General features: G+C 65.2%; 203 protein-coding genes, 5 tRNA genes, 1 other RNA gene, 1 pseudogene and 1 riboswitch (2 of these 211 only partly in view). Of the genes and pseudogenes, 140 read left to right on the forward strand and 70 right to left on the reverse strand.

All coding sequences use genetic code 11. The features are described 5' to 3' along the window. The 11 genes from QMG72_RS00430 to ssrA form a co-directional block, all read left to right on the forward strand. Positions 1-176: the end of a type II secretion system F family protein gene (locus tag QMG72_RS00430; protein WP_283479300.1), read on the forward strand. 766 nt of this gene lie to the left of the window's left edge; 176 of the gene's 942 nt are visible here — the last part of the coding sequence; the start codon falls outside the window, past its left edge; its stop codon occupies positions 174-176. A 54-nt stretch (positions 177-230) separates the two neighbouring features. Then, positions 231-485, forward strand: coding sequence for a hypothetical protein (locus tag QMG72_RS00435; protein ID WP_226774394.1), 255 nt, complete (start codon positions 231-233; stop codon positions 483-485). A 26-nt stretch (positions 486-511) separates the two neighbouring features. Further along, entirely contained in the window at positions 512-889 is a 378-nt protein-coding gene (locus tag QMG72_RS00440; protein WP_283479302.1) for a TadE/TadG family type IV pilus assembly protein, read from the forward strand. Next, positions 870-1424, forward strand: coding sequence for a hypothetical protein (locus tag QMG72_RS00445; RefSeq protein WP_283479303.1), 555 nt, complete (start codon positions 870-872; stop codon positions 1422-1424). The genes QMG72_RS00440 and QMG72_RS00445 overlap by 20 nt, the downstream gene beginning before the upstream one ends. Then, complete coding sequence (locus tag QMG72_RS00450; RefSeq protein ID WP_283479304.1) at positions 1421-1891, forward strand: pilus assembly protein TadG-related protein; 471 nt, start codon at positions 1421-1423, stop codon at positions 1889-1891. The genes QMG72_RS00445 and QMG72_RS00450 overlap by 4 nt, the downstream gene beginning before the upstream one ends. A gap of 65 nt (positions 1892-1956) precedes the next feature. Then, complete coding sequence (gene prfB / locus QMG72_RS00455; RefSeq protein WP_226774398.1) at positions 1957-3072, forward strand: peptide chain release factor 2; 1116 nt, start codon at positions 1957-1959, stop codon at positions 3070-3072. Positions 3073-3269: 197 nt separating this feature from the next. Beyond that, positions 3270-4028, forward strand: a complete 759-nt coding sequence (gene ftsE, locus QMG72_RS00460) for a cell division ATP-binding protein FtsE (protein WP_226774399.1) — start codon at positions 3270-3272, stop codon at positions 4026-4028. After that, complete coding sequence (gene ftsX / locus QMG72_RS00465; RefSeq protein ID WP_226774400.1) at positions 4025-4939, forward strand: permease-like cell division protein FtsX; 915 nt, start codon at positions 4025-4027, stop codon at positions 4937-4939. Before ftsE ends, ftsX begins: the two co-directional genes overlap by 4 nt. 25 nt (positions 4940-4964) lie before the next feature. Then, positions 4965-6389, forward strand: coding sequence for a M23 family metallopeptidase (locus tag QMG72_RS00470; protein ID WP_283479306.1), 1425 nt, complete (start codon positions 4965-4967; stop codon positions 6387-6389). A 108-nt stretch (positions 6390-6497) separates the two neighbouring features. Next, positions 6498-6968, forward strand: a complete 471-nt coding sequence (smpB, locus tag QMG72_RS00475; protein WP_226774402.1) for an SsrA-binding protein SmpB — start codon at positions 6498-6500, stop codon at positions 6966-6968. 141 nt (positions 6969-7109) lie between these two features. Continuing rightward, positions 7110-7478, forward strand: a transfer-messenger RNA (tmRNA) gene (gene ssrA, locus QMG72_RS00480). A gap of 109 nt (positions 7479-7587) precedes the next feature. On the opposite strand, the gene QMG72_RS00485 is transcribed toward ssrA, so the two are convergent. From QMG72_RS00485 to QMG72_RS00540, 12 genes are all read right to left on the reverse strand, one after another. Further along, positions 7588-7722, reverse strand: a complete 135-nt coding sequence (locus QMG72_RS00485) for a hypothetical protein (protein ID WP_256446742.1) — start codon at positions 7720-7722, stop codon at positions 7588-7590. Between the two features lie 47 nt (positions 7723-7769). Further along, positions 7770-8141: a hypothetical protein gene (locus QMG72_RS00490; protein WP_226774403.1), complete on the reverse strand. Its 372-nt coding sequence runs from the start codon at positions 8139-8141 to the stop codon at positions 7770-7772. Positions 8142-8202: 61 nt separating this feature from the next. Then, positions 8203-8580: a fluoride efflux transporter FluC gene (locus tag QMG72_RS00495; RefSeq protein ID WP_226774404.1), complete on the reverse strand. Its 378-nt coding sequence runs from the start codon at positions 8578-8580 to the stop codon at positions 8203-8205. After that, the gene (locus QMG72_RS00500; protein WP_282360457.1) at positions 8577-9035 is read right to left on the reverse strand and encodes a fluoride efflux transporter FluC; all 459 of its coding nucleotides are present in this window, start codon (positions 9033-9035) and stop codon (positions 8577-8579) included. Before QMG72_RS00500 ends, QMG72_RS00495 begins: the two co-directional genes overlap by 4 nt. Before the next feature lie 29 nt (positions 9036-9064). Next, complete coding sequence (locus tag QMG72_RS00505) at positions 9065-9778, reverse strand: metal-dependent transcriptional regulator (protein ID WP_283479307.1); 714 nt, start codon at positions 9776-9778, stop codon at positions 9065-9067. Between the two features lie 16 nt (positions 9779-9794). After that, entirely contained in the window at positions 9795-11081 is a 1287-nt protein-coding gene (locus tag QMG72_RS00510) for an Nramp family divalent metal transporter (RefSeq protein WP_283479308.1), read from the reverse strand. A 171-nt stretch (positions 11082-11252) separates the two neighbouring features. After that, positions 11253-12011, reverse strand: a complete 759-nt coding sequence (locus QMG72_RS00515) for a class I SAM-dependent methyltransferase (protein ID WP_283479311.1) — start codon at positions 12009-12011, stop codon at positions 11253-11255. A gap of 124 nt (positions 12012-12135) precedes the next feature. Beyond that, positions 12136-13614 (reverse strand): aminotransferase class V-fold PLP-dependent enzyme, encoded by a 1479-nt coding sequence (locus QMG72_RS00520; protein WP_283479312.1) that lies wholly within the window; start codon positions 13612-13614, stop codon positions 12136-12138. A gap of 34 nt (positions 13615-13648) precedes the next feature. Continuing rightward, positions 13649-13762, reverse strand: a riboswitch (SAM riboswitch). 106 nt (positions 13763-13868) lie between these two features. Next, a complete protein-coding gene (gene hisN, locus QMG72_RS00525) occupies positions 13869-14681 on the reverse strand; it encodes a histidinol-phosphatase (protein WP_226774409.1) in 813 nt (270 codons plus the stop codon). A 52-nt stretch (positions 14682-14733) separates the two neighbouring features. Further along, positions 14734-15849 (reverse strand): ribosome small subunit-dependent GTPase A, encoded by a 1116-nt coding sequence (gene rsgA / locus QMG72_RS00530; RefSeq protein ID WP_283479313.1) that lies wholly within the window; start codon positions 15847-15849, stop codon positions 14734-14736. Further along, positions 15833-17263: a 3-phosphoshikimate 1-carboxyvinyltransferase gene (aroA, locus tag QMG72_RS00535; protein WP_282360452.1), complete on the reverse strand. Its 1431-nt coding sequence runs from the start codon at positions 17261-17263 to the stop codon at positions 15833-15835. Before aroA ends, rsgA begins: the two co-directional genes overlap by 17 nt. A gap of 7 nt (positions 17264-17270) precedes the next feature. Beyond that, entirely contained in the window at positions 17271-17786 is a 516-nt protein-coding gene (locus tag QMG72_RS00540; protein WP_226774413.1) for a DoxX family protein, read from the reverse strand. A 386-nt stretch (positions 17787-18172) separates the two neighbouring features. On the opposite strand from QMG72_RS00540, the gene QMG72_RS00545 reads away from it, so the two are divergent. Next, complete coding sequence (locus QMG72_RS00545; RefSeq protein WP_226774414.1) at positions 18173-18970, forward strand: sigma-70 family RNA polymerase sigma factor; 798 nt, start codon at positions 18173-18175, stop codon at positions 18968-18970. Next, the gene (rsrA, locus tag QMG72_RS00550; protein ID WP_226774415.1) at positions 18967-19227 is read left to right on the forward strand and encodes a mycothiol system anti-sigma-R factor; all 261 of its coding nucleotides are present in this window, start codon (positions 18967-18969) and stop codon (positions 19225-19227) included. Before QMG72_RS00545 ends, rsrA begins: the two co-directional genes overlap by 4 nt. 97 nt (positions 19228-19324) lie before the next feature. Here the strand turns inward: rsrA and QMG72_RS17805 are convergent, their stop codons facing one another. From QMG72_RS17805 to QMG72_RS00570, 5 genes are all read right to left on the reverse strand, one after another. Beyond that, a complete protein-coding gene (locus tag QMG72_RS17805; protein ID WP_104061284.1) occupies positions 19325-19399 on the reverse strand; it encodes a 50S ribosomal protein bL37 in 75 nt (24 codons plus the stop codon). Between the two features lie 90 nt (positions 19400-19489). Beyond that, positions 19490-20110: a PadR family transcriptional regulator gene (locus tag QMG72_RS00555; protein WP_253032402.1), complete on the reverse strand. Its 621-nt coding sequence runs from the start codon at positions 20108-20110 to the stop codon at positions 19490-19492. Next, the gene (locus QMG72_RS00560; RefSeq protein ID WP_283479315.1) at positions 20110-20937 is read right to left on the reverse strand and encodes a DUF4097 family beta strand repeat-containing protein; all 828 of its coding nucleotides are present in this window, start codon (positions 20935-20937) and stop codon (positions 20110-20112) included. The genes QMG72_RS00555 and QMG72_RS00560 overlap by 1 nt, the downstream gene beginning before the upstream one ends. A gap of 129 nt (positions 20938-21066) precedes the next feature. Continuing rightward, the gene (locus QMG72_RS00565; protein WP_226774418.1) at positions 21067-21666 is read right to left on the reverse strand and encodes a GDSL-type esterase/lipase family protein; all 600 of its coding nucleotides are present in this window, start codon (positions 21664-21666) and stop codon (positions 21067-21069) included. Between the two features lie 134 nt (positions 21667-21800). Next, positions 21801-25652 carry a multifunctional oxoglutarate decarboxylase/oxoglutarate dehydrogenase thiamine pyrophosphate-binding subunit/dihydrolipoyllysine-residue succinyltransferase subunit gene (locus QMG72_RS00570; protein WP_282360448.1) on the reverse strand — a complete coding sequence of 1284 codons (3852 nt, stop codon included), beginning with the start codon at positions 25650-25652 and terminating at the stop codon, positions 21801-21803. A 326-nt stretch (positions 25653-25978) separates the two neighbouring features. Here QMG72_RS00570 and QMG72_RS00575 point away from each other — a divergent pair, with 326 nt between their 5' ends. The 6 genes from QMG72_RS00575 to QMG72_RS00600 all read left to right on the forward strand — a co-directional run bounded on the left by QMG72_RS00575 (position 25979) and on the right by QMG72_RS00600 (position 33121). Beyond that, positions 25979-27448 carry a GuaB1 family IMP dehydrogenase-related protein gene (locus QMG72_RS00575; RefSeq protein WP_282360447.1) on the forward strand — a complete coding sequence of 490 codons (1470 nt, stop codon included), beginning with the start codon at positions 25979-25981 and terminating at the stop codon, positions 27446-27448. Positions 27449-27772: 324 nt separating this feature from the next. Then, positions 27773-29110 (forward strand): hemolysin family protein, encoded by a 1338-nt coding sequence (locus QMG72_RS00580; protein ID WP_282360446.1) that lies wholly within the window; start codon positions 27773-27775, stop codon positions 29108-29110. Further along, the gene (locus QMG72_RS00585; RefSeq protein WP_282360445.1) at positions 29107-30174 is read left to right on the forward strand and encodes a hemolysin family protein; all 1068 of its coding nucleotides are present in this window, start codon (positions 29107-29109) and stop codon (positions 30172-30174) included. The genes QMG72_RS00580 and QMG72_RS00585 overlap by 4 nt, the downstream gene beginning before the upstream one ends. 151 nt (positions 30175-30325) lie before the next feature. Next, positions 30326-31237, forward strand: coding sequence for a metal ABC transporter solute-binding protein, Zn/Mn family (locus QMG72_RS00590; protein ID WP_502913776.1), 912 nt, complete (start codon positions 30326-30328; stop codon positions 31235-31237). A gap of 177 nt (positions 31238-31414) precedes the next feature. Next, a complete protein-coding gene (locus QMG72_RS00595) occupies positions 31415-32230 on the forward strand; it encodes a metal ABC transporter ATP-binding protein (protein ID WP_226774423.1) in 816 nt (271 codons plus the stop codon). Continuing rightward, positions 32231-33121 (forward strand): metal ABC transporter permease, encoded by an 891-nt coding sequence (locus QMG72_RS00600; protein WP_283479318.1) that lies wholly within the window; start codon positions 32231-32233, stop codon positions 33119-33121. A 13-nt stretch (positions 33122-33134) separates the two neighbouring features. On the opposite strand, the gene QMG72_RS00605 is transcribed toward QMG72_RS00600, so the two are convergent. Then, positions 33135-33602, reverse strand: coding sequence for a Fur family transcriptional regulator (locus QMG72_RS00605; protein WP_282360498.1), 468 nt, complete (start codon positions 33600-33602; stop codon positions 33135-33137). Positions 33603-33707: 105 nt separating this feature from the next. On the opposite strand from QMG72_RS00605, the gene QMG72_RS00610 reads away from it, so the two are divergent. Continuing rightward, positions 33708-34364 (forward strand): MBL fold metallo-hydrolase, encoded by a 657-nt coding sequence (locus tag QMG72_RS00610; protein ID WP_283479319.1) that lies wholly within the window; start codon positions 33708-33710, stop codon positions 34362-34364. A 13-nt stretch (positions 34365-34377) separates the two neighbouring features. Here QMG72_RS00610 and QMG72_RS00615 read toward each other — a convergent pair whose 3' ends face one another. Next, on the reverse strand, positions 34378-35505 hold the full coding sequence (locus QMG72_RS00615; RefSeq protein WP_283479320.1) for a PLP-dependent cysteine synthase family protein: 1128 nt from the start codon (positions 35503-35505) through the stop codon (positions 34378-34380). A 48-nt stretch (positions 35506-35553) separates the two neighbouring features. Here QMG72_RS00615 and QMG72_RS00620 point away from each other — a divergent pair, with 48 nt between their 5' ends. From QMG72_RS00620 to QMG72_RS00640, 5 genes are all read left to right on the forward strand, one after another. Further along, entirely contained in the window at positions 35554-36432 is an 879-nt protein-coding gene (locus QMG72_RS00620; protein ID WP_283479322.1) for a sulfurtransferase, read from the forward strand. A gap of 103 nt (positions 36433-36535) precedes the next feature. Beyond that, positions 36536-37048: a MarR family winged helix-turn-helix transcriptional regulator gene (locus QMG72_RS00625; protein WP_283479323.1), complete on the forward strand. Its 513-nt coding sequence runs from the start codon at positions 36536-36538 to the stop codon at positions 37046-37048. Continuing rightward, a complete protein-coding gene (locus tag QMG72_RS00630) occupies positions 37039-37425 on the forward strand; it encodes a hypothetical protein (RefSeq protein WP_283479325.1) in 387 nt (128 codons plus the stop codon). Before QMG72_RS00625 ends, QMG72_RS00630 begins: the two co-directional genes overlap by 10 nt. A gap of 97 nt (positions 37426-37522) precedes the next feature. After that, positions 37523-38695, forward strand: coding sequence for an NAD(P)-dependent alcohol dehydrogenase (locus QMG72_RS00635; protein ID WP_283479326.1), 1173 nt, complete (start codon positions 37523-37525; stop codon positions 38693-38695). Then, positions 38692-39120: an HIT family protein gene (locus QMG72_RS00640; protein ID WP_226774431.1), complete on the forward strand. Its 429-nt coding sequence runs from the start codon at positions 38692-38694 to the stop codon at positions 39118-39120. Before QMG72_RS00635 ends, QMG72_RS00640 begins: the two co-directional genes overlap by 4 nt. A 51-nt stretch (positions 39121-39171) precedes the next feature. On the opposite strand, the gene hrpA is transcribed toward QMG72_RS00640, so the two are convergent. After that, positions 39172-43200, reverse strand: a complete 4029-nt coding sequence (gene hrpA, locus QMG72_RS00645) for an ATP-dependent RNA helicase HrpA (RefSeq protein WP_283479327.1) — start codon at positions 43198-43200, stop codon at positions 39172-39174. A gap of 111 nt (positions 43201-43311) precedes the next feature. Here hrpA and QMG72_RS17735 point away from each other — a divergent pair, with 111 nt between their 5' ends. Continuing rightward, positions 43312-43494: an SDR family NAD(P)-dependent oxidoreductase gene (locus QMG72_RS17735; RefSeq protein ID WP_349358604.1), complete on the forward strand. Its 183-nt coding sequence runs from the start codon at positions 43312-43314 to the stop codon at positions 43492-43494. A gap of 218 nt (positions 43495-43712) precedes the next feature. Continuing rightward, complete coding sequence (locus tag QMG72_RS00655) at positions 43713-44303, forward strand: SDR family NAD(P)-dependent oxidoreductase (RefSeq protein WP_226774434.1); 591 nt, start codon at positions 43713-43715, stop codon at positions 44301-44303. A 58-nt stretch (positions 44304-44361) separates the two neighbouring features. Here the strand turns inward: QMG72_RS00655 and QMG72_RS00660 are convergent, their stop codons facing one another. Further along, positions 44362-44529, reverse strand: coding sequence for a hypothetical protein (locus QMG72_RS00660; RefSeq protein WP_283479328.1), 168 nt, complete (start codon positions 44527-44529; stop codon positions 44362-44364). Between the two features lie 81 nt (positions 44530-44610). Here QMG72_RS00660 and QMG72_RS00665 point away from each other — a divergent pair, with 81 nt between their 5' ends. After that, the gene (locus QMG72_RS00665) at positions 44611-45579 is read left to right on the forward strand and encodes a GlxA family transcriptional regulator (RefSeq protein WP_283479329.1); all 969 of its coding nucleotides are present in this window, start codon (positions 44611-44613) and stop codon (positions 45577-45579) included. A 13-nt stretch (positions 45580-45592) separates the two neighbouring features. Here the strand turns inward: QMG72_RS00665 and QMG72_RS00670 are convergent, their stop codons facing one another. From QMG72_RS00670 to QMG72_RS00695, 6 genes are all read right to left on the reverse strand, one after another. Continuing rightward, complete coding sequence (locus QMG72_RS00670) at positions 45593-45904, reverse strand: protealysin inhibitor emfourin (RefSeq protein WP_283479331.1); 312 nt, start codon at positions 45902-45904, stop codon at positions 45593-45595. Between the two features lie 108 nt (positions 45905-46012). Continuing rightward, entirely contained in the window at positions 46013-47071 is a 1059-nt protein-coding gene (locus tag QMG72_RS00675) for a M4 family metallopeptidase (RefSeq protein ID WP_283479332.1), read from the reverse strand. Between the two features lie 229 nt (positions 47072-47300). Beyond that, positions 47301-47373, reverse strand: a tRNA-Arg gene (locus QMG72_RS00680). 78 nt (positions 47374-47451) lie between these two features. Beyond that, a complete protein-coding gene (locus QMG72_RS00685; RefSeq protein ID WP_282360431.1) occupies positions 47452-48987 on the reverse strand; it encodes a ferredoxin--NADP reductase in 1536 nt (511 codons plus the stop codon). Beyond that, positions 48984-49856, reverse strand: a complete 873-nt coding sequence (locus QMG72_RS00690) for an FAD:protein FMN transferase (RefSeq protein WP_226774440.1) — start codon at positions 49854-49856, stop codon at positions 48984-48986. The genes QMG72_RS00685 and QMG72_RS00690 overlap by 4 nt, the downstream gene beginning before the upstream one ends. A gap of 36 nt (positions 49857-49892) precedes the next feature. Next, positions 49893-50330 carry an FMN-binding protein gene (locus QMG72_RS00695; RefSeq protein ID WP_226774441.1) on the reverse strand — a complete coding sequence of 146 codons (438 nt, stop codon included), beginning with the start codon at positions 50328-50330 and terminating at the stop codon, positions 49893-49895. A gap of 185 nt (positions 50331-50515) precedes the next feature. Here QMG72_RS00695 and argS point away from each other — a divergent pair, with 185 nt between their 5' ends. From argS to QMG72_RS00830, 27 genes are all read left to right on the forward strand, one after another. Continuing rightward, positions 50516-52165 carry an arginine--tRNA ligase gene (gene argS / locus QMG72_RS00700; RefSeq protein ID WP_226774442.1) on the forward strand — a complete coding sequence of 550 codons (1650 nt, stop codon included), beginning with the start codon at positions 50516-50518 and terminating at the stop codon, positions 52163-52165. Between the two features lie 5 nt (positions 52166-52170). Then, positions 52171-53673, forward strand: a complete 1503-nt coding sequence (gene lysA / locus QMG72_RS00705) for a diaminopimelate decarboxylase (protein WP_283479333.1) — start codon at positions 52171-52173, stop codon at positions 53671-53673. Further along, a complete protein-coding gene (locus QMG72_RS00710) occupies positions 53674-55020 on the forward strand; it encodes a homoserine dehydrogenase (RefSeq protein ID WP_226774444.1) in 1347 nt (448 codons plus the stop codon). Next, complete coding sequence (gene thrC, locus QMG72_RS00715) at positions 55021-56127, forward strand: threonine synthase (protein ID WP_283479335.1); 1107 nt, start codon at positions 55021-55023, stop codon at positions 56125-56127. Between the two features lie 2 nt (positions 56128-56129). Continuing rightward, positions 56130-57116: a homoserine kinase gene (gene thrB, locus QMG72_RS00720; RefSeq protein ID WP_226774446.1), complete on the forward strand. Its 987-nt coding sequence runs from the start codon at positions 56130-56132 to the stop codon at positions 57114-57116. Positions 57117-57156: 40 nt separating this feature from the next. Next, positions 57157-57372 (forward strand): hypothetical protein, encoded by a 216-nt coding sequence (locus QMG72_RS00725; protein WP_226774447.1) that lies wholly within the window; start codon positions 57157-57159, stop codon positions 57370-57372. 69 nt (positions 57373-57441) lie between these two features. Next, a complete protein-coding gene (gene rho, locus QMG72_RS00730; RefSeq protein ID WP_283479337.1) occupies positions 57442-59607 on the forward strand; it encodes a transcription termination factor Rho in 2166 nt (721 codons plus the stop codon). A 105-nt stretch (positions 59608-59712) separates the two neighbouring features. Then, positions 59713-60786, forward strand: coding sequence for a peptide chain release factor 1 (gene prfA, locus QMG72_RS00735; protein WP_226774449.1), 1074 nt, complete (start codon positions 59713-59715; stop codon positions 60784-60786). A 17-nt stretch (positions 60787-60803) separates the two neighbouring features. Continuing rightward, the gene (prmC, locus tag QMG72_RS00740) at positions 60804-61715 is read left to right on the forward strand and encodes a peptide chain release factor N(5)-glutamine methyltransferase (protein WP_283479717.1); all 912 of its coding nucleotides are present in this window, start codon (positions 60804-60806) and stop codon (positions 61713-61715) included. Next, positions 61712-62479 (forward strand): L-threonylcarbamoyladenylate synthase, encoded by a 768-nt coding sequence (locus tag QMG72_RS00745; RefSeq protein ID WP_253032431.1) that lies wholly within the window; start codon positions 61712-61714, stop codon positions 62477-62479. The genes prmC and QMG72_RS00745 overlap by 4 nt, the downstream gene beginning before the upstream one ends. 1 nt (position 62480) lies before the next feature. Then, a complete protein-coding gene (locus tag QMG72_RS00750; protein ID WP_283479339.1) occupies positions 62481-63389 on the forward strand; it encodes a glycosyltransferase in 909 nt (302 codons plus the stop codon). Between the two features lie 6 nt (positions 63390-63395). Further along, positions 63396-64352 (forward strand): glycosyltransferase, encoded by a 957-nt coding sequence (locus QMG72_RS00755; protein WP_283479340.1) that lies wholly within the window; start codon positions 63396-63398, stop codon positions 64350-64352. Positions 64353-64526: 174 nt separating this feature from the next. Continuing rightward, positions 64527-66401: a polysaccharide biosynthesis protein gene (locus tag QMG72_RS00760; protein ID WP_226774453.1), complete on the forward strand. Its 1875-nt coding sequence runs from the start codon at positions 64527-64529 to the stop codon at positions 66399-66401. Beyond that, positions 66401-67423 (forward strand): MraY family glycosyltransferase, encoded by a 1023-nt coding sequence (locus tag QMG72_RS00765; RefSeq protein ID WP_226774454.1) that lies wholly within the window; start codon positions 66401-66403, stop codon positions 67421-67423. Before QMG72_RS00760 ends, QMG72_RS00765 begins: the two co-directional genes overlap by 1 nt. Positions 67424-67541: 118 nt before the next feature. Continuing rightward, positions 67542-68027, forward strand: a complete 486-nt coding sequence (locus QMG72_RS00770; protein ID WP_283479341.1) for a hypothetical protein — start codon at positions 67542-67544, stop codon at positions 68025-68027. Next, the gene (locus QMG72_RS00775) at positions 68020-68349 is read left to right on the forward strand and encodes a hypothetical protein (protein ID WP_226774456.1); all 330 of its coding nucleotides are present in this window, start codon (positions 68020-68022) and stop codon (positions 68347-68349) included. Before QMG72_RS00770 ends, QMG72_RS00775 begins: the two co-directional genes overlap by 8 nt. Before the next feature lie 91 nt (positions 68350-68440). Next, positions 68441-69241: a F0F1 ATP synthase subunit A gene (atpB, locus tag QMG72_RS00780; RefSeq protein ID WP_226774457.1), complete on the forward strand. Its 801-nt coding sequence runs from the start codon at positions 68441-68443 to the stop codon at positions 69239-69241. Positions 69242-69318: 77 nt separating this feature from the next. After that, positions 69319-69522, forward strand: coding sequence for an ATP synthase F0 subunit C (gene atpE, locus QMG72_RS00785; protein ID WP_226774458.1), 204 nt, complete (start codon positions 69319-69321; stop codon positions 69520-69522). Positions 69523-69579: 57 nt separating this feature from the next. Then, a complete protein-coding gene (locus tag QMG72_RS00790) occupies positions 69580-70128 on the forward strand; it encodes a F0F1 ATP synthase subunit B (RefSeq protein WP_226774459.1) in 549 nt (182 codons plus the stop codon). Next, positions 70128-70952 carry a F0F1 ATP synthase subunit delta gene (locus tag QMG72_RS00795; protein ID WP_226774460.1) on the forward strand — a complete coding sequence of 275 codons (825 nt, stop codon included), beginning with the start codon at positions 70128-70130 and terminating at the stop codon, positions 70950-70952. Before QMG72_RS00790 ends, QMG72_RS00795 begins: the two co-directional genes overlap by 1 nt. Before the next feature lie 82 nt (positions 70953-71034). Beyond that, positions 71035-72672 (forward strand): F0F1 ATP synthase subunit alpha, encoded by a 1638-nt coding sequence (gene atpA, locus QMG72_RS00800; RefSeq protein WP_283479718.1) that lies wholly within the window; start codon positions 71035-71037, stop codon positions 72670-72672. Positions 72673-72748: 76 nt separating this feature from the next. Then, positions 72749-73642, forward strand: a complete 894-nt coding sequence (locus QMG72_RS00805; protein ID WP_226774461.1) for a F0F1 ATP synthase subunit gamma — start codon at positions 72749-72751, stop codon at positions 73640-73642. 78 nt (positions 73643-73720) lie between these two features. Further along, a complete protein-coding gene (gene atpD / locus QMG72_RS00810; protein ID WP_226774462.1) occupies positions 73721-75175 on the forward strand; it encodes a F0F1 ATP synthase subunit beta in 1455 nt (484 codons plus the stop codon). Position 75176: 1 nt separating this feature from the next. Then, entirely contained in the window at positions 75177-75461 is a 285-nt protein-coding gene (locus QMG72_RS00815) for a F0F1 ATP synthase subunit epsilon (RefSeq protein ID WP_226774463.1), read from the forward strand. A gap of 10 nt (positions 75462-75471) precedes the next feature. Next, entirely contained in the window at positions 75472-75903 is a 432-nt protein-coding gene (locus QMG72_RS00820; protein WP_226774464.1) for a DUF2550 domain-containing protein, read from the forward strand. A 5-nt stretch (positions 75904-75908) separates the two neighbouring features. Next, positions 75909-77291 carry an alpha/beta hydrolase gene (locus QMG72_RS00825; protein WP_283479342.1) on the forward strand — a complete coding sequence of 461 codons (1383 nt, stop codon included), beginning with the start codon at positions 75909-75911 and terminating at the stop codon, positions 77289-77291. Next, positions 77288-79840, forward strand: a complete 2553-nt coding sequence (locus QMG72_RS00830) for a bifunctional lysylphosphatidylglycerol flippase/synthetase MprF (protein WP_502913769.1) — start codon at positions 77288-77290, stop codon at positions 79838-79840. Before QMG72_RS00825 ends, QMG72_RS00830 begins: the two co-directional genes overlap by 4 nt. A gap of 122 nt (positions 79841-79962) precedes the next feature. Here QMG72_RS00830 and QMG72_RS00835 read toward each other — a convergent pair whose 3' ends face one another. Beyond that, positions 79963-80166, reverse strand: coding sequence for a cold-shock protein (locus QMG72_RS00835; RefSeq protein ID WP_069952225.1), 204 nt, complete (start codon positions 80164-80166; stop codon positions 79963-79965). A 279-nt stretch (positions 80167-80445) separates the two neighbouring features. Beyond that, positions 80446-81141: an endonuclease NucS gene (gene nucS / locus QMG72_RS00840; RefSeq protein WP_226774466.1), complete on the reverse strand. Its 696-nt coding sequence runs from the start codon at positions 81139-81141 to the stop codon at positions 80446-80448. Positions 81142-81200: 59 nt separating this feature from the next. Here nucS and QMG72_RS00845 point away from each other — a divergent pair, with 59 nt between their 5' ends. Together QMG72_RS00845 and QMG72_RS00850 are read left to right on the forward strand one after the other, a co-directional pair. Then, a complete protein-coding gene (locus tag QMG72_RS00845) occupies positions 81201-81569 on the forward strand; it encodes an Rv1322 family protein (RefSeq protein WP_283479343.1) in 369 nt (122 codons plus the stop codon). A gap of 34 nt (positions 81570-81603) precedes the next feature. After that, a complete protein-coding gene (locus QMG72_RS00850; protein ID WP_226774468.1) occupies positions 81604-82401 on the forward strand; it encodes an alpha/beta hydrolase in 798 nt (265 codons plus the stop codon). A gap of 48 nt (positions 82402-82449) precedes the next feature. Here QMG72_RS00850 and QMG72_RS00855 read toward each other — a convergent pair whose 3' ends face one another. Then, positions 82450-83661: an AI-2E family transporter gene (locus QMG72_RS00855; protein WP_226774492.1), complete on the reverse strand. Its 1212-nt coding sequence runs from the start codon at positions 83659-83661 to the stop codon at positions 82450-82452. Positions 83662-83942: 281 nt separating this feature from the next. Here QMG72_RS00855 and QMG72_RS00860 point away from each other — a divergent pair, with 281 nt between their 5' ends. From QMG72_RS00860 to QMG72_RS00890, 7 genes are all read left to right on the forward strand, one after another. Further along, a complete protein-coding gene (locus QMG72_RS00860) occupies positions 83943-85790 on the forward strand; it encodes a hypothetical protein (RefSeq protein ID WP_226774469.1) in 1848 nt (615 codons plus the stop codon). Between the two features lie 87 nt (positions 85791-85877). After that, positions 85878-86867: a tetratricopeptide repeat protein gene (locus QMG72_RS00865; RefSeq protein WP_226774470.1), complete on the forward strand. Its 990-nt coding sequence runs from the start codon at positions 85878-85880 to the stop codon at positions 86865-86867. After that, positions 86867-87967 carry an NADH:flavin oxidoreductase/NADH oxidase gene (locus tag QMG72_RS00870; RefSeq protein WP_226774471.1) on the forward strand — a complete coding sequence of 367 codons (1101 nt, stop codon included), beginning with the start codon at positions 86867-86869 and terminating at the stop codon, positions 87965-87967. Before QMG72_RS00865 ends, QMG72_RS00870 begins: the two co-directional genes overlap by 1 nt. A 72-nt stretch (positions 87968-88039) precedes the next feature. Next, a complete protein-coding gene (locus tag QMG72_RS00875) occupies positions 88040-88846 on the forward strand; it encodes an ABC transporter ATP-binding protein (protein WP_226774472.1) in 807 nt (268 codons plus the stop codon). Continuing rightward, positions 88828-90399, forward strand: a complete 1572-nt coding sequence (locus QMG72_RS00880; RefSeq protein WP_226774473.1) for a transporter — start codon at positions 88828-88830, stop codon at positions 90397-90399. The genes QMG72_RS00875 and QMG72_RS00880 overlap by 19 nt, the downstream gene beginning before the upstream one ends. Positions 90400-90494: 95 nt before the next feature. Then, entirely contained in the window at positions 90495-90806 is a 312-nt protein-coding gene (locus QMG72_RS00885) for a DUF3039 domain-containing protein (protein ID WP_396021259.1), read from the forward strand. A gap of 202 nt (positions 90807-91008) precedes the next feature. Next, positions 91009-92796, forward strand: a complete 1788-nt coding sequence (locus tag QMG72_RS00890; protein ID WP_226774475.1) for a DEAD/DEAH box helicase — start codon at positions 91009-91011, stop codon at positions 92794-92796. 73 nt (positions 92797-92869) lie between these two features. Here the strand turns inward: QMG72_RS00890 and QMG72_RS00895 are convergent, their stop codons facing one another. From QMG72_RS00895 to QMG72_RS00905, 3 genes are all read right to left on the reverse strand, one after another. Beyond that, positions 92870-93217: a hypothetical protein gene (locus tag QMG72_RS00895; protein ID WP_226774476.1), complete on the reverse strand. Its 348-nt coding sequence runs from the start codon at positions 93215-93217 to the stop codon at positions 92870-92872. 108 nt (positions 93218-93325) lie between these two features. Continuing rightward, on the reverse strand, positions 93326-94000 hold the full coding sequence (locus tag QMG72_RS00900) for an isochorismatase family protein (protein WP_226774477.1): 675 nt from the start codon (positions 93998-94000) through the stop codon (positions 93326-93328). Continuing rightward, a complete protein-coding gene (locus QMG72_RS00905; protein WP_226774478.1) occupies positions 94000-95328 on the reverse strand; it encodes a nicotinate phosphoribosyltransferase in 1329 nt (442 codons plus the stop codon). The genes QMG72_RS00900 and QMG72_RS00905 overlap by 1 nt, the downstream gene beginning before the upstream one ends. 101 nt (positions 95329-95429) lie before the next feature. Here QMG72_RS00905 and clpS point away from each other — a divergent pair, with 101 nt between their 5' ends. The 6 genes from clpS to rdgB all read left to right on the forward strand — a co-directional run bounded on the left by clpS (position 95430) and on the right by rdgB (position 99773). Next, positions 95430-95801, forward strand: coding sequence for an ATP-dependent Clp protease adapter ClpS (gene clpS, locus QMG72_RS00910; protein ID WP_226774479.1), 372 nt, complete (start codon positions 95430-95432; stop codon positions 95799-95801). Beyond that, positions 95794-96360 (forward strand): DUF2017 domain-containing protein, encoded by a 567-nt coding sequence (locus tag QMG72_RS00915; RefSeq protein ID WP_226774480.1) that lies wholly within the window; start codon positions 95794-95796, stop codon positions 96358-96360. Before clpS ends, QMG72_RS00915 begins: the two co-directional genes overlap by 8 nt. A 120-nt stretch (positions 96361-96480) precedes the next feature. Then, the gene (gene murI, locus QMG72_RS00920) at positions 96481-97494 is read left to right on the forward strand and encodes a glutamate racemase (protein WP_396021258.1); all 1014 of its coding nucleotides are present in this window, start codon (positions 96481-96483) and stop codon (positions 97492-97494) included. Further along, positions 97491-98288: an MBL fold metallo-hydrolase gene (locus QMG72_RS00925; RefSeq protein WP_226774482.1), complete on the forward strand. Its 798-nt coding sequence runs from the start codon at positions 97491-97493 to the stop codon at positions 98286-98288. Before murI ends, QMG72_RS00925 begins: the two co-directional genes overlap by 4 nt. A 67-nt stretch (positions 98289-98355) precedes the next feature. Beyond that, positions 98356-99114, forward strand: a complete 759-nt coding sequence (rph, locus tag QMG72_RS00930) for a ribonuclease PH (RefSeq protein ID WP_256446768.1) — start codon at positions 98356-98358, stop codon at positions 99112-99114. Next, complete coding sequence (gene rdgB, locus QMG72_RS00935) at positions 99111-99773, forward strand: RdgB/HAM1 family non-canonical purine NTP pyrophosphatase (RefSeq protein WP_226774483.1); 663 nt, start codon at positions 99111-99113, stop codon at positions 99771-99773. Before rph ends, rdgB begins: the two co-directional genes overlap by 4 nt. A 117-nt stretch (positions 99774-99890) precedes the next feature. Here rdgB and QMG72_RS00940 read toward each other — a convergent pair whose 3' ends face one another. Beyond that, entirely contained in the window at positions 99891-100658 is a 768-nt protein-coding gene (locus QMG72_RS00940) for a VTT domain-containing protein (protein WP_226774494.1), read from the reverse strand. Positions 100659-100805: 147 nt separating this feature from the next. Between QMG72_RS00940 and QMG72_RS00945 the strand changes: the two genes are divergently transcribed. Both QMG72_RS00945 and QMG72_RS00950 read left to right on the forward strand, forming a co-directional pair. After that, a complete protein-coding gene (locus QMG72_RS00945) occupies positions 100806-101825 on the forward strand; it encodes a 3'-5' exonuclease (protein WP_226774484.1) in 1020 nt (339 codons plus the stop codon). 81 nt (positions 101826-101906) lie between these two features. Beyond that, positions 101907-102455 (forward strand): DUF4395 domain-containing protein, encoded by a 549-nt coding sequence (locus QMG72_RS00950; RefSeq protein WP_226774485.1) that lies wholly within the window; start codon positions 101907-101909, stop codon positions 102453-102455. 36 nt (positions 102456-102491) lie between these two features. Here QMG72_RS00950 and QMG72_RS00955 read toward each other — a convergent pair whose 3' ends face one another. Continuing rightward, positions 102492-103607, reverse strand: a complete 1116-nt coding sequence (locus tag QMG72_RS00955; RefSeq protein WP_226774486.1) for an ADP-ribosylglycohydrolase family protein — start codon at positions 103605-103607, stop codon at positions 102492-102494. A gap of 176 nt (positions 103608-103783) precedes the next feature. Between QMG72_RS00955 and ctaD the strand changes: the two genes are divergently transcribed. The 5 genes from ctaD (at position 103784) to QMG72_RS00980 (ending at position 112527) form a co-directional block, all read left to right on the forward strand. Next, the gene (gene ctaD, locus QMG72_RS00960; RefSeq protein ID WP_282468005.1) at positions 103784-105526 is read left to right on the forward strand and encodes an aa3-type cytochrome oxidase subunit I; all 1743 of its coding nucleotides are present in this window, start codon (positions 103784-103786) and stop codon (positions 105524-105526) included. A gap of 126 nt (positions 105527-105652) precedes the next feature. Beyond that, positions 105653-106642, forward strand: coding sequence for an MIP/aquaporin family protein (locus tag QMG72_RS00965; RefSeq protein ID WP_226774598.1), 990 nt, complete (start codon positions 105653-105655; stop codon positions 106640-106642). A gap of 55 nt (positions 106643-106697) precedes the next feature. Continuing rightward, the gene (locus QMG72_RS00970; RefSeq protein ID WP_226774597.1) at positions 106698-107885 is read left to right on the forward strand and encodes an exonuclease SbcCD subunit D; all 1188 of its coding nucleotides are present in this window, start codon (positions 106698-106700) and stop codon (positions 107883-107885) included. Continuing rightward, a complete protein-coding gene (locus QMG72_RS00975; RefSeq protein WP_283479347.1) occupies positions 107882-110965 on the forward strand; it encodes an AAA family ATPase in 3084 nt (1027 codons plus the stop codon). The genes QMG72_RS00970 and QMG72_RS00975 overlap by 4 nt, the downstream gene beginning before the upstream one ends. 137 nt (positions 110966-111102) lie before the next feature. Beyond that, positions 111103-112527, forward strand: a complete 1425-nt coding sequence (locus QMG72_RS00980) for an MFS transporter (RefSeq protein WP_282360401.1) — start codon at positions 111103-111105, stop codon at positions 112525-112527. Between the two features lie 87 nt (positions 112528-112614). On the opposite strand, the gene QMG72_RS00985 is transcribed toward QMG72_RS00980, so the two are convergent. After that, positions 112615-113334, reverse strand: a complete 720-nt coding sequence (locus QMG72_RS00985; RefSeq protein WP_226773335.1) for an IclR family transcriptional regulator — start codon at positions 113332-113334, stop codon at positions 112615-112617. Between the two features lie 343 nt (positions 113335-113677). Here QMG72_RS00985 and QMG72_RS00990 point away from each other — a divergent pair, with 343 nt between their 5' ends. After that, positions 113678-115033 carry an MFS transporter gene (locus QMG72_RS00990; RefSeq protein WP_283479350.1) on the forward strand — a complete coding sequence of 452 codons (1356 nt, stop codon included), beginning with the start codon at positions 113678-113680 and terminating at the stop codon, positions 115031-115033. Positions 115034-115828: 795 nt separating this feature from the next. On the opposite strand, the gene QMG72_RS00995 is transcribed toward QMG72_RS00990, so the two are convergent. The 5 genes from QMG72_RS00995 to QMG72_RS01015 form a co-directional block, all read right to left on the reverse strand. Further along, positions 115829-116656 carry an alpha/beta fold hydrolase gene (locus tag QMG72_RS00995; RefSeq protein WP_283479352.1) on the reverse strand — a complete coding sequence of 276 codons (828 nt, stop codon included), beginning with the start codon at positions 116654-116656 and terminating at the stop codon, positions 115829-115831. A 4-nt stretch (positions 116657-116660) separates the two neighbouring features. Beyond that, the gene (locus tag QMG72_RS01000; RefSeq protein ID WP_226774823.1) at positions 116661-116990 is read right to left on the reverse strand and encodes a biotin/lipoyl-containing protein; all 330 of its coding nucleotides are present in this window, start codon (positions 116988-116990) and stop codon (positions 116661-116663) included. Beyond that, the gene (locus QMG72_RS01005; protein WP_283479355.1) at positions 116983-118026 is read right to left on the reverse strand and encodes an alpha-ketoacid dehydrogenase subunit beta; all 1044 of its coding nucleotides are present in this window, start codon (positions 118024-118026) and stop codon (positions 116983-116985) included. Before QMG72_RS01005 ends, QMG72_RS01000 begins: the two co-directional genes overlap by 8 nt. Beyond that, a complete protein-coding gene (locus QMG72_RS01010) occupies positions 118019-119065 on the reverse strand; it encodes a thiamine pyrophosphate-dependent enzyme (RefSeq protein WP_283479357.1) in 1047 nt (348 codons plus the stop codon). Before QMG72_RS01010 ends, QMG72_RS01005 begins: the two co-directional genes overlap by 8 nt. Positions 119066-119253: 188 nt before the next feature. Beyond that, complete coding sequence (locus QMG72_RS01015; RefSeq protein ID WP_282360398.1) at positions 119254-120636, reverse strand: amino acid permease; 1383 nt, start codon at positions 120634-120636, stop codon at positions 119254-119256. A gap of 177 nt (positions 120637-120813) precedes the next feature. Here QMG72_RS01015 and QMG72_RS01020 point away from each other — a divergent pair, with 177 nt between their 5' ends. The 6 genes from QMG72_RS01020 (at position 120814) to QMG72_RS01045 (ending at position 127363) form a co-directional block, all read left to right on the forward strand. Next, on the forward strand, positions 120814-121287 hold the full coding sequence (locus QMG72_RS01020; protein ID WP_283479359.1) for an Lrp/AsnC family transcriptional regulator: 474 nt from the start codon (positions 120814-120816) through the stop codon (positions 121285-121287). Positions 121288-121466: 179 nt separating this feature from the next. Continuing rightward, positions 121467-122177 (forward strand): NUDIX hydrolase, encoded by a 711-nt coding sequence (locus QMG72_RS01025; protein WP_283479720.1) that lies wholly within the window; start codon positions 121467-121469, stop codon positions 122175-122177. Next, entirely contained in the window at positions 122174-123484 is a 1311-nt protein-coding gene (gene nadA, locus QMG72_RS01030) for a quinolinate synthase NadA (protein ID WP_283479361.1), read from the forward strand. The genes QMG72_RS01025 and nadA overlap by 4 nt, the downstream gene beginning before the upstream one ends. Then, positions 123481-125232 (forward strand): L-aspartate oxidase, encoded by a 1752-nt coding sequence (nadB, locus tag QMG72_RS01035; protein WP_283479362.1) that lies wholly within the window; start codon positions 123481-123483, stop codon positions 125230-125232. The genes nadA and nadB overlap by 4 nt, the downstream gene beginning before the upstream one ends. Then, the gene (gene nadC / locus QMG72_RS01040; protein WP_283479363.1) at positions 125229-126206 is read left to right on the forward strand and encodes a carboxylating nicotinate-nucleotide diphosphorylase; all 978 of its coding nucleotides are present in this window, start codon (positions 125229-125231) and stop codon (positions 126204-126206) included. The genes nadB and nadC overlap by 4 nt, the downstream gene beginning before the upstream one ends. Then, positions 126203-127363, forward strand: a complete 1161-nt coding sequence (locus tag QMG72_RS01045) for a cysteine desulfurase family protein (RefSeq protein WP_226774600.1) — start codon at positions 126203-126205, stop codon at positions 127361-127363. Before nadC ends, QMG72_RS01045 begins: the two co-directional genes overlap by 4 nt. A gap of 134 nt (positions 127364-127497) precedes the next feature. On the opposite strand, the gene QMG72_RS01050 is transcribed toward QMG72_RS01045, so the two are convergent. Together QMG72_RS01050 and QMG72_RS01055 are read right to left on the reverse strand one after the other, a co-directional pair. Then, positions 127498-127989 carry a GtrA family protein gene (locus QMG72_RS01050; RefSeq protein WP_226776237.1) on the reverse strand — a complete coding sequence of 164 codons (492 nt, stop codon included), beginning with the start codon at positions 127987-127989 and terminating at the stop codon, positions 127498-127500. Between the two features lie 4 nt (positions 127990-127993). Then, positions 127994-128668: a DUF1684 domain-containing protein gene (locus tag QMG72_RS01055; RefSeq protein WP_226776236.1), complete on the reverse strand. Its 675-nt coding sequence runs from the start codon at positions 128666-128668 to the stop codon at positions 127994-127996. An 85-nt stretch (positions 128669-128753) separates the two neighbouring features. Between QMG72_RS01055 and QMG72_RS01060 the strand changes: the two genes are divergently transcribed. The 3 genes from QMG72_RS01060 (at position 128754) to QMG72_RS01070 (ending at position 131836) form a co-directional block, all read left to right on the forward strand. Next, entirely contained in the window at positions 128754-130103 is a 1350-nt protein-coding gene (locus QMG72_RS01060; RefSeq protein WP_226776235.1) for a M20/M25/M40 family metallo-hydrolase, read from the forward strand. A gap of 29 nt (positions 130104-130132) precedes the next feature. After that, a complete protein-coding gene (locus QMG72_RS01065) occupies positions 130133-130957 on the forward strand; it encodes a hypothetical protein (RefSeq protein ID WP_282360391.1) in 825 nt (274 codons plus the stop codon). A 72-nt stretch (positions 130958-131029) separates the two neighbouring features. Next, positions 131030-131836, forward strand: a complete 807-nt coding sequence (locus QMG72_RS01070) for a transglutaminase-like domain-containing protein (RefSeq protein WP_282360389.1) — start codon at positions 131030-131032, stop codon at positions 131834-131836. 23 nt (positions 131837-131859) lie between these two features. Here QMG72_RS01070 and QMG72_RS01075 read toward each other — a convergent pair whose 3' ends face one another. Both QMG72_RS01075 and QMG72_RS01080 read right to left on the reverse strand, forming a co-directional pair. Continuing rightward, on the reverse strand, positions 131860-132303 hold the full coding sequence (locus QMG72_RS01075; protein WP_226776246.1) for a MarR family winged helix-turn-helix transcriptional regulator: 444 nt from the start codon (positions 132301-132303) through the stop codon (positions 131860-131862). Positions 132304-132320: 17 nt separating this feature from the next. Then, positions 132321-133463: an LLM class flavin-dependent oxidoreductase gene (locus QMG72_RS01080; RefSeq protein ID WP_282360388.1), complete on the reverse strand. Its 1143-nt coding sequence runs from the start codon at positions 133461-133463 to the stop codon at positions 132321-132323. Positions 133464-133673: 210 nt separating this feature from the next. Here QMG72_RS01080 and QMG72_RS01085 point away from each other — a divergent pair, with 210 nt between their 5' ends. Next, positions 133674-135092, forward strand: a complete 1419-nt coding sequence (locus QMG72_RS01085; RefSeq protein WP_226776231.1) for an MFS transporter — start codon at positions 133674-133676, stop codon at positions 135090-135092. A 21-nt stretch (positions 135093-135113) separates the two neighbouring features. On the opposite strand, the gene QMG72_RS01090 is transcribed toward QMG72_RS01085, so the two are convergent. The 6 genes from QMG72_RS01090 to bcp all read right to left on the reverse strand — a co-directional run bounded on the left by QMG72_RS01090 (position 135114) and on the right by bcp (position 143595). After that, positions 135114-138350 (reverse strand): efflux RND transporter permease subunit, encoded by a 3237-nt coding sequence (locus QMG72_RS01090; RefSeq protein WP_283479368.1) that lies wholly within the window; start codon positions 138348-138350, stop codon positions 135114-135116. Between the two features lie 70 nt (positions 138351-138420). Then, positions 138421-139923, reverse strand: coding sequence for a malate:quinone oxidoreductase (locus tag QMG72_RS01095; protein ID WP_283479369.1), 1503 nt, complete (start codon positions 139921-139923; stop codon positions 138421-138423). Between the two features lie 79 nt (positions 139924-140002). Continuing rightward, a complete protein-coding gene (locus tag QMG72_RS01100; RefSeq protein ID WP_283479721.1) occupies positions 140003-141616 on the reverse strand; it encodes an ABC transporter substrate-binding protein in 1614 nt (537 codons plus the stop codon). A 340-nt stretch (positions 141617-141956) separates the two neighbouring features. Then, positions 141957-142631: a fasciclin domain-containing protein gene (locus tag QMG72_RS01105; protein ID WP_283479371.1), complete on the reverse strand. Its 675-nt coding sequence runs from the start codon at positions 142629-142631 to the stop codon at positions 141957-141959. A 283-nt stretch (positions 142632-142914) separates the two neighbouring features. Continuing rightward, a tRNA-Leu gene (locus QMG72_RS01110) sits at positions 142915-142996 on the reverse strand. A gap of 125 nt (positions 142997-143121) precedes the next feature. Beyond that, the gene (gene bcp, locus QMG72_RS01115; protein ID WP_283479372.1) at positions 143122-143595 is read right to left on the reverse strand and encodes a thioredoxin-dependent thiol peroxidase; all 474 of its coding nucleotides are present in this window, start codon (positions 143593-143595) and stop codon (positions 143122-143124) included. 106 nt (positions 143596-143701) lie between these two features. Here bcp and QMG72_RS01120 point away from each other — a divergent pair, with 106 nt between their 5' ends. The 3 genes from QMG72_RS01120 (at position 143702) to QMG72_RS01130 (ending at position 145230) form a co-directional block, all read left to right on the forward strand. Next, positions 143702-144175, forward strand: a complete 474-nt coding sequence (locus tag QMG72_RS01120) for a MarR family winged helix-turn-helix transcriptional regulator (protein WP_283479722.1) — start codon at positions 143702-143704, stop codon at positions 144173-144175. 409 nt (positions 144176-144584) lie between these two features. After that, positions 144585-144737 carry a hypothetical protein gene (locus tag QMG72_RS01125; RefSeq protein ID WP_283479373.1) on the forward strand — a complete coding sequence of 51 codons (153 nt, stop codon included), beginning with the start codon at positions 144585-144587 and terminating at the stop codon, positions 144735-144737. Positions 144738-144798: 61 nt separating this feature from the next. Further along, positions 144799-145230: an SRPBCC domain-containing protein gene (locus tag QMG72_RS01130; protein ID WP_226776225.1), complete on the forward strand. Its 432-nt coding sequence runs from the start codon at positions 144799-144801 to the stop codon at positions 145228-145230. A 92-nt stretch (positions 145231-145322) separates the two neighbouring features. Here QMG72_RS01130 and QMG72_RS01135 read toward each other — a convergent pair whose 3' ends face one another. The 4 genes from QMG72_RS01135 to QMG72_RS01150 form a co-directional block, all read right to left on the reverse strand. Continuing rightward, a complete protein-coding gene (locus tag QMG72_RS01135; protein ID WP_283479374.1) occupies positions 145323-146027 on the reverse strand; it encodes a hypothetical protein in 705 nt (234 codons plus the stop codon). Between the two features lie 165 nt (positions 146028-146192). After that, positions 146193-146268: transfer RNA gene (locus tag QMG72_RS01140), tRNA-Lys, on the reverse strand. 117 nt (positions 146269-146385) lie between these two features. Beyond that, the gene (locus QMG72_RS01145; RefSeq protein ID WP_502934636.1) at positions 146386-147495 is read right to left on the reverse strand and encodes a PQQ-dependent sugar dehydrogenase; all 1110 of its coding nucleotides are present in this window, start codon (positions 147493-147495) and stop codon (positions 146386-146388) included. Between the two features lie 139 nt (positions 147496-147634). Beyond that, on the reverse strand, positions 147635-148627 hold the full coding sequence (locus QMG72_RS01150) for a sunset domain-containing protein (protein ID WP_283479375.1): 993 nt from the start codon (positions 148625-148627) through the stop codon (positions 147635-147637). Positions 148628-148731: 104 nt separating this feature from the next. Between QMG72_RS01150 and QMG72_RS01155 the strand changes: the two genes are divergently transcribed. From QMG72_RS01155 to QMG72_RS01215, 13 genes are all read left to right on the forward strand, one after another. Beyond that, positions 148732-149670, forward strand: coding sequence for a LysR family transcriptional regulator (locus QMG72_RS01155; RefSeq protein WP_226776223.1), 939 nt, complete (start codon positions 148732-148734; stop codon positions 149668-149670). Positions 149671-149798: 128 nt separating this feature from the next. Continuing rightward, complete coding sequence (gene ilvD / locus QMG72_RS01160) at positions 149799-151520, forward strand: dihydroxy-acid dehydratase (protein ID WP_226776222.1); 1722 nt, start codon at positions 149799-149801, stop codon at positions 151518-151520. 373 nt (positions 151521-151893) lie between these two features. Then, positions 151894-153792 carry an acetolactate synthase large subunit gene (locus QMG72_RS01165; protein ID WP_226776221.1) on the forward strand — a complete coding sequence of 633 codons (1899 nt, stop codon included), beginning with the start codon at positions 151894-151896 and terminating at the stop codon, positions 153790-153792. Between the two features lie 2 nt (positions 153793-153794). Beyond that, the gene (gene ilvN / locus QMG72_RS01170) at positions 153795-154307 is read left to right on the forward strand and encodes an acetolactate synthase small subunit (protein ID WP_226776220.1); all 513 of its coding nucleotides are present in this window, start codon (positions 153795-153797) and stop codon (positions 154305-154307) included. Between the two features lie 128 nt (positions 154308-154435). Continuing rightward, a complete protein-coding gene (ilvC, locus tag QMG72_RS01175; protein WP_283479376.1) occupies positions 154436-155461 on the forward strand; it encodes a ketol-acid reductoisomerase in 1026 nt (341 codons plus the stop codon). A gap of 116 nt (positions 155462-155577) precedes the next feature. After that, positions 155578-157173, forward strand: a complete 1596-nt coding sequence (gene serA, locus QMG72_RS01180; RefSeq protein ID WP_282360381.1) for a phosphoglycerate dehydrogenase — start codon at positions 155578-155580, stop codon at positions 157171-157173. A 205-nt stretch (positions 157174-157378) separates the two neighbouring features. After that, positions 157379-160168: an ABC transporter permease gene (locus QMG72_RS01185; protein WP_282360380.1), complete on the forward strand. Its 2790-nt coding sequence runs from the start codon at positions 157379-157381 to the stop codon at positions 160166-160168. Continuing rightward, complete coding sequence (locus QMG72_RS01190; RefSeq protein WP_396021315.1) at positions 160165-160932, forward strand: ABC transporter ATP-binding protein; 768 nt, start codon at positions 160165-160167, stop codon at positions 160930-160932. Before QMG72_RS01185 ends, QMG72_RS01190 begins: the two co-directional genes overlap by 4 nt. Positions 160933-160942: 10 nt before the next feature. Next, the gene (gene metG, locus QMG72_RS01195; RefSeq protein ID WP_226776216.1) at positions 160943-162508 is read left to right on the forward strand and encodes a methionine--tRNA ligase; all 1566 of its coding nucleotides are present in this window, start codon (positions 160943-160945) and stop codon (positions 162506-162508) included. A gap of 282 nt (positions 162509-162790) precedes the next feature. Continuing rightward, a complete protein-coding gene (locus tag QMG72_RS01200) occupies positions 162791-163843 on the forward strand; it encodes a 3-isopropylmalate dehydrogenase (protein WP_282360378.1) in 1053 nt (350 codons plus the stop codon). A gap of 145 nt (positions 163844-163988) precedes the next feature. After that, positions 163989-165101: a branched-chain amino acid aminotransferase gene (locus QMG72_RS01205; protein ID WP_283479379.1), complete on the forward strand. Its 1113-nt coding sequence runs from the start codon at positions 163989-163991 to the stop codon at positions 165099-165101. A gap of 141 nt (positions 165102-165242) precedes the next feature. Then, positions 165243-166034, forward strand: coding sequence for an MBL fold metallo-hydrolase (locus tag QMG72_RS01210; protein ID WP_282360375.1), 792 nt, complete (start codon positions 165243-165245; stop codon positions 166032-166034). 126 nt (positions 166035-166160) lie between these two features. Then, positions 166161-166937, forward strand: coding sequence for a fumarylacetoacetate hydrolase family protein (locus tag QMG72_RS01215; protein ID WP_226776212.1), 777 nt, complete (start codon positions 166161-166163; stop codon positions 166935-166937). Positions 166938-166959: 22 nt separating this feature from the next. Here QMG72_RS01215 and QMG72_RS01220 read toward each other — a convergent pair whose 3' ends face one another. After that, on the reverse strand, positions 166960-167739 hold the full coding sequence (locus QMG72_RS01220) for an SDR family NAD(P)-dependent oxidoreductase (protein WP_283479724.1): 780 nt from the start codon (positions 167737-167739) through the stop codon (positions 166960-166962). An 84-nt stretch (positions 167740-167823) separates the two neighbouring features. Between QMG72_RS01220 and QMG72_RS01225 the strand changes: the two genes are divergently transcribed. From QMG72_RS01225 to QMG72_RS01270, 10 genes are all read left to right on the forward strand, one after another. Then, complete coding sequence (locus QMG72_RS01225) at positions 167824-168426, forward strand: TetR/AcrR family transcriptional regulator (protein ID WP_283479381.1); 603 nt, start codon at positions 167824-167826, stop codon at positions 168424-168426. A gap of 79 nt (positions 168427-168505) precedes the next feature. Further along, positions 168506-170038, forward strand: coding sequence for a glutamate--tRNA ligase (gltX, locus tag QMG72_RS01230; protein WP_283479382.1), 1533 nt, complete (start codon positions 168506-168508; stop codon positions 170036-170038). A gap of 2 nt (positions 170039-170040) precedes the next feature. Further along, complete coding sequence (locus tag QMG72_RS01235; protein ID WP_283479383.1) at positions 170041-170787, forward strand: HAD family hydrolase; 747 nt, start codon at positions 170041-170043, stop codon at positions 170785-170787. A gap of 690 nt (positions 170788-171477) precedes the next feature. Beyond that, entirely contained in the window at positions 171478-173664 is a 2187-nt protein-coding gene (locus QMG72_RS01240; RefSeq protein WP_283479384.1) for a heparinase II/III domain-containing protein, read from the forward strand. Positions 173665-173884: 220 nt separating this feature from the next. Further along, positions 173885-173956 (forward strand) — tRNA-Gln (locus QMG72_RS01245). 131 nt (positions 173957-174087) lie between these two features. Further along, positions 174088-174160, forward strand: a tRNA-Glu gene (locus tag QMG72_RS01250). Between the two features lie 96 nt (positions 174161-174256). Further along, complete coding sequence (locus QMG72_RS01255; RefSeq protein WP_283479385.1) at positions 174257-176002, forward strand: dynamin family protein; 1746 nt, start codon at positions 174257-174259, stop codon at positions 176000-176002. After that, on the forward strand, positions 175999-177612 hold the full coding sequence (locus tag QMG72_RS01260; protein ID WP_283479386.1) for a GTPase: 1614 nt from the start codon (positions 175999-176001) through the stop codon (positions 177610-177612). The genes QMG72_RS01255 and QMG72_RS01260 overlap by 4 nt, the downstream gene beginning before the upstream one ends. A 234-nt stretch (positions 177613-177846) precedes the next feature. Continuing rightward, entirely contained in the window at positions 177847-178560 is a 714-nt protein-coding gene (locus QMG72_RS01265; RefSeq protein WP_283479387.1) for a hypothetical protein, read from the forward strand. Next, positions 178557-182060, forward strand: coding sequence for a glycosyltransferase (locus tag QMG72_RS01270; protein ID WP_283479388.1), 3504 nt, complete (start codon positions 178557-178559; stop codon positions 182058-182060). Before QMG72_RS01265 ends, QMG72_RS01270 begins: the two co-directional genes overlap by 4 nt. Before the next feature lie 132 nt (positions 182061-182192). On the opposite strand, the pseudogene QMG72_RS01275 reads toward QMG72_RS01270, so the two are convergent. Then, positions 182193-182689: pseudogene (locus QMG72_RS01275) on the reverse strand (integrase core domain-containing protein); the annotation flags it as partial. A gap of 273 nt (positions 182690-182962) precedes the next feature. Between QMG72_RS01275 and QMG72_RS01280 the strand changes: the two are divergent. Then, positions 182963-183499: an IS110 family transposase gene (locus QMG72_RS01280; protein WP_502934637.1), complete on the forward strand. Its 537-nt coding sequence runs from the start codon at positions 182963-182965 to the stop codon at positions 183497-183499. Between the two features lie 34 nt (positions 183500-183533). Beyond that, a complete protein-coding gene (locus tag QMG72_RS01285) occupies positions 183534-183809 on the forward strand; it encodes a transposase (protein ID WP_283479390.1) in 276 nt (91 codons plus the stop codon). Positions 183810-184377: 568 nt separating this feature from the next. Here the strand turns inward: QMG72_RS01285 and QMG72_RS01290 are convergent. The 4 genes from QMG72_RS01290 to QMG72_RS01305 form a co-directional block, all read right to left on the reverse strand. Then, complete coding sequence (locus QMG72_RS01290; protein ID WP_283479391.1) at positions 184378-185316, reverse strand: hypothetical protein; 939 nt, start codon at positions 185314-185316, stop codon at positions 184378-184380. Between the two features lie 201 nt (positions 185317-185517). Next, positions 185518-187122: a DUF6270 domain-containing protein gene (locus tag QMG72_RS01295; protein ID WP_283479392.1), complete on the reverse strand. Its 1605-nt coding sequence runs from the start codon at positions 187120-187122 to the stop codon at positions 185518-185520. 602 nt (positions 187123-187724) lie between these two features. Further along, on the reverse strand, positions 187725-188258 hold the full coding sequence (locus QMG72_RS01300) for a DUF1697 domain-containing protein (protein ID WP_283479393.1): 534 nt from the start codon (positions 188256-188258) through the stop codon (positions 187725-187727). 17 nt (positions 188259-188275) lie between these two features. After that, positions 188276-188995: an IclR family transcriptional regulator gene (locus tag QMG72_RS01305; protein WP_226776205.1), complete on the reverse strand. Its 720-nt coding sequence runs from the start codon at positions 188993-188995 to the stop codon at positions 188276-188278. 126 nt (positions 188996-189121) lie between these two features. On the opposite strand from QMG72_RS01305, the gene leuC reads away from it, so the two are divergent. The 7 genes from leuC (at position 189122) to QMG72_RS01340 (ending at position 196590) form a co-directional block, all read left to right on the forward strand. After that, a complete protein-coding gene (gene leuC, locus QMG72_RS01310) occupies positions 189122-190576 on the forward strand; it encodes a 3-isopropylmalate dehydratase large subunit (RefSeq protein WP_283479394.1) in 1455 nt (484 codons plus the stop codon). 42 nt (positions 190577-190618) lie between these two features. Next, positions 190619-191221 carry a 3-isopropylmalate dehydratase small subunit gene (gene leuD, locus QMG72_RS01315; RefSeq protein WP_283479395.1) on the forward strand — a complete coding sequence of 201 codons (603 nt, stop codon included), beginning with the start codon at positions 190619-190621 and terminating at the stop codon, positions 191219-191221. Positions 191222-191418: 197 nt separating this feature from the next. Further along, a complete protein-coding gene (locus QMG72_RS01320) occupies positions 191419-192129 on the forward strand; it encodes a DUF6270 domain-containing protein (RefSeq protein ID WP_283479396.1) in 711 nt (236 codons plus the stop codon). 124 nt (positions 192130-192253) lie between these two features. Next, entirely contained in the window at positions 192254-193579 is a 1326-nt protein-coding gene (gene murA / locus QMG72_RS01325) for a UDP-N-acetylglucosamine 1-carboxyvinyltransferase (protein WP_253032501.1), read from the forward strand. A 10-nt stretch (positions 193580-193589) separates the two neighbouring features. Beyond that, positions 193590-194399 carry a lysophospholipid acyltransferase family protein gene (locus tag QMG72_RS01330; protein WP_283479398.1) on the forward strand — a complete coding sequence of 270 codons (810 nt, stop codon included), beginning with the start codon at positions 193590-193592 and terminating at the stop codon, positions 194397-194399. After that, positions 194396-195448: an NAD(P)H-dependent glycerol-3-phosphate dehydrogenase gene (locus tag QMG72_RS01335; protein ID WP_283479399.1), complete on the forward strand. Its 1053-nt coding sequence runs from the start codon at positions 194396-194398 to the stop codon at positions 195446-195448. The genes QMG72_RS01330 and QMG72_RS01335 overlap by 4 nt, the downstream gene beginning before the upstream one ends. Before the next feature lie 2 nt (positions 195449-195450). After that, on the forward strand, positions 195451-196590 hold the full coding sequence (locus tag QMG72_RS01340) for a D-alanine--D-alanine ligase family protein (RefSeq protein WP_283479401.1): 1140 nt from the start codon (positions 195451-195453) through the stop codon (positions 196588-196590). Between the two features lies 1 nt (position 196591). On the opposite strand, the gene QMG72_RS01345 is transcribed toward QMG72_RS01340, so the two are convergent. Continuing rightward, positions 196592-197104 (reverse strand): DUF3515 family protein, encoded by a 513-nt coding sequence (locus QMG72_RS01345; RefSeq protein WP_226776198.1) that lies wholly within the window; start codon positions 197102-197104, stop codon positions 196592-196594. An 880-nt stretch (positions 197105-197984) separates the two neighbouring features. On the opposite strand from QMG72_RS01345, the gene QMG72_RS01350 reads away from it, so the two are divergent. From QMG72_RS01350 to QMG72_RS01380, 7 genes are all read left to right on the forward strand, one after another. Continuing rightward, on the forward strand, positions 197985-199790 hold the full coding sequence (locus tag QMG72_RS01350) for a glycosyltransferase family 4 protein (protein WP_283479403.1): 1806 nt from the start codon (positions 197985-197987) through the stop codon (positions 199788-199790). Positions 199791-199834: 44 nt separating this feature from the next. Then, on the forward strand, positions 199835-200683 hold the full coding sequence (locus tag QMG72_RS01355; RefSeq protein WP_283479405.1) for an ABC transporter permease: 849 nt from the start codon (positions 199835-199837) through the stop codon (positions 200681-200683). After that, positions 200667-201557: an ABC transporter ATP-binding protein gene (locus QMG72_RS01360; RefSeq protein WP_283479406.1), complete on the forward strand. Its 891-nt coding sequence runs from the start codon at positions 200667-200669 to the stop codon at positions 201555-201557. The genes QMG72_RS01355 and QMG72_RS01360 overlap by 17 nt, the downstream gene beginning before the upstream one ends. Then, the gene (locus tag QMG72_RS01365) at positions 201554-203470 is read left to right on the forward strand and encodes a glycosyltransferase (protein ID WP_283479407.1); all 1917 of its coding nucleotides are present in this window, start codon (positions 201554-201556) and stop codon (positions 203468-203470) included. Before QMG72_RS01360 ends, QMG72_RS01365 begins: the two co-directional genes overlap by 4 nt. A 13-nt stretch (positions 203471-203483) precedes the next feature. After that, positions 203484-204731, forward strand: a complete 1248-nt coding sequence (gene wecC, locus QMG72_RS01370) for a UDP-N-acetyl-D-mannosamine dehydrogenase (RefSeq protein ID WP_283479408.1) — start codon at positions 203484-203486, stop codon at positions 204729-204731. Positions 204732-205496: 765 nt separating this feature from the next. Continuing rightward, positions 205497-209174 (forward strand): glycosyltransferase, encoded by a 3678-nt coding sequence (locus QMG72_RS01375; protein ID WP_283479725.1) that lies wholly within the window; start codon positions 205497-205499, stop codon positions 209172-209174. Positions 209175-209393: 219 nt separating this feature from the next. Beyond that, positions 209394-211694, forward strand: a complete 2301-nt coding sequence (locus QMG72_RS01380) for a heparinase II/III domain-containing protein (RefSeq protein ID WP_283479409.1) — start codon at positions 209394-209396, stop codon at positions 211692-211694. On the opposite strand, the gene QMG72_RS01385 is transcribed toward QMG72_RS01380, so the two are convergent. The 3 genes from QMG72_RS01385 to QMG72_RS01395 all read right to left on the reverse strand — a co-directional run bounded on the left by QMG72_RS01385 (position 211691) and on the right by QMG72_RS01395 (position 215983). Next, positions 211691-214369 carry a heparinase II/III domain-containing protein gene (locus tag QMG72_RS01385; RefSeq protein WP_283479410.1) on the reverse strand — a complete coding sequence of 893 codons (2679 nt, stop codon included), beginning with the start codon at positions 214367-214369 and terminating at the stop codon, positions 211691-211693. The genes QMG72_RS01380 and QMG72_RS01385 overlap by 4 nt on opposite strands. A 71-nt stretch (positions 214370-214440) precedes the next feature. Then, positions 214441-215583 (reverse strand): non-hydrolyzing UDP-N-acetylglucosamine 2-epimerase, encoded by a 1143-nt coding sequence (gene wecB, locus QMG72_RS01390; protein WP_283479411.1) that lies wholly within the window; start codon positions 215581-215583, stop codon positions 214441-214443. A 124-nt stretch (positions 215584-215707) separates the two neighbouring features. Further along, a complete protein-coding gene (locus QMG72_RS01395) occupies positions 215708-215983 on the reverse strand; it encodes a hypothetical protein (RefSeq protein ID WP_283479412.1) in 276 nt (91 codons plus the stop codon). A 536-nt stretch (positions 215984-216519) separates the two neighbouring features. On the opposite strand from QMG72_RS01395, the gene QMG72_RS01400 reads away from it, so the two are divergent. Further along, entirely contained in the window at positions 216520-217788 is a 1269-nt protein-coding gene (locus tag QMG72_RS01400; protein WP_283479414.1) for a glycosyltransferase family 4 protein, read from the forward strand. Here QMG72_RS01400 and QMG72_RS01405 read toward each other — a convergent pair. Continuing rightward, entirely contained in the window at positions 217779-218357 is a 579-nt protein-coding gene (locus tag QMG72_RS01405; RefSeq protein WP_283479415.1) for a YdcF family protein, read from the reverse strand. The genes QMG72_RS01400 and QMG72_RS01405 overlap by 10 nt on opposite strands. Before the next feature lie 181 nt (positions 218358-218538). On the opposite strand from QMG72_RS01405, the gene QMG72_RS01410 reads away from it, so the two are divergent. From QMG72_RS01410 to rsmD, 4 genes are read left to right on the forward strand one after another with little or no spacing between them, the layout of a single operon-like run. After that, positions 218539-219585, forward strand: a complete 1047-nt coding sequence (locus tag QMG72_RS01410; RefSeq protein WP_283479416.1) for a thiamine-phosphate kinase — start codon at positions 218539-218541, stop codon at positions 219583-219585. A 22-nt stretch (positions 219586-219607) separates the two neighbouring features. Continuing rightward, positions 219608-220681, forward strand: coding sequence for a DAK2 domain-containing protein (locus QMG72_RS01415; protein ID WP_226776240.1), 1074 nt, complete (start codon positions 219608-219610; stop codon positions 220679-220681). Beyond that, positions 220671-222965 carry an ATP-dependent DNA helicase RecG gene (locus tag QMG72_RS01420; RefSeq protein WP_283479418.1) on the forward strand — a complete coding sequence of 765 codons (2295 nt, stop codon included), beginning with the start codon at positions 220671-220673 and terminating at the stop codon, positions 222963-222965. The genes QMG72_RS01415 and QMG72_RS01420 overlap by 11 nt, the downstream gene beginning before the upstream one ends. 30 nt (positions 222966-222995) lie before the next feature. Continuing rightward, positions 222996-223625 (forward strand): 16S rRNA (guanine(966)-N(2))-methyltransferase RsmD, encoded by a 630-nt coding sequence (gene rsmD, locus QMG72_RS01425; RefSeq protein WP_283479419.1) that lies wholly within the window; start codon positions 222996-222998, stop codon positions 223623-223625. On the opposite strand, the gene QMG72_RS01430 is transcribed toward rsmD, so the two are convergent. Genes QMG72_RS01430 through QMG72_RS01440 form a run of 3 tightly spaced genes read right to left on the reverse strand, consistent with a single transcriptional unit; the run spans position 223622 to position 226466 of the window. Continuing rightward, positions 223622-224404, reverse strand: coding sequence for a spermidine synthase (locus QMG72_RS01430; protein WP_283479420.1), 783 nt, complete (start codon positions 224402-224404; stop codon positions 223622-223624). The two genes, rsmD and QMG72_RS01430, sit on opposite strands and share 4 nt — an antisense overlap. Then, entirely contained in the window at positions 224404-225612 is a 1209-nt protein-coding gene (locus QMG72_RS01435) for an aminotransferase class I/II-fold pyridoxal phosphate-dependent enzyme (protein ID WP_283479421.1), read from the reverse strand. Before QMG72_RS01435 ends, QMG72_RS01430 begins: the two co-directional genes overlap by 1 nt. Next, entirely contained in the window at positions 225612-226466 is an 855-nt protein-coding gene (locus QMG72_RS01440; RefSeq protein ID WP_283479422.1) for an SDR family NAD(P)-dependent oxidoreductase, read from the reverse strand. The genes QMG72_RS01435 and QMG72_RS01440 overlap by 1 nt, the downstream gene beginning before the upstream one ends. Before the next feature lie 48 nt (positions 226467-226514). Between QMG72_RS01440 and coaD the strand changes: the two genes are divergently transcribed. The 5 genes from coaD to mutM all read left to right on the forward strand — a co-directional run bounded on the left by coaD (position 226515) and on the right by mutM (position 229711). Continuing rightward, positions 226515-227015, forward strand: coding sequence for a pantetheine-phosphate adenylyltransferase (gene coaD, locus QMG72_RS01445; RefSeq protein WP_226776188.1), 501 nt, complete (start codon positions 226515-226517; stop codon positions 227013-227015). Between the two features lie 173 nt (positions 227016-227188). After that, positions 227189-227713 carry a YceD family protein gene (locus tag QMG72_RS01450; protein ID WP_226776187.1) on the forward strand — a complete coding sequence of 175 codons (525 nt, stop codon included), beginning with the start codon at positions 227189-227191 and terminating at the stop codon, positions 227711-227713. A 36-nt stretch (positions 227714-227749) separates the two neighbouring features. After that, on the forward strand, positions 227750-227953 hold the full coding sequence (rpmF, locus tag QMG72_RS01455) for a 50S ribosomal protein L32 (RefSeq protein WP_009356569.1): 204 nt from the start codon (positions 227750-227752) through the stop codon (positions 227951-227953). Positions 227954-227974: 21 nt separating this feature from the next. Beyond that, positions 227975-228730 (forward strand): ribonuclease III, encoded by a 756-nt coding sequence (gene rnc / locus QMG72_RS01460; protein WP_226776186.1) that lies wholly within the window; start codon positions 227975-227977, stop codon positions 228728-228730. Positions 228731-228739: 9 nt separating this feature from the next. Continuing rightward, entirely contained in the window at positions 228740-229711 is a 972-nt protein-coding gene (mutM, locus tag QMG72_RS01465; RefSeq protein WP_226776185.1) for a bifunctional DNA-formamidopyrimidine glycosylase/DNA-(apurinic or apyrimidinic site) lyase, read from the forward strand. A 56-nt stretch (positions 229712-229767) separates the two neighbouring features. Here the strand turns inward: mutM and QMG72_RS01470 are convergent, their stop codons facing one another. Continuing rightward, positions 229768-230686 carry the 3' portion of an NAD-dependent epimerase/dehydratase family protein gene (locus tag QMG72_RS01470; RefSeq protein WP_283479434.1) on the reverse strand. 53 nt of this gene lie beyond the right edge of the window, so only the last 919 of its 972 coding nucleotides appear in the window; its start codon lies off the right edge, out of view; the stop codon is at positions 229768-229770.

Raw genomic sequence — 230686 nt, forward strand, 5'->3', positions numbered from 1 at the left:
CTGAAGTGCTGCGGGCCCAGGCGCAGGACGTCCGGGATACCGCCAAACGCGAGCTCATGGTGTCGGCCGGAAAGAAGGAAATCGGAATGATGGTGCCGGTCGTGTTTGGCGTCTTGCCGCTGACGGTCGTATTCGCCGTGTTTCCCGGACTCGCCGCCATCAGCATGGGCCTCTAACCGCAGCAAAGGAAAACACCGAAATCAACCGAACATGCGAACCAAGGAGTGAACGTGAAAAAGATCCGCAACCAGATGACACTGTTGCTTTGCACCATCAGCATGCTGCCCGTACCGGCAAGACATTCCACGGCGCAGGATGCCGGAGAGCATCCTGAACGGCGCAGCGATCCGAGCGAACGGGGCGACGTGCCGGGCTGGGTGATGATTACCCTGATGTCCGCCATCCTCGTCGCCGCCCTCCTCGCCCTCGCCGGCCCGGCCTTGGAGGCACTGTTCAACCAGGCCATGGACAAGGTAGGGCAGTAAAACACGTGCCCCTGCCCCGAGGCGGCTTGGGCAGGACTGACGAACGTGGCTCGGCAGTGGTGGACTTTGTGCTTGTGGGTGGACTGCTGACGCTGTTCTTCCTCGCCATCATCCAGCTCACCCTTGTCATCCACGTCCGGAATACCCTGGTCGACGCCGCGGCCTCGGGCGCCAGATACGGCACCCTCGCGGACCGCGGTTCCGCGGATGCCCGGGACAGGACAGTCCAGCTGATCGGAGTCGCCCTCAACCAGGATTTTGCCACCGACGTCACTACCAGCGAGGCCACGTACCAGGGTATCCGGACCCTGGAAGTCACTGTGCGCGCGCCCTTGCCCGTGATCGGGCTGATCGGTCCCCGCGCAGCCCTGGAGGTGAAAGGGCATGCTGCCATTCAGCCCTGAGCGTCCACCGCACTGGCTCTCACCGCACTGGCATTCAGCGCACTGGCAGCCACCGCGCTGCCAGTTTCGGCACAGGCTGTCGGCGGGCGGGTCCCGCGCAGTCAACGCCGGCCTCCCGCAGAACGCAGAACAGGGAAGCGCTGTCGTCGAATTTACGTTCCTGTCGCTGTTGCTGATGGTGCCGCTGGTTTACTTCATCATCACCATGGGAGCGCTCCAAAGCGGCTCATTTGCGGTCGTCGGTGCCGCGGACCAGGCCGCCAAGGTTTTCGTTGCGCAGCCCGACGGCGCTGCCGCCCGGGCAGCCGCAGAGCAGGCCGTGCTGCTGGCGCTCGCAGACCACGGGCACCCCGCGGCGGATGCCCGGGTCGAGACCACATGCGCCCCGGCCGACTGTATGGCCGCGGGCACGGCCGTGACGGTCACCGTCCACCTCACCGTACCGCTGCCTTTTGTCCCCTTCGGCGACGTGCTGAACCTGAACGCCGGTCAGCTCAGCGCCTCCGCCACGCAGCTGGTGGGCCGCTTCCGATGAGCGGCTCCGGGGCACCGCAACTACGCTCCGGCCAGCGCCGCGACGACGGTCAACTGATGGTGCTGATCATCGGGTACGTGCTGCTCGCCGTGCTTCTTTCGACAGTTGTCATTGCCGCCTCCAGTGTCTATATCGAGCACAAAAAGCTCCTGTCGATGGCCGACGGCGCCTCGGTAGCCGCGGCAGACAGCTTCACACTCGGACAGCTCGAAGCGGCCCGCGGCAACCCCACCGCTGTGCTGACCGGCGCCCGCGTGCGGGCAACCGCCATCGAGTTCCTGGACCGCAGCAATGCCTTCACCCGGTTCGCCGGCCTCACCGTTGGCCCGGGGACGGGGAGCCCGGACGGGGCCACCGCCGTCGTGGTGCTCAGCGCCGCCGTCCACCCGCCCATGGTCAACTTCCTGATCCCCGACGGCATCAGGATCGAAGCGAGTTCGACGGCGCGCTCCCGGCTTTCACGTTAGAGCCCCGGCGCTGCCAGGCAGCCCAGTCCGGGCCGCCTGCGGGGATAGCGTAGGGTTAAAAAACCATGGCAAACATTGATTTTCCCGCAGAAATCCGCGCCCTCCGAGCCACCTACGCCTCGATCGAGAACGTTTCGAATGTTGAGGGGCTGAAGGAGGACATCGCCGAACTCAGCGAACGGGCCGGCGAACCCAATCTGTGGGACGACCCCGCGGCCGCGCAGGTGATTACCTCGCGGCTCTCGCACCGGCAGTCCGAACTGGCACGCCTTGACTCGCTGGCCTCCCGGATAGACGATCTTGAGGTCCTGGTGGAGCTGGGCCAGGACGAGGATGACGCCGCCTCCATGGGTGAAGCGGCGACGGAACTCGAGTCCGTGCGCAAGGCACTGACGGAACTCGAAGTGGTTACCCTGCTTTCCGGCGAGTTCGACATCCGCGAAGCCGTCGTCACGATCCGAGCCGGCGCCGGGGGAGTGGACGCGGCAGACTTCGCCGAAATGCTGCTGCGGATGTACCTCCGCTGGGCTGAACGCCACGGCTACCCGACCACCATCATGGACACCTCCTACGCCGAAGAAGCAGGGCTCAAGTCCGCCACCTTCGAGGTCAAGGCCCCTTACGCGTACGGCACGCTCAGCGTCGAAGCCGGCACCCACCGCCTGGTGCGGATCAGTCCCTTCGACAACCAGGGCCGCCGGCAGACCTCCTTCGCCGCCGTCGAAGTCATCCCGCTGATCGAGCAGACGGACTCCATCGACATCCCGGACAATGAGATCCGCGTCGATGTCTTCCGTTCCTCCGGCCCCGGCGGCCAGTCGGTCAACACCACGGACTCCGCAGTGCGCCTCACCCACATCCCCACCGGCACCGTGGTGTCGATGCAGAACGAGAAGTCGCAGCTGCAAAACCGTGCGGCCGCGCTGCGAGTGCTGCAGTCCAGGCTCCTGTTGCTGAAGAAGCAGCAGGAGGACGCGGAGAAGAAGGCATTCGCCGGCGATGTAAAAGCCTCCTGGGGCGACCAGATGCGCTCGTACGTCCTGAACCCGTACCAGATGGTCAAGGATCTCCGCACCGAGCACGAAGTCGGCAACACCTCGGCCGTGTTCGACGGCGAGATCGACGATTTTATTGATGCCGGCATCCGCTGGCGGACCGACAACCGCAACGCCGACAAATAGCCGCACACACGCCCTACTTCCGCGGCACACCCGTCCTGGCCGCCTAATCCTGCGACACGCCCCGGCACTCGGGCCGATCCGCCGGGGCCCGTGCGTATAGTCGAGAAGCCGGAGCTCTACTTCCCCCACTAGAAAGCCCGCGCGCCGGCAGCAGAACCGGGATGTACCTGTCCATGTCCTGCAGGGTATTTAGGGCCATGATCCGTTTCGAAAATGTCACCAAGGTCTACGACCAGAAGGCGCGCCCCGCCCTGGATTCCATCAACCTTGAGATCGACCGTGGCGAATTCGCCTTCCTCGTCGGGGCCTCCGGTTCCGGAAAATCGACGTTCCTGCGCCTTGTCCTTAAAGAGGACCGTGCCTCCTCCGGTGCCGTCTACGTGGCCGGCCAGAACGTTGCCAACATTTCCAGCTGGCGGGTGCCCAGGCTCCGCCGCGGCATCGGCGTCGTCTTCCAGGACTTCCGCCTGTTGCCCCAAAAGACTGTCTTCGCCAACGTCGCCTTCGCGATGCAGGTCATTGGCAAGGGCCGCAGCGTCATCCGGGACACCGTTCCCGAGGTCCTCAAGACCGTCGGGCTCGAAGGCAAGGAAAACCGCCTTCCACACGAACTTTCCGGCGGTGAGCAGCAGCGCGTGGCGATCGCCCGCGCCGTCGTCAACCGCCCCGGCATCCTGCTCGCCGATGAGCCGACCGGCAACCTGGACCCCACCACCTCGATGGGCATCATGGGGGTGCTGGACAAGATCAACCAGAACGGCACCACAGTGGTGATGGCAACGCACGATGACGACATCGTCAACGAGATGCGCAAACGCGTCGTCGAGCTCAAGAACGGCGTTGTGATCCGCGATGAGGCCAAGGCGCTCTACACCTCCATGATCCCGGTCGTGGGACAGTCGCGCCGCCTGCGCGACGCCAGCGGGCGGGACCCGCAAGGGGAGGGCCAGCTGTGAGGCTCCAATTCGTCCTCGCCGAAATCGGCAGCGGCCTGCGCCGCAACCTCTCCATGGTGGTCTCCGTCATCCTGGTGACTTTCGTGTCCCTGACTTTCGTCGGCGCCGCTGGCATGCTGCAGCTGCAGATCAACCAAATGAAGGGCTACTGGTACGACAAGGTCCAGGTCGCCATCTTCCTGTGCAGCGACGGTTCGACGGCGGCCAGTTGCGCCAGCGGGCCCGCCACCCCCGAACAGCAGGCCAACCTGGGCAAGCTGCTGGAATCGCCGGCCGTTGCCCAGTACGTCAACGACTTCCAGTTTGAGTCCAAGGACGATGCGTACAGGCACTTCAAGGAACAGTTTTCCAATTCCCCGATCGTTGACTCGGTGACGCCGGACCAGCTCCCGGCCTCCTTCCGGATCAATATGAAGGACCCGGAAAAGTACCAGATCATCAGCGAGACCTTCTCATCGCAGGCCGGTGTGGAAACCGTGATCGACCAGCGCCAGCTCCTCGAACGGCTCTTCTCGGTCATGAACGCTGCCTCCCTCGTGGCCGTCAGCGTCGCCGGCGTGATGATCATCTGCGCCATCTTGCTGATCGCCACCACGATCCGGCTCTCCGCCTTCAGCAGGCGACGGGAAACCGGGATCATGCGCTTGGTCGGGGCATCGAAAATAGTGATCCAGCTGCCGTTTATCCTGGAGGGCGTGATAGCCGCAGTGATTGGCGCGGCGCTGGCCTCGGGAACACTGTGGGCCGTGGCGCACTTCTTCCTGGGCGGATACCTCTCCAAGCAGTATCCGGACACCGCGTTTATCTCCGCGGGCCAAACCCTGGTGCTCGCACCGGCCCTCATTGGCCTTGGCGTGCTGCTGGCAGGCGTATCATCGCTCCTAACCCTTCGTCGATACCTGAAGGTTTAGCGTGCGCAACGAAAAAGGGATCCCCATGACACCGATGCACCGAACCGGCCCGCAGCCGGTTCCCCTCCGGCGAGCCGTGGCCGGCCGCCGCACCCGCATCGTCAGTGCCGCGCTAGCCCTGGTTCTGGTGGCGGCCTTGGGAGCTTCGGCCCCGGTGGCCGTCGCCGACTCCCTCGAAGACCAGCAGGCAGCCCTCCGGGAGGAAGCGGCGAAGGTTCAGCACTCGCTGGAGTTTGTTGACTCCAAGATCGCCCAGGCGGCCTCGGACCTCGTCCTTTACCAAGGCCAGCTCCCCGGTGCCCAACAGGCCCTGCTCGACGCCCAGGGCCGCGTGGCAGCTGCGGTCAAGGAAGCCGAGGCCCTCGCAGCCCGGGTGGACCTTGCGCAGCAAAACAAAGCCAAGATCACCCAGCAGTTGGAGACGGACAAGCAGAAGATCACCGACACGAAGAAACTGATCGGGCAGATCGCCACCCAGGCGTACAAGTCCGGCGGTGTGCCGTCCAACCTTTCGCTGTTTTTCGGCCCGAACAACGGCGGCAGCCTTACGGACACCATTGACCTGGCCGACCAGGCGATGCGCAGCCAAAACGCCGCCATGGACAAGCTGACCCAACAGAACGCCACGAACATCAACTCCCAGGCCAGGCTCGAAGCGGTGGAAGCCGAAATCAAGGACCTTAAAGCCAAAGCTGATGCCGCGCTGGCCCGCGAACAGGCAGCCCGCGGCGAGGCAGAGGCCAAAAAGGCCCAGGTGGACCAGCTCATCGCCGACACCACCCGGATCGACGCCGAACTTCAGGCCGCCAAACCCGGAATCCAGACCCAACTCGCCCAGGTCAAGTCCCAGCAGGACGCCGTTGCCGCGGACATCGCCGAACGCGACCGCAAACTGCGCGAGGCCTATGAAGCCGAACAGCGCCGGATCGCCGAGGCGGCCGCGGAGGCTGCCGCCGCGGCCGCCCGCGCCCAGGGGCAGGCCCAGGCGAAGCCGGCACCGTACGTTCCTGCCCCCCAGGGATCCCCGTCGGCCTTCGGCCTGCAGCATCCCCTCAATGGCGTCCCGATCACCTCCGGCTTCGGCTGGCGCTCGACACCTCCCGGGACCATCGACTTCTACGGCCAGGGCGGCTATATGCACACCGGAATCGACTTCGGCGCCGCCTGCGGCACACCGGTCTTTGCCGCGGCGGCGGGAACGGTATTTTCCGCCGGCTGGGCCAATGACGGCGGTGGCAACAACGTGAAGATCTCCCATGGTGTGATCCAAGGCAACTCGCTGACCACCATCTATTACCACAACACCTCAGTTGTCGTCTCGCCGGGCCAGCAGGTCAGCCGGGGCCAGCTGATTGCTTATTCGGGAACCACCGGCAACTCCACCGGCTGCCACTCGCACTTCGAGACCTGGCTTAACGGCCGAGCCGTGGATCCGATGAACCTGCTCTGATCCGCCCGGAGCGGAAGCCCTGCCGGTGCGCTGCTGCTCTGCCGTAAACTGGCATAAGCCTGCGCCGTTCCGGCGTACGGCACACCCGTCGATTCAAGGAGTTCTACCGTGCCGAAAGAAAGTGGCCGTAAGGTAGTGGCCACCAACCGCAAGGCCCGGCACGACTACCACATCCTCGATACCTATGAGGCGGGAATCGCACTGATGGGGACGGAAGTGAAGTCCCTTCGGGAGGGCCACGCCTCCATGGTCGACGGCTTTTGCACCTTCTACAACGACGAGCTGTGGATGGAGAGCATCCACATCCCCGAATACCACCAGGGGAGTTGGACCAACCACGCCGCACGCCGCCGTCGGAAGCTGCTGCTGCACCGGGACGAACTCACCAAGATCTCGCACAAGATCCGCGAATCCGGTTTCACGATCGTCCCACTCCAGCTGTACTTCGTGGATGGGCGGGCCAAGGTGGAGATCGGCGTAGCCCGCGGTAAGAAGGAATACGACAAGCGTCATACCCTGCGCGAGCAGCAGGACAAGCGTGAGGCCCTGCGGGTGATGCGCGAACGGAACCGGCGGTAGCCGTGGCCGTCCCCGGCCTGGTGGAATGAATCTGCGATGCCGTGCGTTATGCTTGATAGCCAGGCAGCCAATGGTGCGGTACCGGTTCAGCAGCACGGAAACGGTTCGGCAACATAGCAGCTTGGTTTGATAAAAAAATACGGGGATGATCGGTTTCGACGATGTTAGTCGCGACAGGTGAAGCGGGCCGAGGATGCAGAATTATCTCGTAAACGCTGTCTGCAAACCAATAAGTGCCAATTCAAAACGCACTGACTTCGCTCTCGCTGCCTAAGCAGTAAGACAGTCCGTCAGCCCGAGGTTGCTATTGCCCCGGATCCTGGCGTCATTTAGATAGCCACTGCTGTTTACCCCCGTCATCGGGGTGAACGGGACTCTTTGATGACTGGGCCCGGATCAGCCAGCTGTTTGTAGCGTGGCTGGGGCCGAGAAAATCCAACGCAAACTGCGCCCGGAGAAGCCCTGACAACACGACATCGGACGGGGGTTCAATTCCCCCCATCTCCACCATCGGAGCACCGGAAACGTTGCTCCACCCCGTAAAGTCCCACACAAAAGGCCGGAAGCTGACGCTTCCGGCCTTTTGCTTTGCCTGCACGGCCCGGCTGGCGGGTTGCGCTCAGTGCTTCTTGATGTGCGATACCGGGTCCGCGTGCGTCTCCGCGACGTTTTTGGACTTCTTCTCGGCCCGTTTTTCCTTGATGGTCTTCACCGGCTTTTTGGCCATGCTCCGGTGCGGTGATTTGTCAGGCATGCGGGTGCTCCCTCACAGCGGGGCCGGAATGGCCCCATAAGATAAAGCTACGCCTCCGGCACCGCGACGTCGACGATTCCAACGAACCGGCTGCCCACACCCTCATACTCGCTGCGGACCAAGCCGGCAGCGGCTGCGGGACGCTCAAACGAGGCGTGGTGTTCGCAGCAGACGTAGGTGAAGTCCGGCCACCATTTCTTCGGCCGGGCCGCTTCGGAGAAGCCGCAGACAGCACAGGAAAGCTGGACCCAGACGGGGCGTTTACCGGTCCGGTTGGCCTTGGACTGGACCAGCCACTGCGGCGGGTTGTCAAGGAGTTCGCCGAGTTCGGTTTCGCTCAGCCGGGACGGGATGCCGTGACGGTGAGCCATTTCCAGCGGAATGTCGAGGACTTGGGCTGCTTCACGTCGGGTAACCATGCTTCAACGATACGGGATCGGATGCTCCGTCATCGCAGTCGGGAGGCCGGCGTTAGGCTCGTCACAGGGCAGTGAGGGAGAGCCCGAGCGCTGCTGCGGCGAGGCCGAGGATTAGGTTGGCGGCGACGTTGAGGGTGGCGGCGCGGTAGCGGCTTTCGCTCGCAAGCCGGACAGTGGCGGTGGTCCAGGAGCTGAATGTCGTGAGGCCGCCGGCGAGTCCCGTCGCGAGGCCGGACTGCCACTCAGGCCCCAGTCCCCAGTGTGCCGTGCCGCCGATGGCCGCGCCGATGATAAAGGAACCCGTCACGTTGACGGCGAGGGTGGTCCAGGGCCAGTGGGAATGACGGGCCGGGAAGGAGTTAGCAAACCAGGAGTCGACGGCGAAGCGCAGCAGGGCGCCGGCAACACCGAAGGCTCCGACGAGCAGTGCCGTGATCATGATGCCCGGCCGGTCAGATCAGCCATTGCCTTTCCGGTCTTCCACCCCGCGGCCGCCGCACCGAGCCCCAGGACGAGTGAGAGTCCCAGATAAACCAGCGAGCTGGTTTGGAAACCGGCCCTGAACTGCTGGTCCAGGGCGAACACCACCGCCGAAAACGTAGTGAAGGACCCCAGCAACCCGGGTCCGAGTCCGGCACGCAGCCAGAACGCCGTCTTCGGCCGCGCGATCCAGACGGTGGTGAGGGCCGCGAGCACAAAACTGCCGAGGACGTTGATCGCCAAGGTGGTCCAAGGGATTGTCCCGGCGGATTCCGGGAACACCAGGCCGGCCCCGTAGCGCAGCTCCGTTCCGATCAGGCCGCCGACGGCGACGGCCGTCCATGCATGCCAGCCCGGCGACCGGTCATGCGCCGCACCCGCCGTCCGGGGGAGCGACTTTGCCGTGTGTTTCATACCCCGGCTCCGGTCAACTCGGCCCGCACTCAGGACCGCCCGAGGCTGCAGCCGGGATGGGTAACGTCACTGTGGACCCAGAGGGCGGAGGCGACTTCCTCGGCCAGATCCACTTCCTGCCCGGCCGCGCCCGAGCCGATGCGAACTACCAGGGCGCCGCCGAAAGGCTTGCGCCCCAGCACCTCGACGTCGTCGTCAAGGTCGATTTCTTCCGCGGAAAGGTAGCGCAGGAGCTCGGGGTTTTCGTCACTGATCCGGGTAATCCGGCCGGTGTGCCCATCGTCGAGCTCGCTCATCCGGTGCGCCACCGGGATCAGGACGGAGCCGTCGGCGGCAGGGATCGGATCCCCATGCGGATCACGCCGCGGGTTCCCGAGCTTGGCTGCCATCCGCTCAATGAAGGTGTCCGAGACGGCGTGTTCGAGCAGCTCGGCCTCGTTGTGAACCTCGTCCCAGCGGTAGCCGAGTTCCCGGACCAGGAATGTTTCGATGAGCCGGTGCCGTCTGACCATGGACAACGCCAGCCGGACACCGTCGGCGGTGAGGGTGATCGCGCTGTACGGCTGGTGGTCCACGAGTCCCTGGTCCTTGAGCTTGCGGACCATTTCGGAGACCGAGGAGTTGGCGACGCCGAGGCGTTGTGCCAGCTGGGTGGAGGTGATCGGCTTGTCCTGCCACTCCGTAAAGGAATAGATGACCTTGACATAGTCCTCGATCGAGGAAGAGGGCAGGCTGGTCTTCACAGCATCCAGCCTACCGTTAGCCCGCGCTGGCGAAGGTCAGCCACAGCAGTGCGAGGTTAAGCGCGACCACCAGGATGACGCTGACGACAGCTGCGATCCGAAGCGCCATTCCATCGGCGAACCGGCCCATCAGCGACTTGTTACTGGTCAGGACAACCAGCGGGATCAGCACAAAAGGGATTCCGAAGCTCAGGACAACCTGGCTCAGGACCAGTCCCCAGGTAGGATCGAAACCCACGCTCAGCAGCACCACCGCCGGTACCAGGGTGATGATGCGCCGCAGCATCAGGGGGACCCGGATCTTGAGCAGCCCCTCCATAATTGAGCCGCCGGCGTAGCAGCCAACGGACGTGGAAGCCAGTCCGGAGGCGAGCAGCCCGACGGCGAAGATGACGCCGATGACGGGTCCGAGGCTGCTGGTGATGGCGGCATGGGCTCCTTCGATGGTGTCTGTTCCGTCCGCACCGCCGAGGGTCGATGCGGCCAGCAGCAGCATCCCGATGTTCACAAGACCGGCGAAGGCCAGGGCGACGACCACGTCCCAGCGGGTCGCCTTGACCAGCCGGGCGAGGGCCGGGGCGGGAACATGGACGTGCGGGTCCGGACGATGCCGGTCCCTGGACAGTGCAGAGTGGACGTAGATGGCGTGCGGCATCACCGTGGCGCCGAGCATGCTCGCGGCCAGCAGCACAGTCTCGGGACCCTGGAAGCCCGGGATCAGCCCGGCTGCCACACCGGCAGGATCAGGCGGGCTAACAAAAAGGCCGGCCAGGAACCCGATGGTGATGATGCCGAGCAGGAAGATAATGATGAACTCAAATGGCCGCTGCTTGTTCCGGGCCTGCACGGCGAGGAGTCCCATGGAGACGGCGCCGACGATTACGGCGCCAAGGGGCAAAGGCAGTCCAAAGAGCAGGAAGAGCGCGATTGCCCCGCCCACCACCTCGGCAAGGTCAGTGGCAGCAGCCACGATCTCGGCCTGCACCCAAAACGCCCGGCGCCAGAACGGCTTCAGCCGCTCACCAAGAATCTCCGGCAGGCTTTTGCCGGTGACAAGCCCGAGTTTGGCGGACTGGTATTGCACCAGCACGGCCATAATGTTGGCGGCCACCAGGACCCAAACGAGCAAGTAGCCGTATTGCGCTCCGGCGGTGAGGTTGGCCGCCACGTTGCCGGGGTCCACGTAGGCGATCGCGGCAACAAATGCCGGCCCCAGCAGGCCGATCATGGCCCGGCGGCCGGCCGGTTTCGGCCGGGCGGCCGTCGCCGGTCCCGCGCCGTCGTGTCCTGTTACGTCCAGCACTGGGCTCCCCTGCTAGGTGCGTCGCCGTCGACGCGGGCGGCAACGGCGGGTGGATGCCTGCGCCGAAGTTTGCGAACGCCTACAAATAATTATTAGGCATACCGAAACCATAAGCCACGGTGGCTGTCCGCGGCAACGTCGACGGCTCCAAAAGGACCTTTCCGGCCGGTGTCAGGACCGCACGGCCCGCCAGCTCTGTGTCAGGTAGGGGAGCGGGATCACTTCATCGCCCTGATGGCCCAGGTGCTCGTGCAGATACCAGTCGAGGTTGCCCAGCACCTTGGTGCGGGTGGCCTGGCCGGCCGCCAGGTAGTAGCTGCGGGACTTCGCCAGCGCCAGGATGTCTGCGCCGCGCACCGGATCTTCCCACCGGGTGAGATGGCTCTCCAGTCCCGTAAATTCAGGTCCCAGCGGCGGTGTGAAGTGCGGTTTGTGCACGTCGCCGGCATGCATAATGCGCGAGAGCCGGTGCACCCAGGGAACAGACGTGTCCAGCTGGTTCCAGATCAGCCCCAGGACACCGTGCGGGCGGAGGATCCTGGCGATTTCCGTGCTGGCCAGCAGCGGATCGCACCAATGCCAGGCCTGGGCGACTGTCACCACGTCGAAAGCACCGTCGGGCAGCCCCGTCCGCTCCGCGGTACCCTCGACGGCGGTGACCCCGGGAAGCGCCCGGCGCAGCTGTTCCAGCATGTCCGCGGATGGGTCCACTGCCACCGTGCGCAGGCCGCGCCCGACCAGCAGCGCCGTGAATTTCCCGGTTCCGGCGCCGAGGTCCGCGGCATCCGCTGCGCCGCCGGGGATCAGCCAGCCAGCCGATTCCTCGGGATACCCGGGCCGGACGCGGTCGTAGTGTTCCCCGCCGTCCTGAAAGCTGTGCCCCAGCTCCTGGCGCCGCCCCTGGGGCAGCTTGGGTCCGCCGCGTGCCACGTTTGATCTCCTTCGGCAGGTCCGGGTACGTACCTTGTGAATTTACCGCACCGGGCAGGGGCCGCGTTTGCAGGGGCCGTGTCTGCCGGCGCCGCCGGAGCCAGCGCCGCCGCACCGGCGGCCGTTAGTCCAGCGTGCAGGGCGCCGCCCCGGCCGTGCCGGGGGTATTGGGGGCCCAGTGCGGGTAGCTGCGGGTGTCGTTGGACGGTACCCAGCGGCCTGCGTCCACCACGTAGTCCCAGCCGAGGCCGTTCCCGAGCAGCTCCCGGACTCCGGTGAGCAGCCGCTGGGCGTCATCAAGCCTGGAGCCCAAACCGAAGCTTGCCCGAAGCGACCCCGAGGGCAGGCCAAGCCGCCGGAGCAGCGGATGCGCGCAAAACCTGCCGTCGCGCAGCCCCATACCGTGCTCGGCGGACAGGTAGGCTGCCACCAGGCCCGCGTCGTAGCCTTCCACCGAGAAGTTGACGACGCCGATGGTGCCGGCGCCGGGAAGGGTTTGTGACCCGGTGCCCGCCCCCGGCCCTGCAGCCGCGTCGAAGGTACCGCTGTCGGAGAAGATCTGGTGGACCGTCACACCGTCGATCCGGGCGAGGCCCTCCACCAGGAAGGACCGGATGGCGTTCTCGTGCGCGTGCCACTGGTCCGGGTCCAGCCCGGCGATGATTTGCGCGGCCCGGGCCAGGGTGGCGGCGCCGAGCACGTTCGGGGATCCGCCCTCATGCCGGGCGGGTCCCGTGGTCCAGCTGACGGTGTCGATCCGGGCGTCCTGGACGGCCCCGCCGCCCGCGAGGTGCGGGATGCCGGCGTCGAGCCAGTCGGGACGCCCGATCAGGACGCCGGCACCGAAGGGTGCGTAGAGCTTGTGCCCCGAGAAGGCGATGTAGTCGAGATCGTCCGTGGAGACGTTGATCCGCCGGTGCGGGGCCAACTGGGCGGCGTCGACGACGATCCGGGCGCCGTAGTCGTGCGCCAGCGCTGCCAGGGCGCGGATAGGCAGGATCTCGCCGGTGACGTTGGAGGCACCGGTCACGGCAAGCAGGCTGACGCCGCCGTGTGCGAGTTCCTCGCGGAGCAGCTCCAGGGTGGCCGCGAGGGTGGGGGCGGCAATGACGCTGCGGTGGGGTACCCGCTGCCAGGGCAGGAGGTTGGCGTGGTGTTCAATGTCGAGGTAGAGCACCTCGCCGGTATGCTCGCCGTTGACGACCGGCAGGCAGCCGGCCAGCAGGTTCAGCGAATCAGTGGTGTTCCTGGTGAAGATCACCGCATCGTCCGGCCGGCCGCCAACGAAGTCGCGGACAATCCCGCGGGCGTTCTCGTAGACCGAGGTGCTGATCTGGGAGGCATAGCCGGCGCCGCGGTGGACGCTGGCGTAGAACGGCAGGATCTCGTTGAGGTAGGCCGAGACCACGGACAGCGCCGGAGCCGAGGCACCGTAGTCCAGGTTGGCGTAGCGGACATGTCCGCCCTGGATGAGAGGCGCCTGGATCTCGGCGCCGGTCACCGCGGCCAGCGGCCGGCGGGCAACGGCGAACCGCGGATCGGGATGTGCCGGACCGGTGTCGGCCTGAACCTCGGCGGCGGCAGGAATGGTGGCAGTCGTCATGGGACCTCGCTCGAAAAGGACCCCACGCACCGGGGATCCGCGCTTGCCGGGTCCGTTCCGGACCGGCCAGGTCGTCACCCGGGGCACCCCGCCGCGAATGGAGGGTTGCCGGCCAGCAAACCGGGGTTTAGCGCTGGCACTCGTGACCTGGTTCGAGCCTAGGCCATGCCGGCTTCCGTGGAAAAGGCAGGGCAGGATTGTGAAGTCCTTTGTGACGGGCCGGTACCGAAGCTGCCGAACGGCGCCGGACGCGCTTACAGCAGGTCGTCCAGCCCGGGGTTCAGACGCTTGAGGACTTCGGAGTGCAGAATGGAGTTGGTCGCGAGGGCGTTGCCGCCGAAGGGACCGTCTTCTCCTTCGAGGGAGGTAAAGCGGCCGCCGGCCTCGGTGACGATCGGAACCAGCGCGGCCATGTCGTAGAGGTTGAGTTCGGGTTCGCAGGCGATATCAACGGCACCTTCCGCCACCAGGCAGTAGGACCAGAAGTCGCCGTAGGCGCGGGTCCGCCACACCTCTTCGGTGAGCCCCAGGAACTCGTCAAGGTTGCCGCGCTGCTTCCAACCTCCCAGGCTGGAATATGACAGCGAGGCATCCGGCAGGCTCGCGACGTTGGAGACCTTCAGCCGGGTTGCGGCCGCCAGTGAACGGCCCATGTACGCACCGGCGCCTTTTGCCGCCCACCAGCGCTTTCCCAGCGCCGGGGCACTGACAACGCCGACCACCGGCTCGCCCTCATCGACGAGGGCGATCAGCGTCGCCCAGACCGGGACGCCGCGGACGAAGTTTTTGGTCCCGTCAATCGGGTCGATGATCCAGCGGCGGGAGCCGTGGCCGGAACTGCCGAACTCCTCCCCGAGCACGGCGTCGCGGGGCCGGGACCGCGACAGCTGGCCACGGATGGCCTCCTCGGCGGATTTATCGGCGTCAGTGACCGGCGTCAGGTCCGGCTTCGTCTCGATCCGAAGGTCGAGCGCCTTGAAGCGGCTCATGGTCTGGGCATCTACGGAATCTGCCAGGACATGGGCAAGGCGCAGGTCGTCGTTGTAGCTCGAAGCGGGTTGACTCATGCTTCCAAACTACCGTCAAAGCGGGCAGGGAAGCGGTAGGCGCCGCGGCCTGCTAGGAGACGGTGCCCAGTTCCTTAACGTCCTGGGCTTCCAACCGCGGGTCTGTCCCGAGCAAACGGCGCAGTGAGGCGAGCCTGGCCGGACCGGATTCTCCTGCCTGGCCGGAGGCCACCCAGGCGTCCACGCCGCAGTTGACGGCGCTGGAATCGTGCTTGCAGCCCCGTTCGCAGTCGTCGGTGCCGGGCTCGAGGTCGGGGAAGGACCGCAGGATCCGGTCCGGGTCCACATGCGCGAGCCCGAAGGAGCGGATGCCCGGGGTGTCGATGATCCAGCTCCCCGCCGGCGCATCGTTGACTTTGAGGGCCAGCGCGGAGGATGAGGTGTGGCGGCCGCGCCCGGTCACGGCGTTGACACCGCCGGTGGCGCGTTCGGCGCCGGTGAGGGCGTTAACCATGGTGGACTTGCCGACGCCGGAATGGCCCAGCATCACGGTGACCTTCCCGTCGAGGTAGGCGCGCAGCTGTGCGACGGCGTCCTTGTCCAGCCGGGCGGAGAGCCCGTCATCGGAGCGGGCATCGATGCCCGAGGCGGCGGAGTCCGCCGTCTTGGAAATAATCACCGGGAAAGCAAGGTGCTGGTAGTTGGCGAGGAGCTCGGCAGGATCCTTGACGTCGGCTTTGGTGACAAGCAGCAGCGGATCGATCCCGGCGTCGTACGCGGCCACCAGGGCGCGGTCGATAAATCCGGTCCGCGGCTCGGGATTGGCGGCCGCCACCACGATCACCAACTGGTCGGCGTTGGCGACGACGGCGCGCTCGATCGGGTCCGTGTCGTCGGCGCTGCGCCGCAGCAGGGTCCTGCGGTCCTGGATCCTGACCAGCCGGGCCAGGGTGTCGGGCTCGCCGCTGACGTCGCCGACCAACGAAACGAAGTCGCCGGCCACTACCGGGTTGCGGCGCAGTTCGCGGGCGCGGGCGGCGATGATCTTCCGTTCTGCCCCCGCGCCTTCGGCGACGACGGCGGTGTAGCGTCCGCGGTCAACGGTAATGATCCGCCCGGTCACGGCATCGTCGTGGCTGGGCCGGTCCTTGGTGCGGGGCCGGGTGCCTTTTTTGTTGGGGCGGATCCGGGCGTCGGATTCGTCCCAGGAATCAGTGCTGCGTGCCACCGGAGGCGTCCTTCTCTGCCGGGGAGGCCCCTGCGGGAGGCGTGTTTCCTGCGCTGAGGCCAAGCATGGACTCCCACAGTTGCGGGAAGTCGGGCATGGTCTTCGCCGTGGTCCCAATATCCTCGACAACGACGCCCGCTACGGCCAGGCCGAGGATGGCGCCGGCCGTGGCCATACGGTGGTCGGCGTAGCTGCGGACGACGCCGCCGTGCAGCGGGGCGGGCCGGATGATGAGGCCATCAGAGGTCTCCTCCGCGTCCCCGCCGAGCCGGTTGATCTCCGCCACAAGGGCGGCCAGCCGGTCCGTTTCGTGCCCGCGGAGGTGGGCGATGCCACTGAGCCGGGAGGGACCGCTGGCTAGCGCGCAGAGTGCGGCGACAGTGGGGGCAAGTTCGCTGGTCTCGTGAAAGTTCCCGCCGGTGAGCTCCGGGCCGCCGGTGACGGTCAGGGTACCGTCGGTGAGCGACACGGTGGCCCCCATCTCCGCTAGCACGCTGCGCCACATATCGCCGACCTGCGTCGTCGGGGCCGGCCAGTTCGGGATGCGTACGGTGCCTCGGGTGGCCAGGGCCGCCGCCAGGAACGGACCGGCGTTGGAAAGGTCCTGTTCGATCCTGACGTCAAAGGCCCGGATGGGTCCGGGCGAGACAACCCAGTGGTTTGGGCGGGAATCGTCAACGGCTACCCCGGCTCCGCGCAGCACGGCGACGGTCATGGTGATGTGGTCAAGGCTGGGAACGGGCATCCCTGGGTGTTCGTGGCTCTGGTGTTCGAGGTGCAGTCCGTCCACAAACCGGGACCCGGCCAGGAGCAGTGCGGACACAAACTGCGAGGACGCGCTGGCGTCAATAACGAGGTGGCCGCCGCGCACGGCGGCCGCGCCGTCGACGGTGAACGGCAGCGAGGATGCCGGGCCTCCGTCGGGCGCGCTGACTCTGACGCCCAGCCCGGTGAGGGCTTCGATGATGGGGCCCATTGGGCGCTCGCGCGCGTGCGGATCCCCGTCGAACAGCGTCAGCCCCGGGCGCAGGGCCGCGAGGGGCGGCACGAACCGCATAACCGTCCCCGCCAGCCCGCAGTCCACCACTCCCGTCCCCCCGGCTGCCGCCTGGCTGATGGGCGTGATGGCCAGGTCCGGGCCGAAATCGCCGTCGCCGGGCACTTCCGTGATCCGGGCCCCGAGTTGCCGCAGCGCCGCGATCATCAGGGCGGAGTCCCGGGAGTGCAGCGGAGCCCGGAGCCGTGAGGGCCCGTCCGCGAGGGCGGCCAGCACGAGATAGCGGTTGGTCAGGGACTTGGACCCCGGAACGGTGACTGTTGCGTCCACCGGGTGTCCGGCGAAGGGCGCCGGCCAGAGGGCGGCAGCGTTCGCCGGCAGGGGGTGTGCGGCTGCTGTGGGGGTGGTGCCGGTCATTGCTGCTTTAGGCTCCGACGGTGTGGTCTACGGCTTTGCGTACGGCCTTGTCGGCTTTTTTCATCTGTTTGCCGGTGCTCTTCCGGACATCGGCCGCAAGGTGCTCAGCCCGCCAGGCCAGGCTGGGACGGCCGTCCGTGTCGACTGCGGCGAGCAGGACGCCGCCGGTCAGTGAGACGTTCTTGAGCAGCTGCTTGCGGCGGGCGTTGCGGCCCTCAGTGGAGGTGATGTCCGCGCTGCGCCATTCGACGTAGCTGTTGAGCGCCGAGATGACAGCCAGGATGCTTGCGGCCAGACGTGCCGACTTGCCGAGGGCAAACATAAGGCCGGCCCCGACCTGGGTGCCGCCGATGACCCGGGCGAGGACTTTTTCGCTGGTCTGGAACGGCAGGGACTCCGCCGCGCGGCGCAGCAGGGGTGAGAGCTGCGTGGCGGTGTCATCCGCGTTCTTGAGCTTGTCCAGCCCGGCAAGGACGAAACTGGACGCCAGCATGGGCCGGGCGAGAAAGCGGACAAACGACATGAAATTCCTCCTGGGTGGGCGGACCGCGGGAATGAAGCGGGAGAACCGGTTCTAGTCTTGCACTTTTGTGGAATATTTGCCCGCCGGGCGGGGTTGTCAATAGCAGATTTCAGGCCCTGGTTTAGGGCTGGATGTAGGTTCAGCGAGAGTCAGATCGGCCCGGAACGACTGGCTGGAACACGGTGCCACGGGCAAACGAGTCAGTCGTGGCGCAGGAAGGCGGAACTATGGTTCTGGTGAAGGATACGCCGTTAAGGAACAGTCTCTTGGCGACCAGCGGGAAACCGGCGTTAGGAGGCGGGCAGTTGTGGGCTGATGCCCTGCAGCAGGCAACCATGCCGGCAGGCCGGGACGGCCGCCGCACTCTCACAGTAGACTTGGGGGCAATGAGCACCATGGATCCGGCCGTCACGGCCAAGCACACGGTCGCCGGAAACGGTGCCACACCCGCCAAGCCACCCGCCGCCAGTCCTGCTGGCGCACCGTCAGGGGCTGCCCCGGAGATTGACGCCGGGCTGGACGCGGCGGCGCGGGAGACGATCGTGGACGGTCAGGCGCTGGACACTGCGACTGAAACGACGCAGGAACGCCGGGCGCGGTTCGAACGCGACGCCATGCAGTATGTTGACCAGCTGTACTCCGCGGCCATGAGGATGGCCCGAAACCCCGCCGACGCCGAGGATCTCGTCCAGGAGGCGTACACCAAGGCTTTCTCCGCGTTCCATCAGTACAAGCCCGGCACCAACTTGAAGGCCTGGCTTTACCGCATCCTGACGAATACCTACATCAATCTTTACCGCAAGCGCCAACGCGAGCCCCTGCAGTCCAACTCGGACACCATTGAGGACTGGCAGCTGGCCCGGGCCGAGTCGCATACGTCCTCGGGTCTGCGGTCGGCCGAAGCCGAGGCCCTCGACCACCTGCCGGACTCGGATGTGAAGCGGGCGCTGCAGTCCATTCCGGAGGAGTTCCGGCTGGCGGTCTATTTTGCCGACGTCGAGGGATTCGCGTACAAGGAAATTTCAGAAATTATGAACACGCCGATCGGGACCGTGATGTCCCGCCTGCACCGCGGCCGGAAGCTGCTGCGGGATATGCTCGGCGACTACGCCGCCGAGCGCGGATTCAGGGCTGCAGATGCAATCGCGGCTGCCGGAAGCGACAAACAGGAGAACAGGAAATGAGCGACTGCCAGGGACTGGGCGACTGCGACGACACCCGGATGCAACGTATCTACGAGTACCTCGACGGTGCCCTCACCCACGATGACATCGCCGAAATCAAGGACCACTTGGACGGCTGCCCGGAATGTTTTGAGCAGTACGACCTCGAATGTGTCATCAGGGTCATGGTGAAGCGTTCCTGCAGCGAGGCAGCCCCGGAAAACCTCAAGAACGCGATCCTGGACCGGATCCACTCGAGCAACCCGGTTGAGGCCTGAGCGGGCCCAAGGTTCGGCTCGACCGCCAAAAACGAATGACCCCGGAAACCGTGAGGTTCCGGGGTCATTCGTCCAAAGCTGTCATTCCAAGCTTTGCTTAGGCGTTGGGGCGCTTGCCGTGGTTCGCGCCGCCACGCTTACGGTCACGACGTTTACGTGCACGTTTGCTCATAGCTGGCCTCCTTAATTTTTGGTACTCAAAAGAGCTGCCCTCAAGTCTCCCACATCGGGGCACCCGCCGCGAACCGGCGGGGCGGGCGGATCACTCGAGGGAATTGCGGATGGAGATCCGTGCCTGGTCCAGTACCGTCTTGACAGTCTCCAGCGTCACCGGCGTGATCGGGTGCCGTCCGCCGTGGCGGCGCAGTTCCACCCGGACGTCGTCGCGGAAGGCCTGCACCAGCATCTCGGCCTCCCGCAGCCGGGTGTCGCCTTCCGGTGAGTAGCGCTGCCCGGCCAACGCGGCAACTGTTGAGCCAGCTGCGCGGGCCGAGGAACGCGCGGCCTCGGCCGTTGCAGCCAGCTCGGCCCGGAGGCCGCGCATGTTGACCTTGATGTCCTGCCGCAGGTTGTCGGCCAGCCGCCGGACGGACGCGCTGATATCTTTTTCCACGCCTGCAAGTTCGTCCCGCCGGCGCTCCAGCTCCAGGAGTCCGCCCGGGGTGATGCTGTAGTAGGTACGGCGTCCCTCGCTGTGGGTGTCCACCAGCCCTTCCTCCTCCAGCTTGCCCAGCCGCGGATAAATCGTTCCGGCGCTGGGGGAGTAGGTTCCGCCGAAACGTTCGCTGAGCGCCTTGATCAGCTCGTAGCCGTGCTTCGGACCCGATTCCAGCAGTGCCAGCAGATAGAGCCGCAGGGCCCCGTGGGCGAAGACCGGGGGCATCAGCGTTCCTGTACGGTGTCCGCGCCGGGCAGGCCGTGGAAGATCGACGTCCTGCCGGACACTGAATTGGTCCGGACCAGCATAAGTTGGGTGTCCGGGCCGGCGATGGTCTGGACCGTGCCCCCTGGCTGATTGTACTTCTGGTCGTCAATGACGATGGTGCCGCTGGCGGACTTGGCAATGATGTCCACGCCGACATCGTGCGGGAGCCGGATGGTGACGTCTCCGGAGACTGAATTGGCACCAAAGTCCTGGGCGAAGCCGTGCAGGTCGAAATTGAGGTCGCCACTGACGGTGTTGGCGCGGATATTGCTGAGGTCACCCGAAGCCGTGACCTCGCCCGAGACGCTCTTGGCCGTCAGCACGCCGCGATGGTTGCGGGCGATCACTTCGCCGCTGACGGTGTTGAGTGAGAGGTCCCCGGCGGTGCCGTCGGCCAGCACGGAACCGGAGACCGTGTTCAGCCGGGTGTGCCCGCTGACCCCGGAGACCATACCGTCGCCGCTGACGGTCCCGGCCTCAATGTCGATCCCGGCCGGCGCGGCGATGCTGATGACCAGCGAGTTGCTGCTGCTGTTGTTGACGGTCCCCATAAGGTTCTTGAACCACCCCTGCGGCCCGTGCAGCTGGTGGCGGACCTCGAGGCGGCCGTTCACGAGGCTGATCGCCAGCGGGTCGCCATGGACCTCGGATACTTCGATTCGGGTGACGGGATCATCATGGGTGACGATGTCGAAGCGTCCCCGGACGATGCCGAGCTTAAGCGAGCTGACGCCGTCGACGTCGATGGTCTGCGGACCGGTGACGGTCCAGTTGTTCTCTGTCATGGCTCCTCCAGGAGGGCGATACTTCGTGCGGATAGTTGCGATATATCGTGACTCATAAGTCACGATATATCGCCGTCCTGGCACGGTCAAGATATATCGCGGAGTTTTCCCGGGGACGGATACCGGCGGCTACGCCGGCGCGTCAATCCCCAGCCACTGGAACCAGCCGCGGTGCAGCACGAGCCACGCCATCAGGCCGTAGCCGGCCTGGCCGGGGGTGCCGCCGTTCGCGGCCAGGTCCTGGCGCCACTGCTCGTGATTGAGCAGCGGCGAAAAGGTGTCGACGTAGAGGTGCTTGCGCCGGGTGGTGACGTCCGCAAATGCGGTGTTCAGTTCGCCGAGCCGGCGGTTCTGCGCGGGATCCAATGTTGGCGGCGGGCCCACGATAAAGACCTCGATCTTGTTCTGCGAGGCCGCGTCCAGGATGTTGGCGAGGTTGAGCCGGCTCCGGGCAGTCGAGAGCCCAAATTCGACATCCCGGCCGGAGAGTCCAATTACGAGGCGGTTTTCGCAGTGGTCGTTGAAGCGCCGGCCGGCTTCCGCGAGCCAACGGGCTGCCAGCCCTTCGGTGCCTTCCTGCGGGCAGGGGAGGGAATAGCATTCCAGGGACAACCCGTCCTGCGGCGTGCGCGCCAGCACCCGGCCCAGCCAGCCCAGTGCGCGGGGATCACCCAGCCCGGCCAGCATTTCATCGCCAACGGCTGCGATCCGCAGCTTTCGATCTTCCACGACTACCTCTTCACTCCAGAGCGTCCAATAAACCGTTCCCCGGGACCATCCGTGATGGCGGGGGACACCGCCGGTTAAACACCGGTGCCCGGCCGGAGTTGTGTAGGTGCACCTCCGGCCGGGCAGCGATGACCTTACTTACGTGCGAACGCCTGTTTGAGCAGAGCATCCTGCTCGGCCGCGTGGCGCTTCATCGATCCTGCCGCCGTGGAAGCCGAGGCGGGACGGGAAATGAGGCGCACCCGGCGCTCCAGGGCGTCGGGAAGGTTCAGGCCGATAAAGGGCCACGGCCCCTGGTTCGCGGGCTCGTCCTGCGCCCAGACAACTTCGGCGTTCGGGTACTTGGCAAGTTCGGCGGCAATCTCGGCGGCGGGCAGCGGGTAAAGCTGCTCAACGCGGACGATCGCTGTGGTCTTGTCACCGGTCTTCTGCCGTGTGGACAGGAGATCGTAGTACAGGCGGCCGGAGACGAGCAGGACACGCTCGACGGCGTCGGCCGGGAGCTGCTCATGCTCGGGGATGACGGTCCGGAAGGTGCCCGTGGTGAAATCCTCGACCGAAGACGCTGCGGCCTTGAGCCGGAGCAGCTGCTTCGGTGTGAAGATGATCAGCGGTTTGCGCGGCCGGCTGTACGCCTGCCGGCGCAGCAGATGGAAGTGCGAAGCGGAGGTGGTGGGGTTTGCCACGACCATGTTCTCTTCGGCGCACATCAGCAGGAACCGCTCGATCCGGGCGGAGGAGTGGTCCGGCCCCTGGCCTTCGTAGCCGTGCGGCAGCATCAGCACAAGCGAGGAACGCTGGCCCCACTTCTGTTCGGCCGAGGAGATGAACTCATCGATGATGGTCTGCGCGCCGTTGACGAAGTCACCGAACTGCGCTTCCCACAGCACCAAGGCGTTCGGTCGTTCCACCGAATAGCCGTATTCGAAGCCCATCGCCGCGTATTCCGAGAGCAGGGAGTCGTAGATCCACAGCTTGGCCTGGTCCTCGGAGAGGTGTGCCAGGGGCAGCCACTCGTCGCCGTTGGCGCGGTCGTGGAAGACGGCGTGACGCTGCACGAATGTGCCGCGGCGCGAGTCCTGCCCGGCGAGGCGGACGGGAACACCTTCCATAATGAGAGAGCCGAACGCCGCAAGCTCCCCGAAGCCCCAGTCGATGCCGCCTTCACGGGACATCGCTTCACGTTTCTCCAGCAACTGCTTGAGTTTGGCGTGGACGGTGAAGCCCTCGGGGATATCAACGTGCGCTTTGCCGATGCGTGCCAGTGTCGCAGCGGAGATTGCGGTCGACGCCGGGGCGTTGATACCGGAATCGGACTGCTGGGCCATGGGACGCTCCAGATCGGACACCGCGGCGGAATCGGCAGTGATAATCGGAATCGGGGAAGTCTGCGCTGCATGGGTTTCGGCGAAGACGCGCTCCAGCCGTTCCTGGTAGTCGCGCAGCAGCTGTTCGGCTTCTTCTTCGGTGATGTCGCCGCGGCCGATCAGCGATTCCGTGTACAGCTTGCGGACCGAACGCTTGGCTTCGATCAGGTTGTACATCAGCGGCTGGGTCATCGAGGGGTCGTCGCCCTCGTTGTGGCCACGGCGGCGGTAGCAGACCATGTCGATGACAACGTCCTTGTGGAACCGCTGCCGGAATTCGTAGGCGAGCTGCCCGATCCGGACCACTGCTTCGGGGTCATCGCCGTTGACGTGGAACACCGGCGCCTGGATCATCTTGGCGACGTCCGTGGAGTAGGTGGAGGAACGCGACGATGACGGGGCGGTGGTGAATCCGACCTGGTTGTTGACCACGATGTGGATGGTGCCGCCGGTGCGGTAGCCGCGCAGCTGGGAAAGGTTCAGCGTTTCCGCGACCACGCCCTGGCCGGCGAAGGCAGCATCGCCATGCACCATGATCGGCAGGACGGGGAAAGCCTCGCCCTGATCGAGGCGGTCCTGTTTGGCCCGGACAATGCCTTCAAGGACGGAGTCCACGGCCTCAAGGTGGGACGGATTGGCAGCAAGGTAGACCTTGGTCTGCTTGCCGTTGTCCGAGGTAAAGTTGCCCTCGGTTCCGAGGTGGTACTTGACGTCGCCGGACCCCTGCACGGAGCGCGGGTCCTGGGTTCCTTCAAATTCGCGGAAAACCTGGGCGTAGGTCTTCCCGGCAATGTTGGTAAGCACGTTGAGCCGGCCGCGGTGGGCCATGCCAATTGCCACTTCGTCGAGTTCGTCCTCAGCCGCATCGGAGATGATGGCGTCCAGCAGCGGGATCAGCGACTCGCCGCCTTCCAGCGAGAAGCGCTTCTGGCCAACGAATTTGGTCTGCAGAAACGTCTCGAAAGCCTCGGCGGCGTTGAGCTTGGAGACGATGCGCAGCTGTTCGTCACGGCTCGGCTTGGAGTATGGGTGCTCCAGTTGGTCCTGGAACCACTTGCGCTCTTCGGGGTCCTGGATATGCATGTATTCGATGCCCGTGGTGCGGCAGTAGGCGTCGCGGAGCACACCGAGGATGTCTCGGAAGGCGAGCATCGGCTTGCCGCCGAAACCGCCGGTGGGCCATTCGCGGTCCAGGTCCCACAGCGTGAGGCCGTAGGTGAGGACGTCAAGGTCCGGATGCTTGCGCTGGACATATTCCAGCGGATCGGTGTCGGCCATCAGGTGGCCGCGCACCCGGTAGGCGTGGATCAGCTGCTGGATCCGGGCGACCTTGTTGATTTCGTCGGCCGGGTCCACCTGGAGGTCCGGGCTCCAGCGCACCGGCTCATAGGGGATGCGCAGGGATTCGAAGATGTCATCGTAGAAGTTCTGCGCGCCCAGCAAGAGCTGGTGCACGAGCTTCAGGAACTCGCCGCTGCCGGCGCCCTGGATGACACGGTGGTCGTAGGTGGAGGTCAGCGTCAGGACCTTGCTGATGGCGTTCTGGGCGATAATCTTCGCGCTGGCGCCCTGGAATTCCGCCGGGTAGTCAAGCGCGCCGACACCGATGATGGCAGCCTGGCCCTTGGACAGGCGCGGCACCGAGTGCACCGTTCCGATGCCGCCGGGGTTGGTCAGCGACACCGTGGTGCCGGAGTGATCGTCAGCGGTCAGCTTGCCGGCGCGGGCACGCTTGATCAGGTCCTCGTAGGTGTGCCAGAACTCGGAGAAGTTGAGTGTCTCCGCCTTCTTGATGTTCGGCACCATCAGCAGGCGGCTGCCGTCGGGCTTCGGCATGTCGATGGCGATGCCAAAGTTCACATGCGCCGGCTGCACGGCTACGGGCTTGCCGTTGACCTCGTCGTAGTAGACGTTCATCGAGGGGAACTGGGCCAAGGCGCGGATGACCGCGTAGCCGATCAGGTGCGTGAACGAAACCTTGCCGCCGCGGGCGCGGGCCAGGTTGGAGTTGATGACCACGCGGTTGTCGATCAACAGTTTCGCGGGAATCGCCCGGACGCTGGTGGCGGTCGGAACTTCGAGGCTGGTGATCATGTTGGTGGCGATGGCCTTGGCCGGGCCGCGAAGGACGGATACCACGTCTTCCTCGGGGGCCGTCGGCGCCTTGACGTTCTTCGGCAGCTGAGCCGGGATGGGCGCCGCGCCGGGGCCGGCCTCCGATGTTTTGGAGCCGTCGCGGGCGACGGTTGCCGGGGCTTTCTTCGCGGCTGCAGGCGCCACGGCCGGCGCGGGTTCGGCTGCCGGCGCGGGTTTAGCAGCCGGAGCGGGTGCTGCCGCCGGAGCGGGTGCTGCCGCCGGAGCGGGTGCTGCCGCCTGCGCTGCCGTCGTCGCAACGTGGGCTACAACAGGAAGTTCGCGGGTGGCGGGGTGCGCAACTGTCGCTGCGCCCGAGGCCCCGTTGGTGACGGAACTGTCTCCGGCGTCGAAGGATTCGAACAAGGGCCACCATTTGGCGTCCACGGTGTTCTTGTCCTGCTGAAAACGCTCGTACAGTTCGTCAACGAGCCACTCGTTTCCGCCAAATTCCTCTGGTAGACGGTGGCTAGGCTGCTCTGGCACTTGAATTACGCCTCTTCCATGAGTTTGATTCCCACTGGTGTCACGGTGCGTCAGCACGGCGATTGAACCAGTCTCCGCGTCCAGTGAACCCAGACCCATGCCAGTCTAGTGACGATTCTCGCCAAACCGCCAATAAGGGTGACTCAAATCATCGAGTCGACTCAACGCGTCTCCGCGTCACCCAATCCAGTCCTCCCGGGGCCTCCGGCCGACCGCCGCGTGGCGTCGGAGCGCCGGGAAGGGCGGGGTCCGCGGCCGTTCAAAACCCTCGATACAATCGCAGGGAGAACCCGTTCAGCACCGGAATGCCTACCTAAGGAGCAGCCGTGCGTTTTCTGACCGAGCCCACCACTGACCTGACCTACTCGGACCTCTTTCTTGTGCCGTCCCGTTCGGAGGTCACGTCCCGGCTGGATGTGGACCTCTCGGCGGATGACGGCACGGGCTCCACGATTCCCCTCGTCGCGGCCAACATGACTGCAGTGACGGGCAAGCGCATGGCGGAGACCATGGCGCGGCGCGGCGGGCTGGCGGTCCTGCCCCAGGACGTGCCGCTCGACGTGATCCGTGACGTGGCGGCCTGGATCAAGGAACGCCATCCCGTCCTGGAAACCCCCGTGACACTCTCGCCGTCCAGTACAGTCATCGACGCACTGCATCTGATGGGCAAACGTCCGCACGGGGCCATTATGGTGGTCGACGATGCGGGGGCCGTGACCGGCATCGTCCGGGCCGCGGACTTCGAAGGCCAGGACCGATTCGCCTCGCTCTCCTCGGTCATGCGCGTCCAGCCGCTGGTGCTGGACGCTGCCCTGTTGGAGGACGCGCCCGACGGCGGCGCCGGGGCGGGGTCGGGTCTGCGCCGCGCTTTCGACGCCATGGACGCCGCCGGCAGCGACTTTTCGCCGGTGCAGCGGAACGGTGTCCTCGCCGGGGCGCTCACCCGGAAGGGCGCGCTGCGTTCCACCTTGTACCGGCCGCTGCTGGACGCGCGCGGCCGGCTAAAAGTCGCCGCCGCCGTCGGAATCAACGGTGACGTTGCCGGGCGTGCAGCGGAACTGCTCGCCGCCGGCGTCGATGTGCTGGTCCTTGATACCGCCCACGGGCACCAGCAGAAGATGTTTGACGCCTTGGCCGCGGTGAAGGGACTCAACCCCGGTGTGCCCGTGGTGGCGGGGAACGTGGTCACGGCTGAGGCAACCCGGGAACTCATCCGGGCCGGCGCGGACATCGTGAAGGTCGGGGTGGGCCCGGGTGCCATGTGCACAACGCGCATGATGACGGCCGTGGGCCGACCGCAGTTCTCCGCCGTGCTGGAGTGCTCGGCCGCCGCGCGGGCCGCGGGCGGACGTGTCTGGGCCGACGGCGGTGTCCGTTACCCGCGCGACGTTGCGTTGGCACTGGCTGCCGGGGCGAGCCAGGTGATGATCGGGTCCTGGTTCGCCGGGACGCACGAAAGCCCGGGGGATCTGCAGCAGGACGCCGGCGGCCGGCAGTTCAAGGAAAGCTTCGGCATGGCGTCCGCACGGGCCGTGCAGAACCGCAACCAGCGTGAGGGCGCCTTCGAAAAGGACCGCAAGGCCCTCTTCGAAGAAGGGATCTCCACGTCCCGGATGTTTATCGATCCGGCCCGGCCCGGCGTTGAGGATCTGCTGGACATGATCACGGCCGGGCTGCGCAGCTCGATGAGCTATGCCGGAGCTGCCGATCTTGCCTCGTTCCGGGAGCGCGCCGTAGCTGGCATGCAGTCCGCCGCCGGCTACGAGGAAGGCCGGCCTGTCCCGCAGAGCTGGTAGCCGTGGCGACGGCACAGGCAACCGCCGGGGCCCCATCCGGGGTCGCCGCGTCGGCGGCGGACGCAGGCGTTCCTGTAGACTGAAATCCTTATGGACAGTAAATCTAGGTGCCGGCCTGGGGGCTGTCAGCGGGGAACGGAAACCCTTGCCGCGCAGTTGACCCGAAGAGCCGGCAAACCCCGTTCACGCTCCCACCATTCTCCGGCGGCACGCCGGCCACATGCCTTCAGGGGCACCCGGTCGTTCCAGGAAACAGGGTCGGCCCCGGCCGACCATCCTCCGCCGGGACCCTCCCGCGGTGCAGCCCCGGAAGCAGGCCGCTAAATGGAGTGGCTACTTCTCGCAGCAGGCCTGCTGCTCATCCTCGGTACCGGCTTTTTTGTAGCCGTTGAATTCTCCCTTGTTGCCTTGGACCAGGCCTCGGTCCAGCGGGCCGTGGACAACGGCGATACCGCCGCGGCGCCACTGCTCCGATGCCTCAAGTCGCTGTCCACCCAGCTCTCAAGCTGCCAGCTGGGCATTACCATCACCACCCTGCTCACCGGCTACGTGATGGAGCCATCGGTGGGCAAGCTGCTCGAAGCTCCGCTGGCCGTCCTGGGATTGCCGGCGGCGGCAGCGTCCTCCGTGTCCCTGGTCCTGGCGATGGCCTTCGCGACCCTGCTGTCCATGCTGATCGGCGAGCTGGTCCCGAAGAATATGGCCATTGCACTGTCCTTCCAGGTCGGCAAGGCACTGGCCCGTCCGCAGCTGATGTTCACGGCGATCTTCAGGCCCACCATCGTGGTGCTCAACGGCTTCTCCAACAAGGTCCTGAATATTTTCGGCCTGGAAGCCAAGGAAGAGATTTCGGGTGCGCGGACGCCGGCCGAGCTGGCCTCCCTCGTGCGCCGCTCGGCGGCGATGGGAACCCTCGACGCCGGCACCGCCAACTTCATCGACCGGACGCTCAAGTTCTCGGGCCGGACTGCGGCGGACGTAATGACCCCGCGCATCAGGATCGAGACAATCGACGGCCACCAGCCGGTCTCGGACATCGTGGAAGCCGCACGCCGCACCGGATACTCCCGGTTCCCGATTATCGGTGAGTCATCGGACGACATCCGCGGCGTGGTGCACATCAAAAAAGCCATTGCCGTTCCCGCGGACCGGCGCGCCAAGCTGGAGGCGGGCGCCATCATGACTGATGTGCTCCGGGTTCCGGAAACCATCCACCTTGATGCCCTGTTGGCGGAACTCCGCGAAGGCAACCTGCAGCTGGCCGTTGTCCTGGATGAGTACGGCGGGACCGCCGGTATCGCCACGCTGGAGGACCTTGTCGAGGAAATCGTCGGGGAAGTGGCCGATGAACACGACAAGGTCCGTCCCGGCCTCTTGCAGAGCGCCTCGGGCGACTGGTACTTCCCCGGCCTGCTTCGTCCCGATGAACTCTCCGAACAGATCCCGGGCCTGACCGTGCCCGATGAGTCTGCCTACGAAACGGTGGGAGGCTACGTTATGAGCCAGCTGGGCAGGATTGCCGCTGTGGGGGACACCGTCGACGTCGCGGGAGGCACCTTGGCTGTGACCCGCATGGACGGGCGCAGGATTGATCGGATCTGCTTCAAGCCCGTCCCCGTGCACCGCGAGGAGCACTCCCGCGGCCAGGTAGGTGCCGCATGAGCGACTGGGCAGGAATCCTCTGGCTCATTGTCCTGCTGCTGGGCAACGCTTTTTTCGTGGGCGCTGAGTTTGCAGTTATGTCCGCGCGCCGAAGCCAGATTGAGCCGCTCGCCGAGGCAGGATCCAAACGGGCGCAGACCACCCTGCTGGCCATGGAAAACGTCTCGTTGATGCTTGCCTGCGCGCAACTCGGGATCACGGTTTGTTCGCTGCTGATCCTGCAGGTTGCCGAGCCGGCCATCCACCACCTGATGGCAGTGCCGCTGGAAGCCGTCGGCATTCCGGTGGAGATCGCCGACATCGTCGCGTTCGCCGTCGCGCTGTTGTTGGTTACTTTCCTGCATGTCACCATCGGTGAGATGGTCCCGAAGAACATTTCGGTCTCGGTGGCGGACCGTGCAGCCTTGTTGCTGGCCCCGCCGCTGATTTTCATCGCGCGACTCGTGAAACCTGTGATCGTGGCGCTCAACTGGGCGGCCAACCACATCCTGAAACTTATGCGGATCGAGCCGAAGGATGAGATCACGTCCTCTTTTACACTCGAGGAGGTCCAGTCGATCGTGCAGGAATCCACCCGCCACGGACTGGTGGACGACGACGCCGGGCTGATCACCGGGGCGCTGGAGTTCTCTGAACACACGGCCTCGGATGTGATGGTCCCGCTCGACAAGCTCGTGATGCTGAAGGCGAACACCACGCCGGCGGAGTTCGAGAAGTCAGTCAGCCGCACCGGTTTTTCCCGCTTTCCGATGCTCGACGACGACGGTATGCTCTCCGGCTATTTGCACATCAAGGACGTGCTGTCCATCCCGGACGCCGCGTACCACCAGCCCATCGCTGAGAGCCATATCCGGTCCTTGGCTAACCTGGCGATGAGCGACGAGATCGAGAAGGCCATGTCCGTGATGCAGCGCACCGGGTCGCATCTGGCGCGCGTGATCGGACCGGACGGCCTGACCCAGGGTGTGCTGTTCCTCGAGGACGTTATTGAGCAGTTGGTCGGGGAGATCCGCGACGCCACCCAGGCGACCGGCTACCGACGGCTGGGCCAGGACCAGCAGTAGGCTTCGTGTATCCCTAAATAGGAATCATTCCTATTTAGGGATACACTCGGCTTATTGCTATTGCTCCTGATTCTCAATAACTGATCCGAGGTTACCCGTGCGTCGTCCTGCCGCCCGTGCCGTCGTTGCCGCCGTTGCCGGCATCACCTTGATGCTTACCGCCTGCACCCCAACACCGCGGAACTCCGCTGCGGGTGCGGGCGACGGAATCGTCGACGTCGTCGCCTCCACAAGTGTGTTCGGCAACATCGTGGGCACCATCGGAGGAGACAAGGTGCGGGTGACTTCCATCATTTCGCGCACCAGCCAGGACCCGCACTCTTATGAAGCCACTACGCAGGACAAGCTGGCTGTGTCCAAGGCCGAGCTGGTGGTGGAGAACGGCGGAGGCTACGACGACTTCCTGCAGAAGCTGGCCGAGGACACGGGACTGGACCACAACAACATCCTCAATGCGGTGGAGCTCTCCGGACTGGCCCCGGAGGAGCACGCAGGCGCATCGGCCGCTGCCGATGAGCAGACGCACGGGCATGGCGGCAGCGGCTTCAACGAGCATGTCTGGTACAGCCTGCCTGCCATGGCCAGGCTCGCTGATGCCGTCGCGGCGAAGCTTGGCGAGCTTGAACCGTCCGGGGCCGGAACTTTCCGCAGCAATGCTGCGGCGTTCAAGAATTCACTCGGCGGGCTCGAAACCAGGCTGGCGGAAATCAAGGCCAGCACCGGCGTGGCGCCCGTCGCCGTGACGGAACCTGTGCCGCTCTACCTGTTGGAGGCTGCCGGCTTGGAAAACCAGACCCCGGCCGACTACACCGCCGCAATCGAAGAAGACACGGATGTCCCGCCGGCGGTGCTCAAAGCCACGACCGACCTCATGGGCTCGGGCAAGATCAGGCTGCTTGCCTATAACCAGCAGACCGAAGGGCCGCAAACGGCCGCCGTCAAAGACGCGGCAGCGGCCGCTGGGGTCCCGGTCGTGAACTTCAGTGAGACGCTGACGGAGGGCAACAGCTATCTGCAGTGGATGACGGACAACGTCGACAACATCGCCAAGGCCCTGGCCTAAACGCCGCCCCCGGCGGCAGGACCACCGGCGGCAGGACCACCGGCGCAGGCCCGCGGGTAGCCGCGGGCCTAAGATGGGCGGGACAGTGCTAGCAGGCCCCTGGCCGGACCCGCCGATCCGACAGCCCACCCAGAGAACGCGAGTCCCGGGCTTGCGAAGAATTCGAGGAAACCCAAGTTGACACCCGTAGTGAGCCTCCGTGGGGCCTCCCTGACGTTCGGCAAGCGGACGTTGTGGGAGGGCCTGGACCTGGACATTAATCCGGGTGAATTCTTCGCTGTGCTCGGACCTAACGGCAGTGGAAAAACTACCTTCCTCAAGGTCCTGCTGGGACTGCAGGAGCTTAGCTCCGGCTCGGCCGTGCTCGCCGGCCGGCCCGTAGAGCGGGGCAGCCGGGGGATCGGCTACGTTCCGCAGCAGAAATCCTTTGATCCCGACACACCCCTGCGCGCCCGCGACCTCGTTGGGCTGGGGGTTGACGGCCACCGGTGGGGACTGCGGCTGGGCGCGGCAAAGGTGAACCGCCGGATCGATGAGCTGCTCGAGCTGGTGGGGGCATCCGACTACGCGATGGTCCCGGTGGGCCAGCTGTCCGGCGGCGAGCAGCAGCGGCTGAGGGTGGCGCAGGCACTGGCGACCGACCCGCAGGTGCTGCTGTGCGACGAGCCACTGCTGTCCCTGGACCTCCAGCACCAGCAGGCCGTGAGTGCGCTCATCAACCGGCAGTGCCATGACCGGGACAGTGCTGTGGTTTTTGTCACGCACGAGATCAACCCGATCATGGACTATGTTGACCGGGTCCTCTACCTGGCCGGCGGACGGTTCCGGGTGGGCCCGCCAGCGGAAGTCATGACCACCGAGGTCCTCTCAGATCTCTACGACAGCCACGTCGAAGTGATCCACGCCAACGGACGGCTGATTGTGGTCGGGCTGCCGGACGGCGCCACGCATCACCACGAGGACACCCATGTGGTGGCGGGGGAGGTGGGCTAGATGGACCTGGAAAGCCTGCTGGCATCAATCTTCAACTTCGAGAACTACGGCGAATTGCTCGCGCTGGTCCAGAATTCCCTCTGGGCCGGGGCGGTCCTGGGCCTGCTCGGCGGACTAATGGGAACCTTCGTAATGAAGCGGGATCTGGCCTTCGCCGTCCACGGAATCTCAGAACTCTCCTTTGCCGGTGCCGCCTTTGCCTTGCTGATCGGGGCTGACATCATCCTGGGCTCCCTGGTGGGATCCGTTGTGGCGGCGCTGCTGCTGGGCCTGCTGGGAGTCCGGGCCCGGGACAAAAACTCGATCATCGGCGTTATTATGCCGTTCGGCCTGGGCCTGGGCATCCTTTTCCTCTCCCTGTACGAGGGCCGGGCCGCCAATAAGTTCGGGCTGCTGACCGGACAGATCGTCTCCGTCGGAACCGTCCAGCTCCAGGTGCTGGCTGTGGTTGCCGTCGTCGTTATGCTTGCCCTGGTGGGCATCTGGCGGCCGCTGACCTTCGCAAGTGTGGACCCCGACGTTGCGTCCGCGCGCGGCGTGCCCGTGCGGGCGCTTGCCCTCGGGTTTATGCTGCTGCTCGGTGTCAGCGTTGCGCTTTCCATCCAGATTGTTGGCGCCCTGCTGGTGCTGGCACTGCTGATCACACCCGCTGCTGCGGCCATGCGGTTGACGTCTTCACCCGGGCTGGTGGTAATCCTCAGCGTGGCGTTCGCCATGACCGCCACGGTCGGGGGCATTATGCTGGCCCTCGGCGGGCGGATCCCCATTAGTCCGTATGTGACGACGCTGTCGTTCCTGATCTACGTGATCTGCCGGGTAGTTGGCGGGGTCCGGGCCAAACGCGGACTGAATGGACGCGTACTGCGGGATGCCGCCGTTCCGGCGGCCTGAGCTGCCGCCGGCGCTACTTCCCAGCCTGGCGGGCAGTGCAATCCGGGCAAAGCCCGAAAATCTCGACGGTGTGTTCCACCACTGTGAAACCGTGTTCGGTTGCCGTCCGCGCGGCCCAGGCCTCGACGGCGGGGGCCTCTACTTCGACGGCCTTGCCGCAGCTGCGGCACAGGAGATGGTGGTGGTGCCCGGTGACGGCACAGCGGCGGTACACGGCTTCTCCGTCGGCGTTCCGGAGGACATCCACCAGGCCCTCATCCGAGAGGGACTGCAGGATCCGGTATGAGGTGGCAAGGGACACCGAGGCGCCGCGGTCCTGCAAAATCCTGTGCAGCTCCTGGGTGCTGACGAAGTCGGTCAGTTCGTCCAGGACGGCGCTGACCGCTAGGCGCTGCCGGGTGACACGCTGCTCCTTGGCCGGAGCCGGGGCCTGGGCAGGCACCGTAGCCCGGGCGCCATCGGCGGAGGCGCCGTGGGACATGGTGGAACTCGCTTCGCTGGAGGTCTGGATACGGTGTGATGGCAAGGTCCCAGATTACCAGCCGGGCACATGGACACCGCCGGGCCAGGACCTTAGGCTGGCCTGATGTTGCTCACGAAGTTCACCCATGCCTGCGTCCGGCTCGAGAAGGACGGCAAGGTGCTGGTGTTCGACCCCGGGACCTTCTCGGAAACAGACCGGGCCCTCGCCGGCGCGGATGCGGTGCTGATCACCCACGAACACGCCGACCACATCGATGTCGAGGCCGTCACCGCCGCACTTCTTGCCAGCGCCACCCTGCAGCTTTTCGCGCCGGCCGGGGTCGCAGCGCAACTGCGGGAAAAGGCGCCCGAGGCGGCGTCAAGGGTCCACCCGGTGGAACCCGGCGACGAGTTTGGAACGGCCGGGTTCGCCGTCCGGAGTTTCGGCGGGCAGCACGCACTGATCCATCCGCAGATTCCGGTGGTGGCCAATATCGGCTACCTCGTGGACGGGAACGTCTACCACCCGGGCGATTCCTTCATTGTGCCCGATGGTGTGGACGTCAGGACCCTGCTGGTACCGATCCACGGGCCCTGGAGCAAGGTGGGGGAGGTCATCGATTTCGTGATCGGCGTCCGGGCCCGGAAGGCCTACCCGATCCACGATGCCCTGCTCAATGAGAGCGGGAGCGGACTGGTGGAAGGGCATGTATCCCGCTTCGGAGCCAAGTACGGCACCGAATACCTGCACCTCTCGACCGGTGACGCAGTGGAGGTTTAGGAAGGCGTTCAGCCTAGGACGGCCAGGCTCCGCTGGCGAAGAATTCCCGGATGGTCACTTCATGCGGTTCGGGGTCGAGGCCCTGGGACCGCAGCCACTCCGGGCTGTAGTAGTTTCCGGCGTAGCGGTCTCCGCCGTCGCACATCAGGGACACCACGCTGCCCCGGTGTCCCTGGGCGATCATCTCTGCGATGAGTTGCCACACACCCCACAGGTTGGTTCCAGTGGAAGGGCCGGCGTGCAGGCCGGTATGGACAAGCAGGTGCCGCATCGCGGCCACCGACGCCGCGTCCGGAACCGGGATCATGTGGTCAATGACGGCCGGGACGAAGCTGGGTTCCAGCCGCGCCCTGCCGATGCCCTCGATCCGTGACGGCTGGCATTCGCCGGCCGGCGCGGCGAGCGCGGCCCTGCCGGGCACCGGCGTGCCGGCGGGCGTGCCCCGGCTTTCCAGCCAGCCGGGGTAAAACGCTGAATTCTCCGGATCCACTACGGCCAGTTCGGTGTTGTGGCGGTGATACCGGAGATAGCGGCCGATGGTTGCGCTGGTGCCGCCGGTGCCGGCGCCAACCACGATCCAGCGGGGGACCGGGTGCTCTTCCAAGGCGAGCTGGTCGAAGATTGACTCGGCAATGTTGTTGTTGCCCCGCCAATCCGTGGCACGCTCGGCATAGGTGAACTGGTCCATGTAGTGGCCGTTGGTCCGCTGTGCGAGTTCCGCGGCCGCCTCATAGACCTCCGAGGCGTGGTCCACCAGCAGGCAGGAACCGCCGAACTGTTCGATCAATGCGATCTTCTCGCGGCTCGTGGTCCGGGCCATCACCGCAATGAACGGCAGCCCAAGCAACCGGGCGAAGTAGGCTTCGGAGACTGCCGTGCTGCCGCTGGAGGCTTCAACAATCGTGGTGCCTTCGCAGATCCAGCCGTTCACCAGCCCGAACAGGAACAGCGAGCGGGCCAGCCGATGCTTAAGGCTTCCGGTCCGGTGGGTCGACTCGTCCTTGAGGTAGAGCCGGACGCCCCACTGTTCGGGCAGCGGGACCGAGTACAAGTGTGTGTCGGCGGAGCGGTTGTTCTCTGCGTTGACTCTGCGAATGGCCTCATCGGCCCAGGCCCTGTCCTGCTCTCGCGCTGTGATCACTGCCCAAGCCTACCTGCGGCGCCAGTTTCCCCTGGTTAGAGTTGGGGCATGCAGACCCTTATGGACGTCGCGGCCCTACATAACCGCCTCGGCGCAGACAGCATGGAACGGCGGACCGTGTTGCTGGATGTGCGCTGGGCGCTCGGCGACCCGAACGGCCGGGAGCACTACCTCGCCGAACACCTGCCCGGGGCGGTCTTTGTGGACCTCGCCAATGAACTGGCCGGGCCCGCGGACCCGCGCCGCGGCCGCCACCCGCTTCCGAGCCGGGACCACTTCCAACGATCAGCCCGCTCCTGGGGCATCCGCACCGGAGACGTTGTGGTTGTTTATGACAACAGCGGCAACCTCGCCGCCGCCCGGCTCTGGTGGATGCTCCGCCAGGCCGGGGTCCGCGATGTCTGCCTGCTCGACGGCGGCCTGGCCGCCTGGCTCGACGCGGGCTTCGACGTCGAAAGCGGAGAACCTGCAACGGGGCAAGGCGACGTGGTGCTGACGGGGCCTGCCATGGAGGTGGTTGACGCGGGCCAGGCGGCAACGTGGGGGCAGCACGGACTGCTGCTCGATGCCCGGGCGGGGGAGAGATACCGCGGCGAATTCGAGCCGGTGGATCCGCGAGCCGGCCATATTCCGGGCGCAGTGAGCGCACCCACCACGGCCAACCTTGGAGCGGATGGTAAGTTCCTGCCCCCGGACGTGTTGCGGGAACGCTTCGCCGGTCTCGGGGCGGGCGCCGACGTGCCCATCGCGGTCTACTGCGGATCCGGCGTCACGGCGGCCCACGAAATTGCAGCCCTTGAGATCGCCGGATTTCCTGCTGCGTTGTATCCGGGCTCGTTCTCCGAGTGGTGCAACAGTGTTTCCCACCCTGTGGTGACCGGGGACGAGCCGTACGGCGAGAACAGTTCCGGGGACTCACCGCGCTAGCCATTCGTTCGTATTCCCGCCCCGCCCCGGCCCGGGCTGTGGCTCTTGCCGTGGTGCCCAACCCTTGACAATCCCTGGGTCATTTAGTTAACTACTTAACGAAATGACTAACAGCGAACATCACGACATCGTCGGCAGTGCAGTCTTCAAGCTCCACCGTGCTACGGCCCTGGTGGACCGGATAGCAGACCGCTACCTTCTGGAACATCACGGAATCGGCTACTCGGGTTTCCTGGTCCTCCTCACCCTCGGCACCTCCGGGCCGCAGGCTCAACGGCAGATCGCGGACGCCCTCGACGTCTCCCGGGCTTCCATCACGCAGCGGCTGGGACGGCTGATCGGCGACGATCTGGTCATCGTGCGACCGGACCCACGGGATGCCCGGGCAAACACGATCTCGTTGTCGCCCAAGGGAACCGCGCTGCTGGCGAGTGCGTGGCAGGGTCTCGAAACCCATCAGGACGGAGTCGATGCGGGCGTGGATGAAGAAGCATTGGTTCAACAGCTCGACCGGATTATCGATAATGCCCTGCGCGTCCTCCGGCCCGAAGAAGCCCGGCGGCCGGGCCGGGAGGTCCCGGCACCGGACCCGAGCGGGGGTTCGTTGTGCCGGTAGATCAGCTTGCCGCGTTAGCCGCCTGCGTTATCCTGGCCGGCCTCGGGATTTTTCAGCTTGCACTCATCTGCGGAGCTCCGCTCGGCAGGATGGCGTGGGGCGGTAACCACACCGTCCTGCCCGCCAAGCTCAGGATCGGGAGCGCCGTGTCCGTTGTCCTCTATGGCCTGTTTGCCTACACGGCGTTGGCAAAGGCCGGGCTCGCCCCGCCGGTGATCAACGACGACGTGACCGCGGCCGCCGCCTGGGCACTGACGGCATACTTCGCCCTGGGTGTTGTGATGAACGGGATCTCCCGCAGCAAACCCGAACGACTTACTATGACCCCGACAGTACTGGTCCTCGCACTCCTCTACCTTGTCCTGTCGCTGAACTAGCATTTCCTTGCTGAACAGACGTCCGGGCTGCGGCAAGCAACCGCCGACTTCCCGCGGCGAGTGGCATAGCGGCCGCTCCCGCGGGTAGCGTCAGGCTATGACACCAGGACGCCCCGTACCGCCGCCCCTTGCCAAGCCGCTTCCCGATCTGACCACGGGCACTACCGACAGCACTGACACCCTCGCGCCGGGACCGAGCCTTGCCGCCGCTTACGGCGCTACCGCCAGCGACAGCGGGCTGGTTCCCTTGACGGTTGCGCGCCGCGCGCCGAAGGACGACGACGTCGAAATCGCCATCGAGTTCTGCGGACTCTGCCATTCGGACGTCCATGCCACACGGGGCGAATGGGGAACCCAGAACTATCCGCTGGTTCCCGGCCACGAAATCGTGGGCCGGGTCAGCCGTGTCGGCTCCGCAGTCGACGAGTTCAGCCTCGGCGAGCGGGTGGGCGTCGGGTGCCTGGTCGATTCCTGCCGTGAATGCGAGAGCTGCCGTGACGGCCTGGAGCAGTACTGCGAAAACGGCATGACCGGGACCTACGGCGCGAAGGACCGCCGCAACCGGGACGCCATCACCCAGGGCGGCTACGCCACCTCTGTGGTTGTGGACCGCCGCTACGTCCTGCATATCCCGGACGGCCTTGATCCGGCTGCCGCCGCCCCGCTGCTGTGTGCAGGCATCACCACTTATTCCCCACTGCGCCACTTCGGCCTCGAGGCGGGGGACGTTGTCGGCGTCGTTGGGCTCGGCGGACTGGGTCACATGGCTGTGAAGCTCGCCAAGGCCATGGGTGCCGAAGTGAAGGTCTTCACCACCTCGGAGTCCAAGGTCGCCGCCGCCCGCGAACTCGGCGCCGATGACGTCATCCTGTCCCGCGACGAGGCCGCGATGGACGCCGCGAACCGCAGCATCGACGTCATCATCGACACCGTCGCCGCGCCGCATGACCTCAACCCGTACTTCCGGACCCTGTGCGTGAACGGGGCGCTCTTCCAGCTGGGGCTGCCCTCCGAGGAGATGCCACCGGTGAACCCGGGCGCATTGATCCGCCGTCGGATCGCGTACGCAGGCTCACTGATCGGCGGCATCGCCGAGACCCAGGAAATGCTGGACTTCTGCGCCGAGCACGGTGTCACCTCCGACATTGAGCTGGTCCGCGCCGACCAGCTCAATGCGGCCTACGACCGCATGGTGGCCGGAGACGTGAAGTACCGTTTTGTCCTGGACATTAGTACCCTCGGAACACCCTCGGAAAGGGCAGACGCATGAGCACTCTCTTCACCAGGATCATCAACGGCGAGATCCCCGGCCGCTTCGTCTGGCGCGAGGACGACGTTGTGGCCTTCCTTACGGTAGGCCCGCTCGCCGACGGACACACCCTTGTGGTGCCAACCGCGGAGGTGGACCGCTGGACCGATGCGCCCGCTGAAATGCTGGCCCGCGTGATGCAGGTGGCCCAGACGATCGGGGCAGTCCAGGTCGGGGTGTTCGACGCGGCACGCGCCGGCCTGATTGTGGCCGGCTACGAGGTCAACCACCTCCATGTCCATGTGTGGCCGTCCCGCACCATGGCGGACTTCGACTTTGGCTCGGTGGACCAGAATCCCGATCCGACCCGGCTGGACGCCAACGCCGAAAAGCTCCGCGAAGGGCTCCGGAAAGCCGGACACTCGGCGCACGTTCCGGACGCCTGAGGCGTCGCCGCTCGGAGCCGCTGGCACCGGCCTGACGGCCCTAACGGGGCGTCAGGCAGGTGCCAGCGCCTTGTTGAGCACAGCGCGGATCCGCTTTTCCGAGACGGAATAGGCTGTCCCCAGCTCGACGGCGAAGAGGCTCACCCGGAGCTCCTCGATCATCCAGCGGACCTGGGTTAACTCGGTCCCGGCCCGCCTGCCCGGCAGCAGTGCCGACGCGGCGTCGTCGTAGTCGTCCTCCAGTGCCTGGACGGCGGCCATGTGCTGGGCGTCCCGCGCGACGTTCGTTGGGAGTTTCTCGAGGCGCTTCTCGATCGCCGCGAGGTAGCGCGGCAGCTGGCTGAGCTGGCTGTAGCCGGTGCGTGCCACAAAACCGGGAAACACAAGCTGCTCCAGCTGGCTCTTGATGTCGTTGAGTGCGCTGATCAGGGCCAGGCTCGTTGTGTCTTTGAGCGCCCGCTCGATCCGCCGGGTGCTGGCCAGAATGCGCTCCACGACGGCGGTAACCGTAAAGACCGTATCGATGAGGTCCGCCCGGACTTTCTCGTACAGGGCGTTGAACGATCCTTCGTCCCACGGCAGAGCGGCAGGGGTGAGCTTGTCGATGGCGGCGAGGGCGCAGTCGGCAATCAATGCCGTCACGGAGCCGTGCGGGTTCTGGCTGAACGTCAGCTTTTCCGCGTTGTTCAGGTGTTCCAGGACGTAGCGGTCCGGCGGCGGCACCCTCAGTGCGAGCAGGCGGATGACGCCGCCGCGCATGGCCTGCTCTTGTTCGGAGCTGGTCTGGAAAAGCCGGAGCGCCACCGACGCTCCCTCATCCACGAGCGCAGGGTAGCCGGTGACGGTGTGGCCCTTCACGGTGCCCCGGACCTCGCGCTGCACTGTTCCGAAGGACCAGGAGGTCAGTGCCGCCTTCTCGGCGAAACCGGTCGAGGCTGCGGCCTCCCCGGAGGCCGCAGTTGTAGACGCCGTGCCGGCAGCCTGCGCTGCCCCGGTGCGGGCCACCGAGTTCTTGGACGTGCCGTGGCCCATAATGCCGGACCGCGGCGCCGTTGTTGCGGGCGTGGCGCCCAGCGACTCCGCGATGGCGCGGCGGGTAGCCGGTGCCAGCCGATCCTGCAGCACTGAAAGGTCCTTGCCTTCCTCAAGTATCTTTCCGCCGGAATCCACCACTCGGAAGCTGACACGCAGGTGCGGGGGAACAGCGTCCCAGCTCCAGGAATGCGGCGGGATGACCTGGCCGCGGATCCGGCGCAGGACCAGCTCGAGGGAGGCCTCCAGCTCGTCGGCGGCCGGATCGAAGTCCGCCTCGAGGGCTGCGACGGCCTGCCGGGCGACGTCCGGTGCCGGCACGAAGTTCTTACGCACCTGCTTGGGCAGCGACTTGATCAGGGCGGTGACCAGCTCCACGCGCTGGCCCGGAATGAGCCAGCGGAACGCCGCGTCGTCCAGCTGGTTCAGGAACAGCACGGGCACCTCGGCGGTGACGCCGTCGGACGGGTTGGGCGGCGACCCGGGGGCGACGGGATGGAACTCGTAGCTCAGCGGCAGCTCAAAGCCCTTGTGCAGCAGGGTCTTCGGGTAGGCCGAGTCATCCAGGGCATCTGCGTCCTCACTGATCAGCAACGCCTGGTCGAAATCGAGCAGCGCCGGGTCCTGCTGCCGCGCGTCCTTCCACCACTTGTCGAAGTGCCGCTCGGAGACAACGTCCTTGCCGATCCGGGCGTCGTAGAACTCGAAGAGCGTCTCGTCGTCCACCAGGATGTCCCGGCGCCGCATCCGTGCCTCCAGCTCCTCGACCTCGTGCAGCAGGGCCCGGTTGCGGTGGAAGAACTTGTGGTGGGTCTGCCAGTCACCCTCGACGAGGGCATGGCGGATGAACAGCTCCCGGCAGAGCTCGGGGTCCACCTTGCCGTAGTTGATCCGGCGGCTCGGGATGATGGGCACGCCGTACAGCGTGACCTTTTCATGGGCCATCACCGAACCCATCTTTTTGGACCAGTGCGGCTCGCTGTAGCTGCGCTTGACCAGGTCCGGCGCTACCTGCTCTACCCAGAGGGGATCGAACTTCGCGGCCACCCGCGCCCACAGCCTGCTCGTCTCCACAAGCTCAGCGGCCATCACGAAGGTGGGGGACTTCTTGAACAAGGCCGATCCCGGGAAAATCGCGAAGCGGCTGCCGCGGGCGCCTGCGTATTCGCGCTTGCGCTCGTCAAGGATGCCAACATGGCTCAGCAGGCCCGAGAGCAGGCTGATGTGGATGCCCTCATGGTTGCCCACCGGATCGGCGAGGCGCTTGTTGTCCAGGCTGATGCCGAGCGGCCGGGCCAGCTGGCGGAGTTGGGCGAAGAGGTCCTGCCACTCGCGGACACGCAGGTAGTTGATGAACTCGGCACGGCAGAGCCGGCGGAACGCGGTGGAGGAGAGCTCCTGCTGCTTTTCCTGGAGATAGTTCCAGAGATTCAGGAACCCGGTGAAGTCCGAGTTCTCATCCCGGAACCGCGCGTGTTTCTCCGCAGCGAGCTGCTGCTTGTCGGTCGGGCGCTCGCGCGGATCCTGGATGGTGAGGGCCGCGGCAAGGATCATGACCTCGCGGACGCAGCCGCGCTTGCCGGACTCGACGATCATCCGGCCGAGCCTCGGGTCCACGGGCAGCTGGGCAAGCTGCTGCCCGACGGCGGTCAGGGCCCCGCCGCTACTCCCGTCGGCACGGGCCGGCGGCCGGCGGCCCGCGCGCTCACCCGTCTCCTCCGGCGCACGTGCTGTGCTCAGGGCACCGAGCTCGCGCAGGAGGGCGACGCCGTCGTTGATGGCGCGGGAGTCCGGCGGCTCCACAAACGGGAAGTTTTCGACATCCTTCGGCCCGCGGGCGACTCCCATAGCGGTCATCTGCAGGATGACCGCGGCGAGGTTGGTGCGCAGGATTTCCGGATCGGTGAACGGCGGGCGGGACTGAAAGTCCTCCGCCGAGTACAGCCGGATGGCAATGCCGTCCGAGACACGGCCGCAGCGCCCCGAACGCTGGTTTGCCGAGGCTTGGGATACCCGCTCGATCGGCAGGCGCTGGACCTTGGTGCGGTGCGAATAGCGGGAGATGCGGGCGGTGCCGGTGTCGATGACGTATTTGATGCCGGGGACGGTCAGGGAGGTCTCAGCGACGTTGGTGGCCAGCACAATCCGGCGCTTGGCCCCGGGGTGGAAGACCTTGTGCTGTTCCTGCAGGCTCAGCCGGGCGAAGAGCGGGAGCACCTCGGTTCCGGCGAGCTTCCGGTTGGACTGGATCCTGCCGTTGAGGGCCTCGGCGGCGTCGCGGATTTCACGCTCGCCGGAGAAAAAGATGAGGATGTCGCCGGGGGCTTCCTGCGCGAGTTCGTCGACGGCGTCGCAGACGGCGTCCAACGGGTCACGGTCCTCCTCCAGTTCATCGTCGGAGGCCGTGTCCGCGTCATCGCCGGTGGCTCCGCCGGCCGGCTGGAAGAGCGGCCGGTAGCGGATTTCGACCGGGAACGTCCGACCGGAGACCTCGATGATCGGCGCCGGTACGTCCTCGCTGCCGAAGTGCTTTGCGAAGCGCTGCGGGTCGATGGTGGCCGAGGTGATGATGATCTTCAGATCCGGCCGCTGCGGCAGGATCCGCTTGAGGTAGCCGAGGATGAAGTCGATGTTCAGGCTGCGCTCGTGGGCTTCATCGATAATGATGGCGTTGTATTTCCGCAGCAGCTTGTCGCGCCGGATCTCCGCCAGCAGAATGCCGTCGGTCATAAGCTTGACCTTGGTGTTGCGGCCAACCTCGCCCGTGAACCGGACCTGGAAGCCGACCTCCTGGCCGATCTCCACGCCGAGTTCCTCTGCGATGCGTTCGGCCACGGTGCGGGCCGCGAGCCGCCGCGGCTGGGTGTGACCGATCAGGCCGTTCTCGCCCAGGCCCAGCTCCAGGCACATCTTGGGAATCTGGGTCGTCTTACCTGAGCCGGTCTCGCCGGCAATGATGGTCACCTGGTTGGCCGCAATGGCCGCCATCAGGTCCTCGCGGCGCTCGGAAACGGGCAGCTCGGCGGGGTAGGAAATATGAAAAGTCATGGCTTCAGACAGTCTACTGGGAACTCTCGGGCCAGCGCCGCCAGTGCCGTCCGCACGAAGAAACTAAGCATACTGAGGAATATGTCGGTACCTGATGGTCTTGGCCTCACTATGACTACTATCGCAATCATTGGAGCGGGTTCCGGACTCGGCAAGGCGGTCGCGCGGCGTTTTGGCGCGGAAGGCTTCGCTGTCGCGCTGATTTCCCGTCACCAGGGAAACGTTGATGCCCTGGCCGCGGAGCTGGCCGGCGACGGCATCGAAGCCCAGGGGCTTCGCAGCAGATGTCCGTAATCCCGAATCGATCACCACGGCACTGGAACGCGCCACCGAGGCACTCGGCCCGATTGAGGTCCTGCAGTACAGTCCGCTGCCGCAAAAAGACTTTATGCGACCGGTGCTTGAGACGACCCCGGCGGACCTTGTGGGCCCGGTGGAATTCTCCATCTACGGTCCGGTCGCAGCAGTGCACCAGGTCCAAGGCACAGCAGCACTTCGGCCGGCTCGACGTTGTGGTCAATAACGCCGGCTACGGCCAGTTCGGGACGGTTGAGGAACTTAGCGAGTCAGAGGCCCGGGACCAGATCGAGACGAATCTTTTTGGTGCGCTGTGGGTAACCCAGGCTGCGTTGCCGTTCCTGCGGAGCCAGGGCAGCGGCCACATCCTGCAGGTGTCCTCCGTAGGCGGCGTCTCGGCATTCCCCACGGTGGGCATCTACCACGCCTCCAAGTGGGCGCTGGAGGGTCTGAGCCAGTCGCTCGCGCAGGAAGTGGAAGGCTTCGGCATCAAAGTGACATTGATCGAGCCAGGCGGCTTCGCCACGGATTGGGGCGGCAGCTCGGCGCGCCACTCCAACGCCCTGCCGGCCTACGACGCGGTGCGGGAGCAGGCCGCCAATCGGCCCAGCCGCCGCGGAACGCCGGGAGATCCCGTGGCTACGAGGGATGCCATCCTGACGCTGGTCGACTCTGAGGCGCCCCCGTTGCGCATCTTCTTCGGCGAGGCGCCGCTGGGGATCGTGACGGCCGATTATGAAGCGCGGCTGGCTGCCTGGAACGAATGGCAACCACTCTCCGTAGCCGCCCACGGCGGCCGGAGCTAATAAAAGGAGGCCCCATTGCCGGTCCGTGGACCGGCCGCGGTGCCTCCTTTCGCCCGGCTCAGAAGATCCGGAGGGTATGGCTGACGCTGGGCAGGTCCGGTGCGGACCGGTAGTCGTCCGAACGGACCGGCGGGTTGTGGCCCGGCCCGTCCCTGCGCAGTGCGGAGACCGTGGCGCCGATGCCAACGACGGTTAGGATAACGACGGTGATTCCGACGAGTTCCATAGCTCCATGGTTCGCCGGTCCGGGGGTCAAACAAAGTGGCAGAAATGCCCATAAAGACATAATTTCTGCCATGCTTGCTTGATGATCAACTCAGTGGCGATGATCGTGGTGCCGCGCTTTTCAATCTTCGAATTCGCGACGGCCTTCGAAGTGTTTGGCGTCGATCGCTCGGAGCGCGGAACCGGCGTGCCGGTTTTTGATTTTCGGGTCTGCACTCCGGTACCCGGCGATGTCCCGATGAAGTCAGGACTGTCCATGCGGATAGATTTCGGGCTCGACGCCGCGGCGGACGCGGACCTCGTGATCATGACCCCCTACGACCGGGACGGGGACCTTCCCGAGCCCGTCCTTGAGGCGCTCCGTGCCGCGCACGCCCGCGGTGCCTGGGTGATGTCCATCTGTTCCGGGGCTTTTGCGCTGGCCCGGGCTGGACTGCTGGACGGCCGCCGCTGCACCACCCACTGGCACTTTTCCCGGGAGCTCGCCGGACAGTACCCTGCAGTTTTGGTCGACGAGGACGTCCTTTACGTCGAAGACGGCCGAATCATCACGAGTGCCGGCACGGCCGCAGGTATCGACGCCTGCCTGCATTTGGTCCGGGTGGAATTTGGGGCCGCCGTCGCAGCGGCCATCGCCCGGGACATGGTGGTGCCGCCGCACCGGGACGGGGGCCAGGTCCAATTCATCGACCGGCCAATACCGGCCTGCGGCTCCGCGCCCATGGAGGAATTGCTGCAATGGATGCTCCGCCATCTGGGGGAGGAGCATCCGGTCAATGAACTTGCCGCCCGCGTCCATATGTCACCCCGGACGTTTGCCCGTCGGTTTCGTTCCGAAACGGGCGCCACCCCTGCTGCCTGGCTCAATTCCCAGCGTGTACTCCGCGCCCAGGAGCTGTTGGAGACCACTGACCTCACAATTGACGAGATCGCCCGCGCCTCAGGTTTCGGCCATTCGGTGCTGTTGCGGCACCACTTCGCCAAGGTGCTTGACACCAGCCCGCAGTCCTACCGCCGTACTTTCCGCGGACACCTGTCGGCTGCTGTCTAACGGACCCGCTGAGTCATCGAAGCGGCGCGGTCACCCCGCCCGACGTTGGCTCCGCCGCAGCCTTGGCCGTTTCCACGAGGTCCCGCCACGGTCCGGTGACGGCGTTCTCCGGCAGGGTGGCGCGCCGCTGTCCGGCCCGGATGTTGTACAGGAACCGGTCGGGCTGCCCCCCGGCGGCTCCCCGGGCCGCAGCCGGGACCGTGTCCCAGGGGCAGGCCTCGATCAGCGGTTGCCAGAGATCCGTATCCTCCGGCGGCGCGGGTTGCACGGTCCACGTCCGCTTTATGCCGGCAATGCCACCGCTGCGCTGGACAGTAATCTTCACTAGGCACCGGCTTGAATCGAAAACGGGTTTGGTAGGACGGCCATTTGCATGGACCTCGAATTTTTAGGGCGGTGACGTTCACGGGATCCGGAGCGGGACCGGGAAGTCCTACCGCCGGACGCCAGTGAACTTTACCTTCACAGTTTCCCACGCGGAGAGCACGGCGTCATGCTCTTTGGATTCCGCTCCGAAAAGCTCCCCGGCCGAGGCCGCAGTGGCCTTGGCGAATGCGCCGAAGGTGGCATCCGGAGCCAGGGTGCCGCCCGTCAGCGTTTCGTACCAGATCCGTCCCGGCGCCTCCCAGGCGTTGCCGCCCAGCGCCGCCGCCACGAGGTAGAACGCCCGGTTGGGGATGCCGGAGTTGATGTGCACGCCGCCGTTGTCGGCACTGGTGCGCACATAGCCTTCCATCGAGCCCGGCTGCGGGTCCTTGCCGAGAACGTCGTCGTCATACGCAGTGCCGGGGTCTTTGAGGGAACGCAGGGCGGCCCCCTGGACCTTGTCCGTAAAGAGGCCCTCGCCGATCAGCCAGCTGGCCTCCGCCGTCGTCTGCTTCCCGAGAAACTGCTCAACCAGGGCGCCGAAGACATCTGACATCGATTCGTTCAGTGCGCCTGCCTGGTTGCGGTAAACCAAGCCGGCCGAGTACTGCGTGACGCCATGGGCGAGTTCGTGGCCGATCACACTCAGGGACTTTGTGAACCGCTCGAAAACCTCGCCGTCGCCGTCGCCGAACACCATCTGCCGGCCGTCCCAGAAGGCGTTGTCGTACAGGCGGCCATAGTGCACCGTGGCATCAAGGTGAAGTCCATTGCCGTCGATGGAGTTCCGGCCGAAGGCCTCGGCGTAGAGCCGGTGGGTGTGGCCAAGACCGTCGTAGGCCTCGTTGGCTGCGGGGTCGTTGACGGCTGGCTCACCCTCCTTGCGGACCATGCTGCCGGGGAGTTGCTCGGCTGATTTGGCGTCATAGACTGTCCGTTCCGGTGGGGACGGCCTAAGTTCGCGCAGGGCGGGATGGCTGCCTGGCCCGGGTGTGGCACGGGAAGCCTGAAACCCCGGGACGTGCAGCAGGGCTTCCTTGGCTGCACGCGCTACCGCGGAGTGTTCGGGTCCGTGCTGGGCTGCCAGGCGGCGGAGCAAATACGGAGGAACGATGGTGCAGTACATGTGAGACCCCTTTGCGCTTCGGCGGGATCCGGTAGTGGTGCGGTGGCCGCACCCGGGCAGGCCACCGCCTCCAGCCACCAGGCCGAGACCCCGCTGCCGATGCACCCAGCCTACGAGCGGGCACCGACAAATGGCAGGATGGCGCGCCTTGAATGCCCCGTCCGCCTGCCCGTTGCGTCGAGATGCAAAGAACCCCGCCGTTTCAATGAAACGGCGGGGTTCTTGTTTGTGCCCTCGATTGGAATCGAACCAACGACCTTCTGCTCCGGAGGCAGACGCTCTATCCCCTGAGCTACGAGGGCAGTCAGGGTTCCTGCCGTTACCGGCGGGACGTCCTAGAGCTTAGCAGGAAGGGGGCCTCCAAGGGAAAATCGACGCGCTCAGTAGCCGGAGAAGGAGTCCACGTGGATCCTCCGAGCCCCGGACCGGCGGGCAGCGGCGCTGAGTGAGCGGACACTCGCCGGCGAGCCCGACACGTAGACATCCCGGTCCGCGACGTCGGGAACAAGATCTTTCAGCGAGGCACCATCGATCCGGACGGCGCCCGCGTCCTGCATAAACGCCGGCGGGGCGGACCCGTCGGCCAGGCGGGCGATAACCCGGACGCCGGTGCGTTCGAGCTCATCGGCGTAGGCGAGTTCGGCGGCACTCACGGCGAGGTACAGCAGGACCACGTCCCGCGCACCGGCGGAAGCCCCGGTGAGCTGGGCCAGATACGGGGTGATGCCGATACCGGCCGCGATCAGCAGCACCGGCGCTCCGGCCGCCCGCGGCAGCACAAAGTCGCCGCCGATGCTGGTGGCCGTCAGTTCTTGGCCGGGTTCCAGGGCCAGGAGCGACTGTTTTGCCGTGGAGAGCTGACCGCCCGTCCCGACCCCGATCGTCAGCGCGGTCGAGTCCGGCGGATTGGTCAGGCTGAAGACCCGCCGCCGGCCTTTGTGGTCGGCCTTCGAATGCGGCAGGTTCAGTTCGATGTACTGTCCCGGGGTGAAGCGGAGCGGGCGCTCCGGCTGGAAGCTGAATTCCGTCGTCGTCGGGGTCAACGGACGCGAGCCCCGGAAGCGGAGCAGCACACGGCCGCGCTGGCCGGCGGCAAAAGCGAGGGCGTTCCCTGCCAGCAGCGCCAGTTCGGGGGAATTGGCCACGAAGCCCAGGTTGTACGGGACGGCGAACAGCAGCCCGACGACGGCGGCCAGCGCCAGCTGCTGCCACCGCCGCGGCGGCAGGGTGAGCGGCTCGGTGAGCATAAAACCGACGAAGAACAGCACCGGGCGCTGTGCCAGGGTCTGCCACAGCGCCTCGCCCGGCAGCATCCCGGTGCGCAGCAGTTCCACGGCTGCAACTGACACTGCAACCAGCGTGAACACGGACGCCATCAGCAGCTTCCGGACCCGGTAGAGCACCAGCAGGACCCCGGGCAGCATCAGCCAGAGCATTGCCGGGGTGGCGGCCCACCAGGTGGCGATGTTGAGTCCGGTCAGCCCGGTGAGGAACGCCCCCGCCGCCGCCGGGTTGAAAAGGTGGCGGCCGCGCCAGGCCAGCGCGTATTTAGATACCGAGGCCAGCACGCAGGCGAGGGCGACACCGGCCAGATCCAGGTACTGCAGCCCGGCCGAGAACTGCGTCGGCCAGAACAGGAAGTACAGCAGCAGCCCGGTAATCAGCGCCGACTCGGAGTGCGGCCGCACATGGAACACTGCTGCGAGGCCCCGGTTGGAGGCATAGCTCAAGCCCAGGCAGAGGACCAGGTGGGCGGTCATCTCCGGGAGCCCGAACGTCAGCCAGCCGAGCACATCGAGCAACAGGCTGTAGCCGGCCAGCACGGCCAGGACCCACAGGACCAGCCGGTACATCGTAAATCGGCCCAGGGCTGCGTCCAGCCGTGAGCTGAGAGGTGTCGGGATTGTGGTGGTCATGGGAACAGCACCCCTTCAAAATCGGCTGAGTACTCGGCGTGGCCGTCCGAGTGGACCGTCAGCCAGGCGACGTCGAATGTCTCCTGCAAACGGGATCCCTCGACGAAAAACAGCGCAGTTGCCAGTGCATCGGCGACCATGGCCGTCGCAGCCATGGCCCAGCTGGCAACGACGGTGCGCACCGGCACCCCGGTGGTTCCGTCCAGCACGTGGTGCAGTCCGTCGCCCCAGGCCCGCCGGTTTGCAGCGGACCCGCAAAGTGCGCCGGATCCCAGACGCACGATGCCGATGGCCCGGTCAGGATCATAAGGATGCTCAAGGCCCACATCCACACCCAGGGCGCCGGCATTGAGCAAATCACCGCCGGCATCGATGAAATGTTCCTCGATCCCGGCGTCGCGAAGTACTGCGGACATCAGGTCCGCCAGCTGGCCTTTGCCGGCGGCCCCGACGTCGATCACCACCGGGGCGCTGATGGTCAACACCCTTCCCTGCCAGTTCAGCACCTCGTCCCAAACCGGGGCAGGCAAGGGCACCCCGACCGGGCGCAGGGAGTACCCGGCGTTATAGCCGAGCTGTTCGAGGCTGGCGCCGATGAGCGGTGTCATGGCACCGCCGGTGAGCGTATACAGCGTCTGATAGAGCGGCCCCAGGGTGGCTGCCTCGGCCGGCAGGACGTAGCGGCCCGGCCGCCTCGCCGCGGCAGAGATCAGGGAGTCCGGCCGGAACCGGGACCAGGCGCTGTCGTAGTCCGAGAGGGTGGCGAGCAGCCGGCGGCGGAGCGCGTCCGGAAGCGGTGCGGGTGTTGAGATCTCCCAACGGGTACCGATTCCTTCGAAACGGAAACCGGTCCAGCCCGGATGCGCCACGTTTCCTCCTGCCGGCTGCTGGCTATGACTTGCTGGTCATGACGCGGCCTCGGCCTTGATCTTCTCGACAGCCTGGTTGAAGCCGCCGCTGGTCAGCGAGGAGCCCGCCACTTTGCTGACCTTGATCTCGTCGAGCCTTTTGCCGGAAATCTGGGCCTTGATGCCACTGGCGAATTCGCCCTGGAACTTCTTGGTGTTGGGGTTGGATGGGTGGGGGGTGATCTGGACATCGGATACTGCACCGGCGGCCAGTGTCAGTGTCACGCCGACGGTCTCGGTGCCGTTGGGCGAGACATAGCTGCCGTCGGCGCTGTACGTGCCGTCCCTGTAGGCGGCGGTGCCTGCCGCGGCGGACGGTGCGGTCCCGGTCGCGGCGGTTCCGGCGGCCTGTCCGGGTGCGCAGCCCGCCGCGGAGCCCACCAGGGAGAGTCCGGCGATGCCAACGAAGACGCTTTTCCGGAACGAGGTGGTCATACGGCGGCTCATTTCTGTAGCGACGATTGGAGGCGGTGGTGACGGACGGCTGCGTGCATTGATCGGCGCCCGCCGCCGTTACCCCATGACAACGTATATTTCAGCGTAGTGGTTCATCCCGCGATCCGGGCCGGTCCAACAGTCGCCAAATTCCCGTCACACCACCGCCCCGGTAGGCTGGAACCGTGACCCCTGAAGAACTCTCCCTCGCCATATCCGCCTGCCTGAAAGACGCCGTCGCCGCCGGTGAAATCGGACTTTCCGCATCCGACGTCCCGGATGAGGTGCGCGTTGAGCGTCCGAAGAACCGGGACCACGGCGACTGGGCCACCAACATTGCCCTACAGCTGGCCAAGGCCGCGGGCACCAACCCGAGGGAGTTTGCTTCCCTGCTCAGTGCCCGGCTGACGTCCATTGCCGGGGTGTCCGCCGTCGAGATCGCCGGGCCGGGGTTCCTGAACATCACCGTGGATGCCGGCGCTGCCGGCGCCCTGGCCAAGGCCATCGTCGAAGCTGGAGCCGGTTACGGCACCAATACCGCGCTCGCCGGCCACACGATCAACATGGAATTCGTTTCCGCGAACCCCACCGGCCCGCTTCATATCGGCCATACCCGGTGGGCCGCGCTGGGCGATGCAATCGCCCGCGTCCTCCGGGCCTCCGGCGCCGATGTCACGGCCGAGTACTACGTCAACGATGCCGGCTCGCAGATGAACGTCTTTGCCGATTCAGTGCTTTCCCGGCTTCGCGGCCGCGGAGTGCCCGAAGGCGGCTACCCGGGCGAGTACATCGCGGATCTGGGCCATGAGGTACTGACCCGCCATCCGGACATCCGCGAGCTGACCGACGTCGCCGCCCTGCCGGTGATCCGGGGCGCGGCGTACAAGGCCCAGCTGCAGGACATTCAGCGGACCCTGGCCGATTTTGGGGTCGACTTCGATGTCTACTTTTCCGAACAGGAACTCCACGACGCCGGCGCCATTGGGGACGCCGTAGCGCGGCTCCGGGAACAAGGACACGTCTACGACGACGGCGGCGCGGTCTGGCTGCGCACCACCGACTTCGGTGATGACAAGGACCGCGTGATGATCCGCGCGAACGGCGAACCCACCTACTTCGCCGCCGACGCCGCTTATTACCTGTCCAAAAAGGACCGCGGCTACACCGAGAAGATCTACCTGCTCGGTGCCGACCACCACGGCTACATCAACCGGCTCAAGGCCATTGCTGCCGCTGCCGGGGACGATCCGGAGGTCAACATCGAGGTCCTGATCGGCCAGTTGGTCTCGGTCAACGGCGCCAAGCTCTCCAAACGCGCCGGGAACATCATCGAGCTCAAGGACCTCATCTCCTGGCTGGGCAAGGACGCGGTCCGTTACTCGCTGGCGCGCTTCCCTGCTGACTCACCACTGACCCTGGACCCGGAACTGCTGAAGAAACACAGCAACGAGAACCCGGTGTTCTATGTCCAGTACGCGCACGCCCGGTCCTGCGGTACGGCCCGCAATGCCGTCGCCGCCGGAGTGGACCGCAGCGCTTTCGAGGCGTCCCTGCTGGAACACGCCACCGAAAATGAGCTGCTCTCCTACCTCGGCAGTTACCCTTCGATTGTGGCCAGGGCCGCTGAACTGCGCGAGCCGCACCGCGTGGCGCGCCACCTGGAAGTCATCGCCGGCGCCTACCACCGGTGGTATGACGCCTGCCGTGTGGCGCCCCAGGGCGACGAACCGATCACCGACCTTAACCGCACCCGGCTGTGGCTCAACGACGCCACCAGCCAGGTGCTGGCCAACGGACTGGAACTGCTGGGCGTCTCGGCGCCGGAACGGATGTAACCGTTATGACCACCAACCCTTCCATCACCTCCGGTGCGGCCTCCCCGCTCGCGCCGGACTGGCTGGCCGTCCCCGCGGACCTCAACGCCCTGCACAAGCCGTTGTGGGCCGGCGGGGTGGCCCGCAATAACAGCGGGGAGCTGACCATAGACGGGCTGGCCGTCAGCGAACTGCAGCGCGAGTTCGGTACTCCGCTGTTTGTGTTGAGCGAGAGCGACTTCCGGGCCCGGGCCAGGGCTTTTTCCGATGCTTTTAATAACGCTTTCGCCGACATCTGCGGGGGAGTGGACGTCTACTACGCGGGCAAGTCCTTCCTGTGCACCGCGGTGGTCCGCTGGGTGGAGGAGGAGGGGCTGCGCTTGGACACGGCCTCCGGCGGCGAACTCGCCGTCGCGGCCCGCGCCGGGATCCCCGGCGCGGACGTCGCGCTGCACGGCAACAACAAGTCCGACGCCGAGATCCACCGTGCCCTGGACATGAAACTGGGCCGGATCGTCATCGACAGCCTGGCCGAGCTGGACCGCGTAGCGAAGATCGCAGACGCCCGCGGCGAAACGGCGAAGGTGATGCTGCGGCTGACCCCGGGCGTGCACGCCCACACCCACGAATTCATCGCCACCGCCCACGAGGACCAGAAGTTCGGTCTTTCCATGGCCGGGGATTCCACCGAACAGGCCGGGCTGTCCGCGGCCGAGGAAGCCGTGGCTGCGGCTTCGGGCTACCCGGGCATTGAACTTCTGGGCCTGCACTGCCACATTGGTTCGCAGATCTTCGAGCCGGACGGATTTGCCCTTGCCGCGGAGAAGCTGCTCGACTTCCTTGCCGCGATGCAGGAAAAGTACTCGATAGTGCTGCCCGAGCTCGACCTTGGCGGCGGCTACGGTATCGCGTACACGCCTGTGGATACGCCGCGGCCGGCCGCCGAGATCGCGCAGGCGATGGCCGCCGTCGTCCGTTCCAAATGCGAGCAGCTGGGCATTACGGCCCCGAGGATTTCGATCGAACCGGGCCGTGCGATCGTTGGCAGCACCACCTTCACCTTGTATGAAGTAGGCACCCTAAAGACGGTCCGGGTGGATGCGCCGGCCGCCCGCACCGACGTTTCCGGTGCACCGGGCGAAAACTCAGGGAAAAACGTTACGTACCCGCGACGGTATGTGTCGGTGGACGGCGGGATGAGCGACAACCCCCGCCCGGTGCTTTACGACGCGGATTACTCGGCAATCCTGGCCTCGCGCGCCACCGCCGCGGCTCCGCAACTGTCCCGCGTGGTGGGCAAACATTGCGAGAGTGGCGACATAGTTGTTAGAGATGTATACCTGCCCGAGGACGTGGCAGCCGGTGATCTGCTCGCTGTACCGGGGACCGGCGCCTACTGCTGGGCCCTGTCCAGCAACTACAACTATCTGGCCCGGCCGGGCGTTGTCGCAGTGTGCGACGGATCTGCCCGGCTCATTGTCCGCGGGGAAACCGAAGAAGATCTGCTGAACCGCGACATGGGAGTCTGAATGACTGAATTGCGAACCCTGAAAGTAGCCCTCCTGGGCTGTGGCAATGTTGGGGCCCAGGTTGCGCGGATTCTCCTTGACGACGCCGACATGCTGGCCTCGCGTTCCGGTGCCCGCCTGGAACTCGTTGGTATTGCCGTGCGCAACACCGACGCACCACGGGATGTTGAACTTCCCCGGGAACTCTTTACCACCGACGCCGGCGCTCTGGTTAAGGACGCCGACCTGGTGATCGAGCTGATGGGCGGCATCGAGCCGGCGCGCAGCCTGATCCTGGCTGCCATGCGGAACGGCGCTTGCGTCGTCACCGGCAACAAGGCACTCGTTGCCAAGGACGGCCCGACGCTTCACGAGGAAGCGGATAAGGCCGGCGTCCAGCTGTCCTATGAGGCCGCCGTCGCCGGCGCCATTCCCATCCTGCGTCCGATCCGGGACAGCCTTTCCGGCGACCGGATCACCCGCGTGCTCGGCATCGTTAACGGCACCACCAACTTCATCCTGGACCAGATGGATTCGACCGGGGCGCAATTCGCCGATGCCCTGGCCGAGGCCCAGCGCCTGGGCTATGCGGAGGCCGACCCCACCGCCGACGTTGAAGGCCACGACGCCGCCTCCAAGGCCGCGATCCTGGCTTCGCTGTCCTTCCACACGAGGTTTTCCCTCGATGATGTGTACTGCGAGGGCATCAGCTCCGTCACCGCCGCCGACATCGCCGCGGCGAAGGACGCCGGTTTTGTCATCAAGCTGCTCGCGATCGCCGAAAAGTTGACGGCCGCAGGCGGGGAAACCGGCACGGAAACCGACGCCGCAGGAACCACCGGTGTCTCGGTTCGGGTCCACCCGACGCTGCTGCCGCGCGAACACCCGCTGGCAGCAGTACGCGGTGCATTCAACGCCGTTTTTATCGAGGCCGAAAACGCCGGCGAGCTGATGTTCTACGGGCAAGGTGCCGGCGGCAAGCCCACGGCCTCCGCAGTTATGGGGGACCTTGTCTCGGCAGCCCGCAGCATCGTCCTGGGCGGCCCGGGCAGGGCCGAGACCACCACGGGGAAGGTATCGGCGCTTCCCATCACTGCCGCTGCCACCAGCTACTACATCGGCCTGGACGTCGCGGACCAGCCCGGTGTGCTGGCCAAGATCGCCCGGCTTTTCGCCGACCACGGCGTCTCCATTGAAATCATGCGGCAGACCACTCATCGCGATGCTGATTCCAACATCGAGTCGGCGGAACTCCGGATCGTCACCCACCGCGCAAGCGAGGCCGCATTGGCGGCCACCGTCGAGGCCGCCAAGGGCCTGGACGTTATCAATTCCGTTACATCCGTCCTTCGGGTAGAAGGAGTCTAAGTGGCTCACCAATGGCGCGGCGTTATCCGCGAGTACGCTGAACGTCTTCCGGTCACCGAGGCAACCGAGGTGATTACCCTGGGGGAGGGCGGCACTCCGCTCGTTTACGCCCAGCAGCTTTCTGCGCTCACCGGCTGCGAGGTCTACCTCAAGGTCGAAGGCATGAACCCAACCGGTTCGTTTAAGGACCGCGGCATGACGATGGCCATAACGGCCGCGGTGGCCGCCGGCGCCAAGGCCGTTGTGTGTGCCTCCACAGGCAACACCTCCGCGTCCGCCGCCGCTTATGCGACCGCGGCCGGGCTGAAATGCGTTGTGCTGGTGCCGGAAGGCAAGATCTCCATGGGCAAGCTCAGCCAGGCGATCGCCCACGGCGCAACCCTGTTGCAGGTCGACGGAAACTTCGACAACTGCCTCGACATCGCCCGCAAACTGGGGGAGTCCTACCCGGTTTTCCTGGTCAATTCGGTCAACCCGGCCCGGATCCAGGGCCAGAAAACCGGCGCGTTCGAGGTGGTTGACTGGCTCGGGGACGCTCCCGACTTCCATGTGCTCCCGGTGGGCAACGCCGGCAACATCACCGCGTATTGGAAGGGCTATAAAGAGTACTGCGCGCCGTTTGAATCCACCACCGCCGGCACACTTGCCGCCGTGTCCACCAGGACCCCGGTGATGTGGGGCTTCCAGGCAGCCGGCGCGGCACCCTTTGTCGCGGGCCATCCGATCACCGAGCCCGACACGATTGCGACAGCCATCCGGATCGGCAACCCCGCCTCCTGGGACAGTGCAATTGCGGCGCGCGACGAGTCCGGCGGCGTGATCGAAGCCGTGTCCGATGCGGAAATTCTGGCAGCCCACCGCTGGCTCTCCGCCCGTGAGGGTGTATTTGTGGAACCCGGCTCGGCTGCGGGCGTCGCCGGGCTGATCAAGAAGCACACCGCCGGCGAGGTGCCGGTTGGCAAGACAATTGTCATCACCGTAACCGGCCACGGCCTCAAGGATCCGCAGTGGGCGCTCCGCGCGGAGGACGGCAGCGAAGTGCAGCCCGTCAAGGTCGCCAACGACGTCGTCACCGTAGCCACAGCCCTCGGACTGGAAGAAAAATAGCCGTGGAAACCACCCTCACCGTCCCGGCAGAGTCCGCCGCCGACGCCCCGGAGATACCGGCCGGGCAGCTCGTGACGGTCCGGGTGCCGGCCACCAGTGCGAACCTTGGCCCCGGCTTCGACAGCCTGGGTTTGGCGCTGTCCCTGTTCGACACCCTGTCGGTGGAAACCCTGGACAGCGGCGAGCTGGAATTTGAGCTCAGCGGAGAAGGGGCGGAATCCCTGCCCCGTGATGCCAGCCATCTGGTGGTGAAGGCAATCACGGAGGCCCTGCACCGCCTGGGGTTCCGGCACGGCGGGCTTCGGATCACGGCAGACAATGTCAACCCGCACGGCCGCGGTTTGGGCTCCTCAGCGTCAGCCGTGGTCGCCGCCGTCACCGCCGCCAATGCGCTGGTTCCCGAAGCATCGCGCCGGGGCAAGGACTGGGTCCTGCAGCTCACCAGTGAGATGGAAGGCCACCCGGACAACGTCGCACCCGCAATTTTCGGCGGACTGGCGCTCTCATGGCAGGACAGTGACCAGTACAGCAGCACGTGCGCGGCCGTCGCTGCGGCGGTTGTTCCGGTGGTCGCCGTGCCGGACTTTGAACTATCCACCGAGACGGCGCGTGCCCTGCTGCCGGCCTCGGTGGGCCACCACGCCGCGGCGATGAATTCCGGACGTGCGGCCCTGCTGATCCACGCGCTGACGCAAAAACCGGAGTTCCTCCTTGCCGGCACCGAGGACTACCTGCACCAGAGCTATCGTGCCGAGGCCATGCGGCCCAGCGCCGACTTGATCGCGGCTTTGCGGCGGGCTGGCTTTGCGGCCGCCGTGTCCGGGGCCGGGCCCACGGTGCTGGTCCTGGCCAATGGGGTGCGGCAGGCAGAGGCTGCCGTCGCGTTCATCAACGCTTTTACGGCCGGCAACACGCCGGACGTCGGCTGGCGCGTGATGAAGCTGGCTGTGGACGTCGAAGGTGCTAAAGTGGAAGTGCACCGGCGGTAATCACGCAGGCGGTAATTCAGTTACTGTTCAAAAGACCGCGATGTTGGCCTTGTTGCCTCTCTCATCTTTCACTGCGAAATATTGCCCGGTGCCGCCTGCTTTTGGTCTGACGCAGGAATCCGCAGAAAATATCCCTGCACCCCTGAAGAGTCAGCCCGCCGTTTCTCATTTCTTTGGAACGCGCCAGGCGATGCAGTATCTGGCCGTGCTGGCCAATTTCCATCCGGCAAGGCCGAAATCCCGGCTGCAAATCTGAACTGCAGCCCAGATCAAATCATCGCGTCCAGCTCCTAGCCTGGCCGCCGTCGAGGGGGAAGGATCCTTCGTGACCGAAACCACTGAGCTGTCTTCAGCTGTGGAAACATCATCTTCTGCTGCCGGATCGTCAACGGCCGCACCCGCCAAGAGCAGTGGCCTTGCAGGCCTCAAGCTCGCCCAGTTGCAGGCTCTCGCCAGCCAGCTGGGGATTTCCGGCGGTTCCCGGATGCGGAAGGGCGATCTTGTCTCTGCAATTTCGGCTCACCGCGCCGGTACCCCGGTGTCCAAGGCGCCGGCCCGCGGCGCTGAAACGGTGAACGGCAACGGCAGCGCCCCACAGGCAGCGGCGCCGGTCGCTGCTCCGGCTGCCGCCGTCGAATCCGAGGCTCCGGTCCAGGAAAATCCGCGTGCCCGGGGACGTGGCCGCAGCCGCCGCGCCGGCAGCGACGGCGTCATCACTGCTACTGCCACCGAGGCCCCCGCCCAGACCGCTCCCGCAGCGGAGGCTCCGGCAGCTGCCGAATCCAACGCCGTCGAGTCCGGCTCGGTTGCTGCCTCGGAAGGCGCCGACCGTGCCCGCCAGCCGCGGACCCGCAACCGCCGCCGCGGCGAAGCTGCTGCCCAGGCACCCGAGCAGGCTGCAGCCCAGTCCGCACCCGTCGTCGAGGCCCCCGCCGAGCAGCGCCAGGCAGACCAGGGCAGTGAAGACGGCCAGCGCCGGGAGAACACCCGCAGCCGCGGCGGCCGCGACGAGGTTGCTGCCAGCCGCGATAACGGGGGCAACCGCGATAACAACCGGGACAACGCAGCCAACCGCGATAACGCCGGTAGCCGGGACAACGCAGCCAACCGCGATAACAACCGGGACAACGACGACAGCGATGGCGGCAGCCGGCGGAACCGCCGGAACCGGCGTGACCGCAACGACCGCAATGACCGTTCCGGCGGACAGGACAGCCGCGATAACAACGCGCGCAATGACCGTTTCCGCGACCGCAATGACCGGCGTCGGGGACGCGCCCAGGGCCCGGACGTCGACGACGTCGAGGTCACCGAGGACGACGTCCTGCTGCCGGTCGCCGGCATCCTGGACGTACTGGAGAACTACGCGTTTATCCGCACCTCCGGTTACCTGCCGGGCCCGAACGACGTATATGTCTCCCTAGCCCAGGTCAAGAAGTACAACCTGCGCAAGGGCGACGCAGTCGTCGGGGCCATCCGTGCACCGCGCGAAGGCGAGTCCCAGCAAACGAACCAGCAGCAGACCGCCCGCCAAAAGTTCAACGCGCTGGTCCGCGTCACCTCGGTCAACGGCAAGACGCCTGAGGAACTCAAGGACCGCGTTGAGTTCGCGAAGCTGGTCCCGTTGTACCCCTCCGAGCGCCTGCGCCTGGAGACGGACCCCAAGAAGATCGGCCCCCGCGTCATCGACCTGGTCGCCCCGATCGGCAAGGGCCAGCGCGGCCTGATCGTCTCGCCGCCGAAGGCCGGCAAGACGCTCATCCTGCAGTCAATTGCCAACGCCATCACCACCAACAATCCTGAGGTCCACCTCATGATGGTGCTTGTTGACGAGCGCCCCGAAGAAGTCACGGACATGCAGCGCACCGTGAAGGGCGAGGTCATCGCCTCGACCTTCGACCGCCCCGCCGACGACCACACCACGGTGGCCGAACTCTCCATCGAGCGCGCCAAGCGCCTCGTGGAAATGGGCATGGACGTTGTGGTCCTCCTGGACTCGATGACCCGTTTGGGCCGTGCCTACAACCTGGCGGCACCGGCTTCCGGCCGTATCCTCTCAGGTGGCGTCGACTCCGCCGCGCTGTACCCGCCGAAGCGGTTCTTCGGTGCCGCCCGCAACATCGAAAACGGCGGCTCGCTGACCATCCTGGCAACCGCGCTCGTCGAGACCGGTTCCAAGATGGACGAGGTCATCTTCGAAGAGTTCAAGGGCACCGGCAACATGGAACTGCGGCTGTCCCGCCAGCTCGCGGACAAGCGCATCTTCCCGGCGGTGGATGTCAACGCCTCAGGCACGCGCCGTGAGGAAAACCTGCTCTCGCCCGAGGAAGTCAAGATCATGTGGAAGCTGCGCCGGGTCCTGTCCGGACTTGAAACGCAGCAGAGCCTTGAACTGCTGACCAACAAGATCCGGGAGACCCAGAGCAACGTCGAGTTCCTGATGCAGGTGCAGAAGACGACGCTTGGTGCGAAGTCCGATAACGACAAGTAGCTGAGTCAGGGGCGGGGCCGTCGCATATTTGCGGGCCCCGCCCCTTTGTCGTTCCACCCAACGCACGGCATTACTAGACTTGTAGAAGTCGAAAGAGGTTTTGAAATGTTTGAGTCCGTACAGGGCCTGTTGGATGAGCATGATGCCATCCAGGCGCAGCTTGGGGATCCTGCTGTCTACGCTGACCAGAAGCTTGCCCGAAAGCTGGGGCGGCGCTCGGCCCAGCTGAACGGCATTGTCGAGGCGTACCACGCCTGGCACGGTATCGAGGATGACCTTGCCGCTGCCAAAGAGATGGCGGACGAAGACCCGGAGTTTGCTGCCGAGGTTCCGGTCCTGGAGGCCGGGCTGGAGACGGCGGCGGCCAAGCTTCGCCGGCTCCTGATTCCGCGGGACCCCGACGATTCCCGCAATGTGATCCTTGAGGTCAAGGGTGGTGAAGGCGGCGACGAGGCTGCCCTTTTTGCCGCCGACCTGCTGCGGATGTACACCCGGTACGCGGAAACCCGGGGGTGGAAGACCGAGATGATTTCTGCCAACGAATCCGACCTGGGCGGCTACAAGGACGTCCAGGTGGCGATCAAGGGCAACTCGAGCGACCCGGCAGAAGGTGTCTATGCGCGGCTCAAGTTCGAAGGCGGCGTGCACCGGGTGCAGCGCGTTCCCGTGACGGAATCCCAGGGGCGCATCCACACCTCCGCTGCCGGTGTGCTGGTACTTCCCGAAGTGGACGAACCCGAAGAACTTGAGATCAACCAGAACGACCTCAAGATCGACGTCTACCGTTCGTCCGGCCCCGGCGGCCAGTCCGTGAACACCACCGACTCCGCTGTCCGGATCACCCACCTTCCCACCGGCATTGTGGTGGCCATGCAAAACGAAAAGTCGCAGCTGCAGAACCGTGAAGCCGGCATGCGTGTCCTGCGTGCCCGCATCCTGGCGCACCAGCAGGAGCAGATTGATGCCGAAAACTCTGCCCAGCGCAAATCACAGATCCGCACCATGGACCGCTCGGAGCGAATCCGCACGTACAACTACCCGGAAAACCGGATAGCGGACCACCGCACCGGATACAAGGCGTACAACTTGGACCAGGTTATGAACGGCGACCTGGAACCGGTCATCCAGTCGGCCATCGAGATGGACGAACAGGCCCGCCTCGACGCTATCGGCGACTAGCCGGGCCCGGCGTGGTGATACCAGAAGGAGCCGGCCTGAGCCTTGCGGACGCCGTCCGCGAGGCCACCGCAGCGCTGGCCGCCGCGGGGGTCCCGAGTCCGCGAGCCGACGCGGAACTGCTCGCAGATCATCTGCTGGGCGTTGGCCTCGGCCGGCTCCGTGCGCTGATGCTCGGTGACAGCCCGGCACCGGTTGGCTATCAGGAGCTCATCGCCGAGCGGGCCCGGCGTATTCCGCTGCAGCACATCACGGGCGTTGCGCATTTCCGGTACCTGGAGCTGGCAGTCGGGCCGGGAGTGTTTATTCCCAGGCCGGAAACCGAAACCGTGGTGCAGCTTGTCATCGACAGACTGCAGGGACAGGCCCATCCTAAGGTGGTCGATCTGGGCACCGGGTCGGGAGCCATCGCCGGGTCGATCGCGCACGAGATTCCCGGCGCCGAGGTCCACGCCGTCGAATTCAGCGAGTTCGCGCACGCGTGGGCTGCGAGGAATCTGCTGCCGCTCGGCGTTCACTTGACCCGTGGTGATCTGCGTGATGCGCTGCCCGGGCACAACGGCACCTTCGACGTTGTGGTCTCGAACCCGCCCTACATTCCTGCCGGCGCGATCCCCAACGAACCCGAAGTAGCGATGCACGACCCGCCCGAGGCACTCTACGGCGGGGGAGCGGACGGTATGGAGCTTCCGGCGGCGGCAGCGGCTTCCGCCGCCAGGCTCCTGCTCCCCGGGGGATATTTTGTGATGGAGCACGCCGAAGTCCAGGCCGGCTGGATCGCCGCGATGCTGGAGCGCTCCGGACGTTGGTCCCGCGTTACCACACATCGTGACCTCAACGGCAGGGACCGGGCCACGAGTGCCGTCCTTGCCGACCGGCTTCCGCCTGGTGGCCGGGGCAACTCACCCAGTGATGAAAGAATGGGCCAGTGACGACTAGCTACGATTGCACGGCGGCCGAGCAGCGCGCCGCAGGACTTGAACACGCCCAGCGGGCCATCCGGGAGCACAAGTGTGTGGTCTTCCCGACGGACACCGTGTACGGGATCGCCGCCGACGCGTTCTCACCCCTCGCGGTGACCTTGTTGCTGGCATCGAAAGGTCGCAGCCGCAAAATGCCGCCGCCGGTGCTCATCCCCAGGCTCAATGCCCTCGACGGCCTCGCGACGGACGTTCCGGCCGAGGCCCGGCGCCTGGCAGAGGCATTCTGGCCCGGCGCTCTCACCCTGATCCTGCATGCCCAGCCGTCCCTTGACTGGGACCTCGGCGACACCAGAGGCACCGTCGCACTCCGGATCCCGGCCGATGACCTCGCCCAGGACCTCCTGACGCTGACCGGTCCGCTGGCAGTGTCCTCGGCGAACCGCACGGGACAGCCGGCGGCCCAGACCGCTGTGGAGGCCGAAGCCCAGCTGGCGGAATCCGTGGAGGTCTATCTGGAGGGCGGCGCGCGGCCGGTCGAGGGGACCGATGCGCTGCCGTCCACCATTGTTGATGCCACCTCTGTGCCGCTGCGGGTGGTACGCCAGGGTGCCATCAGCCTGGAGCGGCTCCGGGAGGTTGTGCCGGAATTGCTCGGTGCCGGCGAGGAGCCGGCCGCCGTTGATGCCCCGGACACCACCACTGCCACCCCGTCACACAGCACCGCTGAGGACAGCGCTACACCCGCCGCCGACGACGATTCTCCGAGGAACTGACATGCAACCCAAAGTCGCCGTCGCGGCAGTAACTTTCGACCGCCACGAGGAACTCACTCTCCTGCTCAAGGGCCTGGCCGATCAGACGGCCCCCATCCACTCGATCGCCCTCGTGGACTCCGGCACCGTCCCGGCGACCGCGATCGTCAACGCGGGCGGGGAGAACATCAACTACCTGCGCTCCGAGGCGAACCTCGGCGGTGCCGGAGGATTCGCTTATGCGATTCTTGCTGCGATGGCCAGCGGCGCGGAGTGGATCTGGATGATGGATGATGACGGGCACCCCGAGGATAAGAGCTGCCTCGCCGAACTGCTCAAGTGCGCCGAAGAGCACCAGCTCGATATTGTGAGCCCCCTCGTCGCCGCAACGTCCGATCCCAACCGGCTCTCATTCAATTTCCGGATCAACGGGTTCCTGACCAACGACCGCTCCAGGCTCGCGTCGATGGGCTACCTTCCGGACATGGTGCATTTTTTTAACGGTGCACTGATCCGCACGGAGGTGTTCTACAAGATCGGCATCCCTGACGTGAAGTTCTTTATCCGCGGCGACGAGGTCGACTTCCTGTCGCGGGTCAAGAAGGCCGGCCTCAAATACGGCACCCTGGCCACCGTCGCCGTCCAGCACCCGGCTACCTGGACCGAGATGAAACCCGTCTTCGGCGGGTTCCTTACCCCCGTTATTCCCGAGGGCGAGTTTAAGCGGTACTGCTATTTCCGCAACCGCGGCTACCTCACCCGGAAGTACCGGAACCTGCGCTGGTTCGGCGCCGACATCGTCGGGTTCCCTTACTTTTTCCTGAAAACCGGTGACCTCAAAGGTCTCGCGCGGTGGTTCCGGGCCTACTCCACCGGCTTCCGCGGTCAGGGCTTCGGCTCGCCCGCACAGCTTATGCCGACCAACAGCTAGGCCGGCGTGGAGAAGCTGTTCGCCGTCGTTGTCACCTACAACCGTGCCGACTTACTGCAGAATCTGCTCGAGTCCTTTAGCCGGCTGGGCACCCGGCCGGACCGGATCGTGGTGGTGGACAACGCCAGCAGCGATCACACCCCTGACGTTATCGCCCGAGCAACGGCCTCCGGTGCAGTGCCGATCCAGTATGAACGGCTCTCCGCGAACGCCGGCGGCTCCGGCGGCTTCTCCCGCGGCGTGGAGCTTGCCCTCGCGGCCGGTGCCGAATGGCTCTGGCTGATGGACGACGACGTCGAGGTACTCCCCGGGGCGGTCGAGGCGCTTGACAAGTTCACGCCGGACTACTCGTGCATGATAGGACGCCGCTACGACGCCGCCGGCAAGCCTTTCTTCTGGCAGCACCATTTTGTTGAATCACTCGGCGTTTTCCTGCCCGTCTCCGGCGATGTTTTCGGTACCTCGGAGGTCTTTCGGACCAACGTGGGAAATTTCGAGGGCATGCTGATCAAGGCCTCGCTGGCCCGCACCATCGGCCTGCCGGATCCGCGGTTCTTTATCACCTGGGACGACCTCATCTACGGCTGGCTCGCGGCGCAGCAGACCCCGGTGGTCTATGTAAACGCCTTTGTTATCAAAAAGGTGCGGGCCCAGCGCCAAGTGGATCTGGGCGTCCGCCACCTCAATGATTCGAGTGACCTGAGCCGCCGCTACGTGATGCGCAACCGGGGCCATGTGGCGCAGTACCTTCGTGCCTACGGCAAGTTCAACAGGCTGGGTTTTGGTGCCGGAACGGCACTGACATATTTGAAGGAAGTTGCTCGGCTGGTGCTGGTGGAGCGCAGCATCAGGGGAGCCGGGGCGCTGTGGAACGGCTGGCGCGAATCGCGGGCCATCCTGGCCGACCGCAACTGGCAGCCGATGCCGCCGGTGCCCGGTCCAGCTCCCCATAAGGAGGGCTGAGGCAGGTGCAGGTCCGGACGAACCCGTCCCGCCGGACCCCTAAGGACCCGGGGTTCCCATCCGGGAGCGATTAGTATCGTGGAAGAACCGGGTACTGTCCGGCAATTGCAGGGCGGGTAATTATTGAAACAGGCGGATGGCCGCCGTGGTAGTGGAAGTCGGTTGCAATCTCTGTTGACTACGAAATCTGAAGCGCGCGAACCCGCCGCAGCACTGGAGGAGACAAAGCCTCCGCTCTGGATCTGGATCCAGCTCTTCCTGGACTCAATGTCGTGGGTCGTCGCGATCGTCCTGGCCCTGCTGCTGCGCTATGAAATGGGCATCAGGGAAGAACAGCTTGTCAGTGCCCTGATCATCATGGCCATCGCCATAGTGGTGCAGGCACTTGCCGGCTATGCGCTGGCGCTGTACCGCGGCAGGTATCCGTTCGGAAGTTTCCAGGAAGCCAAGGCGCTGGTCTTTGTCACAGTGATTGTCGCGGCCTCCATCACGCTGAGCCTGCTGGTGCTCTATGAAGCCATCGGAATCGGCCGCAGCGTGGGGCTCATCGCCTTCCCGTTCGCCTGCCTCTTTATGGGGGCCGCCCGCTATGCCAAGAGGCTCTATGTTGAGGGCAAACACCGTCCCGGCGACAGCGCCCAGAATACCCTGATCTATGGCGCGGGTTTCCTCGGCAACTCGCTGCTGACGCGGATGCTGCAGGACGCCGAATCGCCGTATTATCCTGTTGGACTGATTGACGACGATCCCACGAAGAAGCACCTGCGGCTCTCCGGCGTGCAGGTCCTGGGCCGCGGCGACGACCTGCCGGCCATCATCCGGCGCACCCGCGCCACAGTGCTGGTACTGGCGTTTGCCAATGTGGAGGCTTCCGTGGTCCGGCGGATTTCCGACGCAGTAGCCGGAATGAATGTTCGGGTGCTGGTCCTGCCGCCTTTGCGCGACATGCTCGGCGGCGGGGCGCCCCAGGGCTTCTCCGACTTCCGCGAAGTGGCTGTCGAGGACCTGATCGGGCGGCGCCCGGTCGATATCAAAGTCGACGAGATTGCCGGCTACATCAAGAGCAAACGCGTCCTTGTCACCGGGGCCGGCGGATCCATCGGGTCCGAACTGTGCCGGCAGATCGTCCAGTTCTCGCCGGCCGAGCTGATCATGCTTGACCACGACGAAACCGGGCTGCAGCAGACCCAGATCACCATTACCGGACGGGGACTGCTTGCTGGCCGTGACACCGTCCTGGCGAGCATCCGCGACGCGGACGCGCTTCAGGAGATCTTCCAGGACCGCCGCCCGGAGGTGGTGTTCCACGCTGCCGCCCTCAAACACGCGCCGTTGCTGCAGCAGTATCCGATCGAGGCCTGGAAGACGAACGTCCTGGGCACCCTCAACGTCCTGCGTGCCGCAAAGCACGCCGGGGTATCGCACTTCGTGAATATCTCCACGGACAAGGCGGCAAACCCGACGACGGCGCTGGGCCACTCGAAGCGCGTCGCCGAAAAGCTGGCCGCGTGGATGGCGGGCCAGACCGGCCGCAAATTTGTCTCCGTCAGGTTCGGGAACGTTATGGGCAGCCGCGGCTCGATGCTGCCGCTCTTTACGGAGCAGATCCGGGTGGGCGGTCCCGTGACTGTCACCGACCCCGAGGTCACCCGCTTTTTTATGACGATTCCGGAAGCGTGCCAGCTGGTCATCCAGGCCGGCGCGATCGGACGCGGCGGAGAGGTGATGATCCTTGACATGGGGGAACCGGTGAAAATCCTGGACGTTGCCCAACGCATGATCGCGATGTCCGGCAAGAAGGTTGAAATCGTCTACACCGGGCTCCGGCCCGGCGAGAAACTCCACGAGGAACTCGTTGGAATCGGCGAGCTCGACGAACGCCCGCTGCATCCGAAGATCTCCCACACGCAGGCCCACCAGCAGGACCCGTCCGGGCTGGACCTCGACGACTGGCTGGCCCGCTGCGAGGCGGAGCAGGGTCTGGACATCGCTTCCATCCCGGACGATGAAGCGGACGAACCGGGCGAGCACACAAGGGTTGCATCCTGATGCTGATCTTCCTCACTGCCGCCGTCACCCTGCTAGCGAGCGTGCTGCTTCCGTTTGCCGTAAAGCCGTGGCTGGTGAAGATGGGCGTCGTTGACGTTCCCACGGCCCGGTCGTCCCACGGCGCAACCACCATCCGGGGCATGGGAGTGGCCGTTTCGGTGGCCACCGCCATCGGCTACGGGGCCGCCGGCCTGCTGGGAGCGGTGACGGTGGACCGTTCGGTCTTCCTGGTGGTGCTGTGCATCATCGTTGCCAGCGCAGCGGTGGGATGGATTGAAGACCTCCGTGGTCTCTCCATTCGGGGCCGGGCGGCCGCCCAGCTGGGGATTGGTGCCGCGGGTTCCGCAGCTCTGCTCCTGCTCACCGGCCAGTCCTTCTGGTGGTTGCCGCTGGCGGCGCTGGCAATTGCTGCGTACATCAACATCGCGAACTTCATGGACGGCGTCAACGGGATTTCGAGTTTCCACGGCGTCCTGGCGGGCAGCGCCTACGCGGTGGCAGGGGTCTTGGCGGAACAGCCGTGGCTTACCGCTGGTGGGGCGGTGCTGGCCATGTCCTTCCTGGGCTTCCTGCCGTGGAACTTGTCCAGGGGCTCCGTTTTCCTGGGCGACGTCGGCAGCTACCTGCTGGGTGCCTCGGTGGCTGCCTTGGCCGTGGCGGGGTTCTTCAGCGGTGTCTACGTGGAATATGTCCTGTCGCCGATCCTCGTCTATGTTGCCGACACCGGCTACACCCTGCTGCGCCGGATTAATGCCGGTGAACGCTGGTACGCGTCCCACCGGGAGCACGTCTACCAGCGGTTGACCGACGTCGGATTTTCGCACCTTCAGTCGGCAGGCACCGTCGCGGCGTGCACGGCGGCAGTGATCGTTTTCAGCTTCATCGCCGCCACGGCTACCCTGCCTGTGGTGGTGCTCTGCGTCGCCGGAAGCCTGGCCGTCCTTGGGCTTTACCTGGCGTCACCGGACCTGATCCGACACTTCGGGAGGCGCCGGAAGGTTACCAGGTCGCCGGTAACCTAAGCGGGCCGGCGCCCGCGGCGCGGCACGGGACGCCGCCATGTTCTATCTCGTGTAGAATTTAGGGGCGGGTTGACGCCGCGACTTCTACCAGCACCCGCCCCGCGACGATTGGGATCCCATGACCTCCAACGCCGATCCCGGACCCGTCTCCGGCAACGGATCTGTTGGTGCCTCCGGCCCCACACCAGCCCTGTGGCTGCGTTTGCTGGGAATAAGTTCGGCAGTCAGCGGCGGAGCCCTGCTGCTGGTGGCTGTGGCGGCAGTGCTGCTGGCTTCGACGGCAGCTGCCCTTTCCTGGCTTCTCGGCGGAGCCCTGGTCGCCGTCTTTTTCGCCATCAGCCTGCTGATCGGCCACTTCGCCGGACGTAACAACCCCTCCGGTGCGATTGGCCTTTTCGCCGCAACATACTTCATCAAGGTCGTTGGCTTTGCCGTGGTGCTTTTTGCCATCGGCACCCCCGACTGGCTTTCCCGGGGCTGGTTCCTGGCCGGCGCCGTCGTGACAGTTGTGTTGTGGCAGGCCGCCGAGATCTACGGTTTCAGCACGGCCCGGCTGCAGATCTACAACGACCCCAAGACCTCCGAGGGCGGCACCGATGTCTAGCCGCAAAGACGGACGCGCAAGCAAGCCCAAAACCCACAAAACCACTGGCGGAGCCCCCGGTGTATCCGGGAACGGCAGGGACGGCGGATACAACGCCGGAATCGCCGTCTTCAGCTACATTGTTGGCGGAATCATCGTCTGGAGTTTGATAGGGTGGGGTCTGGATAATCTGTGGGGAACCCGCTGGATTGTGCTCGCAGGCGCCCTGCTTGGAGCCGCCGGAGGTTTCTATCTTTCTCACATGCACGGCCTCACCAGCCCGGAGCATTCCGCCGGCGGGGACAATGCCGCACGTGGCCCGTCCGTGGACGAGGATCAGTAATGCCAAATAATTTCACAGGGGGAGAGGCCGGCAGCAACGCCGACTTTCCCCGACCAACGCCCAATGATGGACACTGCAGAGAGGAAACGCGTTGATCGCGCTTGCGCTCCCGGCCCAAGATTCAGGACCTTTTTCGCCTCCTGGAATTGAAGAAATGCACCTGCCGGCAATCCTGCCGTGGGGGGCGGCCGACGGATTCTCCAAGCAGATGCTGCTGGTAATCCTTTCGGTCGTTATTATCGCCACATTCTTTCTGCTAGCTGCCCGCAAGGGCCAGCTTGTCCCCGGCAAACTGCAGTTTGCGGGTGAAGCCGCTTACGGCTTCGTCCGCAATGGCATTGCCAAGGACATCATCGGCGGCAAAGATTTTATGAAGTACGTCCCGCTGTTGTTCAGCCTCTTCTTCTTTATCCTGGTGAACAACATCTACGGTGCCATTCCGGTCATCCAGCTCCCGACGTTCTCGCACGTCGGCGGCGCATATGTGATGGCCGCGATTGTGTACATTACCTGGATCGTCATCGGCGTCAGGAAAAACGGACTGCGCTACTTCAAGCTGGCCACCGTTCCCTCCGGAGTCCCGGGCTATATTCTTCCGATCGTTATCCCGATCGAGATCATCTCCAACTTCCTGGTCCGCCCGGTGACGCACAGCCTGCGTTTGTTTGCGACGATGCTGGCGGGGCACCTGATCGTGATGATTGCCGGTTCCGGCATCGAGTACCTCGTGATGAATGAAAACCTCCTGCTGAAGGGCACCTCGGTGCTCGTTCTCGCCGGCGCCATTGCGATGTACATGCTCGAAGCGCTGATTATGGTTCTGCAGGCTTACGTGTTTACGCTGCTGACCGCCATCTACATTGAAGGCGCGCTGCACGCGGACAGCCACTAGGCACCCCAAACTTCCCCTTGCGGGATGAAGCAACCCAAACAACCTGCCGCACAGACGGCATCTTGAAAGGAAGAAAAATGAACGGCTCTCTCAACCTCGTAGGTTACGGTCTGTCCGCAATCGGCGGTGGTATCGGTGTTGGTCTCGTGTTCGCCGCGTACATCAACGGTGTTGCACGCCAGCCGGAGGCACAGCGTGTGCTCCAGCCGATCGCCTTCCTCGGCCTCGCGCTGACCGAAGCCCTCGCCATCCTCGGCCTGGTCTTCGCGTTCGTTCTCTAGTCTGAACCTTAGAGCTAAGCGAACATCCAGAACCGAGTAGATAAGGACGGGTGAATTATGAATCAGCTGATCATCTCAGCCGCCGTTGAAGGCCAGTCGCCTTTGCTTCCCAATGTTTGGGAAATGGGCGTCGTCTTGGCCGGCTTTGCTGTCCTCATGTTCATTGTGGTCAAGTATGTTGTCCCGATGTTCGAGAAGACCTTCGCGGAGCGTGCCGAGGCCATCGAAGGTGGCATTGCCAAGGCTGAAAAGGCCCAGGCAGAGGCTTCTGCCGCGCTCGAAGAGTACAAGCAGCAGCTTACGGACGCCCGTGCCGAGGCCAACCGCATCCGCGAGGAAGCCCGTGCCGAAGGCGCCCAGATTCTTGCGGACCTGAAGGAGAAGGCGGCTGCCGAGTCTGCTCGTATCACGGCGCAGGCACACGCAGCCATCCAGTCCGAGCGTCAGGCGGCCGTTGTGTCGCTCCGCTCGGAGGTCGGCACGCTTGCCACGACGCTGGCTGGCCGCATCGTCGGCGAGTCCCTCGAGGACGACGCGCGTTCGGCCCGTGTGGTTGACCGTTTCCTGGCAGATCTGGAGAACCAGAACGCAGGTGCAGCTAAGTAATGGCAGGTGTATCGAGCGGATCGCTGACCGCGGCCCTGGCGGATTTGGAAGTCAAACTTCCTTTCGCCTCGCTGCAGCTGGCTAAAGAACTCTTCGGAATTCTGGGCACGGTAGACAGCTCGGCTGGCTTGCGACGCGCCCTGACTGACCCGTCCCGCAGCGGCGCGGACAAGTCGGCGCTGGTCAAGCAGCTCTTTGGCGGGAACGTCTCCGCGGAAGCTGTGGACATCGCGAGCGGACTGGCCGGCTCACGCTGGGCATCAGCCCGGGATATCGGCGATGCTCTCGAGACTCTTGCCGCTTCGGTGGTCATTGCCGTTGCTGAGAACAAGTCGGCTGCCGCTGCCTCAGGCATCAGCGGGCTGGAAGCGCTGGAGAACGACCTGTTCTCTTTCAACCAGGCCGTCGATTCCAATCATGAGGTCCAGCGTGCTGTGTCCGAACCGCAGGCCAGCGCGGCTGCCAAGGTGGCCCTCGCTGAGAAGCTTGTACCCAGTGCAAGCGAGGAAGCGAAAGTCCTGATTGGACAAGCAGTTTCGCAGCCCCGCGGCCTCAAGGCGACCAAGCTTGTTCGTCGTTTCGCGGAGCTTGCAGCAAAGCGCCAGCAGCGCTGGATTGCAACAGTCAGCGTCACCCGTCCGCTGGCGGAGACACAGACCAGCCGTCTGCAGGAGGGCCTGAACGCCCTGTACGGACGCGAGCTCAAGATCAACATGAACGTTGACCCGGCACTGATCGGTGGCATCCGGATCCAGGTAGGGGATGAAGTTGTAGACGCTTCCGTCCTCGCCCGCCTGGGCCAGCTCCACCGCCAGCTTGCTTAGCCAGCCGGACCAGCACAACTAAACGAAACCCCGGTCATCGTGAGCAACGATGATCACGAAAACAGGAGAGCAGGGACTGCAGATGGCCGAATTGACCATCAACGCCGACGACGTCCGTAATGCGTTGAACGAGTTCGCGGCGTCCTACGAACCCGGAAACGCTGAGCGCGTAGAGGTCGGCCGTGTAACAACCGCAGGTGACGGCATCGCCCGTGTTGAGGGCCTTCCCTCGGTCATGGCGAATGAGCTGCTTCGCTTCGAAGACGGCACGCTGGGCCTGGCCCAGAACCTCGACGTTCGCGAGATTGGCGTTATCGTCCTCGGCGACTTCACCGGAATCGAAGAAGGCCAGGAAGTTCACCGCACCGGACAGGTTCTGTCCGTACCGGTGGGCGACGCCTTCCTCGGCCGGGTTGTTGACCCGTTGGGCGAGCCCATCGATGACCTTGGCGAGATCAAGGCCGAAACCACCCGTGCGCTTGAACTTCAGGCGCCCGGCGTGACCCAGCGCAAATCGGTCCACGAGCCGATGCAGACCGGCCTCAAGGCGATCGACGCCATGATCCCGATCGGCCGCGGCCAGCGTCAGCTGATCATCGGTGACCGCCAGACCGGCAAGTCCGCCATTGCCATCGACACGATCATCAACCAGAAGGCCAACTGGGCTTCCGGGGATGTCAACAAGCAGGTGCGCTGCATCTATGTAGCCATCGGCCAGAAGGCATCGACGATCGCGGCCGTCCGCCAGACCCTCGAGGACAACGGTGCGCTGGAGTACACGACGATCGTGGCTTCCCCCGCATCCGACCCCGCAGGCTTCAAGTACCTGGCTCCGTACGCCGGTTCGGCCATCGGCCAGCACTGGATGTACGGCGGCAAGCACGTCCTTATCGTGTTTGATGACCTCTCCAAGCAGGCCGAGGCTTACCGTGCTGTATCCCTGCTGCTCCGCCGCCCGCCGGGACGCGAAGCCTACCCGGGCGACGTCTTCTACTTGCACTCCCGGTTGCTGGAGCGTTGTGCCAAGCTCTCCGACGAGCTCGGTGCAGGGTCGATGACCGGCCTGCCGCTCATCGAAACCAAGGCAAACGACGTCTCCGCCTACATCCCGACCAACGTGATCTCCATTACCGATGGCCAGATCTTCCTGCAGTCGGACCTCTTCAACGCCAACCAGCGTCCGGCCGTCGACGTGGGTGTCTCCGTTTCCCGCGTTGGTGGCGCCGCCCAGGTCAAGTCCATGAAGAAGGTCTCCGGTACCTTGAAGCTGGAACTGGCCCAGTACCGCGATATGCAGGCTTTCGCAATGTTCGCGTCGGACCTCGACGCCGCATCGCGCCAGCAGCTGACCCGCGGTGCGCGCCTGATGGAACTGCTCAAGCAGGGCCAGTACTCACCCTTCCCGGTCGAGAACCAGGTTGTGTCGATTTGGGCCGGTACCAACGGGCACCTCGACGACGTTCCGGTTGAGGACATCAGCCGCTTCGAGACCGAGTTCTTGGACCACCTCAAGCACAAGTCCTCCATCCTGACGACGCTGGCCCAGACCAACGTGATGAGCGATGACACCGCAGAAGCACTGAAGGCCGCGATCGTGGACTTCAAAAAGGGCTTCTTCGGCGAGGGAGACAGCCTCCTTGTTGGTGCAGGGCACGAAGAGCATGCAGCCATCGACGAGGCACAGGTCGACCAGGAAAAAATCGTCAAGCAGAAGCGCTAGTTTCGCTGGCCGGGACTGCCGGAACCCCACCGGGTTCTGGCAGTCCCGGCCACCGGGATCTTAGGAAAGGATAAGTATGGGAGCCCAGATTCGGGTCTACCGCCAGAAGATCAGCTCGACGACGTCGATGCGCAAGATCTTCAAGGCGATGGAACTGATCGCTACCTCGCGCATCGGCAAGGCCCGAGCACGCGTAGCAGCTTCACTGCCTTACGCAAACGCCATCACGCGTGCCGTTTCTGCTGTCGCAAGCCAGAGCGAAATCGACCACCCGCTGACCACCGAGCCGGAGCAGATCCGCCGGGCCGCCGTCCTGGTAATCACCTCGGACCGTGGCCTTGCAGGGTCGTACTCCGCGAGTGTGCTCAAGCAGGCGGAAGGCCTCCACGAGCTGCTCGTCGAGGAGGGCAAGGAAGTCAAGATGTACCTGGTCGGCCGCAAGGCGCAGGCGTACTTCGACTTCCGGAACCGTCCTTACGGGCGTGTCTGGACCGGCGGTACGGACGCACCGGAGTTTGCCACGGCACAGGAAATCGGCGAAGCATTGCTGGCCGACTTTGCGACGGACTACGCAGAGGGAGGCGTCGACGAAATCCACGTCGTCTACACCCGCTTCAAGTCCATGGTGACCCAGGAGCCGACGGTTGTCCGTCTTCTCCCGCTGGAGGTTGTCGAAGAGCAGGCGGCGTCCGAATCGGATCTGCTGCCGCTCTACGAATTCGAACCGGAAACGGAACAGGTTCTCGACGCTCTGCTGCCGCGCTACATCGAATCACGTATCTTCGCCGCGATGCTGCAGGCAGCAGCTTCAGAGCTTGCTGCCCGCCAGCGGGCAATGAAGTCCGCCGGCGACAATGCCACGGATCTCATCAAGAAGTTTACGCGTCTGCGCAACACCGCCCGCCAGGCTGAAATTACGCAGGAGCTTTCCGAAATCGTGGCCGGTGCCGACGCGTTGAACGCGTCCTAGCCGCACGAATCCGGATCCAGCTGTACCTGCACCAAAAGAAACTTAACCCAACGCCATCTACTGAGTGAAGTGAGAGAGATGACTGCCACAGCTACCGAACACGTAGCCGCGACGACCGGTGCTACCGGCCGTATTGCACGTGTTATTGGCCCGGTTGTCGACGTCGAATTCCCGGCTGACGCAATCCCCTCGATTTACAACGCACTCACCACTGAGATTACTCTCAACGGTGAGACCAAGACGATCACGTTTGAGGTTGCTCTGCACCTCGGCGATAACGTCATTCGCGCCATCTCGCTGCAGGCGACCGACGGACTTGTCCGCGGTACCGCTGTAGTGGACTCGGGTGCCCCCATTTCCGTGCCTGTCGGCGACGTCGTCAAGGGACACATCTTCAACGTCCTCGGCCAGCCGCTGGACGTGCCTGAGTCGGAACTCGAAATCACCGAGCGCTGGCCCATCCACCGCAAGGCCCCGGCCTTCGCGACGCTCGAGGGTTCCACCGAGATGATGGAAACCGGCATTAAGGTCATTGACCTTCTCACCCCGTACATCAAGGGTGGCAAAATCGGTCTGTTCGGTGGTGCCGGCGTTGGCAAGACGGTACTGATCCAGGAAATGATCACCCGTGTTGCCCGCAACTTCGGCGGCACCTCGGTCTTCGCCGGTGTCGGCGAGCGTACCCGTGAAGGTAACGACCTCTGGGTTGAAATGGAAGAGGCGGGCGTCCTTAAGGACACCGCCCTTGTCTTCGGCCAAATGGATGAGCCGCCGGGAACGCGCCTGCGCGTTGCACTGTCCGCGCTGACCATGGCGGAGTACTTCCGCGATGTGCAGAACCAGGACGTGCTGCTCTTCATCGATAACATCTTCCGCTTCACCCAGGCAGGTTCCGAGGTTTCCACCCTCCTCGGCCGGATGCCTTCGGCCGTGGGCTACCAGCCCAACCTGGCTGACGAGATGGGTCTCCTGCAGGAGCGCATCACGTCCACCAAGGGCCACTCGATCACCTCGATGCAGGCCATCTACGTACCCGCAGATGACTACACCGACCCGGCTCCGGCCACGACCTTCGCACACCTCGACGCGACCACGGAACTGTCCCGTGAAATCGCTTCCCGTGGTCTGTACCCGGCCGTTGACCCGCTGACGTCGACGTCCCGCATCCTGGATCCGCAGTACATCGGCAACGACCACTACAACACGGCCGTCCGCGTCAAGCAGATCCTGCAGAAGAACAAGGAACTTCAGGACATCATCGCCATCCTCGGTGTTGACGAACTCTCTGAAGAAGACAAGATTGTTGTCTCGCGTGCCCGCCGCATCCAGCAGTTCCTCTCGCAGAACACCTACACCGCCAAGCAGTTCACCGGCGTCGAGGGCTCCACCGTGTCCATCAAGGACACCGTTGAAGGCTTCACCGCAATCTGCGACGGCGAGCTGGACCACATCGCAGAGCAGGCGTTCTTCAACGTCGGCGGCCTGGATGACGTCGAGCGCCAGTGGGCCAAGATCCAGGAACAGACCAAGTAATATGGCTGAGCTTGAGGTTGAGATTGTCGCAGCGGACCACTTCGTGTGGTCCGGAGCGGCCACCATGGTCAAGGCCCGCACCAGCGATGGTGAAATCGGAATCCTGCCCGGCCACTCGCCCCTGCTGGCGATACTGGCCGAAGGTGAGCTGGCCATCCAGCCGGTCTCCGGTGACCGCATTTCTGTAGTGGTCGACGGCGGCTTCTTCTCCGTCGACAACAACCGGGTCGTCATTGTTGCTGACAACGCCCAAATGGGCGACGCGGTTACTGCGGGGATCCGCTAGCACGACCTTGATGAACGATACCGTTTTTCCGTTCATCGTCCTGGCAACGGTCTTTGCGTTGCTGGTATTTGCACTGTGCCTTTCGGGGGTGCGCCGCATCACCCTGCGGCGCACCCTGGGCACAGTGGACGCCTCCATTTGCACGGCCGGAAACGGCTGGCAGATGGGGGTTTGTCGTTATCAGGACAACGACCTGGAGTGGTTCCGCCTTGCCTCGCTGAGCACGCGGCCCAAGTACACTTTCCGCCGGAGTTCGCTCGAGCTGATCGCCAGGCGCCAGCCCAGCGAATCCGAGCTCGTCGAAGTCCAGCCCGGGGCCGTGATTGTAGAGCTCCGGTACGAGGGGCAGGACGTCCTGCTCGCGATGCGGTTCGACGCCTACACCGGGCTGTCATCCTGGCTTGAGGCCGGGCCGGTCATCGGCGTCGGGACCTGGCGCTAGCGCCGATGTCTTTTCTGGAAGAACTCCGGCTAGTGGACGGGCCGGTGCTGTGGTTCGCCTGGCTTGCCGGCACCGCGGGCCTGGCCTACCTGTTCTGGCAGCCCGGGAGCAAACGCGCCCGGAGCACCGCAGCCCGTCCGTGGCTGGCTTTCCTGCTTCCGCGGGCCGCCGTTGTGCTTGTTGCGGCGGCATTGCTTGCCGCTGCGCACTGGCTGATGATTTACGCCGTTCCGGTGTTCCCTGACGAACTCCCCGCCGAGGTCCTTGCCTGGTCGTTGCCTGCGGTCACGGCCCTGCTGCTCTGGATGATGCACCTGTGGATCACCTGGCGGGCCGCGGGCCGCCGGAGCCCCGCGCCGGGCGGCACCCGGCGTCCAGCCCGCGCGACGGCTGCGTCCACGGGCGCCCTGCTCGGTGTTGTGCTGCTCTCGGCCGTGCAGGTCAACGCCTATTTTGGACTTAACCACACGGTGAGCGACCTCGCCGGCACAGCCGTGGCACGGATTCAACCGCTGGACGACGGGCTGAAACGCGTTCCCGGTGCTGCCCCCGGGGTGAGCCTGTCCGCGTGGAAACCGCCGGCGGACCTGCCCGACGCCGGTGTTATGCGGCGCGCCGCCATCCCCGGGACCCGTTCGGGCTTCCAAGGCCGCGAGGCGTACATCTATCTTCCGCCCGCGTACCGGACCTCGCCCCGGCCGGCACTTCCCGTCCTGGTGCTTTTCTCCGGCCAGCCCGGAGGACCGGCAGACTGGCTCACGGGCGGGGCGCTGCGCAGCCGCATGGACCAGTATGCGGCAGCGCACCATGGTGTTGCTCCGGTGGTGGTGGTAGCGGATCCGAACGGTTCCGCCGCAGCGAATACACTCTGCATGGACAGCCGGATCGCCCGGGCGGACACGTATCTGGCCGAGGACGTGCCGGACTGGATCAACCAGACACTGGATGTGGATCCGGACCACAAACAGTGGGCCGCCGGCGGATTCTCCTTTGGTGCGACCTGCGCGATGCAGATGGTGACGCGCCATCCGGACATCTATGGCTCAGCACTGGCGTTCTCAAGCGAAAAGGAGCCCGCGCTTGCGAAGGAGCGGGACAAGACGATTGCTGCCTCCTTTGGCGGCGACGCCGAAGCCTTCGACCGTTTGACGCCGCTGCGGCTGATGACGGACCGCCGCTTTGACGGGCACGCCATCTATTTTGGCGCCGGCGAGCGTGATCCCGAGTTCATCGGCTACATGGAGCTCCTGTCGACGGCTGCACGCGATGCCGGCTTTACCGTGGCGACCCGCCGGATACCCAAGGCCGGGCATTCCTGGGAGACCGGGTCCAGGGGCCTGCCCGCCGGGCTGGACTTTCTGGGAGACCGTTGGGGGATCACCCGGTGAGCCCGGCAGACCCGGCGCGGCGGGGTTCCGACGCCGCTTCCCTGGCTGGTCTTGTCCTGGCGGGCCTGCGGCAGTCGCTCGGCCATCTGCGCGCCATACCCTTCACCCTCGCCGTCCTCGCGGCTTTCCTCCTGGTCGGTGCGGCCACCGGAAGCTTTCTCGCCGGGCCGCCGGAATCGTTGCTGAATCTGGCTTCCGTCAGCGCCCCGGGCCTGAAATCCGGGGCCTGGTGGTCGATGTTTACCTCGATGTTCTTCGCCACGAACCTGCTGGCATATGCCGCAGCCGCTCTAATGATCCTGCTCCTGCTGGGCCTCACCGAGCGGCAGCTTGGCAGTCGACGCACGGCAGTGTTCTATTTTGCCGCACAGTTCGCTTCGGTGACGCTGTTTCTGCTGCTGACTCAACTCGCCCGGTATGCCGACGACGGCTGGCTCGGGCGAATGGTGGATGCGCGTCTTATGGGCCCGTATGCTGCCGTGCTGGCCGTCGCGCTGGCGTCAAGCGGCTTGCTGCCCACACTCTGGCAACGCCGGCTGCGCACGGCGGTGGTCGGTGTTTCACTGATGCTTGTGCTGTATGTCGGGCATGCGGAGACGGTTGTGGGGTTGGCCGGTGCCCTGTCCGGGCTGGCCGCCGGCTGGTGGATCCAGGGCGACAAGGGCACGCTGCAACGCCACCGTTCCACCGGACGTGAAACCCGGAACCTGCTCGCGCTCACCGTGGCGATTTTCGCCGTCGGGCCCATCCTCACGGCCACCGTCAGGGCTCCCACCGGGCCGCTGGCACTGCTGCGGGACGTCGTCCTGAACCCGTTGCCCACCCTGAACCAGCTGGAACAGTATTGCGGCGGCACCATCGACGTGAGCTGCCTTGAGGCCGGGCGGGCCGGTTTCGCCGGACCGCTGGGCCTGGCGCTGGCGGTGGTCCCGGTGGTGCTGCTTCTGATCTGCGCTGACGGCATGCGGCACGGACGAAGGCTGGCCCTCCGGATCGCGATCACCGTCCAGCTCGCGGTGACGGCCTTGGCGGCCGTCTACCTTTCGCTGTTCGCCCGGATCCCGCCGTACGCCGGCCGGCCGCGAACCGGTGTGATGGGCTCAAGTATTGTCCACGTGCTGCCCCTCGTGGTGGTTCCCCTGATGCTGGTTCTCCTGCTCGTGGCCAACCGGCGCCAGTTCCGGGTCGAAACCAGTCCTCGGGCACGTACGGCCCTCGCCGCCGTGGTGGGCGGAACGCTGCTGGTGCTGGCCTCCGGCTACACCGCAGTCTGGCTGTCCGACGGCGGCATGGACCGTGACGGCGGGCTCCTCGGCCTGGCCGCCGAGCTGTCCCGCCAGTATCTGCCGATTCCCATCCCCGGAATATACAGCCGCCTCTTCCAGGGCCGTGATCCCGTTGAGGCCTTCCTTTTCGCCACGTCCGGCATCATCTTCTGGGCCGTTGCGCTCACCGCTGTGTGGCTGGTCCTGCAACGCCGGCAGCACCGCACCGACGCCGGGGCAGATGACCGCGGCGTGGCCCGCAGCCTCATCCGCCAAGGCGGAGACTCCTTGTCCTGGATGGCGTTGTGGGAGCCCAACAAGTATTGGTTCGCCCCGGAGCGCCGCGGGGGAGTGGCCTACCAGCAGCACGGCAATGTCGCACTGACACTGGCAGGTCCCTTCGGCCCCGCGGCTTTCCGTGCGGAGACGGCAGCGGGTTTTATCCGTTACTGCGCCGAACACGCCCTCATTCCCTGCTTCTATTCGTGCACTGACGAGATCTGGCCACTGCTGGCGGGCCGTGGCTTCCGGCGGGTGGCGGTGGCGCAGGAAACCCGGCTGGCCGTCCGCTCGCTGGAGTTTAAGGGTAAGGACTGGCAGAACGTCCGCACTGCCCTAAACCGTGCCGCGAAGACCGGGGTGCACGCGGTATGGGGCCGTTACACGGACTTTGCGCCGGCAGTAAGGGCCCAGCTCAGCGAAGTCTCGGAGGAATGGGCCGCCCAGAAGTTCATCCCCGAGATGGGATTTACCCTCGGCGGCATCGACGAGCTTGAAGACGAGGAAGTGCTGTGCTGCCTGGCAATGGACGCCGGGGGCCAGGTGCAGGGCGTCACCAGCTGGCTTCCGGTCCACAGCGACGGGCGCCTGGTCAGCTGGACCCTGGACTTTATGCGCCGCCGTCGTGATTCCATCCCCGGTGTGATGGAATTTCTGATCGCCTCCGCGGTCCGGGAATTCCGCGACTCGGTGGAGGTGATCTCCCTGTCCGGGTCGCCGTTGGCGAAGGACACGGCTGCCATGGCTGACGTTGCCGGAGATGATTCCGGCTCCGAGTCGCTGGCACGGATTCTGGACGTTGTGGGGAAGGCGCTGGAACCCGTGTACGGCTTCAGGTCGCTGGCAACCTTTAAGTCCCGTTTTCAGCCGGAGTACCGGACGCTGTACCTGTATTACCAGGATCCCCTGCAACTGCCAGCCATGGGCAGGGCGCTCAGCCGGGCGTATCTGCCAGGCCTGTCGATGCGGCAAAGTGCGCGGCTTCTACGGAGCCTGGTGCGCTGAGTCGGCGGACTGTCCAAGTGGGGTTTGCTGCCTGCCGGCCGTGGGGGCAAAAAATGATCCCCGGCTCGGAAGCCGGGGATCATTCTGCGCGGAACCGCCGGAGGCAGTCCCCGCTGTGGGTACTAGACCAGCGTCACGCCGGTTGCCTGCGGGCCCTTGGCGCCCTGGCCGATTTCGAACTGAACGCGGGCGTTCTCGTCGAGGGTTTTGAAGCCGCCGGTCTGGATCTCCGAGTAGTGAACAAAAACATCGCCGTCGGCGTCGTCCGGGGTGATAAAGCCGAAGCCCTTTTCAGCGTTGAACCACTTGACAGTTCCCTGTGCCATGTAAATCTCCTCGTTCTGAATCTTGTTTTAAACCCGGCACACTTCGTGCCGCGCTTGGTCACTCCGCGAGAAGCATTTGAGGCTGTGGGACCGGAATACCCGGGCTTCGGCGGCAGGCGCTTCACGCTCGCAACATGTCTTGCGAGCATAAAAATACCTACACAAAGACTCCCATAAGAATTTCATGTGAGCTGCGTCAGGTCAACGGGCGAGGCCCACAATTGGCATAAATTTTGTACAAAGAATCGATGAACGCAGCCAGCGCCGAATTCCGGCCGCTTAGAAAAGCCGGGATTCGACGTCGTCGACGCCGCGCATGGCATCGTAGTCGAGGGTGACACAGTCGATGCCGCGGTCGGCCGCCAGCACCTTGGCCTGCGGCTTGATCTGCTGGGCCGCAAAGATCCCGCGGACCGGAGCCAGCAGCGGGTCGCGGTTGAGCAGTTCGAGGTAGCGGGTCAGCTGCTCGACGCCGTCGATGTCGCCGCGGCGCTTGAGCTCAATGGCCACTGTGGCGCCACCGGCGTCCCGGGCCAGGATGTCCACCGGTCCGATAGCCGTATAGTACTCGCGGCGGATAAGGGTAAATCCGGTGCCCAGGAGTTCAATCTGGTCAGCCAGAAGCCGCTGCAGGTCAGCCTCGACACCGTCCTTGATCAAGCCGGGATCCTGTCCGAGCTCGTGGGAGGTGTTGTGCAGCTGCTCATGGATGTTGATGATCAGCCGGTCATCCGTTTTGGCTGACTGGACGGTCCATTGTTCGATCACACCAATTTCGACGTCGACTTCGTCCGGGGTGGAGACCCGCAGCGACGCCGGCGGACTCATCCAGTTCAAAGGCTTGTAGGACCCGCCATCGGAATGGACCAGGACGGAACCGTCGGCCTTGACCAGCAGGAGCCGGGTCGCCAGCGGGAGATGGGCTTTGAGCCGGCCGACATAATCTACGGAGCAACGGGCTATGACTAAACGCACCCGGTCAACACTACCGCCTGCGGCGACAGGGGGCACCCGGACTGGGGCAGAATGGAACCATGCCCCGTTCCAACCGTCCCCGCCGGCCCGTCTCCGGGCGATCCGGATCAGGCAAGGCAGGGACCGGCAAAGCAACCAAGCCCGGTGTGAAGGGCGGTCCCGTGCCGGAACTGGACCTGGAGCGTGCGCGCACCGGCGTCGCGCGCCGGGAGAGTGCACCCGACGGAGAGTGGTCGGTCCGGTCCATCACCGCCGGCCGCGCCGAGAAGACCTACAATTGTCCAGGCTGCTCCACGGCGGTGCTGCCCGGTGTGGCACACCTCGTGGTGTGGTCCGAGGACCACCTCTTCGGGGCGGCCGCGGGACTCGCAGAGCGGCGGCACTGGCACACCAACTGCTGGACCTCACGCAGCTACCGCTACCGCTGACGCGGCCCCCGGTTGGTGTCGCTAAGCTGGACGCATGAGTTTTGACCCGGCGTCGTACGTCTTCAGCCAGCCTTCCGAACCGACAGCGATCCGTGCCTCCACAGTGCTTCCCGCCCACCGGGAGAACGTGGAGCTCATCACCGGCGACGGACACCGGCTCGTCGGCGAACTCGCGCTCCCCGAGTCCGGTGCGGTGAAGGCCACCCTGATCACCCTGCATCCGTTGCCGACGCACGGCGGGTTTATGGACTCGCACATCTACCGGAAAGCCTCCTACCGCCTTCCAGCCCTGGCCGGAATTGCAGTGCTCCGGTTCAACACCCGCGGCACCGGCTCGCCGAGGGGAACCAGCGAGGGCCAATTTGAGGAGGGCATCGGCGAACGCCTGGACGTCGAAGCCGCCGTGAAGTTCGCCGTGGACCGTGGCCTGCCGAACCGCTGGCTCGTGGGCTGGTCCTTTGGTACGGAGCTCGCGCTGATGTACGGGGCATCCGAACCGGTGGCCTCCGGGGTGGCCGGCGCCATCCTGCTCTCGCCGCCCCTGCACCGGGCCACGGAGGTTCACCTGAAGGAATGGGCGGCAGCCGGCAAACCGCTTAAGGTGCTGGTCCCCGCACTTGACGACTATCTCCAGCCGGTCGAGGCCGCGGAGCGTTTCGCAGTGGTGCCGCAGGCCCGCGTTATCGGCGTGGACGGTGCCAAGCACCTGTGGGTGGGGGAAAAATACGCCGGCCGGGTGCTTAACGAGATTGTCGACGAGGTGTTGCCGGGGGCAACTGCCACCCGGCTGCCGGAGGAATGGGACGGCCCGTTGGCCACGGCGCACGCCTAAGTGCACACCGGAGCCCGCCGGGCAGGTTGATGGTCGCGCACCCTTGGGTTAGTGCTTGTCCTGACGGACGATAAAAATTTCCTTGACCAGGAGCATGATGGCCGCGGCGGTGGGGATCGCTATCAGTGCACCGAGCACACCGAGGAGGCTGCCGCCGGCGATCACCGAGATGACTGCCACGGCACCGGGCACTGCCACGGCCTTTTGCATAATACGCGGGGAGATAAAGTAGGCCTCGAACTGCAGGTAGGCGAAGTAGCAGATGGCGTAGACCACTGCAGTCTGCCAGCCCGCGGTGAGCGCAATCAGCGTGACGATCACCCCGGCAATCAAGCCTCCGACCAGGGGAATGAACGCCAGCAGCGCCACCACAAAGGCCAGCAGCACGGCGAAAGGGACGCCAACGATGGACATCACGATGAATGAGTAGGCGGCGTTCAGGAGGGCGACGACCGCCTGCCCGATCACATAGTTGCCCACCGATCCGGTGATTTCCTCAGACAGGGCTTCCACCCTGGCCCGGCGGGACCGTGGAGCCAGGCGATAGCCCCATTTTTTCATCGCCGGCAGGGCAGCGAGGAAGTAGAGGCTGAGTACCAGGACGATCAGCGTCCCGAAGAGGCCGTTTGCCACAGTGGTGCCGAATCCGACGACGCCGCCAAAGATTCCACCCATCGCCTCCGGGTTGTTGACGAACTTCTCCAGCTCCTGGGTGATGCGTTCCCGCACCCCGTACTGGTTGTCGATGCTGCGGAAGAAGTCGGAGTTAATGAAGTCCGTGACCCAGCGCGGTGCTTCCTCGACGATTTGGGTGACCTGCTGGACGATGGTCGGGATGAGCGTGGCAAAAAAACCCGCAATGGCAAGGGCCAGGCTGGCCACGGCGATCACGATCCCGGCGGCGCGGGGGACCCTTTTCGTCTCAAGCCAGCGCACCACCGGATCCAGTCCCAAGGCGATAAAAAGCGCCGCCACGATCCACAGGAGCAGCTGTGTTGTGTTGGAACCGATCCAGTACACAAGCAGTGCCATGCCGACGCCGACAGTCCCCAGGAAGCCGACGTACAGGGGGTGCTGGGAGGACATTCGCGGCCCGGGATCGCCGAAGCGTGTGCTCGCCTCTGTCTCGGCCAGGATCTGGTCCTGCTCCGGGGGCATCTCGAAACGAAGCCGCGGTTGTGCTCCCGGAATGGGCTGGCGCAGGCGGTGGGCCAAGGAATTCAGCACCCCAGCGAGGGCGCTGCGGCGGGGGGAAACCAGTTCGTGCGCGGGCCCCGCCGTGCTGCCGGATTCCTGTTTTTCTTCCGGTCCTGAGGGGGACGAGTCCGTGTGTCCAGTCACTGCGTTGAAGCCCTTTATTGTCTGTATTTTCCCGGCGGAGAGGCGGTGCCGGCCCCGTGTGATGATCACCGCAAACACTATCAGCAGGCTTGTTAAGCGTGCGCTGGCGGCCGCTGCCGGCGCCTCCCCGGGGGTTGACAAACAGTCCGATCTGACTCCGTGGTAACAAAACGGTTACTATTGAGGCAAAGCGTCCGCTGATGATGGGTAATATTTTGCGTTTCAAGACTGCAGTTGCACTAGTGCTGCTGGGCCTCCTGACACTACTGGCCGGCATCGGGCAGAAGACCTTCTGGGCTCCGGCCGAGACCGTGACCGCCACAGCACCCGCCGGTGCCACCGCCGCGCCGCTGACGGTCTTTGACGAAAAGCTTCGCACCCTGCACGCGGGCACGGTGACTATTAACGTCAAGGGCGAAGGCAGCTTCATCCTCGCGGCCGGCCGGCCCGACGATGTCGCGGCCTGGGTGGGCAAGACTGCCCACAACACCGTCTCCGGCGTTTCGGAGGACGGCAAGGACCTGCAGTTGACGCATGCCGACGGAGAATCCACCGCGCCGTCGCCGGCTGGCTCGGACCTGTGGGCCAGCACCGAAAACGCCAGCGGCGAGCTGAAGTACAACTGGACCCCGCCGGCGGACGGTGACTGGTCCTTGCTGCTGGCGGCCGATGGCACCAAACCGGCCCCCGGTTCGATCACCATCACCTTCCCGAATGACACGTCCACCCCCTGGGCCGTTCCCTTTATGGTTCTCGGGGGACTGCTTATTCTGGCCGGCGCCGCGCTGCTGGCACTCAGGCCCAGGACCGGCGGGCGCACCGGCAGCGACGGTGCCGGCGACAGCACGGGCCCCCGCGGCGCCATGGCCAAAGCCGCGGCACGCAAAGCCAATGCACGCAAAGATGCAGCGGAATCCGCCGGTGCCACCGGGGGCGTCCCCGTGATCGGTCCGTCCGCGGGTGATCCGGAGCGCACCGATCCGAAGGGCGGCGCCGAGCAGTTCACCGCCCGGCCGGTCCCGGTGGCGCAGCGGCTCAGGCGCAGCGCAGCCGCCGTCGCGCTGCTGACCGCCACCGCTGTCGCAGGCAGCGGCACGGCCGCCCAGGCTAGCCAGACGCCGTCCCCGTCGCCGAGCACTTCGGCCGCCGGCGGGCAGGCTTCGGGTCTGCCGGTCCTGCTCGATGTGCAGTTCCGCCGCATCCTTGAACAGGTCTCCAGTGCCGTCGACGCAGGAGACGCAGCCCGGGACGCCAGCCAGCTGGCGGCGCGGGTGGCCGGACCCGAGCTCGAGGTGCGCACCCAGAACTACAAGATCCGGTCCCAGGTTGGTTCGTACGAGGCCCGGATGCCGGTCCGTGCGACCAAGCTCCTGACCACTGTCGTCACCGAGCAGCGCGCCTGGCCGCGCTCTGTGATGGCCGTTACCCAGGGCGAGGGCAATGTTGTGCCGCAGTTGCTCACCCTGACCCAGGCCTCTCCGCGGGAGAACTACAAGCTGGTCCTAAGCACGCCGCTGCAACCGGGAACGACATTCCCGGGAATTGCCCGCGGGGGCACCGAGACGCTTGCGCCCACGGATAAATCTGGTCTGCTGTACAGCGGTGAGGAAGCCCTGGCAGGGCTGGGCGACCGGCTGAACTCCGCCGATTCTTCGTTCAAGGACAAACTCACCGAGGGTGCTTCCTCGCCCTACATTGCTGACACGCTGGCATATCAGGGCGACGTAGTGAACTCCGGCGTTAACGGCACTTTCGCTTTCACCCACAAAGTGGTGCCCGAAAGCGTTGTGGTGTTCCGGACTGCCGACGGCGGTGCCTTGGCGCTGGGACGGCTGAACTTCGCTTTTGATGGCACACCCAAGGCCGCCGGGGACAAACTGACAATCGGAGATGACGCAGCGGCGTTGGCGGGCGGCAAAGAGACCAGCACCGGAATGGTGTTGAACTTTGCCGAGTCTGTGGCTGTTTTCATTCCGCCGGCAGGATCCCAGGACCCGATGAAACTCGTGGCCGCCACCCGTGGACTTGTGGGAGCCTCCTTCAAGTAGTCCGTGCCTGGCCGGGGCCGGGTCCTTTCGCCCGGACGGTGCGACCCGCGTCGCACCGTCCGGGGCCAATGTGGCTAGAGTGGAACCATGACTTCGCCAGTTTCCCGCCCGGTCCCGCCAGCTGCCGCCAACCCGCTCAGCCTGCGGGGCGCCGTCGACCTTTCCGCACTGAAACAGCGTCCCGCGCCGCCTGCCGCCGGATCACCACAGTTGCCCGGGGCCGCCGCCGGCGGCGAGGCGGAGCCCCCGGCCCGTCCGCTCCGGGTGGACATCACCGAAGCAAACTTCCAGGAACTCGTTGAGCTTTCGGCCCAGGTCCCGGTCGTCGTTGCACTCTGGGCTTCCTATTCGCCCGGTTCCGCTGACGTTGTGGACACGCTGGAACGGATCGTGGACAGCTACGAGGGCCAGCTGGTGCTCGGCGCCGCGGACGTCGAAGCATTCCCGCAGCTCGCCCAGGCGTTCCAGGTGCAGGCAGTGCCGACCGCCGTGGCGCTGGTCAAGGGCCAGCCGGTGCCCCTTTTCCAAGGCGGTGCAGAGGAACCACAGGTCCGCAGCCTGCTGGATGAGCTGCTTAAGGTCGCCGGTGCCAACGGCGTGGCCGGACGCGTCGGCGCTGGGGGAGCAGGAGCTGCCGAACCCGAAGCTGCGCCGCTGCCTCCGCTGCACCAGAAGGCGTTCGACGCGATCGAAGCCGGGGACTTCGCTGCGGCCGCCGAAGCGTACCGCCAGGCACTGCTGGAGATGCCGGCAGACTCCGAAGCCAAGACCGGACTGGCACAGGTGGGACTGATGGACCGGCTCCAGGTGCTTTCGTCCGCGGACACCGAGGCGCTGCGCCAGAAAGCCGCCGCCGGGCCGGATAACCTCGAGGCCCAACTTGAGGTGGCGGACCTGGACGTCGCAGGCGGTCATATCGAGGACGGCCTCGGTAGGATCGTGGCGTTCATCGGCAGGAATTTCGGCCCGGAGCGGGAAACTGCACGGATCAGGCTGCTGGAACTGTTCGATGTTGTGGGTCCGGCCGACGACCGCGTGGCGAAGGCGCGCCAAAACCTCGCTCGGGTGCTTTTCTGATGGCGTCGGCGCTTTTCACTCCGCTGGAACTCCGCTCCGTGACCCTGCAACACCGCGGCTGGGTATCTCCGATGTGCCAGTACAGCTGCGAGCCGGAAACCGGGGAAGGTGTCCCCAACGACTGGCACCTGATGCATCTGGGCGCGTTCGCCACCGGCGGGGCAGCCCTGATCCTCACCGAAGCGGCGGCCGTGAATGCCGCCGGCCGGATCAGCCCGCGTGACGCCGGCCTCTACAACGACGACCAGGCAGCGGCCTGGGAACGGATCACCTCCTTTGTGCACCGGCACGGCACCGCGGAGGCGAAAATCGGCACCCAGCTTGCGCATGCCGGCCGCAAGGCATCCTCCTACTGGCCGTTCTCCGGCCACACGGGAACGGTCCCGGCGGACGACGGCGGCTGGCCCACCGTGGGACCGGGCACCGGGGCTTTTGATGGCTACGAGTCACCTTCGGCGATGACTGAGACCGAGATCGACGCCGTCATCGCGGACTTCGCCGCGGCCGCCGTCCGGGCCGTCGGAGCCGGCTTCGACACCATCGAAATACACGGCGCCCACGGTTATCTGCTGCACCAGTTCCAGAGTCCGCTCATCAACGACCGCACCGATCGCTGGGGCGGCGACGAGGCTGGGCGAAACCGGCTGACCCTCGCGGTGATAGATGCCGTCCGCGCGGTCATTCCCGACTCCATGCCCCTACTGCTCCGGATCTCTGCCTCCGATTGGGCCGAAGGCGGCATCGACGTTGCGGATTCGGTCCGTCTGGCCAAGGCAGCCGCGGAGCATGGTGTGGATCTCGTGGATGTTTCCAGCGGCGGCGCCGTGGCACACCAGCAGATCAAGGCAGGGCCCGGCTACCAGACCGGTTTCGCCGCGCGCATCCGGCGCGAAACGGGAGTCCGGACCGGCACCGTTGGCCTGCTGACCTCCGCCGGCCAAGCCGAACATGCCGTGGCGACCGGACAGGCTGACGGCGTGTTCATCGCCCGGGCAGCATTGCGTGATCCGCACTGGTGGTTGCGGGCCGCGTTCGAACTTGGCGATAACCTGGCGTGGCCCCCGCAATACGAACGTGCCATTCCCCGTCATTCCTTCTAGGGACCCGCTGGCGGCCAAGATTACGCCTCTCGGAGGATCCCTTCCGGGTACCGGGGCAGCTAGCCTAGCGTTATGAGTCTTCCCGAACCACATCCGCACGGCACTGGACACCAGCCGGGGCAGGAGGTTCCGGCGCTGTCGCTGCGCGGGCTCGCCAAGCGCTTTGGCGATAAAATCGCCGTCGACGGTATCAGCCTGGATATTCCGGCAGGCTCCTTTTACGGTATCGTCGGCCCGAACGGAGCCGGTAAGACCACCACGCTGTCGATGGCTACCGGGCTGCTGCGGCCGGACTTCGGCACGGCGCTGGTGCACGGAGTGGATGTCTGGCAACGGCCGCTGACGGCCAAAAAACTCATGGGAATCCTCCCTGACGGTGTCCGGCTCTTTGACCGGCTGACCGGCGAACAGCTGGTGAGCTATGCCGGGCTGCTGCGCGGCATGGCCAAGGATGTGGTGTCCGCACGGGTCAAGGAACTGTTGGCTGCCCTGGATCTGGGGGCCGACGCGGGAACGCTGGTGGTTGACTACTCCGCCGGGATGACCAAAAAGATCGCCCTCGCCTCCGCGCTGATCCACGCGCCCCGGCTGCTGGTCCTCGACGAGCCGTTTGAGTCGGTGGATCCGGTGTCGGCCGCCAACATCCGCGACATCCTGGACCGGTATGTGGCGTCCGGGGGCACGGTGATTATCTCCAGCCACGTGATGGACCTGGTCCAGCGGATGTGTGACCACGTGGCCGTTGTCGCCGCCGGGCGGGTCCTTGCGGCCGGGACGGTGGACGCGGTCCGCGGCGGCGGATCCCTCGAGGACCGATTCGTCCAACTGGTCGGCGGCCGCAACCACACGGAGGGGCTGGAATGGTTGCGCACCTTCTAAGGCTCAAGCTGACCCTGCTGCGCAACAGCGTCCGGCGCAGTCCCTGGCAGCTGGTGGGCCTTGGCATCGGTGCCCTGTATGCGCTGGGGCTGGTGGCCTTGGGCGTCACTGCCCTGCTGCTGCTCCGCGGCGAGGACGTGCCCCTGGCGCAGACTGTTGTTGTGCTGGGCGGCTCCGCGGCGCTGCTGGGCTGGGCGCTCATCCCGGTTGCCGTCTCAGCCGCCGACATGACCCTGGACCCGGCACGATTCACCACCTTCGCCGTGCCGATGCCGGCGTTGCTGACCGGGCTTGCCCTGGGCGGGCTGATCGGAATCCCGGGAATTGCGACCACACTGTTGGCGCTTGGCACCGTCGGGACCTGGTCCCGGAGCCTCCCCGGCGCGGTGGGCGCCCTCATCGGTGCGGTGCTTGGCGTACTCAGCTGCATTGTGCTCTCCAAGGTGGCCACCACGGCCACGGCCGGGCTGGCAGGTTCCCGCCGGTTCAAGGACGCCAGCGCCGTCGTCTTCCTGATCCCGCTGGTCCTGATGGGCCCGATTGTGGCCAGTGTCGCCGGGGGCATCGCCGGTTCCGGGCAATTCCTGACCGGACTCGCCGGAACGCTCTCATGGACCCCGGCAGGTGCGGCGTGGTCCCTTGGCGGCGAACTCGCCGCGGGGAGCTATGGTGCCGCGGCGCTGAAGTTCCTGATCGCGCTGACCACACTCGCGGGACTGGCGCTGTGCTGGAAACTCCTGCTGCAGCGGGCCCTCGTGACGCCCCCGTATGCCGGCACCGCCAAGCAGCGCGCCGCAGGGCTGGGCTTCTTCGCCCTGTTCCCGGGTACCCCGACGGGAGCAATCGCGGCGCGGTGCCTGAGCTATTGGCTCCGCGACCCAAGGTACGCCGGCACTCTCGTGGTCGTGCCGCTGCTGCCGGTGCTGCTGCTGTTCCAGGCGACCCAGACCGGGGCCTACGGACTGCTGCTCTTTATCGGCCCACTGATTGCGTTCTTGCTCGCCTGGTCCATCTCAACGGATGTCTCCTATGACAGCACCGCCTTTGCCCTGCACCTTTCGACCGGAGTCAGGGGGAGCCACGACCGGCTTGGCCGCGCCCTGGCATGCCTGGTCTTCGCCCTGCCGACGGTGCTGGCGCTCAGCGCCCTGCCCTTCCTCTTCGGCGCCGACTGGACGCTGCTGCCCGGCGTGCTCGGGCTCTCCCTCGGGGTGCTGTTCAGCGGGCTGGGCCTGTCCTCGGTGGTGTCGGCACGCTACACCGTCGCGGTGCCGCTCCCCGGCGACAGCCCGTTCAAGAAGCCGCCGGGCAATATGGCGCAGGCGATGGCCGTGCAGTTCGGCGGCATGGGGGTGCTCCTGGTGCTGATGCTCCCCGAAGTCGCCCTGGTAGCGGCGCAATTAGTCACCGGCAGCACAGTTCCCGGCTGGATCAACCTGGTCCTGGGCCCGGTCCTGGGCGCGGCGTTGTTCGCCGCAGGAGTGCGGCTCGGTGGCAAATGGCTCGACGCGCGGGGGCCTGAACTGCTGGCCCAGCTCGCCGTCAACCGGTGAGGCGGGAGCCGCAGCCGGGACCCGAACAGCGGTGCCGATGCCGTCCCGTCGCACTGCCGTCACATCCAGCGGCTAAGATGGATGTTATGAACAGCATGACCGATCCTCTCGAAAACGACCCGATGCGCGAGCTCTCCGGAACCGGGACGTCGACGGCCACGATCGAGCGCGAGGAACTGCGCCAGGACGTTGAGCCCGGGGACCGGGAACGATTTTCGCACTACGTGCGCAAGGAAAAAATCATGGAGTCCGCGCTGTCCGGCGACCCCGTGATCGCCTTGTGCGGCAAAGTGTGGACACCGGGCCGCGATCCGAAGAAGTTCCCCGTCTGCCCCGAATGCAAAGAGGTCTACGAAGGCCTCCGTCCCGGCGGCGACGGCGGCGGCAAGGGCGACGGCGGCAAGTAGTCCGGCCGGGCAGCGCGGGACCGCGGCAGCATGTACCGCGTCCGGGAGTCCGGCCGCGCGTCGGGGTCCTGTCCGTCCGGCGAATGCTGCCCGGTCCCCGCTGGCCGGTAAGTACTGACGGTTCATCCGAAAAGATTGGTGTTTTTGTGTTTTATTGGGTTTTTCCGGCAGCGGCAGCAGTGCGCGAAATGGCGGGTCCCAGGTGACAGAGACACTCTTTGGCGGACCAGTGCTGCCCCCCGCGTATCCTGAGCGGGCAGCCTGGGGAACCGCGCCGAAGCTCCGCGCCTGGCAGCAGGAAGCCCTCGACAGCTACTTCACCTCTCAACCCAGGGACTTCCTTGCGGTTGCTACGCCCGGCGCCGGCAAAACGACCTTCGCGCTGCGGGTGGCATCCATGCTGATCGAGGCCAATATCGTCAACCGAGTCACGATCGTTGCGCCCACGGACCACTTGAAGCGGCAGTGGGCGGACGCCGCCGCCAAGGTGGGCATCGCCATTGATCCGAACTTTAAGAACGCCGACGGCCAGCACGGCCGGGGCTTCATCGGCGTGGCCGTCACCTACGCCCAGGTGGCGAGCAAGCCGATGCTGCACCGCGCCAAGACCGAGGCCGCACGCACGCTGGTGATCCTGGACGAAATCCACCACGGCGGCGAGGCGTTGTCGTGGGGGGACGGGCTCCGCGAAGCCTTCGAGCCCGCGGCACGCCGGCTCTCCCTGACGGGTACGCCGTTCCGGTCAGACACCTCGCCGATCCCCTTTGTGGAATACGCCGAGGACCGCGACGGGATCCGCCGCTCCAAAGCCGACTACACCTACGGCTACGGCAAGGCGCTCCGGGACCACGTGGTCCGTCCCGTGATGTTTATGGCCTACTCCGGGCAGATGCGCTGGCGCACAAGCGGCGGCGAGGAAATGGCGGCTTCCCTCGGCGAATCGGCAGTCACCAAGGACGTTACCTCCCAGGCCTGGCGGACGGCACTGAACCCAACAGGTGAATGGATTCCGGCGGTGCTGGCCGGGGCGGACAAACGCCTCAGTGAGGTACGCCGCACCGTTCCCGACGCCGGCGGGCTGGTAATCGCGACCGACCACGACGACGCGCGCGCCTACGCCGGGCAGCTGAAGAGGATCACCGGCGAATCGCCCACGGTCATCCTCTCCGACGACACCAAGGCCTCCAGCAAGATCGAGGAGTTCACGGCGAGCGAGAAGCGCTGGATGGTGGCCGTGCGGATGGTCTCCGAAGGTGTGGACGTCCCGCGGCTCTCCGTCGGTGTCTATGCCACATCCACCGCCACCCCGCTCTTCTTCGCCCAGGCCGTTGGACGTTTTGTCCGCGCCCGGAAACGCGGCGAGACGGCGTCGGTCTTCCTGCCTTCCGTGCCGCAACTGATGGCACTGGCGAACTCCATGGAGGCGGAGCGGGACCACGCCCTGGACCGTCCGGAGAAGGAGGACGGCGACGGCCTCTTCAACCCGGAGGACTCGCTGATGGACGAGGCGAACCGCGAGGAGAAAGCCTCCGATTCGTTGACCAAGGGCAAGTTTGAGGCGCTGGATTCGCAGGCCTCGTTTGACCGCGTACTGTTCGACGGCGGCGAGTTCGGCACCGGCGGCGAGGTGGGCTCGGAGGACGAACTGGACTTCCTGGGGATTCCGGGCCTGCTCGACGCCGAGCAGGTCGGCACGCTGCTGCGCCAGCGCCAGCACGATCAGCTCAACCGCAAAAACTCACGGTCTGCGCAGGGTGCGGCGTCCGCAGCACCGGTGCCCGCCATGCCGGACCACCGCATGCTGATGGACCTGCGCACCGAGCTGGCCAAGAACGTCGCGGCCTGGTCCGCGCGCACGGGCACCCCGCACGGCGTCGTCCACACCAAGCTCCGGACGGTGTGCGGGGGCCCGGCCGTGGCGCAGGCAAACGAGGAGCAACTGCAGACCCGGTTGCGGAAACTCCAGGACTGGTTTGTCGGCCGGAAGTAGCCGCTGACGGCATAAAAAAGGACCGGGCGACCCGGTCCTTTTTTGGTGGCCCTGGGCGGCCGCAGTCCTGCCGCTACTGGCCGCCGCCGGCGCAGAGCCCGCCGAGCGTCTGACCCGCAGCCGTGTAGCCGGCCTGCATGTCCTGCAGTTTGGCGGAATCCGGGTTTTCCTTCGCTGTCTCGTCCAGGTATTCGACGATGGATTGCAGCGGAGCCTTGATCTCCCCGCCCGCGGTGGCCTCGATGGGCCGGAGCCGGTTGGCCAGGCGGATCATCCCTGCCTTGTCCTCGGCGGAGGTTGGTCCGGCGCCGACGGACTGGACCCGGGCGCAGGACTCCTGGGTGGTGTCTTGGGGTGCCGAGCAGCCGGCAGCGCCGAGCAGTGCACCGGCAGCGATCAGGACGGTCAGGGTCTTTTTCATGTTCTACTCCGGATTTTTTACGGGTCAGGCGATATTGGCAGGGATTTCGAGTCTACTTCGAGGGCATGGGATTTTCTGTCAGCGCTCCGGCCGGTGGGACGCAAGGGTTCAGGCGATGTCCACGCCGCCGAGTTCCATTTCCGCGAACGAGTCCTCAAGATCCTCGGCAATGCCCACGGTCAGGCCCCGCAGGACCGTCACTGAGTATCCGGCCTGGACGCCGTCAAGTGCAGTCGCCTTAACGCAATGGTCGGTGGCGATTCCGACGACAACAAGATCTTCGACGTCGTGGCTTTGCAGCCAGTCGTCCAGCCCGATCGCGTCCTCGCCGGGGGTGGAATCGCTGCCTGAAAAGGACCCGGCGCCGTCGGCACCACCGGCAGCGTCCCCCGAAAGGGGCATGGCTCCGGGCTTCCGGTCTCCGGTGGGCACGGCATCGTCCGGGGCCAGGAGTCCTTCGAACCCCGAGTAGGCGGCGGTGAACTGGCCCTTGCGGAAATAGGCCTGGATGTATTCCGGATCCAGGTCCGGATGCAGTTCGGCACCGCGGGTTCCGGCCACGCAGTGCCTCGGCCAGCTGTCAACGAAGTCCGGGTCATCGGAGAAGTGCTCACCCGGGTCCACATGCCAGTCCTGGGTTGCCAGGATGTGGTCAAACTGTCCGTGGTGGGCGTCAACGTATTCGCTGATGGCACCGGCGAGCTCCGCCCCGCCGGTAACGGCAAGGGAGCCTCCTTCGCAAAAATCGTTCTGGACGTCGACGATGATCAGGGCGCGGGACATCAGTTCTCCTCGTAAATGGTCGGGATGGCCGCTTCGCCGCGTTGCAGCCGGTTGACGACAGCGGGAAGCTCCTTCATGGTGTCCGCGTGGCGCTGGCGGGCACGGAGCACACCTTCCGGGCCGGTCCAGCCAGGCATAAGTTCGCCGTTTTTGATGAACTGTTGGAGCAGGGGCCGGTCATTGCCGTCGTCGTCCGGGCGGTGGCCGACCCCGATAATTTCCTGCGTGGCGGTGCCGCGCTCGTTGAGCTTGCGCAGGGCGTACTTGCGCCCGCCCTTGCTGGTTTTGTTTTTTGCCGCCTTCGCGACGGCGACGAAGCTGCCGGTGTCGTCCGTGCGGCTCACCAGCTTGTAAACCATGCTGGCTGTCGGGGCACCGGACCCGGTCACGAGTGAGGTACCGACCCCATAGGAGTCCACCGGGGCGGACTGCAGGGCAGCGATGGCGAACTCGTCCAGGTCGGAGGTGACTATGATGCGGGTCCGCTCATTGCCCAGATCGTCCAGGAACTGCCGCACCCATTGGGCCTGCGCCACGAGGTCGCCGGAGTCCAGACGCACCGCCCCGAGTTCGTCGCCGGCCAGTTCGACGGCGGTGCGAACGGCCGCCTCGACATCGTAGGTGTCCACCAGGAGCGCAGTGCCTTTGCCCATGGAGGCGATCTGCGCCTCAAAGGCCTCGCGTTCGGTGTCGTGCAGGAGGGTGAAGGAATGCGCGGCGGTGCCGACGGTCTTGAGCCCGTAGCGCAGGCCCGCGGCCAGGTTGGAGGTGCTGTCGAAGCCGGCGATAATCGCGGCGCGGGCGGCGGCAACCGCGGATTCCTCCTGGGTCCGGCGCGAGCCCATCTCCACGCAGGGCCGGCCGCCGGCCGCGGTGATCATCCGCGAGGCCGCCGAAGCGATCGCGCTGTCGTGGTTGAGGATCGAGAGGATGTAGGTCTCCAGGATGCAGGCTTCGGCGAACGTGGATTCCACAATCAGGATGGGGGAGTTGGGGAAGTAGGCGTCACCCTCCGCGTAGCCCCAGATATCACCCGAGAACGAAAATCCCGCCAGGTAGTCCAGCGTCTCCTCGTTGACCACCTTCGTCCGGCGCAGGAAGTCGATCTCGGCGCCGCCGAAGCGGAAGTCGGCGATGCCCTCCAACAGCCTGCCGGTGCCGCCCACGATGCCGTAGCGGCGTCCGTCCGGCAGCCGCCGGGCAAAGGCCTCGAACACTGACCTGCGGTGGGCGGCGCCGGAATGCAAAGCGGCCTGGAGCATGGTCAGTTCGTAATGGTCGGTGTACAGGGACGTGCGGGGACGGCCCCAGCCAGCTGATGAACTCACGAATTCACTCTAGTCCCCACCGGCTCCCGCGTCTCGCTTCGCTTTGCCGCGGGGCCCTCGCCGGCGTGGGCCCACCCACCGGCTCCCCATAGAATGGACAGATGACCCTTAGCGTTGCGCTTGGACCTGACACCCAGGAGAGCACCCACACCGGAACAGTGACGTCCACGGACGTCCTTACCGCCCCGGATATCCCGTGGAATCTGGTGATCTGGAATGATCCGGTGAACCTGATGAGCTACGTGAGCTATGTCTTCCGCAGCTACTTTGGCTATTCGGAGGCCAAAGCGAACAAACTGATGCTCGAAGTCCACAAAAAAGGACGCTCCATCGTGGCGCACGGCAGCAAGGAGCAGGTGGAGCAGCACGCCGTCGCGATGCACGGCTACGGTCTCTGGGCCACCGTGGAAAAGGCCACCGGCGGCTCCGGATCAGGCGGGGGATCAGGAAAGGGGAAGGGAAAACGTGGCTAAGGCATTTAAATTCGGCGTCAAAGGCGTCACCGGCTATCTGGAACCGGCCGAACGGGAGCTTCTGCGCAGCCTCTTCGACGACGTTGTGTCCATGCTGGAGCCGGGGGAACGTGCCGACCAGGACCCCCTTGCTGCCCTTGTCGGACTGGACACCGAGGCCCGCGAACCGTCCGACCGCGCCCTGCGCCGGCTGCTCCCGAACGTTTCGAAGGACGACGACGCCGCCTCGCTGGAGTTCCGCCGGTATACCGAACGGTCGCTGCGCGAAAGCAAAATCGGCGCGCTGAAGGCCGCGTCCCTGGGACTGGACAAGGAGGAACTGGTCCTGGCCCCCGCCGATGCACGGCACTGGTCCATGGCGCTCAACGATGTCCGTCTGGTGCTCGCCGAACGCCTGGACATCCGCGACGACGAGGACGCCGGGCACGTGCACCTGATGCAGGACTGGTCCCAGGCCGAGGACGTCGAAAGCTACCTGGCCCTGGTCTACAACTTCACCACCTGGCTGCAGGAGTCCCTGGTCCAGGCCATGCTGCAGTCGCTGGAGACGCGCCGCTGACCAGCGGCGCGGGGCATCGGCACGCGGCGCGTGCCGACGCCGCGTGTGACAAATTAGACATGAGTCGGACGACACAATGTGATGGCCGCGACCTTGGCTAAGCCCTATCCTCGAATAATCATGACTTCAGCATCGAGCATGGATCCGGCAGCGCCAGCTGTTGCGGACTCCCCAGCAGGCAACAGCACCGCCAGCCAGACCGCCAGCCGGATCGGTTCGCGCCCCATCGGGGTGTTCGATTCCGGCGTCGGCGGACTCACCGTGGCCCGGTCCATCATCGACCAACTGCCCAACGAATCCATTCTCTATGTCGGCGACACCGCCAACGGCCCCTACGGGCCGCTTCCCATCGCCGAGGTCCGGGCCAACGCCCTGGGGGTAATGGATGAGCTGGTCGATTCCGGTGTGAAGCTGCTGACCATCGCGTGCAACTCGGCGTCGGCTGCGGTGTTGCGCGATGCCCGCGAACGCTACACAGCCCGTTACGGGATCCCCGTCATAGAGGTCATCCAGCCGGCCGTGCGCCGTGCCGTGGCCGCCACCCGCAGCGGCCGCGTCGGAGTCATCGGTACTTCGGCAACCATCGGCTCCCGCGCGTATGAGGACACCTTCGCTGCCGCCCCGGACCTGCACATCACCTCCGTGGCCTGCCCGGCCTTTGTGTCCTACGTCGAAGCCGGAATCACCACCGGCCCGGAGCTGCTCGCCGTAGCCCGCGAGTATCTGGAACCGCTCAGGACCGCGGGCGTGGACACAGTTGTGCTGGGCTGCACGCACTACCCGCTGCTAACCGGCGTCATTTCCTACGTGATGGGGGAGGACGTCACCCTCGTCTCAAGTGCCGAGGAGACCGCCAAGGACGTCTACCGGGCCCTGGCCTCCCGCGGACTGGAACGGACCGACAGCACGGATCCGGTGCACAGCTTTATTGCGACCGGGGACGCCGCACAGTTCGAACACCTCGCCCGCCGCTTCCTCGGACCCGAAGTGCTCAGCGTCCGCCACGTGGACCACGTCGCTGCGCAATACCCCACAGGAAGCCTGGCCAGGATCACACCGGAGATGATTGCCGCGGCGCAGGCCGGCACGAACCGTCGCCGGATCTCCAATTTCGTTGGGGGGCCGGGGCTGTGAAGCTGACCATCGTGGGCTGTACCGGTTCCTTTCCGGGGCCGGGATCGCCGGCATCGTGCTACCTGTTGACCGCCAACGACGGCGAACGGAGCTGGAAGATCGTCTTGGACCTCGGCAGTGGCGCGCTCGGGGCCATCCAGCGGTACACCGACCTGGAGGACATTGACGGGATTTTCCTCACCCACCTGCACCCGGACCACTGTATGGACCTGTGCGGACTGCACGTCGCGGTGCGGTGGAAGCCAGGCGGCTGGGGACGCGGCAGGATTCCGGTGTGGGGGCCCGCCGCCACCGCCGACCGGATGGCCACCGCCTACGGCCTGGATCTTGACCCCGGAATGCATGAGGAATTCGATTTTAGCCACTGGGCCGAGCGCAAGCCGGTGACCATGGGGCCGTTCACCGTTACCCCGTACACCGTCAACCACCCGGTCGATGAAGGCTACGCCCTCCGCGTCGAGGTCACGGAACCGGACAAGGACGGCAACCCGGTTGCCCGTGTGCTCAGCTATTCCGGTGACACCGACGCCTGCAGCGGGCTCGAGGACGCGGCCCGGGATGCCGATCTGTTCCTGTGCGAGGCGGCGTTCGAGGAAGGGCGCGACGACGCCATTAAGGACGTGCACCTGACCGGCCGACGCGCCGGGGAGGCCGCTGTTGCCGCCGGTGCCCGGCGGCTGCTGCTGACCCATATCCCGGTCTGGACGTCCCCGACCACAGTGATGGCGGAAGCCAAGCAGGTCTTCGGACAGCACGTTGCCGTTGCTGTGGCGGGCGTGCACTACACCATCTGAGCGGGACCCGCCGTGGCGGGCGCCGGGTGTGCCCGGCAGGCCCCGTGCAGGTCGATAAGCTGGAACCATGACTTCCGAAGCCTTAACTGCCCCCGTTATCCGAGCCGATGGCCGAACCCCCGACCAGCTGCGACCGATCAGCATCACCCGCGGCTGGTCCAAACAGGCCGAGGGATCGGCCCTGATCGAGTTCGGCAACACCAGGGTGCTGTGCACTGCTTCCCTTACCCAGGGTGTTCCGCGCTGGCTCAAGGGAGAAGGCCGCGGCTGGGTCACCGCGGAGTACGCCATGCTGCCGCGCGCCACCAACACCCGCTCTGACCGCGAGTCCGTCAAGGGCAAGATCGGCGGACGCACCCACGAGATTTCCCGGCTGATCGGCCGCTCGCTGCGCTCCATCATCGACACCAAGGCGCTGGGGGAGATCACGATCGTGCTGGACTGTGACGTCCTGCAGGCCGACGGCGGGACCCGGACCGCGGCCATCACCGGCGCCTACGTGGCCCTGGCGGAGGCCATCCGCTTCGCCCGCGAGAACAAAATGATCCCCCGCACTGCCCAGCCGCTGATCGACACCATCGCAGCGGTATCCGTCGGGATCATTGACGGCGTTCCAATGCTGGATCTGCCTTACGTTGAGGACGTCCGAGCCGAGACCGACATGAACGTTGTGGTGACCGGATCCGGAAAGTTCGTTGAAGTCCAGGGCACCGCCGAAGGTGCCCCGTTCGACCGCGATGAGCTGAACAAACTGCTCGACCTCGCCCTGATGGGTACCGAGCAGCTTGCCGCTATCCAGCGTGACACCCTGGCGGAGGCCCCGTGACAGCGGCTCCGGAAGGACATCACGCCGCACCGTTGCTGGTTCTCGCAACACATAACCAGGGCAAGCTCCGGGAACTGCGTGACCTCCTGCGCGGGCAGGTGCCCGGGCTCGACGTCGACACCCAGGTGGTGGATGCGGGTGCCGTCGGTGCCCCTGACGTCGCCGAGACCGGCGTAACGTTTGCGGAAAATTCGCTGCTCAAGGCACGCGCGGTGGCGCAGGCGACCGGGCTGGTGGCAATCGCCGACGACTCCGGCCTCGCCGTCGACGTCCTCGGCGGTGCTCCCGGGATCTTCTCGGCCCGCTGGGCCGGCCGGCACGGCGACGACGCCGCGAACCTGAGGCTGCTGCTCAGCCAGCTTGCCGACGTTCCCGACGAACACCGCGGTGCCGCTTTTGTCTGTGCGGCGGCACTGGCCGTTCCCGGCCTGGCCCCCGGGGACGGCCGGGAAGTCGTGGAGTTCGGGCAGTTGGAGGGCACGCTGCTGCGTGAACCCCGCGGAACCGGCGGCTTCGGCTACGACCCGGTGCTCCGGCCGCATGGCCTGGACCGCAGCTGTGCGGAACTGAGTTCGCAGGAGAAGAACGCTATCAGCCACCGGGGGCACGCGTTCAGGGCACTGCTCCCGGCCATCGTGGAGGCGCTGGCCGGGCGGTAGTGCGGTCCGCGGAAACCGGCACTTAAATAGAGGACGGCGCCCCGCACCGCCGGGCGCCGTCCTCTGCGGCCGGGGTTTCCAGAACGGCGGCTTTCCGAACTGCCTGCCGAGCGGGAATTATGGGGTCTTGCGTTCCTCTTCGGGCTCGTGTTCTTCGATGAACTCCGCAACGACGCCGGTGCCGTATTTTTCGGCCTGGCGCCTGGCGGTGAGCCCGCGGATAACCTCAATGCCGATCGGGATCACGGAGACAAGGACAATCGCGATGAAGATGATGTCCAGGTTTTCCCGGACCCACGGGACGGTGTCGCCCAGCAGGTAACCCAGGAGCGTCACGCCGCCGCCCCACAGCACGGCGCCGATGACGTTGAAGACAAAGAACTGGCGCTTGTTCATCTGGGCCACCCCAACAATCACGGGGACGAAGGTCCTGATGATCGGCACAAATCGGGCCAGGATCAAGGCCTTGCCGCCGTGCTTCTCGAAAAAGGCATGTGCGCTTTCGACATTCTCGCGCTTAAAGAGCTTCGAGTTTTCCCGGTTGAAAATCGCCGGGCCCGCCTTGGAGCCAATCAGGTAACCGGCCTGGTTGCCGATGATCGCCGCAACGATGATCAGCGCAGCGAAGGCAACGATGTTGAACTTGATGGTCCCGGTGGCCACCAGGAGCCCGGCCGTGAAGAGCATCGAGTCTCCCGGCAGGAAGAAGCCGATCAGCAGGCCGGTTTCGGCGAAGATGATGCCACACACCAGCAGGACCACCCACGGCGCAAGGGCGGGGTCGGCCAGGAAGACCTGGGGGTTCAGCCAGTCGGGCAGGAAGGAGGCAAGCCGCGGCTGCACCGGGCCCGCGCCGCCGAACGTGGACACGGCAAAGTCACTCAAAGCTAAAGGGTTCACCAGTCAAGGATACTTGACCGCCGCCGTCGTGCGCCGACGGACGGTCGGCCAGCTGGCCCGGCCGCGGTCCGGCGGCGGCGCGGCCGTCGCAGCTGGGCCACCGGCTGGTTTTGCGGCGGTAAAGTTGGGAGCGTGGGTTTGGACTTTACGGCGATCGACTTTGAGACCGCGAACGGCTTCCGAGGTTCACCGTGCGCTGTTGGCCTGAGCAAGGTCCGCGGCGGTGTAGTGGTCGAGGAGGCCTCGTGGCTGATGCGGCCGCCGGAAAACCATGACCGCTTCGACCACCACAACGTGCGGATCCACGGCATCCGGCCTGAGCAGGTCGCAGGGTTGCCGCGTTTCGGTGAACTCTTCCCGGAAATCGGCGCGTTCATCGGCGGCGACGTCCTGGCCGCCCACAATGCCGCGTTTGACCTGGGCGTGATCCGCTCCGGCCTGGAGGTCTCCGGCTTGGCGGGGCCCGCCTATGATTACGTCTGCACCGTGATGCTTTCCCGCCGCTGCTATTCCCTGGTGTCCAATTCGCTGCCGTACGCGGCCGAGGAGGCCGGTGTTCCGCTGCTCAACCACCACGACGCCGCTGAGGACGCGCGGGCGTGCGCCGGGATCCTGATTGACATCGCCGCGCGCAACGGGGCCGGCAGTGTCGCGGAGCTGTACCTGTCCCTGGGCCTGGCGGTGTCCCGCCAGGAGGCTTTCGACCCGCTGTGCGATCCGCTCTCCAAGGCCAGCCAGTCAGCCCTCGATGCCCTCGCCGCGGGACCGGCAGCCCTGGCGCCCGCGCGGCCCTACCAGCCTGGCTGGCCGGAGGAAGGCGCCAATCCACCGCCGAACGCATCCGCCGCGGCCGGCCACCCGCTGTTCGGCCAGACCGTGGTCTTCACCGGCGAACTGGCCATTCCCCGGCCCGAGGCGAAGGTCCGTTCCGCCGAGCTGGGCGCCCGGCCCGAAAGCCGGGTCACTGCCCGCACCACCTTGCTGGTGGTCGGAGACGGTTTTGTCGCCGCCGACCTTCGCTCCGGCCGGCTGACCGGAAAGGCCAGGCGGGTGCTGGAGCTGCACGCACGCGGGCAACGGATCGAGGTCCTGTCCGAGGGCGAATTCCTGCAGATGGTGGGCGGGCACGTGGCCTCCGCCGCGAGTGCCTGAGACCCGCCGGGACAGGGCCCTGGCGGTCATACTGCGCAACAAACTTTTCGTCCGGAGCGGGTGCGCTCCTAGCCTTGGACGATGAGCAAACTAACCTCGGCACCGGCCGCGCCGCCGGCACCCGCCCGGGCGTCGCGCGGCTCCGTCGACTGGCGCACGGTTTTTGCGTTTCCGAACCCGGTGAATGAATACGCAGCCCGGGTCACTGCCGCACTGGTGGTGTTGCTTTCGCTGGTTACCCTGCTGACCGGCTTCGGCTGGGGTCTGGCCGTGATTGCCGCCGGGTTCTGGCTGCGTGTCCTTTTCGGTCCGCGGATTTCACCGCTCGCCCAACTTTCCGTCCGGGTCCTGACGCCCCGGCTGGGGAAAAGCCGATTGGTCCCCGGCCCGCCGAAGCGTTTCGCCCAGGGCATCGGTGCGGTCCTGTCCACGGCTGCGGCACTCCTGCTCGCCGCCGGACTTGCACCGGCGGCGTGGATCCTGCTGGCGCTCCTGATTATTGCGGCGTCCCTGGAAGCGTTTGCCGGTTACTGCCTGGGCTGCGCCGTTTTCGGCTTCCTGCAGCGCCGCGGCCTGATTCCCGAGGACGTGTGCGAGGCCTGCAACAACATTTCGCTCCGCCGGGCCTAACGCAGGTGGTCCGTGCGGACCGCAGCCGGGGCCCGGTCAGGGGCCGGTGACAGCGGCCAGCCTGGTCGCCATGCCGCGGATGACCTCCGGAGCCTCCAGTGCCTCAAGCCACTGCGCGGGAAGGCAATCCTCGCCGTAGAACGCCCCCAGGATATTGCCGGCAATCGATGCGGTGGAGTCGCTGTCCCCGCTGTGGTTAACCGCGACGGCGATTGCCGTGCGGAAGTGCTCCGCCGGGCTTCCGGCAGGCGACGTCGGATCCGGTTCGGTGGCGAGCACCGCGTACAGCGCAATGGCAAGTGCTTCCTCTGCCACCCGGCCCGCACCAAGAGTCCGGACCAGCTCCTCCGGCTCCAGCCGTGCACGGGCGGTGCCAAGCCGCAGTGCGGTGCCAAGCCGGGCCATAACGTCGGGATCAACCTGTTCGTCCTTGCGCAGCGGGCTGTTCGCAAAGAGTCCGAGGGCGTCTTCGGCTGCCTCGCGCAGGCTCCGGCCGGAGACCAGCGCATGGATAACAAGGCTGAAGATGCCGGCGCTCTGCCGCGCCGCGGGGTGCCCATGGGTCAGCGAGGCTGCGTCGGCGCTGAGCTTGTAGACGTCGCCGGCGGCAATGTAGGGGATCAAACCGAACGGGGCCGAGCGCATCACCGTGCCGCAACCCTTGGACTCCGGGTTGACGGGACGGAAATACGTTCCCATTTCTCCCGTCGCGAGTCCGCTCAGGCAGGCATCGTTGGGGGAGCGCCGCTGTTTGAGGACGGCGTGGGTATCGATCCATCGCGGCGGCTGGAACGGGGCGGCTTCCGGAACCGGCACTCCCTGGCTGGCGAGCCAGCGCAGGTAGGCGAGCCACAGGCAGGCGTTTGTGTCCGCGCCCACACCGGAGTTGGCCCACTCCAGCGCTTCCAGCAGCCCGTCCACGGTGTACAGCGTGAGTTGCGTGTCGTCGGAAAAGTGGCTGACCCCGTCGAGTGCCGCAAACCCGCGCAGCCCCTCCGCCCCGAATTTTCCGCGGATGGTGGAGATGTCGTCGGATTCGACGGCGTACCCGAGTGAATCACCCAGCGCGCCGCCCAGCAGGCAGCCGTGGATCCGGGATGCGTGCGACGGGGCGGGTTCTGGTGCTGGGGTCGTTGCGGGCTCGGTACTCATGAGCAAGAATTTTACCCGGTTGCGGGGCCGGGCCGCGGCGCTGCCATAGATTCGCCGCCACCAGAGCGGCTGCGCCCTTGCGGGGAGAACCGCGGGTGGCTACGGTCGGGATAAACGCTTTATCGGTGTCCGTGCCGGCGTGCCAGCACGGACGGTTGCAGCTACGGGAGGCCGAAATGGCTCTAGACCAGATGAGCGCCGTTGCGGTTGGCACGCCGCCGGTGCCCAGCGGCAAGGGACGCATTGTCGTCAACTGGATCACCTCGACTGACCATAAGACCATCGGGTACATGTACCTGATTGCCTCTTTTGTGTTCTTTTGCTTCGGCGGTGTGATGGCGCTGTTGATCCGTGCCGAGCTGTTCGAACCGGGTATGCAGATCCTGCAGACCAAGGAGCAGTACAACCAGCTCTTCACGATGCACGGCACGGTGATGCTGCTGATGTTCGCGACGCCGCTGTTCGCGGGCTTCGCGAACGTGATTATGCCGCTGCAGATCGGTGCCCCCGACGTCGCCTTCCCGCGGCTGAACGCGCTGGCCTTCTGGTTTTTCCTCTTCGGCTCCACTATCGCCGTGTCCGGGTTCATCACTCCGCAGGGTGCGGCGTCGTTTGGCTGGTTTGCTTATGCGCCGTTGTCCAACACGACCTTCAGCCCCGGTGTGGGCGGTGACCTCTGGGTCTTTGGCCTGGCGCTGTCCGGTTTCGGTACCATCCTTGGCGCGGTGAACTTCATCACCACGGTTATTTGCATGCGTGCCCCGGGTATGACCATGTGGCGGATGCCGATTTTCACCTGGAACATCCTGGTGACGGCGATCCTGGTGCTGATGGCGTTCCCGCCGCTGGCCGCGGCGTTGTTCGCGCTCGGTGCTGACCGCCGCTTCGGGGCGCATATTTTTGATCCGGAGAACGGCGGCGCGGTCCTCTGGCAGCACCTGTTCTGGTTCTTCGGCCACCCCGAGGTTTACATCATTGCCCTGCCGTTCTTCGGCATCGTCACGGAGATTTTCCCGGTCTTCAGCCGCAAGCCGATCTTCGGCTACAAGGGCCTGGTCTATGCAACGATTTCCATTGCCGCGCTGTCCGTGACCGTGTGGGCGCACCACATGTACGTGACCGGCTCGGTGCTGCTGCCGTTCTTCTCATTTATGACCATGTTGATTGCCGTTCCGACCGGGGTGAAGTTCTTCAACTGGATCGGCACCATGTGGCGGGGATCGATTACCTTTGAGACGCCGATGTTGTGGAGCCTGGGCTTCCTGGCGACCTTCCTGTTCGGCGGCCTGACCGGCATCATCCTGGCTTCGCCGCCGCTGGACTTCCATGTCTCCGATTCCTACTTTGTGGTGGCTCACTTCCACTACGTGGTCTTCGGCACCGTGGTGTTCGCGATGTTCGCCGGGTTCTATTTCTGGTGGCCGAAGTTCACCGGGAAGATGCTCAACGAACGCCTCGGCAAGATCCATTTTTGGATGCTGTTCCTGGGCTTCCACGGCACCTTCCTGATCCAGCACTGGCTCGGCGTGGAGGGTATGCCGCGCCGCTATGCGGACTACATGCCGCAGGATAACTTCACCTGGATGAACCAGTTCTCCACCTACTCCTCGTTCCTGCTTGGCGCGTCGCTGATCCCGTTCTTCTGGAACGTCTACATCACCTGGCGCAGCAACGAACGCGTCGAAGTGGACGATCCGTGGGGCTTTGGCGCCTCTCTGGAGTGGGCCACCTCCTGCCCGCCGCCGCGGCACAACTTCACCTCGTTGCCGCGGATCCGCTCCGAGCGACCGGCCCTGGACCTCCACCACCCGGAGGTGAGCGCCCGCGTGCACGACGCTTCGCGTAGTCCGGCCGCTGCCACGCTGGGGGCAGCAGACCTGGGCGAGAGGGACCCGCGGTCCCCTGATCCCAGCGACTGAAGTCTGAACCCGTTGCACATTCCCGGTTGGGGGCGCGGGCTTTGGCAGCGCCGGGTCCGGGTCCAGCGAACATCCAGACTCCGCTGACAGACTGCTCGCTGGCCCCAAACAAAGGAATTCCCCACCATGATCACGCCTGCCCCAGCCCGCGAGTCGACTGACCGGACAGCCGCCACGACGGACACTTCGCCGCAGCCCCGGTTGCTGGGCCGACTGTCCGGCGAGGCTCTCGGGACGTTTTTTGTGGTGATCGCCGGCCTGGGCGTTCCCTTGTTCACGATCCCGCAGTCGAACCCGCTGTCGGCTCCGCTCGCCGCGGGACTGGCAGTTACAGCAGCGATGCTCGCGTTCGGATACCTCTCCGGCGGTCATTTTAATCCTGCCGTGACGGCGGGGAACGCCTTTGCCGGCCGGCTGCGGCCCGCTGACGCGGCGGCCTACATCGGCGCGCAATTGGTGGGCGCACTGCTGGCCGGGGTGACCCTCTTTGGCCTCCTGCGCACCGTCCCGAACATCGCCGACGCCAGAACGGCTTTCGACACGGTGAACGCCGGCTTCGGTGATCGGTCCGTCATCCAGGTCCCGATGGCGGGAGTGCTGCTCATTGAGGTGATCGGCGCCGCGCTGCTGGTCGCCGTCTACCTGGGCACCACCTCGCGGCGGAACCCCTCCCGGCTGGCGGCGCCCTTCGCCGTCGGCCTGACCACTGCGGTGCTCCTGCAGTTTGGCCAGGCGCCCGGTAACTCCCCCTTTAACCCGGCACGTGCCACCGCTTCCGCGCTCTTCAGCAGCCCGGATGCGCTCGGACAGCTGTGGCTGTTCTGGGTCGCCCCGCTGGTAGGTGCGGCCGTGGCGGGGCTCGCGGTCCGCGGCTTCGCGCAGCTGACGTTGGGCGCGTTGCCGGTTTCGGCTGGCGAGGCCGAGGAAGCCGACGAAGCTGACGAAGCTGAGGACCTGGGCGAGGCCGACGAAGCCGAGGAAGCCGACGACCTGGGCGAATCCGACGACTTGGGCGCACCGGACCCGGCTGAGGCACAGGTCCGGCTGGCTGCCGGTGGCGCGGCCGCCGGCAGCGACGAAGCGCGTGCTTTCTTCGACGGCGAACGCGGCAAGTAATCGGGTGCCGGAGCGGTGGCGCAATCCTGTCGGTGGGAGCCGATACCGTAGGAGTATGCGGTTATTGCACACCTCGGACTGGCATTTGGGCCGGTCATTCCACGGCGTCGGGATGCTGGATGCCCAGCGCGCGTTCATCGATCAGCTGGTCAGCTGCGTCCGTGATGAGGCGGTCGACGTCGTCCTCATCGCCGGCGACGTCTATGACCGTGCCCTGCCGGGGGTCGACGTCGTCCGCCTGCTCGACGACGCCCTGGTGGCCCTGACCGGTGCCGGTGCCCAGGTGGTCCTGACCAGCGGCAACCACGACTCGGCCATCCGGCTCGGCTTCGCGTCCCGGCTGCTGGAACGCGGGGGAGTGCACCTGCGCACCAGGCTCTCCGAGTTGGAGCAGCCAGTGCTGTTCCCGCTCGACGACGAAGCCGATGCCGTTGACGGCACCGGAGCCGTGCTCGCCATCTACGGTATCCCCTGGCTGGAGCCACGGCTGGTGGCCGAACAGCTCGGCGTCGGGACCGCGAGCCACTTCGAGGTAACCCGGGCGGCCACGGACCTGATCCGTGCCGATCTCGCGGCCCGGAGCGCCGGCCGAACGGTCCACTCCGTGGTGCTGGCGCATACCTTCGCCAGCGGCGGGATCAGTTCCGAGAGTGAACGGGACCTGAGCATTGGTGGTGTGGGTGCTGTGCCGCTGGACCTCTTCGACGGTTTTGGCTACACAGCGCTCGGCCACCTGCACGGGCGGCAGGAGCTCTCGCCCACCGTCCGCTACTCCGGCTCCCCGCTCGCCTATTCGTTCTCCGAAGCAAAGCACCGCAAAGGCAGCTGGCTCGTGGACGTCGACGCTGACGGCATCGGCGCGGTCCGGGAGGTGCTCTGGACAGCTCCGCGTACGCTGGCCGTGCTGCGCGGGAAATTGGCGGAGCTGCTCGTGTCGGAGGAACACGCCTGGGCCGAGTCTGCCTATTGCCAGATCACCCTGACCGACGCACAGCGCCCGGCGCAGGCCATGGAAAGGCTGCGCACGCGCTTCCCGGACACACTGGTGCTGGGGTTCGACCCGGAGGGTGCCGGTGCCGCCGCGAAGAGCAGTTACAGCAGCCGGCTCGCCGGCGCTACCGACGACCTTGCCGTCTGCTGCAGTTTCCTGGAGCACGTCCGGGGCCGCGGCGCCGACGACGGCGAGGCAGCTGTCCTGGCCCAAGCCCTGGAAGCCGTGCGCCTGGAAGGAATTTCACGGTGAGAATCCATCGCCTTGAGATCTCCGCCTTCGGACCCTTCGCCGGCACCGAACACATCGATTTTGACCGCCTGAGCGCCCATGGCCTGTTCCTGCTCAACGGTCCCACCGGAGCGGGGAAGACAAGCGTTCTGGACGCCATCTGCTTCGCCCTTTATGGGTCAGTGCCCGGGGCGCGGCAGGACGGCAAGCGGCTGCGGAGCGACCATGCCGAGGCCACCGCGGAGCCCCGGGTCACCTGTGAGTTCTCCGCCAGCGGCAGGCACTTCGAGGTCTCCCGCTCGCCGGCCTGGCAGAAGCCCAGCGCCCGGGGTAGGAGCGGCTTCACGGTGCAGCAGGCCAATACGCTGCTCCGGGAACGCGTTGACGGTGGATGGCTTGAAAAATCCGGCCGGAACGACGAAGCCGGCGCCGAGATCGCAGCGGTCCTCGGCATGAACCGGGAGCAGTTCACCCGTGTTGTAATGCTGCCGCAGGGCGACTTCGCGGCCTTCCTGCGGTCCAAGGCTGCCGACCGCCTGGAGCTGCTGCAGAGCCTCTTTGGTACCCAGCGTTTTGAGGCTGTTGAACAGGAGCTGGGCCGGAACGCGCAGGCAGCCCGCAGCGAGGTCGCCGGTCTCAATGGCCGGCTTGAGCTCCTGCTCGCGCAGGCGGAGGCTGAAACGGCAACGCTGGAACGCGACGGGGAGGCCGCTCCGGACCGCGCTGACACGGACTCGTTCCTGCCCTGGCTCCAGGCTCGTGCAGCCGGTGCCGCGGAACAACACCGTGCGGCAGCCCTGGCGGCCGACCGGCAGCGTGCTGAGCGACTGGCCGCCAGGGACGCCGCGGCAACACGGGATGCCCGCCAGTCCAGGCTGGCCGTTGCCCGCCGCCGGCAATCCGCGGCTGAGGCCGCGGCCCCCGCCATCGCAGCCAAGAGCAGACAGCTGGACCTGCATCGGCTGGCCGAAGTACTCGGCGGGCAACTGCAGGCGGTCGACGGTGCCGCCAGGGCCGAGGAAGATGCAAGGGCAGCGATGGCGGCGGCAGGACACGATCTGCGGACCGCGGCGCTTACCGACGACGAACTTGCCGCGTTAGAGACTGCGGCCGCGGACAGCGCCGCTAATGCTGACAGTTCCGCCTTCGACAGCGCTGCCTTCGATGGCGCTGCGCTGCGGCCTGCCCTGGCCGGATTGCGTACCCTGCGCGCCGTGCTCGAGGAGCGGCTGCCCGAGGAATCGAGCCTCGCCGGGCTCCGGAGCCGCGCCGCGCGGCTTGGCCTGGAGTTGGCCGGGCAGGAAGACAAGCGGGCATCAGGTGATGCTGCCCTGGCCGCCCTGGAGGCGGAGTCCATTGCCCTTCTCGCTTCAATGCATCCGCTCGAAGAACTCGCCGCCGAGGTGCAGTTGCGGTCCAAAGAAGCAGCGGCGGCCGAAGAACTGCTGGTCCTGGTCCGGCGGTACGCCCGGGCGGAGACCAGCTGCGAAGCCGTCGCGCAACGCCACGGCGTGGCCCGGGAAAGCTACCAGGACCTGCGCCAGGGCTGGCTCGATCTGCGTGAGGAACGGCTGGCCAATGCTGCCGCGGAACTGGCCTCCCAGCTGCTGCCCGGTCTCCCGTGCCTGGTGTGCGGCAGCCCCGAGCACCCGGCGCCCGCCCCGGCAGCGGCTTCGGCCCTGACGGTGGCCGAGGCCGAAGAGACCGCCCAGCGCGCCTGCGAGGCCGCGGAAGGCGCACTCGCGAGCCTCGAACGCGAACTCGCGGAGGCCCAGCAGGACGTTGCCGTGCTGGCGGCGCAGGGCGGCAATACCGCCCCTGACGTCGCCGCCCTCGACGCCGCCCTGGCCAGGGAACGTGCCGCGGAAGCGCAGCGCGCTGCGGCGGAGCTTGCCGCCAACCGCACCCGGCACGCCGAACTCGAGGAGGAGAGCGCCGCAGGCCAGCAGGCCCGAACGGCTGTGGACTCCAGCATTGCCCGGATCGGCTCCACCCTGGCCGAAGTCCAGGAACAGTCCGATGCCCTGGAACTGGCGCTCGACAAACTCAGGGCAGGACACCCGGTCCTGGCAGCCCGCATCACAGCCGTGGACGGTGCAACGGCCGTGCTGGAACGCGCCGAGGAAGCGCGGAACCTGCTGGAACAGGCCAGCGGCCGGTCCGCGGAGGCCCGTCGGCAGTTGGAGCTGGCCCTTCCCGGCACCGGTTTCGCATCCGCTGAGGCGGCCCGCGGCGCCCTGCTGCCGGCCGCGGCTGCGGCAGCCCTGGAAGCGGACGTCCGTGCCGGACTAGATGAAGCTGTCCGGATTGAGGAACTTTTTGCCAGCGAGGACCTGGTGCTGGCGGCGCACGAGCTGGCAACGGAGGGCCCGCTTGCCGCGGAGCTGGTGGAACGGCTCAGCGCAGAAGCCACCACGGCTGAGCGCGCCGCCAGGGACGCGGAACTTGAGGCCGGCCTCGCGGAAAAATCCGTACGCACCCTCGACACTATCGCCGACACCTATGTGCAACTCGCGGCGGCAGGTCAGGAACCGCGGGAACGGGCAGCACTGCTGACGGCGGTCGCGGACGCGGCACGCGGCGGGGGAGACAACACCTACCGGATGAGCCTGAACAGCTATGTCCTCGCGGCCCGGCTCGAACAGGTGGCTCTCGCCGCCTCAGAACGACTCGTCGCAATGAGCGATGGCCGCTACACCCTGCAGCACACCGACGCGAAGGCGGCCCGGGGGCAGAAATCCGGGCTCGGCCTGGAAGTGGTGGACCAGTGGACCGGGCAGCGCCGCGACACGGCAACGCTCTCGGGAGGGGAATCCTTTATGGCCTCGCTGGCCCTGGCCCTCGGCCTCGCGGACGTGGTACAGCAGGAATCCGGCGGTGTCGACATCGAGACGCTTTTTGTGGACGAAGGCTTCGGCAGCCTCGACGAACAAGCTCTCGAGCAGGTTATGGACGCGCTGGAGGGGCTCCGGGACGGCGGCCGGGTGGTCGGTCTGGTGAGCCACGTGGCCGAAATGAAGCAGCGCATCAGCACCCAGCTGCAGGTAGTCAAGGGGCGCAGCGGTTCCACCGTGCACATCTCCGATGACGGCCAGCCCTGACACGCATCTGACACCCTGGAGCCGCCGCGGCTGCCGGCCCTGTGCAGGCGTCGAACGATGCGGCTAGAATCGTACTGTTACCGGGTCGCGCGCATCGGGAGGAGGGACGATGCGCACCATTGAACGAACCCGGAATCATGACCCACTTCCCTCCCTCCCAAGCGCCCGCTTCGACGGCGCCGCAGCTCCCTGACACCACGGCGGCCTCCCTCTCGGGCCCGGCCGCACCTTCCCGCCCGCCCGCCCCGCCGGGGCCGGGCTCCTCGGCGCCTGCACCGCGCACCGCCGGACGATACGCCCGGTTGCCGCTGTTGGCAGGGCGGAGCTTCATCCCGGTCGGACTCTTCGCCAGGCTCCCGCTTGCGATGCTCACTGTCGGAACCCTCACCCTGGTCACCGCCGTCACCGGCTCCTACGCCGTCGGCGGCGTGTCGGCCGGCGCTGTAGGCATCGGCTCGGCTCTCGGGGCCCCGGTCCTCGGCGCGCTGGCGGACCGGCGGGGCCAACGGCCGGTGTTGCTCTTCGCCGCGGTCTTCAACACCGTCGCGGTTATCGCCTTGATCATTTCCGCCTACCTGATCCCCGGCGGACAGGACCTGGGTGCCGCCGTCCCCGTCCTGGCGGCCGCATTTGTGGCCGGCATCAGCAGCCCCCAAGTGGGGCCGCTGGCCCGGGTCCGATGGATGGCATTGACCTCCCGCGGCGGACGCGACGCCAATCCGGCGGATCTGGACACCGCGCTGTCCTACGAAGGCACCGCTGACGAACTTACATTTGTCCTGGGCCCGGCGCTTGTGGGTATCCTGGCGAGCCTGATCGCACCCTGGCTGCCGCTGGCCCTGGCCGCTGCCCTGACCATTACCCTCGTCCCGGCCTTTGCGGTCCACGATACGCACCGTGCGGTGGTCCGGACACCGGCGCGCACCACGGCATCGACCGCCCTTGCAAAGCAGTTGCGGGCGTCGCTTAGCGCCGGCGAGCGGGCAGGCGCCGTTGGCGCCGTCGCGCTCCCCGTGCTGGCCATGGTCTGTATGGGCACGTTCTTCGGATCCACCCAGACGGCGCTGAGTTCGTTCTCCGCCAGCTTCGCCACCGCAGAGCTGGCGGGCCTGCTGTATGCGGTGATGGGTCTGAGTTCGGCAGCGGCGGCGTTGTCGGTGGCGTACTGGTCCCAGCGGTTCACAGCCAACGCCCGGTGGCTGGTCTGCGCAGCCCTGATGGCTTCACTGGCGCTGCTTCTGTTGCTGCCTGCGGCCATTTTTCCCATGATCGTGGTGCTGCTGGTCCTGGGGCTGCCGGTGGGCCCGCTGATGGTCACAGTCTTCGCGATCGGCGGAATCGTCGCCCCGGCCGGAAAGCTGGGAACGGTCATGACCGCCCTGGCCAGCGGTATTGTTGCCGGCACCGCGATCGGTTCGTCCATCGCCGGGCAGTTGGCGCAGCACCAGGGCTACGCCACAGCATTTGTGGTGCCCGTCTGCGCGGCCGCGGCGCTGTTCCTGCTGGGAGCGGCAGGCGCCGTTGTGCTGCAACGCCGGAAGCCAAGCACGCCGGCTCCCTGAAGTTACACTGGCGCCGGTCCCCGCTCCGGGCACCCCTAACACTCCCGAAGAACCATTGGTGCTAGCGCAACGGCGGGTGGACGATCCTCACCCGCCAAGCTGGGCCTCGATGCGCCCGGCGCTGGCGGCCAGGGCCGCGGCGACTTCCGCAGGGTCCTGGGCCGCTCGGATGTAGACGACGGCGAGAGCCGCGGGCCGGCCGCCCGGAACCCGAACGGGGACGGCCATGGAGGAGACGCCGGCGAGGACCTCGTCGTGACTGGCAGAATAGCCGCGGCCGCGCGCCTCGGCCGCTTCGGCCCGGTACGGGATGCCGGGCGCGGCGGCGGCCCACTCCTCTTCCGATAAGGCCGACTGGATTGCGATTCCGGGGGCCCCGGCGCTGATCGGATGCCGGGTGCCCGGATGCTGCACGACGGTTGCCCCGGTATGCCGGGGATCGACGGTGACCAGGGTGACGCATTCCTCGCGGTCCCAGACGGCGACGAAAGCGCTCATCGTCAGCGCATTCGCGAGCTGGGTCAGCTCGGGCAAGGCCGCCGTCTGCAGGTTCCGGGACACGCCCCGGGCCAGAACGGCGAGGCCCGGTCCCGGCTGGACCCGTCCGCCGTCGTCGCGCACCAGCAGCGAGTGGTCCTCCAGGGTGCGCAGGATGCGGTACGCGACGGAGCGGTGCACTCCCAACTCGCCGGCGAGTTCGGCGATGGTCAGCGGGTGCTGGGCATCAGCCAGGATTTCCAGGGCGCGGATGCCGCGGGACAGCGTTTGGGACGGGGATGCCTGGGCGCTGCCGGCGGTCGGGGTCATACATCCATCCTAGGCGCGGGCGCGGGTGAAGCAGGGAAGCGACGTGTGGCCCTTGTGCTCTGAATCACGGTAGTCTAGCGTTCGATATGTGAATATCGAGTTCCATTATAGAACAACCTAGGTGGAATCAGGATCACGGCGCACTATGCTGCACCACACCGGCACCAGCCAGACGTCAATGTTGGGGCCGGCAAAGCTTTTTTGCATAAACGTGCGCTCTGTCACATATTTCATAGTAAGATCTAAATACTTACTGACCGTTCGATCAGTAAATCTTGAGGCATTGACTTGTTTTCATCGCACCCACCCGGGCAGCATCCCTGCCCCCAACTACGGAGTTTCAATGACCGCAACTTCAAGTGTCGATTCAGAGGCGGGTCCCAGCAGCAAGCATGAGGAACGCAAAGTCCTCGCGGGCACGCTGGTCGGGACCACCATCGAGTGGTATGACTTTTTCATCTTCGCCCAGCTGACAGCAACGCTGCTGTCGCCGCTGTTCCTGGCACCGTTGAACGCCTCGAACCCGGGACTGGCCCAGATCCTGTCCTTTGCCCTCATTGGCATCAGTTTTCTGTTCCGACCGCTCGGCGCCATTGTCGCCGGTCATCTGGGAGACCGGCTCGGCCGCAAGGCCATGCTGGTCTTCACGCTCGTGATGATGGGTGCGGCGACGGCGCTGATCGGCATGCTTCCCACCTACGCCCAGATCGGCGTCTGGGCTCCGATCCTGCTGATCCTGTTGCGCGTCATCCAGGGCTTCTCCGCCGGCGGCGAATGGGGCGGTGCCGCACTGATGGCCGTCGAGCATGCACCGATGAGCAAGCGCGGCCTCTTTGGCGCCTACCCGCAGATCGGCGTCCCGGTCGGCATGATCCTGGCCACCGGCCTGCTGTACTTCCTCAATACGTCCATGTCCAAGGAGGATTTCGCGTCCTGGGGTTGGCGTGTTCCGTTCCTGCTCTCCATCGTCCTGATCGTGGTCGGCTACCTGATCCGTCGCGCCGTCGCCGAGAGCCCCGTATTCAAGGAAATGTCGGCCCGCAAGGAAGAGAGCAAGGCCCCGCTGGGAGAGCTTATCCGTAAGCATAAAAAGGCCGTCCTCTACTCGACGATGATCTTCATTGGCAACAATGCCGCCGGCTACCTGCTGATCGCATTCTTTATCTCCTACGCCACCAAGTCCCTGAAGATGCCCACCCCGCAGATTCTGCTTGCCACCACGCTGGCTTCCTTTGGCTGGCTGATTTTCACCCTGGTTGGCGGCTGGCTGTCGGACAAGATCGGCAGGGTCAAGACCTTCCTGACCGGCTACGCAATCGTCTTCGCCTGGATGATCCCGATGTTTGCGCTCATCGACACCAGGAACATCGTGCTCTACGGCGTGGCGCTGTTTGTCCTGACCATCGGCCTGGGTCTGTCCTACGGTCCGATGTCGGCCATGTACGCCGAGATGTTCCCGGCGAACGTGCGCTACTCGGGTATCTCGATCGGTTACGCCTTCGGTGCCATCCTGGGCGGTGCATTTGCGGCCACCATCGCGGAGGCGCTGTTGCAGGGCACCAAGTGGACCGGTTCCATCGGTATCTACATCATGGTTCTCTGCGTGATTTCCGCGGTAGGCGTCATTCTTGCCGGGGAGACGAAGGGCCGTCCGCTCGGTGTCGCCCCCCATGTGCCGGCAGAATCGGTCCGGCACTAGCAGGCAACGCAGCACCGGAGGGACACGGGCCGCCTGTGCGCTGCTCCTGAACGTTGGACCGAGGCGTCGGTTCCGACGGCCAGGGGCAGTTCACGGTCCCGTGTCCCTTGACTTTAACCCAGGGCGCGTTCACTCAGTGCCCATCGGGAAAGCCCGGCCACGTCCGGAGAAGACGGATGACCGGCGCCCATCTGCTCCGGCGGCAGTTCCATCCATCCCTTGATGGTCAAACCGCTGCAGCCGGGCCGAGGGGCGGGCAGGCTGCGCGGTGTACGCGGGGGGACGGACGGGGGGATCCTGTGGCCGGAGCTTTTTAGGGTGCGGACGTGACCCGGCGGGAGAGCGTCGATTCGCGCTCCGTGGTCCGTGCGCCGTGCCGGCCGGCTGCTGGAAAGGCTGCAGCGCGAGCTTTTGGCCAACGCTGACGCGCTGCCCGTTCCGGCCCGGATCAAAGCGAACCGCCTGGCCGCCGCAACCCCGGGTTCCAGCATGGACCTTGCGACCGCGAAAAAATCCGCCCAAAGCGGGCAGGCGGAGCCGATGTCGGAGGTCCCCAGCCAGCCATGCCGACGACGAAGCAGACCTAGACGTCCCCAGCCTTCTTTGACTGCGGTACCGGAGGTTAATCCTGGCCCGGCAGGATGGATGTTGTGCCCAGCGCGGATGCCGACGGCGCGGCCCTGCCGCGGCAGATTAAGGCCGGCTGGTCCGCCAAAAAGCGGCCGGAGCCACCGCGGAGTCGGTTCGCGCCCGTCCCGGGCGTTCGGCGGGCCCGGATGTGACCCCGCCGTGCACTCAGACGCCCAGGAAGCTCACGGCGCCTTGCTTGAAGGCGCGGCTGGTGATGGCGTTGGTGTGGTTCCGGCCCGGCAGGACCAGCTGTTCGACCATGGCGCCGGCCGCCGCGCCGAGGGTGGCGAGTTCCGGCATGGAGGCGGCGCGCTCGTCCTTTTCCCCGGCCACCAGCAGCATCGGCATGTGCGGGACCGCCTCGGCGGGATTGAACGGCTCGGCCTTGATGGCTTCCACCAGGGACAGCAACGAAAAGATGTTGTTGCCCGGGAGCATCTGGGCCATCTTCAGCAGCCCGGCGGTGGACGGATCGGCGATCGGAGTGCCGTCGGCCAGGTAGCGCTGGGCGGCTGCCAGGTCAAAGTCGGCCAGCGGATCAGAAACATTGGGTCCGCCCAGGACCAGCCGGTGCACCAGTTCGTGCTGGGTGGCGCCGAATTCCCAGGCGAGCCGGGAGCCGAGGGAGTAGCCAATCACGTCCAGTCCGCTGCTCGGGTCCCCGTCGCGCAGCGGCCGGGCGCCGGCGTCGAACGCGATCTGCAACAGGTCCGCCCGGATCCTGCTGGGCGCATACGAGTCCCTGTCCTCGGGGGCGCCGCTGCGGCCGTGACCGGGCAGGTCCACAACGATCACGCGGCGGCCGGCCGCCAGCAATGCGGTCAGCCAGCCGGTGTCCTCCCAGTTGAGCTTGCCCGAGGAGGAGAAGCCGTGCAGCAGCAGCACCGGCCGCAGCCCGGCGTCGGAGTCCGGCTCGTGCACCCCAACATAGAGCTGGGGGTCGGTGCCCTCCACGGTGTGGGAATGCTGCTCGCCGGTGTGCCTGCCGCTCATGGTCTCAGTCCTCATCAAGTACGGCGCTCAGGCGTACCCGGCGCTTCGGTGCCTCGTCCTTCGGAACCGTGCCCACGATGCCGGCGGTGTTGTCCGGCACCTCGAATACGATCAGCGGCTCGCCGACGTTGATTTTGTCGCCCGGCCCGCCGTGGATACGCACTACCTTACCCGCCTGCGGGCTGGGCAATTCAACGGCCGACTTAGTGGTTTCGACCTCCACGAGGGGCTGGTTCCGCTCCACCTGATCGCCCGGGGAGACGAGCCATTCCAGCACGGTGGCCTCGATCAGGCCTTCGCCGAGATCAGGCAGCGGGAAGGAAATTTCAGCCACGTTTGTACTCCAATACTCGCTGGATCCCAAAGAGGATCCGGTCAATGTTCGGGATGTATTCATCCTCCAGGTCGCCGGAGGGGTAAGGGACATCAAAGCCGGTGACACGCTCCACCGGCGCCTTCAGCGTGTCGAAGCAGCCCTGTGTGATCAGCTGCGCCACCTCGGCACCCAGCCCGGAGGTCAGCGGCGCTTCGTGGACGACGACGGCGCGGCGGGTCTTGCGCACTGAGACGGCCAGCGCGGCGGCGTCGATCGGTTTGAGCCAGCGAAGATCCAGGACTTCGACGTCGATCCCGTCCTCGGCGGCAAGTTCGGCCACCTGCAGGCAGCGGGCCACCATGGCGCCCCAGGCGACGAGGGTGAGGTGGCGGCCCTCACGCATCACCTTGGCCCCGGTGGGGGAGCCCCCGGCCGGATCGTGGCTGGCGGTGTCCACCTCGCCCTTTTGCCAGTAGCGGGACTTCGGTTCCATAAAGATCACCGGGTCCGGCCGCGTGGCGGCGTATTTGAGCAGGTGGTAGGCCTCGTGTGGGTTTGAGGGCGAGACCACTTTCAGGCCCGGCACATGGGCGAAAAGCGCCTCCAGGCTTTCGCCGTGGTGTTCGGGGGCCCGGATGCCGCCGAAGCTGGGAACCCGCAGGGTAATGGGCATCGGCAGGGTGCCGCGGCTGCGGTAGTTCATCCTGGCCATCTGGCAGACGATCTGGTTGATCGCAGGGTAGGCAAAGCCGTCGAACTGGACTTCGGGGATGGGATGGAACCCGGCCATCGCCAAGCCCACGGACATACCAAGAATGCCGGATTCCGCCAGCGGGGTGTCAAAAACGCGCTGCTCGCCGTGTTTGGCCTGCAGTCCGTCCGTGATCCGGAAGACGCCGCCGAGCCGGCCGCAGTCCTCGCCGAAGATCAGGGCCTTCGGGTTTTCCGCGAGAACCTCATCGAGGGCGCGGTTCAGGGCCTGCTGCATGGACATCACCGTGGTGGCAACCGGACCATTCACGGCAGCTTCGGTTGTGAGCATCGAGTTAGACATGTTCGGACTCCTCGCGCCAGTTGGTGGCCTGACCCTGCAGGACAGGGGTGGTTTCCTGGAAAACCAGGTCAAACATTTCGGTGCCGGGGCGGGAGTCGAGTCCCTGGATTCCGGTGCGGATGAGTTCCTCTTCGGCTTTGGCTGCCGCGAGGGCCGCGGCGAAGAAGGCTTCGTCGGCGATGCCCTCGGCGAGCAGCCGCTGCCGGAAACGCTCCAGCGGATCGGCGCCGGCGCCGTCGCGCTCCTCGTCGAGGGAGCGGTAGCGTCCCGGATCGTCGGAGGTCGAGTGCGGTCCGCGCCGGTAGGTCATTGCCTCGATGAGCACCGGACCATTGCCGGCCCGGGCGTGCGCGAACGCGCGCCGGGTTGCCTCGACGACGGCGACCACATCATCGCCGTCGATCTGCAGCGCCGGCATTCCGTAGCCGGCGGCGCGGGCGGCGACGGAGCCGCCGGCCACCTGGCGTTCGGTGGGGACCGAGATCGCCCAGCCATTGTTCTGGACGAAGAACACCACTGGGGCCTTCATCACTGCGGCGAAGTTCAGGGCCTCATGGACGTCGCCCTGGGAGGATGCGCCGTCACCGAAGTACGTCAGGGCGACGCCGAGCTTGCCGTCGGCGGTGCCGGTCAGCGTCTGGCCGTGGGCCCAGCCCACCGCGTGCAGCACCGAGCCGGCCACGACAGCCTGGATCGGTGCGAGCCGGGACTTGACGGGGTCGTAAAGACCACCGTGCCAGCTGGCTTTGTGGGTCGCCATATACGCCACCATGTCCACGCCCAGGGTGCGGGCCACCCCCATCTCGCGGTAGGTGGGGAACACGAAGTCCCGGGTGGTGTCAACGGCGTAGCCGCTGCCAACCTGGGCGGCCTCCTGGCCGAGCTCGGGCGCGTAGCCGGGGATGATGCCCTGGCGCTGCCAGGCGATCGCCGATGCGTCGAGGTGGCGGACGGCCACCATCAGCGAATAGAGCTCGCGGAGCTGGGCGGGAGTGAGCGGGTCGGCGGCATCGCCGGCAGCCACGGGAAGAGTGTCCATGGCTGTGACCCTAGTCACCGCGTCGTCACTAGGCAATCAGCCGCCGAATCAGTAGCCAGACTGCACAGGGATGCCGGCTAAACCGCCGTCGAGCCTGTCAGTTTGTACATATCACGGCGCCGGACTCCCAGCCCAACTGACTCGCAGCTGAGGTCGTTCTGAGCCGCCAAAACGGCCTCAGCTGCGAGCTACTTGGACACGTTCGGACGGTTGCGGGTCAGCCGGGCGCCGATCCAGCAGGCCGCGGCAATGCCGGCGACCAGCGCGATGGTGCTGACGAGTTGCCTGCTGCTCTCCGGGCTGCTGAAGCCGACGGCGAAGATCAGGGCCAGCAGCACCAGGCCGAAGATGGTCAGCCCCGGGAAGCCCCTCATCCGCAGCGGCAGCTCGGTGCCCTCGCGGTCGGCCCGGCGGCGCAGGATCAGCTGGGACACCAGAGCGGAGCCCCAGACCATCAGGCAGGTCGAGCCGACCAGCTGGAAGAGCGCCGGCAGGATCTGCTCCGGAAAGAGCAGCTCCAGCACGGTGGCCAGGAAGCCGAAAGCCACGGAGACGCCGACGGCGAGCACGGGCACCCGCGCCTTATTGACCTTCGACAGGAACCGGGGAGCCTCGCCGCGTTCGGAGAGCGAGAAAACCATCCGGGAGGCGCCATAGAGGTTCGCGTTCAGCGCCGATAGCAGGGCGACGACGGCCACCAGGGTAATCGCGGTGCCGGCGCCGGGAATCCCCGCGGTGTCCAGGACGCCGGCGAACGGCGACGCCAGGGCATCCGAGGTGTAGGGCAGGACCGCCGCGATAACGAACACGGAGCCGATGTAAAAAACCAGGATCCGCCAGACGACGGTGCGGATTGCCTGGGCCACGCTGTGCCGCGGGTTCTCGGTCTCGGCGGCGGCCACGCTGACAATCTCGGTACCGCCGAAAGCGAAGATCACAACAAAGAGCGCGGTGGCAATGCCGCCGAAGCCCGTGGGGGCGAAATTGGCGGTGAAGTTGGTCAGTCCGGGGGAGGGGACGTCGGGCAGCAGGCCCAGCAGCAGGGCGGCGCCAATGCCGAGGAACAGCAGGATGGCGGTCACCTTGAGAATGGCGAACCAGAACTCAAATTCGCCGAAGTTCTTCACCCCGGCCAGATTGATCGCCGTGAACATCACCATAAAGACCAGCGACAGGGCCCAGACCGGGATTACCGGCCATACCGTGAACAGCAGGGCGGCGGCGCCGAGGGCCTCGGCGGCGATGACGACCACCAGTTGCAGCCACCAGAGCCAACCCACGGTGGCTCCGGCGGTCCGGCCCATGGCCTTGGCGGCGTAGACCGAAAAAGCACCGCTGTTGGGGTTGGCGGCGGCCATTTCCCCGAGGGCCCACATCACCAGGATGATCAGGGTTCCAGCGACCAGGTAGGAAATCAGGACGGCGGGTCCGGCGGCCTGGACGCCGGCTCCCGAGCCAAGGAAAAGGCCGGCGCCAATGGCGCTGCCGAGTCCCATCATGGTCAGTTGGCGTGGCTTCATGCTGTGGCCGAGTTTCAGGCCGGGGCGCTCTGCGGTGGACTTCATTGTCATGCTGGCGAACCTTTGTGTGGTGTGGATCTAAACGTCCTTATGGGACCTATTGAATTTACCGCGGCGGGCCAGGGCCGGAGTCCGCCAGCCGTGAGAGCATAGTGACAGTTTGCTCGCCTGAATCGGATTTACTGCAACGATTTGTGCTTCAAAAGACTCATTCTGGAGGAATGTTCGATGGATGTTGATCCCCTGGACGCCAAGATTGTTCGATTCTTCACCGATTCGCCCAGGGCCTCGGTGCTGGAAGCCTCCCGTGTGCTCAAGGTTGCCCGCGCCACCGTGCAGTCCCGGCTGGACCGGATGCAGGACAGTGGTGTCATCGGCTCGTGGGTGCCGCAGCCGGATCCGGCCCGCTTCGGGTTTCCGGTGGTGGCCTTCTGCTCCCTGACCATCAACCAGGACCTGGGGCACGATGCGGTGGTCGAGGCCCTCGCGGCGATTCCGGAGCTGATCGAGATCCACACCGTGTCCGGCAGTTCCGACCTGATGGCCCGGATCGCGGCACGCTCCAACCCGGACCTGCAGCGTGTGCTGGACGCCATGATCGCGACCCGGAGCGTGCTGCGCTCATCCTCGGTCATCGTGCTCAACACTCATTTCCAGGGCCGCACACTTCCGCTGCTGGAGGCGGCCGCCGCGGGGCGCTAAGCCGCGCCCCTCCGTCCCTGCCCGGCAGCCCGCGGGCGGGCCGAAACATTTTGCATCCGGCGGGTGGCGTCGTAGAATTAGTTCTAGTCAATCTGACTATAACTCCTCCGGCGGTCGGACCGGATCCGTCCGGGCGGTCCCGGGACCGGCCGGAAGGCCAGGACGCGGGGTGAACCACCATCTACACAACAGCTGCCAACGTCTCCGAGCGCCAGCTGGCGCCGCCTACGCTGGCCATCTCCACTGTGATCTTCGCCCTTCGCCCCAGCGAGCGCTCCGGCCGGCCAACCCTGTGGATCCCGCTGGTGCGCCGGATCCGCGAACCGTTTAAGGGGATGTGGGCGTTGCCCGGCGGCCCGCTCACCCATTCAGAGTCGCTGCCGGACGCAGCCTCGCGGAACCTGCGGGAAACCACCGGGCTGGCACCCCGCTACCTTGAGCAGCTCTACGCCTTCGGCGGCCTGCACCGCTCACCCACCCAGCGCGTGGTCTCCATCGTCTACTGGGCGCTGGTCCAGCCCACCGAGGCTGCGCTCGCCGACGAGTCCGAGAACGTCAAGTGGTTCCGTGCGGACCGGCTCGGCGAACTGGCCTTCGATCACCACGCGATCATCGACTACGGGCTCTGGCGGCTGCGCAACAAGATGGCTTACGGCTCCATCGCCTACCACCTGCTGGGCGAATACTTCACCCTGGCCCAGGTCCGGGAGGTCTACGAGGCTGTCCTGGACCGCGAACTGGACCCGGCCAATTTCCGCCGGCAGGTCAAGTCCACACCCGAAATCGAAGAAACCGACAAGTACCTGCAGGGCGGCAAACACCGTCCGCCCCGCCTCTACCGCTTTACCGGCAGCCCGGGCCTTGAACCAGACAACAGGAGCACACCATGAGCAGCGTCAATACGGCCATCCAGCTGATCACCCGCGAACAGGCCACCAGCAACGCCCAGGGCATGGCAACGGCCGCCACGTGCAGTCCGGCGCTCGCCCGCGGGCCCTGGGACTTCGACGTCGCCGAGGCCCTCGCCGGTGTGCCCGCCTACGGCCCCGGCGCCTCCGCCGCGGATGTGGCCCCGGCGGCGACCCCCCGGCAAGGGCAGCTGCCGGAGGAGTACAAGCGGGCCAGCGACGCCGAACTCGACGCCCGGATCCGGGCCGCCAAGGCAACGCTCGGGGACCGCGCCGTGGTCCTGGGCCACTTTTACCAGCGCGACGAGGTGGTGGCCTACGCCGACTTCGTGGGCGACTCGTTCCAGCTGGCCAACGCCGCACTGACCCGGCCCGACGCCGAGGCGATCATCTTCTGCGGGGTGCACTTTATGGCCGAAACCGCGGATATCCTCTCCCGCCCGGACCAGGCAGTCATCTTGCCCAACCTGGCCGCCGGCTGCTCCATGGCGGATATGGCGGACATCGATTCGGTGACCGAATGCTGGGAACAGCTCGAGGAACTGTTCGGCACCGAGCCCGACGCCGACGGCCGGGTTCCGGTCATCCCGGTCACGTACATGAACTCCTCCGCGGCGCTGAAGGGATTCTGCGGCGAGCGCGGCGGGATCGTGTGCACCTCCTCGAACGCCGCCACGGTGCTGGAATGGGCGTTTGAGCGCGGCCAGCGGGTGCTGTTCTTCCCGGACCAGCACCTGGGCCGCAACACCGCCAAGGCCATGGGGGTGCCGCTGGGGCAGATGCCGATGTGGAATCCGCGCAAGGAGCTCGGCGGCAACGTCGAACAGGCCCTGCAGGACTCCCGGGTGATCCTCTGGCACGGCTTCTGTTCGGTGCACAAGCGCTTTAATGTCGGCCAGATCGAGAAAGCCCGCGCCGAGTTCCCGGGCGTGCAGGTGATTGTGCACCCGGAGTGCCCGATGGAAGTGGTCGACGCCGCCGATTCGGCCGGTTCCACGGACTTCATCCGCAAGGCCATTGCGGCTGCGACGGAGCCGGCGACCTTCGCCGTCGGCACCGAGATCAACCTTGTCAACCGGCTGGCGGCGGAAAACCCGCAGCACACCATCTTCTGCCTGGATCCGGTGATCTGCCCCTGCTCCACGATGTACCGCATCCACCCCGGCTACCTCGCCTGGGTCCTGGAAGCGCTGGTCCGGGGCGAGGTCGTCAACCGCATCACGGTGGCGGGCGACGTCGCCGCCCCGGCACGGATCGCCCTTGAGCGGATGCTGGCGGCCCGGCCGTGACCAGGCGCCTGGTGGTGGTGGGCAGCGGCATCGCGGGTCTGTACGCAGCACTGCTGGCCTCCGACGCCGTGCCGGCATGTGAGGTGGTGCTCCTGAGCAAGGGAACGCTGGAGCAGAGCAACACCTTCTACGCCCAGGGCGGCATTTCGGCAGTGCTTGTGCCGGGGGAATCAGCGCCCGGAGACTCCGTGGCGGCCCACATTGCCGACACCCTCGCCGCCGGAGCCGGGCTCAATGACCCAGAGGCCGTCCGGGTGTTGTGTACCGAGGCAGCGCGGGACATCGCGGGGTTGCGGCGCTTTGGTGTTCACTTCGACGCCGGACCCGGCGGCGGCCCGGCCCTCGGCCTCGAAGCGGCACATTCCGCGGCCCGCATCCTGCACGCCGGCGGCGACGCGACGGGTTCCCGCATCGCCCGCGCCCTCGTCGCAGCTGTCCTCGAGCGTGCCCTCCGGGGACGGCTGCGGATCGAGACCGGCGCCTTCGTCACCGGGCTGCGCACCGAACACGCCGAAACCGGACCGGCGGCGGGCAGCGCCCGGATTACCGGCGTCGAGTACTTGTCCGGTGGCCAGCCGCGGCAGCTGGACACCGGCGCGGTCCTCCTGGCCACTGGCGGCGCCGGACGGCTTTTCAGCCGGACCAGCAACCCCTCCGTCGCCACGGCCGACGGCCTGGCCCTCGCCTGGCGGGCGGGGGCTGCCGTCCGGGACCTGGAGTTCTTCCAGTTCCACCCCACCACCCTGGCGGCCGAGGAGGTCCCCGGGGGCCCGCCGGCGCTGCTCATTTCCGAGGCGGTCCGCGGGGAAGGCGCCGTGCTGCTCGACGCCGCCGGCTACCGCTTTATGCCGGACTACCACCCCGACGCCGAACTGGCCCCGCGCGACGTTGTCTCCCGCAGCATTGCCCTGCACCTGGCCGCGACAGGCGCGCCCGCGGACAGCCCCGTGTACCTGGACGCCCGGGGGCTGGAGGCGTCCCGCGGTCCCGGGTTCCTGGCCCGGCGGTTCCCCACCATCACCGCCGCCACCCGCGCCGCGGGCTACGACTGGGCCACCGAAGTGCTTCCGGTGTCCCCGGCAGCGCACTACTGGATGGGCGGGGTAGCCACCGACCTGTGGGGCCGCACGTCCGTGCCGGGACTCTACGCGGCCGGGGAAGTCGCCTGCACGGGCGCACACGGAGCCAACCGGCTGGCCAGCAATTCGCTGCTGGAGGGTCTCGTCTTCGGCCGCCGGGCCGTGGAGGCTTTCCTGGGCCGAGCCGGCACGGACCCTGCTCCGGCAGTTTGGCCCGCCCGTGCCGGTGCTGAACGCCCCGCCCCGGAGCCCGCCCCGGAGCCCGGCCCGGGCGGTGAGCCTTTCAGCCGGGACGCCCTGCGTCGCCTGATGACCGGTGCCGCCGGAGTGCTGCGCACCCGAGCCGGACTCGAGGACGCCGCCGCGCGGCTGTCGCAGTGGTCTGCCGTTGCCGGCGCGGCCGACGGGCTCCCGCAACAGGGACCCGGCTCCGGCCCGGCGGCGCACGAGGACCGGAACCTGCTGCTGGCCGCCGGGCTGCTGGTGGCAGCCGCCCGGCAGCGAACGGCCCCGGCGGGCGCCCACTTTATGGCGGACGCCGACGCCGGCGCCGGACCCTCCGGACCCGCCCCGGTGCCCGCTGCCCCCACCTGCTCCATCCCGGTGGCCACCGCACCCGGCCGCCGGCAGCCAGCCGCACCCCGCCCGAAACAAAGGATTTCGTTATGACAGCACCCGCCGCACCCCGCCAGGCCGCCGTCCCGGTGCCAGCGCTCGCCGAAACCCTGCCCGCGGCCGCCGTCGACGCCGTGCTGCGCGCCGCCCTGCTTGAGGATGCGCCCTATGGCGACATCACCTCCCAGACGCTGATCCCCGCGGACACGCGGGCGACGGCGGTCCTGTCCGCCCGCGTGTCCGGTGTGTTCAGCGGCGGTGAGGTCTTTGCCGCCGCGATGAAGCTCACAGATTCCGGGGCCGACGTTGAACTCCTGGTCGCTGACGGAACCGCCTTTGCCGCCGGCACGGCGCTCGCAAGGGTCAGCGGGAACGCCCGCGCCGTGCTGCTCGCCGAACGTGTCGCCCTGAACCTGGTCCAGCGGATGAGCGCCATTGCCAGCAAAACAGCGGAATTTGTCGCCCGTGTCGACGGTACCGGGGCGCGCATCACGGACACCCGCAAAACGACGCCGGGCTTGCGGGTGCTGGAGCGGTACGCCGTCCGTTGCGGCGGCGGAGCCAACCACCGCTTTGGCCTCTCGGACGCGGTGCTGGCCAAGGACAACCACCTGGCCGTCCTGACCGGGGGAGACCCGTGGAGGCTTACGGAAGTGCTGCGGGCGGCCAAAGCGCGCCTGGGGCACACCACACACTTCGAAGTGGAGGTGGACAGGATGGACCAGATCGAACCCGTGCTGGCCGCCGGGGTGGACACCATCATGCTGGACAATTTCACCCTGGCGGATCTTGCCGCGGGAGTGGCCCTGGTGGCCGGCCGGGCCCGGGTCGAGGCCAGTGGCAACGTCAACCTGGCCACCGTGGCAGGGATCGCCGCTGCCGGGGTGGATGTGATCTCGATCGGCGGGCTCACCCACAGCGTCGCCGCCCTGGACCTGGGACTGGATATTGAACTCGGCGTCGACCTGGACCGTGGCCCCGGTATGGAACCTGGCAGCCGGCGGACGGCGGATCAGGGGAGGCCATGATCTTCCTCGACGCCGCGGCCACCACACCGGTCCGCCGCGAGGTACTGGACGCCATGTGGCCGTACCTCACGGGGGAGTTCGGCAACCCCTCGAGCCGGCATTCCTTCGGAGACTCCGCAGCTCAGGCGCTCGCCGATGCGCGCGCAGTGACGGCCAGGGCGCTGGGCTGCCGCCCGGGTGAGATCGTCTTCACCTCCGGTGGCACGGAGGCGGACAACCTGGCCGTCCAAGGCATCGCCCTTGCCCGCCGCACCGCAGACCCCCGGCTGGACCGGGTGGTGATCAGTGCCGTCGAGCATCCTGCGGTGGAAGAATCCGCCCGCTTCCTGGAGCGCGTCCACGGCTTCAGCGTCGACGTTGTTCCGGTGGATTCCCTCGGCCGGGTCACCGAAGCTGCCCTCGCCGCCGTGCTCCGGCCGGAAACGGCCCTGGTCAGCATTATGTACGCCAACAACGAAGTGGGAACGGTGCAGCCGATTGCCCGGCTGGCCGCACTGGCCCGCGCACAGCGAATTCCGTTCCACACCGACGCGGTCCAGGCTGCCGGCTGGTTGCCGCTCGACACGGCAGCACTCGGCGTTGATGCCCTGAGTATCTCCGGCCACAAATTGGGGGCGCCGAAAGGACAGGGCGCTCTGTTCGTCCGCGGCAGGATCCGGCTGGAACCCTTGATCCATGGCGGCGGGCAGGAACGCGGGCGCCGGTCGGGGACCGAAAACGTGGCCGGAGCGGTAGCCCTCGCGACGGCGCTCACCCTCTCACAGGACGGTCAGCAGGCCCGTGCGGCCCTGGTGGCGGAACTCCGTGATGACTTCATCGGCGCGGTAAGGGCGGGGGTTCCGGGCGCGGTCCTGACCGGCGACCCGGCCGAGCGGCTGCCCTCCGTGGCCTCGTTCTGTTTCCCGGGGACCAGCGGTGAATCCGTGCTGCTGGAGCTCGAACGCCATGGAGTCATCTGCTCCAGCGGTTCGGCCTGCGCCGCGGGGTCCGATGAGCCCTCCCCGGTGCTGCTGGCGATGGGCTTCGACGCCACAACCGCCCAGACCGCTGTCCGTTTCAGCTTTGACGCCACCATCACGGCGGCGGAACTGCGGGAGGCGGCGGCCGCGGTCCGCACCGCCGTCGTCAGCGTCCAGTCCCTCGACCCAACTAGCTAGCAGCACGGGTCGTTTTGACCGCCCAAAACGACACCTGCTGCGAGTCAGTTGGGCGGGGCAGGACTGGGCGGGGCAGGACTGGGTGGGACTGGGTGGGACTGAGTTGGGCGGGACTGGGCGGGGCGGTGGGTGGCCTAACGGTGCCGGGCCCGGCGGAAGATCCAGTGCCGCAGCATGGTGAAGCGGACGGCCGTGGCGGCAAAGCCGGAGAGTGTTGTGGTCCACAGCTCGGCAGAAACTGTGGCGTCGGGGTTGATCCAGTGCAGCACGCCGAGGCTGCCGCCGGTAATCAGAAGCGCCACGAGGATGACGATCAGGCCGTTGAGGTGGTCGCGCTTCATCCGGTGGCGTTCGGTGATTTTGAACGTCAGCCGCCGGTTCAGCGCCGTGTTCATCAGCGAGGTGAGGATAAGAGCCGTCGCGTTGGCCGGTTGCGGGCCGAGATACGGGCGGAGGAAGGCATAGAGCGCCAGCGACGTGACGGTACAGACAATTCCGACGGCGGTGAATCGCAGCAACTGCCGGACCAGGGGGTACCGAAGAATCCCGCGGTGCCGCCGGCGGTCCGCCGGACGGACTCCGGCGGGTGCAGGCGCGGCGGAGTGCTGCTCAAGCTGGGAATCCATCGGCTCAGTGCAACTCGCCGGCCGGGATCTCTACCGCCAGTCGGTTCGATGGCCCGGCGAGCGGGCATGCCCAGGCCTCGTTGTAGGCGCAGGAGGGGTTGTAGGCAAAGTTGAAATCAACAACAAATTCCGCTCCCGGACCCGAACCCTGCACACCGTGGAAGGCACCCTTGATGGTGTCCAGCAGGTACCGGCCCGCACCGTAACTTCCGCCGGGCTGGCCGGCCGTGGCGTCGCGGAACGGCACAAAGATGCCGCCGCCGTAGCCGTGGATCTTCCACACGGCGAGCTGGCCCAGTTCCGGCAGATCGAAGGTCCCCAGCCGGACAAAACGGACCTGGCCGTCGGTTCCGGTCTCAACATTCATTTCCCGCCCGGCGCCCTCGCCCGTCAGCGGGATATGGAAGCGGTAGATCGGGTCGTAGTCCGCCGTTTTCAGGCCGCCGAAGGTGGACTTTGCGGCCGCCGTCAGCGGCGAGGCAGGGTGCGTGCCGAACATCCGGTCCCGCTCCTGGCGCCAGTACGAATGCGCCTCGGCCGGATCCTGCGCCGCGATTTTCCGCACGCTGGCGTACAACGCAAAGGTCCGGAGCCTCCAGTCCGCAATGTCGACGGCGGAGATGTCCGCCACTCCGTCCTGGGCTCCGAACTCGCGGGAGCCAAAATCGTGATCCGCCATGTTCCCAGCGTATCCCGCTTTCCCGGCCGCACATCCCAGCCCCGGCAGCGGGCACGGGCGCTTCCGGGGCCGTAGACTTTCGCGAATGCAGACGACCTCCGCTCCTCCCGTCAGCCGTGCCGCCGCAGCCTTGGCCGAACTCGTCCGGTTTCGCACTGTCTCCGCCGTGCCGGGCCAGCAAGTGGACACTGCCGAGTTCGACGGCTTTATCGCCGCACTGGCCCGGTTGTATCCCGGCGTCCACACCGCGCTGGAGCACGAACGTGTTAACGGCCACGCGCTGCTGTACCGCTGGCCCGGCACGGGCGCGGAGGCCGCTGAGCGTCCGGCCGTCCTGATGGCCCACTACGACGTCGTCCCGGCCGGCGACCCGGAGGCCTGGACCCGGCCGCCGTTTTCCGGGCACAACGACGGGACCTACTTGTGGGGCCGCGGAACCCTCGATGACAAGGGTCAGCTGGTCGCTGTGATGGAAGCTGCGGAATCCCTGCTCGAAGCAGGCTTCGGACCTGTCCATGACCTCTACTTCTCCTTCGGCAATAATGAGGAGACCGCCGGGGACAGTGCCGCGGCCGCAGCCAAGCTGCTGGCCGGCCGGGGCGTTAGACCTTGGCTGGTGCTCGATGAGGGCGGCGCTGTCGCCGCCGGGGTGTTCCCCGGCGTGACCCGGCCGGCCGCCGTCGTCGGAGTGGCCGAAAAGGGGATCCTCGACGTTGAGCTGGTGACCCGGGATTCCGGCGGGCACGCCTCCACCCCGCCCCGGATGGGTGCGACGGCGAGGCTGGCCCGGGCCATCACCCGGATCGAAAGAAGCCCGTTCCCGCAGTCGCTGCCGGATGTTACCGCGGAGATGCTCCGGCGCTTCGGACCCTATGCCCCGGCACCCCTGCGGGCCGTGTTCGCCAGGCTGTCCTTGTTCCGGGCGCCGCTGACCCTGATTTTTGGGCGGATGGGAAATGAAACCAATGCGATGACCCGAACCACCGTCGCCATCACCACCCTGCAGGGCAGTCCCGCGGCCAATGTCCTGGCCCCAACGGCCCGGGCAAACGCCAACATCAGGGTGGCCGTGGGGGAAACCGTGGCGGGGACCATGGCGCGGCTGCGGAAGATCATCCGGGACCCGAAAGTTGAGCTGCGTATTGTGGCAGGCAACGACCCGTCCCCGGTCTCGGCCCATACCGGGGAGCAGTGGGAGCTGCTGGCCGGGTGCATTGCGCGGGCATTCCCGGAGGCGCTTGTTACCCCGTACATCCTGATGGGCGGCACGGATTCCCGCCGCTTCACCGGGATCTGCGACGCCGTGTACCGCTTTGCGCCGTTTTCCATGGATGCCGCGGCCCGGGGATCCATCCACGCCGTCGACGAGAAGATCACGCTGGAGACGCTGGAGCGCGGGGTTGGCTTCTACGAAACCCTGATCCGGGAACTCTGAGCGGCGCCATGTCCGGTTAGGCTGGCACCATGACTGGGACGGACACCTTCCGGCGGGCGCCGGCCCGCGGCCTCCGGATCGCCGCTGCCTTGGCGCTCTCCGCCGCTGCGCTCTCCGGGTGCAGCAGCGAAGGCAAGGGCACCCCGGCGTGGACGGCAGGCGGCGACGCCGGCACCGCCGCGGCGGCTTCGCCGTCCGGGCCCCCTGCGGGCAGCCCCCCGCCGGCCACCTCGCCCGGGCCCACCGGCTCCGGTGCGGCGGAACCCGGCGCAACGGCGCCGGCTTGGAAGGTCTTCACCGACCCGGCGAAGACCGTCAGCTTCGAGCTGCCGCAGGACTGGATCGCCCAATCTGTGGCACCGGAGCAGGGCGCAATGCCGGGAGCCCTCAAAATCGAGGTGAAAGACGCAGCCGGCGGCTACCTCGCCACCCTGCAGACCGGACTCCAGCCACTGCCTGCCGCGTCCTGTGCCGCCGACGCCTCGAGGCCGTATGTTGTTGTCAACAGCGTCCCGGTGGAGCTTCCGCACCGCGGCGGGGACGGCACCATCGACCCTCGAGTGGTGTTCCGGGTGATCCAGGGCTACAAGTATTTTGGCTCCTACGGCATCACCAACCTGGTTGGTGGCCTCGACGGAAAGTCCTGTGTGCTGCAGAACGTGGTCCGCGGCCCGGCAGGGAAGGGGGACTACTCGTTCGGTGACCTGACGGAGCTGAAGGCGTTCACCCCGGACCAGAAGGTGGCTCCGGCCAAGGCGTTCGACACGCTCGGCCAGGCCGCCAACTACGTCAACGAAGGCTCCGAATACGCGAACGTCCAGCGGATGCTAATGTCTCTGAAGATCAAAAATTAGTCCCGCAGCCCGCACGCCACCCGGGCCGGGAGCGGCCACTTCCCGCGCCGTAACCTCACACCCCGGAGATCGATGAAACGCTCTGTAGCCACCCGCATGGCCTTCAACACAGTGGCCGGCACCAAGGTCGCCCTAGCGGTCGCCGTGGCACGCAATGCCGGCTTCGAGGGCTTTGAGGAGTCGCTGTCCGTGACCTCCGCCGGCGCTGAAGTTCCGCTCACCGAAGTCCCGGACCACCACGGCGGGCGCTTCCACTACATGGAATTTGCGCAGCCCGCCGAGGTGCTGGTGGAGTATTCGGCTACGGTGACCGGCTTTGCGCTGCCGGAAGAACCCCGGCTGATGGAACTCATCCGCTACGTCAGGCCCAGCCGTTACGCGGAGTCCGATCGGCTACTGCCGACCGCCTACGCCGAATTCGGCGGCCAGCAGGGGGCCGAACTGGTCCATGCGGTGCGCAATTGGGTCTTCAGCGAGCTGCGCTACATCAGCGGATCCTCACGGGGGACCGACGGCGCCGTCGAGACGCTGTTGCACCGCCGCGGGGTCTGCCGGGATTTTGCCCATCTGGCGGTCGCGCTGCTGCGCGCCAAGGATGTCCCGGCCCGGCTCGCCGCTGTGTATGCCCCGGGCCTGAGCCCGATGGACTTCCATGCGGTGGCCGAGGCCCATCTAGACGGCGCCTGGCGCGTCATCGACCCCACGGGGCTGGCTCCCCGGGAGAGCATGCTGCGGATCACGGCCGGCCGGGATTCCTCGGATACGGCATTCCTCTCCACAGTCGGAGGCAGCCTGTCCCTGACGCAGCTCAGCGTCACCGCCGTCGTCGACGGCGACCTCCCGGCCGAGGACCCGGCGAAGCTCGTCACCCTTCACTAGGGACCGCAACCCGGCCGCCACACTCATCGGGCGGTTACCGAGCCCCGCAGCTTTTCGGTCAGACGCAGCAGCTCGTGTTGCTCGGCCGCGGTCAGTGCCGGGACCACCAGCGCGGCGATGTCACGGACGTGTTCCCGGCCGATCTGCTTCTGCAGCTCCCAGCCGGCGGTGCTGAGCTTGACCAGGACACCGCGGCCGTCGTCAGGGGCCGGCATCCGCTCGACGAGGCCGCGCTTTTCGAGGCGCTCCACGAGCCTGCTGAGGCTGGACTGGCTTAGCAGCACGTGGTCGTTGAGCTCGTTCTGGCGGAGCCATCCGGACGGACAGCGGGAGAGCGTAAACAGCACGTCGTACTCGTTCAGGGCCAGGGCCTTGAAAGCGGGTCCGGCCTGCAGCCGGCGCATCACCGCCACCTGGGCGCGGAACAGGGATTCCCAGGTCTCCGCGGCCAGGCGCACCGGCGACATGCCTGTTGTTGCGGACACTATACGGTCCGGCTGCCGGCGGGGCTGGCAGTCTCGCCGGCAGTCTCGCCGGCGGCTTCTCCGGCTGCGGCCACGGAGGCCGCGACGCGACCGGCATGGGTGGGCGGTTCGGGCACGTGGGCCGGGGTCTTCGCGGCGTATTCCTTGCGCAGGACCGGCAGGACCTCTTCGCCGAACAGGTCCAGCTGCTCCAGAACAGTCTTCAGCGGCAGGCCCGCGTGATCGATCAGGAAGAGCTGGCGCTGGTAGTCGCCGAAGTACTCACGGAAGGTCAGGGTCTTCTCGATGACTTCCTGCGGGCTGCCGACCGTGAGGGGCGTTTGCGAGGTGAAGTCCTCCAGCGAAGGCCCGTGTCCGTAGACCGGGGCGTTGTCGAAGTAGGGCCGGAACTCCTTGACGGCGTCCTGCGAGTTCTTGCGCATAAAGAACTGGCCGCCCAGTCCCACGATCGCCTGGTCCGCCGCGCCGTGGCCGTAGTGCTCGTAGCGTTCGCGGTAGAGGCCGATCAGCTGCTGGTAGTGCTCTTTGGGCCAGAAAATGTTGTTAGCAAAGAAGCCGTCGCCGTAGTACGCAGCCACCTCGGCGATCTGCGGTGTGCGGATCGATCCATGCCAGACGAAGGGGGCGACGCCGTCGAGCGGCCGGGGGGTGGAAGTGAAGTTCTGCAGCGGAGTGCGGTGCTTGCCGGACCAGTTGACGGTGTCCTCGTCCCACAGCCGGCGCAGCAGGCTGTAGTTCTCGATGGCGAGTTCGACGCCGTCCTGGATGTTCTTGCCGAACCAGGGATAAACGGGGGCGGTGTTGCCCCGGCCCAGGACCAGGTCCACCCGGCCGTCGGCGAGGTGCTGGAGCATCGCGAAGTCCTCGGCAATCTTCACCGGATCGTTGGTGGTGATCAGCGTGGTGGCCGTCGAGAGGATAATGCGCTCCGTCTGGGCGGCGATGTAGGCCAGGGTCGTGGTGGGGGAGGAGGAGAAGAAGGGCCGGTTGTGGTGCTCGCCCAGGGCGAAGACATCCATGCCGATTTCCTCGACCTTGCGGGCGATCGCTACGGACGCTTTGATGCGTTCGTGCTCCGTGGGGGTGCGCCCCGTGGTGGGGTCGGTGGTGATATCGCTAACGCTGAATACGCCGATCTGCATGATGTGCCTTTCCTTGGCCGGGGTCTTCCGGGAGCTGGTTCCACTATAGCCGATTTACATGCATTTGCATCTATCGCAGGGTACAACACCCGCCGTGTCCGAATATTCCCCGCCGGCGCCCGCCGGGTTTGCCGCCCGCGGCCACACCACGGGCCTAGGATGCAAGCAACCAGCTGGGCAACAGGGGTTCAGCCCGGACGGAAGGCAGCCATGCGCCGTGTCATTGCGTTTCTGTGCCTGGTGGAGCTCACCAGCGGAATCCTGCAGGGCTACTACACCCCCATCCTCACCGACATCGCCCGGCACCTGAACATCCGCGACGGAGACGTCAACTGGTTCGAGGCCGCGCAGCTGATCGTCAGCGCGCTGGCGGTCCCGGTGCTGGCCAAACTTGGTGACCTGGCCGGGCACCGGAAAGTCCTGCTCGTCGCCACAGTGCTGACGGCCGCGGCGTCCTGGGGTGTGGCGTTCGCCCCGGACTTCTGGACCTTCCTGGCGGCCTGGTCCCTGCAGGGCTTCTACGTAGTGTGGCTGCCGCTGGAGATCGCGTTGATCTTCAGCCGGGTGCACCGGCTGCCCGACGGCGCCGCCCGCACCCGGCGCGCGGCCGGGCTCCTGGTCGGCGCGCTGGAATTCGGTGTGATCGCCGGCGCCCTCGCCGCTGGTGCGCTGGTGGAGGCCTTCGCCGGCCAGCTGCAACTTGTGCTGATGTTGCCAGCTGTGGCGGTGTCCGCATGCTGGTTCGCTATCCGCTTCGGTGTACCCGAGTCGGCTGCACGCAGCGGTGGCAGCGTAGACACGCACGGCTTCGCCTTTCTGGCCGTCGGGCTCCTGCTGATCATGTCCGGGCTGACCTTTATGCGCCTGAACGGCCCCGGCGCGTGGTGGCCGTGGGCGCTCGTCGCGGCCGGGATTTTCGTTTTTATCCCGTTCACGCGCTTCGAGCTGGGCCGGGAGGACCCGCTGGTGGACATTCGGATGCTGCGTGCCAAGTCCATGTGGCCGGTCCAGCTGACCGCGGGCCTGTTCGGCGTCTCGGTGCTGGGTGCGCAAGCGCCGTTGTCCACCTTCGCCCGGACCGACCCGGCCGTCCACGGCTACGGGCTGGGGCTGCGGGCGGGCCAGGTCTCCATCATCATCGGCGTCTATGTCCTCGCCCTGCTGGTCGGTGCGCTGCTCTATCCGCTGGTGACCCGCCGCCTGACTCCGCGCTGGACGCTTGTCTGGGCGGCTGCCCTGGTCGGCGGGGGATATCTGCTGTTCCTGCCGTTTCATGCCAGCCTGGCCGAGACCCTGGTCAACATGGCCATTGCCGGCGTCGGGTCCGGAGCGCTTGTGGCGGCGCTGCCTTCGGCCGCGGCCGCCGCCGCTCCGCTCAATCGCACCGCCATGGCGACCGGTTTGACCAACACCACCAAAACAATTGGCGGTGCCTTCGCCTCGGCGGTCTTTGGCATCGCCCTGCTCAGCCACGTCCTGGGCGAGACCGGGGCCGCCGCGGCAGCAACGGCGGCACCCCTGGCCGGCTATCTCACGGTGTGGACGGTCTGCGGCGTAACGGGACTGGCCGCGGCCGCGGCCCTGGTCCTGGTGCCGAGGCTGGCGTTCTCGGACCCGGCACGCAGCTAGCAGCAGGCGGCCGAGGACCAGCTAATGGGCGGTGGAGGGGAGCCGCGGGCCGCCGGCTGTGTCAGCCGGGGACTCGTCGGGGCCGGCCCCGGGAGCGGCCCGGCGGCCATGTGCCGGGCCGGCGTCCGTGCCGGCGTCCGTGCCGGCGTCCGAGCCGGGGGTAGTCCGGGCCAGGGCCTTGCGCTCACGCCGGCCCTCCACGAGGCGGTACAGCACCGGTACCAGGACCAGGGTCAGGGCGGTGGAGGAGACCAGGCCGCCGATCACCACAATGGCGAGCGGCTGCGAGATAAAGCCGCCGCCGCCGGTCAGGCCCAAAGCCATCGGCGTCAACGCGAACACGGTGGCGAGGGCGGTCATCAGGATCGGACGCAGGCGCTGGCGGGCGCCGTGTGTGATGGCTTCCGCCACGCTCATCCCCGGCTCACCGTTTTTTGGCTCGCGGTACTGGTTGATGAGGTCGATCAGCACAATCGCGTTCGTCACGACGATTCCGACCAGCATCAACATACCGATCAGCGCCGGCAGGCCCAGCGGCACGCCGGTGATGAGCAGCAGGCCGATGGCTCCGGTGGCTGCGAAGGGGACGGAGACGAGCAGGATCAGCGGCTGGATCAGCGACTTGAACGCGGCGACCATAATGACGTAGACAATGGCGATGGCCGCCAGCAGGGCGAGGCCAAGCTGACCGAAGGACTCCGCCTGCTGGGTCGTGGCTCCGCCGATCTCCGCTGTGACGCCGGGCGGCAGCTGCACGGTCTTGAGCCGCACCTGCACCTCCGTGCTGACAGCTCCGAGGTTGGCGCCCGACGGCGTGACGGACACGCGCGCGGTCCGCTGGCCGTTGCTGGCGGTAATGGAGACGGGGACGTCCACCTGCTCCACGTTGGCGATGCTGGCCAGCGGTACGGGACCTGCCGCCGTCGGGAGCAGGGTTTGCCGGACGGCCTCGATGCTGGTGAAGCGAGTGCCTTCACCGATGCGGACTGGGAAGTCGTTGGTATCGATGCGGACGGTTCCGGCCGGAATAGGGCTGATCGTGGAGGCCAGGACCCCGGCTACCTGTTCTTCGGTCAACCCTGCGGCGACGGTTTTGGCACGGTCCACCTTCACCTGGACGACCGGCTGGCTGGCGGCCAGGTTGGTGGCCACCTCGGAGGAGCCCGGAACGCCTTCCATCGCCGTGACCATGGCCTGGCTCGCGGTCCGAAGGTCGGCGGTCGTCGCCGCCTTCAGCGTGATGTCGACGGTGGAGGACGTACCAAAACCGCCTTGCTGTGAGCCCACGGTGATCTTGCCGGAATTCGGAATCCCGGCCAGATCGTTGCGGACGGTTTCCTGGAGCTTGCCCTGGTTGGCCTTGTCCTCGGTCACCACGGTGAAGCTGGAGTTCGAGGCGCCGGCGGAGAGCAGCGCGGAGAAACCCGTTTGGGCGTTGCCGGTGGTCACCTGGACATCCTTGACCCCGTCGATTCCGCGCAGCACTTCCTCGACCTTGACGGCCGCGGCGTTGGCCTCGGACAGGCTGGTGCCGGCAGGCAGCGCCTGCCGGACGGTCATGCTGTTTTCGCCCGAGTTTCCCAGCAGGTCGGTTGCCAGCAGCGGGGTCATGGCAGCGGTGCCGCCGAGGACCAGCAGCGCCGCGATCACGGTCACCACCGGGTGCTTTTGAGTTTTGCCCAGGACCGGGAGGTAGCCGCGCTGCAGTACGGACCGCTGTTCCGCTTGTTGGGCTTTCGCCGCGATCTCACGGGCGCTGGCGTCCCGGGCGCCGCCCGGGCTGTTCGCGGGATTACGCAGGAACCAGTAGGCCAGCACCGGAACGATCGTCAACGAGACCAGCAGGGAGGACAGCAGTGCGATGGTCACCGTCAGCGCGAAGGGCCGGAACAGCTCGCCGGCCAGGCCGGCCACAAAGGCAATCGGCAAAAAGACGGCCACTGTGGTGAGCGTTGACGCCGTAATGGCGCCGGCCACTTCACGGATGGAGGTCTGGATTGCCGTGATCTTCGCTTCGCCGTAGCTGAGGTGTCGTTTGATGTTCTCGATCACCACAATGGAGTCGTCCACAACACGGCCGATCGCGATGGTGAGCGCACCAAGGGTCAGGATGTTCAGCGAGTACCCGGTGGCCGACAGCCCGATGAAGGTGATCAGCAGGGACAGCGGGATGGATACGGCCGTGACCAGGGTTGCCCGGACGGACATCAGGAACAGCAGGATCACCGCAACGGCGAAGCCCAAGCCCAGCAGGCCCTCCGTGGTCAGGTCCTTGATCGACTTTTCGATAAACGGCGCCTGGTCGAAGATCGGGGTGAACCGGGCGCTGGAGCCGAGCTCGGCCTCGAGCTGGGGGATCGCGTCCTTCACCGCATGCGAGATTGCGACGGTGTCGCCTTCTGGTGTTTTGGTGACCGACAGCGCAAGAGTCTCCTTGCCGTTGGTCCGCGTGATCGAGGTGCGGGCGTCCTCAGCGATGCTGACGTCCGCGACGCTGCCGATGGTCGCGGCGTTCTTGGTGCCGCCCAGGGGCAGTGCCTTGATTGCCTCAATCGAGTCGACGGGGCTGCCGATCTGCAGGGCCAGGGTTTTCCCTTGTTCCTCGATACTCCCGGCGGGGACAAGGGCCCCGTTGTTCTTCAGTGCCGCACTGATGGATTGGATGCTTGCCCCGGAGGCCGCCATGGCTTCCGGGCGGGGGAGGATCTTAATGTGCTCCGTGGCGCCGCCGGTCACTTCGGCGCCGCGGACGCCGTCGAGCTTCTGCAGCCGCGGGACGGTGAGCCGGGCCAGATCGGAGTTCAGCTCGCTGAGCGGCTTGTCGGAGGAAACCGCCAGGAACACAATCGGGAAATCGCTGATGCTGCCGGCGATTGCCTGCGGCTGAACGTCGGCAGGCAGCGCCCGCTTGGCGTTGGAGATCGCACGGTCGATCTGGTTCCGGGCCCGGTCCAGGTTCGAACCATAAGTGAAAACCATGCTGATCTGGGAGAAGCCGTTGCGCGAGGTGGACGACGTCGACTCCAGCCCTTCGACGCCGTTCAGCGCCGTCTCCAGCGGGCTGCTGACCTGTTTGTCCACGACTTCGGGCGAGGCGCCCGGCATCGAGGTGATCACCGTGATCTGCGGGAACTCGATGGACGGGATGAGTTCCTGCTTGAGCGAGGACATCGTGATCACGCCGAAGACGGACGCGAACACGGTGATCAGCGCGATCAGGGCCCGGTTGGCAAGCGACAGCTTTGCAAGCCGAAACATCTTATGGTCTCCTGGTGGGTCGACGGACGTACTTCACGGTGATCAAAGCTGCCGCAACCCGGAGCGGGTGTCAGTTGCGCGCGTCGACCTGTTCCAGCTGCAGTGTTTTGGCCGTAGCTGCCTCGAGCTGGGCGGCGAGGTCCGGGTTCTCGTTGAGCTTGACGCCATAGCCGGGCATCATCTCCTTGAACCTGGGCTGCCAGCCCTTGAACTGCTTCGGGAAGGACCTCTGCAGCAGCTCGATCATGATCGGGACCGCCGTCGACGCGCCCGGGGAGGCGCCGAGGAGGGCCCCGATGGAACCGTCGCGGCCCGCGATGACTTCGGTGCCGAACTGCAGCACCCCGCCCTTCTTCGGGTCCTTCTTGATGATCTGTACACGCTGGCCGGCGGTAATCAGTTCCCAGTCACCGTCCTGCGCGGCAGGGTAGTACTCACGCAGGGCCTCGACCTTGGCGCCGTGGCGCTTGGCGACTTCCTTGACCAGGTAAGCGGTGAGGTCCATGTTGTCCTTGGCCACGGCCAGCATCGGAATGATGTTCGAAGGCCGGATCGACAGCGGCAAATCCAGGTACGAGCCGTTCTTCAGGAAGTTCGTGGAGAACCCGGCGTAGGGGCCGAAGAGCAGGGAGCGCTTGCCGGCAACGTAGCGGGTATCCAGGTGTGGAACGGACATGGGCGGAGCACCGACCGATGCCTGGCCGTAGACCTTGGCACTGTGCTGGGCTGCCAGCGTCTCGTCGGTGCAGCGGAAGAACTGTCCGGAAACCGGGAAGCCGCCGTACCCCTTGCTCTCCGGGATGCCGGAGGCCTGCAGCAGATGCAGGGCCCCGCCGCCGGCGCCCACGAAGACGAACTTGGCGTGGATGGAACCGTGTTCGCCGGACTTGGGGTGCTTAAGCGCGAGGTCCCAGCCGCCGCCGGAGGCGCGCTGGATGCCGGTGACGTTGTGGCCGTAGTTGACCTCGACGCCGTTGTTCCCGAGGTAGCCCGTCAGCTCCCGGGTCAGGGCACCGAAGTCGACGTCGGTCCCTTCCGCGGCGCGGGTCGCGGCGATCCGCTGCTGCGGGTCGCGGCCCTTGACGATAAGCGGCGCCCATTTGGCGATCTGGGCGTGGTCCTCGGAGTACTCCATGGAGCGGAACAGCGGGTTCGGTTTGAGGGCCTCATAGCGGGTGCGCAGAAACTTCGTGTTCTCCTCACCGATCACAAAGCTCATATGCGGAACGGTGTTGATGAACCCTTTGGGGGAACCGATCAAGCCCTCTGTGACGAGGTGGGACCAGAACTGGCGGGACAGCTGGAACTGCTCGTTGATAAGCAGGGCCTTTGCCGGGTTCACCGAGCCGTCTTTGGCTGCCGGTGAGTAGTTGAGCTCACACAGCGCGGCGTGTCCGGTGCCGGCGTTGTTCCACGGGTCGGAGCTTTCCAGGCCCGGCTCGTCCAGCTTCTCGAACAGGGATATGGTCCAGTTCGGCTCGAGCTGCTTCAGGAAAGCACCGAGCGTGGCGCTCATGATGCCGCCGCCAATCAGGACGACGTCGGCATGTTGGGTCTTGGAAATGAAAGTCACAATCAGTCTCCGATAGCAGCGGGTCTGGCTGTCACAGAATATCCCCGCACCCGGCTCATACTGAAATTGGACCCACCCGTCAAGGCTTTAGCTCCACCTTTGTGAAAACTTCATTGAGGACCGGAGACGCCGGGTACTTCAGCACACGGTCGGAAAGGGCCAGCGCAGAGATCGGGAAGGCAATCGGTACTGCTGGGACCGTAGCGGCGATCTGCGCGTTGATGGTCTGGTATTGCTCGGTCCGTTCCTTGCCGTCGGGCAGGCCGCGCGCCCGGGCAATCTTGGAAAAGACCTGCGGGTCCTGGTAGCCGAACTCGCCGGTGTTTTCGCCAAAGAGCGGCCCCACGAAGTTGTCCGGATCGGAGTAGGAGCCGTTCCAGCCCAGCAGGTGCAGGGCATGATCGCCGGGTGAGGTGACCTTCTGCAGGTATCCCTCCGACCACTCGACCGGCACCGGCTTGATGTTCAGCCCGACGGCGGTCAGCTGCTTGCTGATTTCGGCGTAGACCTTCTCCGGCGTCGGCAGGTAGGGCCGGGTGACGTTCAGCGGATAGTAGAACTTCAGTTCCTCGCCCTGGTAGCCGGCCTCCTTAAGCAGCTCCTTGGCTTTTTCCGGATTGTGGCCCAGCGCCGGAGCATTGTTGTTGAAGCCGCTGAGCTTCGGCGGGACAAACTGCGTCGCCTGCGCGGTGTTGTCAATAAAGAACCGGCGGATCAGGGTGTCCTTGTCCAGCGCCATTTCGATGGCCTGGCGGACCTTCAGGTTCTGCAGGATGGGCACTTCCTGGTTCATGCCCAGGTACATAACGGAGAAAGGATCCCGCTGGATGATCTGTTCGCCGCGTTTCACCAGCTGATCGAAGTTGCCGACGGTGACGGCGTCATAGGCGTCGATCTTGCCATCGAACAGGGCCTGCATCCGGGCCTGGGTGTGGTCGTAGGTGACGAAGTTGATGGTGGCGATCTGGCCCTTGTCCCCCCAGTAGTCCTTATTGCTGGCCAGGGTGATGCTGTTTTCGTCCCAGGACTTAAAAACGTAGGGGCCGGTACCCACCGGATGGAGCCCGTAGGCGGAAACCGGCTGGCCCTCCTGGCTCCGGTTCAGCTCATCGGCCTGTTGGGCCGTCAGCGCCTGCGGCGAGGACATGGCGAAGGCGGGCAGCGTGAGGGCCTGCAGGAACCCGGTGAAGGCTTGGGTCAGATCGATCCGCACGTTGTCCGGGGCCAGCGCGGTGCAGCCCTTATAGATCGAGAGTGATGCCTGGTCGGCGTGGGCTTTAAAGACGCCCTTGAACGTCGTCCCCGGGGCCAGTGCGCGCAGCGGGGCGGAAAAGTTGAACCAGCGGTCGAAGTTCTTGCACACGGCTGCGGCGTCGAAGGCGGTCCCGTCCTGGAAGGACACCTGCTCACGCAGCTTGAACGTATAGGCTCGGCCGTCATCGCTTGTCTTCCATTCCGTGGCGAGCAGCGGCGTTGGCGCTCCAGTGGTCTGGTCCACTCCCACGAGCCCCTCCAGGACCTGGCGCGTAATCCTGTACGACTCAATGTCGGATACAACGGCAGGGTCAAGGCCAAGCGGCTGCGAGGCGGTGCCGAAGGTAAAGACGGCACTGGGGCCGGGCTCGGCCGAACTCGCCGAGGCGGTGCCCGGTCCCGGTCCGGGAACCGCTGTACAGGCGGCCACTGGCAGCATCAGGAGCACGGCGCCGACGCCTGCCGCAAGGCGTCGCACTGCTTTGGTGCGTGCGTCACCGGCCCGCGTTCCGCTGGCATTGCTGGGTCGCGGGGTACGGCGGGGCGCTGTACTTCTGGGCACTCGGAGATCACCTCTGGAGACTGGATGGACCGCCGGCTGCGGAACAGGCCCATTCTAGTTGACCGGCCCGGACGATCCCTCTGAAACGTGCAGGCGGGGCCCGCGGGCTGCACTGGGGCCACAAAAAAGAGACCCGCACCGGTCGGTGCGGGCCTCTATTTCTCCTGGTTGGTCCAGGGAGTCAGGCTGGAGCCGCAGCAGGAGCGTTCAGCGGTGCCTACTTGGGCATCAGGACCGAGTCGATCATGTAGACCGTGGCGTTGGCGGTCATCACGCCACCGCAGACGACGTTGGCCTCGTCAACCTTGAGGGCGTCCTTGGCGCCGGTGACCGTTACGGAACCGCCCTGGACCGTCTTGTGCGTGCCGACGATCTTGTCCGGGCTGATCTTGCCTTGGACGACGTGGTAGGTCAGGATCTTGCTAAGCAAGGCATCGTCCGTCTTGAGGGTTTCGATCGTGGCGGCGTCGATCTTCTTGAAGGCATCATCAGTCGGCGCGAAGACGGTGAATTCGCCGCCATTGAGGGTGTCGACCAGATCGACCTTCGGGTTGAGCTTGCCGGACACCGCAGCGGTCAGGGTGGTCAGGATCGGGTTGTTCGACGCTGCGACCGCTACCGGGTCCAGGGCCATTCCGGACACGGAGCCGGCGCCGTCGGGAACCTGGGCGGCGTAGGCGGCACAGCCGCTTCCGACGAGGTTGGCTGCCGGATCCATGGCTGCTGCCGAGCTGGCGGATGGCGACGGTGCCATGCTCGATTTCGACGGGCTGGACTCCGGGGCCGAGGAGCTGGGTGCGGCGGTGGTGCTGCCACCGCAGGCAGTGAGGCTGAGCAGGGCTGCAGCCGCGATGCCTGCCACGGAAAGTGTTGTGCGCTTGATGGTCTGCATTTCGGATTCTCCTGTGTTGTACCGATCCTTGCCAGCGGCGGACTTTGCCGTGCTGGTCCTGCTCCGAGGTCTTGGGCACCGCCCCTTGGTTGGTGTCTCAATGGGTATTCGCGGGGTCGGTGGAGGTGGATGGGTACGGAATCACAATTCTTTTTGGCTCGCCGGAAGGGCACTGTTTGAGCGGATTCGGGCGGGGCCGGCGGGCGTCCGCGGTACCGGCGGGCCCGGGATGGATGACAGAAAAAGAGCCCCGGTCCGCGGACCGGGGCTCTTCTTCAGTGTGTGCGCAAGGGGGGATTTGAACCCCCACGCCCGAAGGCACAGGAACCTAAATCCTGCGTGTCTGCCAATTTCACCACTCGCGCTCGGCTCCGTCGCCGTCATGCCAGGGGCAAGTCGGGGGCGGATGCCAGGCTCCATTGTACATTTCGCGCCGTGCCGTGCGGCGACCGGGCTTCCGCCGGACACACTTTCTGCCCTATAAGCCTGATTAGTCGTTGACGTTGAGGTCCCGGCGGAGCTTTGCCACATGTCCGGTGGCCCGGACGTTGTACTGGGCGAGAATGACCTTTCCGTCGGGATCGATGACGACCGTGGACCGGATAAGTCCTTGGTACGTCTTCCCGTAGTTCTTTTTCTCGCCCCAGGCCGCGTAGGCCTCGGCAACGCTGTGGCCCGGGTCAGACAGCAAAGGGAAGCTCAGTCCTTCCGCGGCTGCGAACGTGGCGAGCTTGGCCACGGGGTCCGGGGAAATACCCACCACCTCGTAGCCGGCCTGCTGCAGGGAAGCCAGGGAATCCCGGAAATCGCACGCCTGCTTTGTGCATCCGGGGGTGGCGGCGGCCGGGTAGAAGTAGACGACGGTGCTGCGGCCGCGGAAGTCCGCAAGCGAGACGTCCACCCCTGCCGAATTCGTCAAAGTGAAGTTTGGTGCCGGGTCACCGGGGACGAGTCGTTCAGCCATGTTGTGCTCCTTCTCAAGGTGGTCGCCGGGTGGCGAAATTCCAGCCTAGTGAGCGTTGGTGCGGGCACCGAATCCTGCGATCGCTATACTCTTGGGTATGCCTGATATGGATCGCTGGCCCACGGGCCGCCTATTGTCCACGGCAGCACGCCTTGTCGAACACTCCTGGAACGAGAAACTGGGGGCCATTGGCTTGACCCACGCCGGGGTCATCGCCATGGAAGTGCTCGCTGTCAACGGACCCATGACGCAGGCCCAACTTGCCCAATTGGTGCGTGTCCAGGCGCAGACCATGGGAAAGACACTCAGCCGGCTGGAAGCTCACGGCCACATCTCGCGGGAGCGCAGTGCCTCAGACCGCCGCAGCCACGTCGTGTCGTTGACGGACCGCGGGCGCCAGGCCGTTTTCGAGGCCGCGGACATGGAACGTTCAGTACTCGCTTCCGCCTCCATCGACCCCGACGTGTTGCGCCAGGAGCTCCGGGCCGTCGTCACCGAACTGGCGACCAACATTTCCTCGACCGACGCGAAGGCAATCGTCACCGCAGCGGACCCGAGCCTGCCGGTCGAAGCCAACTAGGGAACCGGGGCCCAGGCGGCACTCTTCGCGGCCGCACCGCCGTGCCGCCGACCGGGTAGTCCAGACTGGAAACGAGTACACACTACTGGTTTCCAACGGGCAGCTTTAGGGGAGCATGGGCCCATGAGAAGCTACGTCCTCGAAGCCAGGTCCTTGGAACATCGCTGCCAATGCTGCGGTGACTTTGCCGCAGCGGTGTTTTGCGAGGACTGCGATCCGCACGTGCCCCTTGGGGCTACGTCCGCCCGCCAACCCTCCGGCGCGCCGGTCACAAAGAGCGAACCCGCCCGCTCACCAGGGCCCGTGTTTTACGGGACCGTGTTTTACGGGACCGTGTTTTTGCGGGACCCTGCCTCCATGGCGCCGTGTCCCTCGGCGGCGCTGGTGCCCGCCGCCGTAGGCTCAAGGGATGGATGCACACCCGATGGCGGAGTTGGACGGGCAGACCTCGATCAACGAGCTGCTTGACGAGCCCGTGGGCGCGTCGCCGGTCCAGTTGACGCTGCCAATCCACTTTCAAATGCCCGCAATCCGGCGGGAAAGTTCCGCCGCCTTCAGTTAAGGGAGCCTGCTCGGTCCGCTGGTCCGCTGGGCCGCTGCGGCACGCGCATAGACTGCGTGTTATGGACGAGAGCTACGTCGCCACGTCGACGATCACGATCGGTGCCACGCCGGAGCGGGTCTGGTCCGTGATCACAGATCCCGCGGCGATCAAAGAATTTATGTTCGGCACGGATGTTGTGACCGGCTGGACGGTGGGCGGACCGATCCGCTGGCGCGGAACCTGGCAGGGCAAAGACTACGAAGACAGGGGCGAGATTCTCGAACTGAAGCCCGGCCGCAGTTTGGTCACAACGCATTTCAGCCCGCTGACCGGCCAAGCCGACGTTCCGGCGAACTACCACACACTCACGTGGACGCTGGAGGGAGCCGCTGGCTCAACCCGGCTCACGCTCACCCAGGACAACAACGACAGTCCTGAAGCAGCAGCCCATTCCCAAGGCATGTGGGATAGCCTCGTGCGGGCCGTGAAGGCGATCGCCGAACGCGGCTAAGGCGACACCACACGATCCCGGAACGCCGCCAAGAGCGGTCAAATCCACAAATGCGGGCGGCTGGCTGGTAGCGGTCCGCCGGGCAGCCTGCTTTAGACCCCGTCCGGGAAGGTGAACGCCGCCGGCATAGGTGACGGCGCCACACCGTAGTGGAGGACGATTTCGTCGTGGGCTTTCAGGACGACGGCTTGGACGGGGGCTTCCTGCTTGGTGCCGTTTACGGTGACTGACCAGTCGGCGATAGCCGAATGGGCGGACCCCGGGGTCTGGTCGGTGCCGTCCAAGACGCCCCATTCGGCAAGCAGCTGGCTGAGCCGGTAGGTTTCGCCGGCGACCGGTGCCTCAATGTGGATGATGCCGGACTCGTCATGGGTGTGCAGGGACGAGATGCCGTCCGGTTTGCCGTCAGCGCCGAAGCTGAAACCGATGTCCGCGGGGATCGTAACGGGCTTGCCGTCCACATAAATATCCAGGTGGGCGTGGAAATGCTCGGCCGCACCTTCGGCGTTCAGCACTTCCAAGCCCGATGCGTTGATCCGATCGGCGCTGCCCTTTCTCTCCAGCTCCCAGCCGGTGGCTGCTGCCGCGGCGGCGGGGGACCCCGGTGTGGCTGCCTCGCCGGTAGTGGATACCGCAGTTCCGGGCGGGGGAGCCGCGGTTGAACAGCCGGAGACGGCAAAGGCGATGCCGGCCAGGGTCACTGCGAGCGGGCGGAAGTTCTGCACGGGACTGCTTTCGGTCGGGACCAGGGACGGACGCCCCGTGATCGTCCCGGCCCGGGCGGGTCGGACGAACATCGCGGCGGTCTGTGCGGGCCGGAAACGGCGTCGTTGGGACAACGGTTAGGGCCAGGTTCCCAGTATTGCCGGGTTTTGCCCCTGAGCTGATCCCCGGGGGCCAAGTCGGGCAAAAGAAAACCCCGCCCTAACGGCTTTTGGCCAGTTAGAACGGGGTTTTCTCGGTGGTGCACCCCCCGGGACTCGAACCCGGAACCCATTGATTAAGAGTCAATTGCTCTGCCAGTTGAGCTAGAGGTGCAGCTGTTGTTGGTGTTCATTGCGGGGTTTTTGTTCCCGCGTTGTTCTCCGCAACGACATGAAACTCTACACGACTTTGGGCAGGGTGTGAAATCGGCTGGTGTGGTGCGTCCCGGGGCTAAACTGGCAGCGCCAAAACCAGCACAAAGTCGGGGTTTTTATTGTTGCTGAGCACCCAGAGGCGGCCGTCCGGAGCCAGGGCGACGTCCCTGATCCTCCCGTACATCCCGGTGAAATAGCTCACAGGGTCGCCGGCGAACTCACCGTTCAGCGGCACCGCCCACACCCGTTGCCCCCGCAACGCGCCCAGATAAGCCGTCTCGCCGACGATTTCGAGCCCGCTGGGAGACGAATCCGCCGTCGAGGGCCACACCACTTTCGCGTCCAGGAAGCCGGCACGGTGCGGGGAGCCGGTGACCTCCGGCCAGCCGTAGTTGCCGCCGGGCACAATCAGGTTAAGTTCGTCGTCGACATCCGGGCCGAATTCGCTCGCCCATAGCCGGCCGGAGCTGTCCCAGTCGAGTCCCTGGACGTTGCGGTGGCCGAGGCTGTACACCGGGTTGCCGTCGAAGGGATTGCCCGGGGCCGGTCGTCCGGCGGGTGTGATGCGCAGAATCTTGCCTCCGAGGGCCTTCGGGTCCTGCGGCTGGCCGCGGCGCTGCGAATCGCCGGTGCCGACGTACAGCTGGCCGTCCGGTCCGAACCGGATCCGGCCACCGTTGTGTGTGCTGGCCTTGGGAATTCCGGTGAAAATGACTTCCGGGACACCCAGCCGCAGGGCTCCGGTGTTGCCCTCAATTCGCAGCCTGGCGATCCGGTTGTCACTTTCGGCGGTGAAGTAGGCGTAGAGGTACCGGTCCCTCGCGAAGTCCGGTGACACAGCCAGGCCCAGCAGCCCGCCTTCGCCGCCGGGTACGACGTCGGGCACTTTACCCAGCGTGCCGGCCGGCCCGTTTCCGGCCCCGGGCGCGATGGTCCGCAGCAGGGCAGTGTCCCGTTCGGAAATGACGGCGGTTCCGTCCGGCAGGAAGACCGTGGACCACGGCAGCCGGAGCTCGGCGTTGAGCTGTCCGGCAACCGTCGGCTGGTCCGTTGTGGGCAGGGGCCCTGCCGGGCCGCTGCCGGCCGGCAGGCTGGAGCTGGACAGGGGAACCGTGCCCGCGGGAGCGGTAGGACCACTGTGGCCGGGCGTGCAGCCGCTCAGCAGGACCGCGACGCCCGCAGCCAAGGCCGCCCGATGCCATCCATGCCGTGGGCGGGCGGCCGGCGGAGCGGGGTGAGCGTACAGGAGTGCTTCCCGCCACACGCCGATCGCCGTCATCTGTGCCCCTGGGCCGGTTCCCTGCTTCTCACGTGCCCGGAGCTCGCTAGTGCCGAGTCCGTCGCGGAGCTCGGAAACCGGCCGCTTCGGCGTGCGCCGGGGACAGGAACCAGACCTCGGCGACGGTCTCCTCGAAGGACGGGCTGGTCTCGTCGTGATAGACCATCGACGAGGCGTTGCCCTTAACCGTGAAGCCCTCCGGGCCGCTGCCGTCCGGAGCCGGCGCTGCCGATCCCTCGCCATAGGGCTGATCGACAGCGAGATGGCCGGCTGGTTCGGCGCCATGGCCGGCAGCGGTTTCCGAGGCGGCCGAAGATGCTGCCGACTGGCGGGTGTCGGCCGCAGAAATGCCGGTGCCGGCCGCGGCAGTTAGGGTGCTGGCCTCGGCAGCAGGGGAACCGGCCGTTGACTGCGCAGGCGGCACTGCCGCTGGCGCCGGCACGGTGTGTGCCTCGGCTGCCTCGACGCTTGCCTCAGTTGCCTCAGTTGCCTCAGCTGCCTCGACGCTTGCCTCAGTTGCCTCAGCTGCCTCGACGCTTGCCTCAGTTGCCTCCGCCGATTCAGTTGCTTCCGCCGCGGCCGACTCGGCGCCGGGGAGGGTAGGCGCGTGGGGTTGGGTGTATTCAGGGTGGTGCACGGGCAGGCTCTCGGCGACAGCCGAAGCCTGCGCGGCCAGGTGCTCGGACCTGGCACCTCCGGCTGCGTCCGGGTGCACCATGCTGTGCGGCTCGGCCGGCGGTGTCTCTGACCATTGGGTTTCCCAATCCGCGCCCTGCTCGGCCGGGACTGTTTCGGCGGCAGCTGCGGGCAGGTCCGGCAGCGCCGGCTTGGGGGAAGCCGGAGCGGGCTCCGCTGCTTTCGACCCGGCGGCTGCGTCGCCCTCGTTGGAGGCTGCAGCCGGCGCTGCGGTGGCGGGCGTTGCGGTGGCGGGCGCATTGACGGTGGCGCCGGACTTGCCGCGCGAGCTGTTGCGGCCAAGCAGCCACCAGACGATCGCGACAATAACTACAATGACAACAAGCCAGATAATCCAATCCATAGCAGAGCCTTTCTATCCATAAGGCAAGGTTGCCGTTGCTTGACGGTACGTCGGCCCTGAGGCGGCTGTCCACCCGCCAAGCCGCCGGCCTGTAGCCTCTTTTCATGGATTTCAAGAGACTGCGTATTCTCCGTGAGCTCGCCGACCGCGGCACTGTCGGAGCCACGGCCGAGGCGATGAAGGTGACACCCTCTGCCGTCTCGCAGCAGCTCAAGACCCTGCAGGAGGAGCTGGGCGTGGTCCTGGTCGAGAAGTCGGGCCGGGGAGTGCGCCTCACGGAGGCCGGCCTCGCGATGGCGGGGGCAGCTGCAGAGGTATCAACGGCCCTCGCCCGGGCCGAAGCCACCATCGACACCTACCGGCGCGGCTGGCAAACGCACGTCAAGGCAGCATTCTTTCCAAGCGCCGCCGAGATGTTCCTCCCGGGTCTCCTGCACCGGGTAAAAGCCATCGACGGGCTCCGCTTCCAAGCCCATTTCGAGGATCCCAACGTGGCCGGGTTTGCGGGGCTGACAGCCGACTATGACATTGTGCTGGCGCACAGCGTCGATGGTCCGGATGTTTTTGCCCGGCTGGGCCTGACAGTGGTGCCGCTGCTGGAGGAACCCCTCGACGTTGCCATCCCCGAGGGCCATGCGCTCGCAGGCAAGGCGACGCTGCGGGCGGAAGACGTTATCGGCTTCCCCTGGATGGGAGTGCCGGAGGGGTTCCCTTTTGATACTGTCCTCCGCCAGATCGAAGTGCAGGCCGATTCCCCCGCCGACCGCGCCCAGCTCTTCCCCGACCTGCGGGTCCTTGAGGCCCTGGTCAGCGCCGGGCACGGGCTGAGCCTGCTGCCGCGTTACACGGCGCTGAAGAACCAGGGCAGGGGCTTCGTTCTGCGTCCGCTGGAGGGGGTCAAAGCCAGCCGCAGCATCGTTGCCCTCGCGCGTCCCGACGTTGCTGTCCGGACCACCATCCGGCAGGTGCTCACCATGCTCCAGGCCGAGGCGCAGTCAGTCGCCGCGGCCCCGGAGCTGCGTGACGCCGCTCACCTCAACTGATGCGCCATGTCCCGAGTATCCGCATAATGAGACAGCGGTCCATTATTTGGTCGCAATATTCCTGTTTTTAGGCTTAATGCGCTCTTTCGGGTCGTTGGGCGCGGCGGCTGAGCCCTAGACTTTGACCCATGAGTGAGGACACCCAAACAGCAACAGCCACCAAGCCGGATATCAAACCCCGCAGCCGGGTCGTCACCGACGGGATTCACGCCGCCCCTGCGCGCGGTATGTTCCGCGCGGTCGGGATGGGCGACGACGACTTCGCCAAGCCCCAGATCGGCGTCGCGAGCTCCTGGAACGAAATCACTCCCTGCAACCTGTCGCTGAACAGGCTCGCCTCAGCCGTTAAGGAGGGTGTTCACGCCGGTGGCGGATTCCCGATGCAGTTCGGCACCATCTCCGTCTCGGACGGCATCTCGATGGGGCACGAGGGGATGCACTTCTCGCTGGTGTCCCGCGAAGTCATCGCCGACTCCGTGGAAACCGTGATGCAGGCCGAACGAATCGACGGCTCAGTCCTGCTGGCAGGCTGCGACAAGTCCCTGCCCGGCATGCTGATGGCTGCCGCCCGCCTGGACCTCGCCGCCGTCTTCCTCTACGCAGGCTCCATCATGCCTGGCTGGGTCAAGCTGGAGGACGGCTCCGAAAAGGAAGTCACCCTGATCGACGCGTTCGAAGCCGTCGGCGCCTGCGCCGCCGGCAAGATGAGCATGGAAGACCTGACCCGCATCGAAAAGGCCATCTGCCCGGGCGAAGGTGCCTGCGGCGGAATGTACACCGCCAACACCATGGCCTGCATCGGCGAAGCGCTGGGCATGTCCCTGCCCGGCTCGGCAGCACCGCCCTCGGCCGACCGCCGCCGCGACGCCTTTGCACGCAAGTCCGGCGAGGCCGTCGTCGAGCTCCTCCGGCTGGGCATCACCGCGCGGGACATCTTGACCAAAAAGGCTTTCGAGAACGCCATTGCCGTCACCATGGCCTTCGGCGGATCCACCAACGCCGTGCTGCACCTGCTCGCGATCGCCCGCGAGGCCGAAGTGGAGCTCTCGCTGGAGGACTTCAACCGCATCGGCGACAGGATCCCGCACCTGGGTGACCTGAAGCCGTTCGGCCGCTACGTGATGACCGACGTCGACAAGATCGGTGGTGTGCCGGTCATCATGCGCGCGCTGCTCGATGCCGGCCTGCTCCATGGGGACTGCCTTACCGTCACGGGCAAGACCGTCGCGGAGAACCTTGCCGAGATCAACCCGCCGGACCTGGATGGGAAGATCCTCCGGGCCATGGACAACCCCATCCACAAAACCGGCGGCATTACGATCCTGCACGGCACGATGGCTCCCGAAGGCGCCGTCGTGAAAAGCGCGGGCTTCGATGCCGACGTCTTCGAGGGCACCGCCCGCGTTTTCGAGCGCGAGCAGGGGGCCCTGGACGCGCTCGACAAGGGCCAGATCCAGGCCGGGGACGTTGTTGTTATCCGCTACGAGGGCCCCAAGGGAGGACCGGGAATGCGCGAAATGCTCGCGATCACCGGTGCCATCAAGGGCGCGGGCCTTGGCAAGGACGTCTTGCTGCTGACCGACGGACGCTTCTCCGGCGGAACAACGGGACTCTGCATTGGCCACGTCGCCCCGGAGGCCGCCGACGGCGGCCCCATCGCCTTCGTCAATGACGGCGACCGGATCCGCGTTGACATTGCGGCCCGCAGCTTCGACCTGCTGGTGGACGAAGCCGAGCTCGAAGCCCGCAAGGTGGGTTGGGAGCCCCTCCCGGCCAAGTTCACCAAGGGCGTGCTGGCCAAGTACGCCAAGCTCGTGCACAGCGCCTCCACAGGCGCGTACTGCGGGTAACAAGCACGTTGAACACCTGAACCCAACTAGCTCGCAGCTGAGGTCGTTTTGGACGCTCAAAACGGTACTTAGCTGCGAGTCAGTTGGGAGGGTGTTCAGCAGGTGGACAACGATGTCCACATGGTGAGACAGTGCCCGGACTCGTTGACACGTGTCTCACTCAGAGGGAAAACTGAATGCATGATCGCATTCGTTACCGCTGGCGCCGCTGCAGGTGTCGTCGTCCTTACCAAGCGCGTGGCTCCATAGCCTTCACTGGTAACGAACCGTCACGCGCGAACCCCTCGAAGAGCCATCCGGCTGAGGGGTTTTTTTATTTCCGCACCACCAGATCACCGAAGATCCAACCGAAGATCCACTAAGGAAGAGTCCGATGAGCAAAGGATCGCCGATCAGCCCCTCGCTGATGGCCGCTAAGTCCGCTGGAGCCACCAAGGCTCCGGAACGCGTCGAACGCCCGGCCGACGCCGGCGTCGACACTGCTGCTGTCTCTCCTGTCCTTGGACCGAACAACGTCGTACCCCCGACGGTGATGACCGGTTCACAAGCAATTGTCCGCTCGCTCGAAGAACTCGGCGTGGACGATATTTTTGGTTTGCCCGGTGGCGCGATCCTGCCCACCTATGACCCCTTGATGGCTTCGAGAATGAACCACATTCTGGTCCGTCATGAACAGGGAGCCGGCCACGCCGCGCAAGGCTACGCCATGGTTACCGGACGGGTTGGCGTTTGCATCGCCACCTCGGGTCCGGGTGCCACCAACCTCGTTACCGCCATTATGGATGCCCACATGGACTCCGTGCCGATGGTGGCCATCACCGGCCAGGTTTCCAGCGGGGTGATCGGCACCGATGCCTTCCAGGAAGCTGACATCGTAGGCATCACCATGCCGATCACCAAGCACTCCTTCCTGGTGACCGACCCCAACGACATCCCGCACGTGATGGCCGAAGCCTTCCACCTGGCTTCGACCGGCCGCCCAGGTCCCGTGCTGGTCGACGTTGCCAAGGACGCCCAGCAGGGGCAGATGACCTTCTCCTGGCCGCCCAAGATCGACCTGCCTGGCTACCACCCGGTGCTCCGGGGCCACAGCAAACAGGTCCGCGAAGCCGCCCGGCTGATCGCGGCGGCCAGCAAGCCCGTGCTCTATGTAGGCGGCGGTGTGGTCAAGGCGCACGCCTCGGCGGAACTGCTGGAGCTCGCCGAACTCTCCGGTGCCCCCGTGGTTACCACCCTGATGGCACGCGGCGTTTTCCCGGACTCGCACCCGCAGCATGTCGGTATGCCGGGTATGCACGGAACGGTCTCCGCCGTGACCGCCCTGCAGCAGTCGGACCTGCTGATCACCTTGGGGGCACGCTTCGACGACCGGGTCACCGGTGTGTTGAAGTCCTTCGCGCCAAACGCCAAGGTCATCCACGCGGACATCGATCCGGCCGAAATCTCCAAAAACCGCACGGCGGATGTGCCGATCGTGGGGTCGGTCAAGGAGATCATCCCCGAACTCAGCGATGCCCTGCGCGCCGTGTTCGCCGCCTCCGGAGCCCCGGACTACACCAACTGGTGGGCCTTCCTGAACAACCTCAAGGAAACCTACCCGCTGGGCTGGACCGAACCCGACGACGGCCTCAGCGCACCCCAGCGCGTGATCGAACGGATCGGAGCCCTGACCGGGCCCGAAGGCGTCTACGTGGCCGGCGTCGGCCAGCACCAGATGTGGGCCTCGCAGTTCATCAAATACGAGCGTCCGCACGCCTGGCTGAACTCCGGCGGTGCCGGCACCATGGGCTACGCCGTACCGGCCGCCATGGGTGCAAAAGTGGGCAACCCGGACCGTGTGGTGTGGGCCATCGACGGGGATGGCTGCTTCCAGATGACGAACCAGGAACTGGCCACCTGCGCGATCAACAACATCCCGATCAAGGTGGCCATCATCAACAACTCCTCGCTGGGCATGGTGCGGCAGTGGCAGACCCTGTTTTACGAGGGGCGCTACTCGAACACCGACCTTAATACCGGCCACGGCACCATCCGGATCCCGGACTTTGTCAAGCTGGCGGATGCCTACGGCTGCGCGTCCTTCCGCTGCGACCGCGACGAGGACATCGACGCCACCATTCAGAAGGCCCTTGCGATCAACGACCGCCCGGTGGTCATTGACTTCGTGGTGAGCCCCAACTCCATGGTGTGGCCGATGGTCCCTGCCGGAGTCAGCAATGACCAGATCCAGGTTGCCCGCAACATGACCCCGGAATGGGAAGAGGAGGACTGAACATGACCCGCCACACACTGTCCGTTCTGGTCGAAGACAAGCCGGGTGTGCTAACCCGCGTCGCCAGCCTCTTCGCCCGACGGGCCTTCAACATCAACTCCCTGGCTGTCGGGCCGACGGAAGTTCGGGGGATGTCCCGGATGACCGTCGTCGTCGACGCCGACGGCGAGCTGATCGAACAGATCACCAAACAGCTCAACAAGCTGGTCAACGTGATCAAGATCGTTGAGCTCACCGCCGAATCCTCCGTACAGCGCGACCACATCCTGGTCAAGGTACGGGCGGATGCCGCAAACCGGCTGCAGGTCACCCAGGCTGCCGACCTGTTCCGCGCATCAGTGGTCGACGTCTCTACGGAGTCGGTAGTGATTGAGGCTACGGGCCACCCCGAAAAGCTCGCCGCACTGCTTTCGGTGCTTGAGCCATTTGGCATCCGGGAAATCGTGCAGTCCGGCACCCTCGCCGTGGGGCGGGGATCCCGCTCCATGAGCGACAGGGCACTGCGCAGCGCTTAAGGCCCCGCGCAAAACACACCCCGCGGCCCGCCCCGGGCCGCGGACAGGCTGTGCCGCAGCACCACCAGATTTCAAGATGTTCCACCGACAAGCACCACCCTAGATTCCACTCAAAAGGAGACACCCCAGTGACTGAAATGTTCTACGACGACGACGCCGACCTGTCGATCATCCAGGGCCGCACCGTCGCCGTGATCGGTTACGGCTCCCAGGGCCACGCCCACGCCCTCAGCCTGCGCGATTCCGGTGTTGACGTCCGCGTCGGCCTCAAGGAAGGCTCGGCGTCCCGCGCCAAGGCCGAGGCCGAGGGCCTGCGTGTCCTGAACGTCGCCGAGGCCGTTGCCGAAGCCGACCTCATTATGGTCCTCACCCCGGACCAGGTCCAGCGCCACGTCTACGCCGAGGACATCGCTCCGAACCTGCAGCCCGGAGACGCACTGTTCTTCGGCCACGGCTTCAACATCCGCTACGGCTACATCAAGCCCCCGGCCGACGTCGACGTCGCCCTCGTTGCCCCCAAGGGCCCGGGCCACATCGTCCGCCGCGAGTTCGAAGCCGGCCGCGGCGTGCCGGACCTGATCGCCGTCGAGCAGAACCCGTCCGGCAAAGCCAAGGAACTGGCACTCTCCTACGCGAAGGCCATTGGCGGCACCCGTGCCGGCGTCATCGAGACGACCTTCACCGAAGAGACCGAAACGGACCTCTTCGGCGAGCAGGCCGTTCTTTGCGGCGGGGCCTCGCAGCTGGTCCAGTACGGCTTCGAGGTTCTCACCGAGGCAGGTTACAAGCCGGAGGTCGCCTACTTCGAGGTGCTGCACGAGCTCAAACTGATCGTGGACCTGATGGTTGAAGGCGGCATCGCCAAGCAGCGCTGGAGCGTCTCCGACACCGCTGAGTTCGGTGACTACGTTTCCGGCCCACGGGTGATCACCCCGGATGTGAAGGAAAACATGAAGGCTGTCCTGGCGGACATCCAGGACGGCACCTTCGCCAAGCGTTTCATCGACGACCAGGACGCCGGAGCCCCGGAGTTCAAGGCGTTGCGCAAGAAGGGCGAGGACCACCCGATCGAGGCCACCGGCCGGGAACTGCGCAAACTGTTCTCCTGGATCAAGAACGAGGACGACTACACCGAAGGCTCAGTGGCCCGCTAGGCACTGACCGGCAGGGGAGCCGGACACCATTTCTGGGGTCCGGCTTCCTTGCTGTACAGATTCACCCGATTCACCAAAATCCCCACCTGAATACAAGAGAGCTAAAGAGGTCACCGGTGACAAGCACCAAACCTGTAGTACTCCTCGCTGAGGAACTTTCGCCCGCCACGATCGAGGCCCTGGGCCCGGACTTCGAGATCCGGCAGACCGACGGCGCCGACCGTTCCCAGCTGCTCTCTGCGATCGTCGACGTCGACGCGATCCTGGTCCGCTCGGCCACCCGGCTGGACGCCGAAGCCATCGCCGCCGCGAAGAACCTCAAGGTGATCGCCCGCGCCGGCGTGGGACTCGACAACGTCGACATCAAGGCCGCCACCCGGGCCGGCGTGATGGTAGTGAACGCACCCACCTCAAACATCGTCTCCGCCGCGGAGCTCACCGTCGGGCACATCCTGAGCCTCGCCCGGCACATCCCGCAGGCCAGTGCCGCACTCAAGGCCGGGGAGTGGAAGCGCTCCAAGTACACCGGCATCGAACTCTTTGAGAAGAAGATCGGCATCATCGGCCTGGGCCGGATCGGCGCCTTGGTCGCCGCCCGCCTCAAGGGCTTCGACACCAAGATCCTCGCCTACGATCCCTACGTGACCTCGGCCCGCGCCGCCCAGCTTGGTGTGCAGCTGGTGACCCTGGACGAACTCCTTGCGCAGTCGGACTTCATCACCATCCACATGCCCAAGACCCCGGAAACGGTCGGTATGCTCGGTGCCGAGGCCTTCAAGAAGATGAAGAGCACCGCGTACGTCGTCAACGTCGCCCGCGGCGGTCTTGTTGACGAGGAAGAGCTCTACGCAGCACTGGAGTCCGGCGAAATCGCCGGCGCCGGCGTCGACGTTTTTGTCACCGAACCCAGCACCGGCCTGCCGTTCTTCAAACTCGACAACGTGGTGGTCACCCCGCACCTGGGCGCGTCCACCGACGAGGCGCAGGAAAAGGCCGGCGTGTCGGTCGCCAGGTCGGTCCGCCTGGCCCTGGCCGGGGAACTGGTTCCCGACGCGGTAAACGTCGCCGGCGGCGTGATCGCCCCCGACGTCCGCCCGGGCATCGCCCTGATCGAAAAGCTGGGCCGGATCTTCACCGCGATGACACACGCCTCCCTCACCCAGTTCGACGTCGAGGTCGCCGGGGAAATCTCGTCCCTCGACGTCAAGGTCCTTGAACTCGCGGCCCTCAAGGGTATCTTCGCCGACGTTGTGACCGAACAGGTCTCCTACGTCAACGCCCCCGTTATCGCCGAGCAGCGCGGCATCAACGTCCGGCTGATCACCACGCCGGAAACCGAGTCGTACCGCAACGTCCTGACCCTGCGCGGCGCCCTGAGCGACGGCAGCCAGATTTCCGTCGCCGGAACCCTGACCGGGCCCAAGCAGATCCAAAAGCTGGTGGGGATCAACGGCTTCGAGGTGGAGATCCCGATCAGCGAACACCTCGTGGTTGTTGCCTACTCGGACCGCCCCGGCGTGATCGGAACCATCGGCCACATCCTGGGCATGAACAACATCAACATCGCAGGAATGCAGGTTGCGCGGCAGGACGAGGGCGGCCAGGTGCTGGCCTTGCTGACCATCGACAGCTCCGTTCCGCAGCAGGTGCTGGACGCCATCAAGGCCGGAATCGGCGCTGACGTGGTACGCGAGGTCGACCTCGAGGATTGATGACCTGAGGGTGCTCACGGCGGCGGTTCCGGCCGCCGCCGTGGCCACAAACACATGGCTGGCCTGCGTACAATGGCTAGGTCCGACTTTCGGATCCGGCCGGCAGTCCGGCCCTTACTTTTTTTGCACACCCGGCAGGGGACGCCTTCACTTCCGCAGGGAATGAACTTCGGTGTGCGCACGCAATCCAGCTTTCAGGAGCCCAATGAACGCCGTCCAGAGGTTCATCAGAAGCCGAGTGCTTCTGCTGACCGCGTCCATTTTGATCGTGGCCATGTGCCTTTCGGTCCTCGTGCAGGGACAGTCGCAGGCTGCCTTGAACCGCACCGTTGACCAGAACTCGCGCGGGCTCTATGACGTACTCGTCCAGGCCAAGGCTGACGATAACGGCGGGCTGATGCAGCCGGATATCGCCACCGGCCAGGGCGGCATCAGCTTCGAGCAACTGGACGCGCTCCGCAAGCTCACCGGAACCTCGGTAGCGGCCCCGATCAGCCTCGTCTCACGGGTCACCCAGAACCTTGAGGCCCCGCGCCTGGATGCCACCGACTACCTGGGCTACAACGCCGGGCTCGCCGGCACCGCCGGAGACCCCAGCGCCACCGATCCGAGCAAGTGGCCGGCCGCGGAATCGGTCCTGCCCGGCACGCCGAAAAAATACCGGCTCACCGCCAGCGCCGTCAGCTCCGACGGGCACTCCGAGGAGACCCTGTTCAAGACCACCGCCGAGGGATCCCTCGGCAAGGCGAAGCTCGTCGAAGAGGTAGTCGCCGGCGGCAAGAACGTCCGCATCGCAGGCCCCGCGGGTGAAACCGGCATCAAGTTCCCGGCCCCGGCTGGCGGTTCCGAGCACAGCCTCTTCGATCTTTCCGTCTCGCTGCCCGCCGCGCCCCAGGTGACGGAGTCCGTCGTCGCCGTTGACCCCGTCGCCGAACGTGCCCTGCTGGGCAGCGCCGGCGACTTCCTTGCTCCCCTGGAGAAGGCCCCGCCCGCCGACGCCCGCAATGCCGGCGCCATCGGCCGCCACTTCGAGAGCCTCTTCACCACCGGTATCGGCATGGACGAACTCAAGGAAGGCCCGGACTTCCTCGGCGTCAAGCTCAAGTACTGGGCCCCGCTGATGAGCCAGTACCAGCAGGCCAAGCGCAACGGACTGCTGACCGCGGACTCGCAGGCGATCCCGCTGATTGTCCGCTCCGGTACCTCCCTGGACCTCAAATACTCCGTCAAGATCGAAGAAATCGACGCCGCCGGCAACGTCACCAAGGACGTGGGCACCGCGACCCGTTCCCTGGACAAGGACTATCTCCCGTTCGTCTCCAAGGCGCCGTTCGCGCTCGACTGGCCCGGCTCCAAGGACCTGTCCCAGCTGCTCGGTGACACCGGAAGCTTCAGCCAGGGCCTGTACAACCCCGCCACCTGGAGTACCGACTTCGCCGCGGCCCCCAAGTACAAGGACGGTGCCACCGCCGGCAACGGCGCCGTGGACAAGACCGCGATCCCCGGCGACTGGGTCACCGTGAACCGGCTCCCCGAAAAGGCCGCCGACGGTACAGCGGTGGACCAGACGCAGCGCAAGCCCGTCGATGAGCGCTCCTACCGCGAGAACCTGGAGACCGGCAAGAAGCTCGCCACTCCGCTGGCGATGGTCTACGGCACGTTCGACGCCGAGCAGGTCAAGGCGGCCGCCGGCGACGTCAACCGCCTGCCGCTGGGCGGCTACGATCCCACGCCGTTCACGCTCACCAAGGATGCTGCCGGCAAGGACGCCGGGAACACCGAGCTGAAGCCTTCACTGAGTGCCACGGGCCTGGCGAGCCAGTCCGCCGGCGCCATCACCGACTACTACGGCCTCGCCGCCGCACGCGGCTACGAGGACAACGCCTCCGTCATCGACGCCGTGCGCATCAAGGCCAAGGCCCCCGGCAGCTGGAAAGAGGCGCAGCCGGAGGTGGAGAAGCTGGCCAACGAGATCCGGGACATGGGCCTGCAGGCAACAGTTGTGGCCGGCTCGGCCCGCGAGGACGCCAGCATCTTCGTCCCCGGCTACTCCAAGGACGACGCCGGCAAGGAGTCCCCGCTCGGCACCGTAGAGCAGTCGTGGGTGCGCCAGAACGCCGCGGACGCCGTCTCCGGCTCCCTCACCGCCACCAACCTGACGCTGCTCTTCCTGACCCTCTGCGGTGCCGCACTCCTGACCGGTGCCTCCACGGTCAGCTACGTGCGCAAACGCCGCAGCGAGGCCGGAACCCTGCGTGCCATGGGCTGGACCCAGCGCCGGATCCGGACCTGGGTGCTGGCCGAGTTCGGCGTCGGCGCCGCCCTCCTGGCCGTCGCCGGAATCGTCCTGAGCCTGCTCAGCTGGAATGCGGCCACCGCGATTGTCTCCGGCTCCGTGCTGGTGCTCTACGCAGGTGCGGCTTTCTTCGCCGCCCAGCAGTTGCGGCACCGCGAGGTGGTGGACCAGGAACCGCAGCACGATGAACGGCTGATCGCCGTGGACTCGCCGCTGACCTTCGCCAACCGGCAACTGAGCACCAACAAGTTCAACACGATTTCGCTGGCCGTCGCCGTCGGCGTCTTCGGTGCCGCGGTCGGCGGAATGGCCGCGCTGCTGATCGACATTCCCCGCGCCGCGGGGGCGAGTGCGCTCAGCGGCCTGGCCGCCGCCAGCATCGCTACCCCGAGCATCATCCTCGGGCTCTCCGGGGTGGCCGTGGGCTTGCTGCTGACCATGGTGACCGGCCGCTTCGAACTGCAGGCAAAGCGCCAGTACCTCGGCATCCTGCAGGCCATGGGCTGGAACCCGGACATGCTGGGGCAGGTCCGTTTCTTTGAAAATGCCATGGTGGGAACTGTCGCGCTGCCCCTCGGTGTCCTGGGTGCCCTGGGCGTGGGCCTCCTCCTGGCTCCCTATGCCGCGCTGTGGGCCGCTGTCGCCGGCTTTGTGGCTGTACTTTGCTGGATTCCAATTGCAACGAAAGTGGTCCGATGAACAACGACCTGAACCTTGACCGTGAGGCTCACGAGCGGATGACGGCGAGCACCCGCCGCGGTGCCCACCAGACGCGCGCCAACACGATCGTGAAGGCCGCGGACCACGCCACCCCGCTGGAGCTCAGCAACATCACCATCCACTATGGCGGCGGCAAAAGCGGTGCCGACGCTGTGAACGTGGTGGACGACTTCAACCTGACCCTGCACGCCGGCGAAATGCACTGCGTTGCCGGCCGCAGCGGTTCGGGCAAGACCAGCATCCTGACCGTCGGCGCGGGCCTGACCCTGCCGACGTCGGGCCGGGTGTTCTGGGAAGGCGACTCCCTCGAGACCATGGGCGACGACGAAATCGCCGACCGCCGCCGTGCCCTGATTGGCTACGTCGACCAGGGCGGTGCCTTGATCGACGGCATGAGCGCACTGGAGAACGTGCTGCTGCCCGCCGTGCCCGACGGCGAAGTGGACAAGCGCCGCGACATGGCCAAGGACCTCCTCGACCTCGTTGGCCTGGGCCGGCGGATGCGGCACCGCCCCGCCCAGCTCTCCGGCGGTGAGCGCCAGCGTGTGGCGATCGCCCGGGCCCTGATCCTGGGCACCCGCGTGCTGGTGGTCGACGAACCGACGGCCAGCCTGGACCGGTCCTCGGCCAACCGCATCATCAGCATCCTCAAGGACACCACCTCTGACGGAATCGCCGTCCTGGTTGCTTCGCACGACCACGAGCTTGTCCGCCAGAGCGATTCCCTCACCGAACTGATCTAGGCTGAAAACTGTGACAACTTCCGGGAAGACTCCCTTCTACATCACCACGGCCATCAGCTATCCCAACGGCGTGCCGCACATCGGACACGCCTATGAGGTCATTGCCACGGATGCGATGGCGCGCTTCAAGCGCCTGGACGGCTTTGACGTGTTTTTTATGACCGGCACGGACGAGCACGGCCTCAAGATGCAGCAGACGGCCGAGAAGGAAGGCATCCCGGTCAAGGAGCTGGCCGACCGCAACTCCTCCGCCTTCCGGCAGATGAGCGATGACCTCGGCATTTCGCTGAGCCGCTTTATCCGCACTACGGACTCGGATCACTACGCCGCCGCCACGGCGCTGTGGCAGCGGATGGAAGCCAACGGGGACATTTATCTCTCCAAGTACGCCGGCTGGTACTCCGTCCGGGACGAGCGGTACTTTGTGGCGGATGAGACCGAGGTGAAGGCCGACGGCGTCCGCTACGCCGCCGAGACCGGAACCGAGGTGACCTGGACCGAGGAGGAAAGCTACTTCTTTAAGCTTTCCGCCTACCAGGACCGGCTGCTGGCCCTGTACGCGGACCACCCCTCCTTTGGTGCCCCGCACAACCGCTTCAACGAGGTGGTCAGCTTCGTTAAGGGCGGACTGGAGGACCTGTCGATCAGCCGCACGTCCTTCGACTGGGGTGTCCCCGTGCCGGGCAACCCGGAGCACGTGATGTATGTCTGGGTGGATGCGCTGACCAACTACCTCACCGGCGTGGGCTTCCCCGACACCGAGTCGGAGGCGTTCCGGAAATACTGGCCGGCCGACGTGCACGTCATCGGCAAGGACATTTCCCGTTTCCACGCCGTCTACTGGCCGGCGTTCCTGATGTCCGCCGGGCTGGCACTGCCCAAGCGTGTGATGATCCACGGATTCCTGCACAACCAGGGCGTTAAAATGTCCAAGTCGCTGGGCAACGTTGTGGCGCCCGCGGACTGGGTGGCCCAGTACGGCCTGGACCAGGTGCGCTTTTTCCTGCTCCGCGAGGTGCCCTTCGGCGCGGACGGTTCCTACAGCCACGACGCGATCGTGGGCCGGATGAACGCCGACCTTGCCAACAACTTCGGGAACCTGGCCCAGCGATCGCTGTCGATGGTGGCAAAGAACTGCGACGGCGCCGTTCCCGTTCCCGGGGATCTCAGCGCTGCGGACGCAGCCCTGCTGGAGCAGGCCAACGGCTTGCTGGAGATCTGCCGCGCCGCGTTCGAAAAGCAGGAGTTCAGCCGCGCACTGGAGGCGGTGTGGGCTGTCCTGGGGGACACCAACGCCTACTTCGCCGAGCAGGCGCCGTGGGTGCTGCGCAAGACCGACGTCGAACGGATGAACACCGTCCTGTACGTAACGCTCGAGGTGCTCCGGATCGTCGCCATCCTCGCCCAGCCGGTGATGCCGGCAGCAGCCGGGGCCATCCTGGAGACCCTCGGCCAGCCCGAAGGGGAAGCTCGGGAATTTGCAGCGCTGGGCACCCCGATCGAAGCCGGCACCGCACTGCCCGCCCCGGCTCCGGTCTTCCCGAAGTACGAGGAGCCCGCCGAGGCGAAAGTCTGACCCCCTCCCGACGCTCCCGCAGATCCTGCGGTCATCGGGCCGACGCTCCCGCAGATCCTGCAGCAATTGGGGCAACGCTCCCGCAGGTCCTGCAGCAATTGGGGCAACGCTCCCGCACCTTCTGACCCGGAAGTGCGGGAGCGTTGCGCTTTCTCCTGTCGGAAGTGCGGGAGCGTTGCTGTTTTTCCTGCTGGAAGTGCGGGAGCGTCAGAAGAAGAAGAGGGCCGTTCGGATAATGAGACAACTTGACCAGCATGTGGATGACTTGGCTACGCTGGCACTATGAGTGCATCCACGATTGATCTTGCCGTTATTCCGGGCGATGGCATCGGCCCCGAGGTCACCGCCGAAGCCGTGAAAGTCCTAGAGAAGGCTGCCGCCGCCGAGGGCATTGTCCTGCGGCAGACGCAGTACCGGCTCGGCGCGCAGCACTGGCTGGAAACGGGGGAGACCCTGCCGGCGGAGATCCTTGCCGATCTGCGGACCCGCGATGCCATCCTCTTTGGTGCGGTGGGGGCGGCCCCGGGCGACACCAGGATCCCTTCGGGCCTGATTGAACGTGAACTGCTGCTCAAGCTGCGCTTCAGCCTGGACCACTTTGTGAACCTGCGTCCGTCCCGGCTGTACCCGGGGGTCGGCAGCCCGCTCGCTAGCCCCGGCGATATCGACTTTATTGTGGTCCGTGAGGGCACCGAAGGCCCGTACGTGGGCAACGGCGGGACCCTGCGCGCCGGCTCCCCGCACGAAGTCGCCACCGAGGTCTCGCTCAACACTGCCCACGGCGTGGAGCGAGTGGTACGGGATGCCTTCCGCCGGGCCAACGACCGCCCCCGCAAGAAGCTCACCCTGGTGCACAAGCACAACGTCCTGGTCTTCGCCGGGCACCTTTGGAAGCGCACTGTCGAGGCAGTGGCCCAGGAGTTCCCCGACGTGAGCCACGACTACCTGCACATTGATGCCGCCACGATCTTTATGGTCACGGACCCTGCGCGCTTCGACGTGATCGTCACTGACAACCTCTTTGGCGACATCATCACCGACCTTGCCGCAGCGGTCACCGGAGGCATTGGGCTCGCCGCCTCCGGAAACATCAACATGGAGCGCACCAGCCCGTCCATGTTCGAACCCGTCCACGGCTCGGCGCCGGATATCGCCGGCCAGCAGAAAGCAGATCCGACGGCGGCCATCCTCTCCGCCGCACTCCTGCTGGACCACCTCGGCTACGGCACTGCTGCCCGCAAAATCGAGGCGGCAGTTGTTTCCGACATCGCCGGCCGCGGCACCGCAGCGCGCAGCACCAGCGCGGTCGGTGACGCCATCGCCGCCGCCCTGTAGGCGCCCCCGGCCGGGCTCGGACGCGCCCCCGGCCCGGCCGGGTGGCTCCGCCAACGGGCGTAAGCTTGTTTCGAATCACCCATATGCTGCCGTGGTCCGACGCTGAACCACGTTCACACGCCAGGCAGCCGACCGTGGAGGAACCATGACTCAGACTGCCCATGGCGTCGAATTCACCCAGCAGCTCTCGGCAACCCCGAAGTCCGCTGAAGAACGTGCTGCCGTCCTGGCGAACCCGGGATTCGGCGACTATTTCACCGACCACACCGCCATCGTTGACTACAGCGTCGACGCCCAGGGCCAGGGCGGCTGGCACAATGCCCGGGTTGAGGCTTACGGTCCCATCTCCCTGGACCCCTCCGCGGCGGTGCTCCACTACGGCCAGGAAATTTTCGAAGGACTCAAGGCCTACCGGCACGCCGACGGCTCCGTCTGGACCTTCCGTCCCGAGGCCAACGCCGCCCGGCTGAACAAGTCGGCCCGGCGCCTGGCACTGCCGGAGCTTCCGGAAGAGTACTTCCTTGGCGCCATCCGCGAACTCGTCTCCGCGGACAAGGAATGGGTTCCCTCCGGTGACGGCGAAGCCCTCTACCTGCGACCGTTTATGATCGCCACGGAGGCGTTCCTCGGTGTCCGCGCCGCCCGTGAGGTCTCCTTCCGCGTCATCGCGTCCCCGGCCGGCAATTACTTCGGCGGCGAGCTCAAGCCGGTCTCCATCTGGATCTCCCGCGAATACGCCCGGGCAGGCCGCGGCGGAACGGGAGCCGCGAAGTGCGGCGGCAACTACGCCGCGTCGCTGATCGCGCAGCAGGAAGCCGAGTCCCACGGCTGCAAGCAGGTATTGTTCCTGGACCAGTTCAATGACAACGCCGTCGAAGAGCTCGGCGGTATGAACGTGTTCTTTGTGATGAAGGACGGCTCGCTGGTCACCCCGGCGCTGAGCGGAACCATCCTCGAAGGCATCACCCGCATGTCCGTCATCCAGGTGGCCAAGGACATGGGCCGCGAGGTCACCGAACGCAAGATCACCCTGGATGAATGGCGCGACGGCGTGGCCTCCGGCGACATCGCCGAGGTCTTCGCCTGCGGAACCGCCGCCGTCATCACCCCCATCGGCGTCCTCAAGGACGAGACGGAGTTCATTGGCTCCGAGGACGCCACGGCGGGTGTGACCACCATGGCCATTCGCGAGCAGCTCCTCGGCATCCAAACGGGCACCATCGAAGACACCCACGGCTGGCTGACCCGCCTCGCCTAAGCGGTAGCTGCCAGGCAACACGCAGCGTTCGACGGCGGCCCCCACCTTCCGGTGCGGGCCGCCGTCGGCGTTCACGGGCAGGCACGGCTGCGCCCCTGGCGGGGACTCGTAAGCGGCACGGTTCGGTGGCAAGATGGTGCGGTGATCCCGGACAACCCGCGCGCCATCGTGCGCAGCTCAGAGCTGACCCGCTTCAGGCTGGCCCCCAACCCGGGGCCGATGAGCCTGCACGGGACCAACTCCTACGTGATCGCCGGCCCCGGAGCGGCCGGCACTGTGGTGGTGGACCCCGGCCCGCTGGACGAGCCGCACCTGCAGGACCTGGCCCGGGCCGGCGCCGTCGAACTTATCCTGATTACGCACCGGCACGCGGACCACACGGCAGCCGCCGGCCGGTTCGCGGAACTGACCGGAGCCCCGGTGCGTGCCATGGATCCGGCCCACTGCCACGGTGCAAGCCCGCTGGTCGACGGCGAAGTTATCCACGCCGCCGGGGCGGAGGTCAGGGTGCTGGCGACGCCGGGCCACACCTCGGACTCGGTCTGTTTCCATTTGCCGCACGACGGCGCCCGGGGCTCGGTCCTCACCGGCGACACGATCCTGGGCCTCGGAACCACGGTCCTGGACTACCCTGACGGCACCTTGGGGGACTACCTGGCGTCACTGGACCGGCTCGAACGCCTGGGCCCGGCGACCGTCCTGCCGGCCCACGGACCCACGCTGCCTGCCCTGGACACGATCGTCCGCGCCTACCGGGACCACCGCGAAGACCGTCTCGGGCAAATCCGTTCGGCCCTCGAGAACCTGGGCCCGCACGCCGGCGTGGGCGAGGTGGCAGACGCCGTGTACGCCGACGTCGATCCCGCCGTGCGGTCCGCCGCGGAACTCTCCGTGGCGGCCCAACTCCACTACCTGCGCAGCTCACCCAACTAGCTCGCAGCTAAGGTCGTTTTCAGCCCTCAAAACGACCCCTGCTGCGAGTCAGTTGGGTGATGGCACGTGCGGCATCGTGACGAAGGGCGCGCGACCCGGCCTGCCGGAGACGGTACGCTTGGAGCCATGCGTATCGCCCGGTTTGTAGTCGATTCTGATCCCCTCTACGGCATTGTTGAAGGTGAGCCCGGCAGTGAGGAAGTCACTGTTATTAACGGCGACCCGTTCTTCAACGGCGTGGAACGAACCGCCGTCCGGCACAAACTGGAGGATGTGCGCCTCCTGGCCCCGATCATCCCGCGCAGCAAGGTCATCGGCGTCGGCCGCAACTACGCCGAGCACGCCAAGGAACTTGGCAACGAGGTCCCTGAGCAGCCGCTGCTCTTCCTGAAGCCCAACACATCCGTCGTCGGGCCCAATGACCCGATCGTGCTGCCGGAGTTCTCCGAGGAAGTCTCCTTTGAGGCCGAGCTCTGCGTTGTGATCGGCCGGATCTGCAAGGACGTCCCGGAGGAACGCGTCGACGACGTGATCTTCGGCTACACCTGCGGCAACGACCTCACCGCCCGCGACGTCCAAAAGACGGACCTGCAGTGGGCCCGGGCCAAGGGCTTCGACACTTCCGCACCGCTGGGGCCGTGGATCGAGACCGAGCTGAACACCGAGGACCTGCAGATCCAGGGCCGCCTGAACGGTGAATTGCGCCAGGACGGCAGCACCAGCCAGATGATCCGCGGCGTCCGCGAGCTCGTCTCCATCGTCTCGCAGGCCTTCACCCTGCTGCCGGGCGACGTTATTATGACCGGCACCCCTGCAGGCGTCGGGCTCGTGGAGGCAGGCGACCGCTTCGAGGTCGAAATCGAGGGCATCGGCCGCCTCTCCAACCCGGTGGTCCGCCGCTAGCCGGAGCTGAAACGCCGCGCTCCTAGACGGCGGACCAGCCGCCGTCGGAGGCCAGGACGGCGCCGTTGAGGTTGGTACCGTCCTCGCTCAGCAGGAAGGTGATGGACGCGGCCAGCTGGGCTGCGGTGGCGGGCGCGGGAATGTTCGCACCCATCAGCGGCCCGAGGCGCTCGGCGGCCAGCTGGGAACCCCAGATGGCTTCTATGTTGGTGAGGGTGGCGCCGGGCGCGACGGTGTTGAAGCGCAGTCCCTTTGGCCCGTACATCACGGCGGAGTTCTTCGTCGGGCCAATAACGGCGTGTTTGGACGCGGTGTAGGCGGCTCCGGCGGCGGAGCCGCGCAGGCCGGCCTCGGAGGCGACGTTGACCACGGATCCGGAGCCTGCTTCCAGCATCATGGGCAGTACGGCCCGGGTCAGGCGCATGGTGGCGGTGACGTTGATCCGGAAGACGCGCTCCCAGATGACGTCGTCCACCTCGTGGATCGGGGCGAAGTTGTCCATGATGCCCGCGACGTTGGCCAGGGCATCCACCCGGCCGCCCGCGGCAGCGACGACGGCGGCCACGGCTTCGTTCGTCGAGATGTCACCGGCCACCGGGACCAGGTCCAGGCCCGGGTTCCCGGCCACCAGGGCATCCAGGCGCTCGGTGCTGATATCCGCCGCGACAACCCTGCCGCCCTCCCTGCCGATGCGCAGGGCGGTAGCCTGGCCGATCCCGGATCCTGCCCCGGTAACGATCACCGTCTTGCCCTCGAAGCGGCCTGTCGTGATGGTTTCCTGCCATGATGCGTCGTTGCTCATGCTGTCCTCCCGGACGTCGATGGATCGCAATACCACCCACTTCATGACACGCTGTGTCATTATAAAAGGGTGAATACTGGTGTGATGTCCGGGGAAAAAACGCAGCCTGCCGTGCCGCGTTCCAGCGGGCGTCCCGTGCGGATCGACCCGGAGGCTGTCGCGGCGATCGCCCTGCGGCTGTTCGCCGGGCGGGGCTATGAGCGCACTTCCATGGAGGACATCGCCCGCGAGGCGGGAGTGGGCCGGAAGAGCCTGTACCGGTACTTTTCCTCCAAGGCCGATCTCATTTGGGGCGGAATGGAACCGGTAGTCGAGGCGTCGGGACGGGTACTGGAACAGGCCGGGGCACTGTCCCCGTCCGACGGCGACATCCTGGCCGGGCTGCGGGCGGCCGCGGTCGCCGGGGTGGCGGTGATTCCGGATCTCTCCGTCTCGCGCGGGCGCCTGCGCCTGATCGCCGAGCACACCGAACTGGCAAGCCGGAGCTATGACTGCCTGAAACCCCAACGCGAGCGGGCACGGCTCTACCTCGTCGCCCGCGGCGTCCGCGCGGACACGGCGAACTATCTGAGCGCCGCCTACCTTGGTGCGACCTTTGAAGCGTGGATGCAGTGGGCGGCAGGAACTGACCCCGATCCCGTCCCGTATCTGCTCTCCGCCCTGGACGTGCTGCGCTTGCCTGCCTAAGAATCACACCCGGTGGAGCCGGCAGCACCAGCGTTGGGTTGGTCCCGAGCCAATCTCAACCAGTAATGTTGATAACACTATGATTACTCCCTCCGCGCCTGACGCCGTCTCCAGCTCCGCCCCCAGCGTGACCAGCGAAGTCACCGCAGACACTCCGGTCCGTGTCCGGTTCTGCCCGTCGCCCACCGGCACCCCGCACGTGGGCCTGATCCGCACCGCCCTCTTCAACTGGGCCCACGCCCGGCACACCAAGGGCACCTTCGTGTTCCGCATCGAGGACACGGACGCGGCGCGCGACTCGGAGGAGAGCTACCAGCAGCTGCTTGAGGCCCTCAAATGGCTCGGCATCACCTGGGAGGAGGGCGTGGAAGTCGGCGGACCGCACGAGCCGTACCGCCAGTCCCAGCGACTTGAGCTGTACAAGGACGTCGTTGCCAAGCTCGTCGAGGCCGGCTACGCCTATGAGTGCTACTCCTCACCGGACGAAGTCGAGGCCCGCCACCGCGCCGCCGGCCGCGACCCCAAGCTTGGCTACGACAACTTCGACCGCGAACTCTCCGCGGAGCAGCTGGCCGCGTTCAAGGCTGCGGGCCGCCAGCCCGTGCTCCGCGTCCGGATGCCGGACGAGGACGTCACCTTCACCGACATGGTCCGCGGCGAGATCACCTTCAAGGCCGGCAGCATCCCGGACTACGTGATCGTCCGCGCCGACGGCTCACCGCTGTACACCCTGGTCAACCCTGTCGACGACGCGCTGATGGGCATCACCCACGTGCTCCGCGGCGAGGACCTGCTTTCGTCCACACCCCGCCAGGTGGTGCTGATCCGCGCGCTGATGGACATCGGCGTCGCCAGCTACCTGCCGGTCTTCGGCCACCTGCCCTACGTGATGGGCGAGGGCAACAAGAAGCTCTCCAAGCGTGATCCGCAGTCCAACCTGTTCCTGCTCCGGGACCGCGGCTTTATCCCTGAGGGCCTGCTCAACTACCTTTCCCTGCTCGGCTGGAGCCTCTCCGCCGATGAGGACATCTTCACCGTGGAGCAGCTGATCGAGCACTTCGACGTCAACGACGTCCTGGCCAACCCGGCCCGTTTTGACATCAAAAAGGCCGAGGCCATCAACGGCACGCACATCCGGATGCTCGACGCCGAGGACTTCCGCTCCCGGCTCGTCCCGTACCTGCGCACGGCCGGGTTCGTCGGCGAGACGCTCACCGCGCGCCAGGGGAAGATCCTCGCCGAGGCGGCCCCGCTGATCCAGGAGCGCATCTCGCTGCTGGGCGAGGCCCCCGAGATGCTCGCCTTCCTGTTCAAGAACGACGACGCCATCGACGTCGCCGACGACGCCCGCAAGGGACTGCCGGAGAACCTCACCGAGGTGCTCGACGCCGCCCTGGCCGCCCTGGAACCGCTGGCCGACTGGTCGGCGGAAACCATTCAGGCTGCGCTCAAGGAAGCCCTGGTGGAGGGACTTGGGGTTAAGCCGCGGCTGGCCTTCGGTCCGGTCCGCACGGCCATCTCCGGCCGCCGGATCTCCCCGCCTTTGTTCGAATCCATGGTGATCCTGGGCAAGGACTCGTCCCTGGCCCGGCTGCGCGCTTTCCGCGGCTGATAATGGGCTCGCCTGAGGCAATCACCGGCGTCCGGACAGCCGCCCTGGCCGCCGGCCTGGACGGCATCCGCGGCGTACTCTTCGACATCGACGACACCCTCGTTGACCTCGAGTTCGCCATGACGGCAGCCCTTCGCGACGTCAGCGAACATCTGCTGCCCGCACTGGACCAGGCCGGGTGGGAGAAGTTCGGGCGGATTTTCACCCGCGAGACCACGCATTTTTACGACCGGTACCTGGCCGGGGAACTGACGTTCAACGAGCAGCGGCTGCTCCGGGGCCGGGCTGCGCTGGGACATTTCGGCGTGGAGCTGGCGGAGGGGGAGCAAGCCCACCATTGGGTCAGTTCCTACGCCAGCCGGCAGCACGGCTACATCCGCGCCTTCGACGACGTCACCCCGGTCCTGGATGCGCTGGATGCCGCCGGGATTCCGTACGGGGCAGTGAGCAATAACGTCCACGACTACCAGCGGGTCAAGCTGGACGCCGCTGGCCTGGCGCGCATCAGCGTGCTGGTGGGGACGGACACCGTGGGTGCGGCGAAGCCGGATCCGGCGATCTACCTGGAGGGGGTCCGGCGCCTCGGCTCCGGCGCCGGCGAGACGCTGTATGTGGGGGACAACCGCCTCCTCGACGCTGACGGTTCGACGGCGGCCGGCCTCTTGGGCGTCTGGCTGAATCGCGGCGGGGAGCCTGCCCCGGGCTTTGCCGGCCGCGAGATCGGGACCTTGCTGGAGCTGCTGGAATAGCCGGTTCCCGCTAATTGCGGGAGCCGGACGGCCCGACGATCGAAGGCACTTTGCGTGCGGCACGTTCTGATAAGAATCTCCCGAATGTCTATAGGGAAATCAACATTCATCGGGAAGAACTGGTCCCTGGATGTAATCGCAGATCTGAACATCGGACGCAAATACTCCCTCAGGGTGAGAATTGCCCCCTGTCAGTTCTGGAGTAGCCGTTTGTGTGGCTCCGCGTGAGTACCCGATCCAGCTGGAACCGAGTACCTGAGCCGCAGATACGTGCCCTCGTGGAAGTTATCCACGTACCTGCCACTCGTGCCAAAGTGGTCGGCTCTTCATAGGATCGATATTCCTAGGGATGCAGTAAATGCAGGTGTCGTCGTAGCCGGAATTGTTGGCTGCGTTTCCCAATCACCGAGTGACCGCTATTGACCGTGCTACCGATCCCATATCGATGCTCAATGAGTGGTTCTCTATTGTGCCCGACACTTGTGCCTTTCTGTCCTGGGTCGGCCCGTCTGGTGACCCTGAACCGCACTGAGAGTCCGGGGGGTATTGATGTACGAGCAGTCATCAGGCCATCAGCAAGAGCGTCGTGTCACAGACAGCGGACCACGAATCGCCATTCGTTCGGTCCGACGGCTTGGACGGCTACGCCCAAAGTTCGGCCTCGCGGCAGGCACTGTGCTGGCTCTTGCCATGTCAGGGCTACTCGCACCTCCGGCGTTCGCTGCGACGCTGAGTGAACAGCGCGCATCGTTGCGACAAGCTCAGTACGCTGCGACCCAGGACTATGTAGCGTCCCGGGACTACGTCGCTTTGCTGGCACGCGCGAATGGGCTCGCTGTCAAGGATGCCATCGCGTCGGGGTTGGACCTGATCAAGGTTGTGGCGGGAGAGTTGACGGCGGCATCGACGCAGACGGCCATGACTGCCGTCGCCGTGAAGATGAAGGCGGAAGTGCTGCGGGCGGCGACGGTGAAGAAGGGCGGACAGCAGCTCATTACTCTGAAGGATTTGCGGGCAAAGCAGCAGCTCGTTGCTACGAATGCTCTTGCAGACCTGGTGTCAGGCAGGATCGCCGGGCTGCCGTATGAGCAGAGCAAGGCACGTACAGGAGCTTTCAGCACGCAGTTGTCGGCCGATGTGTCCAGGCAATTGGCGGTGTTGGGTCAGGCTGTCTCCGCCCCGGCACTGGCATCGCCGGCGTTCGTGCCGCTGCTGGAGCAGGGGAATGGAAGCATCCCCGCGGTGTCGGGTTTGGTTGGCGTTCCTGGAGGCTGTGCCTTGCCGGTGGCAGCGCCCGCCTTTAGGCCCATGCTTCCGGCCGATGGCCCGGGTGTCGCAACGAACCGGCAGATCTTGCTCGACTCGGCTGCCGGGGCTGCCGCGGACGCGGCAACCGGATACGTCCATCGGCAACTCCTTCGCGCCGCGGTGAGCGAGTCGAGCGTTGAGTTGAGCCTGGAGCAGTTGCGGACGGCCTATGTGCTTCGTACTCCGCGCCTGGGGTACGGATGGTTGTCCGGGAACGATACGAAAGCCCGTGACGTGCTGGCTGCGGACACGAAGCGCATTCTGCTGGCCGGCCCGGAAGGCATGACCACACTGGCCTCATCGCACCTGCTGCTGGCGGCCTCCAGCGCGGCCGACTGGGTCAAGCTGACGGGCCTGGACGAGACCGTGCTGGTGAGGTGGCTAGGTCCGCAGACGTGTCTTCTTGAGGACCGGGAGGCCTGGGTGAAGGGACCAACTAACCTTGGGGCGATCCACAACGCCGCTAACTTCACCGCGTCTGCGGTGTTCCTGAAGGCATGGCCGGAACTGGCCGCGGCTATGGCGCAGGAATCGTTGAAGTCGATTCAGCCGGCGCTGCAGATGATCACTGCGGACGGCGGAACCCAGGAGGGCCCGGGATATTGGACCTACCAGAGCCGGGCGATCGCGGTCCTCTATTCGACGCTACCCAATGCCTATGCCAGTCTCCCAGTGTCGATGCCCTCACTTGAGAAGGTCTCGAACTATGCCATGAACAGCACCGGGCCCGACGGCAAGCCGACACCTTTTGCTGACGCGCTGCCCAATGAGCTCAGTGCTTTGATGCCGGCCTGGGACGCTCGTGTTCGCGGCGATGCGTCGGTCGCGGCGTGGGTCGCCGGTCGCTTCGCGCAGAAACCGGATGCCTACTTAATGTGGTGGCGGATCCCTCCGGGGACGCTCCCGGCCAAAACAACCACGGTGTATGCGCAGACCGGTCTGGCTGCGCTTCAAATACCGCTTGGAACAGCAACACTTAAAGGTGGCTCCAACGTACTCCCGCACGCTCATATGGATCTGGGCAGCATCTCCTTTTACCGCCGAGGAATCCAATGGTCCGTTGATCCAGGTCCTGCACCCGCAGGCGCCCCCGGATACTATTCCGCGGCGGAGCGTTTCACCTATTGGAATCCCGGCACCTCGGCTCACTCCACCCTGTCTTTTCCTGGTGTGAATCAGCTCACCACTGCGGTGGCCCCGGTCCGCCGGATCACCTCCAGTTCGGCGTCGGTGGACCTGCGCCAGGCGCTTCCTGGAACGTCCACTGCGACCCGCACGGTGACGCATGGAAGCACCAGCATGGTCGTAAACGACGTGGTCCGCTCGAACGTCGCCAAAGACATGTTGTGGCAGTGGGTCACGGACGCCACAGTCAGCATCGGCACCAATCGGGCCGCGCTCCGACGTGACGGACAAGTAGTTACCATCGCCTTCTCAGGTGTCCCGGCCGGGGCCGCCCTCACCGCAGAGCCGGCGCCGGGAACCTCTGCAGACGGTCAGGCCCTCACCGTTCTGAAACTGGCCATGCCGCAAGTCAGATCCCTGGACCTCACGGCGACGGCGTACTAGTTGCCTGTCCCTCGCCGCTTAAACACCTGCGGCACAGTTTGGTGGTTCCGCAGCACGAGGAACGCAACGGCCGCGGGCATCCGTGGTGGTGGCGGCGCGAGGCTGCGGACGTTGAAGCGACTCGATTTGTACAGACGGAAAGTCTCGGGTAAAGTAATTACTCGTGCTGAGGCGCCGGGAGCGCGGGTTTTGACCCAAGGATCCGGCCCGAAAGTTCCATTGGGATATGGTGTAATTGGCAACACTACGGTTTCTGGTACCGTCATTCTAGGTTCGAGTCCTGGTATCCCAGCTCTGAAAAATCCTCGGAAATCCGCGGATTATCAGGGGTTTTGAACCGGTACGGCCGGTTTGAAACACTTGCTGAGTGTATGAAATAATTGCTTAGCGCGAATGGCAGCAATGCCGTTCTGGAGAGTACGCGGCCCCATCGTATAGCGGCCTAGTACGCTGCCCTCTCACGGCGGTAACGCGGGTTCGAATCCCGCTGGGGTCACAGATAGAACGGTCCCGGGCAATAGCCCGGGGCCGTTTTTCGTTGTCCGGGGCCCCAGCATCCATCGGGACGCGCCTGAACTGGCATGATGAAACCGTGAGCTCCGACAATACCTCCGGCCCGGCCATTGAACTTCTGGAAGCCGTCCGTCGCGGCCTGGCCGCGACGGAGCTGCCGCTGGCCCTGCCCGGCGCCGATGACGCCCGGCGTGACATCCGCAACGCCCTCGCCCAGCTCGAGGACTACATTCTGCCGCGCTACCGCAGCCTGGACGCGCCGCTCCTCGCCGTCGTCGGCGGGTCTACCGGTGCCGGGAAATCGACACTCGTCAACGGGCTCGTGGGCCATGCCGTCACCCGCGCCGGCGCCATCCGGCCCACCACCCGCCAGCCCATCCTGCTGCACCACCCCGCGGACGGGCGCTGGTTCGAGGACCAGCGGGTGCTGCCGAGCCTGAGCCGGATCCGCGGCACGCTCAACCCTGCGCCGCTGCCCGCCAGTCAGGCCGGTCCCACCCCGGACGCCGCAACGGTCAGCTCCCTCGTCCTGCTCGCCGACACGGCGGTGCCGCAGGGAATCGCGCTGCTGGACGCGCCCGACGTCGACTCGATTTCCGCTGACAACCGCAAGCTGGCCGGCCAGTTGCTGGCGGCCGCCGACCTGTGGGTCTTTGTCACCACCGCCAACCGCTATGCCGACGCCGTCCCGTGGCGCCTGCTGCTGGACGCGGCCTCGCGGGACATTATGGTGGCCGTGGTCCTGGACCGGGTCCCGGCCGCCGCCGAAGCCGAGGTCAGCGCGGACCTGCAGTCCATGCTCAGCCGGGAAGGCCTCGGCGGGGCCCGCCTCTTCGTTGTACCCGAAGCGGAACTGGACGGGATGGGGATGCTTCCGGCCGCCGCCGTCGAGCCATTGCGGCGCTGGCTGCAGGAAATCGCCGCGGACGCCGCCGGGCGCGCCGGCATCGCCCGGCGGACCCTCAACGGGACTGTCAAGGCCCTGGCGGACCGCGTCGAGGCGGCGGCGCAGGCAGCCGAAGATCAGGAACATGCCGCTGACGTCCTGGCAGGTGACGCCCGTGACGCCTACCGGGACGCCGCGGCCAAGGTCCTGGAGGCCACCCGTGACGGCGCCCTGCTGCGCGGCGAGGTCCTGGCCCGCTGGCAGGACTTTGTCGGCACCGGCGAGTTTTTCCGGGCGATGGAGCAGAACATTGGCCGGTTCCGTGACCGGGCCGCCGCGTTCTTCCGGGGCGAACCGGCACCGGCAGTTCGAGTGGAGACGGCGATCGAGACCGGCTTACAGGCCGTTATTATCGATGAGGCCGCCAACGCCGGCGATGACGCGGACGGGCGCTGGCGCTCCGATCCTGCCGGCCGCCAGCTGCTGGGCAGCGATGACCTCTCCGGCACCTCGGACGGCTTCGCCGAAAAGGCTGCTGCCGAAATCCGGGCCTGGCAGGGGAGCCTTATGGAACTGATCCGGACCGAGGGCCAAGGCAAACGCACGCAGGCCCGCTGGTTGTCCTTTGGCATCAACGGGCTCGGCGCCGCCCTCATGATTGTGGTGTTCTCCATGACTGCAGGGCTGACCGGGCTGGAGGTCGGCGTCGCAGGCGGTACCGCCATAGCCGGGCAGCGGCTGCTCGAAGCGGTGTTTGGCGAAGACGCCGTCCGCCGGCTGGCCAAGACGGCCCGGGAGGACCTCCACGCACGCTGCCAGGTCCTGCTCCGGGACGAACAGCAGCGATTCCTCGACCGGCTTGACCTCTCCGGCGGAATCGATCCCGCGGTGCTCGCGGGCCAGGCCGCGGCGCTCCGCCGGCTGGCGGCCTCCGCATGAGCCGCCACGGCGCGGCCGCCGAGGCCACCCGGCTGGACCGCAGGCTTATGGCATTGAACGAAGCGCGCGAACTGGCAGCCGGGGCGCTCCCCGAGGAGGTCCTGGACAGTGTGCTGCAGGTGCTGGAGCGGGCGAGCTCACGGCGCTCCCTTTCTGCGGAGCACACAGTGGTCGGATTCTTCGGAACGACGGGCAGCGGTAAGTCCTCCCTTTTCAACGCTGTCAGCGGGGAGGAAATTGCGACGGCAGCCGCCCGGCGGCCTACGACCTCCGAACCGCTCGCCGGCATCTGGGGAGCCGAGGGCAGCGAAGAGCTCTTGGACTGGCTGGAGGTCCGGAATCGGCACCACGCCAGCCCGGTCCCCGGTTTCGCCGACGAGGGCACGGGCCTGATCCTGCTGGACCTTCCGGACTTCGACTCCACCCGCGCTGCCAACCGTCAGATCGTGGAGCGGATGGTGGGACTCGTCGACGTCCTCGTTTGGGTGCTCGATCCGCAAAAGTACGCGGACGCCGCGGTGCATAACGACTTCCTCAGCCCCTTGGCCTCCCACGGCGCCGTCACCCTCGTGGTGCTCAACCAGATCGACCGGCTCCCGGACCGGGACATTGCCCCCGTGCTGGAATCACTCAAAGGCATCCTGGCGCGGGACGGGCTGGGGAAGGTGCAGGTCATTGGTGCCTCCGCCGTCGTGGGCACGGGTGTGGACGCAGTCCGGGCCGCCATTCGGCAGGTGGCCACGCAGCGGCAGGCCCAGTCGCAGCGCCTCGCCGCGGACGTTACGCGGGCCGCAGCGGTGCTTGCCGAAGCATCCGGGCAAGGCGGGGCGGCCGGGGTCAAGGCTGCGTCGACGTCCCGGCTGGCGGCGGAACTGGCAGTTGCCGCTAACGTCCCGGTCGTCGTGGACGCCGTCGTCCGGTCCTACCGGCTGGAGTCGACCCGCCGCACGGGCTGGCCCGTCACCCGCTGGCTGGTCAGGTTCCGGCCCGATCCGCTCAGGCGGCTGAACCTGCGCCGGGAGGGCGCCAGGCCGGACGTGAACCGCACCTCGCTGCCGCCGGCGGGCGCCCCGGAGCGGGCCCGCACTGATGCCGCGGTCCGCGAATTTGCCGATGCAGCATCCGACGGCGCCCCCGGCCCCTGGCGGGCCGTCATCCGCGGCGCTGCCCGTGAGGGCCGGGACCGGCTTCCGGACGCGCTGGACCAGGCCATCGCGGGCACCGAGCTGAAGGCCGGACGCAAGGCCTGGTGGTGGGTGCCGTTTAACATCCTGCAGTGGCTGGCATTGCTGATGGCGCTCGGCGGGTTCGCCTGGCTCGGCGTGCTCGCTGCGCTGGGCTACTCGCAGCTTCCCGTGCCGGCGGTTCCGCTGGTGCAGGGCTGGCCGGTGCCGACAGTGATGATCGCCGGCGGGGCGCTGCTCGGGATTGTCCTGGCCATCCTGGCGAAGTTCATCGCCGGCGCTGCCGCACGGGCGCGGGGCTCAGCGGCCCGGAAACGACTCGAAGCTGCCGTCGCTGCCGTGGCGGCGGATCTGGTTGTTGAGCCTGTGGAACTTGAGGTTAGCCGGCTGGAGTCTTTTAACAAGGCTGTCAAGTCGGCTCGATAGATTGAGTACGAGAAAGATAGTCCGTCCCCTGGACAGTGTCCCTCCATGACCTGCTGCACACTTACTTGGGATCATTGCGGCGCTGCCAGCATTGCCACTGAATTCCGATAACCTGTATGGAGTCATTGGCCCCTTGCGAAATGGACGCTCCCTCTGGAACTGGGCTGGGTCCCGGCCGCGACGCTGCAGTCGGCTCTAGTGGTAACCGGCGATCAAAGCTGAAAGAGAAAATATATGAAGAACCACATCGACTTCGATTCAGTTGACCAAGGGAAAAATATCCCTGGGCACGGCGGCCCAAGCGCCGCAGAGGACTCCGCTCCGCGACCAAGGGGTGCTGAACGGGCGCTACTAGCGCAGCTCGAGCTCTCTAAGCGAAGGGAATTGAAGACACGCAAGGAGCTTGAGCGAGTTCGGTCCGACACCGCACGGGTCAAAGATACCTTTGACGGTTTTCGTGACGACGTTGAGAAACGCTCGCGCATTCGACGCGAAATCCACGGTGCGGAGCGGGATCACCTCCAGCGGATGGTTGCGGATCTTGAGACCCGTTCCTTGGAAGTAAAAGCTGCCTTTGAGCACCGGCAAGAGGAATATTCCAGTCTCAATAGTAGCCTGCTGTTGAGGATCGCCGAACTGGAAGCAGCTGAGGGAAAACTCGAAGGGGACGTGATGAGACTCAAGAACGAGGTTGCCTCTTACAGCAGGACCATGGTGAAGAAGGAAGCCTATGGACGGGACAAAGCCCGACGCCTCGATACGGCGTTAGATGTCATCGCCCAAGAACGTTCCAAAATCACGAACTTGCAGGAATCAAGCTCTATGAGAATCGGCAGACTGATCACATCTTCGCTGAAGAATCCGTCGGCTGCGTTTGCTCTTATCTGGCGCCTGCCTAGAATGATCTACTTGGAAACAAAAAAGAACATTGGGGAAACGAAAAAATGAGCCAGGAAGAAAACGGTCTCAATTACGCATACTCGGAGATCGCAGCCTCGGAACGAAATTCGATCCTTCTAATGGACATTCGCAACCTCCAGCAGGATCGGTCCGACCTCGAGGCGCGACTCGAAGAACTCGAAGTCCTCTTAGAGGAGACTGCGAGAGACCAGAAGGAAATTCTTCTTTCCCTCCGCGCCGACAGAGACGCGCTTCTAAGGTCACTGGCTGTCCTTCGTGATCGGCTCGATCTAGCCCACAATCCCCCAAATGAGGATCTCAAGCGTGAAGTTAGGTCAGTTGCTACCTCCTGGAGGATGCCGGAAACCCAGGATGTTTCCAGCCTCCGGGTAGCCGCAATCATGGACGAGTTCACAACGCACGCTTTCACCAAGGCATGCAGCCTGTTCCCGCTATCAGTGGAGAAGTGGCAGGCGGATATTGAGGCGGCTCGCCCGAATCTGCTCTTGGTTGAATCCGCATGGGAAGGAAATGGAGGCGCCTGGCGAGGAAAGATTAACCATCTGTCTCCCGAATTGATCGAACTTGTTTCCTGGTGTAGAAATCGCTCCATTCCCACAGTGTTCTGGAACAAAGAAGATCCAGTCCATTTCAATTCGTTCGTTAGTAGTGCCTCGATTTTTGATTTTGTATTTACGACTGATTTTGACAGTGTCCAAAATTATATGAGTAGATTTGGCCATAGTAATGTTTTCGTTCTCCCATTCTTTGGTGAACCTAAGCTGCACAGTCCCTTGCAGACGCTTCCGAGGCTCCCTGGATTCAGTTTTGCGGGAACCTACTACGCCCGTTACCCCGAACGTCAGCAGAATTTCGAATCGATCATCGATGCGACGAGCGAAATTGGGGACACTGTAATATTCGACAGACGGTTCGGGGGAACCGATCCGGCCTTTGTATTTCCTGAAAAATACGGTCCCCTCATTCAGGGCAACCTTCCCTTTTCTGAGGTTGAAAAGTCCTACAAGGGCTTTGAATTTGGGATTAACCTGAATTCCGTTAAGCAGTCCCAAACCATGTACGCAAGGCGAGCCCTTGATCTCATGGTTTCAAACACTCACGTTGTGAGCAATTACTCGCGCGGTCTTCGTCTTATGTTCGGAGATCTGGTTGTATCAAGCGATGATGCCAACGAGATTCAGCGGCAAGTGCGGTTACTACTGGACCCGGCTGACACTGCCAAGACGTCGGTCCTGGCGGCGTACAAACGGCTGCTGGCACTCAGGAAAGTGTTGTCGGAGCACACAACCGCTAACCGCCTGGAATATGTGGCTGAGAAGATTTGGGGCGGCGCGGTACAACGACAGCTTCCATGGGTACGAATTGTCGGGCACGCTCACGACAACGAGACGATGAGGCAACTCCTAGAAGTGTTTCAGAACCAGTCGTGGCTGAACAAGCGTCCAACGCTGGTTGTGGGCCCTGACGTGGACACCCGGGGGATCGGCGCCAGCCTCGGCGTCGAGTTCCTTCGGGAGTCGGACGCCGAGTCGGTTTTCGGGTATGAGTTGATCGAGGATGCAGTCGCATTCCTTAGCGCCGACGATGCCTACGGTCCCGACTACATCGCCGATCTGGCGCTGGCGTTTCTCTATAGCGATGCCGAAGTCGTTGGCAAGTCGGAACAGTTAAACGAAGCCACGCATGACCGGACGTGCGAATACATCTGGAAGACGTCAACTCCCATCAGGTCCAGCGTTTGCACGACGGCGGCGTTGGGCAAAATCAGCCTGATGGTCTGGCTGAGAGACTGCAACAGCGCAGTGATTGCCGGGGACAAGATTCTAGTCGTCGACAGGTTCAATTACCGGCGGGAGTCTCCGTCGGGTGCAGCAGTCTTTGACAGCGGCTCCTCTTTCGACGTAGGTAGGTCGATGAAATCCATCCAATGCGCTGCGGAGGCGATTGTTCCGGGGCGCGGAAACGCGATGCCGACTAAGGGCCTGCTTGGGGACCGGCTGGCAATGCTTTTTAGCGGGAGATCCAGAAGTGATCATCTGAGCATAGAGGTCCAGAAGGATGGACTCCAGATCCGATCTGATTTGCAGGCATCCAAGCATACGTATGTCTATGCGGGGGAGCGGATCCCCCTTGACATGCTTCAAGACGACGGGGGCATGCTGACAATTCATCCGATGGCGTCCGCGGGCCTCAAATTATCGGTGGTGTTTGTCTTCTTTGACCGCTCCGCTAATCGCATGAATCACGTTGTACTTAACCCGGGAAAAAACCACGAAGTGGCAATACCGGAAGATGCTTCCAGCGTTCTCTTCGGCCTGCGCGCCCAGGGCAGCGGCACTTGCACCCTCCAAGGTATTGCGCTGGAAGCAATAGAGGCGCCGGCGCAAACTGCCCCGCAGCTCATTCGGCCCAAGAAGTTAATCTTGACCAACGTCTATCCCTCGTCGTCCGCCTTGTACCGCAACGGATTCATTCATAGCCGTGTCAAGGGGTACGAAGACGCTGGCGTACATTGTGAGGTCTTTTGTCTAAACCCCAGGGCTACCCCGCACTCGTACGAGTTTGAGGGTGTCGATGTGCACGTAGGCAGCGCTGCTGACTTACGTCGATTCTTGGGCCGGCAGACGGTGGACCACGTCCTCGTTCATTTCTTAGACGCAGAGATGTGGCCGGTTGTCTCTGATTATTCCAGATCGGGTCGCGTAACAATCTGGATCCACGGAGCGGAGGTCCAGCCCTGGTACAGACGCGACTTCAATTACTCCAGTGAAGCTGAACGTTCTGAGGCCAAAACGGCTAGCGATGCTCGAATGTCGCTGTGGAGAAGTGTATTCGTTGATGTGCACCCTAACGTGCATTTTGTATTCGTTTCTCAATATTTTGCCGAAGAGGTTATGCAGGATGTGGGTATCGCGCTTCCAGCTAGCCGCTTCTCGATTGTGCACAATTACATTGACACGGAACTGTTTGACTATATCGAAAAAGCACCCGAACATCGATTCAAGCTGTTAAGTATTCGCCCCTTTGCCTCTCGGAAATACGCAAATGACCTAACTGTGGAATCGATACTTATATTGAGCCGGGAAGAATTCTTCGAAAAACTCGATATCAGGATTATTGGTGATGGAGTGTTGTTTGATCAGACTCTAGAGCCACTGCGCCACCTCGAGAATGTGACGATTGAACAGCGGTTCCTTTCACGGTCCGAGATCTCCGCAATTCACAAAGACTATGGATTGTTCATCACTCCCACGCGAATGGATTCACAGGGCGTTTCCAGAGACGAGGCGATGTCCTCGGGGCTGGTCCCTGTGACCACCGCTGTCACGGCAATTCCGGAATTTGTTGATTCATCCTGCGGAATTCTTGCTCCCGGAGAAGATGCCGAAGGGATGGCGGCAGGGATTGCTCAGATCATTCGGAACCCGAATGATTTTGTGAATATGTCCTCCGCCGCGGCACGGCGCGTGAGGCGTCAAAGTGCCTACGCGCAGACAATCGGGGCCGAGTTGGCCATGATGCGTTGAGAATTGGCCAAGGGCTGGCTGGCCGGTGCTTTCGCGTGGCGGAATGCGGTGGACGTGTCAAGGCCGCCAGTTCCACTCTGCTCGCTGCCAGACAGAGTGGGGCTGGTTGTGCCCCCGATGGCAGTGCCGCGTCTATGCGATAGGTAACTCGTTTTCTCGCGTCCAGGTTTCCCAGTAGCGGTTTGGCGCCATGCCGTTCAGCGATCCGTGGGGCCGTTCATGATTGTAGATAGCTTTCCATTCCGGCCAAATACTTCGCTTCGGCCATGGTGTCCATGACTTCTCCGGAGAGTTGTTCCCTTCGGTACTGTGCGTTGAAGGATTCGATGAAGCCGTTCTGCCACGGTGATACCGGGGCGATGAGGGCCGTGTCCACACCGGCGGTGTTGGACCAGTCGACCAGTGCCGCCCAGGTGAATTGCGGCCATTGTCATACCTGACGTGGGCCGTGGCCGTGCCTATCGCGGCGATGATGTTCTCACTGCGACCACGACGGCGGCTTGGAAGGACCGGCGCGGGATGATGGCGAGGTCGGTGCGGGTGTATTCGTGGGTGGCGTTGAATAACCGGATGTGTCGGCCGCAGGAGGTCACGTCGGATTGTAAGTCGAAGCCGACCACGTGTATCGGGTCCTGTCCGGCCAGCGGGGCCCGAACGGCGCTGTCCCACTGCGATGGCTTGAAAGAAAGGTGTCCAGGACCCGCCCCGAGGCCTGTGACTCATCAGTGAGCTGTTTCGGAGTGACCCTTTTGAGCCGATGCCCCGTCCTAGAGATCGGTCCGAGAGGAGTACCGCGATGACCGTCATCGCAGAAAAATAGGACTATACCGTGGGGGTTGGTACCTGGGCCCCAACCCACACATATGCCGTTGTGGCCGCTAATAGAGGGGGCGTCTATTGAAATGGCCAATTTCCCAACAAGTGCCGCCCCAATCGACCGCGCCCTCGCCTGGATGATCCAAAGAACAGCAGGTGAAGTTCTCGTCGCCGCAGAGGGAACAGCGTCCTACGGTGCCAGGATGACCACCATCATTGGCTCCGCAGGCTGGACAGTGCGCGAGGTCAAACCACCCCGTCGCAAAGCCAGGGTCGGCACCGGTAGATCCGACCCGATCGATGCCGTGGCTGCTGCGCGCAGCGTCTTTTCCGTCGATCACGAGGCTCTCGCGCAGCCCTGCGCCGAGGGGCTACGGGCCGCGCTGCGCGTGCTGCTGGCAGCACGGCGGAGCCTTGATGTTCAAGGTACCGCTGACCGCAATGCCCTCACCGCCCTCGTTCGGACCACCGTTCTGGGCATCGACGTTCGTCATCCGTTGACGGACTCACAGGTCTCCCGCATCGCCAGCTGGCGGACCCGCACCCGAGACGATAGGGCCCTGGGCAGTAATCCACGCCGAAGCGAAACGGCTGTCCGCTGGAATCCTGCGGCGGACCTGTGAACTCGCCGACAATCAGCGAACCCTTTCCACCCACGTGAACAATCTTGCGAAAGGCTTGCAGGACATTCATGGTGTGGGCCCGGTCACCGCTGCCATCATCCTCGCCGTCTACTCCCACCACGGACGGGTGCGGTCCGAGGCAGCCTTCACCGCCCTTGCAGGAGTGAACCCGATACCCGCTTCGTCGGGCAATGCGACCACGCACAGGCTCAACCGATACGGAGACCGTCAGCTGAACAGATTCTTCGACGTCATCGCTAGGGTGCGGATGCTCCGCGACTCCAAAAACGCGGGCGTACGTCGAACCTAGGACAGGCGAGGGCACGACGGGACTTCTAGCTGGGTCCTACCAGGGGCAGTCCGGGAATCCGGTTTCCCATGGACCGTTAGGAGCGCATTTCCCCACGAACCGTGAAGGGCGGGATGTCGCGGATCCGTTGGAAGTGCCGCTCCTTCCGCCGCGACGCGACGACACCGCACTCAAGATAGCCCGGCGGCTGATCTGTTTCGACAATGGTTCGGTGCCGGCCCTCGTCCAGCACGGTCGCGGAGACGACGCGGTTGTCGGGCAGGTTGAATATGCTGGGGCAGCGTCAGCCGCTGCCCGGGTAGCCTCAGTCGAGGCCCGTGGCCCTGTTCCTGGTTGAATGCCTAGGCGCACTCATCCCAGCAGAGTCACGGGGCCCATCCTTATCTACGACACCGAATCAATTCCCCACGAAACTTGAGGAGCCGGCAACAACAGAAGGTGAATCCATCTCGCACTGTCGTCTGTGATACAGCCCTCAGCTCCGACGACGGCATCGGAATGCAGCAAGGATGGGCAGCTAAAAACCGATGAAATTCCCAAGCCGTACACGCATTTGGGCCACCAACCCCTAAATCAGCCCACGCGAACGGGTAGTGGAGATTGCCTTGGCATCCCGAAATAGCACAGCTTTTGCGAATATTCCGGTCTCATGCACACCATCGATTGAGACTGCATCGGCTTCACATCCTGTGATCGTGGCATAAGCCTCTATTCCGTTCGTCAATGTCACAGAGTAAGACAAAGATTCGTGCTTCGCCATTGAAGAAAAATTGGTGAGAACATTTTTCGCACCATGGGCGTCTCGCGACGCCCTAACCTCAAACTCACGTGGCCGAATACGGAAACTCAGCTTGACGTCTGAATCCTTGGTCGACTGATTGAGGACAAGAACCTCATGGATATCTGTGAGCTTCTGAGTCCCGAAAAATTCTTCATAATAACTATCCTTTCGGGCTTGAGTGTAATTGTCTCCCCAGCGCATGTAAACCCAGCCGGGGCGGTTCTCAGAGGTTTCAAGCATCCTTAAACCGACTCTCCGCATGCGGTCCTGAGAATTTTCATTGAATACTTCAGGAATAGACCAGGGGCTGCAGAATCTAAGTGTTTCTAGCTCTGCCGTCGAACCCACAATGAACTTGTTGCCGGTCAGTATGCGTTTCAACCTCACGTCGTCGACTTCAATTTGTTCACCGACGTAGCAAAGGTAGGAGTTCTGTAGCCCAAGTACGAAGAGCTTTTCACTTGGAAACTGTTCGTAGGCCGCCGATGCCGCACGCGCCATCTTGACTACCTGCCATGGCTGCCAGATATCGTCATCGTCCAAGCCGATTCCGATCAGACGGTGGCTATCGATAGGCGCAATCTGGAGGAGTGCCTTGTCGAAGAGGTGAATCGTATGTGGAGCATGTCTATTCGGATTTTTATACAGATCAGCATGACTACCTGAGGAATAGCCGTAACCTTGCCGTGGGTGCTCATACGGGACGAGGTGGATAATCGCAGCCACATGTTGGGGATAAGTAGTCAGGAGAGCTTCAAACCGGAGACGCTCCGTAACTTTATCCGAGGAGATATAAACTATCTCTCGCAGATCAACGTAAATAGGAACTCGTTGTCTTGCGACGGATTCCAGAGTATACAAGAAGCGGCCCACGAATTTTTCAAGGACTACTTGGTCGCATTCACAGTCGCAAAAGCTTGTTTCAATCTAAAAAGTGTTGGATAAGTCGCAACCCATGGAACTGTCGAGTCCAGGACTTTCGCCTGACATCGCTCCAAGTGCGTCAATTGTTTTTCGATAAAAGGCCTTCGAAAAGTGGAATGGCGAGCGACCCCATTTGTGATTGGAGTCGCTTCGAATAAGTTCATCAGGATAATCGATCGACTGAATACCAGGAAACGATAATGCGTAACTATACAAGCGCTGAAGTAATCTATTCCCCTCGAGTATTTTCGGCATGCCCTCGAGTTCCTTGCCGTCTTCATCTACGCTGGCCCAGAAAACACGGTTTAGCCGTATCTTTTCGACAGGTACAATTTCAAGAAGTTTGTCCCAGCCGCGTTTAAAAGCTTCCATGTACTCAGTCGAACCAGGTTCCACCAAGTTTTCAGCGGACACTTCCAAGCCAGCTCGAGTCAGCTCCGGAGAATAGGTGTCGTATCTGTCGCCTGTTCGAATCAATTGAAGTCGCTCATCGATGAAATCAACCAACAAATAGTCAAAACTTGATTCTCTAATGGTTTGAGCCAGCTCTTTGTTCAGATCGCTACTGACCATCCGTCGCTGGAAGGCACTGGGATTATTGGCGAGCGTGATTCTTTCGAAGAGTCCGGTTCTGCGGCCAAAAGCGCTTCCAACGCTGCTGCGAGCCCGATAGTCTACTAATTTCAGCGTGTCGGACTCTTCGAAGGCGTCCCGCGACACGCAGCTACCGTACACAAAAATTCGGAGGGGAGGCCTTTCCGTAGCCTGTTGTTCACGCCTGGCCGATTCGCTTTCGTCAGTGCCGGCTGTGATCGTCATTTGCGAACGATACTCATTGGAGGAGGAAGCATCGGACTGTACTACTGCCGCTTTCATAAAATCTTCAACTGAAATGCTGACCATTCCAAGCCTGTTATCGAATCCATCGACGAATGTGGCCTCGACTCGGACGGCATCCTGGGGAGTATCCAGTTTAAGATCATATGATTTGGATCCAAGACTCGAATGTTGGATTCTTTTATCAGCCCCAAAGACGCTATAGGAAACCTTGATCCCCCCGGTTCCGGGCCGTATTTGGCCCCAGTTCACCGTAACGGTGAGATCATTCTTCTGCCTCATTATTTCGAGGGAGACGGAATGTCCTGCTTGCTGCCAGTCTTTTTGCATGTCTCGAGGAAGCTCATAGAATTCTTTGAGCAGGGCACCGCTTTCGATCAGTGCGTTATATATAACCCTAGTGCTGCGCGTTTGCGTCAACATTTCCCGGATCGCGTAATGGATAACCTGCAATGGTGGAACGGCGTGTCCAGATCCAAAGTTGGACACTACAACGGAGTGACCGCGATCATTTGAATAGAATCCATTACCGCGATGAACATAACTATTCGTTGATAAGAAGGGTTTCAGGTGCTTTGAAACATGCCAATCTGTTGAGTTCTGCAAGTAGAGCACTCGACCGGCATTAAGCGTCGGAAGAACAGACTCAATCCCGGCGGCCCCCATTGCCGCCATGACAGCGTTCTTGTCCTGAGTATGGTTGTATGAAAAGTTGTTATTCGGTACGGCAACATCAAAATACTGCCTGACGGCACCTAGCTCATATTCCACTATCGAAGTCTGTGGATTCCAAGCGAATGCTGACGCTCGGCTCCCTACTCGGTGAGCATAATATAGGCTGGCAAACCCACCCCCCGACCCTCCCACGAGCAACAGATTTCTTCCGGATCTCGCAGTGGCACTTTTCAACACTTCGCTGATCGCATCCTGGGCGTGGTCGCCTTGAGATCCCGCATACCAGCCGAGCGGTGTGTGTGAGTCGAAATTGAGGGACGGGTCCGAGAAAGCGACGAGAGGAATTCCGAGCGCTTGAGCCACACGAACGCCAGAGAAATAGGGTCCCGGCTTTCCGGTCCGATTGGACAACGCTCCGGAAAAGAATACGGCCACGGAATCCTTGCGCGTCTTGCTCAACGGATCAGACTGTAGGAGCACGTCGAGGTGGTTGCCGTTCGGCAAGGTCACAATGTGAATGCCGTCTTCCCATTGGGGTTGTCCCACAAAAGAGTGTAAAGAGTCCCATCTATAAAGCGGCTGCTTCCATGCGGCGTAATCGGTGGGTTCCAAGCCGATTCCCTTCGTTGCTTTAAACCATCTGCTGTCGACTCTTGGGATCAAGGGACTCCGGCGGCATAAGGCACCGCCACGGTCCTCTAGGATACAGCGGCGTCGCGGACCTTGATCATGGTGCGCAGGTTGCGCGTGGTGGTGGAGGCCTTGTACTTCGGCTTCGCGGACAGCTTGCTGAACGGACTGTCCAGGGTGCCGCCGGCGGGTGCCAACCACGCCAAGGCTTCCGGTCCCAGCGCGGTTAGCTGTGCGCCGTCCAGGGCCAGGCCGGCCTCATGCAGCTCGGCAAGCACCCCGAGGTCCGAGCCCAGCGTGAGATAGGTATGGGTGGTTGCGTCGTCCGCGGGGTAGGGGCACGCCGCCACCAGCTCGCCTACGCGGTCCGCTGGCAAAACCACCACCCAGGCGTCATAACCAAACGCCTCCCGGAGGCAGGCCTCGAATTCCGTTTTAACGCCGGCGGCGGGCAGTTCGCTTGAGAGCACAACATTTCCGCTGGCCAGGAGCGTCTTCACGTCCGAAAACGGACGGGAAGCGAGGGCCTGCTTCAGCTCGGCCATTTTGATGGTGATACCGCCGACGTTGACCCCGCGCAGGAACACCGCATAACTGCTCATGCGCACAGCCTATGCCGCTAGTCGCTGGTTTTGCGCAGCGCCTCGGTCAGCACCCGGGCAGCGTTGCAGACCACCTCGGCGTGCAGCCGGCCCGGCTGGCGGGTGAGGCGTTCAATCGGGCCGGAGATAGACACTGCCGCGATCACCCGGCCGGACGGTCCGCGGACGGGGGCCGAAACGGAGGCCACGCCCGGCTCGCGTTCGCCGAGGCTCTGGCCCCAGCCACGGCGCCGCACCCCGGCCAGGACGGTGGGGGTGAAACGGGCGGCCTGCAGACCTTCAAGGAGCCGGTCATGGTCCTCCCAGGCGAGGAGTACCTGGGCGGCGGAACCGGCCTTCATGGACAGCTGGGTGCCGACGGGAATGGTGTCGCGCAGGCCGATGGGCCGTTCGGCGGAGGCCACGCAGACGCGCCACTCACCCTGCCTGCGGAAAATCTGGGCGCTCTCCCCGGTGGCGTCTCGCAACTGCATCAGGACGGGCCCGGCGGAGGCGATCAGGCGGTCCTCACCGGCCGCGGAGGCCAGCTCCACAAGGCGGCTGCCGAGCACAAAGCGGCCCTGGATGTCGCGGCTTACCAGCCGGTGATGGACCAGCGCCAGCGCCAGCCGGTGCACGGTGGGCCGAGCCAGTCCCGTGGCGGCCACAAGCTGCGCCAGGGTGGTTGGGCCTGCCTCAAGTGCGTCAAGCACATGGGCGGCTTTATCGATGACACCGACTCCACTAGAATTGTCCATGTAATGATATTGCCGTCTCATTATCTGAGATGCAAGTCAACGCGCTGGCGCAGGACGCGGGCGGGCTGATTCAGTGGTGGGAACAAGCAGTCACGTACGAAAATACCGCAGTGAAGGGAGTAGGCCGTGGCAAAGACACTGGCCGAGAAAGTCTGGGGCGCGCACGTGGTGCGCAAAGGCGACGGCGAAGGAGTCAACGCCCAGCCAGACCTTCTCTTCATTGACCTCCACCTGGTGCACGAAGTGACCTCCCCGCAGGCCTTCGAAGGGCTCCGGCTGGCCGGGCGTCCGCTTCGCCGGCCCGATCTCACCATCGCCACTGAGGACCACAACACGCCGACGCTGGACATCGACAAGCCAATTGCCGATCTCACCAGCCGCACGCAGATCCAGACCCTGCGCAACAACTGCAAGGAATTTGGTGTCCGGCTGCACTCCCTGGGGGACGCCGAACAAGGCATCGTGCATGTGGTGGGCCCGCAGCTGGGCCTCACCCAGCCCGGCATGACAGTGGTCTGCGGCGACTCGCACACCTCCACCCACGGGGCCTTCGGCGCCCTGGCGATGGGCATCGGCACCTCCGAGGTGGAACATGTGATGGCGACCCAGACGCTGTCCCTGAAGCCGTTCAAGACCATGGCCATCAACGTCGAGGGCACCCTGCGCCCCGGAGTGTCCGCCAAGGACATCATCCTGGCCGTCATCGCCAAGATCGGCACCGGCGGCGGCCAGGGCTACGTGCTCGAATACCGCGGCTCCGCAATCCGGGCACTGTCCATGGAAGCCCGGATGACCATCTGCAACATGTCCATCGAAGCCGGCGCCCGCGCCGGACTCGTCGCCCCGGACCAGACGACTTACGACTACATGTTCGGCCGTCCGCACGCACCCCAGGGCGCCGAGTGGGATGCCGCCGTCGACTACTGGGACACCCTGCGCACGGAGGATGACGCGAGCTTCGACGTTGAGGTGGACCTCGACGCCGACACCCTGGAACCGTTTGTGACTTGGGGGACCAACCCGGGCCAGGGCGTGTCCCTGTCCGCGAAGGTGCCCTCGCCCGAGGACTTCGGCGACGAGAATGCCAAGGCTGCGGCGGAACGTGCGCTGCAATACATGGGCCTGGAAGCCGGCACCCCGATGAAGGACATCCGCGTCGACACGGTGTTTTTGGGATCCTGCACCAACTCCCGGATGGAAGACCTCCGTGCGGCCGCGGACATCATCCGCGGCCGCACCAAGGACCCCAACATCCGGATGCTTGTGGTGCCCGGCTCCGCCCGCGTCCGCCTCGAGGCCGAGGCCGAGGGCCTGGACAAGGTCTTTAAGAACTTCGGCGCCGAATGGCGCTTCGCCGGCTGTTCGATGTGCCTGGGCATGAACCCGGACCAGCTGGAACCGGGGGAGCGCTGCGCCTCCACCTCGAACCGCAACTTCGAGGGCCGGCAGGGCAAGGGCGGACGCACCCACCTGGTCTCCCCGGTGGTGGCAGCCGCGACCGCCGTGCGCGGCACCCTAAGCTCGCCGTCGGACCTGGAACCTGCGCCCGAGTCCGCCGCCCTGAGCGCCGATGCCGCGTAGCTTCCGACAGTCACTGATCCACACAGCCTAGAAGGATCCGCCATGGAAAAGTTCACCACCCACACCGGAATCGGCGTCCCGCTGCGCCAAAGCAACGTCGACACTGACCAGATCATCCCCGCCGTCTACCTCAAACGCATCACACGCACCGGTTTCGAAGATGCCCTCTTTGCCGGCTGGCGCAAGGACCCGGCGTTCATCCTCAACCAGGAACCTTTTAATGCCGGTTCGGTGCTGGTGGCCGGGCCTGACTTCGGTACCGGGTCCTCCCGGGAGCACGCCGTCTGGGCACTTAAGGACTACGGCTTCAAGACCGTACTTTCCTCACGCTTCGCCGACATCTTCCGCGGCAACTCCGGCAAGCAGGGCCTGCTCGCCGCCGAACTCGCCCAGGACGACATTGAACTGATCTGGAAGGAACTGGAGAACGCGCCCGGCACCGAAGTCACCGTGGACCTTGTCTCGAAGACCGTGATCTGCGGCAATATTGTGGCCCCGTTTGAGATCGACGACTACACCCGGTGGCGCCTGCTTGAGGGCCTGGACGACATCGGGCTGACGCTCAAGCACGAGGAAGACATCACCGTTTTCGAGGCCACCCGTCCCGCGTTTATGCCCAAGACCCTGCCGGCCAAGATGTCCTGACACGCCGAGCCCGACGCCGGATTCGATTCCGGTGAACGGTACGGCTGGGAAGGTGCGGCACACCGGGCACCAACGCCGGGAGCTGCTAGCAGTGTTCCTCGCCGTTGAGAGGGTCGGTGGCTCCGCAGCAACGGCTGACCGGATGAGCGGAGTGAACGTGGAAGTGGAATTGTGAGTCTCTCTGTTAAGGTTCTCTAATGCCCACAAACGTGATGATCTATGGAAGCGCTGTGTCCAGGACCGCGTTCGGAGTGATGGATTCAAGCTTCAGCCTCCTCCGCCATGTTGCCGGTCAGTCAATGATCAGTGCGCTATCCCGGCCCGGGGTCCTCGGTGAAGGCCGAAGGGTGGAACCGGCACTGGAGGAAGACGTCAAATCTATGCTCCTAAAGCACGTTCGTCGGCACGCGGGCGAACTAGACGTACTTGTCATCGACCTGCTGGACGAACGGCACGGCGTCGTCCACCTTCCGGATGGAAGCTACGTGACCGATACGCCCGAACTGTCTGCTGCAGGCCTCCTGGACACTGTCGCCGGCAAAAAGACCACTATCGCACCGGTCACTGAGAGGCACTGGGACCTCTGGGAAGCTTCGGCCAATAGACTCTTCAGCGCCCTCGCAGAGTTGGGACTGCGTGAACGGACGATCGTCCTTGACATGCCTTGGGCTAAAGACGAACGAGAGGTGGGCGGAAGCCGTGATGGCAAAGCGGCTGAACTGAGCGCCTATTTCACCGAATGCTGTGCGCACATCCGTAGCCGCGGCTTCACCGTGGCGGCAATGCCGGAAGGGCCTCATGTGGTGGCCACCGAGCATAACCCGCAGTGGGAGACACCGTCGTCCGGTGCAGTCGCAAACTCGTGGATCGCGTCCCAAATAGAGGCCGTAGCGGCACGAACGTCGTAGGTAAGCGCCGGCGTCTGAGGATCGTGCGGCACACCCCGTATTTCAGATCGGTAACGCAACCTCCTATGCTTAGCAGGTGCCTTTGGAAGGTTTTGGGGGCGAGTAGTCGTGAGGAAAGCCGTATATGAGTAGTGTTCTGACAATCCGCGGAGGCGTCCCGCTGACTGGCCGCGTCACCGTGCGCGGGGCCAAGAATCTTGTCCCCAAAGCAATGGTGGCTGCCCTGCTGGGCAATGAGCCCTCCGTGCTGCGCAACGTCCCCGAAATCAAGGATGTTGAGGTTGTCACCAGCCTGCTCCAACTCCACGGCGTGACGGTTGAGAAGGACCCCATCACCGGGGACCTGACCCTCGACCCGAAGGGCGCCAAAACCGCCTCGAGCACCGCCATCGACGCCCATGCCGGCGATTCCCGCATCCCGATCCTGCTCTGCGGGCCCCTGATCCACGCGATCGGCGAGGCCTTTATCCCGGATCTGGGCGGCTGCAAGATCGGCGACCGACCCATCGACTACCACCTGAACGTGCTCCGGCAGTTCGGTGCCGTGGTGGAAAAGCGTCCCGGCGGCATCCACATTTCAGCGCCGGACGGTCTCAAGGGCGCCAAGATTTCCCTGCCGTACCCCTCCGTTGGAGCCACCGAGCAGGTCCTGCTGAGCGCCACAAGGGCCGAGGGCATCACCGAGCTTTCCGGTGCTGCCACCGAGCCGGAGGTAGTGGACCTCATCGCCGTGCTGCAGAAGATGGGCGCCATCATCAGCGTCCAGACCGACCGCACCATCCGGATCGAAGGCGTCCCGGACCTTGGCGGCTACAACCACCGTGCCCTCTCGGACCGCAACGAGTCGGCCTCCTGGGCCTCAGCTGCGCTGGTGACGAAGGGGGACATCTTCGTCGAGGGTGCCACCCAGCGGGACATGATGACGTTCCTGAACACCTACCGCAAGGTCGGCGGCGGGATGGACATCGGCGACGACGGCATCCGGTTCTATCACAAAGGCGGCAAGCTCAACCCGCTGGTCCTGGAGACGGACGTGCACCCCGGGTTTATGACCGACTGGCAGCAGCCTCTGATCGTTGCGCTGACCCAGGCCGAGGGCGTGTCAATCGTGCATGAAACCGTGTACGAGAATCGTTTCGGCTTCACCGACGCGCTGATCCGGATGGGCGCCAACATCCAGGTCCACCGCGAATGCCTCGGCAGTGTGCCGTGCCGGTTTGGCCAGCGCAACTTCCTGCACTCTGCCGTCATTTCCGGCCCCACCCAGCTGACCGGTGCCGACATTGACGTCCCGGACCTGCGGGGCGGATTCAGCCACCTGATCGCGGCGCTGGCTGCGAATGGCACTTCGCGGGTCACCGGAATCGACATTATTAACCGCGGCTACGAGCGCTTCACCGAAAAGCTCGCCGGCCTGGGCGCGGACTTCGACATCACTTCAGCCGGGTAGCGGGGACCACGTGAAGGAAACCGCCAAGAGCCACACCACCTTTGTCCTTGTTGCCGGAATTGTCCGGCCCGTCATGAACCTGTTGATGCGCAAGCAATGGATCGGGCTGGAGAAGCTCCCCGCCGGCGGCTTTATTGCGGCTCCCAACCACTGCACTGAAATCGATCCGCTGGTGGTGGGGCACATGCTCTACAACCAGAAGCGGATGCCGCACTTCCTGGCCAAGGCGGGCCTTTTTAAGGTGCCGGTGCTGGGATTCGTGCTGCGCGCCACTAAACAAATCCCGGTGGAACGGTCCTCGGCTGGTGCCAACCGCTCGCTGCAGATTGCCCGGGACGTTGTGAACGAGGGCGGAGCCATTGTGATCTATCCCGAAGGAACCCTGACCCGGGATCCTGAGTTGTGGCCGATGAAGGGACACACCGGCGCGGCGCGTATGGCGCTGGAAGGCGGGATACCCGTGGTGCCCATGGCTCATTGGGGAGCCCACGAGGTCCTTCCCCGCTACGCCAAGCGGTTCCATGTCTTTCCGCGGAAGACCTCCCGCCTGGTGGTGGGCGATCCCGTGGACCTCAGCGCCTTTGCTGGGCGGCCGCTGGACAAGGCCACCCTCGCGGAGGCGACCAACGTGATCATGGACTCCGTTACGGAACTCCTGGCCACCCTCCGCGGCGGGCAGCCCCCGCTGGTCCGCTGGGATCCTTCGGCGCACAACCAGAGCGCGCACGGCCGCTTCGCTGCAGGCGGCGACCAAACAGGTGGCGCGGCAGGCAGCCGACCCGACGCCGGAACGTCCACCGACGCGGACGGCGCCGCATGACGGCGGATACCCGCGCCCTGTCTTCCGCCAGCCGGGTGGCTGTCCTCGGAGCCGGATCCTGGGGAACCACCTTCGCCAAGATCCTCGCAGATGCCGCCGCGGCCTCCGGCGTTGAGCGGGAAATCCGGCTGTGGGGCCGCCGCAGCGCGGTGGTGGAACAGATTAACCTGAAGCACCGCAATGAGCAGTACCTCAAGGAAATTGCGCTTCCCTCCAGCATCACCGCGTTTACCGACGTAGCCGAGGTCCTCGCCGGCGCGGAGCTGGTGGTCCTGGCCGTACCCGCACAGACGCTGCGGCCGCAGCTGCGCGAATGGGCGGCCCTGATACCGCCGGGCGCCCTGGTGGTATCCCTGATGAAGGGACTCGAGCTGCACTCCGATGCCCGGATGAGCGAAGTAATCTCTGCTGAACTCGGCATTCCCGCGGACCGGATCGCCGTGGTCTCCGGCCCCAACCTGGCGATGGAGATCGCCCGGGAAGAGCCCACCGCCTCGGTGGTGGCCTGCTCGGACGCGGCGGCGGCCGGCTGGATCGCGCGCAGCTGCACGGCGCCGTATTTCCGCCCGTACACCACGGCCGACGTCGTCGGCGTCGAAATCGGCGGGATCGTCAAGAACATCATCGCCCTGGCCGTCGGAATCTGCGAGGGCAAGCAAATGGGGGACAACACCAAGGCGTCGGTGATCACCCGCGGCCTCGCGGAGACCTCCAGGCTGTCCCTGGCGCTGGGCGGCGAGGCGCAGACGATGGCCGGACTGGCCGGTCTTGGCGACCTCGTGGCTACCTGTTCCTCGCCGTTGTCACGGAACCACACGGCCGGACGGCTGCTGGGCAGAGGCCTGACCCTGGATGAGGTGGCAGCTGAAATGACGCAAACCGCCGAGGGGATCAAGTCGGCGCAGGCCGTTCACGAGCTGGCGGGTAAACTCGGCGTCGAGATGCCAATCACCGCGGCAGTAGTTGCCGTCCTGGCCGGAAAACTGTCCGTTGATGAACTGGGGCCGCTGCTGCTGTCCCGTGATCTCAAACCTGAAGGCGATTACTGAGCGTGACTGAAGAAGAAGTGAACACAGCGGGCCCGGGCGCCCGGCCCCGAGTGGCGGTGCTGTTCGGCGGCCGGTCCAGCGAACACGCGGTCAGCTGCGTGACCGCTGCCGGCGTGCTCGGCGCCATCGACCAGGCCAAGTACGAGGTCATCCCCATCGGGATCGCCAAGTCCGGCCAGTGGGTGCTGGCCTCCGGGGACACCCGCGACTGGTCACTTTCTGCGTCCTCCCTGCCGGAAGTCGCACCGTCGGCCCGGACGGTGGCACTGGCCGAGATCGGCGGCGAACACCAACTGATCGTGGCCGCACCGAACACTGTCCCGCAGGAGCTCGGTGCGGTGGATGTGGTGTTTCCCCTGCTGCACGGCCCGTTCGGCGAGGACGGTACCATTCAGGGTTTGCTGGAGCTTTCCGACACCCGGTACGTCGGTGCCGGAGTGCTGGCGTCCGCCGTCGGGATGGACAAGCACTTTATGAAAGTGGTGTTTGAATCCGCCGGGCTCCATGTGGGTCCCTACATCGCGGTCACGGACCGGCAGTGGCGCAATGATCCGGAGACGGTCCGCAAGCGTGTGGACCGGCTCGGCTTCCCGGTCTTCGTGAAGCCGGCACGGGCCGGCTCATCCATGGGCATCTCCAAGGTGGATTCCCTGGACGGCCTGGATGCCGCAATCGAGGCCGCCCGCGAGCACGACCCGAAACTCGTCATCGAAGCGGGCATCGTGGGCCGCGAAATCGAATGCGCAGTGCTGGAAGGCCGGGGGACCGACGCTCCCCGGACGTCCATGCCGGGGGAGATTGCCGTGGCCGGCGGCGGGCATGAGTTTTATGACTTCAATGCTAAATACGTCGACGACGCCGCCGAGCTCAGCTGCCCGGCAGATCTCCCGGACGAAGCCATCGCCCGGGTCCGCGAGCTTGCCGCCGTTGCGTTCGACGCCGTTGGAGCCGAGGGACTGAGCCGGGTCGATTTCTTCTACACGCCTGAGGGCGAGCTGATCATCAACGAAATCAATACCATGCCCGGATTCACACCGAAGAGCATGTACCCGCAGATGTGGAAAGCCTCAGGCCTGGGCTACGCGGAGCTGATCGACGAACTGATCTACCTGGCGCTGCACCGCACCACCGGCCTGCGCTAGCCTACGGGCTTGGCGGCAGGTTCTCTGCGTTTTGCAGGTCCGCCTGGCCCACGCAGTTCCGCGTCGCTGGCAGTTTCGATGCGGAGGACGCGAGGTCCGCGAGCACGGTGGCGGAACTGATCTTGTTCGGATCCAGCAGGATTTCGGTGGCTGGTTCCCGACCGAAGGTGGTCAGGGTCCATACCGGGTCGCCTTCCTTGATCACCCAATCGACGCCGTTCACGCTGACGCAGCGGTCCGTCGTCGGCCCGGGAACGTTAACCCCGCAGCGCAGGACCAGCAGGGACGGGTCACCCCAGGCGGCGGTGGCCTGGCTGTTGGTCTTGCGCAGCTTGGCGTCACCAATCGCATCCGGCAGCGCCACCATCATGGGGGCGCACGCGGCGTTGGCAGCATCCTTGGCGGGCGCGACGTCCACTACCGGGGAGCATGCGCTCAGCAGGACCCCGGCGATGGCCGCCGCGGCAAGAATTCGGAGCGGACGTGCCGGGGCCGGGAAACGGAAGTGCTGCATTGGTTAAGCCTATCCCTGCCTAAGAGCCGTCTCGGCCAGGAAACCTGCAGTTCCAATTGTCAGTGACGAGCGTTTTTCCCTCGGTCACGTAGACTTGATCCAACTGTGCAACTCTGGGGCGCTGCCGACAATGACGTTTGGTTGGCCAGAGCCGGGCAGCTTAAATCAAATTCCGCACCCGGGGGAGGGCCTTTCGATGACGTCGCGCAGCCGAAAATTTAGATCAGTACGCGGTGGATTGAGCGCAGTTTTGCTCGCAGTTTGCATCAGCGGGACTACTGTCGCTGCCTACGCTGACGACGCCGTTCTTCCAGACCCCTTGACCGTCACCCTGACCCCAACACCGCCGGCCCCTGTGGACACGCTGCCGGGCGAACCGGCGCCGGTAGATCCACCACCCGCTGATACCGCACCTGGGCAGCCAACTGATGCAGCTGTGCCGACGGACACAACGCCGCCTGGCGAGACGTCCCCACCGGCCCTGGAGTCGCCCGCGGAACCTCTTCCGGCGGCAGTTCCGGAAGCGCCCGGAGCTGCGGTTGTTGCACCACCCGTCCGCCGGGCGCCGATCCAGCTCCCTGCGAGGGCGCCGGGCCCCGAAGAATCGGCTCCCATCGGTGCCGTGACGACACCTTCGGCTTCGCCGTCCCCTAGCTCGATGCCGGACACTCCTCCGTCGGCTGCACCTGCCGAGGGTCTCCCCGCAGCCTCGCCTCCCGCGATGGTTCCCGCAGAAATCCAGGCCGCCGTAGTCGCAGCGACTGGAAGCCCTCTCTCGGTGCAGGTGGTTACTGTGCTGATCCTGCTCGGACTCGGGTTTGTATATTTCAGGTTTCTTAGTGGGAAGGGCCGCGGCCTCGGTGCCAAGGCAGGAAAGTAATTGACCGCGGACACCTCCGGCCCGCCAACCGAGGCCGGAACGTCTGACCTGCGCAGCCCGTCGATGATTCAACTCCTGAGGAATGCGCGGCTTGCGGCGAACACGGCCCTGCAGCACTTCACGGACGATCCGATAGTGCTCTTCCTCCAGGTGTCCCGGCGATTCCCGGCGGCGATCGTCCAGTCGACAGCCCGGCTTGTGGGTGCAGCGGCCCGTGAAAACTCTGTTGCCATACTGGTCCTGCTGGCGTCGATGACGCGGGGAGACGGGGAGGACGTGGCCCGCCGCCTCCAGCTTGCCGCTGATCAAAATGTCACAGGTAAGCGGTCCCGACGGCTCGCTGACATCGCGCTTGCGGCAAATCTGCCGGAGGTCTCGGACGTGCTATTAGCAGGGGCACGGGATTCGCGCGGGCTGAAGTCCGCCCTGGCACGGCGGCAGTGGTATGACGGAGCTGTGAGCGACGCGGTTGCCGCACTGGATGGCTCCGGTTGGCTCGGGCGGCAGCAGCAGATGCGCCTGGCTGGTGAACTGGCCGTTTTCCAAGGAGTTGTGCCTTCGCTGGGCCGGCGTGAGTACACTCCGCTTCGTGGCAGGGTCCTTCATTTGCTGACCAACTCCCTGCCGCACACGGAGAGTGGCTACGCCCAGCGTTCGCACTCCATTATGGTGGCTCAGCAAGAGGAGGGGTGGGACGTCCTTGCGGTCACCAGGATCGGCTACCCCGTGCAGATAGGAAAACTATCCGCGGCCTCCATCGACGTTGTGGACGGCGTGCGCTATAGGCGGCTGCTCCCGGCGCGACTGGCGGCGAAACTGGACGCCCGCCTTCAGCAACAGGCCGAGGAGCTGCTGCGCTTAGCTTTGGAGTTCCGACCCAGCGTGCTCCACACCACCACCCACTTCGTCAACGGCCTGGTGGTTCGGGCAGTCGCGGAAGCACTGGACATTCCGTGGGTGTACGAAGTCCGCGGCCAGCTGGCCGACACCTGGGCATCCACCCGCGGTCCTGCGGCCCGTGAGAGCGAAAAATACCGGTTGTTCCAGCAACGTGAGGCTGAGCTGATGGCCGCGGCGGACCTGGTCGTGACGCTGGGTGAAGTCATGAAGGACAACATTGTTGCCGCAGGCATTCCGAACGAGAGAATCATCATCACGCCAAATGCCATCGGCGGACAATTTCTGGAAGAACCAGTGGAGCCCTCCGCGGCGCGGCGAGAACTGGGCCTGCCTGAACAAGGACAGTACATCGGCACTGTCAGCAGCCTGGTCCCCTATGAAGGCATCGATGATCTCATCGCTGCCTTCGGGCTTCTGGCGCCCTCGAATCCGGACCTTCGCCTACTGATCGTCGGTGACGGCGCGTCGCTGCCCTCCCTGAAACAGTTGGCCAGGCGAAGCGGGTTCGACGACCGCATCATCTTCACTGGGCGCGTTCCACGTGACAAAGCACGCCTGTTCCATCAGGCATTGGATGTCTTTGTGGTGCCGCGCAGGGACCTGGATGTCACCCGCTCGGTAACACCACTCAAACCGGTTGAAGCTTTGGCGTGCGCACGGCCGGTTGTGGCCAGCCGGCTTGAAGCCCTGCAGGAAATTGTGACTGACGGCACAAACGGCCTGCTGGCGGCGGCTGGAGACCCCCGGGACCTGGCGGCTAAACTGGAATGGCTCCTCGACTCCGAGGAGTTTAGGGCCCGCTTGGGACAGGCAGGGCGACAGGGCGTGCTGGAAAGCCGGACGTGGAGAGCGAACGCGCTGTCCCTTGCTGGCGCCTATGAGCATTTATTGGAGGCTCGACTTTGAGCGCGGATACTTCGGCAGTCCCACAGGGGCCGACGCCTACTGCGGTGGCCACTTCAGTCAACTTGCGCGGACTGCGCCGCGTCGGTGCCAGGCCGACTTTCCTGGACTATCTTGTTTCGCTGTGGGACTACCGGCACTTCATCTACTATGACGCGCACTCGCGAGTACAGACCGGCAATGAGCAAGACCGGCTGGGCCGCGCCTGGTTGGTTCTTGGACCGCTCCTGAACGGACTGATGTTCTACCTGATTATGGGGGTGCTGCTGAAATCGGGTGGCGGCATTGAAAATTTCATTGCATTCCTGATTATCGGTGTTTTTCTGTTCCAAATGTCGACGCGTTCTATTTCGTCCTCTTCGAAGGTCATCTCTGCCAACAAGAACGTTATCCATGCGTTCCAATTCCCGCGAGCAAGCTTGGTCGTAGCAGCCAACGTCCGCGAGCTGCTATCGAACATTCCGGTCTTGATCACCATGCTCCTCCTGGTGATCGTTCTGCCGCCTTCGGAAGAGATTTCCTGGCGATGGCTGCTCTTGATCCCTGTGGTTGTGTTGCAGTTCGTCTTTAACCTCGGCATTGGACTACTGCTTGCCAGGGTCGTGTCGGCATTCAACGATGTCAGCCAACTGATTTCCTACGCTATGCGCCTCTGGATGTACGCCTCGTGTATGTTCTTCTCGATCGAGAGATTCAATGACGTGCCGGTAGTGAAGACGATCATGGAGTACAACCCCTTATACAACGTGCTGTATCTGGCCAGGGAAGTTCTGCTGTACGGGTCTGCTGGCGACTGGCGGGCGTGGGCGATTCTAGCGCTCTGGTCTATCCTGGCCTTGGCCATCGGGACCGTTGTGTTCTGGCGTGGGGAGGAAACGTATGGCCGAGAGCTCTGAGCTGAATTTTGTTGAGGGGACGCCGTCCGTTGTCATCGACAAAGTGAGCATGACCTATAAGACAACCTCCCGGTCACGGGACGAGGCGGCTCCATCCCCATCTACCTGGCGGATGCTTAAACCCAACGTGGGCCGAACGACGGCTGTTAGCGTCACGGCCCTGAAGGAGTTGTCCCTCGTCGTAGAACACGGGGAATCAGTGGGCATTATCGGCAGGAACGGTTCCGGCAAGAGCACCTTGCTGAAAGTTGTAGGTGGACAAATCCCGCCCACTTCCGGCGCCGTTTATGCTACGTCCACACCCGTAATGCTCGGCGTCAATGCGGCCTTGATACCGGGCCTGTCCGGCGACCAAAACATCATTCTGGGTTGCCTGGCAATGGGTATGAACAGGCGGCAAATCGATGCCAAGTACGCGGCGATCGTAGAATTGTCCGGACTGGAGGAGGCGATCCATATGCCGATGAAATCGTATTCCGCAGGTATGGGCTCTCGGCTTCGCTTTGCAATCGCCGCGGCCATCGATCCGGAAATTCTCATCATCGACGAAGCACTGAATACCGGCGACGCCCAGTTTAAGGACAGGACGCGCAAACGGATGCTGGAGCTGTTGGGTCAGGCCGGCACCGTCTTTTTGGTCAGCCACAGCATGTCGACAATCCTCGACTTGTGCAACAGGGCAATATGGATCGATCAAGGCGAACTACTCGCGGACGGTGCACCGGCCGACGTCGTCAAGTGGTATCGCCTATTCACCCAGCGACTTGCCGATGGCGACCGGGTCGGCGCCCTTAAGATTCGAAGAAGGATGGTTCACGATCTTCACGTGGCTGACGTCAGCGACCGCAACTCCCTTCGGCGGACCAAAGCTTGAGGGCTGATATCCGAACCGTGCGGCGGCTTCTGTGGCATTTGCGGGCAGGCGGCCCGCAGCAGGTCCGGACTTGGCTGGCCCGGGAGGCCTTTGAAGCCGGCCACCGCAAATTGGAGACGGTGCGGGGGGCTGAGGGGGTCTGGGTTGGCAGGGGCCGGAAAAAACGATTGAAATTCCGCCCCACGGGTATTCTGCCGGCGCGGCAACAAGCCAATGGGCTGCCCCGGGTTGGTGTGGTGCTCGATGAGTTCTCCGCACTTGCCTTCGGGGTTGAGTGGGACTGCGTCCAGCTCTCGCCTAAGTCCTGGCGCGAGCAACTGACAAAGCACGCCGTGGACGTGGTGTTCGTAGAATCGGCGTGGAAAGGGCTGGATGGCCTATGGGCGGGCAAGATTGCCGGCCAGGATCACTCCGGACCCTCAACTCTGCGCGAGTTGACTGATTGGTGCCGGGACCAGTCGATTCCAACGGCATTCTGGAATAAAGAGGACCCGCCGCATTACAGCGACTTCCTCTCCGCAGCCAAGTTATTCGATTTCGTGTTTACAAGCGATGCCAACAGGATCGAAACCTACCTAAACGATCTCAACCACGACCGCGTGGACGTGCTGTCTTTTGCTGCCCAGCCAGCTATTCACAACCCCGTGCGACCGAAATTCGGCTGGCACGAACGGGACGTGGCTTTTGCAGGGATGTACTTCGCGGAGAAATATCCGGAACGTCGCCAGCAGCTCGACATCCTCTTAGAGGCAGCAGAGGCGGCCTCGTCCGCCATGGAAACAGGGTTGGAGATCTTTTCCCGGCAGCTGGGCGGGGACCCCAGATACCAGTTTCCCGCTCCCTTCGACGGCAGGGTAGTGGGCTCACTCGAGTATCCGGAGATGTTGACGGCTTATAAGGCGTACAAAACGTTTCTCAACGTTAATTCGGTGCTCGATTCGCCCACCATGTGCTCGCGGAGGGTGTTTGAGATCATCGCAAGCGGGTCCAACGTCGTGACGACACCCAGTGCTGCCATCGGTTCGCATTTTGCCGCCGACGAAATCTTTACCGTTGGTAACGTGACCGAGGCGGAGCAGCTCTTGCGCGCCTTGCATCGGAATCCGGAATTGGGCGAGCGCCAGCTGCACCGGGGTCAACGTCGCGTCTGGCGGGAACATACCTACCGTGCGCGGAGTAACCAGATCCTGGCCGCCGTCGCTCCTCAGCTCGCCCTGCCGCCCGTTCGCCCCACCGTTTCACTTCTAGTGTCGACAATTAGGCCCTGGCAACTCGAACATGTCTTCCAGAGTGTTGGGAGCCAACGTGATGTTGACGGCGAGCTGGTGCTCCTGACTCATGGCTTCACAGTGGAGGATGCAAAGATTCGTCAACTGAAGGAACAATACGGCGTTTCCGCCGTGACGTTGCTGACGGCTGAGACGCAGGTGACCTTGGGGGAGTGCCTGAATCTGTGCGTCTCCGCGGCGGGGGGACAGGTCCTGACGAAGATGGATGACGACGACTTCTATGCCGCCAATTACCTCAGTGATCAGCTTCACGCGCTGGAGTATTCCGGCGCGGACGTGGTGGGCAAACAGGCGCATTACATGTACCTGGCGGGCCAGAACGCGACCCTGCTTCGGTTTCCCGAGTGGGAGCACCGGTATACTCGGACGGTCATGGGACCCACAATCATGGGATTCGCCGACGTTTTTCGCAGCAGTCCGTTCCCAGCAGTAAGTAGCGGAGAAGATACACGCTTCCTACGTGATGTCGGCGCTGCCGGGGGCGTGATCTATGCGTCAGACAGGTTCAACTACTGTCAACAACGGGCCGCTGAGGGCCACACATGGGACATTACCGACGCCGAGTTGCTGGCCAGCGGTGAATTGAAATTTTTTGGTAACTACAGAGACCAGGTCTCTGTCTAACTGGGGGTTCTCCTTGAATACGATTGAAACAGTAGCCGTCATCGGACTGGGGTACATCGGTCTGCCGACTGCCGCGATTCTTGCCGGAAACGGCATCCATGTCATCGGCGTTGACGTGAATGCGGACACAGTGGAGTCCGTTAATCGCGGTGAAGTTCCCTTCGTCGAGCCTGATCTGGCGTCGTATGTTGCCGGTGCCGTAAGCCAGCATAAGTTGAGTGCGTCCACTGAAACCCCCGCAGCCCAGGCATACATCGTGGCCGTCCCCACTCCCTTTAATGCCGACCACACCGCTGACGTGACATACATCAAGGCCGCCGCCCGGGGCATCGCCCCCCAGCTTGTGGGTGGAGAGCTCGTCATTCTTGAGTCCACCTCGCCGCCTGGAACCACGAAGCTCCTTGGTGACTACCTCGTCGGCCTTCGCCCGGACCTGAGTCTCGATGGAGCCGACGGTAAGCCGTCGATCCACGTGGCCCACTGCCCGGAGCGGGTGCTGCCCGGCCGGATCATGATCGAACTGGTCACCAACGACCGGATTGTCGGCGGGCTGACCCCCGAGGCCGCCCAGCTCGCCAAAGCTCTGTACGCCGTCTTCTGCCAGGGCGAGATCCTCGTCACCGACGCCGCCACGGCTGAGATGGCCAAGCTGGTTGAGAACTCATACCGGGACGTCAATATCGCTTTCGCTAACGAACTGTCGGTTATCAGCGACAAGCTGGGCATCAACGTCTGGGAACTCATCAAACTTGCCAATCACCACCCTCGGGTCAACATCCTGCAGCCAGGTCCCGGAGTGGGCGGCCACTGCATCGCCGTCGATCCCTGGTTCATCGTGGCCGCTGCGCCGGAGGAAGCACAGCTAATCCGGCAGGCACGCGAGACCAACGATGCCAAACCTGACTGGGTGGTCAAGAAAGTGCAGGATGCTGTTGGGGAAACCGTAGCGCCCAAGATCGCCGTTTTGGGGTTGGCGTTTAAGGCAAACATCGATGACCTCCGCGAGTCACCGGCGGTCGCAATCGTCGAAAAGCTGAGTGCAAAACTCGACGGCGCAGAGCTTCTGGTTGTGGAACCGCATGTGGACCGTCTCCCACGGACGCTTGCCGGACTCAGCAACGTAGTCCTTCAAGACCTCGAAATGGCAGTGGCAGCGGCCGACGCGGTGCTGCTCCTGGTCGACCACGACGACTTCAGGGAAATGGACGTCCAGCTCATGTCGGGCAAGCCGGTGCTGGACACACGGGGAATCTGGCAGTAATTCGCTGACCAAGTACGGACACGGAGTGAAGCCTTGAGGTATGCAGATGAAGTCTCCCAGGTGGCGACTGTCAACTTGGCAAAACGCAAGAGGTATCTGCAGGATATCGACGGCGTCATCCAGGACTACGAACGACTTCTGGCCCAGGAAGCCCAGAGCCTGCGTTCCGTGGAAGTCTTGCAGAAAGACCTACGCGCCATGCGAAGGGCTCGGGACAACGCAAAAGCTGAGCTGAAGCTGGCCAACGATGAGCGCACCAAACTCAAGTCGGCGCTGAAAGCGCTCCGCTCCTCAAAGAGCCTCCGGGTGGGTCAGGCAATTCTGACGCCCGCTCGGAGCCTCGCACGTGCGTTGGGAGGTTCAGGGACGCCCATCAGAAGCAGCCCAACCTCGCCCGTTCCTTCTCCCAAGTCAGGAATGCGACGGTCGTCCTCCGGGCAGCCTGCGGCCCGATCGGCTGCGGTGGAACCAGTCAAGGTCCCGACTTCCGAGTCGCTCGGGCGCGAAGACCTCATTGGTCAGTTCGTGGTCCAACCGTCCTCGGCCACTGCGCTTAAGCTCATCTCCCACGATTACTTCGTCAGAGGAGCCATCCTGGAACCTGCTGAGTTCATTCTGCACAACTCAGCACTCCTCGGAGACCTGACCGGGTCTGAACGCGCGCTTGTGCAAAATATCCTAGGTCAGCGCGAACTGTTGATCGGTGAGCAGTTCCTTTCCCCGCGGCAACCTAACGCCGGGTACGTGGCGGAGCGTGACCGGATCATGTATTGCGCACACAGCACGGGACATTTCAACAGCAACGGCTATTCGACGAGAACCGGCGGAGTCGTCGGTGGGCTTAGGGCCAACGGCGAAGACGTCCTGGTTGTGGCACGCCCGGGGTACCCGTGGGATTCAAAAGTGGACGTTGAAGTTACTTCCCAGGAACGCTTCGAGCGCGAGATCAGCGGTGTCCCACACATCTTCAACCCGGGACCAAGCTGGACCGCTGACCGCCTGGACTACTATCTGGCGGAGGCCGTGGACGTCTACGTCCGGGAGGCACAGCGCAACCGGGCGTCGCTGATTCAGGCGGCCTCCAATTACGTGACCGCGTTGCCTGCGCTCATTGCGGCCCGTAGGCTTGGGATCCCCTTTGCCTATGAGGTCCGGGGGCTCTGGGAAATAACTCAACTGTCAAATAACCCTGACTGGGCCGACTCTGACCGCTACAAGCTTGCCGTCAAACTCGAAACCCTGGTGGCGACGGAAGCCGACGTTGTGCTGGCAATAACCAGCCAGGTGCGGGACGAATTGGTCCGCCGTGGCGTGGACACAACCTTGATCAGTCTGATGCCCAATTCCGTAGACACCGATTTGTTCGCTCCGATGCCCGGTCTGGAACCCCTGCGTCGGAAACTTGGGTTGACGCAAACCACGACGGTTGTGGGCTACGCGGGAAGCCTTGTCCCTTATGAGGGCTTGGAAGATCTCCTCGAGGCCGCCAGTTTAGTCCTCGACGACGGCCTGGACGTTACGTTGGTGATAGTCGGGGACGGCGTGCAGTTGCCCGAACTGAAACGGCTGGCCGTTGAACTCGGAATTGCTGAAAACGTGATGTTCGCCGGCAGGGTTCCCGCTGGTGAGATCCCGAACTACGTGAGTCTTTTTGACATTATGCCTTGTCCCAGGCGGCGTCTGCCGGTGACTGAGATGGTGTCCCCGCTCAAGCCCCTAGAAGCAATGGCCAGCGCCAAGGCCTTGATTCTGAGCGACCTCGCTCCGCTGCGGGATCTTGCGGGCACCGGGCAAGCCCGCGCTTTACTGTGCGAGGCCGGAAACCCGAGATCCTTGGCGGAGGCAATCACAGTTCTGGTTCAGGATGTGGAGCTGCGTTCTGCGATGGGCAGACGAGCCCGCCTCTGGGCCATCGATGAACGCACCTGGCGCTCCACAGGCGGCGGGGCTGTCGCAGCTCACGGCCGTGCCCGAAAAGGAGCAGCGCCAGTATCAGGACGCCGGCTTTCGGAGCTGACCGTTGGAATAATTGCTGACGAATTTACTCTTGAGGGCATGCGGGGGGAAGCCACGTTGGTCGAGCTCCGTCCCGAGTCGTGGCAAGGGCAAATCGACGCCCAGCCGCTGGACGCACTCTTGGTGGAGTCCGCCTGGGAGGGCATCGACGGCGTGTGGAAGCAAAAGGTCGGATACTACGACGATGAGCGGTTCGCCACCTTGCTGGCAATCCTGGACCATTGCAACAGCCGGGACATCCCGACGATCTTCTGGAACAAGGAAGATCCAGTGCACTTCAACAGGTTCAGCCCCACTGCCGCACATTTCGACCACGTATTCACGACAGACTCGGACTGCATCCGCCGATACAAAGCGGACGCAGGAGCGCGGCAGCGTACTGTTGGGTCGCTTCCCTTCTACGCACAACCCCGGCTACACAACATCGTTCCGTCCGCCCTCCCCTATGATCACTCCGTTGCCTATGCCGGTTCCTACTACGGCGATCGATATAAGGCCCGGTCCGAGGAATTGGCCACAATCCTTGACGTTGCCAAGAACCATGGGCTGTGCATCTACGACAGGCAGCACCTGAACCCGGAGAGTCCCTACCGCTTCCCGGACCACCTGGCCCGATATGTGCGGGGAGGGCTGAGCTACGCTGAAATGGTTGACGCCTACAAAACTCACCCCGTTCACGTCAATGTCAACTCTGTAAACGGCTCACCCACGATGTTCTCCCGGCGGGTCATGGAAGTCGCGGCATCGGGATCTGCGGTCCTGAGCGGAAGAGGCGTGGGTGTTGAACACGTCATGAATGGTCTTGTGCCCGTCGTTGAGCGACCCGAAGACGTAGACCTTCTCGTGACCGAATGGATGAGCAACGAGACAGCGCGAATACGGGATGCGTGGCTCGCGTACAGGCACGTACATCGTGGTCACACGGCGTCTCACCGGCTTGCCTACGTGCTCCGCACCGCAGGGCTCATCGTGGAAGCTCCTGTGTTGCCCAGTTACGCGGTTTTCGTAGAGGTTCTGACTCCCGAAATCGCCTCCGTACTCGCGATTCAGACTGTGCAGCCCAAGCGGATCTACTCCACAAGCAGCAGCACAGACGGTGATCTGCCCGTGCAGAGGGTGGCTGATTTCGCCGATGCAGCGAAGCTGGCGAAAGCGGAGGGGATCTCCTATATGGGTTTCCCAGGAACGGGCCACCGTGATCGGACAGTATTTGAAGACATCCTGACTGCCACCAGCTTCGGGTCTTGGGCTTCGATCGGCATATCAAGTGACGATTTGGACATCCCGGGCCTAGGGCTCGGCCGGCGTGGCTCGTCGGCTCCAGGACGCCCCCTGCTTCGAGCCCTGGATGACCATCAGGCTGACGGCCACTTCTGTCTTCGCAGGGAACTGGTGTCCATGGACCGGCCGCCGTTTACCCAGCCTTCGAACAGCCCAAAGAACGTGCTGGTTGCCGGGCACGATCTGAAATTTGCTGCAGGCCTAATCTCAAAACTTGAAGCATTGGGGCACAATGTTTCGATCGACAAGTGGCTGGATCACAACAACCACGACGAGGAGGAGAGTCAACGCCTACTTAGGCGGGCCGACGTCATCTTCTGTGAATGGACACTCGGGAATGCGGTTTGGTACTCGAAGAACAAGTCCTCACGGCAACGCTTGGTGACACGACTTCACCTCCAGGAAATCTTCCGGCCCTTTGTTAAAGACGTTTCGTACGCGTCCGTGGATCAGGTGGTGTTCGTCGGACGGCACATCCTCGAACTAGCGGTTCGCGATCACAATGTTCCACGGGAACTAAGCAGGGTTATCCCAAACGCGGTCGCCACAGCGGAACTGCGGCAGGACAAGGTCGCCGGGGCCAGGTTCAATCTTGGGTTCGTCGGGATTGTTCCAGCCCGCAAGCGCTTGGACAAGGCCTTGGACGTGCTGAGGCTCCTCCGGATGGGTGATGACCGCTACCGTCTCTTCATCAAGGGCAAGCGGCCCGAAGATTTTCCATGGATGGCCAACCGCCCCGAAGAAATGTCGTTCTACGAGGAACAGTACCGGCGAATCGAAACCGATCCGCTGCTGGTTGGAGCAGTCACCTTTGACGCTCAAGGCGACGACATGGCCGCCTGGTACCGGAAAATTGGAGTCGTGCTGTCGCTTAGCGACTTTGAATCTTTCCACTTGACCCTGCCGGACGGGGCCGCCTCGGGCGCCCTGCCAGCCAGCCTCGCGTGGCCGGGCGCGGATCAGATATACCCGACAAGTTGGTTGTACGCCGAATCGCGCGACCTGGCAGAATTCGTCAGTTCACTCGACGACGAGTCATGGGCGCACGCTGCGAAGGCCGCCCAAGACTTCGTCGTCTCCAACTTCGATTCGCGGGAAGTGCTATCAACCCTGGCGGCCCTTATCGTGGGGGAACGAGGAGTCTGACTCGTAGCTGATTGATTTCCCCTGAGCGCTGTGTGTCAATCTTGCGCGAAAACTGCGGTGCACGGGCGCTCGCGGTGAAGAGGCACGAATAGACTGAGTCCGCGCCCGGCGCCGCTCACGCTACCCTTCGGCTCGGGTGGGGTAGCCGAGCGGTACTAAGCACGGACGACCACACACGGTGCAAACTTCCGTACCTTTGGCAACCATGGAGAAACGCTGGTGAAATCACCGATGCAGTCATTCGTTCGGCGTGACCCGAGGAGCCAGTCGCCAAGACGGTTGGGTGGCTGGTCCGGCTCCGCGGCTGCGGGCCTCACTTGTGCCATTATTGCTACAGCATTATTCGCGTCCCCCGCTTCGGCCGCAACCCTGAGCGAACAGCGGGCTGCCCTGCGCAAGATTACGTATGCCGCGGGTCAGGACTACGTTAATGCTCGTCCCTTCACAACCGGGTTGGCTCGGGCGAACGCGCTGGACGTCAAGAACGCCATTTCATCGGGCACAGTTTCCCTCAAGGCCGCCGGCGACCAACTCACGGTCGCGGTGACCCAGGTGGCAATGGACGCGGCCGCCGCCCGGATTGGGCAAGAAGCAACGAAGGCTGCGACCGTCCGTAAGGTCGCTGAACAGCTCACTACACTGATGCGTTTTCGGGCCACGCAGCAGGCTATTGCCACTGGTGCATTAAGTGACCTAGCGGCGGGTCGCATCACATTGAGCACCTATTCAGGGTCCAAGGATAGGACGAGTGCCTTCACAACGCAGGTTGCGGCTGACACTGCTGCACAATTGGGAGTCCTCGGTAAGCCCAACGCTGGCCCGGACCTGCAATCCGCGGCTTGGATGTCAGCGCTGCAAAATGGAAGCGGAACGATCCCGGCCGTCTCAGGGTGGGTAGGATTCCCGGGCGGCTGCGCCCTGCCATCGGCCAGTAGCGCCTTCAATCCCGTTCTTCCCAGCGACGGGCCCGGTGTTGGGACCTCAAAGCAATTTATTGCTGATGCGAAGGCGCGCGTGGCCGCAGATGTCTCCTTGACGTCGATTCACGCCCAAATGCTGCGGGCCGCGACGGTTGAAGTTGCACGTTCCCTACCATTAACCGAACTGCGCGATGCCTACGTCCCGCGGGTGGCCAGGTTGGGCTACGGGTGGCTGTCAGGCTCCGATACAGCCTCGCGAAACGTCCTGGCAGCTGAAGCCAAGGAAATACTGGCCGCGGGCCCGGAAGGCATGGACACACTCTCTTCATCCCATTTGCTGCTGGCTGCGGCGACGGCGACCGACTGGTCGAAGTCGACCGGTATGGAGGAGACGGTGCTCGTGCGGTGGCTGGGTCCACAGACATGTCTTCAGTCCGACAGGGAAAACTTTGTCGATGCAGCTACCAATATCGCTGCAATCCACAATTCGGCCAACTTCATAGCGGCCGCGGTCTTCCTTAAGAAGTCGCCGGCACGGGCTGCAGCTCTGGCCAAGGAGTCCCTAGTCTCAATACAACCGGCTCTCGCGCTGATAACTACCGACGGCGGAACCCCGGAAGGCCCGGGATACTGGACTTATCAGAGCCGAGCAATCGCGGTCCTCTACGCGACTTTGCCAAGTTCATACACCACCATCCCGGTGATTCTGCCTACACTGGCCAGGGTCTCTGGCTACGCGCTTAACAGCACGGGGCCAGACAACCGCCCGACGCCCTTCGCGGACGCCGGCACAGCCGAACTCAGTCCCTTGATGCCGGCCTGGGATGCACATGTGCGGAACGACCCTGAAGTTGCGGCCTGGGTGGCCGAGAGTTTCAAGAAGAAGCCCGATGCGTACCTCATGTGGTGGGGTTCAAAGGCTGGAGTGCTGCCTCCCAAGAAGTCGTCGTTGTATGCGCAGACCGGACTGGCAGCCCTGCATTTGCCTGGGAGTACGGCGACGCTCAAGGGAGGCCAAAATAGCTTTAACCACGCTCACCTTGACCTGGGAAGCGTCTCGTTCTTCCGCCGCGGTGTTCAATGGTCCGTTGATCCGGGCACTCCGAACGGGGTGGCGCCGCCGGGCTACTACTCCGAACCAACCCGGTGGACCTTTTGGAAGCCAGGAACGGCAGCCCACTCGACACTCATGGCGTCTGGGGTGAATCAGCCCATCACCGCGATTGCCCCGGTCACGGTTTCAACCCCATCGAGTGCGGCAGTGGACCTACGTCAGGCATTCCCCGGTACATCCGTGGCAACCCGCTCCGTCACTCATTCAAATACTGCCATGGTGATCAAGGACGTCCTTCGTTCGGACAAACCTTTGGACCTTGTCTGGCAGTGGGTCACCGATGCGGCGGTGAGCCTTGGCAGTGACCGGGCGGTCCTGCGGCGCAGCGGGCAGACGATGGTGCTCAGCTTTACTGGTGTACCGGTTGGGTCCACCTTAACAGCGGTCACCGCGCAGGAGAACGGACCGGATGGCCAGCCACTGACCATCGTGAAGCTGTCGATGCCGCAGGTTCAGAGCCTGGCACTTACTACCTCCGCCTATTAGCCAGGGAGAATCACCCAAGTCGTGGTGATGGTTCGGACGACATCTTCCGCGGTGTTTCGGAGGAACACCCGGGCCCGGTATCGGCCGGTAGGAAGGTCGTTCCACACAACGGTGCCATCGGGCCCGTAGGGGGTCCGGGCAACGGACTCAGCCCCACGAAATAGGCGGGAGGCAAGTTCCCAGCCGGCCGCAACTCTCACTGTCAGGCACAGCTCTGCTGGCTCCCCACCCGAGGCCCGCAACGTGTAATGAACTGTATCCCGATCATCCCCAGGCGCCTCCTCCTGAATCTTTTCTGTCAGAAATTTCCGATACTCCGCACCGATTTCAGCGTGGGGGAGTCCCGGGAGAACTGTCAGGTCAATTTCCTTGTGGTTGGCCTCGGCATGTGACATAAGGGGCAACACGTGGTTCTTGTAGTGGTGATCTGCCTCGCCCACCAGAATCGAAAGGCGCGTGGTCGCGGTCATGTCGTCGATGGCATCAAAAACGACGGCATCCAATGTGGCCACCGAATCCTCGCTTGTGTCACCCATCATAAAGCCCAGCATGTTGGGATGCGGATCACGGACAAACGAACCGATCTTGACCTGGGGCGCGCCGACAATTATCCGTCCGGCTCCTGCTGAGATGCCGTGCAGGATTGCGGCAGTTCCCCCTTTGGAAGATCCCGCGGTGATGAGGTCCTTGGCTGCCAGGCCGAGCCGTTGGAGTTCCTGATGAATAAGCGCTTGCGTCGATTCGAAAATTGAGTTATCCCGGTGGTCTGTCAAATAATAGGACCCCTGATCACCAAAGTCATCGAGGATGTATATGGCGTGGGTTCCCGCCTCATCGACAGACTTGCGGTAGTTATAGGTAAAATCTCCTGGCTGGTGGATGGCGGTGAAAACGACGGTCAGTTTACCTCCGCCGGCGTCGGAACTGGCGGGCACCGAAAGGTAGTTCAGCCCGACTTTACCGATGCTCCGCTGCCAACCCGCCGACTTGTCGTTGAGGCCCCGGTCGAGATAATTGAACTCGGCCAGACGGATTCGCGTTTTAAGGTGTGCATGCTTCCCTTGGAACGAGATCTTTACGACCGGCGACGGTACCGCTTCGCCGAAGCGCGGAAAGCGCCAGCCGAGATACCTTGGACGCTTTTCACCCTTATGGAGGGAGACTGACGTCGGAACATTTGCGTCAAATTGCAGATCCATGACTTTGCGGCCATTTTGAAACAATTCGAAACCTTGCCCGTGGATAACGGTTTCAACGTCAGGGCCGAGATTCCAAAGCAATTCGTAACTGTGTTCTTCCTGGCTTTCAATTATGTCCGACACCTCAAGGGAGGGAATGCCATTCCGCTCTTGGATGTCGACGGTTCTGGAATGGGTTGTATTCCTCAACCGGCCCGTTCGCCCAGTAACCCGGTAGCCGTCTGCGCGGACCTCGTGAGCTTCCATAGTCGTGAGGTGGGCTGAATCGTCGGTGCGCGGTAGGGAGATGCCGTCCACAACGATGCAATTGTGGGCATAGGACGAATAGCCGTATTTGGTTAGAGGATCCTTGTAGTCGTAGCCATAGGCGCCGGCCTCTGACAGCAGGTCGACGCCGTCGCTTCGAAGGAACAGACTCAGGTCGTCGGAATGTTTGTGGTAGTTCGCGTTGTAGGCCGCGCTGAAGAATGCGAATGATGCCTTGGGATTGCCCCAAGCGCTGCGGTAGATGGCGTAGCCGGAGTCAGGCAGGACCAGCGTTCGCTGGTGTGGTTTTGAGCCAATTTTTCCGCCGGAAGCAGCATAAGCAAATTCGCTGCTGTCAAAGATATTCTGCCGCGCGGCGCCAGTCTCCAGTTGCTGCGTAGTATCGCTGATCGGCGGATACATGCCGTTCGGCATGAGGGCGTGCGTCGCGTATTCGGCTGCATTTCGAATCAGTGAGCGGTAATAGTCAGCGTGGTGGTGCCCCGTCTGGGACAGGATTCCCAGTACATCGTGAACGTGTTTGGACACCATGAGGTGATACGTCGGAGTATTCTCGACATGGACGCCGTCGGATGTGAATGACGTAGAGAAGTACGAGTGCAACCGCGCCGTCGCGGTGGCGAACAAGTCTTCGCGCTCCTCGGCCGAGACGAAATCGCAGACAACCGAGAAATAGAGGAGTGAGAGGTCCTGAAACATGCCGTGGTTGTTTCCGGTGGCGTGAAAATCGTCGGTTGCAAGCAGCCGCGCAGTGTCCAAGGCCAGGGCGCCTAGCCAGTTGTAATCGTCGGCGGGAAGGAGACCTTTCAGCCGCGGGAGCAGGGCCGTCAGTTGGATCAGCCGCTGGGCCGTGGTCTCGTCGTGATGCGACACCTCAGGAATCCGGGTGGCGTCCCCGTAGTTCGCCGACCAGGTCCGGGTCACACTAAGAGCGAAGGCGGCATAATCGGGGCCAGCGACGGGGTCGCAGAGCACTGTCCGGTGCCAGTCAGAAAGAAACAAGAAGCCGTGTACATACCGCGCTTGAGAGCGTTTGCTTGTGTCCGCCCAAATGTCGCCGTTCTTGAAGGGCAGGGTGCCGAATCTTGCGCTGACAATTTCGCCGTCTTTGAAAAGCTTTTCCACTCGAGCTCGGGCCGAGGGGTCCGAGGCGCCGGGGAGCTGGCGCAGCACCGCTTCCCTCATCAGGTCAAAATTTGTCGGCGCCAAGAGTTCTCCAGTCTGTACCTCGGGTCCTAATGCACGATGCCCGGCCTCAGTCTGACCAGACGCTTCGCGGGTCACAGCCCGAATTCGTCGATTCTGCTGCCGATGTTCAGCATTTGCGCCACTGCGGCTACCGTCCGCTCAGAGGCGCGGCCATCTCCATATGGATTTACCGCGTTGGCCATCGAATCGAAATGATCCTGGTCGTTGAGGAGCCGGTCAACTTCCTTCACGATACGTTCTTCGTCAGTACCGATCAGGGTCACAGTTCCGGCATCTACGGCCTCGGGACGTTCGGTGTTGTCGCGCATCACGAGTACAGGCTTGCCGAGGCTTGGAGCTTCTTCCTGCACTCCGCCTGAATCCGTCAGGACGATATGGGCCAGGGAGAGCATTCGGGTGAATTCACCATAGGCCAGGGGCTCCGTGACGATGACGTTCGGTTTGCCTTCCAATGCAGGTAACACTGCTTCGCGCACCACGGGGTTCTTGTGCGCCGGCAGGACGATCACCATGTCAGGTTCGGCGTCGGCGATCCTTGCCAGCGCCCTGCCCACTCCGCGCATGGCATCGCCCTGGTTCTCCCGGCGGTGGGTGGTCACCAGCAGGATCCGCCGTCCGCTGGCCGCGAGTTCCTCAAGCTGGGGATCGGTGAAGGGGATCTGCTTGCCGACTGTGGTCAGCAAAGCATCAATAACCGAGTTGCCGGTGACGACAATGTCGCTGGCATTGATGCCTTCGGCTAGGAGATTGGCCCGGCTGACGCTGGTGGGTGCAAGGTGGAGGCTCGAGATTTGGCTCGTGATTTTGCGGTTGGCCTCTTCGGGGAAGGGAGAGAAGAGATCGCCGCTACGGAGTCCCGCTTCGACGTGCACAACGGGGATTCCATGATAAAACGCAGCGATGGCTCCAGCGGTGGACGTCGTGGTGTCGCCCTGCACAATCACAGCGTCAGGTTTGTTCTCGGTGAAGAGCTTGTCCAGCCCGTCAATGGTCCGGGTCATGATGGCCGACAGCGACTGCCTTTGCCGCAGGATGTTGAGGTCGTGGTCCGGCACAATTCCGAAAAGCTCATTAACCTGGTCAAGCATCTCGCGGTGCTGGCCGGTGACGGTTACAACGCAGTCAAAAAGCTCAGATTCTTGAAGTGCGGCAACGATCGGGGCCATCTTGATGGCCTCGGGCCTAGTGCCGAAAATCGGCATGATGCTGGGCATAGGTGTTCCCCCGGAATTTGTGGACGGCGTCGGCAACGATGCTACGGGAAGACGCGACGAATGAATGAATCGAGATCCTCATCAATGTGCATTAGCGAGGCGCATCGAGACGCTGTGGCTGCGCTCAGCCCGCGACAACCAGTGCGATGACCAGTGCCACAATGCTGATTGAGACAACTATCACGGCCATCAACGCGACGGCGCGTTTACGTCCGAAGGCCTGGATTCTGGCTGGCGCGGTTCCCGCTTGGCGCTTTGCTGCAGGACGCTCGATGACCTCCACCGGCAACGGGTCAACACCTGGAACCAGGAGTGCATCGGGGATCTCGGTGTGAAGCACACGCTTTCGCAGATGGCGCGGGGCGGCGATCAACGGGGGAGTGCCTTGGGACTCGTCCAACGTCTTCTCCTCCTGGCCTCATCGGCTAAATCGCTTGCGGGCATCAGCCAAGCAGCCGGAACTTCAGCCGCGCTCGCATCAATTCTTGCATCACTGCCCCTTTGGTATGTACTCCTGCCGCGAGTGCACTCTAGGATCGGCGCTAAAAGCGACTCGCCGCTGCCCGCGCCGCGGCGTTCAGCGCCGCGAGTGTCAGCGCGTCAAGAATCAACAGCCGTTGTTGGAAGCCCTCCCCACCAGATTCCTCAGAGCTGAGAGGCCGACAGACCCTAAACCCGGCAGCCTGGCTGGCAGGGCTTCGCCTGGAATGAACGCGGATAAGTCCAAGACGGGCCGCCAAGTGTTCCCGTTGCGCATAAGCGAGCAGGTAACATTACATGCTGTGTTGTTTTGGCCTAGCGACACGTACAGAAGGTTCGACGACGAACAACACGACGCACCGAGATATACCGGCTTTGGGGGAGCACTTGAAAACAACACATGGGGCATGCCCGCCGAACTTATCTACGGCTGCCAGGACCTGGAAGTAGCCCGGAATGCCGCCACTGCAAGCGCCCGGCCCCGATCCGGACAGCCCTGCCGCCGAGCCCAAGGCCGCGCGCGTAACCCTGCTTGCCCACTCGTACTGGCCGGAGAACAGCCCCCCTCAGCGACGCTGGACGGCCCTGCTAAGGGAATTCTGCGCCTTCGGCTGGGAATTTGATGTGGTTACTCCGGTGGCGCATTTCCCGGCGGGCCGGCGCGAGCTTCCCCCCGAACTCGCCGGACGGGCCTTCCGGAGGCAGGAAGGTCAGTTCACCGAGCTGATCAGGCGGGTACCGTACTTGCCGCACGGCAACTCGCACCTGGCTAGACTGTTGGGCCAGTGTTTTTCAGCCGCACTGTCGGTGCCCTTGGGTCTGCTGACGCGGCGGCCCGACGTGGTGATCGTCACTGCGCCGAGCCTGCCGATCCTTGCCGCGGGATATCTGCTGGCCCGGCTACGGCGGGTTCCCCTGATTGTGGAAATGCGCGACGCCTGGCCAGACCTGGCCCGGGATTCCCGGATGGTGCGCGGTCGCGTCAAGAGCGTGGTTGAAACGGCGGTGGAGTTTGTCCAAAAGCATGCCGATCTGGTGGTGACGGTAACAGAGGGATTCGCCCACACATTGCGCTCCCGTGGGTTGCAAAACGTCGCGACTGTGAGCAACGGACTTCACGTTGACACCATCCCTGTGATGGGACCCCCGGCGCCGGAGCGGGATGTGTTTGAAGCGCTCTACCTCGGAAACCACGGCGAAAGCCAGCGGCTAGACGTGGCAATCCGGGCCAGCGCCCTGGTGGGTGATGCCATGCACCTGCACCTGGTGGGACACGGAACCCAGAGCCCGGCGTTGGAAAAACTGGCAGCAGAACTTGGAGCGCCTGTAACATTCCACCCGCCGTTGCATGGCCAGGACGTGATGGACCGCTATGCCTCGGCGGACACTTGCATCGTCTCGCTGCGCGATGACTGGAAGTCATTCGAGACCACCATCCCGTCCAAGACCTACGAGGTTCTGGCCGTCGGTCGCCATGTAACGGCCGTCGTCAAAGGTGAGGCAGCCCGCATCATTGAGGACGCTGAGGCCGGCGATATCGTGCCCAGCAACCCTGAGGCCGTGGCCGCGCTATGGCGTGAACTGGCCGCCGACCGCTCCCGGCTGGTCCGTTCCGAGGCCAGCCGCCAATGGGTGAAGGAGCACGCAGACTATACACAGCTGGCTGCGAAATATATGGCGATCATCTCAGATCTCCTGAGCGAAACCCCAGCCCCTCAGCGCTGATCCGAACATTCCGGCCGCAGGGAGACATCAATAAGGCCGCCGGTCTCAATGACAAACCGCCGCAGCCACCGTCCCACGCTCAAGTCCGGGTGTGAATTCACCACTTGGACGTCCGCCGTCGTGCATTGCTCCAGCAGCCGCTGCGCCCGGGCGACGTGGTAGCTGGAGGACACGACAGTGATGGATTTCCAGCCGTTCTCCGCGGCAATCTTGCCGATGGCACGCGCCTCCCCGCGGGTGTCGTATTCATCGGGGCGGAAACACAGGAGCCGGGCGCTGGGAAAAGCGGCGGTGTTACAGACGGCATCGGCGGCCGAATTGCCGGGGGTGTCTGTGTGGGAAAGGACCAGAACGGGGATGCCGTACTCATGTTGCAGCTGCTCCGCGACCGGCAGGCGCTCGGCCGCGGCTCCGCCGAGCATAATAACGGCATCGGTGCGGTGGACAGTCAAGGGATCCACGTTGACAAAGAGTTGAAAGGCGAGGACCAGCCACAGTAGTACAGCCCCTGAAATCCACCCAAGAATCCGGGCGCCCAGGGGATTCAGGGCGGGCAAGGGCAGGGGCATGCGTATGAGTCTTCCATGCGGCCGGTGTGGCAGGGAAAACGGGCGGGGATCGTGCAGCCGGCGAATGGCACTCCAGCCGCCGGGATTCGCGGCAGCCGCTCAGCGGCTCCGGGAGTACCTTGCGTCCCGCCGACCCGGACACGCGCCCGCCGCCGTCGGACCCCCGCGGTAGCGTTGTGCTGTGCCTGAACACCTCCCTGACCACGTCCCTGACCCGCTGACCGTCGCGGAGCTCTCCGAATCCCAGCTCCTGGAGCGGATCTTCCCGCGCCTGCACTACGGCCAGGCGCACAACCCGTCCCTGATCCTGGGCCCCGGCGACGACGCCGCGATTGTGGCCGCGCCGGATGGCCGGACGGTCCTCAGCATCGACACGCAGGTGGTGGACCAGGACTTCCGCCTGGAGTGGAACAACGGCTACCGGACCACCGGCTACGACGTCGGCTGGAAGGCCGCCGCACAAAACCTCAGCGACATCAACGCCATGGGGGCACGGGCCACCTCCCTCGTCGTCAGCCTCACGATGCCCCCGGACACCCGTGTCGCCTGGGTCGAGGACTTCGCCGACGGAATCAGCGCCGGCATCCGGGAACTGGGCGCCCCGGGCTGCGCCGTGGCGGGGGGAGACCTGGGCCGGGGCCGCGAACTCGCGGTCAGCGTCGCGATCCTCGGCACCCTTGACGGCAAGGCGGCCGTGCTGCGGTCCGGCGCGCGCCCGGGGGACACCCTGGCATTGGCTGGCACCCTCGGACGCGCCGCAGCGGGCCTTGCGCTGCTGGAATCGGCAGTCCCGGTCGGCGACCTGAGCCGGGACCAACGCGCCCTCCTGGACACCCAGTGCCGGCCCCTGCCGCCGCTCGCGGCGGGACCGCTGGCCAGGGACTGCGGGGCCACGGCCATGATGGACATTTCCGATGGGCTGGTCCGAGACGGCAACCGGCTGGCAGCTGCCAGCCACGTGATGCTGAACCTGGACGCGTCCGTTTTGAAGGTCCTGGCCGGCCCGCTCCGGCCGGCCGCCGACCTGCTCCGCACAGATCCGCTGGACTGGGTGCTGGGCGGCGGAGAGGATCATGGATTGCTTGCCACATTCCCGCCGGGCGTTCAGCTGCCTCACGGTTTCACTGCGCTAGGCTCGGTAGGGGCCCTTGCACCAACGGACAGCACGGGCGTGACAATAGCGGGCAGGCCCGCTGACACTGTGGGATGGGATCACTTTGCAGACTAAAATTGCCGCCAACGCGCAAGCGATGAAGCGGTGGTTGGGCAAGGCAGAAACGACGCTTGGAAACCACAGCGACCGCCTGAACGCCATCAACATCTTTCCGGTCGCCGACGGCGACACCGGCACGAACCTTTACCTCACGGTCCGGGCCGCTGCCCAGGCACTGCACTGCCTGGACACCTCCGCGCTGCCCGTGATCAGCGCGGATCCGGCGATCCACTCCTTCGGCCCGCCGGACCCGGCGCAGAACGACGTCGGGGCCGTTTTGTCCCGCGCCGGCCTGGCGGCCATGGAGCAGGCCCGCGGCAACTCAGGCACCCTGTTCGCCGTGTTCCTCTGCGCCGCAGCCGAACCGCTTGCCGGCCACCACCGGCTCAGCGCACCGCTGTTTGCCGCTGCGTTGAACCGCGCCCAGCTCCGGGCCTGGTCCGCGCTAAGTGATCCGGTTCCGGGAACCATGCTGTCCGTGATGGAAGCCGCCGCCCGCGCGGCCGCGACAGTGGACGCCGAGCATAACGGTGACGACAGCAACCACGCCCTGGGCCTGGCCCTGGATGCCGCAGTCGAAGCGGCGCTGGCGGCCGTGGTGCGCACCGAAGGGCAGCTGGAGGCCCTGCACGCAGCGCACGTGGTGGACGCCGGCGGCGTGGGGATGCTGCTGATCCTCGACTGCCTCCGTTCCGCCGTGCTCGGCGAGGAACTCCAGGACCAGCTCCTGGACGGCCTGCACGGCTACGACGTGCAGGACCCGCACATCCATGCCGGTATGCCGCGGGACGAAGGTGTGGAAGTTATGTGCACCATCACGCTCTCGCCGCTCGACGCTGCAACGATGCGGCAACGGCTCGACGAAATCGGCGAGTCCGTCATCATGAGCCAGGCCGGCGCTACCGCCGACGCAAACGGGGCATACCGCTGGCGGGTCCACGTCCATGTGCCCGAGGCAGCACTTGCCATGGCCCTGATCCGGGCCCTCGGCGAACCCTCGGATATCAGCGTGTCAGAACTCGCCCTGCCGGAGGCCGAATTGGAGGCCGAGCCGCACGACGCAGGTCCCCGGGAACCCGCAGGACAGGCCGCCGACGGATATGAACGCTAAACCCGGCACCGAACCGGGCGCCACCGAACTGGGCACCACCGATCTGGGCGCCACCGAACTGGGCACCACCGAACTCGGGCTGGGCCTGGAACGCCGGATCGGCAAGCGTTCGGCGACGGTGATCGAAAAGCATCTCGGCATCACCACGGTTGGCGGTCTGCTGAATTACTTCCCCCGCCGCTACCTGGACCGCGGCGAACTCACCCCGATCAGTGAGGTCCCGCTCGACGAGGACGTTACCCTCATCGCGCGGGTCGTCTCCAGCAGCACCCGGTCGATGCGCGCCCGCCGTGGTTCCCTGACCGACGTCGTGATTTCCGACGACGCCGGGACCGGGCTCCCCGGCACCCTGAAGGTAAGCTTTTTCAACGGTTTCCGGGCCAAGGCCGCACTGCTGCCGGGCCGGCGCGCCTTGTTCTCCGGCAAGGTCACCCGCTACGCCGGTGCCCTGGGGCTGACCAACCCTGATTTCCTGCTGCTGGACGAGGATCCGGAAGCTCCGGGCAAGGATCCGGAAAAGCTCGCGGCCATGCCTATCCCGGTGTATCCGGCCACCGCCAAGCTCACCAGCTGGTCCATCCAGAAAGTCATCGAGACGCTGCTGGACACCGCAGACCTCGATGCAGTTCCGGACCCGTTGCCGGCGGAGATCGCGGACCGGGAGCACTTCCTGCCGATCGCGGAGGCCTACCGGCTCATCCATGCCCCCCAAGGGAACGCGGACTGGCAGCACGCACAGGACCGGTTCCGCTACCAGGAAGCGCTGGTGCTCCAGTCCGCGCTCGCCCGGCGCCGCGCCCAGCTCGCCGCGGAGGAAGCCACCGCCCGCCGGCCCCTCGCGGACGGCCTGCTGACAGCCTTTGACCGGCAGCTGCCGTTCACGCTGACCGCCGGCCAGGCCGCCGTCGGCAAGACGCTGGCCGCGGAGCTCGCCCAGGACTCGCCGATGAACCGCCTGCTGCAGGGCGAAGTCGGCTCCGGAAAAACGATTGTGGCCTTGCGCGCCATGCTGCAGGTTGTTGATGCGGGGGGACAGGCTGCCCTGCTGGCGCCCACCGAGGTCCTCGCCGCGCAGCACTTCGATTCGATCCGCCGCACACTCGGCCCGCTGTCCCGGGATGGGCTGCTGGGTGGCACGGACGCCGTCCAGGTCACGCTGCTCACCGGCTCCATGCCCACGGCAGCCCGGAAACAAGCAATGTTGGATGCCGCCTCCGGGAACGCCGGGATCATCATCGGCACCCATGCCCTGCTCAGCGACAACGTCTCCTTCTACGACTTGGGCCTGATCGTGGTCGATGAGCAGCACCGCTTCGGCGTCGAACAGCGCGACGTGCTCCGTTCCAAAGCCAGCAAACCCCCGCACCTGCTGGTAATGACCGCCACGCCCATCCCGAGGACAGTGGCCATGACAGTGTTCGGTGACCTGGAAACCTCCGTCCTCGACGAACTACCGGCCGGCCGCGCGCCGATCACCACGCACGTCGTCGGGCTCGCCGAGCACCCGGCCTGGGCCACGCGGATCTGGACGCGCTCCCGGGAAGAGATCGACGCCGGCCACCAGGTCTATATCGTCTGTCCCAAAATCGGCTCGGACGACGACGGCGACTTCAGCCCCGGCGAAGCCGAACCGTCCGACGCTGACCTCGCGGGCGACAACGGCGCACGCGAACTGGCATCCGTCACCGGCGTCGTCGAACAGCTCCGCGACGAACCGGCCCTGGCCGGGGTCAGCGTGGCGCCGCTGCACGGCCGGCAGGACCCGGTGCTCAAGTCCGGCACCATGGCCTCTTTCACCGCCAACCAAACCAAGCTGCTGGTCTCCACAACAGTGATCGAGGTGGGTGTGGATGTGCACAACGCCACCCTTATGGTCATTCTTGACGCGGACCGCTTCGGTATCTCCCAGCTCCACCAGCTCCGCGGCCGGGTGGGCCGCGGCGGGCTCCCGGGTATGTGCCTGCTCGTGACCACGCTGGAACCGGGCCATCCGAGCCGGCGCCGCCTCGACGCCGTCGCCGCGACCACCGACGGCTTTGAACTTTCGCAGGAGGACCTCAAGCTGCGCCGGGAGGGCGACATCCTGGGCGCCTCCCAGTCCGGCGGCCGTTCCACGCTGAAGCTCCTGCGGGTCCTGGAACACGAGGACGTGATCGCCCGGGCGCGGCAGGACGCGTGGCGTATTGTCGGCGCCGACCCGTCGCTGGAGTCCCACCCCGACCTCGCCGCGGCAATCGACGAATACCTCAATCCGGAAAAGGAGGCGTTCCTTGAACGCGGCTAAGAAAATCCAGGCGTCCCCGGCGGCACGGGCATGAGCCGCATCATCGCCGGCGCCGCCGGTGGCAGCACCTTGGTCAGTGTCCCGGGATCGTTGACCCGGCCCACCACCGACCGGGTCAAGGAAGCGCTCTTCTCGCGGCTGGACGCCTTCGAGGTGATAGCGGACGCCCGTGTGCTGGACCTCTACGCGGGATCCGGTTCCCTCGGTGTGGAAAGTGCCAGCCGGGGCGCGCACAGTGTGGACCTGGTGGAATTCGACGGCAAGGCCAGCGCGGTCTGCCAGCGCAACGCCGACCTCGTTAATACCGTTGTGGGGCGCAAAGTGGTTTCCGTGCACCGCTCGAAAGTCGATTCGTTCCTTGAACGGACCCAGGAGGGTGCCCGCTGGGACCTCGTCTTCCTGGATCCGCCCTACCCGCTGGACGAGCCGGGGCTGGCCGCGGTGCTCGCGCAGCTGGTCCCGCAGCTGGCCGAAGGTGCCGTCGTCGTGGTGGAGCGTTCATCGCGGACCCCCGAGCCGTCCTGGCCGGCGGGGATGGAACGCTTTGCGGAACGCAAGTACGGGGAGACGAAGCTCTGGTTCGCCGAACCGGGCGTGGAAGAAGTCCCGGCGGACGCATTGGGGGCAGAACCAGCGGAAGGAGCGGAGCGTGACGGCTAGTCCGACATTGCGTCCAGCGCGACCCCGGACAATACCTTCGCCGGGTGCGGCCCGCGGGCGGTAAGCGCTGCAGTCCACACCTCCGGCCACGGGCCCTGGGTGCCGGCCAGGATGATGTTGCCGGGATAGCGGCCGCTGAACATGCCGGTCTCAGCGCAAGCGGCGACGTCGGTCATGGCCCGGCGCAGCGCGGCCACCTGGCTGCGGACCAGGGTGAGCCCGGGTTCGTCGCCCACATTAACTACCAGGACGCCGCGGGCAGTGAGCTTCGCCGCGGCCTCCCGGTAAAACTCGGTGCAGGCGAGGTGTTCGGGTGCCTCGGGCCCGGAGAAAATGTCAAGGATCACAACGTCGAAGCTCAGTTCCGGCGGCAGTTCGGCCAAGGCCGCCCTGGCGTCGCCGATCAGCGGGTGCAGCTCCGTGCCGTCCGGCAGCGGGAGCTGCTGCAGCACAAAGTCCAACAGCTCCCGCTCCAGCTCCACCGCGTACTGCACCGAGCCCGGCCGGGTGGCCTGGATGTAGCGGGCAAGCGTCAGCGCCCCGGCCCCAAGATGGAGCGCTGTGATGGGTTCGCCCCACGGTGCCGCGAGGTCCACCACGTGGCCGATCCGGCGCAGGTACTCGTAGAAAATATCCGCGGGCTCGGCCAGGTTGACGTGCGACTGTTCCGCCCCGCCGATGCTGAGCACAAAGCCGCCGTCGGTAAAGGCATCGGGTTCGATCGTGGCGTGTTGGCCGGTGGTCCGCAGGAAGCGGGTGGCCGCGGGAGTGTCCCGCATCAGAGCCGGTCGCGGAGGGTCGCAAGCCGTTCGGCGGCTTCCTGCAGGACGCTAATCTTCTTGCAGAACGCGAAGCGCAGCAGGCTCCGGGTGCGTTCGGCGCCGACCGGGTGGCAAAAGACCGCGACCGGAATGGCTGCGACACCCACCAGGGACGGCAGGCGGCGGGCCAGCTCCACGGCGTCGGAGATGCCGAGCGGAGCCGTGTCCACGTTGACGAAGTACGTTCCCTGCGGTGTCAGCACGTCGAAGCCCGCAGCCCGCAGGCCGTCACTGAGGACGTCCCGTTTGAGCTGGAGGGTATCGGCGATTCCGGTGTAGAACTCATCCGGCAGGCCCAGCCCGGCCGCAATGGCGCTCTGGAACGGCGTACCGGAGCTGTAGCTCAGGAACTGCTTGACCGTGCGGGCGGCGGCGACCAGATGCTCCGGTCCGCTGAGCCAACCGATCTTCCAGCCGGTAAAAGAAAAGGTCTTCCCGGCGGAAGAAATGGTCAGCGTCCGTTCCGCGGCGCCCGGCAGCGTGGCCACCGGGATGTGCCGGGCACCAAAGGTGAGGTGCTCGTACACCTCGTCGGTGATGATCACGGCGTTGTACCTGGTGGCGAGCTCGACGACGCGTTCGAGCACCTCGAGCGGGAACACCGCCCCGGTGGGATTGTGCGGGTTGTTCACCAGCACCACCTTGGTGCGGCTGCTGAACGCTGCCTCGAGCGCGTCCAGGTCCGGCATAAAGTCGGGGGCCAGCAGCGGTGCGGTGACGTGCCGGGCACCGGAGAGGCCAATAATCGCACCGTAGGAGTCGTAGAACGGCTCGAAGGTGAGGACCTCGTCGCCCGTCCCCACAAGCGCCAACAGCGAGGCGGCGATGGCCTCGGTGGCGCCGGTAGTGACAATAATTTCGGTTTGCGGATCCGGGGCCAGCCCGTAGAAGCGTTCCTGGTGCAGGGAAATCGCCTCCCGCAGCTCCAGGATGCCCTTCCCGGGGGCGTACTGGTTGGCGCCGGCAGCGATGGCGGCCTGCGCGGCAGCCTTGATTTCCACCGGGCCGTCTTCGTCCGGGAAACCCTGGCCGAGGTTGATGGCACCCGTCTGCAGGGCGAGGGTGGTCATTTCCTCGAAGATGGTGACGCCGAGGCTGCCGTCGGGGGAGAGCAGGTTCGCTCCTGAGGCGGTCCGCTGCCAGGGGGACGGTTGGGGGAAGTTCATCAGCTGCCCGTCTTCCGGCCGCGCCCGGTGAACTTGTCCATCGTGGCGTAGATCCCGAACACCTTCCCGCCCACGAAGTCCCAGGCCCGCACCGGCAGTATGCCGCGCAGCACCTTGCCCAATTGCGCAGCCGCCGGGGCGATCAGTTGCGGCCGGCCGGCGGCAGTGGCCCGCCAGGCGCGGTCAACGGCGTCGTCCGGGGTCATCAGCGGCGTCAGCAGCGGTCCGCGGGCGCCCTCGAACATCCCGGTGGAAATGTAGCTGGGGCAGAACGTCGTGACTGCGAGGTGGCCGAAGCCTTGCTGTTCGAGCTCCAGCCGGAGCGAATCGCTCCAGCCGATGACAGCCCACTTGGACGCGGCGTACACGCTCATCCGCGGATTGGAGACGGTGCCGGCGGCCGAGGCGATGTTGAGGATCCGGCGGGGCCGGCCGGCGTCGGCCATCATGGCCGGCAGGAACGCGTGGGTGACGTACATCGGTGCCAGCGCGTTGATATCCATGGTCAGTGCGATGTCCCGCTCCGGGCTGTGGTCCCAGAAGAGCGCGCCGCGAACGATTCCGGCGTTATTGACCAGCAGGGTCAGCGGGCCTTCCTCCCGGCACGTTTCGGCGGCGTCGGCAATCGCTGCGCGGTCGGCGAGATCCACCTCCCGGACGACGGCGCGCGCTCCGAGGGCGGCTACCTCGGCTGCGGTCTTGGCGAGGCCGTCGGCGTCGACGTCCCAGAGAATTACGACGGCGGCGCCCTCGCGGGCCGCCCGCAGGGCGTACAGGCGGCCCATGCCCATGGCGGCCCCGGTCACGAGAACCGCGCCGCCGGAGACGGTAAAGGGAATGCTTGATGCTGACATTCAGCCATGCTATCCCGGCCGGTGCCGGCAATACGGTAGGTTCGGAGCATGAGACGCGCCGTATGCCCTGGCTCCTTTGATCCGATCCACAACGGCCACCTGGAAGTCATCGCCAGGGCCGCCGGTCTCTTTGACGAGGTTATTGTGGGCGTCTCCACAAACTACGCCAAGAAATACCGCTTCACCCTCGAGGAACGCCTTGATATGGCCAGGGAAACCCTGGCGTCCCTGCGCGGCATAGTTGTGGAACCGGTAGGGGAGGGACTGCTCGCGGAGTACTGCCGCCAGCGGGGGGTGTCCGCCATCGTCAAGGGCCTGCGTTCCTCCTCCGACTTCGACTACGAACTGCCGATGGCGACGATGAACCGCCAACTCACCGGCGTCGAGACGGTCTTCCTTCCGGCCGAAAGCCACTACCTGCACTTGTCTTCGACGCTGATCAAGGAAGTGTTTTCCCTGGGCGGCAATGTGTCCGAGTTTGTGCCCCGCTCCGTGCTGAAACGGCTGCGCGGCGGCGACCCGGTCCAGGACCAGCCGCGCAGAGGGTAAGCTTGATCGGTACTCGGCGGCCTGCTGCCGGTTGCGCGGCCGAAACCTAAGCGGCCTGCGGTGTGAACCGCGGGTGTGCCCCCGGTTTGAGTCCGCCCGGAAGATCAGGCTAAGATAGTACGTCGGTCATATGTTCAACAGGAGTTCTCATTAAACGAGATGCTAGTTCGCCCTTGGCGTTCGACGTCAAGGACCTCGGACGCAGTCCGGGAAGCATGCGGACGCTGAAGGAACATGTACCCGCACCAGAAGATCTTGGTGTGGCGCTCATTGGTGTGCAGCAAGGCTCGGATGTTGAGCTGGATCTGCGGCTGGAGGCCGTACACGAAGGAATTTTGGTATCAGGAACCGCGCACGTAGAAGTTACTGGCGAATGCGGCCGATGCCTGGATCCCCTTGCGTATGACCAAGAGGTCGATGTGCAAGAACTTTTCTTCTACGAGGACGCAGAGTTCTCGGATGAAGAAGACGAAGAAGAGCAACGTCGAGTCGAGCACGATCTGATCGATCTTGAACCGGTGTTGCGGGACGCAGTTGTTACCATACTGCCGTTCCAGCCGGTGTGCCGGGAAGACTGCCAGGGCCTTTGCTCCGAATGCGGAGTTCGCCTGGAAGACGAGCCGGGGCATCACCACGAGGTGGTAGATCCTCGCTGGGCTGCCCTAGCTGACTTGGCTAAGCCTGACCGGCAAAACTGATTTGTAAGTGTTGGACTAGAGAGAAATGAGTTAGCCGTGGCTGTCCCGAAGCGGAAAATGTCTCGCTCGAATACCCGCGCCCGCCGCTCCCAGTGGAAGGCAACCGCCCCCCACCTGGTGAAGACTGTCGAGAACGGCCAGGTTACATACAGCCTGCCGCACCAGGCAAAGGTCGTTACCGACTCGGCTGGCACCGCGCTGTTCCTTGAATACAAGGGCCGCAAGGTCGCAGACGTCTAATCCGCCAACTGGCTGACTAAGATGTCTTCAACTGAAGAGCTTCTGAAGCGTCTCGGTGTCTCTATTGACGCCGGGACGCTTCGTCTTGCGCTCACACACCGTTCCTACGCCTACGAAAACGGCGGTATCCCCACCAACGAACGTCTCGAGTTCCTGGGCGACTCCATTTTGGGGTTCTCGGTCACCGACGCTTTGTACCGTGACAACCCCACACTGCCCGAAGGGGACCTGGCCAAGCGCCGGTCCGCCGTCGTGAGCACCCGTGCCCTCGCGGGCATCGGCCGCAGCATCGGGCTCGGGGAGTTCATCTATCTGGGGCAGGGCGAAAAGCTCACCGAGGGTAAAAACAAAGCGTCCATCCTTGCGGACACCATGGAAGCGCTGATCGGCGCCACCTATATCTCCAATGACATTGAAACCGCACGCCAGCTGGTCATGCGGCTGATCGGGCCGTTGCTGAAGGACGCCGCTGCGCTCGGCGCGGGGACCGACTGGAAAACGAACATCCAGGAGCTGGCGGCCGCCCGCCAGCTCGGGACGATCAACTATGCAGTGGAGGGTTCCGGGCCGGACCACGCCCGCACGTTCGAGGCCATCCTGCGGATCGGCGGCAACGACTACGGCAACGGCTCCGGAAACTCCAAAAAAGAGGCCGAACAGGAAGCTGCAGCGGACGCCTGGCGCAGGCTCTCCGCACCGCCGGCGGCGGAACCGGCAGCGGTGCCCGTCGAACCCGCGCCCGAGGGGCAGCAACTGCAGTCCCAGCCCGGCGCCTAGGCACGCACCGTGCCTGAACTGCCCGAGGTTGAAGTGGTCCGCCGCGGACTGGTCGACTGGGTCCGGGGCCGGACCATCACCGCCGTCGAGGTGGTGGACCCCCGCTCCATCCGCCGGCACACGCTCGGTCCGGAGGACTTCGCCGGAAACCTTGAAGGCGCCCGCGTCCTGGACGTCGTCCGGCGCGGCAAGTTCCTCTGGCTGCCGCTGGCGGACACGCCCGGGGCCCCGCCCGACGTCGGCCGGTCCGAGAGCGGCAGGCCCACTGTAGCGCTGATGGCGCATCTGGGGATGTCCGGGCAACTGTTGATGCAGGAATCCTCCAGTGCCGACGAGAAGCACCTGAAAGTGCGGCTGCAGCTCAGCCCGGCCGACGGTATGCCCGACCAGCTCCGCTTTGTGGACCAGCGGATCTTCGGCGGCCTGTTCCTCACCTCGCTGATCCCCACGGCCGACGGCGGTCCCGGCGGCCTGGCCGAAACGCCGCTGCCGCTGATTGCTGCGGAAGCCGCCCACATCGCGCGGGACCCGCTGGACCCGGAGTTCTCCTTCGAGGAGTTCTACCGGCGTCTGCGGGCCCGGAAGACAGGCCTCAAACGTGCACTGCTTGATCAGGGGCTGGTCTCCGGGATCGGCAATATCTACGCGGACGAGTCTCTTTGGCGGGCGAAGCTGCATTATGCCCGGCCCACCGACACCCTGCGCCGGGCCGACGCCCTGCGGGTCCTGGACGCCGCGCGCGAGGTCATGACGGATGCCCTGGCCGCCGGCGGGACAAGTTTTGATTCGCTCTACGTCAACGTCAACGGGGCCTCCGGGTACTTCGACCGCGCGCTCAACGCCTACGGCCGCGAAGGCCAGGAGTGCAAGCGCTGCGCCGCCGTCGGCCTGGTGAGCCTGATGAAGCGCGAACAGTTTATGAACCGTTCCTCCTACACCTGCCCCGTCTGCCAACCGCGGCCACGGAACGGCCGCTGGTAACTGAGCCCGCTGGTAACTGAGCCCGCGGACGGACCGGCACCCGGACACCGCGCGGTCTAGTGCCGGCCGTAGTGCCGGGCCAGCCGCGCCAGGCCCTCGTCCAGCGTGACGGCCGGGGTCCAGTCGAGGAGTTTGCGGGTCTCGCGCTGGTCAAACCAGTGGGCAGTGGAGAGCTGCTCGGCAAGGAACCTGGTCATGGGAGGTTCCGCAGTCCGGCCGGCCCGGGTCCAGAGCTTTTCCACCAGCGATCCGGCCGCCCGCGCGAGGCCGCCCGGGACCTTCCACGACGGCGCCGGGACGCCGCCCGCGGCGCAAATGCCCGCCAGCAGCTCACCGACCGGCCGGGGTTCCCCGTTGCTGATGACCAGCGCCCGGCCGTGAATGTGCTCCATCCGATGCAACGCGGCGACGATCGCCGAGGCGGCATTGTCCACATACGTGGTGTCAATCAGGGCCGCCCCGGAGTCGAGCAGCGGCAGCCGGCCGCGGCCGGCGCGGTCCAGGACCCGTTCCACCAGCTGTGTATCCCCGGGACCCCAGACGATGTGCGGGCGCACCGCCGCGACCCTGAATTCCGCTGAGTCCGCGGCCAGTGCCAGCAGTTCGGCCGCGGCCTTGGTGCGGGAGTAGTCGCCGTGCGCGCGGGCCGGGTCGGCCGGATCGGCGCCCAGCCCGGCGATGGCAGCGCCGGAATTTGCCACGGAGGGGGAGGAGACGAACACCACTGACCGGACCCCGGCCTCGCGGGCCGCACCGAGCAAGCTGCCGGTGGCCGCGACATTCACCGCGTCGAACTCCGCGGCCCGTCCGGTGAAGGAGACCTTCGCGGCCAAGTGGATGACGCCTTCGGTGCCGGCGACGGCGCGGCGGACGGCGCTCGGGTCCGTGATGGACCCGGTCAGGTCGGCCGCGCCGGCGATGCCCGAGGGGCGGCGCTGGAAGGTGGTGACGTCGTGGCCCTGGCGCACGAGCTGC

Origin of the sequence: Pseudarthrobacter sp. PH31-O2 (assembly GCF_030063265.1) — a bacterium.
Classification (GTDB): Bacteria; Actinomycetota; Actinomycetes; order Actinomycetales; family Micrococcaceae; genus Arthrobacter.

What these genes read in the sequence shown, in the direction of transcription:
- QMG72_RS01155 (WP_226776223.1), top strand. Translation starts at nt 148,732, where the DNA reads ATGGATTTCAAGAGACTGCGTATTCTCCGTGAGCTCGCCGACCGCGGC.
- QMG72_RS01055 (WP_226776236.1), bottom strand. Translation starts at nt 128,668, where the DNA reads ATGGCGGATCACGATTTTGGCTCCCGCGAGTTCGGAGCCCAGGACGGA.
- QMG72_RS00815 (WP_226774463.1), top strand. Translation starts at nt 75,177, where the DNA reads ATGGCTGAGCTTGAGGTTGAGATTGTCGCAGCGGACCACTTCGTGTGG.
- QMG72_RS00545 (WP_226774414.1), top strand. Translation starts at nt 18,173, where the DNA reads ATGAGCACCATGGATCCGGCCGTCACGGCCAAGCACACGGTCGCCGGA.
- clpS (WP_226774479.1), top strand. Translation starts at nt 95,430, where the DNA reads ATGACCCTTAGCGTTGCGCTTGGACCTGACACCCAGGAGAGCACCCAC.
- QMG72_RS01215 (WP_226776212.1), top strand. Translation starts at nt 166,161, where the DNA reads ATGCGTATCGCCCGGTTTGTAGTCGATTCTGATCCCCTCTACGGCATT.
- hrpA (WP_283479327.1), bottom strand. Translation starts at nt 43,200, where the DNA reads ATGACTTTTCATATTTCCTACCCCGCCGAGCTGCCCGTTTCCGAGCGC.
- QMG72_RS01260 (WP_283479386.1), top strand. Translation starts at nt 175,999, where the DNA reads ATGAGCCGCCACGGCGCGGCCGCCGAGGCCACCCGGCTGGACCGCAGG.
- prfB (WP_226774398.1), top strand. Translation starts at nt 1,957, where the DNA reads ATGGCAAACATTGATTTTCCCGCAGAAATCCGCGCCCTCCGAGCCACC.
- QMG72_RS00765 (WP_226774454.1), top strand. Translation starts at nt 66,401, where the DNA reads ATGCTGATCTTCCTCACTGCCGCCGTCACCCTGCTAGCGAGCGTGCTG.
- QMG72_RS01415 (WP_226776240.1), top strand. Translation starts at nt 219,608, where the DNA reads ATGAAGCGGTGGTTGGGCAAGGCAGAAACGACGCTTGGAAACCACAGC.
- ctaD (WP_282468005.1), top strand. Translation starts at nt 103,784, where the DNA reads ATGGCTCTAGACCAGATGAGCGCCGTTGCGGTTGGCACGCCGCCGGTG.
- QMG72_RS00520 (WP_283479312.1), bottom strand. Translation starts at nt 13,614, where the DNA reads ATGACGACTGCCACCATTCCTGCCGCCGCCGAGGTTCAGGCCGACACC.
- QMG72_RS01430 (WP_283479420.1), bottom strand. Translation starts at nt 224,404, where the DNA reads ATGCGGGACACTCCCGCGGCCACCCGCTTCCTGCGGACCACCGGCCAA.
- QMG72_RS01085 (WP_226776231.1), top strand. Translation starts at nt 133,674, where the DNA reads ATGCGCCGTGTCATTGCGTTTCTGTGCCTGGTGGAGCTCACCAGCGGA.
- QMG72_RS00825 (WP_283479342.1), top strand. Translation starts at nt 75,909, where the DNA reads ATGTCTTTTCTGGAAGAACTCCGGCTAGTGGACGGGCCGGTGCTGTGG.
- gltX (WP_283479382.1), top strand. Translation starts at nt 168,506, where the DNA reads ATGATTACTCCCTCCGCGCCTGACGCCGTCTCCAGCTCCGCCCCCAGC.
- rsmD (WP_283479419.1), top strand. Translation starts at nt 222,996, where the DNA reads ATGAGCCGCATCATCGCCGGCGCCGCCGGTGGCAGCACCTTGGTCAGT.
- QMG72_RS00710 (WP_226774444.1), top strand. Translation starts at nt 53,674, where the DNA reads ATGACTGAATTGCGAACCCTGAAAGTAGCCCTCCTGGGCTGTGGCAAT.
- QMG72_RS01020 (WP_283479359.1), top strand. Translation starts at nt 120,814, where the DNA reads ATGGATGTTGATCCCCTGGACGCCAAGATTGTTCGATTCTTCACCGAT.
- QMG72_RS00860 (WP_226774469.1), top strand. Translation starts at nt 83,943, where the DNA reads ATGATGGGTAATATTTTGCGTTTCAAGACTGCAGTTGCACTAGTGCTG.
- QMG72_RS01240 (WP_283479384.1), top strand. Translation starts at nt 171,478, where the DNA reads ATGTCAGGGCTACTCGCACCTCCGGCGTTCGCTGCGACGCTGAGTGAA.
- QMG72_RS00640 (WP_226774431.1), top strand. Translation starts at nt 38,692, where the DNA reads ATGAGCACTCTCTTCACCAGGATCATCAACGGCGAGATCCCCGGCCGC.
- QMG72_RS00660 (WP_283479328.1), bottom strand. Translation starts at nt 44,529, where the DNA reads ATGGAACTCGTCGGAATCACCGTCGTTATCCTAACCGTCGTTGGCATC.
- QMG72_RS00835 (WP_069952225.1), bottom strand. Translation starts at nt 80,166, where the DNA reads ATGGCACAGGGAACTGTCAAGTGGTTCAACGCTGAAAAGGGCTTCGGC.
- QMG72_RS01090 (WP_283479368.1), bottom strand. Translation starts at nt 138,350, where the DNA reads ATGTTTCGGCTTGCAAAGCTGTCGCTTGCCAACCGGGCCCTGATCGCG.
- ftsE (WP_226774399.1), top strand. Translation starts at nt 3,270, where the DNA reads ATGATCCGTTTCGAAAATGTCACCAAGGTCTACGACCAGAAGGCGCGC.
- wecB (WP_283479411.1), bottom strand. Translation starts at nt 215,583, where the DNA reads ATGCCCAGCATCATGCCGATTTTCGGCACTAGGCCCGAGGCCATCAAG.
- QMG72_RS00665 (WP_283479329.1), top strand. Translation starts at nt 44,611, where the DNA reads ATGATCAACTCAGTGGCGATGATCGTGGTGCCGCGCTTTTCAATCTTC.
- QMG72_RS00605 (WP_282360498.1), bottom strand. Translation starts at nt 33,602, where the DNA reads ATGTCCCACGGCGCCTCCGCCGATGGCGCCCGGGCTACGGTGCCTGCC.
- QMG72_RS00555 (WP_253032402.1), bottom strand. Translation starts at nt 20,110, where the DNA reads ATGCCCCCGGTCTTCGCCCACGGGGCCCTGCGGCTCTATCTGCTGGCA.
- QMG72_RS00970 (WP_226774597.1), top strand. Translation starts at nt 106,698, where the DNA reads ATGCGGTTATTGCACACCTCGGACTGGCATTTGGGCCGGTCATTCCAC.
- QMG72_RS01080 (WP_282360388.1), bottom strand. Translation starts at nt 133,463, where the DNA reads ATGCAGATCGGCGTATTCAGCGTTAGCGATATCACCACCGACCCCACC.
- QMG72_RS01335 (WP_283479399.1), top strand. Translation starts at nt 194,396, where the DNA reads ATGACGGCGGATACCCGCGCCCTGTCTTCCGCCAGCCGGGTGGCTGTC.
- leuD (WP_283479395.1), top strand. Translation starts at nt 190,619, where the DNA reads ATGGAAAAGTTCACCACCCACACCGGAATCGGCGTCCCGCTGCGCCAA.
- QMG72_RS01130 (WP_226776225.1), top strand. Translation starts at nt 144,799, where the DNA reads ATGGACGAGAGCTACGTCGCCACGTCGACGATCACGATCGGTGCCACG.
- QMG72_RS01120 (WP_283479722.1), top strand. Translation starts at nt 143,702, where the DNA reads ATGGATCGCTGGCCCACGGGCCGCCTATTGTCCACGGCAGCACGCCTT.
- QMG72_RS01045 (WP_226774600.1), top strand. Translation starts at nt 126,203, where the DNA reads ATGATCTTCCTCGACGCCGCGGCCACCACACCGGTCCGCCGCGAGGTA.
- QMG72_RS17735 (WP_349358604.1), top strand. Translation starts at nt 43,312, where the DNA reads ATGACTACTATCGCAATCATTGGAGCGGGTTCCGGACTCGGCAAGGCG.
- QMG72_RS01065 (WP_282360391.1), top strand. Translation starts at nt 130,133, where the DNA reads ATGACTGGGACGGACACCTTCCGGCGGGCGCCGGCCCGCGGCCTCCGG.
- QMG72_RS00590 (WP_502913776.1), top strand. Translation starts at nt 30,326, where the DNA reads ATGCTTACCGCCTGCACCCCAACACCGCGGAACTCCGCTGCGGGTGCG.
- QMG72_RS00490 (WP_226774403.1), bottom strand. Translation starts at nt 8,141, where the DNA reads ATGGTTACCCGACGTGAAGCAGCCCAAGTCCTCGACATTCCGCTGGAA.
- QMG72_RS00625 (WP_283479323.1), top strand. Translation starts at nt 36,536, where the DNA reads ATGACTAACAGCGAACATCACGACATCGTCGGCAGTGCAGTCTTCAAG.
- QMG72_RS01305 (WP_226776205.1), bottom strand. Translation starts at nt 188,995, where the DNA reads ATGGACAATTCTAGTGGAGTCGGTGTCATCGATAAAGCCGCCCATGTG.
- QMG72_RS01125 (WP_283479373.1), top strand. Translation starts at nt 144,585, where the DNA reads ATGGATGCACACCCGATGGCGGAGTTGGACGGGCAGACCTCGATCAAC.
- QMG72_RS01100 (WP_283479721.1), bottom strand. Translation starts at nt 141,616, where the DNA reads ATGCTGCCAGTGGCCGCCTGTACAGCGGTTCCCGGACCGGGACCGGGC.
- QMG72_RS01050 (WP_226776237.1), bottom strand. Translation starts at nt 127,989, where the DNA reads ATGGATTCCCAGCTTGAGCAGCACTCCGCCGCGCCTGCACCCGCCGGA.
- QMG72_RS00635 (WP_283479326.1), top strand. Translation starts at nt 37,523, where the DNA reads ATGACACCAGGACGCCCCGTACCGCCGCCCCTTGCCAAGCCGCTTCCC.
- QMG72_RS01070 (WP_282360389.1), top strand. Translation starts at nt 131,030, where the DNA reads ATGAAACGCTCTGTAGCCACCCGCATGGCCTTCAACACAGTGGCCGGC.
- QMG72_RS00750 (WP_283479339.1), top strand. Translation starts at nt 62,481, where the DNA reads ATGCAACCCAAAGTCGCCGTCGCGGCAGTAACTTTCGACCGCCACGAG.
- QMG72_RS01005 (WP_283479355.1), bottom strand. Translation starts at nt 118,026, where the DNA reads ATGTCTAACTCGATGCTCACAACCGAAGCTGCCGTGAATGGTCCGGTT.
- QMG72_RS00685 (WP_282360431.1), bottom strand. Translation starts at nt 48,987, where the DNA reads ATGACCACCACAATCCCGACACCTCTCAGCTCACGGCTGGACGCAGCC.
- QMG72_RS00485 (WP_256446742.1), bottom strand. Translation starts at nt 7,722, where the DNA reads ATGCCTGACAAATCACCGCACCGGAGCATGGCCAAAAAGCCGGTGAAG.
- QMG72_RS01220 (WP_283479724.1), bottom strand. Translation starts at nt 167,739, where the DNA reads ATGAGCAACGACGCATCATGGCAGGAAACCATCACGACAGGCCGCTTC.
- QMG72_RS01015 (WP_282360398.1), bottom strand. Translation starts at nt 120,636, where the DNA reads ATGACAATGAAGTCCACCGCAGAGCGCCCCGGCCTGAAACTCGGCCAC.
- ilvN (WP_226776220.1), top strand. Translation starts at nt 153,795, where the DNA reads ATGACCCGCCACACACTGTCCGTTCTGGTCGAAGACAAGCCGGGTGTG.
- murA (WP_253032501.1), top strand. Translation starts at nt 192,254, where the DNA reads ATGAGTAGTGTTCTGACAATCCGCGGAGGCGTCCCGCTGACTGGCCGC.
- QMG72_RS00865 (WP_226774470.1), top strand. Translation starts at nt 85,878, where the DNA reads ATGACTTCGCCAGTTTCCCGCCCGGTCCCGCCAGCTGCCGCCAACCCG.
- QMG72_RS01300 (WP_283479393.1), bottom strand. Translation starts at nt 188,258, where the DNA reads ATGAGCAGTTATGCGGTGTTCCTGCGCGGGGTCAACGTCGGCGGTATC.
- QMG72_RS01405 (WP_283479415.1), bottom strand. Translation starts at nt 218,357, where the DNA reads ATGCCCCTGCCCTTGCCCGCCCTGAATCCCCTGGGCGCCCGGATTCTT.
- QMG72_RS00955 (WP_226774486.1), bottom strand. Translation starts at nt 103,607, where the DNA reads ATGAGTACCGAGCCCGCAACGACCCCAGCACCAGAACCCGCCCCGTCG.
- rnc (WP_226776186.1), top strand. Translation starts at nt 227,975, where the DNA reads ATGTCTTCAACTGAAGAGCTTCTGAAGCGTCTCGGTGTCTCTATTGAC.
- QMG72_RS01075 (WP_226776246.1), bottom strand. Translation starts at nt 132,303, where the DNA reads ATGTCGCCGGTGCGCCTGGCCGCGGAGACCTGGGAATCCCTGTTCCGC.
- lysA (WP_283479333.1), top strand. Translation starts at nt 52,171, where the DNA reads ATGACCACCAACCCTTCCATCACCTCCGGTGCGGCCTCCCCGCTCGCG.
- QMG72_RS00990 (WP_283479350.1), top strand. Translation starts at nt 113,678, where the DNA reads ATGACCGCAACTTCAAGTGTCGATTCAGAGGCGGGTCCCAGCAGCAAG.
- QMG72_RS00620 (WP_283479322.1), top strand. Translation starts at nt 35,554, where the DNA reads ATGCAGACCCTTATGGACGTCGCGGCCCTACATAACCGCCTCGGCGCA.
- murI (WP_396021258.1), top strand. Translation starts at nt 96,481, where the DNA reads ATGACTTCAGCATCGAGCATGGATCCGGCAGCGCCAGCTGTTGCGGAC.
- QMG72_RS00445 (WP_283479303.1), top strand. Translation starts at nt 870, where the DNA reads ATGCTGCCATTCAGCCCTGAGCGTCCACCGCACTGGCTCTCACCGCAC.
- QMG72_RS00985 (WP_226773335.1), bottom strand. Translation starts at nt 113,334, where the DNA reads ATGACCCCGACCGCCGGCAGCGCCCAGGCATCCCCGTCCCAAACGCTG.
- QMG72_RS00610 (WP_283479319.1), top strand. Translation starts at nt 33,708, where the DNA reads ATGTTGCTCACGAAGTTCACCCATGCCTGCGTCCGGCTCGAGAAGGAC.
- QMG72_RS01435 (WP_283479421.1), bottom strand. Translation starts at nt 225,612, where the DNA reads ATGAACTTCCCCCAACCGTCCCCCTGGCAGCGGACCGCCTCAGGAGCG.
- QMG72_RS01010 (WP_283479357.1), bottom strand. Translation starts at nt 119,065, where the DNA reads ATGGACACTCTTCCCGTGGCTGCCGGCGATGCCGCCGACCCGCTCACT.
- QMG72_RS00695 (WP_226774441.1), bottom strand. Translation starts at nt 50,330, where the DNA reads ATGACCACCTCGTTCCGGAAAAGCGTCTTCGTTGGCATCGCCGGACTC.
- QMG72_RS00540 (WP_226774413.1), bottom strand. Translation starts at nt 17,786, where the DNA reads ATGTCGTTTGTCCGCTTTCTCGCCCGGCCCATGCTGGCGTCCAGTTTC.
- atpA (WP_283479718.1), top strand. Translation starts at nt 71,035, where the DNA reads ATGGCCGAATTGACCATCAACGCCGACGACGTCCGTAATGCGTTGAAC.
- rph (WP_256446768.1), top strand. Translation starts at nt 98,356, where the DNA reads ATGACTTCCGAAGCCTTAACTGCCCCCGTTATCCGAGCCGATGGCCGA.
- rsrA (WP_226774415.1), top strand. Translation starts at nt 18,967, where the DNA reads ATGAGCGACTGCCAGGGACTGGGCGACTGCGACGACACCCGGATGCAA.
- QMG72_RS00885 (WP_396021259.1), top strand. Translation starts at nt 90,495, where the DNA reads ATGACCGATCCTCTCGAAAACGACCCGATGCGCGAGCTCTCCGGAACC.
- bcp (WP_283479372.1), bottom strand. Translation starts at nt 143,595, where the DNA reads ATGGCTGAACGACTCGTCCCCGGTGACCCGGCACCAAACTTCACTTTG.
- QMG72_RS01150 (WP_283479375.1), bottom strand. Translation starts at nt 148,627, where the DNA reads ATGGATTGGATTATCTGGCTTGTTGTCATTGTAGTTATTGTCGCGATC.
- ilvD (WP_226776222.1), top strand. Translation starts at nt 149,799, where the DNA reads ATGAGTGAGGACACCCAAACAGCAACAGCCACCAAGCCGGATATCAAA.
- QMG72_RS00580 (WP_282360446.1), top strand. Translation starts at nt 27,773, where the DNA reads ATGGAGTGGCTACTTCTCGCAGCAGGCCTGCTGCTCATCCTCGGTACC.
- QMG72_RS01440 (WP_283479422.1), bottom strand. Translation starts at nt 226,466, where the DNA reads ATGTCAGCATCAAGCATTCCCTTTACCGTCTCCGGCGGCGCGGTTCTC.
- QMG72_RS01320 (WP_283479396.1), top strand. Translation starts at nt 191,419, where the DNA reads ATGCCCACAAACGTGATGATCTATGGAAGCGCTGTGTCCAGGACCGCG.
- QMG72_RS00875 (WP_226774472.1), top strand. Translation starts at nt 88,040, where the DNA reads ATGAGTCTTCCCGAACCACATCCGCACGGCACTGGACACCAGCCGGGG.
- QMG72_RS00965 (WP_226774598.1), top strand. Translation starts at nt 105,653, where the DNA reads ATGATCACGCCTGCCCCAGCCCGCGAGTCGACTGACCGGACAGCCGCC.
- QMG72_RS01270 (WP_283479388.1), top strand. Translation starts at nt 178,557, where the DNA reads ATGAGCCAGGAAGAAAACGGTCTCAATTACGCATACTCGGAGATCGCA.
- QMG72_RS01205 (WP_283479379.1), top strand. Translation starts at nt 163,989, where the DNA reads ATGACTCAGACTGCCCATGGCGTCGAATTCACCCAGCAGCTCTCGGCA.
- QMG72_RS01225 (WP_283479381.1), top strand. Translation starts at nt 167,824, where the DNA reads ATGTCCGGGGAAAAAACGCAGCCTGCCGTGCCGCGTTCCAGCGGGCGT.
- atpD (WP_226774462.1), top strand. Translation starts at nt 73,721, where the DNA reads ATGACTGCCACAGCTACCGAACACGTAGCCGCGACGACCGGTGCTACC.
- QMG72_RS01400 (WP_283479414.1), top strand. Translation starts at nt 216,520, where the DNA reads ATGCCGCCACTGCAAGCGCCCGGCCCCGATCCGGACAGCCCTGCCGCC.
- QMG72_RS00880 (WP_226774473.1), top strand. Translation starts at nt 88,828, where the DNA reads ATGGTTGCGCACCTTCTAAGGCTCAAGCTGACCCTGCTGCGCAACAGC.
- QMG72_RS01235 (WP_283479383.1), top strand. Translation starts at nt 170,041, where the DNA reads ATGGGCTCGCCTGAGGCAATCACCGGCGTCCGGACAGCCGCCCTGGCC.
- nadA (WP_283479361.1), top strand. Translation starts at nt 122,174, where the DNA reads ATGAGCAGCGTCAATACGGCCATCCAGCTGATCACCCGCGAACAGGCC.
- QMG72_RS00995 (WP_283479352.1), bottom strand. Translation starts at nt 116,656, where the DNA reads ATGAGCGGCAGGCACACCGGCGAGCAGCATTCCCACACCGTGGAGGGC.
- QMG72_RS01185 (WP_282360380.1), top strand. Translation starts at nt 157,379, where the DNA reads ATGAACGCCGTCCAGAGGTTCATCAGAAGCCGAGTGCTTCTGCTGACC.
- QMG72_RS01375 (WP_283479725.1), top strand. Translation starts at nt 205,497, where the DNA reads ATGTATTGCGCACACAGCACGGGACATTTCAACAGCAACGGCTATTCG.
- QMG72_RS00560 (WP_283479315.1), bottom strand. Translation starts at nt 20,937, where the DNA reads ATGACAGAGAACAACTGGACCGTCACCGGTCCGCAGACCATCGACGTC.
- hisN (WP_226774409.1), bottom strand. Translation starts at nt 14,681, where the DNA reads ATGAGTCAACCCGCTTCGAGCTACAACGACGACCTGCGCCTTGCCCAT.
- QMG72_RS01200 (WP_282360378.1), top strand. Translation starts at nt 162,791, where the DNA reads ATGAGTGCATCCACGATTGATCTTGCCGTTATTCCGGGCGATGGCATC.
- QMG72_RS01190 (WP_396021315.1), top strand. Translation starts at nt 160,165, where the DNA reads ATGAACAACGACCTGAACCTTGACCGTGAGGCTCACGAGCGGATGACG.
- QMG72_RS00795 (WP_226774460.1), top strand. Translation starts at nt 70,128, where the DNA reads ATGGCAGGTGTATCGAGCGGATCGCTGACCGCGGCCCTGGCGGATTTG.
- QMG72_RS00770 (WP_283479341.1), top strand. Translation starts at nt 67,542, where the DNA reads ATGACCTCCAACGCCGATCCCGGACCCGTCTCCGGCAACGGATCTGTT.
- QMG72_RS01360 (WP_283479406.1), top strand. Translation starts at nt 200,667, where the DNA reads ATGGCCGAGAGCTCTGAGCTGAATTTTGTTGAGGGGACGCCGTCCGTT.
- nadC (WP_283479363.1), top strand. Translation starts at nt 125,229, where the DNA reads ATGACAGCACCCGCCGCACCCCGCCAGGCCGCCGTCCCGGTGCCAGCG.
- atpE (WP_226774458.1), top strand. Translation starts at nt 69,319, where the DNA reads ATGAACGGCTCTCTCAACCTCGTAGGTTACGGTCTGTCCGCAATCGGC.
- QMG72_RS00845 (WP_283479343.1), top strand. Translation starts at nt 81,201, where the DNA reads ATGCCCCGTTCCAACCGTCCCCGCCGGCCCGTCTCCGGGCGATCCGGA.
- QMG72_RS00950 (WP_226774485.1), top strand. Translation starts at nt 101,907, where the DNA reads ATGAGCAAACTAACCTCGGCACCGGCCGCGCCGCCGGCACCCGCCCGG.
- prfA (WP_226774449.1), top strand. Translation starts at nt 59,713, where the DNA reads ATGTTTGAGTCCGTACAGGGCCTGTTGGATGAGCATGATGCCATCCAG.
- QMG72_RS00870 (WP_226774471.1), top strand. Translation starts at nt 86,867, where the DNA reads ATGGCGTCGGCGCTTTTCACTCCGCTGGAACTCCGCTCCGTGACCCTG.
- QMG72_RS00850 (WP_226774468.1), top strand. Translation starts at nt 81,604, where the DNA reads ATGAGTTTTGACCCGGCGTCGTACGTCTTCAGCCAGCCTTCCGAACCG.
- QMG72_RS01060 (WP_226776235.1), top strand. Translation starts at nt 128,754, where the DNA reads ATGCAGACGACCTCCGCTCCTCCCGTCAGCCGTGCCGCCGCAGCCTTG.
- QMG72_RS00470 (WP_283479306.1), top strand. Translation starts at nt 4,965, where the DNA reads ATGACACCGATGCACCGAACCGGCCCGCAGCCGGTTCCCCTCCGGCGA.
- QMG72_RS00980 (WP_282360401.1), top strand. Translation starts at nt 111,103, where the DNA reads ATGACCCACTTCCCTCCCTCCCAAGCGCCCGCTTCGACGGCGCCGCAG.
- QMG72_RS00585 (WP_282360445.1), top strand. Translation starts at nt 29,107, where the DNA reads ATGAGCGACTGGGCAGGAATCCTCTGGCTCATTGTCCTGCTGCTGGGC.
- QMG72_RS01135 (WP_283479374.1), bottom strand. Translation starts at nt 146,027, where the DNA reads ATGTTCGTCCGACCCGCCCGGGCCGGGACGATCACGGGGCGTCCGTCC.
- QMG72_RS01345 (WP_226776198.1), bottom strand. Translation starts at nt 197,104, where the DNA reads ATGCAGCACTTCCGTTTCCCGGCCCCGGCACGTCCGCTCCGAATTCTT.
- QMG72_RS00725 (WP_226774447.1), top strand. Translation starts at nt 57,157, where the DNA reads ATGTTGGCCTTGTTGCCTCTCTCATCTTTCACTGCGAAATATTGCCCG.
- aroA (WP_282360452.1), bottom strand. Translation starts at nt 17,263, where the DNA reads ATGACCGGCACCACCCCCACAGCAGCCGCACACCCCCTGCCGGCGAAC.
- QMG72_RS00895 (WP_226774476.1), bottom strand. Translation starts at nt 93,217, where the DNA reads ATGAAAAAGACCCTGACCGTCCTGATCGCTGCCGGTGCACTGCTCGGC.
- QMG72_RS00775 (WP_226774456.1), top strand. Translation starts at nt 68,020, where the DNA reads ATGTCTAGCCGCAAAGACGGACGCGCAAGCAAGCCCAAAACCCACAAA.
- QMG72_RS00450 (WP_283479304.1), top strand. Translation starts at nt 1,421, where the DNA reads ATGAGCGGCTCCGGGGCACCGCAACTACGCTCCGGCCAGCGCCGCGAC.
- QMG72_RS00675 (WP_283479332.1), bottom strand. Translation starts at nt 47,071, where the DNA reads ATGTACTGCACCATCGTTCCTCCGTATTTGCTCCGCCGCCTGGCAGCC.
- QMG72_RS00805 (WP_226774461.1), top strand. Translation starts at nt 72,749, where the DNA reads ATGGGAGCCCAGATTCGGGTCTACCGCCAGAAGATCAGCTCGACGACG.
- QMG72_RS00820 (WP_226774464.1), top strand. Translation starts at nt 75,472, where the DNA reads ATGAACGATACCGTTTTTCCGTTCATCGTCCTGGCAACGGTCTTTGCG.
- QMG72_RS01165 (WP_226776221.1), top strand. Translation starts at nt 151,894, where the DNA reads ATGAGCAAAGGATCGCCGATCAGCCCCTCGCTGATGGCCGCTAAGTCC.
- QMG72_RS00790 (WP_226774459.1), top strand. Translation starts at nt 69,580, where the DNA reads ATGAATCAGCTGATCATCTCAGCCGCCGTTGAAGGCCAGTCGCCTTTG.
- QMG72_RS00495 (WP_226774404.1), bottom strand. Translation starts at nt 8,580, where the DNA reads ATGATCACGGCACTGCTCGTCGGAGCCTTCGGTGTTGCCGGCGCCCTG.
- QMG72_RS01280 (WP_502934637.1), top strand. Translation starts at nt 182,963, where the DNA reads ATGGCCAATTTCCCAACAAGTGCCGCCCCAATCGACCGCGCCCTCGCC.
- coaD (WP_226776188.1), top strand. Translation starts at nt 226,515, where the DNA reads ATGAGACGCGCCGTATGCCCTGGCTCCTTTGATCCGATCCACAACGGC.
- QMG72_RS00500 (WP_282360457.1), bottom strand. Translation starts at nt 9,035, where the DNA reads ATGAAACACACGGCAAAGTCGCTCCCCCGGACGGCGGGTGCGGCGCAT.
- QMG72_RS01265 (WP_283479387.1), top strand. Translation starts at nt 177,847, where the DNA reads ATGAAGAACCACATCGACTTCGATTCAGTTGACCAAGGGAAAAATATC.
- QMG72_RS00600 (WP_283479318.1), top strand. Translation starts at nt 32,231, where the DNA reads ATGGACCTGGAAAGCCTGCTGGCATCAATCTTCAACTTCGAGAACTAC.
- QMG72_RS01420 (WP_283479418.1), top strand. Translation starts at nt 220,671, where the DNA reads ATGAACGCTAAACCCGGCACCGAACCGGGCGCCACCGAACTGGGCACC.
- QMG72_RS01105 (WP_283479371.1), bottom strand. Translation starts at nt 142,631, where the DNA reads ATGCAGACCATCAAGCGCACAACACTTTCCGTGGCAGGCATCGCGGCT.
- QMG72_RS00900 (WP_226774477.1), bottom strand. Translation starts at nt 94,000, where the DNA reads ATGTCCCGCGCCCTGATCATCGTCGACGTCCAGAACGATTTTTGCGAA.